General features: G+C 68.2%; 204 protein-coding genes, 3 tRNA genes and 1 riboswitch (2 of these 208 running past the window's edge). Of the genes, 112 read left to right on the top strand and 95 right to left on the bottom strand.

All coding sequences use genetic code 11. The features are described from left to right. The 12 genes from nuoF to thiE form a co-directional block, all read right to left on the bottom strand. Window positions 1-759, bottom strand: the 5' portion of a protein-coding gene (gene nuoF / locus ABDZ92_RS15845; RefSeq protein WP_125960043.1) for an NADH-quinone oxidoreductase subunit NuoF. The gene continues 546 nt to the left of window position 1, outside the view; 759 of the gene's 1,305 nt are visible here — the first part of the coding sequence; its start codon is at window positions 757-759; the stop codon falls past the left edge of the window. A gap of 2 nt (window positions 760-761) precedes the next feature. After that, window positions 762-932, bottom strand: a complete 171-nt coding sequence (locus tag ABDZ92_RS15840; protein ID WP_343763833.1) for a hypothetical protein — start codon at window positions 930-932, stop codon at window positions 762-764. Then, entirely contained in the window at window positions 929-1,606 is a 678-nt protein-coding gene (locus ABDZ92_RS15835) for a complex I 24 kDa subunit family protein (protein WP_125960045.1), read from the bottom strand. Before ABDZ92_RS15835 ends, ABDZ92_RS15840 begins: the two co-directional genes overlap by 4 nt. Then, the gene (locus ABDZ92_RS15830; RefSeq protein WP_125960046.1) at window positions 1,606-2,838 is read right to left on the bottom strand and encodes an NADH-quinone oxidoreductase subunit D; all 1,233 of its coding nucleotides are present in this window, start codon (window positions 2,836-2,838) and stop codon (window positions 1,606-1,608) included. The genes ABDZ92_RS15835 and ABDZ92_RS15830 overlap by 1 nt, the downstream gene beginning before the upstream one ends. After that, complete coding sequence (locus tag ABDZ92_RS15825) at window positions 2,838-3,695, bottom strand: NADH-quinone oxidoreductase subunit C (protein WP_125960047.1); 858 nt, start codon at window positions 3,693-3,695, stop codon at window positions 2,838-2,840. Before ABDZ92_RS15825 ends, ABDZ92_RS15830 begins: the two co-directional genes overlap by 1 nt. Next, complete coding sequence (locus ABDZ92_RS15820) at window positions 3,692-4,252, bottom strand: NuoB/complex I 20 kDa subunit family protein (protein ID WP_317893264.1); 561 nt, start codon at window positions 4,250-4,252, stop codon at window positions 3,692-3,694. Before ABDZ92_RS15820 ends, ABDZ92_RS15825 begins: the two co-directional genes overlap by 4 nt. A gap of 2 nt (window positions 4,253-4,254) precedes the next feature. Continuing rightward, window positions 4,255-4,629, bottom strand: coding sequence for an NADH-quinone oxidoreductase subunit A (ndhC, locus tag ABDZ92_RS15815; RefSeq protein ID WP_125960149.1), 375 nt, complete (start codon window positions 4,627-4,629; stop codon window positions 4,255-4,257). Between the two features lie 289 nt (window positions 4,630-4,918). Then, a complete protein-coding gene (locus tag ABDZ92_RS15810) occupies window positions 4,919-5,734 on the bottom strand; it encodes an inositol monophosphatase family protein (RefSeq protein ID WP_125960048.1) in 816 nt (271 codons plus the stop codon). A 4-nt stretch (window positions 5,735-5,738) separates the two neighbouring features. Beyond that, on the bottom strand, window positions 5,739-6,143 hold the full coding sequence (locus tag ABDZ92_RS15805; RefSeq protein ID WP_125960049.1) for a hypothetical protein: 405 nt from the start codon (window positions 6,141-6,143) through the stop codon (window positions 5,739-5,741). Between the two features lie 18 nt (window positions 6,144-6,161). Continuing rightward, complete coding sequence (efp, locus tag ABDZ92_RS15800; protein WP_125960050.1) at window positions 6,162-6,725, bottom strand: elongation factor P; 564 nt, start codon at window positions 6,723-6,725, stop codon at window positions 6,162-6,164. 69 nt (window positions 6,726-6,794) lie between these two features. Next, window positions 6,795-7,391: a M23 family metallopeptidase gene (locus ABDZ92_RS15795; protein WP_125960051.1), complete on the bottom strand. Its 597-nt coding sequence runs from the start codon at window positions 7,389-7,391 to the stop codon at window positions 6,795-6,797. A 379-nt stretch (window positions 7,392-7,770) separates the two neighbouring features. Continuing rightward, window positions 7,771-8,475: a thiamine phosphate synthase gene (thiE, locus tag ABDZ92_RS15790; RefSeq protein WP_125960052.1), complete on the bottom strand. Its 705-nt coding sequence runs from the start codon at window positions 8,473-8,475 to the stop codon at window positions 7,771-7,773. On the opposite strand from thiE, the gene ABDZ92_RS15785 reads away from it, so the two are divergent. After that, window positions 8,474-9,223, top strand: a complete 750-nt coding sequence (locus ABDZ92_RS15785; RefSeq protein ID WP_125960053.1) for a DUF72 domain-containing protein — start codon at window positions 8,474-8,476, stop codon at window positions 9,221-9,223. The genes thiE and ABDZ92_RS15785 overlap by 2 nt on opposite strands. Window positions 9,224-9,447: 224 nt before the next feature. On the opposite strand, the gene ABDZ92_RS15780 is transcribed toward ABDZ92_RS15785, so the two are convergent. Together ABDZ92_RS15780 and ABDZ92_RS15775 are read right to left on the bottom strand one after the other, a co-directional pair. Next, entirely contained in the window at window positions 9,448-9,840 is a 393-nt protein-coding gene (locus ABDZ92_RS15780) for a putative quinol monooxygenase (RefSeq protein WP_125960054.1), read from the bottom strand. After that, a complete protein-coding gene (locus ABDZ92_RS15775; protein ID WP_125960055.1) occupies window positions 9,840-10,748 on the bottom strand; it encodes a class I fructose-bisphosphate aldolase in 909 nt (302 codons plus the stop codon). Before ABDZ92_RS15775 ends, ABDZ92_RS15780 begins: the two co-directional genes overlap by 1 nt. A 154-nt stretch (window positions 10,749-10,902) precedes the next feature. On the opposite strand from ABDZ92_RS15775, the gene ABDZ92_RS15770 reads away from it, so the two are divergent. Next, on the top strand, window positions 10,903-11,382 hold the full coding sequence (locus tag ABDZ92_RS15770; RefSeq protein ID WP_125960056.1) for a vgr related protein: 480 nt from the start codon (window positions 10,903-10,905) through the stop codon (window positions 11,380-11,382). Next, the gene (locus ABDZ92_RS15765) at window positions 11,379-11,864 is read left to right on the top strand and encodes a hypothetical protein (protein ID WP_125960057.1); all 486 of its coding nucleotides are present in this window, start codon (window positions 11,379-11,381) and stop codon (window positions 11,862-11,864) included. The genes ABDZ92_RS15770 and ABDZ92_RS15765 overlap by 4 nt, the downstream gene beginning before the upstream one ends. A 171-nt stretch (window positions 11,865-12,035) precedes the next feature. Here the strand turns inward: ABDZ92_RS15765 and ABDZ92_RS15760 are convergent, their stop codons facing one another. Genes ABDZ92_RS15760 through tkt form a run of 4 tightly spaced genes read right to left on the bottom strand, consistent with a single transcriptional unit; the run spans window position 12,036 to window position 16,759 of the window. Further along, the gene (locus tag ABDZ92_RS15760; protein WP_125960058.1) at window positions 12,036-13,226 is read right to left on the bottom strand and encodes a phosphoglycerate kinase; all 1,191 of its coding nucleotides are present in this window, start codon (window positions 13,224-13,226) and stop codon (window positions 12,036-12,038) included. Beyond that, on the bottom strand, window positions 13,223-13,729 hold the full coding sequence (locus tag ABDZ92_RS15755; protein WP_343763933.1) for an MOSC domain-containing protein: 507 nt from the start codon (window positions 13,727-13,729) through the stop codon (window positions 13,223-13,225). Before ABDZ92_RS15755 ends, ABDZ92_RS15760 begins: the two co-directional genes overlap by 4 nt. Before the next feature lie 5 nt (window positions 13,730-13,734). Further along, entirely contained in the window at window positions 13,735-14,742 is a 1,008-nt protein-coding gene (gap, locus tag ABDZ92_RS15750) for a type I glyceraldehyde-3-phosphate dehydrogenase (RefSeq protein WP_125960059.1), read from the bottom strand. A 49-nt stretch (window positions 14,743-14,791) separates the two neighbouring features. After that, window positions 14,792-16,759: a transketolase gene (gene tkt, locus ABDZ92_RS15745; protein WP_125960060.1), complete on the bottom strand. Its 1,968-nt coding sequence runs from the start codon at window positions 16,757-16,759 to the stop codon at window positions 14,792-14,794. A gap of 124 nt (window positions 16,760-16,883) precedes the next feature. On the opposite strand from tkt, the gene ABDZ92_RS15740 reads away from it, so the two are divergent. From ABDZ92_RS15740 to ABDZ92_RS15725, 4 genes are all read left to right on the top strand, one after another. Beyond that, window positions 16,884-17,072, top strand: coding sequence for a hypothetical protein (locus tag ABDZ92_RS15740; RefSeq protein WP_125960061.1), 189 nt, complete (start codon window positions 16,884-16,886; stop codon window positions 17,070-17,072). After that, entirely contained in the window at window positions 17,072-17,416 is a 345-nt protein-coding gene (locus tag ABDZ92_RS15735; RefSeq protein ID WP_125960062.1) for a cell division protein ZapA, read from the top strand. Before ABDZ92_RS15740 ends, ABDZ92_RS15735 begins: the two co-directional genes overlap by 1 nt. Window positions 17,417-17,596: 180 nt before the next feature. Then, the gene (locus ABDZ92_RS15730; RefSeq protein ID WP_125960063.1) at window positions 17,597-18,151 is read left to right on the top strand and encodes a 5-formyltetrahydrofolate cyclo-ligase; all 555 of its coding nucleotides are present in this window, start codon (window positions 17,597-17,599) and stop codon (window positions 18,149-18,151) included. Continuing rightward, entirely contained in the window at window positions 18,151-18,360 is a 210-nt protein-coding gene (locus ABDZ92_RS15725) for a DUF2842 domain-containing protein (protein WP_125960064.1), read from the top strand. Before ABDZ92_RS15730 ends, ABDZ92_RS15725 begins: the two co-directional genes overlap by 1 nt. 229 nt (window positions 18,361-18,589) lie before the next feature. Here the strand turns inward: ABDZ92_RS15725 and ABDZ92_RS15720 are convergent. The 5 genes from ABDZ92_RS15720 to ABDZ92_RS15700 form a co-directional block, all read right to left on the bottom strand. Next, window positions 18,590-18,666: transfer RNA gene (locus tag ABDZ92_RS15720), tRNA-Asp, on the bottom strand. A 214-nt stretch (window positions 18,667-18,880) separates the two neighbouring features. Next, window positions 18,881-18,957: transfer RNA gene (locus ABDZ92_RS15715), tRNA-Asp, on the bottom strand. 21 nt (window positions 18,958-18,978) lie between these two features. Continuing rightward, the gene (locus ABDZ92_RS15710) at window positions 18,979-20,196 is read right to left on the bottom strand and encodes an AI-2E family transporter (protein WP_241211794.1); all 1,218 of its coding nucleotides are present in this window, start codon (window positions 20,194-20,196) and stop codon (window positions 18,979-18,981) included. A gap of 454 nt (window positions 20,197-20,650) precedes the next feature. Next, window positions 20,651-21,187 carry a hypothetical protein gene (locus tag ABDZ92_RS15705; RefSeq protein WP_125960066.1) on the bottom strand — a complete coding sequence of 179 codons (537 nt, stop codon included), beginning with the start codon at window positions 21,185-21,187 and terminating at the stop codon, window positions 20,651-20,653. After that, complete coding sequence (locus ABDZ92_RS15700) at window positions 21,187-21,708, bottom strand: hypothetical protein (RefSeq protein WP_125960151.1); 522 nt, start codon at window positions 21,706-21,708, stop codon at window positions 21,187-21,189. Before ABDZ92_RS15700 ends, ABDZ92_RS15705 begins: the two co-directional genes overlap by 1 nt. A gap of 139 nt (window positions 21,709-21,847) precedes the next feature. Here ABDZ92_RS15700 and ABDZ92_RS15695 point away from each other — a divergent pair, with 139 nt between their 5' ends. Then, window positions 21,848-22,543: an HAD family hydrolase gene (locus tag ABDZ92_RS15695; RefSeq protein WP_125960067.1), complete on the top strand. Its 696-nt coding sequence runs from the start codon at window positions 21,848-21,850 to the stop codon at window positions 22,541-22,543. Between the two features lie 69 nt (window positions 22,544-22,612). Here ABDZ92_RS15695 and ABDZ92_RS15690 read toward each other — a convergent pair whose 3' ends face one another. The 3 genes from ABDZ92_RS15690 to ABDZ92_RS15680 all read right to left on the bottom strand — a co-directional run bounded on the left by ABDZ92_RS15690 (window position 22,613) and on the right by ABDZ92_RS15680 (window position 28,753). After that, on the bottom strand, window positions 22,613-24,439 hold the full coding sequence (locus ABDZ92_RS15690; protein WP_125960068.1) for a DUF885 domain-containing protein: 1,827 nt from the start codon (window positions 24,437-24,439) through the stop codon (window positions 22,613-22,615). 197 nt (window positions 24,440-24,636) lie between these two features. Continuing rightward, the gene (locus tag ABDZ92_RS15685; RefSeq protein ID WP_125960069.1) at window positions 24,637-27,654 is read right to left on the bottom strand and encodes a TonB-dependent receptor plug domain-containing protein; all 3,018 of its coding nucleotides are present in this window, start codon (window positions 27,652-27,654) and stop codon (window positions 24,637-24,639) included. A 211-nt stretch (window positions 27,655-27,865) separates the two neighbouring features. After that, window positions 27,866-28,753 (bottom strand): hypothetical protein, encoded by an 888-nt coding sequence (locus ABDZ92_RS15680; RefSeq protein ID WP_125960070.1) that lies wholly within the window; start codon window positions 28,751-28,753, stop codon window positions 27,866-27,868. 668 nt (window positions 28,754-29,421) lie between these two features. On the opposite strand from ABDZ92_RS15680, the gene ABDZ92_RS15675 reads away from it, so the two are divergent. Further along, entirely contained in the window at window positions 29,422-30,087 is a 666-nt protein-coding gene (locus tag ABDZ92_RS15675; RefSeq protein ID WP_164521219.1) for a DUF2490 domain-containing protein, read from the top strand. A 64-nt stretch (window positions 30,088-30,151) separates the two neighbouring features. Here the strand turns inward: ABDZ92_RS15675 and uvrB are convergent, their stop codons facing one another. Continuing rightward, the gene (uvrB, locus tag ABDZ92_RS15670) at window positions 30,152-32,344 is read right to left on the bottom strand and encodes an excinuclease ABC subunit UvrB (RefSeq protein WP_125960072.1); all 2,193 of its coding nucleotides are present in this window, start codon (window positions 32,342-32,344) and stop codon (window positions 30,152-30,154) included. 158 nt (window positions 32,345-32,502) lie between these two features. Between uvrB and ABDZ92_RS15665 the strand changes: the two genes are divergently transcribed. The 3 genes from ABDZ92_RS15665 (at window position 32,503) to ABDZ92_RS15655 (ending at window position 35,568) form a co-directional block, all read left to right on the top strand. After that, a complete protein-coding gene (locus tag ABDZ92_RS15665; RefSeq protein WP_125960073.1) occupies window positions 32,503-33,315 on the top strand; it encodes a ferredoxin--NADP reductase in 813 nt (270 codons plus the stop codon). A gap of 169 nt (window positions 33,316-33,484) precedes the next feature. Then, window positions 33,485-33,595: riboswitch (SAM-I-IV-variant riboswitch) on the top strand. Window positions 33,596-33,637: 42 nt separating this feature from the next. Continuing rightward, window positions 33,638-34,702, top strand: coding sequence for a threonine aldolase family protein (locus tag ABDZ92_RS15660; RefSeq protein WP_125960074.1), 1,065 nt, complete (start codon window positions 33,638-33,640; stop codon window positions 34,700-34,702). Window positions 34,703-34,800: 98 nt separating this feature from the next. Continuing rightward, window positions 34,801-35,568 (top strand): SDR family NAD(P)-dependent oxidoreductase, encoded by a 768-nt coding sequence (locus ABDZ92_RS15655; RefSeq protein WP_125960075.1) that lies wholly within the window; start codon window positions 34,801-34,803, stop codon window positions 35,566-35,568. A gap of 144 nt (window positions 35,569-35,712) precedes the next feature. Here the strand turns inward: ABDZ92_RS15655 and ABDZ92_RS15650 are convergent, their stop codons facing one another. Beyond that, window positions 35,713-37,233, bottom strand: a complete 1,521-nt coding sequence (locus tag ABDZ92_RS15650; protein WP_125960076.1) for a fumarate hydratase — start codon at window positions 37,231-37,233, stop codon at window positions 35,713-35,715. Window positions 37,234-37,349: 116 nt separating this feature from the next. On the opposite strand from ABDZ92_RS15650, the gene ligA reads away from it, so the two are divergent. The 6 genes from ligA to ABDZ92_RS15620 all read left to right on the top strand — a co-directional run bounded on the left by ligA (window position 37,350) and on the right by ABDZ92_RS15620 (window position 45,050). After that, window positions 37,350-39,479, top strand: coding sequence for an NAD-dependent DNA ligase LigA (ligA, locus tag ABDZ92_RS15645; protein ID WP_125960077.1), 2,130 nt, complete (start codon window positions 37,350-37,352; stop codon window positions 39,477-39,479). 160 nt (window positions 39,480-39,639) lie between these two features. Then, window positions 39,640-42,165, top strand: a complete 2,526-nt coding sequence (locus tag ABDZ92_RS15640) for a TonB-dependent receptor (RefSeq protein ID WP_125960078.1) — start codon at window positions 39,640-39,642, stop codon at window positions 42,163-42,165. A 133-nt stretch (window positions 42,166-42,298) separates the two neighbouring features. Beyond that, window positions 42,299-43,408: a sensor histidine kinase gene (locus ABDZ92_RS15635; protein WP_125960079.1), complete on the top strand. Its 1,110-nt coding sequence runs from the start codon at window positions 42,299-42,301 to the stop codon at window positions 43,406-43,408. Continuing rightward, window positions 43,405-44,211 (top strand): LytR/AlgR family response regulator transcription factor, encoded by an 807-nt coding sequence (locus tag ABDZ92_RS15630; protein ID WP_125960080.1) that lies wholly within the window; start codon window positions 43,405-43,407, stop codon window positions 44,209-44,211. Before ABDZ92_RS15635 ends, ABDZ92_RS15630 begins: the two co-directional genes overlap by 4 nt. 75 nt (window positions 44,212-44,286) lie before the next feature. Then, window positions 44,287-44,748: a hypothetical protein gene (locus ABDZ92_RS15625; RefSeq protein WP_125960081.1), complete on the top strand. Its 462-nt coding sequence runs from the start codon at window positions 44,287-44,289 to the stop codon at window positions 44,746-44,748. Beyond that, window positions 44,745-45,050 (top strand): transcriptional regulator, encoded by a 306-nt coding sequence (locus ABDZ92_RS15620; protein WP_125960082.1) that lies wholly within the window; start codon window positions 44,745-44,747, stop codon window positions 45,048-45,050. The genes ABDZ92_RS15625 and ABDZ92_RS15620 overlap by 4 nt, the downstream gene beginning before the upstream one ends. 39 nt (window positions 45,051-45,089) lie before the next feature. Here ABDZ92_RS15620 and ABDZ92_RS15615 read toward each other — a convergent pair whose 3' ends face one another. The 4 genes from ABDZ92_RS15615 to ABDZ92_RS15600 form a co-directional block, all read right to left on the bottom strand. Beyond that, window positions 45,090-45,368: a DUF3297 family protein gene (locus ABDZ92_RS15615; RefSeq protein ID WP_125960083.1), complete on the bottom strand. Its 279-nt coding sequence runs from the start codon at window positions 45,366-45,368 to the stop codon at window positions 45,090-45,092. A gap of 91 nt (window positions 45,369-45,459) precedes the next feature. Next, window positions 45,460-45,891 carry a hypothetical protein gene (locus ABDZ92_RS15610; protein WP_125960084.1) on the bottom strand — a complete coding sequence of 144 codons (432 nt, stop codon included), beginning with the start codon at window positions 45,889-45,891 and terminating at the stop codon, window positions 45,460-45,462. A gap of 204 nt (window positions 45,892-46,095) precedes the next feature. Further along, complete coding sequence (typA, locus tag ABDZ92_RS15605) at window positions 46,096-47,934, bottom strand: translational GTPase TypA (RefSeq protein ID WP_125960085.1); 1,839 nt, start codon at window positions 47,932-47,934, stop codon at window positions 46,096-46,098. Between the two features lie 81 nt (window positions 47,935-48,015). After that, window positions 48,016-48,852: a DUF2268 domain-containing putative Zn-dependent protease gene (locus tag ABDZ92_RS15600; protein ID WP_125960086.1), complete on the bottom strand. Its 837-nt coding sequence runs from the start codon at window positions 48,850-48,852 to the stop codon at window positions 48,016-48,018. 207 nt (window positions 48,853-49,059) lie between these two features. Here ABDZ92_RS15600 and ABDZ92_RS15595 point away from each other — a divergent pair, with 207 nt between their 5' ends. The 4 genes from ABDZ92_RS15595 to ABDZ92_RS15580 all read left to right on the top strand — a co-directional run bounded on the left by ABDZ92_RS15595 (window position 49,060) and on the right by ABDZ92_RS15580 (window position 52,777). After that, a complete protein-coding gene (locus ABDZ92_RS15595) occupies window positions 49,060-50,253 on the top strand; it encodes a toxic anion resistance protein (protein WP_125960087.1) in 1,194 nt (397 codons plus the stop codon). Window positions 50,254-50,262: 9 nt separating this feature from the next. Next, on the top strand, window positions 50,263-50,973 hold the full coding sequence (locus ABDZ92_RS15590; RefSeq protein ID WP_125960088.1) for an HAD family hydrolase: 711 nt from the start codon (window positions 50,263-50,265) through the stop codon (window positions 50,971-50,973). A 65-nt stretch (window positions 50,974-51,038) separates the two neighbouring features. Continuing rightward, the gene (locus tag ABDZ92_RS15585) at window positions 51,039-51,461 is read left to right on the top strand and encodes a VOC family protein (protein WP_125960089.1); all 423 of its coding nucleotides are present in this window, start codon (window positions 51,039-51,041) and stop codon (window positions 51,459-51,461) included. A 59-nt stretch (window positions 51,462-51,520) separates the two neighbouring features. Further along, complete coding sequence (locus tag ABDZ92_RS15580; RefSeq protein ID WP_272695305.1) at window positions 51,521-52,777, top strand: MFS transporter; 1,257 nt, start codon at window positions 51,521-51,523, stop codon at window positions 52,775-52,777. A 137-nt stretch (window positions 52,778-52,914) separates the two neighbouring features. On the opposite strand, the gene ABDZ92_RS15575 is transcribed toward ABDZ92_RS15580, so the two are convergent. Beyond that, entirely contained in the window at window positions 52,915-54,726 is a 1,812-nt protein-coding gene (locus ABDZ92_RS15575) for a class I adenylate-forming enzyme family protein (protein ID WP_241211784.1), read from the bottom strand. A 114-nt stretch (window positions 54,727-54,840) separates the two neighbouring features. On the opposite strand from ABDZ92_RS15575, the gene ABDZ92_RS15570 reads away from it, so the two are divergent. After that, complete coding sequence (locus ABDZ92_RS15570; RefSeq protein WP_125960091.1) at window positions 54,841-55,710, top strand: acyl-CoA thioesterase; 870 nt, start codon at window positions 54,841-54,843, stop codon at window positions 55,708-55,710. Between the two features lie 247 nt (window positions 55,711-55,957). On the opposite strand, the gene ABDZ92_RS15565 is transcribed toward ABDZ92_RS15570, so the two are convergent. Continuing rightward, complete coding sequence (locus tag ABDZ92_RS15565) at window positions 55,958-56,956, bottom strand: phosphotransferase family protein (protein ID WP_125960092.1); 999 nt, start codon at window positions 56,954-56,956, stop codon at window positions 55,958-55,960. Between the two features lie 205 nt (window positions 56,957-57,161). On the opposite strand from ABDZ92_RS15565, the gene ABDZ92_RS15560 reads away from it, so the two are divergent. The 13 genes from ABDZ92_RS15560 (at window position 57,162) to ABDZ92_RS15500 (ending at window position 68,561) form a co-directional block, all read left to right on the top strand. Further along, window positions 57,162-57,857: a glutathione S-transferase N-terminal domain-containing protein gene (locus ABDZ92_RS15560; protein WP_125960093.1), complete on the top strand. Its 696-nt coding sequence runs from the start codon at window positions 57,162-57,164 to the stop codon at window positions 57,855-57,857. Between the two features lie 121 nt (window positions 57,858-57,978). Next, window positions 57,979-58,521 carry an EF-hand domain-containing protein gene (locus tag ABDZ92_RS15555; RefSeq protein WP_125960094.1) on the top strand — a complete coding sequence of 181 codons (543 nt, stop codon included), beginning with the start codon at window positions 57,979-57,981 and terminating at the stop codon, window positions 58,519-58,521. Window positions 58,522-58,604: 83 nt separating this feature from the next. Then, window positions 58,605-59,324, top strand: coding sequence for a response regulator (locus ABDZ92_RS15550; RefSeq protein WP_125960095.1), 720 nt, complete (start codon window positions 58,605-58,607; stop codon window positions 59,322-59,324). Continuing rightward, window positions 59,321-60,682, top strand: a complete 1,362-nt coding sequence (locus ABDZ92_RS15545; protein WP_241211785.1) for a sensor histidine kinase — start codon at window positions 59,321-59,323, stop codon at window positions 60,680-60,682. Before ABDZ92_RS15550 ends, ABDZ92_RS15545 begins: the two co-directional genes overlap by 4 nt. 95 nt (window positions 60,683-60,777) lie before the next feature. Continuing rightward, window positions 60,778-61,473 (top strand): endonuclease/exonuclease/phosphatase family protein, encoded by a 696-nt coding sequence (locus ABDZ92_RS15540; RefSeq protein WP_125960096.1) that lies wholly within the window; start codon window positions 60,778-60,780, stop codon window positions 61,471-61,473. Between the two features lie 82 nt (window positions 61,474-61,555). Then, complete coding sequence (locus ABDZ92_RS15535) at window positions 61,556-61,981, top strand: LapA family protein (RefSeq protein ID WP_206432162.1); 426 nt, start codon at window positions 61,556-61,558, stop codon at window positions 61,979-61,981. Beyond that, complete coding sequence (gene pyrF / locus ABDZ92_RS15530; protein WP_125960097.1) at window positions 61,978-62,652, top strand: orotidine-5'-phosphate decarboxylase; 675 nt, start codon at window positions 61,978-61,980, stop codon at window positions 62,650-62,652. Before ABDZ92_RS15535 ends, pyrF begins: the two co-directional genes overlap by 4 nt. A 397-nt stretch (window positions 62,653-63,049) precedes the next feature. Next, window positions 63,050-63,688, top strand: coding sequence for a phosphoribosylanthranilate isomerase (locus tag ABDZ92_RS15525; protein WP_125960154.1), 639 nt, complete (start codon window positions 63,050-63,052; stop codon window positions 63,686-63,688). Window positions 63,689-63,747: 59 nt separating this feature from the next. Next, window positions 63,748-64,977 carry a tryptophan synthase subunit beta gene (gene trpB, locus ABDZ92_RS15520; RefSeq protein WP_125960098.1) on the top strand — a complete coding sequence of 410 codons (1,230 nt, stop codon included), beginning with the start codon at window positions 63,748-63,750 and terminating at the stop codon, window positions 64,975-64,977. Next, a complete protein-coding gene (gene trpA / locus ABDZ92_RS15515) occupies window positions 64,974-65,786 on the top strand; it encodes a tryptophan synthase subunit alpha (RefSeq protein WP_125960099.1) in 813 nt (270 codons plus the stop codon). Before trpB ends, trpA begins: the two co-directional genes overlap by 4 nt. Next, window positions 65,783-66,640, top strand: a complete 858-nt coding sequence (accD, locus tag ABDZ92_RS15510; protein ID WP_125960100.1) for an acetyl-CoA carboxylase, carboxyltransferase subunit beta — start codon at window positions 65,783-65,785, stop codon at window positions 66,638-66,640. The genes trpA and accD overlap by 4 nt, the downstream gene beginning before the upstream one ends. A gap of 81 nt (window positions 66,641-66,721) precedes the next feature. Then, window positions 66,722-68,050, top strand: coding sequence for a bifunctional folylpolyglutamate synthase/dihydrofolate synthase (locus tag ABDZ92_RS15505; protein ID WP_125960101.1), 1,329 nt, complete (start codon window positions 66,722-66,724; stop codon window positions 68,048-68,050). 73 nt (window positions 68,051-68,123) lie between these two features. Continuing rightward, a complete protein-coding gene (locus ABDZ92_RS15500) occupies window positions 68,124-68,561 on the top strand; it encodes a DUF6628 family protein (RefSeq protein ID WP_206432163.1) in 438 nt (145 codons plus the stop codon). On the opposite strand, the gene ABDZ92_RS15495 is transcribed toward ABDZ92_RS15500, so the two are convergent. Together ABDZ92_RS15495 and ABDZ92_RS15490 are read right to left on the bottom strand one after the other, a co-directional pair. After that, window positions 68,558-69,916: an AmpG family muropeptide MFS transporter gene (locus ABDZ92_RS15495; protein ID WP_125960102.1), complete on the bottom strand. Its 1,359-nt coding sequence runs from the start codon at window positions 69,914-69,916 to the stop codon at window positions 68,558-68,560. The genes ABDZ92_RS15500 and ABDZ92_RS15495 overlap by 4 nt on opposite strands. A gap of 267 nt (window positions 69,917-70,183) precedes the next feature. Continuing rightward, a complete protein-coding gene (locus tag ABDZ92_RS15490) occupies window positions 70,184-70,615 on the bottom strand; it encodes a response regulator (RefSeq protein WP_125960103.1) in 432 nt (143 codons plus the stop codon). Window positions 70,616-70,738: 123 nt separating this feature from the next. Here ABDZ92_RS15490 and ABDZ92_RS15485 point away from each other — a divergent pair, with 123 nt between their 5' ends. After that, a complete protein-coding gene (locus tag ABDZ92_RS15485; RefSeq protein ID WP_241211786.1) occupies window positions 70,739-72,343 on the top strand; it encodes a pseudouridine synthase in 1,605 nt (534 codons plus the stop codon). Beyond that, window positions 72,343-72,906 carry a 16S rRNA (guanine(966)-N(2))-methyltransferase RsmD gene (rsmD, locus tag ABDZ92_RS15480; protein WP_125960105.1) on the top strand — a complete coding sequence of 188 codons (564 nt, stop codon included), beginning with the start codon at window positions 72,343-72,345 and terminating at the stop codon, window positions 72,904-72,906. Before ABDZ92_RS15485 ends, rsmD begins: the two co-directional genes overlap by 1 nt. On the opposite strand, the gene ABDZ92_RS15475 is transcribed toward rsmD, so the two are convergent. Next, window positions 72,860-74,173, bottom strand: a complete 1,314-nt coding sequence (locus ABDZ92_RS15475) for an MFS transporter (protein WP_125960106.1) — start codon at window positions 74,171-74,173, stop codon at window positions 72,860-72,862. The two genes, rsmD and ABDZ92_RS15475, sit on opposite strands and share 47 nt — an antisense overlap. A 337-nt stretch (window positions 74,174-74,510) precedes the next feature. On the opposite strand from ABDZ92_RS15475, the gene ABDZ92_RS15470 reads away from it, so the two are divergent. The 10 genes from ABDZ92_RS15470 to ABDZ92_RS15425 all read left to right on the top strand — a co-directional run bounded on the left by ABDZ92_RS15470 (window position 74,511) and on the right by ABDZ92_RS15425 (window position 86,445). Next, entirely contained in the window at window positions 74,511-76,796 is a 2,286-nt protein-coding gene (locus ABDZ92_RS15470; RefSeq protein ID WP_125960107.1) for an ATP-dependent helicase, read from the top strand. A gap of 143 nt (window positions 76,797-76,939) precedes the next feature. Then, the gene (locus tag ABDZ92_RS15465; protein WP_125960108.1) at window positions 76,940-78,442 is read left to right on the top strand and encodes an OpgD/OpgG family glucan biosynthesis protein; all 1,503 of its coding nucleotides are present in this window, start codon (window positions 76,940-76,942) and stop codon (window positions 78,440-78,442) included. Next, the gene (gene mdoH / locus ABDZ92_RS15460) at window positions 78,439-80,256 is read left to right on the top strand and encodes a glucans biosynthesis glucosyltransferase MdoH (RefSeq protein WP_241211787.1); all 1,818 of its coding nucleotides are present in this window, start codon (window positions 78,439-78,441) and stop codon (window positions 80,254-80,256) included. The genes ABDZ92_RS15465 and mdoH overlap by 4 nt, the downstream gene beginning before the upstream one ends. A gap of 62 nt (window positions 80,257-80,318) precedes the next feature. Beyond that, complete coding sequence (locus tag ABDZ92_RS15455; RefSeq protein WP_125960109.1) at window positions 80,319-80,588, top strand: hypothetical protein; 270 nt, start codon at window positions 80,319-80,321, stop codon at window positions 80,586-80,588. 304 nt (window positions 80,589-80,892) lie between these two features. Next, window positions 80,893-81,243 carry a BA14K family protein gene (locus ABDZ92_RS15450; RefSeq protein WP_206432164.1) on the top strand — a complete coding sequence of 117 codons (351 nt, stop codon included), beginning with the start codon at window positions 80,893-80,895 and terminating at the stop codon, window positions 81,241-81,243. 91 nt (window positions 81,244-81,334) lie between these two features. Beyond that, on the top strand, window positions 81,335-81,826 hold the full coding sequence (locus ABDZ92_RS15445; protein WP_125960111.1) for a pyridoxamine 5'-phosphate oxidase family protein: 492 nt from the start codon (window positions 81,335-81,337) through the stop codon (window positions 81,824-81,826). A 65-nt stretch (window positions 81,827-81,891) separates the two neighbouring features. After that, complete coding sequence (locus tag ABDZ92_RS15440; RefSeq protein WP_125960112.1) at window positions 81,892-82,749, top strand: alpha/beta fold hydrolase; 858 nt, start codon at window positions 81,892-81,894, stop codon at window positions 82,747-82,749. Between the two features lie 106 nt (window positions 82,750-82,855). Continuing rightward, window positions 82,856-84,187 carry an MFS transporter gene (locus ABDZ92_RS15435; RefSeq protein WP_125960113.1) on the top strand — a complete coding sequence of 444 codons (1,332 nt, stop codon included), beginning with the start codon at window positions 82,856-82,858 and terminating at the stop codon, window positions 84,185-84,187. Further along, entirely contained in the window at window positions 84,184-85,104 is a 921-nt protein-coding gene (gene cysK, locus ABDZ92_RS15430; protein ID WP_125960114.1) for a cysteine synthase A, read from the top strand. The genes ABDZ92_RS15435 and cysK overlap by 4 nt, the downstream gene beginning before the upstream one ends. Window positions 85,105-85,113: 9 nt before the next feature. Further along, complete coding sequence (locus ABDZ92_RS15425; RefSeq protein WP_125960115.1) at window positions 85,114-86,445, top strand: cell wall hydrolase; 1,332 nt, start codon at window positions 85,114-85,116, stop codon at window positions 86,443-86,445. 73 nt (window positions 86,446-86,518) lie between these two features. On the opposite strand, the gene ABDZ92_RS15420 is transcribed toward ABDZ92_RS15425, so the two are convergent. Further along, window positions 86,519-86,842: a hypothetical protein gene (locus ABDZ92_RS15420; RefSeq protein WP_125960116.1), complete on the bottom strand. Its 324-nt coding sequence runs from the start codon at window positions 86,840-86,842 to the stop codon at window positions 86,519-86,521. A 179-nt stretch (window positions 86,843-87,021) separates the two neighbouring features. On the opposite strand from ABDZ92_RS15420, the gene ABDZ92_RS15415 reads away from it, so the two are divergent. After that, window positions 87,022-87,393 carry a hypothetical protein gene (locus ABDZ92_RS15415; protein ID WP_164521221.1) on the top strand — a complete coding sequence of 124 codons (372 nt, stop codon included), beginning with the start codon at window positions 87,022-87,024 and terminating at the stop codon, window positions 87,391-87,393. Between the two features lie 97 nt (window positions 87,394-87,490). Here the strand turns inward: ABDZ92_RS15415 and ABDZ92_RS15410 are convergent, their stop codons facing one another. Further along, window positions 87,491-87,979, bottom strand: a complete 489-nt coding sequence (locus ABDZ92_RS15410) for a hypothetical protein (protein ID WP_125960117.1) — start codon at window positions 87,977-87,979, stop codon at window positions 87,491-87,493. After that, window positions 87,976-88,335: a phosphoribosyl-AMP cyclohydrolase gene (hisI, locus tag ABDZ92_RS15405; protein WP_125960118.1), complete on the bottom strand. Its 360-nt coding sequence runs from the start codon at window positions 88,333-88,335 to the stop codon at window positions 87,976-87,978. Before hisI ends, ABDZ92_RS15410 begins: the two co-directional genes overlap by 4 nt. 132 nt (window positions 88,336-88,467) lie before the next feature. Between hisI and purF the strand changes: the two genes are divergently transcribed. Both purF and ABDZ92_RS15395 read left to right on the top strand, forming a co-directional pair. After that, window positions 88,468-89,925 carry an amidophosphoribosyltransferase gene (gene purF, locus ABDZ92_RS15400; protein ID WP_125960119.1) on the top strand — a complete coding sequence of 486 codons (1,458 nt, stop codon included), beginning with the start codon at window positions 88,468-88,470 and terminating at the stop codon, window positions 89,923-89,925. Between the two features lie 46 nt (window positions 89,926-89,971). Further along, on the top strand, window positions 89,972-90,682 hold the full coding sequence (locus ABDZ92_RS15395) for an SDR family NAD(P)-dependent oxidoreductase (RefSeq protein ID WP_272695304.1): 711 nt from the start codon (window positions 89,972-89,974) through the stop codon (window positions 90,680-90,682). 36 nt (window positions 90,683-90,718) lie between these two features. Here the strand turns inward: ABDZ92_RS15395 and ABDZ92_RS15390 are convergent, their stop codons facing one another. Both ABDZ92_RS15390 and ABDZ92_RS15385 read right to left on the bottom strand, forming a co-directional pair. Then, a complete protein-coding gene (locus ABDZ92_RS15390; protein ID WP_125960121.1) occupies window positions 90,719-91,957 on the bottom strand; it encodes an SAM-dependent methyltransferase in 1,239 nt (412 codons plus the stop codon). A 53-nt stretch (window positions 91,958-92,010) separates the two neighbouring features. After that, complete coding sequence (locus ABDZ92_RS15385; protein ID WP_125960122.1) at window positions 92,011-92,910, bottom strand: histone deacetylase family protein; 900 nt, start codon at window positions 92,908-92,910, stop codon at window positions 92,011-92,013. Between the two features lie 110 nt (window positions 92,911-93,020). Between ABDZ92_RS15385 and ABDZ92_RS15380 the strand changes: the two genes are divergently transcribed. The 7 genes from ABDZ92_RS15380 (at window position 93,021) to ABDZ92_RS15350 (ending at window position 99,246) form a co-directional block, all read left to right on the top strand. After that, a complete protein-coding gene (locus ABDZ92_RS15380) occupies window positions 93,021-93,938 on the top strand; it encodes an alpha/beta hydrolase (protein WP_125960157.1) in 918 nt (305 codons plus the stop codon). Between the two features lie 42 nt (window positions 93,939-93,980). After that, a complete protein-coding gene (locus tag ABDZ92_RS15375; RefSeq protein WP_125960123.1) occupies window positions 93,981-94,469 on the top strand; it encodes an RNA pyrophosphohydrolase in 489 nt (162 codons plus the stop codon). Window positions 94,470-94,531: 62 nt separating this feature from the next. Continuing rightward, a complete protein-coding gene (locus tag ABDZ92_RS15370; protein ID WP_241211788.1) occupies window positions 94,532-95,452 on the top strand; it encodes a DUF481 domain-containing protein in 921 nt (306 codons plus the stop codon). Between the two features lie 41 nt (window positions 95,453-95,493). Continuing rightward, a complete protein-coding gene (locus ABDZ92_RS15365) occupies window positions 95,494-96,702 on the top strand; it encodes a hydrolase (RefSeq protein ID WP_125960124.1) in 1,209 nt (402 codons plus the stop codon). After that, window positions 96,699-97,715 (top strand): arginine N-succinyltransferase, encoded by a 1,017-nt coding sequence (locus tag ABDZ92_RS15360; protein WP_125960125.1) that lies wholly within the window; start codon window positions 96,699-96,701, stop codon window positions 97,713-97,715. Before ABDZ92_RS15365 ends, ABDZ92_RS15360 begins: the two co-directional genes overlap by 4 nt. Then, entirely contained in the window at window positions 97,715-98,971 is a 1,257-nt protein-coding gene (locus ABDZ92_RS15355) for an N-succinylarginine dihydrolase (protein WP_125960126.1), read from the top strand. Before ABDZ92_RS15360 ends, ABDZ92_RS15355 begins: the two co-directional genes overlap by 1 nt. Before the next feature lie 65 nt (window positions 98,972-99,036). After that, window positions 99,037-99,246 carry a hypothetical protein gene (locus tag ABDZ92_RS15350; RefSeq protein ID WP_125960127.1) on the top strand — a complete coding sequence of 70 codons (210 nt, stop codon included), beginning with the start codon at window positions 99,037-99,039 and terminating at the stop codon, window positions 99,244-99,246. Window positions 99,247-99,277: 31 nt separating this feature from the next. On the opposite strand, the gene ABDZ92_RS15345 is transcribed toward ABDZ92_RS15350, so the two are convergent. Both ABDZ92_RS15345 and ABDZ92_RS15340 read right to left on the bottom strand, forming a co-directional pair. Further along, window positions 99,278-99,907 (bottom strand): 2-dehydro-3-deoxy-6-phosphogalactonate aldolase, encoded by a 630-nt coding sequence (locus tag ABDZ92_RS15345; RefSeq protein WP_125960128.1) that lies wholly within the window; start codon window positions 99,905-99,907, stop codon window positions 99,278-99,280. Next, window positions 99,904-100,782: a 2-dehydro-3-deoxygalactonokinase gene (locus ABDZ92_RS15340; protein WP_125960129.1), complete on the bottom strand. Its 879-nt coding sequence runs from the start codon at window positions 100,780-100,782 to the stop codon at window positions 99,904-99,906. Before ABDZ92_RS15340 ends, ABDZ92_RS15345 begins: the two co-directional genes overlap by 4 nt. Window positions 100,783-100,994: 212 nt before the next feature. Here ABDZ92_RS15340 and ubiM point away from each other — a divergent pair, with 212 nt between their 5' ends. The 3 genes from ubiM (at window position 100,995) to ABDZ92_RS15325 (ending at window position 104,202) form a co-directional block, all read left to right on the top strand. Next, complete coding sequence (ubiM, locus tag ABDZ92_RS15335) at window positions 100,995-102,173, top strand: 5-demethoxyubiquinol-8 5-hydroxylase UbiM (RefSeq protein WP_125960130.1); 1,179 nt, start codon at window positions 100,995-100,997, stop codon at window positions 102,171-102,173. 16 nt (window positions 102,174-102,189) lie between these two features. Then, window positions 102,190-103,701: a succinyl-CoA:acetate CoA-transferase ScpC gene (gene scpC, locus ABDZ92_RS15330; protein WP_125960131.1), complete on the top strand. Its 1,512-nt coding sequence runs from the start codon at window positions 102,190-102,192 to the stop codon at window positions 103,699-103,701. Between the two features lie 87 nt (window positions 103,702-103,788). Beyond that, complete coding sequence (locus tag ABDZ92_RS15325) at window positions 103,789-104,202, top strand: group II truncated hemoglobin (RefSeq protein WP_125960132.1); 414 nt, start codon at window positions 103,789-103,791, stop codon at window positions 104,200-104,202. A 118-nt stretch (window positions 104,203-104,320) separates the two neighbouring features. On the opposite strand, the gene dxs is transcribed toward ABDZ92_RS15325, so the two are convergent. The 3 genes from dxs to ABDZ92_RS15310 are packed head-to-tail and all read right to left on the bottom strand — an operon-like array spanning window position 104,321 to window position 107,189. Beyond that, a complete protein-coding gene (gene dxs / locus ABDZ92_RS15320) occupies window positions 104,321-106,246 on the bottom strand; it encodes a 1-deoxy-D-xylulose-5-phosphate synthase (protein ID WP_125960133.1) in 1,926 nt (641 codons plus the stop codon). A gap of 60 nt (window positions 106,247-106,306) precedes the next feature. Then, window positions 106,307-106,765: a Fur family transcriptional regulator gene (locus ABDZ92_RS15315; RefSeq protein WP_125960134.1), complete on the bottom strand. Its 459-nt coding sequence runs from the start codon at window positions 106,763-106,765 to the stop codon at window positions 106,307-106,309. A 46-nt stretch (window positions 106,766-106,811) separates the two neighbouring features. Then, window positions 106,812-107,189 (bottom strand): MerC domain-containing protein, encoded by a 378-nt coding sequence (locus ABDZ92_RS15310; protein ID WP_125960135.1) that lies wholly within the window; start codon window positions 107,187-107,189, stop codon window positions 106,812-106,814. Window positions 107,190-107,306: 117 nt separating this feature from the next. Between ABDZ92_RS15310 and ABDZ92_RS15305 the strand changes: the two genes are divergently transcribed. The 5 genes from ABDZ92_RS15305 (at window position 107,307) to ABDZ92_RS15285 (ending at window position 110,802) form a co-directional block, all read left to right on the top strand. After that, window positions 107,307-108,374: a COX15/CtaA family protein gene (locus ABDZ92_RS15305; RefSeq protein ID WP_272695302.1), complete on the top strand. Its 1,068-nt coding sequence runs from the start codon at window positions 107,307-107,309 to the stop codon at window positions 108,372-108,374. Beyond that, window positions 108,371-108,685, top strand: a complete 315-nt coding sequence (cutA, locus tag ABDZ92_RS15300) for a divalent-cation tolerance protein CutA (protein WP_125960261.1) — start codon at window positions 108,371-108,373, stop codon at window positions 108,683-108,685. Before ABDZ92_RS15305 ends, cutA begins: the two co-directional genes overlap by 4 nt. A 156-nt stretch (window positions 108,686-108,841) precedes the next feature. After that, complete coding sequence (rplM, locus tag ABDZ92_RS15295; RefSeq protein WP_125960262.1) at window positions 108,842-109,321, top strand: 50S ribosomal protein L13; 480 nt, start codon at window positions 108,842-108,844, stop codon at window positions 109,319-109,321. Next, complete coding sequence (rpsI, locus tag ABDZ92_RS15290) at window positions 109,321-109,881, top strand: 30S ribosomal protein S9 (RefSeq protein WP_125960263.1); 561 nt, start codon at window positions 109,321-109,323, stop codon at window positions 109,879-109,881. Before rplM ends, rpsI begins: the two co-directional genes overlap by 1 nt. Before the next feature lie 171 nt (window positions 109,882-110,052). Beyond that, the gene (locus ABDZ92_RS15285; protein ID WP_125960264.1) at window positions 110,053-110,802 is read left to right on the top strand and encodes a class I SAM-dependent methyltransferase; all 750 of its coding nucleotides are present in this window, start codon (window positions 110,053-110,055) and stop codon (window positions 110,800-110,802) included. A gap of 217 nt (window positions 110,803-111,019) precedes the next feature. On the opposite strand, the gene ABDZ92_RS15280 is transcribed toward ABDZ92_RS15285, so the two are convergent. The 3 genes from ABDZ92_RS15280 to ABDZ92_RS15270 form a co-directional block, all read right to left on the bottom strand. Beyond that, window positions 111,020-111,799: a metallophosphoesterase family protein gene (locus ABDZ92_RS15280; protein WP_125960265.1), complete on the bottom strand. Its 780-nt coding sequence runs from the start codon at window positions 111,797-111,799 to the stop codon at window positions 111,020-111,022. A 68-nt stretch (window positions 111,800-111,867) separates the two neighbouring features. Continuing rightward, a complete protein-coding gene (locus tag ABDZ92_RS15275; protein WP_125960452.1) occupies window positions 111,868-113,529 on the bottom strand; it encodes an amidohydrolase in 1,662 nt (553 codons plus the stop codon). 2 nt (window positions 113,530-113,531) lie between these two features. Then, entirely contained in the window at window positions 113,532-114,395 is an 864-nt protein-coding gene (locus ABDZ92_RS15270) for an NAD(P)-dependent oxidoreductase (protein ID WP_125960266.1), read from the bottom strand. A 182-nt stretch (window positions 114,396-114,577) separates the two neighbouring features. Between ABDZ92_RS15270 and ABDZ92_RS15265 the strand changes: the two genes are divergently transcribed. After that, window positions 114,578-115,357: an arginyltransferase gene (locus ABDZ92_RS15265; RefSeq protein ID WP_125960267.1), complete on the top strand. Its 780-nt coding sequence runs from the start codon at window positions 114,578-114,580 to the stop codon at window positions 115,355-115,357. Between the two features lie 27 nt (window positions 115,358-115,384). On the opposite strand, the gene ABDZ92_RS15260 is transcribed toward ABDZ92_RS15265, so the two are convergent. The 4 genes from ABDZ92_RS15260 to ABDZ92_RS15245 all read right to left on the bottom strand — a co-directional run bounded on the left by ABDZ92_RS15260 (window position 115,385) and on the right by ABDZ92_RS15245 (window position 120,796). Further along, window positions 115,385-116,200, bottom strand: coding sequence for a transglutaminase family protein (locus ABDZ92_RS15260; RefSeq protein WP_125960268.1), 816 nt, complete (start codon window positions 116,198-116,200; stop codon window positions 115,385-115,387). Beyond that, window positions 116,200-117,135 carry an alpha-E domain-containing protein gene (locus ABDZ92_RS15255; RefSeq protein ID WP_206432179.1) on the bottom strand — a complete coding sequence of 312 codons (936 nt, stop codon included), beginning with the start codon at window positions 117,133-117,135 and terminating at the stop codon, window positions 116,200-116,202. The genes ABDZ92_RS15260 and ABDZ92_RS15255 overlap by 1 nt, the downstream gene beginning before the upstream one ends. Before the next feature lie 10 nt (window positions 117,136-117,145). After that, complete coding sequence (locus ABDZ92_RS15250) at window positions 117,146-118,642, bottom strand: circularly permuted type 2 ATP-grasp protein (RefSeq protein WP_125960270.1); 1,497 nt, start codon at window positions 118,640-118,642, stop codon at window positions 117,146-117,148. A 135-nt stretch (window positions 118,643-118,777) separates the two neighbouring features. Continuing rightward, window positions 118,778-120,796, bottom strand: coding sequence for a protein-disulfide reductase DsbD family protein (locus ABDZ92_RS15245; protein ID WP_125960271.1), 2,019 nt, complete (start codon window positions 120,794-120,796; stop codon window positions 118,778-118,780). A gap of 85 nt (window positions 120,797-120,881) precedes the next feature. Here ABDZ92_RS15245 and ABDZ92_RS15240 point away from each other — a divergent pair, with 85 nt between their 5' ends. Beyond that, on the top strand, window positions 120,882-122,558 hold the full coding sequence (locus tag ABDZ92_RS15240; protein WP_125960272.1) for an alkaline phosphatase family protein: 1,677 nt from the start codon (window positions 120,882-120,884) through the stop codon (window positions 122,556-122,558). Window positions 122,559-122,755: 197 nt separating this feature from the next. Here ABDZ92_RS15240 and ABDZ92_RS15235 read toward each other — a convergent pair whose 3' ends face one another. Genes ABDZ92_RS15235 through ABDZ92_RS15220 form a run of 4 tightly spaced genes read right to left on the bottom strand, consistent with a single transcriptional unit; the run spans window position 122,756 to window position 128,242 of the window. Next, on the bottom strand, window positions 122,756-125,434 hold the full coding sequence (locus ABDZ92_RS15235; protein ID WP_125960273.1) for a valine--tRNA ligase: 2,679 nt from the start codon (window positions 125,432-125,434) through the stop codon (window positions 122,756-122,758). Window positions 125,435-125,492: 58 nt separating this feature from the next. Next, window positions 125,493-125,948, bottom strand: coding sequence for a DUF2497 domain-containing protein (locus ABDZ92_RS15230; protein ID WP_425542297.1), 456 nt, complete (start codon window positions 125,946-125,948; stop codon window positions 125,493-125,495). A gap of 33 nt (window positions 125,949-125,981) precedes the next feature. Further along, a complete protein-coding gene (locus ABDZ92_RS15225; RefSeq protein ID WP_125960275.1) occupies window positions 125,982-127,550 on the bottom strand; it encodes a TolC family outer membrane protein in 1,569 nt (522 codons plus the stop codon). A gap of 26 nt (window positions 127,551-127,576) precedes the next feature. Further along, a complete protein-coding gene (locus ABDZ92_RS15220; RefSeq protein ID WP_125960276.1) occupies window positions 127,577-128,242 on the bottom strand; it encodes a protein-L-isoaspartate O-methyltransferase family protein in 666 nt (221 codons plus the stop codon). Window positions 128,243-128,424: 182 nt separating this feature from the next. Here ABDZ92_RS15220 and ABDZ92_RS15215 point away from each other — a divergent pair. Continuing rightward, window positions 128,425-128,498: transfer RNA gene (locus ABDZ92_RS15215), tRNA-Cys, on the top strand. 294 nt (window positions 128,499-128,792) lie between these two features. Here the strand turns inward: ABDZ92_RS15215 and ABDZ92_RS15210 are convergent. Then, window positions 128,793-129,341 carry a carbamoyltransferase C-terminal domain-containing protein gene (locus ABDZ92_RS15210; protein WP_343763761.1) on the bottom strand — a complete coding sequence of 183 codons (549 nt, stop codon included), beginning with the start codon at window positions 129,339-129,341 and terminating at the stop codon, window positions 128,793-128,795. Between the two features lie 247 nt (window positions 129,342-129,588). On the opposite strand from ABDZ92_RS15210, the gene ABDZ92_RS15205 reads away from it, so the two are divergent. Next, window positions 129,589-129,945, top strand: coding sequence for a hypothetical protein (locus ABDZ92_RS15205; RefSeq protein ID WP_343763757.1), 357 nt, complete (start codon window positions 129,589-129,591; stop codon window positions 129,943-129,945). Between the two features lie 209 nt (window positions 129,946-130,154). Then, entirely contained in the window at window positions 130,155-130,997 is an 843-nt protein-coding gene (locus ABDZ92_RS15200; RefSeq protein WP_343763753.1) for a phytanoyl-CoA dioxygenase family protein, read from the top strand. A gap of 61 nt (window positions 130,998-131,058) precedes the next feature. Here the strand turns inward: ABDZ92_RS15200 and ABDZ92_RS15195 are convergent, their stop codons facing one another. From ABDZ92_RS15195 to ABDZ92_RS15160, 8 genes are all read right to left on the bottom strand, one after another. Beyond that, the gene (locus tag ABDZ92_RS15195) at window positions 131,059-132,069 is read right to left on the bottom strand and encodes a phytanoyl-CoA dioxygenase family protein (RefSeq protein ID WP_343763750.1); all 1,011 of its coding nucleotides are present in this window, start codon (window positions 132,067-132,069) and stop codon (window positions 131,059-131,061) included. Between the two features lie 20 nt (window positions 132,070-132,089). Then, a complete protein-coding gene (locus ABDZ92_RS15190) occupies window positions 132,090-132,941 on the bottom strand; it encodes a TauD/TfdA family dioxygenase (RefSeq protein ID WP_343763747.1) in 852 nt (283 codons plus the stop codon). A 103-nt stretch (window positions 132,942-133,044) separates the two neighbouring features. Further along, window positions 133,045-142,734 carry a condensation domain-containing protein gene (locus tag ABDZ92_RS15185; protein WP_343763744.1) on the bottom strand — a complete coding sequence of 3,230 codons (9,690 nt, stop codon included), beginning with the start codon at window positions 142,732-142,734 and terminating at the stop codon, window positions 133,045-133,047. Window position 142,735: 1 nt separating this feature from the next. Beyond that, the gene (locus tag ABDZ92_RS15180) at window positions 142,736-146,098 is read right to left on the bottom strand and encodes a non-ribosomal peptide synthetase (protein WP_343763741.1); all 3,363 of its coding nucleotides are present in this window, start codon (window positions 146,096-146,098) and stop codon (window positions 142,736-142,738) included. After that, a complete protein-coding gene (locus ABDZ92_RS15175; RefSeq protein ID WP_343763738.1) occupies window positions 146,095-149,271 on the bottom strand; it encodes a MupA/Atu3671 family FMN-dependent luciferase-like monooxygenase in 3,177 nt (1,058 codons plus the stop codon). Before ABDZ92_RS15175 ends, ABDZ92_RS15180 begins: the two co-directional genes overlap by 4 nt. Window positions 149,272-149,276: 5 nt before the next feature. Continuing rightward, on the bottom strand, window positions 149,277-151,292 hold the full coding sequence (locus ABDZ92_RS15170; RefSeq protein WP_343763735.1) for a beta-ketoacyl synthase N-terminal-like domain-containing protein: 2,016 nt from the start codon (window positions 151,290-151,292) through the stop codon (window positions 149,277-149,279). 31 nt (window positions 151,293-151,323) lie between these two features. Continuing rightward, window positions 151,324-152,070, bottom strand: a complete 747-nt coding sequence (locus ABDZ92_RS15165) for a hypothetical protein (protein WP_343763732.1) — start codon at window positions 152,068-152,070, stop codon at window positions 151,324-151,326. Window positions 152,071-152,127: 57 nt separating this feature from the next. Continuing rightward, window positions 152,128-152,763 (bottom strand): 4'-phosphopantetheinyl transferase family protein, encoded by a 636-nt coding sequence (locus tag ABDZ92_RS15160; protein ID WP_343763729.1) that lies wholly within the window; start codon window positions 152,761-152,763, stop codon window positions 152,128-152,130. 71 nt (window positions 152,764-152,834) lie between these two features. On the opposite strand from ABDZ92_RS15160, the gene ABDZ92_RS15155 reads away from it, so the two are divergent. The 12 genes from ABDZ92_RS15155 to ABDZ92_RS15100 all read left to right on the top strand — a co-directional run bounded on the left by ABDZ92_RS15155 (window position 152,835) and on the right by ABDZ92_RS15100 (window position 166,033). Further along, window positions 152,835-153,941: a radical SAM protein gene (locus ABDZ92_RS15155; protein WP_343763727.1), complete on the top strand. Its 1,107-nt coding sequence runs from the start codon at window positions 152,835-152,837 to the stop codon at window positions 153,939-153,941. Between the two features lie 212 nt (window positions 153,942-154,153). Then, window positions 154,154-155,263 carry a rod shape-determining protein RodA gene (gene rodA / locus ABDZ92_RS15150; protein ID WP_343763724.1) on the top strand — a complete coding sequence of 370 codons (1,110 nt, stop codon included), beginning with the start codon at window positions 154,154-154,156 and terminating at the stop codon, window positions 155,261-155,263. Between the two features lie 146 nt (window positions 155,264-155,409). After that, on the top strand, window positions 155,410-156,597 hold the full coding sequence (locus tag ABDZ92_RS15145) for an FtsW/RodA/SpoVE family cell cycle protein (protein WP_343763721.1): 1,188 nt from the start codon (window positions 155,410-155,412) through the stop codon (window positions 156,595-156,597). A 186-nt stretch (window positions 156,598-156,783) separates the two neighbouring features. Next, a complete protein-coding gene (locus tag ABDZ92_RS15140) occupies window positions 156,784-157,503 on the top strand; it encodes a hypothetical protein (RefSeq protein WP_343763718.1) in 720 nt (239 codons plus the stop codon). A 192-nt stretch (window positions 157,504-157,695) separates the two neighbouring features. Next, window positions 157,696-158,256, top strand: coding sequence for an alginate export family protein (locus tag ABDZ92_RS15135; protein WP_343763715.1), 561 nt, complete (start codon window positions 157,696-157,698; stop codon window positions 158,254-158,256). Window positions 158,257-158,485: 229 nt separating this feature from the next. Continuing rightward, window positions 158,486-158,650, top strand: coding sequence for a YhhA family cyclophane-containing RiPP (gene yhhA / locus ABDZ92_RS15130; protein WP_343763712.1), 165 nt, complete (start codon window positions 158,486-158,488; stop codon window positions 158,648-158,650). 14 nt (window positions 158,651-158,664) lie between these two features. Beyond that, a complete protein-coding gene (yhhB, locus tag ABDZ92_RS15125) occupies window positions 158,665-160,767 on the top strand; it encodes a cyclophane-forming radical SAM/SPASM peptide maturase YhhB (protein WP_343763709.1) in 2,103 nt (700 codons plus the stop codon). Next, entirely contained in the window at window positions 160,764-161,756 is a 993-nt protein-coding gene (locus tag ABDZ92_RS15120; protein WP_343763706.1) for a hypothetical protein, read from the top strand. Before yhhB ends, ABDZ92_RS15120 begins: the two co-directional genes overlap by 4 nt. A 67-nt stretch (window positions 161,757-161,823) precedes the next feature. Continuing rightward, window positions 161,824-162,225, top strand: a complete 402-nt coding sequence (locus ABDZ92_RS15115) for a GNAT family N-acetyltransferase (protein ID WP_343763703.1) — start codon at window positions 161,824-161,826, stop codon at window positions 162,223-162,225. Window positions 162,226-162,694: 469 nt separating this feature from the next. Then, window positions 162,695-163,765 carry a glycosyltransferase gene (locus ABDZ92_RS15110; RefSeq protein WP_343763701.1) on the top strand — a complete coding sequence of 357 codons (1,071 nt, stop codon included), beginning with the start codon at window positions 162,695-162,697 and terminating at the stop codon, window positions 163,763-163,765. 508 nt (window positions 163,766-164,273) lie between these two features. Then, entirely contained in the window at window positions 164,274-165,407 is a 1,134-nt protein-coding gene (locus ABDZ92_RS15105) for a hypothetical protein (protein ID WP_343763699.1), read from the top strand. After that, window positions 165,404-166,033, top strand: coding sequence for a hypothetical protein (locus tag ABDZ92_RS15100; protein ID WP_343763696.1), 630 nt, complete (start codon window positions 165,404-165,406; stop codon window positions 166,031-166,033). The genes ABDZ92_RS15105 and ABDZ92_RS15100 overlap by 4 nt, the downstream gene beginning before the upstream one ends. A 280-nt stretch (window positions 166,034-166,313) precedes the next feature. Here the strand turns inward: ABDZ92_RS15100 and ABDZ92_RS15095 are convergent, their stop codons facing one another. Genes ABDZ92_RS15095 through ABDZ92_RS15080 form a run of 4 tightly spaced genes read right to left on the bottom strand, consistent with a single transcriptional unit; the run spans window position 166,314 to window position 168,253 of the window. After that, window positions 166,314-166,751: a hypothetical protein gene (locus ABDZ92_RS15095; protein WP_343763693.1), complete on the bottom strand. Its 438-nt coding sequence runs from the start codon at window positions 166,749-166,751 to the stop codon at window positions 166,314-166,316. Between the two features lies 1 nt (window position 166,752). Beyond that, window positions 166,753-167,202, bottom strand: coding sequence for a hypothetical protein (locus ABDZ92_RS15090; protein ID WP_343763690.1), 450 nt, complete (start codon window positions 167,200-167,202; stop codon window positions 166,753-166,755). A gap of 14 nt (window positions 167,203-167,216) precedes the next feature. Beyond that, window positions 167,217-167,864, bottom strand: coding sequence for a hypothetical protein (locus ABDZ92_RS15085; protein ID WP_343763687.1), 648 nt, complete (start codon window positions 167,862-167,864; stop codon window positions 167,217-167,219). A 38-nt stretch (window positions 167,865-167,902) separates the two neighbouring features. Beyond that, window positions 167,903-168,253, bottom strand: a complete 351-nt coding sequence (locus ABDZ92_RS15080) for a hypothetical protein (protein WP_343763684.1) — start codon at window positions 168,251-168,253, stop codon at window positions 167,903-167,905. On the opposite strand from ABDZ92_RS15080, the gene ABDZ92_RS15075 reads away from it, so the two are divergent. Then, window positions 168,210-170,945, top strand: a complete 2,736-nt coding sequence (locus tag ABDZ92_RS15075) for a hypothetical protein (protein WP_343763681.1) — start codon at window positions 168,210-168,212, stop codon at window positions 170,943-170,945. The genes ABDZ92_RS15080 and ABDZ92_RS15075 overlap by 44 nt on opposite strands. A gap of 386 nt (window positions 170,946-171,331) precedes the next feature. Here ABDZ92_RS15075 and ABDZ92_RS15070 read toward each other — a convergent pair whose 3' ends face one another. Both ABDZ92_RS15070 and ABDZ92_RS15065 read right to left on the bottom strand, forming a co-directional pair. Further along, window positions 171,332-172,960: a Na+/H+ antiporter gene (locus ABDZ92_RS15070; RefSeq protein WP_125960340.1), complete on the bottom strand. Its 1,629-nt coding sequence runs from the start codon at window positions 172,958-172,960 to the stop codon at window positions 171,332-171,334. Window positions 172,961-173,072: 112 nt separating this feature from the next. Continuing rightward, complete coding sequence (locus tag ABDZ92_RS15065) at window positions 173,073-173,801, bottom strand: hypothetical protein (RefSeq protein WP_125960341.1); 729 nt, start codon at window positions 173,799-173,801, stop codon at window positions 173,073-173,075. A gap of 322 nt (window positions 173,802-174,123) precedes the next feature. Here ABDZ92_RS15065 and ABDZ92_RS15060 point away from each other — a divergent pair, with 322 nt between their 5' ends. After that, entirely contained in the window at window positions 174,124-175,011 is an 888-nt protein-coding gene (locus ABDZ92_RS15060) for an SMP-30/gluconolactonase/LRE family protein (RefSeq protein WP_125960342.1), read from the top strand. A 197-nt stretch (window positions 175,012-175,208) separates the two neighbouring features. Beyond that, window positions 175,209-175,919, top strand: coding sequence for a Crp/Fnr family transcriptional regulator (locus ABDZ92_RS15055; protein WP_125960343.1), 711 nt, complete (start codon window positions 175,209-175,211; stop codon window positions 175,917-175,919). Window positions 175,920-175,928: 9 nt separating this feature from the next. On the opposite strand, the gene ABDZ92_RS15050 is transcribed toward ABDZ92_RS15055, so the two are convergent. Beyond that, window positions 175,929-176,474 (bottom strand): hypothetical protein, encoded by a 546-nt coding sequence (locus ABDZ92_RS15050; RefSeq protein WP_125960344.1) that lies wholly within the window; start codon window positions 176,472-176,474, stop codon window positions 175,929-175,931. A gap of 123 nt (window positions 176,475-176,597) precedes the next feature. Here ABDZ92_RS15050 and hemN point away from each other — a divergent pair, with 123 nt between their 5' ends. From hemN to ABDZ92_RS15035, 3 genes are read left to right on the top strand one after another with little or no spacing between them, the layout of a single operon-like run. Then, a complete protein-coding gene (hemN, locus tag ABDZ92_RS15045; RefSeq protein WP_125960345.1) occupies window positions 176,598-177,908 on the top strand; it encodes an oxygen-independent coproporphyrinogen III oxidase in 1,311 nt (436 codons plus the stop codon). Window positions 177,909-177,959: 51 nt separating this feature from the next. Continuing rightward, the gene (locus tag ABDZ92_RS15040; protein ID WP_125960346.1) at window positions 177,960-178,241 is read left to right on the top strand and encodes a hypothetical protein; all 282 of its coding nucleotides are present in this window, start codon (window positions 177,960-177,962) and stop codon (window positions 178,239-178,241) included. Then, window positions 178,238-179,461, top strand: a complete 1,224-nt coding sequence (locus ABDZ92_RS15035) for a flavin monoamine oxidase family protein (protein WP_125960347.1) — start codon at window positions 178,238-178,240, stop codon at window positions 179,459-179,461. The genes ABDZ92_RS15040 and ABDZ92_RS15035 overlap by 4 nt, the downstream gene beginning before the upstream one ends. A 99-nt stretch (window positions 179,462-179,560) precedes the next feature. On the opposite strand, the gene ABDZ92_RS15030 is transcribed toward ABDZ92_RS15035, so the two are convergent. Further along, the gene (locus ABDZ92_RS15030) at window positions 179,561-183,805 is read right to left on the bottom strand and encodes a translocation/assembly module TamB domain-containing protein (protein ID WP_125960348.1); all 4,245 of its coding nucleotides are present in this window, start codon (window positions 183,803-183,805) and stop codon (window positions 179,561-179,563) included. Then, complete coding sequence (locus tag ABDZ92_RS15025; protein WP_343763925.1) at window positions 183,805-185,907, bottom strand: autotransporter assembly complex protein TamA; 2,103 nt, start codon at window positions 185,905-185,907, stop codon at window positions 183,805-183,807. Before ABDZ92_RS15025 ends, ABDZ92_RS15030 begins: the two co-directional genes overlap by 1 nt. Before the next feature lie 217 nt (window positions 185,908-186,124). Between ABDZ92_RS15025 and ABDZ92_RS15020 the strand changes: the two genes are divergently transcribed. The 4 genes from ABDZ92_RS15020 (at window position 186,125) to ABDZ92_RS15005 (ending at window position 189,142) form a co-directional block, all read left to right on the top strand. Continuing rightward, window positions 186,125-187,195 carry a YihY/virulence factor BrkB family protein gene (locus ABDZ92_RS15020; protein WP_164521232.1) on the top strand — a complete coding sequence of 357 codons (1,071 nt, stop codon included), beginning with the start codon at window positions 186,125-186,127 and terminating at the stop codon, window positions 187,193-187,195. 95 nt (window positions 187,196-187,290) lie between these two features. After that, window positions 187,291-187,974 carry a guanitoxin biosynthesis heme-dependent pre-guanitoxin N-hydroxylase GntA gene (gntA, locus tag ABDZ92_RS15015; protein ID WP_125960349.1) on the top strand — a complete coding sequence of 228 codons (684 nt, stop codon included), beginning with the start codon at window positions 187,291-187,293 and terminating at the stop codon, window positions 187,972-187,974. Further along, window positions 187,974-188,576: a DUF1989 domain-containing protein gene (locus ABDZ92_RS15010; protein WP_425542296.1), complete on the top strand. Its 603-nt coding sequence runs from the start codon at window positions 187,974-187,976 to the stop codon at window positions 188,574-188,576. Before gntA ends, ABDZ92_RS15010 begins: the two co-directional genes overlap by 1 nt. Before the next feature lie 209 nt (window positions 188,577-188,785). Beyond that, complete coding sequence (locus tag ABDZ92_RS15005) at window positions 188,786-189,142, top strand: TonB family protein (protein WP_164521233.1); 357 nt, start codon at window positions 188,786-188,788, stop codon at window positions 189,140-189,142. 30 nt (window positions 189,143-189,172) lie between these two features. On the opposite strand, the gene ABDZ92_RS15000 is transcribed toward ABDZ92_RS15005, so the two are convergent. Both ABDZ92_RS15000 and ABDZ92_RS14995 read right to left on the bottom strand, forming a co-directional pair. Next, window positions 189,173-189,925: a prepilin peptidase gene (locus ABDZ92_RS15000; protein WP_125960352.1), complete on the bottom strand. Its 753-nt coding sequence runs from the start codon at window positions 189,923-189,925 to the stop codon at window positions 189,173-189,175. A gap of 18 nt (window positions 189,926-189,943) precedes the next feature. After that, on the bottom strand, window positions 189,944-190,432 hold the full coding sequence (locus ABDZ92_RS14995) for an SH3 domain-containing protein (protein WP_125960353.1): 489 nt from the start codon (window positions 190,430-190,432) through the stop codon (window positions 189,944-189,946). A gap of 152 nt (window positions 190,433-190,584) precedes the next feature. On the opposite strand from ABDZ92_RS14995, the gene ABDZ92_RS14990 reads away from it, so the two are divergent. Then, complete coding sequence (locus tag ABDZ92_RS14990; RefSeq protein ID WP_206432181.1) at window positions 190,585-190,779, top strand: hypothetical protein; 195 nt, start codon at window positions 190,585-190,587, stop codon at window positions 190,777-190,779. Window positions 190,780-190,851: 72 nt separating this feature from the next. Here the strand turns inward: ABDZ92_RS14990 and ABDZ92_RS14985 are convergent, their stop codons facing one another. From ABDZ92_RS14985 to ABDZ92_RS14975, 3 genes are all read right to left on the bottom strand, one after another. Then, a complete protein-coding gene (locus ABDZ92_RS14985; RefSeq protein WP_125960355.1) occupies window positions 190,852-192,255 on the bottom strand; it encodes an NAD(P)H-dependent flavin oxidoreductase in 1,404 nt (467 codons plus the stop codon). A gap of 86 nt (window positions 192,256-192,341) precedes the next feature. Beyond that, window positions 192,342-193,481: a glycosyltransferase family 4 protein gene (locus tag ABDZ92_RS14980; RefSeq protein ID WP_125960356.1), complete on the bottom strand. Its 1,140-nt coding sequence runs from the start codon at window positions 193,479-193,481 to the stop codon at window positions 192,342-192,344. Window positions 193,482-193,491: 10 nt separating this feature from the next. Then, window positions 193,492-194,376, bottom strand: coding sequence for an alpha/beta fold hydrolase (locus tag ABDZ92_RS14975; protein ID WP_206432175.1), 885 nt, complete (start codon window positions 194,374-194,376; stop codon window positions 193,492-193,494). An 18-nt stretch (window positions 194,377-194,394) separates the two neighbouring features. Between ABDZ92_RS14975 and ABDZ92_RS14970 the strand changes: the two genes are divergently transcribed. From ABDZ92_RS14970 to ABDZ92_RS14940, 7 genes are all read left to right on the top strand, one after another. Continuing rightward, window positions 194,395-195,783, top strand: a complete 1,389-nt coding sequence (locus ABDZ92_RS14970) for a protein adenylyltransferase SelO family protein (protein WP_206432176.1) — start codon at window positions 194,395-194,397, stop codon at window positions 195,781-195,783. Between the two features lie 79 nt (window positions 195,784-195,862). After that, the gene (locus ABDZ92_RS14965) at window positions 195,863-197,278 is read left to right on the top strand and encodes a succinylglutamate-semialdehyde dehydrogenase (RefSeq protein WP_125960359.1); all 1,416 of its coding nucleotides are present in this window, start codon (window positions 195,863-195,865) and stop codon (window positions 197,276-197,278) included. Window positions 197,279-197,362: 84 nt separating this feature from the next. Next, window positions 197,363-198,151 (top strand): uroporphyrinogen-III C-methyltransferase, encoded by a 789-nt coding sequence (gene cobA, locus ABDZ92_RS14960; protein WP_125960360.1) that lies wholly within the window; start codon window positions 197,363-197,365, stop codon window positions 198,149-198,151. After that, the gene (locus ABDZ92_RS14955) at window positions 198,148-198,444 is read left to right on the top strand and encodes a DUF2849 domain-containing protein (RefSeq protein ID WP_125960361.1); all 297 of its coding nucleotides are present in this window, start codon (window positions 198,148-198,150) and stop codon (window positions 198,442-198,444) included. The genes cobA and ABDZ92_RS14955 overlap by 4 nt, the downstream gene beginning before the upstream one ends. Before the next feature lie 61 nt (window positions 198,445-198,505). Then, on the top strand, window positions 198,506-200,137 hold the full coding sequence (locus ABDZ92_RS14950; protein WP_125960362.1) for a nitrite/sulfite reductase: 1,632 nt from the start codon (window positions 198,506-198,508) through the stop codon (window positions 200,135-200,137). Further along, entirely contained in the window at window positions 200,130-200,582 is a 453-nt protein-coding gene (locus ABDZ92_RS14945) for a DUF934 domain-containing protein (RefSeq protein ID WP_125960363.1), read from the top strand. Before ABDZ92_RS14950 ends, ABDZ92_RS14945 begins: the two co-directional genes overlap by 8 nt. After that, window positions 200,575-201,342 carry a phosphoadenylyl-sulfate reductase gene (locus ABDZ92_RS14940; protein WP_125960364.1) on the top strand — a complete coding sequence of 256 codons (768 nt, stop codon included), beginning with the start codon at window positions 200,575-200,577 and terminating at the stop codon, window positions 201,340-201,342. The genes ABDZ92_RS14945 and ABDZ92_RS14940 overlap by 8 nt, the downstream gene beginning before the upstream one ends. Window positions 201,343-202,130: 788 nt before the next feature. Here the strand turns inward: ABDZ92_RS14940 and ABDZ92_RS14935 are convergent. Together ABDZ92_RS14935 and ABDZ92_RS14930 are read right to left on the bottom strand one after the other, a co-directional pair. Continuing rightward, complete coding sequence (locus ABDZ92_RS14935; protein WP_125960365.1) at window positions 202,131-202,499, bottom strand: DUF3088 domain-containing protein; 369 nt, start codon at window positions 202,497-202,499, stop codon at window positions 202,131-202,133. Next, the gene (locus tag ABDZ92_RS14930; protein ID WP_125960366.1) at window positions 202,492-204,006 is read right to left on the bottom strand and encodes a replicative DNA helicase; all 1,515 of its coding nucleotides are present in this window, start codon (window positions 204,004-204,006) and stop codon (window positions 202,492-202,494) included. Before ABDZ92_RS14930 ends, ABDZ92_RS14935 begins: the two co-directional genes overlap by 8 nt. 125 nt (window positions 204,007-204,131) lie before the next feature. On the opposite strand from ABDZ92_RS14930, the gene ABDZ92_RS14925 reads away from it, so the two are divergent. Genes ABDZ92_RS14925 through ABDZ92_RS14915 form a run of 3 tightly spaced genes read left to right on the top strand, consistent with a single transcriptional unit; the run spans window position 204,132 to window position 205,735 of the window. Then, complete coding sequence (locus ABDZ92_RS14925; protein WP_125960367.1) at window positions 204,132-204,614, top strand: UPF0262 family protein; 483 nt, start codon at window positions 204,132-204,134, stop codon at window positions 204,612-204,614. Between the two features lie 9 nt (window positions 204,615-204,623). Beyond that, the gene (locus tag ABDZ92_RS14920; RefSeq protein WP_125960368.1) at window positions 204,624-205,298 is read left to right on the top strand and encodes a glycoside hydrolase family 25 protein; all 675 of its coding nucleotides are present in this window, start codon (window positions 204,624-204,626) and stop codon (window positions 205,296-205,298) included. Continuing rightward, entirely contained in the window at window positions 205,295-205,735 is a 441-nt protein-coding gene (locus ABDZ92_RS14915) for a cytidine deaminase (RefSeq protein ID WP_125960369.1), read from the top strand. Before ABDZ92_RS14920 ends, ABDZ92_RS14915 begins: the two co-directional genes overlap by 4 nt. A gap of 246 nt (window positions 205,736-205,981) precedes the next feature. Here ABDZ92_RS14915 and ABDZ92_RS14910 read toward each other — a convergent pair whose 3' ends face one another. The 5 genes from ABDZ92_RS14910 to ABDZ92_RS14890 form a co-directional block, all read right to left on the bottom strand. Beyond that, a complete protein-coding gene (locus ABDZ92_RS14910; RefSeq protein WP_125960370.1) occupies window positions 205,982-207,436 on the bottom strand; it encodes an ATP-binding protein in 1,455 nt (484 codons plus the stop codon). A gap of 235 nt (window positions 207,437-207,671) precedes the next feature. Beyond that, entirely contained in the window at window positions 207,672-208,547 is an 876-nt protein-coding gene (gene bla, locus ABDZ92_RS14905; RefSeq protein WP_125960371.1) for a class A beta-lactamase, read from the bottom strand. Then, window positions 208,547-208,876: a 2Fe-2S iron-sulfur cluster-binding protein gene (locus ABDZ92_RS14900; protein ID WP_125960372.1), complete on the bottom strand. Its 330-nt coding sequence runs from the start codon at window positions 208,874-208,876 to the stop codon at window positions 208,547-208,549. Before ABDZ92_RS14900 ends, bla begins: the two co-directional genes overlap by 1 nt. After that, window positions 208,873-209,964, bottom strand: a complete 1,092-nt coding sequence (locus ABDZ92_RS14895; protein ID WP_125960373.1) for a cysteine desulfurase family protein — start codon at window positions 209,962-209,964, stop codon at window positions 208,873-208,875. Before ABDZ92_RS14895 ends, ABDZ92_RS14900 begins: the two co-directional genes overlap by 4 nt. Further along, entirely contained in the window at window positions 209,961-211,016 is a 1,056-nt protein-coding gene (locus ABDZ92_RS14890; protein ID WP_125960374.1) for a cysteine desulfurase family protein, read from the bottom strand. The genes ABDZ92_RS14895 and ABDZ92_RS14890 overlap by 4 nt, the downstream gene beginning before the upstream one ends. Window positions 211,017-211,110: 94 nt before the next feature. Between ABDZ92_RS14890 and ABDZ92_RS14885 the strand changes: the two genes are divergently transcribed. The 4 genes from ABDZ92_RS14885 (at window position 211,111) to ABDZ92_RS14870 (ending at window position 214,899) form a co-directional block, all read left to right on the top strand. Then, the gene (locus tag ABDZ92_RS14885) at window positions 211,111-211,767 is read left to right on the top strand and encodes an alpha/beta hydrolase (RefSeq protein WP_125960375.1); all 657 of its coding nucleotides are present in this window, start codon (window positions 211,111-211,113) and stop codon (window positions 211,765-211,767) included. Between the two features lie 89 nt (window positions 211,768-211,856). Next, complete coding sequence (locus ABDZ92_RS14880; RefSeq protein WP_125960376.1) at window positions 211,857-212,636, top strand: hypothetical protein; 780 nt, start codon at window positions 211,857-211,859, stop codon at window positions 212,634-212,636. A gap of 48 nt (window positions 212,637-212,684) precedes the next feature. Beyond that, window positions 212,685-213,473: a TerC family protein gene (locus tag ABDZ92_RS14875; RefSeq protein ID WP_125960377.1), complete on the top strand. Its 789-nt coding sequence runs from the start codon at window positions 212,685-212,687 to the stop codon at window positions 213,471-213,473. Between the two features lie 550 nt (window positions 213,474-214,023). Then, on the top strand, window positions 214,024-214,899 hold the full coding sequence (locus ABDZ92_RS14870; protein ID WP_164521234.1) for a hypothetical protein: 876 nt from the start codon (window positions 214,024-214,026) through the stop codon (window positions 214,897-214,899). A gap of 221 nt (window positions 214,900-215,120) precedes the next feature. On the opposite strand, the gene ABDZ92_RS14865 is transcribed toward ABDZ92_RS14870, so the two are convergent. Then, complete coding sequence (locus tag ABDZ92_RS14865; protein WP_206432177.1) at window positions 215,121-216,089, bottom strand: threonine ammonia-lyase; 969 nt, start codon at window positions 216,087-216,089, stop codon at window positions 215,121-215,123. Window positions 216,090-216,233: 144 nt separating this feature from the next. On the opposite strand from ABDZ92_RS14865, the gene ABDZ92_RS14860 reads away from it, so the two are divergent. From ABDZ92_RS14860 to ABDZ92_RS14845, 4 genes are all read left to right on the top strand, one after another. Further along, window positions 216,234-217,463, top strand: a complete 1,230-nt coding sequence (locus tag ABDZ92_RS14860) for a type III PLP-dependent enzyme (RefSeq protein ID WP_125960379.1) — start codon at window positions 216,234-216,236, stop codon at window positions 217,461-217,463. Window positions 217,464-217,572: 109 nt separating this feature from the next. After that, window positions 217,573-218,631, top strand: coding sequence for a 1,9-bis(guanidino)-5-aza-nonane synthase (locus ABDZ92_RS14855; protein ID WP_125960380.1), 1,059 nt, complete (start codon window positions 217,573-217,575; stop codon window positions 218,629-218,631). 104 nt (window positions 218,632-218,735) lie between these two features. Beyond that, window positions 218,736-219,719, top strand: coding sequence for an alpha/beta hydrolase (locus ABDZ92_RS14850; RefSeq protein WP_125960381.1), 984 nt, complete (start codon window positions 218,736-218,738; stop codon window positions 219,717-219,719). A 119-nt stretch (window positions 219,720-219,838) separates the two neighbouring features. Continuing rightward, window positions 219,839-220,108 carry a PEP-CTERM sorting domain-containing protein gene (locus tag ABDZ92_RS14845; RefSeq protein WP_125960382.1) on the top strand — a complete coding sequence of 90 codons (270 nt, stop codon included), beginning with the start codon at window positions 219,839-219,841 and terminating at the stop codon, window positions 220,106-220,108. A gap of 30 nt (window positions 220,109-220,138) precedes the next feature. On the opposite strand, the gene ABDZ92_RS14840 is transcribed toward ABDZ92_RS14845, so the two are convergent. The 6 genes in view from ABDZ92_RS14840 to ABDZ92_RS14815 are tightly spaced (at most 10 nt apart) and all read right to left on the bottom strand, a layout consistent with a single transcriptional unit that may run on beyond the window. Continuing rightward, window positions 220,139-222,025, bottom strand: coding sequence for an XrtA/PEP-CTERM system amidotransferase (locus ABDZ92_RS14840; protein WP_125960383.1), 1,887 nt, complete (start codon window positions 222,023-222,025; stop codon window positions 220,139-220,141). Beyond that, complete coding sequence (xrtA, locus tag ABDZ92_RS14835; protein WP_125960384.1) at window positions 222,025-223,554, bottom strand: exosortase A; 1,530 nt, start codon at window positions 223,552-223,554, stop codon at window positions 222,025-222,027. The genes ABDZ92_RS14840 and xrtA overlap by 1 nt, the downstream gene beginning before the upstream one ends. Beyond that, entirely contained in the window at window positions 223,551-224,735 is a 1,185-nt protein-coding gene (locus ABDZ92_RS14830) for a TIGR03087 family PEP-CTERM/XrtA system glycosyltransferase (RefSeq protein WP_125960385.1), read from the bottom strand. The genes xrtA and ABDZ92_RS14830 overlap by 4 nt, the downstream gene beginning before the upstream one ends. Further along, window positions 224,735-225,805 (bottom strand): FemAB family XrtA/PEP-CTERM system-associated protein, encoded by a 1,071-nt coding sequence (locus ABDZ92_RS14825; RefSeq protein ID WP_125960386.1) that lies wholly within the window; start codon window positions 225,803-225,805, stop codon window positions 224,735-224,737. Before ABDZ92_RS14825 ends, ABDZ92_RS14830 begins: the two co-directional genes overlap by 1 nt. Further along, the gene (locus ABDZ92_RS14820) at window positions 225,802-226,641 is read right to left on the bottom strand and encodes an XrtA system polysaccharide deacetylase (RefSeq protein ID WP_125960387.1); all 840 of its coding nucleotides are present in this window, start codon (window positions 226,639-226,641) and stop codon (window positions 225,802-225,804) included. Before ABDZ92_RS14820 ends, ABDZ92_RS14825 begins: the two co-directional genes overlap by 4 nt. Before the next feature lie 10 nt (window positions 226,642-226,651). Then, window positions 226,652-227,400, bottom strand: partial view of an AAA family ATPase gene (locus tag ABDZ92_RS14815; RefSeq protein ID WP_125960388.1) — the 3' portion only. Its footprint extends 337 nt past the window's final position; the window shows 749 of its 1,086 coding nt (coding positions 338-1,086); the start codon falls outside the window, past its right edge — the gene reads right to left on this strand; its stop codon occupies window positions 226,652-226,654.

The raw sequence follows: 227,400 nt of genomic DNA, 5'->3' as shown, positions 1-227,400 counted from the left end.
CGGACGGTTCACATGGCCGCTGATCTGGAAGAGCTTGGTGCCCTTGTTGTTCTCGTTGCCGAAGCTGGAGAACCACTCGGGACCGCGCCGCAGGATCGTCGGCGCGACCGCGATCGACTCGACGTTGTTGACCGTCGTCGGGCAGCCATAGAGGCCCGCACCGGCCGGGAACGGCGGCTTCAGGCGCGGCTGGCCCTTCTTGCCTTCCAGGCTCTCCAGCATCGCGGTCTCTTCGCCGCAGATGTAGGCGCCGGCACCGCGGTGCACGAAGACGTCGAAGTCATAGCCCGAGCCGCAGGCGTTCTTGCCGACCAGGCCGCGCGCGTAGGCCTCGGCCACGGCTGCGAACAGCGTCTCTGCCTCACGGATATATTCGCCGCGGATGTAGATGTAGGCCGCCCGCGCGCGCATCGCGAAGCCCGCGACCAGCGCGCCCTCGATCAGCTTGTGCGGATCGTGACGGATGATCTCGCGGTCCTTGCACGAGCCCGGCTCGGACTCGTCGGCGTTGATGACCAGGAAGCTCGGCCGTTCCGGCGTCGGGTTCTTGGGCATGAAGCTCCACTTCATGCCGGTGGGGAAGCCTGCGCCCCCGCGGCCGCGCAGGCCCGAGGCCTTGATGCGATCGATGATCACATCCGGGCCGAGCTGGAGCAGCGCCTTGGTATTGTCCCAGTCGCCGCGCTTGATGGCGGCGTCCAGGTTCCACGGCTGGAAGCCGTAGACGTTGGTGAAGATACGGTCCTTGTCCGCGAGCACGGTCAGCGCCCCTTCCCGATAAGCTTTTCGGCCAGCAAATAGGCCACAACCGCCACGCCGATCGCGATCAGGACGCCGATCAGCTTCAGCGCCCCCACGAACAGCTGCAGCAGCACCCAGAGCGCCACGAACCCGACGAGGATCGCCAGGACCAGGGATCCCAGCGCCTTCACGCCGCCGAGCCCCATTCGCCGCGATAGTCGTGGTTCTCGGTCACCATCGCCTGGAGCGACGTCGGGCCGCCTTCCGGCGCGCTCGCCTGACGCTCGATCTGCGGACCGGGCTTCGGAGTCTCGCCCCGGGCCAGCGCGTCCAGGATCGCGACGGTCTTGTCGTAGTCGAGATCTTCGAAATTATCGTCGTTGATCTGGACCATCGGCGCGTTGGCGCAGGTACCCAGGCACTCGACCTCGGTCAGCGTGAACAGGCCGTCCGGCGTGGTCTTGCCCTTGGCGAGGCCGCGGTTCTTGCAGGCCGCAAGCACGTCGTCCGACCCGCGCAACATGCACGGCGTCGTGCCGCAGACCTGCACATGGTAGCGGCCAACCGGCGCCAGGTTGAACATCGTGTAGAAGGTCGCGACCTCGAACACGCGGATATAGGCGACGCCGATCTCGCGGGCGACGAACTCGATCACCGGGACCGGCAGCCAGCCCTGGGTGTTCGTCTCCTCGCCGACCTGGCGCTGCGCCAGGTCGAGGAACGGGATCGAGGCCGACTGCTCGCGGCCTGCCGGATAGCGCGACAGGATCTCGCGCGCCTTTTCGGCGTTCTTCTCGTTCCAAGCGAAGTTGCCCCAGCGTGCGCGGGTCTCTGCCTCGTCCGGGATATGGGGTGCGTCAGCCATCAGCGGTCACATTCACCAAAAACAATGTCCATCGCGCCCAGGATGGCGGTCGTGTCGGCGAGCATGTGCCCCTTCGACATGAAGTCCATCGCCTGGAGGTGGCTGAACGCGGTCGGGCGGATCTTGCACCGGTACGGCTTGTTGGTGCCGTCGGAGACCAGATACACGCCGAACTCGCCCTTGGGGCTCTCGGTCGCGACATAGACTTCGCCGGCGGGCACGTGGAAGCCCTCGGTGAAATATTTGAAGTGGTGGATGAGCGCTTCCATCGAGCGCTTCATCTCGCCACGCTTGGGCGGCGCGACCTTGCGGTCGAGGCTGAGCGTGGGACCTTCCGGCATTTCGGCCAGGCACTGCTTCATGATGCGCGCCGACTGGCGCACCTCTTCCACGCGGACCATGAACCGGTCGTAGCAGTCGCCCCGCGTGCCGACCGGCACGTCGAAGTTCATGCGAGCGTAGACGTCATAGGGCTGCGACTTGCGCAGATCCCACGGGAGGCCCGCGGCGCGGATCATCGGACCCGAAAAGCCCCACTTGAGGGCGTCTTCGCGGCTGACGATCGCGATGTCGACGTTGCGCTGCTTGAAGATGCGGTTTTCGGCCACAAGACTGATCGCATCCTCGAACAGGCGCGGCAGGCGGGTGTCGAGCCACTCGGCGATGTCGGTCAGGAGCTTCAGCGGCACGTCCTGGCGGACGCCGCCCGGGCGGAAATAGTTCGCATGCATGCGCGCGCCCGAGGCACGCTCATAGAAGTTCATGCAGTCTTCGCGCAGCTCGAACAGCCACAGGTTGGGCGTCATCGCGCCCACGTCCATGATGTGCGAACCGAGGTTCAGCATGTGGTTCTTGATGCGGGTCAGCTCCGCGAAGAACACGCGGAGGTACTGCGCACGCAGCGGCACTTCGAGGTCGAGCAGCTTCTCGATGGCGAGCACATAGCTGTGCTCCATGCACATCGGCGAGCAGTAATCGAGCCGGTCGAAGTACGGGATCGACTGCAGGTAGGTCTTGTGCTCGATGAACTTCTCAGTCCCGCGATGCAGCAGGCCGACATGCGGGTCGACCCGCTCGACGATCTCGCCGTCGAGCTCCATCACCAGACGCAGCACGCCGTGCGCGGCCGGGTGCTGGGGCCCGAAGTTGATCGTGTAGTTCTGGATCTCGACATCGCCGGTCGACGTATGATCGTCGGCGCGATGGTCGAGCTGGTCGAGATACTCAGCCATTACTGGTTCTGCCCTTCGCCCTTGGACGGAATCACATCCGGATCCTTGGGCTTTTCCTCCGGCTTGTTGCCCGGATCGGACTTGCCGACGCCGGTCTGCGCGGGAGAGTCGGTGACCTTCGCCTCCGGCGCGTTCGGCGGCGAATCCTTCTTGTCGTCGTCGGCGCGGCGCACCTGCTCGGCCGTCACCGGCGAGGGCGCACCCTTGGCCTGCGGCAGCGCCGCCTTGTGCTCGCCCGCAGGTGCGGCCTTCTCGTCACCCGGGAGGACGTATTCCGCACCTTCCCACGGGCTCATGAAGTCGAAGCTGCGGAAATCCTGCGCCAGCTGCACCGGCTCATAGACCACGCGCTTGGCGGATTCGGAGTAGCGCACCTCGGCGAAGCCGGAGAGCGGGAAGTCCTTGCGCTGCGGGTGGCCGCGGAAGCCATAGTCCGTCAGGATGCGGCGCAGGTCGAGGTTGCCCTCGAAGATCACGCCGTACATGTCGAACACTTCGCGCTCGAGCCAGCCCGCGACGGGCCAGATGCCCGTCACCGACGGCACCGGCTGCACCTCGTCGGTACGCACGCGCACGCGGATGCGGTGGTTCCGGGTGACCGAGAGCAGGTGGTAGCAGACGTCAAAGCGCTCGACGCGCGACGGATAGTCGACGCCGGCGATTTCCATCAGCTGCTGATACTCGAGGCCCGGCGTGTCGCGCAGCGCGATCATCGCCGGCACGAGCTGGTCGCGCTCGACCAGCAGCGTCACTTCGCCGACGAGATCCTGGGCCTCGAGCAGCGCCGCGCCGAGGGCCGCGGTCGCCGTGTCGATGACGCCGTCGTTGGCGGCATAGGCAGGTGCGGGCGCCCTCACCGTTCGATGCTCCCCGAACGGCGGATCTTCCGCTGCAGCTGCATGACGCCATAGAGCAGCGCCTCTGCGGTCGGCGGGCAGCCGGGGACGTAGATGTCCACGGGCACCACGCGATCGCAGCCGCGCACGACGCTGTAGCTATAGTGGTAATAGCCGCCGCCGTTGGCGCAGGATCCCATCGAGATCACGTACTTCGGCTCCGACATCTGGTCGTACACGCGACGGAGAGCCGGGGCCATCTTGTTGCACAAGGTGCCCGCGACGATCATCACGTCCGACTGGCGCGGAGACGCGCGCGGGGCCGCGCCGAAGCGCTCCATGTCATAGCGCGGCATGTTGACGTGGATCATTTCGACCGCGCAGCATGCGAGGCCAAAGGTCATCCACCACAGACTGCCGGTGCGTGCCCAATGGAACAGGTCTTCGGTCGAGGTGACAAGGAAACCCTTGTCGGTCAGCTCACCGTTCAGGTCGTCGAAGAAGCGCTGGTCCGGCGCGACGTGCGCGCCGGGGGCCAAAGCGTTCTGCTCACCGAAAGCGGCAGGCGACGGGTTCAGTTCTACTCCCAATCCAACGCTCCCATCTTCCACGCGTACACGAGGCCCAGCGCCAGTTCGCCGATGAAGATCATCATGGAGATCCATGCCGTCCAACCGAGGTCGAACACCGACACTGCCCAGGGATATAGGAACGCCGCCTCCAGATCGAAGACGATGAAGAGGATCGCCACCAGATAGAAGCGGACGTCGTACTGGCTGCGCGAGTCCTCGAACGCGGGGAAGCCGCATTCATATTCCGAGAGCTTCTCGGCATTGGGCTTGTCCGCGCCGGTGAGGCGCGACACCAGGATCGGCAGCGCCACGAAGGCACCGGACAGAAGAAGCGCGATCCCAAGGAAAATCAGGATCGGCAGATATTGCGATAGGTCGACCAAGGTCATCTCGCGGTTGCGGAATGCTGAGGGGCTTCTAGGCGCATGACCCGGAGGCATCAAGGCGCAAACCCCTTGAGAATCGCTCGCAATTAGGCTCTGATATGCGCTGGAACCGGCTTGCCGCAGCCACGCGCGGCGCCGCCCGCGGCCAAGTGGCGCGGACGGTGCGGAGCGGGACAAGATTTGTAACGAAACGCGGCGTCAGCCTGCCCTGGGACCGGGCGGCGGGACGAATCGCACAGGGGCCGCGAAAAGGCGGCGGAACGCACGAGGTTCCGCCGCGGTCCGGTCAGCGCAGCGCGCCTGCGACCAGCTTGTGAAGGCGCGAGTGAAGCGCGTCATTGGCAGCCAGCACTTCGCGCTTGATGAAGGCGCGGTCGGCGCCCTTGAAGTCAGTCACGAAGCCGCCGGCTTCGCGCACCAGCAGGATGCCGGCGGCGATGTCCCAGGGCTGAAGACCCGATTCCCAGTAGCCGTCGAAGCGGCCTGCCGCGACCCAGGCCAGGTCGAGTGCGGCGGAGCCGAAGCGGCGGATGCCGGCGACCTCGGGCGCGACCGCACCGAAGATGCGGCTCCACTCGGCGAAATTGCCGTGGCCCATGAACGGAATGCCGGTCGCGATCAGCGACTCGGTCAGGTCGCGGCGGGCGGACACGCGCAGCCGCTGGTCCTGGTGCCAGGCGCCCCGGCCCTTTTCGGCCCAGAAGCTTTCGTCCGTAATCGGCTGATAGACGAGCGCGGTGGTGATTTCCGGCTGGCCGCCGGCGCCGTTCGGCTCCTCGACCGCGATCGAGATTGCGAAGTGCGGGATGCCGTGGAGGAAGTTGCTGGTGCCGTCGAGCGGATCGATGATCCAGCGCGGCTTGGTGGGATCGCCTTCGATCTTGCCGCCTTCTTCCAGCAGGAAGCCCCAGTCGGGACGCGCCTTGCGCAGTTCCTCGACCAGCGTCTGTTCGGCGCGCTTGTCGGCGACCGAGACGAAATCGGCTGGGCCCTTGCGGCTGACCTGGAGGTTCTGGACCTCCCCGAAGTCGCGGCGCAGGCGGGGACCCGCCTTGCGCGCGGCGCGCTCCATGACCGTGAAGAGGCCGGAATGTGCAACCATGATATTAGCGTCCCTGGGGCTTCTTGGCAGCCGGCGCGGCGCCCGGAGGCGCTTCGCGCACGCCGCACACGGCCGCGACCGCCGAGAGGCGATCGGTCGTGTTGGACGCGTTCAGCTTGTCCTTGTTCTTGTTGAGCATCTCGGTCGTGCGCAGGCTGATTTCGGCCAGCGGCGCGCGATAGATGCAGGCGAACAGCGCGCTCTTCACCTGTTCGGGCACCTTTTCCGACTGGAGCCCGCCGATCATCGCAGCAAGCGTCTTGGAAGCATTCTCCACCTCCTCGCGGGAGGGCTGGCCGGCGGCAGGCTTGGCAGCCGCAGGCTTGGCACCGCTCTTCGCCTTTTGCGCCGAGGCGCCGGGGCTCAGGACCAGGGCGGCCGCGGCCGCGAGGGGGAGGAGAAGCTTCATACGCGTTACTCTCGTTGCTCAGTCCGCGCGGCGGACGTAGGTCTGCTCGTACACGTCAACCACGATGCGGGTTCCGCTGGCGATGTGCGGCGGCACCATGACGCGCACGCCATTGTCCAGCACGGCCGGCTTGTAGGAGGAAGAGGCGGTCTGCCCCTTCACCACCGCGTCCGCCTCGACGATCGTGGCTTCGATCGTGTCGGGCAGCTGGACGCTGATCGCTTCCTCGTCATAGAGTTCCATCACGACGTCCATGCCATCCTGAAGGAAGGCGGCTGCGTCGCCCAGCAGGTCGCGCGGGAGCGAAACCTGATCATAGGTTTCCTTGTCCATGAAGACGAGCATGTCGCCTTCCGGATAGAGGAACTGGAAGTCCTTGGTGTCGAGGCGCACGCGCTCCACCGTCTCTGCCGAGCGGAAGCGGACGTTGTTCTTGCGGCCGTCGCGCAGGTTCTTGAGTTCCACCTGCATGTAGGCGCCGCCCTTGCCGGGCTGGGTGTGCTGGATCTTCACCGCACGCCAGATGCCGCCTTCATATTCGATGATGTTGCCGGGACGGATGTCGACGCCGCTGATCTTCATGCTGGAACCTGTGGTGGAAAGAGCCAAGGGCCGGCGACGCAAGTCGCCCGGGCCACGATGCGCGCGGCTTTAGCCGCCGCCACCGGTTCCGGCAAGCAGCGGATAGGGGTTGAGCGGCGTGCCCTGGTGCCAGCGTTCGCCCGCGGCCATGTGCTTCACCGCGAAATGGAGGTGAGGTCCATCCGGGCTGGCATTGCCGGTGGAGCCGACGGTGCCGATCCCCTGCCCCTGGCGCACCAGCTGCCCCTCCTGCAGGCCGGGGGCATAGGCGTCGAGGTGCGCGTAATAGTCGACGTGCGCGCCATCGGCGGTGCGGATGTAGATGGTGTGGCCACCCGCGGCGCTGTCGAACAGCTTCTCGACGCGTCCGCCGCGCGCGGCGAGCACGGGCGTGCCGCGCGGCGCCATGATGTCGATCGCCTGGTGCTCGCGCGCGCCGCCTTCGCGGCTCTGGTGCCAGGTGTCGACGAGTTGGTCGGGCGCGATGCCGGCGACGGGGACGATGAGGCCGGCCGCGTTGGCGCGCAGCCGCGCCGGGGCTGGGGCGACGGCGGGCGCGGATGCGGCGCCCGGCGGCGGGGGCGCGGTGCCCGGCGACAGCATCAGGGCGAATGCGCCGCCGGCGAGCACCAGCAGGAGCAGGATCGACCAGCCGAGGCGGTTCATGGCTGATGCTCCAGCCGTCCGGGGGTGCCGTCGATTGCTGCTCGACCCATCATCCGCTCCCAAGATGTTTCGGGTGGAGAACGTTCGAGGGGGCGGTGGTATCCCGGCCCGCCCCATCTCCGGCGTCCCCGCGAGCGTGACTCCTGTGGAACAGGGCTGCCGCCGTTCTTTGGCCAAACCCGTATTCCTGCGTAGGCAGGAATCCAGGGCCAAGCAGACCAACGACTTGCGGTGCTTGGAACCCTGGGCTCCTGCCTGCGCAGGAGCACTGTCGGGGGTTGGGGAAAGGTCTTCCCCAGATGGGGAGCAAGGGTCGACCAAGACACGTGGCGTTCGGAACCCTGGGCTCGCGCCTTCGCGGGAGCACAGGGAGGGCCGCTTAGCGCGTCTTGCCCTTTGCGAGCAGCTCGGTGAAGGCGCGGACGGCGGCGGCTTCGTCGCCGTTCCAGACCGAGCCGCTCACCGCCAGGAAATCGGCGCCGGCATCGATCAGCGGCTGCGCATTGTCCGGCGTGATGCCGCCGATGGCGACGCAGGGCAGCTCGAACAGCGTGGTCCACCAGGACAGGATCGCCGGCTCCGCGCGGTGGCGGACTTCCTTGGTGGTGGTGGGATAGAAGCTGCCGAAGGCGACATAGTCGGCTCCCGCCTCCCCCGCCCCCATCGCCAGGTGGCGGCTGTCGTGGCAGGTCACGCCGATCTGCACCGAGGGCCCGAGCGCCGCGCGGGCCTCCCGCGGGTCGCCGTCTTCCTGGCCGAGGTGGACACCGTCCGCGCCCAGCCGCTTGGCGAGGCTGACGCTGTCGTTGACGATGAACGCGACCTCGCGATCGGCGCAGAGGCGCTGGAGCGGCTCGGCGAGACGCGCGGCGGCGTGCTGGTCCATGTCCTTCACGCGGAACTGGAAGGCCGCGACGGGGCCGGCGTCGAGCGCGCGGGCGAGCCGGTCCGGGAAGGTGCCGGACACGTCGAGCGGGGAGACCAGGTAGAGCTGCGCAGCCGGCCGGCGGTTGTGGCTCTCGAATTGGTCCGCGAAGCCCTCCAGCGCGTTGTCGGCTTCGAGGTCATCTTCGGGATCGTGCATGGAAAGCTCCGGGTTCGCGGCAGTTCGGGTGGGGTGTTCGGGTTGGATCTACCCGCATTGGCGTGGCCGCTTCTACCCCGAGAAGCTGGCGGTCAAGCGCTGGTTCGCCTTCTACGCCGAGCATTTCGACACGGTGGAGATCAACAACAGCTTCTATCGGCTACCCAAACCCGAGACGTTCGACGGCTGGGCGGCGCAGGCACCGCAGGGCTTTCGCTATGCGGTGAAGGCCAATCGCTTCCTGACCCAGGCCAAAAAGCTGAAGGATTGCGAGGAGCCGATGGCGCGGATGATGCCGGCCTTCCGGCACCTGGGCGAGACACTGGGGCCGGTGCTGTACCAGCTGCCGCCGCGGTTCAAGATCAACCTGGAGCGCCTGGAGGCATTCCTAGAACTCGTGCCAAAGGACGTGGTCAACGTCTTCGAATTCCGGGAAAAGAGCTGGTACGACGACCGGGTGTTCGCGCTGCTGGAGCGATATGGCGCGAGTTTCTGTGCGCACGACATGCCCGGGTCCGACAGCCCGGACCTGGCGGTGGGGCCGGTCGCCTATGTCCGCTTCCATGGCGGCGAGGGGAAATACTGGGGGCGCTATTCCGAGGAGCGTCTGCTGCGCTGGACGGACTGGATGATGGCGCAGGTGCGCGCCGGGCGCGAAGTGTGGGGGTATTTCAACAATGATGCCGAGGCGCATGCAATCGAGGACGCACTGACGCTGAAGGCGATGCTGCGGCAGGCCGGGCGCTAAGGTGCCGTATCCCCGCGCAGGCGGGGATCCAGGGTGTGGTAGAGCAACATTGGTAGTGCTCGGAACCCTGGGCTCCCGCCTTCGCGGGAGCACTGCGATCGTAATCCACATGGCCGTACCCCGGCGGAGGCCGGGGCCCAGTTGGGGGCGGCTCGCGAGATGCGGAGGGGTTTCCCGACTGGGCCCCGGCCTTCGCCGGAGTACCGGTGCGGGTGCGGGTTCCGTCAGGCGCCGGCGAGGAAGCTGCCGGGGACCGGGCGGGTCTCGGCGCTGAGGTCGAAGCCGGCGATCAGGGGGCGGCCCTTGGCGATCGCGTCCTGGACGGCGGGGAGCTTCAGCGAGGCGGCGTGGCTTTCCTTGGCATCCCAGAGTTCGGTGATCCAGATCGCGTCCGGGTCCGCCGCGTCCTCGGCGATCAGATAGGCGAGGCAGCCCGGCATCGCGCCGGTGCCGCTGGCGAGGATGGCGACGAGCTCGGCGCGGGTGCCGGGCTTTGCCTTGATCTTGCCGATCATCCCGAAACCTGCGGTCGTGCCTGCCATCGCCATCTCTCCCTTGAGAAGGCGCCCGCCGACCAGCGCGAGCGCGAGCCCGGCCAGAAGCGGGCGCCGCTCCATCAGTCCTGACCCTGATAGATGCCGACGATCTTGTCGAGCATCGCCAGCGCCTCGTCGCGCGGACGCTGGAAGGTGTTGCGACCGATGATCGAGCCATTGCCGCCGCCGTCGCGGATGTCGCGTGCGTCCTGGTAGACCGCGTCGGCACCCTTGGCGGCGCCGCCCGAGAAGACGACGATACGGCGGCCGTTGAAGCAGCTCTTCACGACATGGGCAACGCGCTTGGCCTGGGTGGAAGCGTCGAAGCCCTCATAGACCTTCTTGGCTTCCTTCTGCTCGATGTGATCGGTCGGCAGCTTCACCTTGATGATGTGCGCGCCGAGCAGCGCCGCCATGTGGGCGGCATAGGCGCCGACGTCGAGCGCCAGTTCACCTTCCTTCGAAAGCGTGCCGCCGCGCGGATAGGACCAGATCACGGTGGCAATGCCGACCGACTTGGCCTGGGCCGAAAGCTCGCGGATCTCCTCCATCATGTCGAACACGTCGTCGGCGCCCGGGTAAATGGTGAAGCCGATCGCCGAGCAGCCGAGGCGGAGCGCATCGTCGACGCCGCCGGTCACCGCCTGGTTGATGCCGGTCGCCCAGCTGTTGGACGAATTGACCTTCAGGATGGTCGGGATCTGGCCGGCGAAGGTGCCCGCACCCGCCTCCAGCATCCCGAGCGGGGCTGCATAGGCGGAGAGGCCGGCGTCGATCGCGAGCTGGAAATGATAGTGGGGGTCATAGGCCGGCTCATTGACCGCGAAGCTGCGGGCCGGGCCATGCTCGAACCCCTGGTCGACCGGCAGGATGACCAGCTTGCCGGTGCCGCCCAGCCGACCCTGCATCAGGATGCGGGCGAGGTTCGCCTTCACGCCGGGATTGTCGGACTCGTAGTTCGCGAGAATTTCTCTGACGATCGGCGTCATTCTGGAGGTCTCCCATGCTGCTGGTTCGCTGCGGCTGTTACCGCTTGCCGGACTTCGTTAGGCGGGCACCGCCGGCCCCACAAGGGCAGCCCAACCATGGGAGCGCTCACTTCGTCGCGGTGCAACAAACTCGGGCTCGACGCGTATGTCCCGGATGCCTGAACGGCCCCCTGCGACCCCGCGCCACCGCCCGTTGAGCCCCGGCGAGACGGCCATGCTGCGCGGCGTGTTCGGCGAGGGTATCGACTATGCCCGCGTGCGCATCCACCCGCGAAATTGGTGGTTCGTGTTTCCGGGCAACCGGCCGATGGCACCCAACGGCCACGCCTATTTCCCGGGCGACACCCATGTCCCCGATTTCGCCGCGCCGGGCGTGCCGCTGTGGCGCAAGGCGAGCTTCGTGCACGAGGGGACCCACCTCTACCAATGGTATGGGCTGAAGCAGTGGGTGTGGGTGCGCGGACCGTTCCAGCGCAACTACGACTATCGGCTGGAGCCGGGGAAACCCTTCACCACCTATGGGCTGGAGCAGATGGGCATGATCGCCCAGCATTATTTCACGCTGGCGAACGGCGGCCGCATCCCCCTGCCCTATACGCTGGCGGACTATGCGCCGCTGCTGCCGCTGGCATGAGGCGGCCGCTGCTGGCGCTGGCGGTCGTGCTCGCGGGCTGTTCGAGCCAGAGCGCCGACGATCCGGACTGGCATTCGAGCAAGCGCGCGACCGACCTGGTCGTGGAGGAAGCCCTGGCGGCCGAGCCGCCGGACTATGCGCGGGCGATCACCGCGATCGAGCGGTCCGGGCGGCCGAGTGCCACGGTGGCACTGGAAGCCGGCGACCTGATCGTCGCCGGGCATCGCGAGGTGCAGCCGGAACGGCGGCCGGCAGCGACACTGGACCAGGGGCTGGCGCTGCTCGAACGGGCTGCAAGCGGTCGCGGCGAAGCGGCGGATATCGCGCCACAACATCTGCGGCTCTGGTTCGAACGCGGGGTCGGCAGCGGCGTGTATCAGGCGATGCCGCCGCGGCCCGAGCTGGCGCGATGCTGGCGGTCGGTGGAGGACCGGGAGCTGCGGGCGGCGGCGTGTATCGCCATGCGGGCTGGCGGGCGGTAGAAGCCGGGCGAGCCGTGCTCCCGCGGAGGCGGGAGCCCAGGGGATCCAGGGCTACGCGCCGTTGGTCTGCTTGGCCCTGGATCCCCGCCTGCGCGGGGATACGGAATGTGAGCTGCGGGACGTGGCGTTCGGGGCCCTGGGCCCCGGCGTTCGCCGGGGTACGAGGTGACTTTAGCGCGCCAGGGCGGCGACGCCGGGGAGCTCGCGGCCTTCCATCCACTCCAGGAAGGCGCCGCCTGCGGTGGAGACGAAGGTGAAGGCGCCGGCCGCGCCGGCCTGGTTGAGGGCTGCGACCGTGTCGCCGCCGCCTGCGACCGACACGAGCGAGCCGTCGCTGGTGAGCGCGGCTGCGGTCTTGGCGAGCGACACCGTGGCGGCGTCGAACGGCGGCGTCTCGAACGCGCCGAGCGGGCCGTTCCACACCAGAGTCCGGCAGTTCTTGAGCACGTCGCCAAGCGCCTCCACCGCGGCGGGACCGACGTCGAGGATCATCTCGTCGGCGGCGACCTCGTGCACGTTGACGGTGCGCGTCGGCGGGTTCGGACGGAATTCGGTCGCGACCACCACGTCGTACGGCAGGTGGATGGTGCAGCCGGCCTTGTCGGCGGCGTCGAAGATCTCCTCGGCGGTGCCGGTGAGGTCGTGCTCGCACAGGCTCTTGCCGACGTTCACGCCGCGCGCGGCGAGGAAGGTGTTGGCCATGCCGCCGCCGATGATGAGGTGGTCGACCTGCCCGACCAGATGCTTGAGCACGTCGAGCTTGGTCGAGACCTTGGCGCCGCCCACGACCGCCGCGACCGGATGCTCGGGGTTGCCGAGCGCCCTGTCGAGCGCGTCGAGCTCGGCCTCCATCTGGCGGCCGGCGAACGCCGGAAGCTTGTGGGCGAGCCCTGCCGTCGAGGCGTGGGCGCGGTGCGCGGCGGAGAAGGCATCGTTGACGTAGAGGTCGCCAAGCGCCGCGAAGCGATCGACCACGGCGGGATCGTTCTTTTCCTCACCGCCGAAGAAGCGGGTGTTTTCCAGCAGCGCGATGTCGCCCGGCTGGAGCGTGGCGACCGCGTCGGCTGCCCCTTCCCAGTCGATGTAGCGGACCGGGCGGCCGAGCACCTGGCCGAACGGGATCGCCAGCTGGGCGGTGGAGAATTCCGGGCTCGGCACGCCCTTGGGACGGCCGAAGTGGGCGAGCACCAGCACGATCGCGCCGCGATCGGCGAGTTCGGTGACGGTGGAGATCGCCGCGCGCAGGCGGGTCGCGTCGGTGACGTGACCGTCGGCCATCGGCACGTTCAGATCCTCGCGGACCAGCACGCGCTTGCCCGAGATCTCACCCATGTCGTCCAGGGTCTTGAAATTGCGTGTCATGTCTCGATCCTGATTGTGTCGCCCACGGCGATCGTTCCGCCCGCCAGCACGCGCGTGCAGGCCCCGCCGCGCCAGTCCGGCAACAGCGCCTCGAAAAGCCCCGGCACCAGCGCGTCCATGCGCTGGCACGGGTCGCATTCACAGGTGATTTCCAGCACCACGTCGGCGCCGATCCGCAGCCGCGTGCCGGGCACCTGCGGCACGTCGAACCCGTCGACCAGCAGGTTGGCGCGGCGTTCCTGCCACGGAAGGGCCTGGCCGACCGCGGCAGTGGCCGTTTCCCAGTCGCCGCGCTCCATCAGCGTCACCTGGCGCTTGCCGGTGCCGCCGGGTTTGCGCCGGCCGCGGTGGTCGCCGGCGATGCCGGCGTCCACGCTGACCTCGGCGCGGTCGAGCACCTCCATGGGTGCCCGTACAAAGGCGTGGCGCGCGATGCCGGCGATCGTGCCGACCCGCGCGCCCGCTTGCCCGTCCTCTCCGGCGTCTGCCAGCGCGACGGGCATCGACATCAGCCGAACTTGGCCATCGCGCAGGCGGTGTCGACCATGCGGTTGGAGAAGCCCCACTCGTTGTCGTACCAGCTGACGACGCGCACCAGCTTGCCGTCGATCACCGCCGTCTCCAGGCTGTCGACGGTAGAGGACGCCGGCGTGTGGACGATGTCGATCGAGACGAGCGGCTCGTCCGAATAGACCAGGATGCCCTTGAGCGGGCCCTCTTCCGACGCCGCCTTCAGGATGGCGTTGACCTCTTCCTTGGTCGTGTCGCGCTTCGGCGTGAAGGTCAGGTCGACCAGGCTGCCGTCCGGCACCGGCACGCGCACCGACGAACCGTCGAGCTTGCCCTTGAGCTCCGGAAGCACCTCACCCACCGCGCGGGCAGCGCCCGTGGTGGTCGGGATGATCGACATGGCGGCCGCGCGCGCGCGGCGCAGGTCCTTGTGGATCTGATCCAGGATCTTCTGGTCGTTGGTGTAGGCGTGGATCGTGGTCATCAGGCCACGCTCGATGCCGATCGAGTCGTTCAGCACCTTGGCGACCGGTGCCAGGCAGTTGGTGGTGCACGATGCGTTGGAGACGATCGTGTGCCCGGCCTCCAGCTTGTCGTGGTTCACGCCATAGACGACGGTCAGGTCGACGTTCTTGCCAGGAGCCGAGATCAGCACCTTCTTGGCGCCGGCGTCGATGTGCTTCTGGGCGCTGTCGCGATCGGTGAAGAAGCCGGTGCACTCCAGCACCAGTTCGACGCCGTTTTCGCCGTGCGGCAGGTTTGCAGGGTCGCGCTCTGCCGTCACCTTGATGCGCTTGCCGTCGATGACCAGATCGTTGCCGTCGGCCGAGACTTCACCGGGATAGCGGCCGTGGATGCTGTCGCGGCTGAAGAGCCAGGCGTTGGACTTGGCGTCTGACAGATCGTTGATGGTGACCAGTTCGAGGCCGCAGTCCGGGCGCTCCAGAATGGCCCGCGCCACCAGGCGGCCGATGCGCCCGAACCCGTTGATCGCTACCTTCGTCATGTTGCCGATCCTTTCACTTGGATGGTCCATGCCCGCGTTACCGCGAGCCTCAATTCTCGAGCGCGGCCGCAACCTTGGTGGCGATCGCGTCCGCGGTCAGTCCGAAATATTCGTAGAGCTTGGGCGCCGGGCCGGAGGCGCCGAACCGGTCGATGCCGAAGCGCAGGCCGTCGAGGCCCGTGTAGCGTTCCCAGCCCATGGTGGTGCCCGCCTCGATCGAGACGATCAGCGCGTCCGCCGGTAGCACATCGCGACGATAGTCGGCAGGCTGTGCATCGAAGCGCGACCAGCAGGGCATGGACACCACATCGGCACCGATACCCTGCGCTTCAAGCTGCGCGCGGGCAGAAACCGCGAGTTCGACCTCGGAGCCGGTGGCGACGAGCACCACGCGGCGCGGCGCCTCGGCCGCGACCAGGCGGTAGGCACCCTTGGCACACAGGTTCTCCGAGGCGTCGGTGCGCAGCTGCGGCAGGTTCTGGCGGGACAGTGCGAGCAGCGACGGGCCGGTCGCGTCCTGGAGCGACAATTCCCAGCACTCGGCCGTCTCGATCGTGTCGCACGGGCGATAGACGTCGAGGTTGGGGATCAGGCGCAGGCTGTTGAGGTGCTCGATCGGCTGGTGGGTCGGGCCGTCCTCGCCGAGGCCGATGGAGTCGTGCGTCATCACATAGATGACGCGCGCGTTCTGGAGCGCCGAGAGGCGGATCGCCGGACGGGCATAGTCCGCGAACACCAGGAAGGTGCCGCCGAACGGGATGATGCCGCCGTGCAGCGCCAGGCCGTTCATCGCCGCGGCCATGCCGAACTCGCGGATGCCGTAGTAGACATAGCGACCGGCATAGTCGTTGCGGTTGAGCGGCTGCAGCGCCTTGGTCTTGGTGTTGTTCGAGCCGGTGAGATCGGCCGACCCGCCGACGGTTTCCGGCAGCTGCTCGGTGATGGTGCCGAGCACCAGTTCCGACGCCTTGCGGGTCGCGAGCTTCTGCGGGTTGGCGAGCAGGCCGTCGAGATACGGCTTTAGCGTGAAGCCCTCGGTCAGCTCGCCCGACATGCGGCGGCGGAAGGTCGCGCCCTGCGCGTGGGCATCGCAGCGCGCTTCCCAGGCGAGGCGCACGTCGCGGCTGCGGACGCCGGCGGCGGCCCAGGTCTCGGTGATTTCCTCCGGCACCTCGAAGGCCTCGGGCTCCCAGCCCATGGCGAGGCGGGTCTTGGCGACGATATCCGGGCCGAGCGCTGCGCCATGGACGGCGCTGGTGCCTTCCTTGCCGGGCGCGCCCTTGCCGATGATGGTGCGGCAGGCGATCAGCGACGGACGCGGATCGGCAATGGCTTCATCGATGGCGCGGCAGATGTCGGCGGGGTCGTGGCCGTCGCAGGCGACGGTGTGCCAGCCGGTGGCGACATAGCGCGCGGCGACATCCTCGCTCGACGACAGCTCGACCGCGCCGTCGATGGTGATGCGATTGTCGTCCCACAGCACGATCATGCGGCCCAGGCCGAGATGGCCGGCAAGGCCGATCGCCTCGTGGTTGATGCCCTCCATCAGGCAGCCGTCACCGGCGATCACCCAGGTGCGGTGATCGACCAGATCATCGCCGAAGGTCGCGTTGAGGTGGCGTTCGGCGAGCGCGAGGCCGACCGCGGTCGCCAGGCCCTGGCCGAGGGGACCGGTGGTGGTCTCGATGCCCGGCAGCTCGAAATTCTCGGGGTGACCGGCGCACGGGCTGTGCAGCTGGCGGAAGTTCTTGATGTCGTCGATGGTCGGGCGCGCATGGCCGGTCAGGTGCAGCAGCGCGTAGATCAGCATCGAGCCATGGCCGGCCGACAGCACGAAGCGGTCGCGGTCTGGCCACTTGGGGTCGGCGGCATCGAATTTGAGGTAGCGCGTCCACAGCACGGTCGCCACGTCCGCCATGCCCATCGGCATGCCGGGGTGCCCGGAATTGGCGGCCTCCACCGCATCCATCGCAAGCGCACGAATCGCGTTGGCGAGCAGGGTATCCGAGGCGGCCATGAGTCATCCTTGTGACGGCGCGGTCCCCCTTGACCGCGTATGCCCGCCTTTGGGGCGGCGACCCGCCTTCGTCAACCGGCGAGCCGTGCTTGCCGCGGCCGGTCACCCCTCCTATCCGGGGACCATGGACCAGCCCCACGCGAACCCAGGCCTTGCCCGCATTGACGCCGCGCTTCGGCGGATCGAGGCGGCGGCACGCGCGCGCGCGGCCGCGGCCGAATCGCTCGAGCAGCGGCACGCGGCGCTGCGGGCCAGCATGGCGGAGGCGATCACCGCGCTGGACCAGGTGATCGCAGGCCAGGGCGACGACTGATGGCACAGGTCAGCTTCACCATCGCGAATCGCTCCCACAGCGTCGCCTGCCGCGACGGCGAGGAGCCGCACTTGCTGGCACTGGTCGAGCGGCTGCAGCGGCATGCCCCGGCAGCGATGCGCGCCTCCGCCGGGACCTCGGCGGAGCGGACGCTGCTGCTGATCGCGCTGATGCTGGCGGACGAGCTGGACGAGCGCGACCGGACGCCTGCCGCCCCGCCCCCGGACGCCGCGCCCGAACCGGCGGCACAAGAGCCGGAGCTGCCGCAGGACCTGCTCGACGAAATCGCCGAACGGCTGGAAGCCGTCGCGGCAGCCCTTGAGGATCACGGCCACGTCGCCTAAGTTGGTCCTCGGCGGGCACTGCCCGGTACGAGCCTTCATTATCCCTGAGGCTATTCATCATCCATGGGGGCTGTCCCTGCGCAGATCCTGGTCTGACGTACATGGTCCCCACCTGACGTACTGGGCGTCAGAGGATATCCCGGCCAACGGCCACGGCGGTCCCGCCACCCGCTTTCCCCGATGACGCTCGACAAAAAGGCCCTGCGCGCCCAGCTGCGCGCCGCCCGCGACGGGTTCTTCGCCGAGCATCGGCCCCGGCTGCCCGTGCCCGACGTGCTGCGCGCGCGACTGGCGCCGGGCGTGGTGGTGGCCAGCTACCTGCCGGTCGGAAGCGAGGCGGACCCTGCGCCGCTGGTCGATGCCGCGCGGGAGGCTGGCTGCGTGCTGGCGCTCGCCTGGGTGGCGGACCGCGCGACGCCGATGGAGTTCCTGCGCTGGGACACGGACACCGCGATCGAGGCGGGGCCGATGGGGCTGCGCCAGCCGTCGCGCAGCGCGCCCGTGGTGGTGCCGGACGTGATCCTGGCGCCGCTGGTGGGGTTCGATGCGACGCTCAACCGACTGGGCCAGGGCGCCGGCTTCTACGACCGCGCGTTCGCGCAGCATGGGGGCGCCTGGCGGCTGGGGCTCGCCTGGTCTGTGCAGCAGGTGCCCGAGCTTCCCGCCGATCCCTGGGACGTGCCGCTGCACGCCATTCTGACAGAGCAGGCGCTGCACCTGCCGGAGCAACCTTGATGCAACCGACCTGGCGCAAACCCGTGGGGATGCTCGGCATCCTGGCGTTCATCCTGTTCTGGCTAGTGGCGGTGGCGAGCCTGTCGCCGTGGATCGGCGCCCTGCCCGCGCTGGTGCAGCTGCTGGTCTATGGCGTGGCCGGGGTGGCGTGGATCGCGCCGCTGAAGCCGGCGCTGCGGTGGATGGAGACGGGGCGCTGGCGGCGCTGAGCAAGGGCTGATTGCAAGCCGCGTATCCCGGCGGAGGCCGGGGTCCAGTTGCGATGTCTTCTGAGATCGCGCGCTGCCCTATCCACCCGTCCCCCAACTGGGCCCCGGCCTTCGCCGGGGTACGATCGTGAGGCTCTGACAGTCGCTGTCAGTGGCGTCAGGCAAGTCGTCGATGTGGGAGTGTTCGCAAGCGGCGGATCCTGCCATCGGCGGTTCATGACCGCTGCAATGGCGCGAGTGACGGGGCTCGAACCCGCGACCTCCGGCGTGACAGGCCGGCGCTCTAACCAACTGAGCTACACCCGCTCGCTTGCGAGGAGGCGGGCTCTAGGCGAGCGATCAGGACCTGTCAAAGCCAGAATCGGCCGATCTCGCAATTTTCGGAAAAAAGTTTCGGGAGCGTATCGAAGAGGCGCAATGCGGCGTGCAGGCGAGTGCCTGTGGGTCGATATCGCGGTGTTCCAGGGGGAGTTTCGCAAGCGGCGGATCAGCCATCGGCGGTTCTCGAAAACCGCTGCAATGGCGCGAGTGACGGGGCTCGAACCCGCGACCTCCGGCGTGACAGGCCGGCGCTCTAACCAACTGAGCTACACCCGCTCGCTTGCGAGGAGGCGGCCTCTAAGCGAGGGCTCCGGACCTGTCAACCGCCTTCCCATCGGCTTTTTCGCCGGCCGACGCGTTCCCGGCCTGAACCGGGGTGCCGGGCGGTGCGACGTCGTTCACGAGCGTGCCGTGCTCGAACAGGAAGCCCGCGATGTCGGGCTTGCCGGCCGCCTTCACGACCGTCTGGATGATGATGAGCAGCGGCACCGCGAGCAGCGCGCCGGGCGTTCCCCACACCCATCCCCAGAAGCTGAGCGCCACGAGGATCATGAGCGGGCTGATGGTCAGGCGGTGGCCGACGATCAGCGGGGTGACGACGTTTGCCTCCACCAGATGCGCGCCGACCATGATCGCGGCCGGCAGCAGCGCCCACCAGACGTCGGTGAAGGTCATGAGCCCGCCCAGCGCCAGCAGCGCCGCCGACAGGATGGGGCCGAAATAGGGAATGTAGTTGAGCACCGCCACGATGCCGCCCCACATGAGCGGCGTCGGCATCCCAACGAACCACAAGGCACCCGCGACCAGCAGCCCGAGCGTGAGGTTGATGAACGAGATGGTGCCCAGATAGGCGGAGGTGAAGTCGACCACGTCCTGGATCACCCGCGCCGTTGCCATCGCGCCACCGAAGCTGGTGCGGCTGGTGATCGCCGAGCGCCTGAGCCGCGTCCAGCCGGCCAGGAAGAAGTAGATCACCAGGATCGCGAAGAACATCTCGATCAGCGCGGAGGGCGCCGTGCTGGCGGTGAAATCGAGCAGCGATGCCGGGCGCTCGGCGGTGGTGCCGGTCTGTCGAACGGGCGTGTTCGCCACGTTGGCGAGCAGCTCGTTCACGAACCGCTCCAGGTTGGAATAAAAGTCGATCAGCGGGGCGATGTTTTGCTGCACGCGCTCGATCCGCTCGGGCAGGATCTCCGCCCAGCCCCAGGCCGGCAGCACGATCGAGGCGATCGCGCCGTTGGCGACGACCAGGAACAGGAGCACGCACACGAAGGCGGCGAGCGGGGCTGGCAGCCGGCGGCGCTCCAGCCACTCGAGCAGCGGCACCAGCGCGATCGCGATGACGATGGCGGCGGTGAGCGGCAGGAAGAAGCGCGACCCCGCCTTGAGCGCGAACGGCAGGGCGAGGACCAGGCCGGCCCCCGCGATCAAGGTGAGCGCGGCGAGCAGGCGGTCGCGGCGCAGCTCTTCCTTGGGGGCGCCCTCCGCCGGCTCGGGCAGCGCCGGTTCGACCACGGTCGTGGCGGAAGAAGGGGCGGGAACGGATTCGGCGATACCGAAATGGTCCAAGTGCGGATGTCCTTTCGGCCGCACCGTAGCGGCTTTCCCGACGCGTGTAATCCCGTCCCGCTCGGCGCGTGCGCCGTAGATATGAAAGAGGCCGCCGAGCCCCCGCAGGGGCCCGACGACCTCAAGCATGGTCAGCGGCCGGAAGCTCCAGCCCGGGAGACCATGCGAACCGCGTTACGACGCCCGGTCATGCGACCGGGCCGCCGTTCAGCGGCGCGTCTCCCGAACGAACTGAACCGACCCCACTGCTGAACCATGAGACATCGGATCACCTCCTTTCGCTAGTTGAGCTAGAGCGTGACCGCTGCTGCGATCACGACCCGAATGTGTGACACCGCGCCCCTGCAAACAAGTCTTGTAATGCGCGGCAGATTCAACGACCTTCTTCCGCCTGTCCGGGTCAGCGGCCGCGACAGGCGCGGATCACCGCCGCGATCGCGGGATCGGCCGGGACGGCAAGGACCGGCCCCTCCCCCAGCGACACGCCGATCGTGCCCTTCACCTTCTGCAGCGCGGCAAGGAAGCGATCGTCGATGCTGGCGCGTGCCTCCACCCTGCGGCCGCTTGCGACCACCGGATAGGAGGCCGCGGCCATGCCGGTGACGATCCGCAGCATGGTGCCCCCATCGGCAGTTCCGCTGCGCAGGAAGACGAGCTGGCCGCGTGGAGAATCGCAGCGGAGCGCGAAGGCCCCAGTGCCGCCCGCGTCCACGAAGCGGGCGTTGCCCTTGCCCGTGTGCCATTGTCCGGAGGCAGGCGCGACGCCGGCCAGTTCTGGCGCGGGCAACTCGCCGGGCGCGAGCGCGCCGACGTCGATCGGCGCGGGCGCGGGGGCCGGTTCGGGAGCGGCTTGCGGCGTCGGGCTGGGCGCGGGTGCGGGCTGCTCGCTGGAACAGCCCGCAAGCGCGAGCGCGAGCAGCCCTGCCCGCGACCGCATCACCCGCGGCAATCCTCCGTCAGGCGCAGCACCTCGGCCCAGGCAGGCACGACCAATGCCGCCTGGCCGGGCAGCTCCACGATGAAACGGCCGCGGCTGAAGCCCATCGCATCGAGCAACGGGTCCTGCGCGGGAAGGGCGGCGGCGACCGTGCCCGCCCCCGCCGTCACCGGAAGGGTGCGCGCGGTGCTGGAGGTGCGGATCGTCAGCGCGGCGCCGGGCGCGGCGGCACCCGTGCGGGTTAGCGTCACCTGGCGGCGCGCCCGATCACAGCGGAGCGTCAGCACGGGTGCGGCGCCGGGGGTGCCGAAGGAGGCGACGGAGCCCTGCCCGTCCTGCGCATAGCGCCAGTCGCCGCGGGTGACCGGCCAGTCGCGCCAGTCGCCGACCGGCGGAGGCGCCGGCGGTGCGACGGGCGCAGCGGCGACCGGCGCGGGCGGCGGAGGGGCCGGCGGCGGTTCGGAGGGACGGACGCACTGGGTCAGGACCAGCAGCGGCAGGATGAGGACGACGCGACGCATGCCTGGCTTATGGGCGAAGCCGGCGGACGGCTCAACCACCCGTCCCTCCATCGCGCGGCGAGCGGTTCGCCGCAGATGCGGTTCGCCCCGTTCGTCCGATGCATGGCGTGGGCCGGCCGGGTTGCGCTATCCGGACGCCATGACGATCAAGCTCATCTGCCTCGATGCCGACGACACGCTGTGGCACAACATGCGGCACTTCCACGCGACCGAAGCGGCGCTGCTCGCGCTCATCGAGCCGTTCGCGGCTCGCGACATCGCCCGCGAGCGGCTGAACGCCTGCGAGGCGCGCAACCTGAAGCTCTATGGCTATGGCGCCAAGGGCTTCACGCTGTCGATGATCGAGACGGCCATCGAGCTGGCAGACGACCCGCTGCCCAAGGCGGTGATCGCCGACATCCTAGAGGCGGGACGTGCGCTGCTGTCCCACCCCGTCGAGCTGTTCGAAGGGATCGCCGACACGCTGGAACAGCTGGCAGACCGAGGCCGTCTGGTGCTGGTGACCAAGGGCGACCTGCTCCACCAGGAAGCGAAGCTCGCCGCATCGGGACTCGGTGATCGGTTCAGCGGGATCGAGATCGTCAGCGACAAAACGGCCGACACCTTCCGGCGGCTGTTCGCCCGGGAGGGCGTCGCGCCGGAGGAGGCGGTGATGGCCGGCGATTCGCTGCGGTCCGACATCAACCCGGCCCTGGACGCCGGCGCCTGGGCGGCGTTCATCCCGCAGGAGGGCGCCTGGTCGCACGAGCACGCACAGCTGCCCGCCGAGCACCCGCGCTTTTGCCAGCTGCGAAGCCTCGCCGAACTGCCGGGGTGGATCGACGCGATCGCCTAGCTCGGTGAGTCCCGGGCGGGAGCGGCACCGCGGCAGCGCCGTTGCCGATCCCGCGCCGGGACGTTCGCCTCAACCGCGCTTGGAGGCGATCCAGCGGTCGATCTTCTGCTCCAGGATGTTCATCGGCAGCGAGCCCGTCATCAGCACCTGCCCGTGGAACTCCTTGAGATCGAACTTCGCACCCAGCGCCTGCTCGGCCCTGGCGCGCAGTTCCAGGATCTTGAGCTGGCCGATCTTGTAGGAGAGCGCCTGGCCCGGCATCGCGATGTAGCGCTCGACCTCGCTGGTGGCGTCGGTGCGGCCCATCGAGCTGTTGTCGAGCATGTATTGGATCGCCTGGTCGCGGGTCCAACCCTTGGCATGGATGCCGCTGTCGACGACCAGCCGCATCGCGCGCAGCATCTCGTCGTTCAAGCCGCCGAAGCGCTGGTAGGGATCCGTCTCCATGCCGAGTTCGTCCCACAGCGTTTCGGCGTAGAGCGCCCACCCCTCGACATAGGCGGTGTTGCCGCCGAAGCGCATGAAGTTGGGAAGCTCGGCATTCTCCTGCGCGAGGCTGATCTGGAAGTGATGCCCGGGTGCGCCCTCGTGGAGGTAGAGCGTCTCCTGCCCCCAGGTGGAGCGCGACGGGAGGTCGTAGGTGTTGTAGTAGAAGGTGCCCGGCCGCGATCCGTCCGGCGCGCCCTGCATGTAGGAGCCGCCGGCGTCGGTCTTTTCGCGATAGTCGGGCACCGGGCGGATCTCGAGCGCGGTCTTGGGAAGCGTGGAGAAGATTTCGCCCACGCGCGCGTCCACCCGCTTGCCGATCGCATAATATTCGTCGCGCAGCGCCTGCTTGCTGGCCGGACGGAATTGGGGAGCGGTGCGCAGGAATTCGAAGAAGGCCGGCAGCGTGCCCTTGAAGCCGACCTGGGTCTTCACCGCCTCCATTTCACGGTGGATGCGTGCCACTTCGCTGAGACCGAGGGCGTGGACGTCGTCGGCCGACAGCGGCAGGGTCGTGTTCTGTTCGATCAGGAAGGCGTAGAGCTTTGGCCCGCCCTTCATGTGGACGAGGCCGACGCCCTCGCGCGCAGCCGGCAGATATTCCTTGGCGAGGAAGTCGCGGAGGCGCTGGTAGGCCGGGCGGATCTCGTCGCGGATCACCGCGGCGGTCTCGGTGCGCAGCTGCGCCTGCTCGGCCGCCGGAATGTCCGCTGGGAACGCCTTCAGCGGCGCATAGAAGGTCGAACCCTCGACGCCCTGCGCCAGCTGCAGGTCGAGCTGGTCGATGACGTTGCGCACCACCAGCTTGGGCTGGACGACGCCGGCCGCCATGCCCTGGCGGAAACGGCCGATCGCGGCGTCCAGAATCTGGGCATAGCGGTGATGGCGGCTGATGCTGTCGCGATAATCCTTCACCGTCTTGAAGGGCGCCGCGCTCTGGCCCGAGGCGAGATCGGGGTAGAAAGTGTGGATGCCGGTGAAATGGTCGATCGGACGCACCACCGACAGCGGCAGGATGTCGGGGCCGAGCGCCCGCAGCCCGAGTTCCGTCTGCCAACGGAACACGTCGTAGGCGAGCTGATCGGTGGGCGAGAGCGCCGCCCGATCGATGCGGCGCAGCGCCGCCAGGTCCCGCTCGCCGGCCGCCCGCTCCGCGTCGAAATAGGCGTCGCTGATCATGTCGCCGAGCTGGTCGGCATAGCGCATGTCGCCGCGGAACAGCGCGTTGAGCGGATTGCGGCGAAGATTGTCCTCGTCGCTCTGCTTGAACAGCGCGTGGAGGGCCGTGGCGGCGTCCACGGGCGCAGCCTCGGGCGCGGCGACGGAAGGCGGCGAAGAGGCAAGCGGCGGAGTCGTGGCGCAGCCTGCCAGAAGCGCCGCGGCCGAAACGGCGAGAAGTCGAACGCGCAAGTGGATCCCCCCAAATACAACTGTGTTGCAGGGATGCAGCACCGCACCGGCCGAGGCAAGCGCCCATAGAGCCGACGATGTAGATCCCGTCCTGAGCCGCAGCACGATCCCGCCTCTCCTCAGCGTCGGGAATGTCTCGGCAAAAAAAATGGCCCCGAAATCTCGGGGCCATTCCAGTATTCGCGTCCTGCGGGAAATCAGAACTTCATGTTGAGGTTCGCGAAGAAGGTGCGACCCACATAGTCGTAGCCCGAGTAGAGCGGGGCGTTGCCGACGGTGGTGAACCCAACTGCGCTGATCCGCGGCGGTGCCGTGTTCAGGAGGTTACGAACACCGACCGTGAACTGATACTTCTTCTCGATGTTGAACTGAGCCGACAGCGAGTGGAGGAAGTAGTCGTCCACCTCCAGGTAATAGCTGTCGCGGTAGGCCTGGACAGTTTCCGGATCGCTGACGCCAGTCAGGTTGTCGAAGGCAAAGTAGTCATAGGTCTTCGAGTGATCGCCGTCGATCCAGTCGAGACCGTAGCGGAAGGTCACCTCGCCAATCCGGTACGTGGCATCGAAGCTGCCAACCCAGTCCGGCGACGTCACGATGCCGTTGGCATCGGTGAGATACTCTTCCGGGAACAGGCGGGTCGACTGCTCGGTGTACTTCGTCACGTTCGCGTTCAGGATGAAGCGGCCGCCGAAGAGATCGCGTGCATACCGGCCGTTGAACTCGTAGCCCTTCACGATGTTCTCCGACAGGTTCACGAAGCTGCTCGTGACCGTCAGCGCGTCGTTGCTGTCACGCTCGACGAAGCGACAGAAGCCTGCCGTCGGATCGAAGTTCTGGGTGCTGTAGCAGCGGTTCAGGATGGTGCTTGCATCCAGATCCGCGACGCCATTCTCCACCTTCACGTCGAAATAGTCGAGCGAGAGCGAGAGCGAACCCACGGATTCCGGCAAGCTCGGCCGGACCACGGCTCCGATCGTCCAGTTGGTCGAGGTTTCCGCGCTCAGGCCGGCCTGCGCACCGCCGACCCGGTAGGTCGTCACGCCATTGCGCTGCTCGAAGTCGGCCGGAAGACCGATCGAGGCACAGTTCCGGGCGATGATCTGCTGGTTCGGAGACTGTTCGCCAGGAACCGGCAGCGCGCTGCACGGATCGGTGTTCGAGCCGAGGAAGCCGCTGGTCGCACCGAGATACTGTTCAGCAAGCGCCGGCGCCCGGTAGGACGTGCCGTAGCTGCCGCGCAGACCGAAGCCCCGGATCGGCTCCCATTCCGCCGCGACCTTGTAGGTCCAGTCGGAGCCATAGGAGGCGTAGTCCGTGTACCGGAGGGACCCCGTGAAGTTCAGGCGATAGAAGAACGGCTTATCCGCAAGCAGCGGAACGTACAGTTCGCCAAAGGCTTCCTTCACGTTGTCCTTGCCAACCGTCGGGATCGCTGCGGTCAGGCCAAACAGGTTGCCGCTGACCGAGTTCGGATCGGGCTGGTCATTGATGCTCTGACGCCGGTGCTCGACGCCGAGGGCCAGCTGGACGTCACCACCGGGAGCCGTGAACAGCGGACCATCGATGCCGAACGCATAGGTGGTTTCGCGGAACTGCGTCTTACCGATGGTGTTCGCAACGATGTAGTTGCGGAATTCGGCCGGAAGGTTCCCGCCGATAACCGCGGCGCTGAGCGCCGGAGCCGCGACGCAGGTCGGATTTGCCGCCTGGGTGGCGCAGCTGAAGCTGCCATCGGCGTTTGCAACGACATTGAGCGAGTTCGCGAGTCGATCGGACAGGAACGATTCCGCCTCGTAGGTGCCATCGTTCCACGACTTGCCGACGTATGCATCGTAGCGCCAGCCTTCGAAGAAGAAGTCGCCCCGGATGCCGCCCGACGCACGGACGTAGTCCACGGTCTGGTCCGACGCCGTCAGCCCGTAGCCGATGAAGGCACGCGCCGCGATGTTGCGGCCGCTGGACGTGACCGTCGGGTTCGCGAACAAGCCGTTGCGGAGATCGGCCGGAAGCAGCGGGCTACCCTGGAGATAGTCGAGCGAGAGCTGGCGATAGAGAGGCGACGACGACTTGCGACGGGTGCCGAGCAGTTCGCCATAGACTTCCGCATTGCCGAGGCCGTTCAGCTTGTAGGTAGCCGACAGGTAGCCCGTGTAGGTCTTCACACCGGTGATGAGCGGCTCTTCCTCCTGAATCGGATCGAAGGTGTCGCGGTCATAGTTGCCGACGCCCAGATAGCCCGGGAACGGACCGGTGGTGACACCCGGCGCCGGGACGAAGCGGTTGAACCGCCCGACCACACCGCTGGTGCGGCCGATCGCATCGCGCGTCGGCAACCCGAGGGTGTTGATGGTGACGCCGCCGTTATCGAGCGTGAAGCAGGCGCGGGGATCGCCGGGCGGGAAGGCGTCACCGGAACCGAATTCCGAACCTTCGCCATCCAGGAAGCCGCCAATGGGGCAGTCGAAGAAGGGAACGTCGTTGCGTGCGAGTGCCTCACGCTTCCGATACTCGACCGATCCGATGATGCTCAGGCGATCGGTCGTCACCCCGAATGAAGCGCTGGCGCGCCGGTCGATGCCGGCCCCGACCTGCGGAACATTGGTCTGAAGATCCAGCTGGAGGCCGGTCAGCGCCTGATCGGTGATGATGTTCACGACGCCTGCGACTGCGTCGGAGCCATAGACCGACGACGCACCCGCCTTCAGCACTTCGATACGGTCGATGATCGCGTTCGGCAGCACGTTGAGGTCGGCTGCAACGAGGGAGCCGCGGGTGCCACCCGGTGCCAGACGACGACCGTTCAGCAGGATCAGCGTGCGTGCCGGCCCGAGGCCGCGCAGACCCAGCGTGTTGGCGCCGGTGCCGCCGTCGGTGACGAAGCCACCATAGGCGTTGTTGATCTGTGAAGCGCCCTGCGTCACGGCCGCGCTCTGCAGCGCGTCGGCCGCGCTGGCGAAACCGGCCTGGGTGATTTCGTCACGACCGATGACGGTCAGCGGCTCGGCAACCGAGAATTCGTCGCGGCGAATGCGCGAACCGGTAACGACGATCTGGCCCGGAGCGGCGTCGGCGCCCGCGTTTGGCGACTGAGGGCTCGTTGCCTCGTCGACCTGCGTGGCGTCGGCACCGGTGGTCGTCTGTGCATAGCTCGGAACAGCAGATGCAATCGCGAGCGGCAGAAGCGCCGCTGCGGCGGACAGATTATAAGATTTCACAATGCCCCCAAATTCCAGCCCAGAACGGGCCCGAAGGGACATAAAAGAACCTGTTCCGTTTCCCTTCAAGCCCAAGATGACGCTATGATGAACGTTCTGTGACAGCGTTGCAGAGTTGCAACAGGTGCGCGGTGAGGCAGAAATTCACCGGCGAGGCAGCGCCCGACTGCGGGGATTGCTGCGCCCCATCCTCAGGGAAGGAAGGCGGGCCTTAGGGGGTCTGAAAGCTGCGTCGCTTCAGCTCCCGACGAATGGCAGCACGAATAATGCTTGCCTGCCGAGCTCCATAAAACCTTGGATCTCCTTTGTAGCGACCCTTGAGGTAGGCGAAGTCCCAGGTCGTCAAGGAAGCGGGCGCCGCGCTGCCCATCGGCGTGTCGATCACGCCGAGGATGCTGAACTGCCCGGTGTCGCGCAGGTCGCTGGAGCGTGCATCCGTCAAGGTGCGCATCAGCGCATAGTCGGCGATCTGAGTACCCGACAGGCCCACAAGCGAGTCTCGCTCTACAACGACGACTGAAGCTGCCACGGCTCGGCTCATCATGGACAGGATGCGCGATCCCCCTTGAAACCCTGACACCACCCGAATGCCGAACCCCTTGCTCCTGAGCGGCATGTGCTGGGGGTCAAAGTCACGGGTGAGTTGCCAGGAGACCCCCCTTCCCTTCACATCCGCCGACGGCGCGTCCGCGGCGCCCGCAAAGAAGAGAGGCCACTTCTTCTTGAACAGCTTGAGGAAGGAGCGCGTGTCGTCGACGAGGAAAACGAAGGCGCTCGGCGCGCAATCCGGCGCCGCTGGTCTGACGCCGGCTTCTTCGGCCACCAGTCGCATGCGGGCGACGATCTGTTCCGCTCGTGCCTTGCTGAGACCGAAGACGGCGGGACAATAAACATCCGGCTCGTACCGCGCGAGCGGATCGAACGGGGCAATGCGCGTCAGTCCGTCGACGTAACGCGCGATCGCCCTCGCCTGCTCATGCTCGGTCATGCCGCGAACCACGATCTCTTGGTCCCCGAGCGCCTCGACTTCCTCGGATGTAGCCGGGCTCGGCAGATCCTGCGCCTGAGCGGTCGACATACCGGTCGAGAGGAGAACCACCGGCAAGATCCACCGTGCTGTCCTTGCCGCACGGCGAGGGCTGCGCTGTGAACGCCCCATCTGCATGCCACGTCCCTCCTACCGGCCTGCGGGCAGTTCCTCTCGCCTGCCAATCGAAACAGGCAGAATAGACCTCGGCGACTGTAAAGGCGCAAGATCCCTTGTTGAATTCATGCCACAGCAGTGCACCATGCCACGAAAGTCGCTGCGACCAGCTTGAACAAGCGCTACTAATGCAGCCGCCGAATAGCAGAGGCATGGGAGGAAAGGTCTCCTGGACGACTTGACGTGGACCCGCACCTTCCCTCTGATGGGGCGTCCGGGAGCAGCCAGACTCGCAAAGGGAGGCCGCGTGGCTAAGGGGAAAGGTTTGGGGTTTCCGCTGGGACTTTGCGCTGGCATCATCTTCGGCGCGCTCATCGACAATATGGCAGCCGGGATTTTGCTTGGACTCGCGTTGGGCTTCGGGATCGTTCGCCTGCCGGGTGGGCAGACGTAGGCGGAGTGGTTCTGGAGGCCTCCCGGTGCGTCCAGCGCCAGTATCCAAGATCCCGTGCACCCGTCCCTGATCTTCTTTTCCGGGCACGCCGGCGTGTGCAGCATCCCCGTTGTCCGCGCGACGCTTTGGGCGCAGAGGGGCAGGCGCCGAGATCGGCAGGAGGCCCGAATTGCGTTTTTCCGTTGCCCTGGCGCTCGCGTTGGCGGCCGCTGCCACTCCGGCGGCGGCGCAGGAGCACGACGCGCAGCTGTGGCTGACGGCGAACGCCTCCACCGAGTTGCGCGAAGGGCTCAAGCTGGAGCTGGAGACCAACCAGCGGTTCAGCGATGACAGCGGCGAACTGTACGAAAGCCAGTATCTCGCTGCACTCACGGTCCAGGTCGCGACCGGGGTCACCCTGACCGGCGGCCTGAACCGGGTGGTCCGGCCGCGCGGCGGCAAAGTTCAGAACACGGAATGGCGGCCGCGCCAGCAGGTCGGGTTCGCGATCGCGAAGCTGGGTTCAGGTCAGCTGGCGGGTCGCGTTCGCCTGGAGCAGCGTTTCCGGAGTGACGACAGCGAGACGGGGCACCGGGTTCGTCCGGAGATCACCTATACCCTGCCCGTCTACCGCGACGTCAAACTGCGTCTGGCGCACGAAAGCTACTTCAACCTCAACAGCACCGGCTTCCAGGACCGGGGACATGAGCGGATGCGCAACTGGGCCATCGCCACCGTGCCGGTCACGAAGAACCTCAGCGCGCAGCTCGGCTACATGAACCAGTATCGCTTCAACGACGACGACCCGGACGTCATGGAGCACGGACTGATGACCGCTTTATACGTGACGTTCTGACGAGAAGGCCGGCGCGCGGCCATCGCGTCGCCTGCGTGCCGCCCCCTCCTGCGCCGCGACCCGGCTAGGCCCGCCGGTGGCTCATGCGGGTCTTCTGCTGCTTGCCGTAGCGGGTCTTGCGCGTCCCCGGCTTGCCCTCGTTGGAGCGGCCCATCACCGGCGCCTTGTGCTCCGCCACCGGGAGGCCGAGTTCCTCGTTTTCCAGGCTGCGGATCTCGTCGCGCAGGCGCCCGGCTTCCTCGAACTCCAGGTTCGCGGCGGCCTCGCGCATCTTCTTCTCGAGGCTCTCGATGTAGGAGCGCAGGTTGTGGCCGACCATGTGCGGCCGTTCCTCGTCGATCTCGACCGTGACCTGATCCTTGGACGCGACATGGGCGATGATGTCGCCGATGTTGCGCTTGATCGTGGTCGGCGTGATGCCGTGCTCGAGGTTGTACGCCTTTTGCTTTTCGCGGCGGCGGTCGGTCTCGGCGATCGCGCGTTCCATGCTGCCGGTCATGCGATCGGCATAGAGGATCACGCGGCCCTCCACGTTGCGAGCGGCGCGGCCGATCGTCTGGATGAGCGAGGTTTCCGAACGGAGGAAGCCTTCCTTATCGGCGTCGAGGATCGCGACCAGCCCGCATTCGGGGATGTCGAGGCCCTCGCGCAGCAGATTGATGCCGACCAGCACGTCATAGACGCCCAGGCGCAGGTCGCGGATCAGCTCGATGCGCTCCAGCGTTTCGACGTCGGAGTGCATGTAGCGGACCTTGAGGCCCGCCTCGTGCATGAACTCGGTCAGGTCCTCGGCCATGCGCTTGGTGAGGGTCGTGACCAGCGTGCGATAGCCGGCCTGCGCGGTCTTCTTCGCCTCATGGATGAGGTCGTCGACCTGTTCCTCGACCGGCTTGATCTCGATCGGCGGGTCGATGAGGCCGGTGGGACGGATGACCTGTTCGGAGAATACGCCGCCGGTCTGCTCCAGCTCCCAGCCGCCCGGCGTTGCCGAGACGCAGACGGTCTGCGGGCGCATCGCGTCCCATTCGTTGAAGCGCAGCGGCCGGTTGTCGATGCACGACGGCAGGCGGAAGCCGTATTCGGCGAGCGTGATCTTGCGACGGTGGTCGCCGCGCGCCATGCCGTTGACCTGGCCGATCGTCTGGTGGCTCTCGTCCACGAACAGCAGCGCGTTTTCGGGGAGATATTCGAACAACGTGGGCGGCGGCTCACCCGGCAGGCGGCCGGTGAGGAAGCGCGAATAGTTCTCGATGCCCGCGCAGCTGCCGGTGGCGGCGATCATCTCCAGATCGAAGTTGGTGCGCTGCTCCAGCCGCTGCGCTTCCAGCAGCTTGCCCTCGGCGTGCAGCTCCTTCAGCCGCTCGGCGAGCTCATGCTTGATCGCCTCGCTCGCCTGCTTGAGCGTGGGTCCGGGCGTCACATAGTGCGAGTTGGCGTAGACGCGGACCGAGTTCAGCTCGGCGACCTTCTTGCCGGTCAGCGGATCGAACTCGGTGATCGCCTCGATCTCGTCGCCGAAGAAGGTGATGCGCCAGGCGCTGTCCTCATAGTGCGACGGGAACAGCTCCAGGCTGTCGCCGCGCACGCGAAAGGCGCCGCGCTGGAAGGCGGCGTCGTTGCGCTTGTACTGGAGGGCTACGAGCTTGCGCACGATCTCGCGCTGGTCGACCACCTGCCCTTTCTTCAGGTCGAAGATCATCGCCGAATAGGTCTCGACCGAGCCGATGCCGTAGAGGCAGGACACCGACGCGACGATGATGACGTCGTCGCGTTCGAGCAGCGAGCGCGTGGCCGAGTGACGCATGCGGTCGATCGCCTCGTTCACCGAGCTTTCCTTCTCGATGTAGGTGTCCGACCGCGGCACATAGGCCTCGGGCTGGTAATAGTCGTAGTAGCTGACGAAATATTCGACCGCGTTCTCGGGGAAGAAGCTCTTGAACTCGCCGTAGAGCTGCGCGGCGAGGATTTTGTTGGGCGCCAGGATCAGCGCCGGACGCTGGAGCGCCTCGATCGTCTTGGCCATGGTGAAGGTCTTGCCCGAGCCGGTGACGCCGAGCAGCACCTGGTCGCGCTCGCCGGCCTCGGCCGCGGCGACGAGTTCCGCGATGGCGGTCGGCTGGTCGCCCGACGCTTCATATTCAGAGACGAGCTTGAACGGCTTGCCGCCCTCCACCTTGGGCGGGCGTGCCGGCCGGTGGGGCACGAACGAGGGGCCGGTTTCCGGCTCGGCAAGGCTGGTGCGGATCTGGATCGCCATAAGCCTCCAATATGGGGATGCGGTGAAGCAGCGGCAACGCGGGGCACAAGCTTTGCTTTGGTTGACCGGGCGCCGTGCAGCCCATAGTGCGATGCCCTCGCAACAAGCCCAGGCAAGACGAACCGCGCCTGTCCAGACGCGGCTGAAGGAAGAAGTGCATGACCGACGTCCGCGAACCCGTGCTCATTCCGGAAACCAAGGCGTTCCTGAACGCCAAGGTGCTGTGGGTCCGCCATTGGAACGACCGGCTGTTCTCGTTCGCGGTCGAGCGGCCGTCGAGCTTTCGCTTCCGTTCGGGCGAGTTCGTGATGATCGGGCTGCCGGGTGAGACCAAGCCGATCATGCGCGCCTATTCGATCGCCAGCCCGCATTATGCCGAGGAGCTGGAATTCCTGTCGATCAAGGTCGAGGACGGCCCCCTCACCTCCAAGCTGCAGCTGATTCAGCCCGGCGACGAAGTGTATCTGGGCAAGAAGCCGACCGGCACGCTCGTCACCGACGCGCTGACCGGCGGCAAGCGACTGTTCTTCTTCTCGACCGGCACCGGCCTGGCGCCGTTCCTGAGCCTGGCGCGCGACCCGGACGTCTACTCGATGTTCGACCAGGTGATCCTGGTGCATTCGGTGCGCCAGGTGAGCGACCTCGCCTATCATGACGAGCTCGCGTCACGACTGGCGGACGATCCGCTGGTGTCGGAAGAGGCGCAGGCGCAGTTCCACTATATCCCGACCGTGACCCGCGAGGCGTTCCGCAACACCGGCCGCATCAACGACCTGATCGAGAGCGCCGCGCTGTTCGGTGAGCCGGTGCAGGGCCCGAAGAAGCTGGACCCGGAGACGGACCGCATCATGCTGTGCGGCAGCATGGCAATGATCCGCGACTTCGCCGCGATGCTGGAGGGCATGGGCTTCGTCGAGGGTTCCAATGCGGCGCCGGGCCAGTTCGTGATCGAGCGCGCCTTCGTCGACTGATCGAACCCGACTCCGCACTTCCTTTACCGTGCTCCCGCGCAGGCGGGAGCCCAGGGTACCAAGCGCTACGCGCTGTTGTTCTGCTTGGCCCTGGGCTCCTGCCTGCGCAGGAGCACGAAGCGGTGGCGCTCGCCCATCTTGCCGCAGCGCAGCGAGCTTGCTAGAGGCGCGCCAGCATCGAGAGTCGGGGCGACCCCGACACCAACCTGCTCCCGAGCAAGGTGGTGCCTTCGCGCTTCGCGGGAAGGGATGTGGCCGGTCGGCAAACCACGGGACCCAAGCCACGCGTCGCACCGACTCTCCAACGAGGTACGACAAAGGCATGACCCAAGAACCCCAGCAGTTCGCCAGCGACAACTACGCCGGCATTTGTCCCGCGGCATGGGCGGCGATGGACGAGGCCAATCGCGGCTATGTGCCCGCCTATGGCGAGGACCCGTGGACGCAGCGTGCCTCCGACTCGTTCCGCACGCTGTTCGAGACGGACTGCGAAGTGTTCTTCGCGTTCAACGGCACCGCGGCCAATTCGCTTGCCCTCGCGGCGCTCTGCCAGTCCTACCACAGCGTGATCTGCTCCTCCTCCGCCCACGTCGAGACCGACGAGTGCGGCGCGCCGGAGTTCTTCTCCAACGGTTCCAAGCTGCTGGTCGCGCAGACCGAGGGCGGTAAGCTGACGCCCGAGGCCGTGCGCGCGCTCGCGACCGGCCGCTCCGACATCCACTTCCCCAAGCCGCGCGCGGTGACGATCACCCAGCCGACCGAGACCGGCCAGGTGTATTCGCTGGACGAGATCCGGGCGCTGTCCGCGACCTGCCGCGAGCTGGGCCTGCGGCTGCACATGGACGGCGCCCGCTTCGCCAACGCCTGCGCGGCGCTCGGCTGCTCGCCGGCCGACATGACCTGGCGCTCGGGCGTCGACGTGCTGTGCTTCGGCGGCACCAAGAACGGCATGGCGGCCGGCGAGGCGATCCTGTTCTTCGACCATGCCCTCGCCGTCGACTTCGACTATCGCTGCAAGCAGGCGGGACAGCTTGCCTCCAAGATGCGCTTCCTGGCGGCGCCGTGGGTCGGCATGCTGGAGAGCGGCGTGTGGCTGAGCAACGCCGCGCACGGAAACGAGTGCGCGCGGCGGCTCGCGACGGCGATCGCCGACCTGCCGGGCATCGAGCCGATGTTCCCGGTCGAGGCGAATGCGGTGTTCCTGCGCGCGCCGGAGGCGGTGCTGGAGGGGCTGCGTGCGCGGGGCTGGCGCTTCTATACCTTCATCGGCGGCGGCGCGCGCTTCATGTTCGCGTGGGATGCGGACCTCTCCCGGGTCGACGCCCTCGCCCGGGACCTGCGCGCGGCGGTGACGGAAGCGAACCGCGGCGAGACGCTCGCCGCCTGAGAGGCGCCGAAGCGCCCGCGGGGTGCGGCGCCGTGGGGGAACCGCGCCGCATCCTCGTCCATTGCAGAAATCCTGGCATGCAACGGACGAGGTCTACCATGACGGATGCACGCAGTTTCGAAAACAAGGTCGCGATCATCACGGGAGCCGCAGGCGCCATCGGTGCCGAGACGGCAGTGCTCATGGCCGAACGCGGCGCAAAGATCGTCGCGGTGGACATCGCCGGCGCCAATGTGGACGTGCTGAAGGAACGGATCGACGCGGATCGGCTGGTGATCGTGGAGGCGGACGTCAGCGACGAAGCGTCGGTGCGCAACTATGTGGAGGAAGCGAAGCGGGCGTTCGGCGGCCGCATCGACGTCTTCTTCAACAATGCGGGGATCGAGGGGCCGGTGAAGCCGATCGGCGACTATCCGCTGGACGCCTTCAAGAAGGTGATGGCGGTCAATGTCGACGGCGTGTTCCTGGGGCTGAAATACGTGCTGCCGGTGATGCTGGAGCAGGGCGGCGGCGCGATCGTCAACTCGTCCAGCGTAGCAGGGCTGAGCGGATCGCCGGGAACCTCCGCGTATAACGCCAGCAAGCATGCGGTGCTGGGCCTGACCCGCGTGGCGGCGATGGAGGTCGCCGACAAGAACATCCGGGTGAACTGCATCAACCCAGGCCCGATCCACAGTCGCATGATGGATTCGCTGGACGAAGGCAGCAAGGGTTCGGAGGCCGAGCGTGCCAAGGCGCTGCCGGCGAAACGCTATGGGCGCCCCGAAGAGGTGGCGCAGTTGGTCGCGTTCCTCGCGTCCGACGCCGCGGGGTACATCAACGGCGCCTATCACCCGATCGACGGCGGCCTGCACGCGTCGACGTAATCGCCCTGCCCCTTTGGGCTCCTGCGCAGGCAGAAGCCCAGGGTCTCGCAATGACAGCCGTTGGTCTGCTTGGCTCCTGTATCCCGGCTCGCGCAGGGATACAGGAGCCATGAGGAGGTGGCGCGCCTCCCCGCTTGGCCGATGTCAGGCGTTTTCGAGCAGGCGTTCCTTGGCGATCTTCTCGCGCCAGACGAGCGGCGCGAGCGTGTGGACGTTCTGCCCTTCCGCATCCACGGCCACGGTGACGGGGAAGTCCTGCACCTCGAACTCGTAGATCGCCTCCATGCCGAGGTCCTCGAAGCCGACGACCTTGGAGCCCTTGATCGCGCGGGCGACCAGATAGGCCGCGCCGCCGACCGCCATCAGATAGGCGCTCTTGTTCTCGCGGATGGCGTCGGTCGCGGCTGGGCCGCGCTCGGCCTTGCCCACCATCGCGAGCAGGCCTTGGTCGAGCATCATGCGGGTGAACTTGTCCATGCGCGTCGCGGTGGTGGGACCAGCTGGGCCAACCACTTCCTCGCCGACCGGATCGACCGGGCCGACATAATAGATCACCCGACCCTTGAACTCGACCGGCAGCTCCTCGCCGCGGGCGAGCATGTCAGCGATGCGCTTGTGGGCGGCGTCGCGGCCGGTGAGCATCTTGCCGTTCAGAAGCAGGCGGTCGCCGTGCTTCCACGACTGCACCACTTCGGGCGTGAGCGTGTCGAGGTCGACGCGCTTGGCTTCGGCCGAGGGCTTCCACTCGACCTTGGGCCACTCGTCGAGCTTGGGCGCTTCCAGATAGACGGGGCCCGAGCCGTCGAGGGTGAAGTGTGCGTGGCGGGTGGCGGCGCAGTTGGGGATCATCGCCACGGGCTTGGACGCGGCATGGGTCGGCCAGTCGAGGATCTTGATGTCGAGGATGGTGGACAAGCCGCCCAGCCCCTGCGCGCCGATGCCGAGCGCGTTGACCTTGTCGAACAGCTCGATGCGCAGCGCCTCGATGTCGTTCTGGGGGCCGCGTTCTTTAAGCTGCGCCATGTCGATCGCGCCCATCAGCGATTCCTTGGCGAGCAGCATCGCCTTTTCGGCGGTGCCGCCGATGCCGATGCCGAGCATGCCCGGCGGGCACCAGCCGGCGCCCATCTGCGGGACCATCTCCAGCACCCAGTCGACGATCGAGTCGCTGGGGTTCATCATCTTGAACTTGGTCTTGTTCTCCGAGCCGCCGCCCTTGGCCGCGACGTCGACCGACACCGTGTTCCCCGGCACCATCTCGACGTGCATCACGCTCGGCGTGTTGTCGCGGGTGTTGCGGCGGGTGAAGGCCGGGTCGGCGAGGATCGAGGCGCGCAGCTTGTTCTCCGGGTGGAGATAGGCGCGGCGGACGCCCTCATCGACGACTTCCTGCAGCGAGCGGTTCGACTGGAGGCGGCAGTCCTGGCCCCACTTCACGAACACGGTGACGATGCCGGTGTCCTGGCAGATCGGGCGATGCCCCTCCGCGCACATGCGGCTGTTGGTGAGGATCTGGGCGATGGCGTCCTTGGCCGCCGGGCTCTGCTCGGCCTCATAGGCCTGGCCCAGCGCGCGGATGTAATCCATCGGGTGGTAGTAGCTGATGAACTGGAGGGCGTCGGCGACGCTTTCGATCAGGTCGGCTTCGGTGATGATGGTGGTCATTGCGGGTCCATGTTGGGTTTGCGCCCCTATGCAACATGGGGGCGGCCACGAAAACCGCTGTCGCATCGACGTGCGCGCGCCTTGATCGGCGCGGCGGCCGTGCGTACCGATCGGGCATGGACCCGCTGCCCCAGACCGACCAGGACGCCGCCCAGGAGCTCGCCGCGCTCTCCGCGGAGATCGCGCGCCACAACCAGCTCTATCACGACGCCGATGCGCCCGAGATCAGCGACGCGGACTATGACGCGCTGGTCCGGCGGAACGCGGCGATCGAGGCTGCCTTCCCGCACCTGGTGCTGAGCGACTCGGCGGCACGGCAGGTTGGCGCCACGCCGACCGGGCACCTGGCCAAGGTGGCCCACGCGCGGCCGATGCTGAGCCTCGACAATGCGTTTACCGACGAAGAGGTCGCGGATTTCCTGGGTCGGGTGCGCCGGTTTCTGGCGCTGGGTGCCGATGCGCCGGTGGTGCTGACGGCCGAGCCGAAAATCGACGGACTTTCCTGCTCGCTGCGGTACGAGGACCGCCGGCTGGTGCGCGCGCTGACCCGCGGCGACGGCGCGGTCGGCGAGGACGTGACGGCGAACGTCCGCACCATCGCCGACATTCCCGAGACGCTGCCCGCAGACGCGCCTGAGCTCTTCGAGGTGCGCGGCGAGGTCTATATGGAGAAGGCGGCGTTCGCGGCGCTGAACGCACGGCTGCTGGCCGAGGCGACCGATCGGGCCAAGGCGCGCCAGTTCGCCAATCCGCGCAACGCTGCCGCCGGATCGTTGCGGCAGAAGGATGCAGGCGTCACCGCCACCCGGCCGTTGCGGTTCCTGATGCACGGGTGGGGCGAGACCAGCAGCCTGCCGGGCGAGACCCAGGCTGCCGTGGTGGCGGCGATCGCCGGCTGGGGTTTTCCGGTCGCCGACAGCTTTGCGCTGACCCCGACGCTCGAGGAGGCGCTGGGCGTCTATCGCGCGATCGAGGCGCAGCGTGCAGACCTGCCGTTCGACATCGACGGCGTCGTCTACAAGGTGGACCGGCTTGACTGGCAGGCGCGGCTCGGCCAGGTCGGGCGCGCGCCGCGCTGGGCGCTGGCGCACAAGTTTCCCGCCGAGCGCGCGCAGACGACCCTGGAGCGGATCGATATCCAGGTCGGTCGGACCGGCAAGCTGACGCCGGTCGCGCGGCTGGAGGCGGTGACGGTCGGCGGCGTGGTCGTCACCAACGCGACGCTGCACAACGCCGACGAGATCGCGCGGCTGGGCGTGCGGCCGGGCGACCGCGTGGTGCTGCAACGCGCCGGCGACGTGATCCCGCAGATCGTCGACAACCTGACCCGTGACGTGGCGCGCGAGCCTTGGGCGTTCCCGACCCATTGCCCGGAGTGCGGCTCCGATGCCGTCGCTGAGGAAGGCGAGGTCGACATCCGCTGCACCGGCGGCCTCATCTGCCCGGCGCAGCGGGTCGAGCGGTTCAAGCATTTCGCCAGCCGCGGCGCGCTCGACATCGAGGGGCTGGGCGCGACCACGATCGAGGCGTTCGTGCGCGACGGGCTGCTGCATTCGCCGGCGGACATCTTTCGCCTGAAGGACCGGCGCGCCGACATCCTGGCGCGCGAGCGCTGGGCGGAGATCTCGGTCGACAATTTGCTGGCCGCGATCGAGGCGAAGCGGGCGCCCGATCCGGTGCGGCTGCTGTTCGGGCTCGGCATCCGCCACATCGGCATCGTGACCGCGCGCGACCTGCTCAAGCGCTATGCCACCCTGCCCGCGATCCAGCTGCTGGCCGACGAGATCATCGCCCTGCGCCAGGGAATGGCGCCGGTGGTCGGCGAGAGCGACCAGAAGTTCCAGGCGCGCGTCGACAAGGCGATCGCCGAGCACATCGGCGTCGAGAACGTCGGCGCAGCGGTGGGCCACGCGCTCGCCGACTTCTTCGCAGAACCCCACAACCGGGATCTTTGGGCGGACTTGCTGGGCGAAGTATCGCCGCCCGCCTTCGTGCCGGAGATTCGCGACTCGGAAGTAACCGGCCTCACGGTGGTGTTCACCGGAACGCTGGAGACGATGTCGCGCGACGAGGCGAAGGCGCAGGCGGAGGCATTGGGCGCGCGCGTCGCAGGGTCCGTGTCCGCCAAGACCGGGCTGGTCGTCGCCGGTGCGAACGCCGGATCCAAGCTCAAGAAGGCCGCGGAACTGGGGGTCCGCGTGGTAAACGAGAGCGAGTGGGCGCAAATCGTTACGACAGCAGGCTAATTTCCGGGGAACCGCCAAGTGTGGCGTTTGTGCAACGCAGCAAAAAGCTTTTGGTTCCCCCTCCCCTCATTGTCACAAAGCGGACATATGAATCGCCCACGGGGCGGCCAGACGGTGAACGGGCACCGCGTCTGAGCATCCGCTCACGATAGGGGAACACATGCGTACGAAGCTTTTTGCAGGCGTGGCTTTTGCCGCGCTGGTCATTCCGGCTGCCGCAATGGCGCAGTCGACTGCATCGCAGGAGTTTAACGAGGGTAGCGAAGTCGTCGTCACGGGCCGGGCCGATCGCACGATCGGGGGCGTGGACCTTCCGAACCAGCCCAAGGCGCAGGTGGTCCTCGACAGCGAGATCATCCAGCGGCAGCGTCCGGGCCAGACGATCAACGACGTCATCAACCTGGTTCCGGGTGTCAGCTTCCAGAACAACGACCCCTATGGTTCGTCGGGCGGCGGCTTCCGCATTCGCGGCTTCGACTCGTCGCGCATTTCGCAGACGCTGGACGGCATTCCGCTGAACGACAGCGGCAACTATGCCATCTACACCAACCAGCAGGTCGACAGCGAGATCATCGACAACGTCAGCGTCAACCTGGGCGCGACCGACGTCGACAGCCCGACTGCCTCGGCCGTCGGCGGCACCGTGAACCTGCGCACCCGCGTCCCCGGCGACGAGCTGGGCGCGATGTTCACCGCTTCCTATGGTGAGTACGACTATCACCGCGTGTTCGGCATGATCGACACCGGCGACATCACCGGCATGGGCACCAAGGCGTTCGCCTCGGCCTCGTGGGTTTCGTACGACAACCCGTTCAACAACTACGGCCGCATCAAGAAGCAGCAGTACAACGCTCGCATCTACCAGGATCTGGGCGGCAACGGCGACTTCATCTCGATCGCAGGCCACTACAACCAGGCTCGCAACAACTTCTTCGGTTCGGGTCCGCTGCGTGGCGATCCCGGCCGCGAAACCGGCACCGGCAGCGGCAACCGCTTCCCGACCAACTTCGATGAAGCCAGCTACGACGTTCCGGTGTGCAGCACCGACACGCCGGAGACCGGCGTGGTCGATGCGACGAACAGCTGCGGCACCCAGTATGACCGCCGCTACAACCCGTCGAACACCGGCAACATTCGTGGTACCTCGCGCTTCACGATCGCCGATGGCCTGACCCTGACGGTTGATCCCAGCTATCAGTACACCAAGGCGAACGGTGGCGGCACGGTGACCGGCCGCGAGGGCGTCCGCACCATCAACGGCGTCAACTACACGGGCTTCATCGGCGGCCAGTACTACTTCGGCCGTGACCTGAACTTCGACGGCGACGTACTCGACACCTGCAGCACCAGCGGCGCGGCATGCGCCAGCAGCAACGCCAACGGCGTCACCCTGCTCGCTCCGAGCCAGACCGTGACCAACCGCTACATGGTGATCTCGAACCTGGTGTATCAGATCAACGACGCACACCGCGTCCGCTTGTCCTACACCTACGATCGCGCGCGCCATCGTCAGACCGGCGAAACCGGCTTCCTGTACAGCAACGGCGAACCGTTCGACGTATTCCCGATCAACGACCCGATCACGGACCTCAACGGCAACGTCGTTCAGAAGCGTGATCGCAAGTCGTACGCGATCCTGAACCAGGTGTCGGGCCAGTACCGCGGCGAGTTCCTCGAGAACAACCTCGTCCTCGACCTCGGCCTGCGCGTACCGTTCTTCAAGCGCGACCTGAACCAGAACTGCTTCACCACGGCAGCCAACGGCAACGTCGACTGCGTCGCCTCGGACAACGCCTCCGGCTATGCGGCGGCCAACCCGACCTATGCGGCACCGCGCTCGCGTGATTACACGTACAACCGTGCGCTTCCGAACGTCGGCCTGACCTACAACATCACGCCGCAGGCGAGCATCTTCGCCAGCTACGCGAAGGGCCTCTCGGTCCCGGGCACCGACACGCTGTACAGCGCGCTGTACTTCGCCGATGGTACGGAAGGGGCCGATCCGGCACCGGAAACCACGGACAGCTTCGACCTCGGTCTGCGCTACCGCTCCGGTATCGTCACGGCGCAGCTGGGTGGCTACTACATCAAGTTCAAGAACCGCATCGCCACCGCGTTCGATGCGGAGCTTGGTGAAAGCGTCTCGCGCAACATCGGCAAGGTCGACCGCTACGGCTTCGACGGCAGCATCTCGGTGCAGCCGATCCGCGAGATCACGGCCTATGTCTTCGGTTCGTACCTGAACTCGGAGATCCAGGACGACCTGCAGACCGGTGCGAACACCTTCCTGCCGACCGCCGGCAAGCAGGAGTCGGGCCTGTCGAAGTGGAGCTTCGGTGGTCGCCTGCAGGGCACGCTGGGCCCGGTCGAACTCGGCGCGCAGGTCAAGTACACCGGACCGCGCTACATCAACGACATCAACGAGCCGTTGGTGCAGACGATCTCGGGCGTCGTAACCGAAGTGTTCCCGGCGAAGGTGGACGGCTACACGCTGGTCGATCTCGACGCACGCTTCTCGCTGGCCCAGTTCGGTCTGGACAAGACCTTCTTCCAGCTGAACGTGTCGAACCTCTTCAACGAGTTCTACGTCGGCTACATCAGCGGCAGCTCGAACAACACGAGCGTTCCGTTCGTGCAGTTCGGTGCTCCCCGCGCCGTCAGCGGCTCGATCGTGATCGGCTTCTAAGCCCTCGATCCGAACCGGACTACAAGCAGGCCGCCGTTCCCCATCCGGGGAGCGGCGGTTTTGCTTTTTGGCGGGGGGTGTGGTTCCCGCGCCCCTTCCCCACGAAGTTGACCCGCAGTAAGGCGGCGGCACGATGGCTGCCGTGTCTTCCCTGTTCTCGCGCCCGTTCTTCGAAGAGAAGAGCCGCGCCTTCTGGATCCTGCAGGCCGCGGGATGGAGCGGCTATCTGCTGCTGCGCACCGTCTCCACGGTGTTCAATGCGCCCAGCCTCAAGGTGGTGCTGGGCGTCATCGTGGAATCCATCGTCGGTTATTGCCTGACGCTGCTGATGTCGGTGCTCTACGGCAGCTATCGGCGCCTGCCCCGGATGTGGGCGATCATCTGCACGCTGCTGACGCTGTTCGCGGCCACGCTGCTCTATGCGATCATCGAGACCTATACCTTCTCGCTCTCGCGCGCCAACGCGCCGTCGACGGCAGTGCTGGACCTCTCGCTGCTGCCGGGGCTGTTGTTCCTCACCTTCACGGTGCTGGCCGGCTGGTCCGCCCTCTATTTCGGCATCAACTTCTACCTGATCGTCGAGCAGCAGACCCGCACCATGCAGGCGCTGGAGAACCAGGCGTCGTCGGCGCAGCTGGCGATGCTGCGCTATCAGCTGAACCCGCACTTCCTGTTCAACACGCTCAACTCGATCTCCACGCTGGTGCTGCTCAAGCACACCGAGCGCGCCAACATCATGCTGTCGCGGCTCGCGTCGTTCCTGCGCTACACGCTCGCCAACGAACCGACCGCGCATGTGACGCTGTCGCAGGAGGTGGAGACGCTGAAGCTCTACCTGGACATCGAGAAGATGCGCTTCGAGGAGCGGCTGCAGATGCGGTTCGACATCGACCCGCGGGTAGCGAACGCCCGCCTGCCCTCGCTGCTGCTGCAGCCGCTGGTCGAAAACGCCATCAAATACGCGGTCACCCCGAAGGAAGAGGGTGCCGAGATCGCGGTCACGGCTCGGCTCGCCGGGGAACGGGTGCAGATTGGCGTTTCGGATACCGGCCCGGGCTTGAACGAAGCGTCGCGCAGGCCGACCTTATCGACCGGCGTGGGACTGGCAAACATCCGAGAGCGACTGGCGCAGGCATATGGTGAAGACCATCGCCTCGATACGCGGTCGATTCCGGGCAGCGGGTTCAGCGTCGAGATCGAAATTCCGTTCCAGGTCGAGGAACGCACGCGAGAGGCTGCATGACCATCCGTACCATATTAGTCGACGACGAGCCGCTGGCCATCCAGGGGCTGGAACTGCGCCTGCAGGCGCATGAAGACGTCGAGATCGTCGACAAGTGCGTCAACGGCCGCGAGGCCATCCGCTCGATCAAGACCCACAAGCCCGACCTCGTGTTCCTCGACATCCAGATGCCGGGCTTCGACGGTTTCTCCGTCGTCCAGGGGCTGATGGAGGTGGAGCCGCCGCTGGTGGTGTTCGTGACCGCCTATTCCGACCACGCCCTGCGCGCGTTCGAGGCCCAGGCCGTGGATTACCTCATGAAGCCGGTGGACGACGCCCGCCTGGCCGACACGCTCGACCGCGTGCGCCAGCGGCTGAACGAGAAGCGCGGCCAGGCCGAAGTCGACAGGCTGAAGGAAGTGCTGGCCGAGGTTGCACCCGAAGCAGCCGAGACGCTGTCGGACGGCGGCGACGGCGGTGCGCACAACGCTAATCGGTTCGAGAAGCTCATCAACATCAAGGATCGCGGGCAGATCTTCCGCGTGGACGTCGACACGATCGAGCGGATCGACGCGGCCGGCGACTATATGTGCATCTACACCGGCGACAACACGCTGATCCTGCGCGAGACGATGAAGGACTTGGAGAAGCGGCTCGATCCGCGCCGGTTCCAGCGCGTGCATCGCTCCACCATCGTCAACCTGGATCTGGTGAAGCAGGTGAAGCCGCATACCAACGGCGAATGCTTCCTGGTGCTGGATTCGGGCGCACAGGTGAAGGTCAGCCGCAGCTATCGCGACGTGGTGGCACGCTTCGTCCACTGAGTTCCGGCGCACGGCGTCACTTGACGATGTGGAAAGTGAGTGTCACTTTCCACATCGGAAAGTGGAGAAACGCTGATGTCGCACCCTGAGTCGCCTGATCCTGCCAGCGCCGCGCTGGCGCTTGCCGCCACCAATCGCGCCCGCTCCCGCATGGCCGCCGGCGATCTTGGCACCAGCTGGTACGCGCCCCTCTACGGCGTCGCCATCGCGGCGCTGATCGCCAGCTACGCGCTTCCCGAGCACCTGATCTCGATTGGGGTGGCGGTGAGTATCGCCGGCATGGCGCTGCTGTTCCGGTTCTGGAAGCGGCGCACGGGGCTTTCGGTGAACGGGTATCGCGCCGGCAGCACCCGGCCGACCGTGATCGCATTCGCGGTGCTGATGCTGGGCCTGCTGATGGCTGGCGTCGTGCTCCGCTTCCGCCTGGGGATACTGTGGGCACCGCTGCCGCTGGGCGTGATCGGCGGCGTCGTGGCGACGCTCGCGAGCCGGCGCTTCGACCGCATCTGGCGCGAAGAACTGGCGGCGCCGCTGTGAGCGCGATCCCGGGCTATGATGCGGTGCTGAACGCCCCCGTGCGCCTGCAGGTCTGCGCGCTGCTGACCGAGGCGGAGGAGGTGGAGTTCGTCCGCATCCGGGAAGCCATCGGCATCAGCGAGTCCGTGCTGTCCAAGCACGCGGCGCAGCTGGATGCGGCAGGCTATGTCCGGCTGCGCAAGGCCAGCATGGGGGGGCGGCAACGAACCTGGCTGGCGCTGACGACGCCCGGCAAGCAGGCGTTTCGAACGCATGTGGCCGCACTCACACGCCTGGCCGCCATGGCCGAGGCGGCGGAGTAGCGCGCGGGCATCGCGACCCGCGCGCCCAGGGTCGGACGGTCAGCCCTGCTCGGCTTCGCCGGCCGCTGCTTCGTCTTCGGTGCCGGTCTGGAACCAGGCTTCCACCGGGCCGATCAGCTTGATCGTGAGCGGCTGGCCGTGGCGGTCGACCTTCTTGCCGAGGCCCACCCGGATCCAGCCTTCGGAGATCGAATATTCCTCGACGTCGCGGCGCTCCACGCCCTTGAAGCGGATGCCGACGCCGCGCTCCAGCGCCTCGCGGTCGAAATGCGGGCTGCGCGGGTTGATCGAAAGGTGGTCGGGGGGTGTATCGCTCATGCGCGGCCGCATGGCGCAAAACCGCGTCCGCGCCAACAAAAAAAGGGCGGCGCGTGGCCCCTGCCCGCGCCGCCCTCCGATGGTGGCAGCGTCAGTTGCAGACGCGCACGCGCACCGGATAGCCGTAGTAGGGATCAAAGCGCTGCTCATCCCAGCACTGGCGGTGATCGCGATAGCGATAGGCGTAATAGCCGTCGGCGGGATAATAGCCCCGCTGACGATAGTAGCGGTCGTCATAGTCATAGGCGTAGCCGCGGTCGCGGTAGTAGCGATCGCGATACCGGCGATCGTTGGCGCTGGATGCGAGCGCCGCGCCCAGCACCACGCCGACGACACCGGCCGCAATCGCCGGACCGGCCGAGCTGCGCCCGCGGTAGCCCCGATAGCCGGGGTAGTAGCCGTGGTAGCCGCCGTGCGGGTAATAGCCGCCGCGGTACCGCTGGGCTTCTGCAGGCGCGGACGCGGTCAGCGCGGTGGCGGCAAGCGCGACGCCCAGCCCGGCCTTCTTCAACAAGGATTTCATCTCCGAACTCCTCCTCTCTTCTCGCGTCCGGGCGTGACGGAGATCACGCAACGGGCACGACAGGCAGGCAGTAGCGCGGATGCGCTGAACCGGGGGGTAACCCGTTGTTCAGCCAGGGTTTAGTCGGTCAGCAAAAAGGCGCCGGATGCTGGTGCATCCGACGCCTCTTGCGTTGGTTCGCAGATCGCGAAGGCTAGGCCGGAATCAGGCCGCCTTCGAACGCGACATGCGCTTGCGCACGTTGGGGTCGAGGAAGCGCTTGCGCAGCCGGATGTTCTTCGGCGTGACTTCCACCATCTCATCGTCGTCGATGTAGGCGATCGCCTGTTCCAGCGTCATCTTCTTCGGCGGGGTCAGGCGGATGGCATCGTCCTTGCCGCCCGATGCGCGGAAGTTGGTCAGCTGCTTCGCCTTCATCGGGTTGACCTCGAGGTCATCCGTCTTGGCGTTCTCGCCGATGATCATGCCCTCGTAGAGGGCCTCGCCGTGGCCGACGAACAGGATGCCGCGGTCCTCGAGCGGGCCGAGCGCATAGCCCTGGGCCTCGCCGGCGCCGTTGGAGATCAGCACGCCGTTCTTGCGGCCCTCGATGGTGCCCTTGAAGGGGCCATAGCGCTCGAACAGGCGGTTCATGATGCCGGTGCCGCGGGTGTCCGACAGGAACTCGCCGTGGTAGCCGATCAGGCCGCGCGACGGTGCCGAGAAGGTGATGCGGGTCTTGCCGCCACCCGACGGACGCATGTCCGTCATCTCGGCCTTGCGCTGGTTCATCTTGTCGACGACCGTGCCCGAGAACTCGTCGTCCACGTCGATCACCACCGTCTCGTACGGCTCGGTCTTGGCGCCGTTCTCGTCGGTGCCGAACAGCACGCGCGGACGGCTGATGCCGAGCTCGAAGCCCTCGCGACGCATCGTCTCGATCAGCACGCCCAGCTGAAGCTCGCCGCGACCGGCGACTTCGAAGCTGTCCTTGTCCTCGCTCTCGGTGACCTTGATCGCGACGTTGGACTCCGCTTCGCGCTCCAGGCGATCGCGGATCATGCGGCTGGTGACCTTCGAACCCTCACGCCCCGCCATCGGCGAGTCGTTGACGGCGAAGCGCATCGACAGCGTCGGCGGATCAATCGGCTGCGCCTGGATCGCCTCGGTGACGGTCGTGTCGCAGATCGTGTTCGACACGGTTGCGACGGCGAGACCGGCGAGCGAGATGATGTCGCCAGCCTTCGCCTCTTCGGTGGGCACACGCTCCAGACCCTGGAAGGTCATGATCTTGGACGCGCGGCCGGTCTCGATCACGTTGCCCGCCATGTCGAGCGCGTGGATCGGCTGGTTGAGCTTCACCGTGCCCGACTGGACGCGGCCGGTGAGGATGCGGCCCAGGAAGTTGTCGCGATCGAGCAGCGTCACCAGGAAGCTGAACGGCGCGTCGACGTCGAGATTCGGCGCCGGCACGTGGCTGACGATCTTCTCGAACAGCGGGATCAGCGTGCCTTCACGCGCGTCGGGGTTGTCCGAGGCATAGCCGTTGCGGCCCGACGCGTAGAGCACGGGGAAGTCGAGCTGCTCGTCGGTGGCGTCGAGCGACACGAACAGGTCGAAGACCTCGTCCAGCACTTCCTGTACGCGGCTGTCCGAACGGTCGATCTTGTTGACGACGACGATCGGCTTGAGGCCGAGCTTCAGCGCCTTGCCGGTCACGAACTTCGTCTGCGGCATCGCGCCTTCCGACGAGTCGACCAGCAGGATCACGCCGTCGACCATCGAGAGGATGCGCTCCACCTCACCGCCGAAGTCGGCGTGGCCGGGCGTGTCGACGATGTTGATGCGGACCGGCTCACCGCCGCCCGGAGGCGCCCATTCGACCGAGGTCGGCTTGGCGAGAATGGTGATCCCGCGCTCCTTCTCGAGGTCGTTCGAGTCCATCGCGCGCTCTTCCACGCGCTGGTTGTCGCGGAAGGTGCCCGACTGGCGGAACAGCTGGTCGACAAGGGTGGTTTTGCCATGATCGACGTGCGCGATGATGGCGATGTTGCGCAGGCTCATTCAATTTCCCGGAAAGTGGCCGACGCAGTGCGCGGGCGGTTTCGGCGCGGCCCTTAGCTTATTTCGTGCGCCGCGGAAAGGTCATTCGACGAAGCGGCCGCCGTCGAGCACGGCCAGCGGATCGGAAATCGTCAACATCTCTTCCAGCGCGCGGCGCTTGTCGGGCTGGCGTGCATACCAGCGCTCCCACATGCGCTGCCCCATCCAGTATCCGGCCTCGCCAGGCCAGCCCTCGGGCGCGCTGCCATAGTTCCCGACCCAGCGATGCATCGCGACCTCCGCGGGCGAGCCGCGCGCCGGATCGCCCTTGGTGTCGGCGGTGGTCGCCAGGTCGGCCTTGAGCATCTGCCAGAGCGCCGCCTCGCGGGCGCTGCCCCAGGCCGCGCGCTTCGGGTCCATCTCGGTACCGGTCGCCAGCGCCGCGATGAAGTCGGCCGCGCCCTCGGCCAGCACGGATCGCAGCAGCGGTCCGCCGGGCGACGGCTCGTCGCTGTCCCGCTGCAACGCGTGAACAGTCTCGTGCGCATAGAATTGCCGGAGCACGGCGCGCAGTGCCTCGGGACTGCCGGAGATCCTGCACAGCGTCTCCAGTCCGAGCACCTGCATGCCCGGCGCTGCGGTTCCGCCGGAGTTGTCCGCCCCCACCACCAGGTAGATGCGTGGGAGTGGCCGGCCCGGGAACAGGCCACTCAGCGCGAGATAGGTGGCGCGAAGCTCCGGCGTCGTGGCCTTGACGACCGGCAGGCATTCCCGAACGGCTTCGGTATAGAGGCCGCGCTTGGCGGCGACGGTGCGCGCCAGATGGGCGGCATCGCGGATGCGACCGGGGGTGAACACCCGCACCCCGTCGCTCGCGCCGTCCAGATAGTCGCGCTGGATCTGCTCGGCCGTCAGCGGGCCCTCCGTGCGCGCGAGCAACGCGGCGAAGCGATCGGCGTCGCCGGTCTCGATTCCGCAGTCAGCGGGTCGACGGCAGGCGGCGGAACCTCCACTTGGCCCAGCACGAGCGTGGCCCCGATCAGCAACTCCAGCAACGTACCCCCCTGCGGCGCGTGTTATTTGCCTGATACACTTGCACGGCCGCGGCAAGCAACTATCCTCAAGGGACCAAGCACAGGAGACGATATGGCGACGCAGGTGGCGGAACAGGAGCTGAAACTCGAAGCGCCGGATCCCGTGCCCGCCGTGACGCCTGCCAAGGCTGCCGGGCTGGTGCCGGTGGACGACAAGAAGAAGTCGGAGCTGGAAACCCGCGTCGACAGCTTCATCGAAGACCTGATCGCGCAGGACGTGAACTCGCCGGAGTTCGGCAAGCGCGTGGACGCGATCACCAACATGGGCGCGCGCGAGATCCGCGAGGCCGCGGGCCAGTCGAACCGCTTCCTGGACCGGCCGGTGAAGGCAATGGACCGCGAGAACGGCGTTGGCGCCGATCTCGCCCAGCTGCGCCGCACGATCGAGGACCTGGATCCCGGCAAGCAGGGCAATCTGCTGGCGCCCAAGAAGCTGTTCGGCATCCTGCCGTTCGGCAACAAGATGCGCGACTATTTCGACAGCTACAAAAGCTCGCAGACGCACATTGCGCAGATCCTGAAGAGCCTGCAGTCCGGCAAGGACGAGCTGCTGATGGACAATGCCGCGATCGACGTGGAGCGGCAGAACCTGTGGGCGGCGATGGGCCGGCTGGAGCAGATGATCTATCTGTCCAAGGAGATGGACCGCAAGCTGGAGGACCGGGCCAACGACCTGGACCACAGCGATCCCGCAAAGGCCAAGGCCATCCGCGAGACCGCGCTGTTCTACGTCCGCCAGCGCACCCAGGACCTGCTCACCCAGATGGCGGTGACGGTGCAGGGCTATCTGGCGCTCGACCTGGTCAAGAAGAACAATGTCGAGCTGGTGAAGGGCGTCGACCGCGCCTCCACGACCACGGTCGGCGCGCTGCGCACGGCGGTAACGGTGGCGCAGGCGCTCACCAACCAGAAGCTGGTGCTCGAACAGATCACCGCGCTCAACACCACGACCGCGAACATCATCGATTCGACGGGCAAGCTGCTCAAGTCGCAGACCGCGCAGATCCACGAGCAGGCGGCGGCCTCCACCATCCCGGTCGAGACGCTGCAGCGCGCGTTCCAGAACATCTATGACACGATGGACGCGATCGACGTGTTCAAGCTGAAGGCGCTCGACAGCATGAAGACGACCGTCACCACGCTGTCGAACGAAGTCGAGCGGTCGAAGGGCTATATCGCCCGGGCCGAGGGCGCCGCGCAGAACGCCGGCAGCGGCGGCGAGACCTTCAAGCTCGAGGCGCTGTAAGGAACCGCCATGCAGAGCGAAGTCGACCACCAGATCGCCCGATCGACCGAAGTGCTGGAGCGATCGCGCGATCGCTATCGCGGCGGCGCGCAGCGCGTGAAGCGCAGGCGCGAGGCGGAGGTGCTGCGGCGGCTGGGCCGCATCGCGGCCGCGGACCTCGCCATTTTGATCGGGGCGCTGGTGGTCGGCTGGGTCGTGCCGCTGGGCATCGGCGGCGCGATGCTGGTGATGGCGCTGCTGATCGCCGCCACCGCGCTGTTCGCGATCTTCCCGGTCGTACCGGCGGCGACGCCCGAGACGTTCGCGACCGCGCCGTTGAAGGCGCTGCCGCAGCAGACTGAGCGCTGGCTGGAAACGCAGCGCCCCGCCCTGCCCGCGCCGGCACGCACGCTCACCGACTCGATCGGCGTGCGGCTCGATACGCTCAGCCAGCAGCTGGGGGCGCTGGACGAGCGCGAGCCGGCCGCGGCCGAGGTGCGCAAGCTGGTGGGCGAGCAGCTGCCGGAGCTGGTGCGCGGCTACCAGCGGGTGCCCGAGCCGCTGCGCCGGGTGGAGCGCAATGGCCGCACTCCCGACGACCAGCTCGTCGAGGGGCTGAAGCTGATCGACGAGGAAATCGCCGACATGAGCCGCCAGCTGGCGCAGGGCGACCTCGACAGCCTGGCGACCCGCAACCGCTACCTCCAGATCAAGTATCGCGACGACGAGACGCTGGCGTAGCAGCCAGGTAGAGGCGTAGCATCGCCGGCGAGGCGGGCCTGCGCCCGCGTTCGAGGAGAGTCGCGATGACAGTGCGTCCTGCCTTGATCCCGGTGCTGCGCTACGCCGATGCCCCGCGTGCGATCGACTTCCTGTGCGCGGCCTTCGGCTTCGTGCGGTACGCCGTCTACAGCGACGCGGACACGCCTTCCCGGGTAGACCATGCCGAACTTGTCTGGGCGGGGCAGATGATCATGGTGTCGTCCGCGATCGACACGCCCTTTGCACAGGCGGCGCGCATGCGCACGGCCGCCGAGGCCGGGTGCGTGACCCAGTCGCTCTACCTGGTGCTGGACGATGTCGACGGCCATGCCGCGACGGCCGCCGCCGCAGGTGCCGAGATCTTCCTGCCGCCCGAGGACCAGCCCTATGGCGGCCGCAGCTACAGCGCGCGCGATCCCGAGGGGAACGTCTGGACCTTTGGCAGCTATGATCCGTACGCAGGCTGAGATCGACTGATCCGAAGCGTCGATTGGACAGAGTGGCCAGGCCTGCCCACATGGCGGGCGTGACTGACACCGTTCTTCTGGAAGCGCCCGACACCGACCCGCCCCGCCAGCCGCAATGGACGGCATATGGGACGCGCGCCTACCGCCGGATCAGCCTGGCGCTGTTCCTGGCCGGGTTCGCCACCTTTTCGCTGATCTACTGCGTGCAGCCGCTGCTGCCGGAGTTCGCGCGCGATTTCCGTGTGGCGCCGGGGGTTGCCTCGCTGGCGCTGTCGCTGACCACCGGCCTGCTGGCGCTGGCGATCTTCGTGGCGGGCGCCTTTTCGCAGATGGTGCCCAGGCGTGGGCTGATGTTCGCGTCGATGGCGGGCGCTGCCGTCCTCAACCTCGTCGCCGCACTGACGCCGAGCTTCGCGCTGCTGCTCGCGACGCGTGCGCTGGAAGGGCTGGTACTGGGCGGCGTGCCGGCGGTGGCGATGGCCTATCTGGCCGAGGAGATCGACCCGGCGCACCTGGGCCGCGCCATGGGCCTCTATGTCGCGGGGACCGCCTTTGGGGGGATGATGGGGCGCGTCGGCATGGGGCTGGCGACGGACCTCACCAGCTGGCGCGGGGCGATGGGGCTGCTGGGAGCGCTCGACCTGGCGGCAGCGGTGGGCTTTGCGCTGCTGTTGCCGGCGTCGCGCAACTTCGCGGTGGTGCGGGGCTTCGACCTCGGCTTCCACCTTCGGACGTGGCGGGCACATCTGCGGGACCCCCGGCTGCTGCGCCTGTTCACCCTCGCCTTCCTGCTGATGAGCGTGTTCGTGGCGCTGTTCAACTATGCCGGCTTCCGGCTGGCCGCCGCGCCCTATCACCTGGGCCAGACCGCGAGCAGCATGATCTTCCTGACCTACGCGCTGGGGATGGTCGCCTCCTCCAGTGCGGGGCGGCTCGCGGACCGGCATGGCCGCGCACGCACGCTTGGCGTGGGGCTGGCGTTGCTGCTGGCCGGGATCGCGCTGACCCTGTCGGCGAGCCTGGTGTGGATCGTGGCCGGCATCACGCTGCTGACGATCGGCTTCTTTATCGGCCATTCGGTGGCGAGCGGCTGGGTCGGGCGGGTGGCGCAGGGCGCCAAGGGGCATGCGGCGTCGCTGTACCTGCTGTTCTACTATGTCGGGTCGAGCGTGACGGGAACGCTGGGCGGTTGGTTCTGGGAGCATGGCGGGTGGCATGCGCTCGCCGCGCTGACGGCGGTGCTGACGCTGGCAGGGTTCTGGGTGCTGGCGACGCTGGCGACGCTGGCGACGCTGGCGCGGTTGAGCCGGGCGTAAAGATGCCCGAAAAGGGCGAGGTCGTTGCTCCTTAGCCACCGAGGCCATTCCGCCTGGACTCCGGCCTTCGCGGGGGTACGAGTGTAGAGCTTGGTACACTTGCCCCAAGCTGCCGGTGCTCCCGCGGCGGCGGGAGCCTAGGGTCGCGGGCGGTGGCGTCTGTTGCCCTGGGCTCCTGCCTTCGCAGGAGCACGCATGGTGTCATAAGCCGGGGCAAACATCTCCCGCAGCGCGCGCTTCAGGATCTTGCCGTTGGCGTTGCGGGGCAGCGTGGCCTCGACGAAGCGGATCGCGACCGGCACCTTGAAGGCGGCGAGGCGCGCGCGGACCCAGGCCTGCAGCTCGGCCTCGTCGGCGTGTATCCCCGGCGCGAGATGAACGACCGCCGCCGGCTGTTCGCCGAGCGTGTGGTGGGGGATGCCGACCAGGGCGCAGTCGGTGACCGCCGGGTGCGCGTAGAGCACGTCCTCCACCTCGGCCGCGTAGATGTTCTCACCGCCGCGGATCACCACGTCCTTCAGGCGATCGACGATGTGGCAAAAGCCGTCGGCGTCGATCCGCGCCAGGTCGCCGGTGCGGACCCAGCCGTTGACGAAGCCGGCGGCGGTTTCCTGCGGCCGGTTCCAATAGCCCTGCACCACCATCGGCCCGCGTGCCCAGAGTTCGCCCACCTCTCCCTGCGGGACCGGCTCGCCCGTGTCCGGCGAGAGGATCTTGAGGTCGGCGGTCGCAACCGGCGGGCCGCAGCTGGTCGGGCGGGCGAGATAGTCCTCGGCCGCGTTGCTGGCGACCGTGGCCATAGTCTCGGTCATGCCCCAGCCGTTGCTGGGCATCGCGCCGAACTCCGCGTGTATCCGGCGGGCGAGCTCGGGCGCAGCGGGCGCGCCGCCATAGGCGATGCGGACAAGCGAGGAGAGATCGCGCGCAGGGCGGTCGGGGTGCTCGAGCAGCTGCCAGGCGATGGCGGGGACCCCGCCGATCGCCTCGATCCGTTCCCGCTCGATCAGTGCCATGGCGGCGGCGGCATCCCATTTGCGCATCAGCACGATCGTGCCGCCGGTCGCGAGGGCGATCATCAGGAAGGCACTGCACGCGGTGACGTGGAAGAGCGGGATCGGCAGCAGCACCGTCTGGGCCGGCGAGCGCTCCGGCAGCGGCGCCCCGCGCCGCAGCAGCGTGCGGGCGGAGACGAAGCCGGACGAGAGGATGTTGCTCATCAGGTTGCGGTGGGTGCCGACCGCCCCCTTGGGCCCGCCGGTGGTGCCGCTGGTAAAGAAGATGGTGACGGGATCGTCGGGGGCGACCTCGACTTCGGGGAACACAGTCTCGGGAAGGCACGCCCAATCATTCGGGCTGCCGATCATCGCCTCCAGGAGCTCGGCGTCACCGCCCAGCAGGTCGCGTGAGCCGGAGACGAGCACCGCCTCCAGCGCCGGCAGATCCGCATAATAGTCGAGCAGCCGTTCGTGGCGGCGGGCGTCGGCGATCAGCAGGCGGGCGCCGGTGTCGGCGAGCGCGAAGGCGAGTTCGCCGCCGGTCCACCAGGCGTTGAGCGGCACGGCGATGGCGCCCAGGCTCGCGATCGCCATCAGCGCGATCGGCCATTGCGGGCGGTTGCGCATGGCGATCGCCACCCGATCCGCCTTGCCGACGCCGCGCGCGGCGAGCGCTGCGGCGAGCGTGGCGACCGCGCGATAGCCCGCCTCGAAGGTCACGCGCTCGTCCTCGTGGATCAGGAACAGGCGATCGCCATGCGCGCGGGCGGCCTGGGCGAGCGCGGCGAGGCTGGGCGGGGCGTGCTTCCAAGTGCGGGTCGGCACGCCGCGGATCGCCACCGTCTCCATCTCGTAGCGCGCGCCGGGTGCGGTGAGCCGCGCCGTCGCCTCTCCAAGGGTGCAGGCGGGCCAGGCGGAGCCCGGCGGCGGTTCGATCGGTTGGTGCGTGGACACCGCGCGGCTTCAAGCCCCGGCGGCCGGCCCCGTCAAGCCGGGCGGATAAGCGCTTGCCGAATACGTAAAGCATGTGCCTAATGCTGCGATCGGATCGAAGGAACGACTATTTCCATGACGCACACCCCGGAACGGCTGGTCGAGACGCTGACCGCGCTGCTCGACCTGGAGGAACTGGACACCGACCTGTACCGGGGGGCGCGGCTGCCCGGCGGGCGCGGGCGGGTGTTCGGCGGCCAGGTGATCGGCCAGGCGCTCCAGGCGGCGCAGCGATCCGTCGACGACAAGGTCGCGCATTCGCTCCACGCCTATTTCATGCGCGCGGGCGATGCCGAGCATCCGATCCTGTTCCGGGTGACGCGGGATTTCGACGGGCGGAGCTTCGCCACGCGGCGGGTGATGGCGTTGCAGCGCGGGCAGCCGATCCTGGTACTCGCCGCCTCCTTCCAGCATCAGGAGGAAGGGCTGCACCACCAGGACGCGATGCCGGAAGTGCCGCCGCCCGAGGCGCTGGGATCCGAAGCGCAGGTGCAGGCGGAAATGGCAGGCGAGCTGTCGGACCCGGTGCGCAAGTTCCTCGCCCAGCCGCGACCGATCGAGATGCGGCCGGTAGCGCCGGGCGACTGGCTGCGCTCCGAGCCGCGGCCGCCGGTGCAGCACAGCTGGTTCCGCACGGTCGCCCCCCTGCCCGACGATCCCGCGCTGCACCGGGCGGTGCTCGCCTATGCCAGCGACATGCTGCTGCTCGGCACGTCGATGATGCCGCACTCGGTACGGCTGGGCGATCCGCGCATGCAGACGGCAAGCCTGGACCACGCGCTGTGGCTGCACGAGCCGTTCCGGTTCGACGACTGGCTGCTCTACACGACCGACAGCCCCTGGGCGGGCAACGGGCGCGGGTTCAACCGCGGGCGCATCTTCACGCGCGACGGGCGGCTGGTGGCGAGCGTCGCGCAGGAAGGGCTGATCCGCAAGCGGGGGTGACGGCCGGTCGGCGGAGGGGTGCGCGAGGATGTGTCGGTCGTGCGATACCGCCGTATCCTGCGCAGGCAGGAATCCAGGGCCAAGTAGAGCAACGAGTTTCGGTGCCTGGAACCCTGGGCTCCTGCCTGCGCAGGAGCACGGTAGGAAACCTTCATCCGGCTGGACGGGCCGAAAGTCACTGCAACCTTCCCAACTGGACCCCGGCCTTCGCCGGGGTACGAATTCGCGGGGCTTGCGCGAGCGAGGTTCAAGCCCCGGCGCGCTGGGCGTAGGTCCAGGCGGTGGCGGCCAGGGTTGCGCTGTGGGCGGGGGCCTCTTCCTGCTCCAGGATCGCGAGGCGGAAGAGCGTGTAGGCGAGGTGCCAGTCGAGGGCCGTGCCTGCTTCGCGACCGGTCGCCTGGCAGTAGCGTGCCACCATCTCGTCTGCCGAGGGGATGCCGCTTTCGGCGCCGGCGCGTTCGTCCAGGCCCGGATGAAGCTCCGTGCCGCTCACCCAGCGCGCGAGCACATAGGCGAGATCGATGCGCGGGTCGCCGATGCCGGCCTGGTCCCAGTCCAGCACCGCGGCCACGCGAACGCCCTCCTGCGAGAACAGGAGGTTCTGGAGACGGAAGTCGCCGTGGACGATCGCGGGCGGTGTACGGTCCGGAAGCGCAGTTGGGAGCCAGCCGGCAAGGCGGGCGAGATCGGGCGTGGCGTGAGCCGCGGGCTTGGCGGTCCAATGCCCGAGCTTGCGATCCAGCCGGCATTCGGTGAAGCCGATGGCGTCCAATGCGAGCGGCGCCGGGTCGATCGCATGGAGCGCTGCGAGCGCGTCGATCCACGCGTCGTAATGTTCCCGGCGATGGGCGGGCGTCATGCCGGGCATGGTCTCGTCCCAGAGGGTGCGGCCCTCCACAAGTTGCATCACGTAGAAGGGCTCGCCGAGCACGGAGGCATCGGTGCAGAGCGCTAGCGGACGCGGCGCGGGGAAGCCGGTCGGCTGCAGCGCCTGGAGCAGGCCGAACTCGCGCTCGAGCGGATGGATAGCCCCCTGCGGCTCGGACGGGCGGCGGCGGAGCACATAGGCGCGCTCGGGCGTGTCGATGCGGTAGGTACGGTTGCGGCGCCCTCCGGCAAAGCGGACATAGGCGAGCGGCCCTTCGAACCCCTCGACCGCCTGGCGCATCCACTCAGCGAGCGCGGCGCCATCGAGGTCGTCGGCCGGGCGTGTCCCCAGCATCTGCGAGGTGTCGTGGGTGGTCATGCGCGCCCTCCGCGCCAGGACCGCAAGGCTGAGGGCTGCGCCCCTGCTGCCGGGCTGCCGTTCGCCATCGCGCTCTCCCCTTGCCGCGCGCGACCGTCACCGCCGCGCCTGGAGACCATACGCGCACGGGCTGCGCACGTTCCCTCGCCTTGCACGCGTCGACCCGCTCGCCCATCTCTCCCGACCGACACAAGGAGCCCTGCCGATGATCCATCTCCACTATTGGCCGACCCCGAACGGCCACAAGATCACGCTGTTCCTGGAGGAGACCGGCCTCCCCTACACCATCCATCCGGTGAACATCGGCAAGGGCGAGCAGTTCGCGCCCGACTTCCTGAAGATCGCGCCCAACAACCGCATGCCCGCGATCGTCGACGACGAACCGGCGGACGGCGGCGAGCCGATCAGCATCTTCGAATCCGGGGCAATCCTGCTCTATCTGGCGGAGAAAACCGGCCGCTTCCTGGGGCCGGACCTGCGCGCCCGCGTCGAGCAGACGCAGTGGCTGATGTGGCAGATGGGCGGCCTTGGCCCGATGCTGGGCCAGAACCACCATTTCAATCGCTATGCGCCCGAGAAGATCCCCTATGCGATCGATCGCTACGTCAAGGAAACCAATCGCTTGTACGGCGTCCTTGACCGGCAGCTGGAAGGACGTGCGTTCATCGCCGGCGACTATTCGATCGCGGACATGGCAGCATATCCGTGGATCGTACCGCATGAGGCGCAGGGTCAGGACTTGGCCGACTTCCCCAACGTCCAGCGCTGGTTCGAGGCGATCCGCACGCGGCCTGCGACCGAGCGCGCCTATGCGCTTGGCGAACAGGTGAATGCGAGCGGCGGCGAGATGACGGAGGAAGCGCGTCGCAACCTGTTCGGCCAGACGGCGAAGCGGGACTGAGCGCCGAGACAATTTGCGACAGTTTTCCGGTCGCGCGACATACCGGTGCGACAGGCTGGGCCCAGATAACGAACCGTCGCCGCGGCAGCCTGCCCCGGCAAGCAATGCAGAGGCTTTTGCCATGAAGAAGTTCGTAGTTGCGGCAGCGTTGGGCGCCACCATGCTGACCGGCGTCGCCCAGGCGGGCCAGCAGGGCAGCCCGGCGCCGCGCCGTGCCGGCCTGATGGCGATGATCGACACCAACAAGGATGGCGTCCTCACCCGCGAGGAGGCGCTGGCAGCCGCCGACGTCCAGTTCGCGCGGATGGACCAGAACAAGGACGGCAAGGTCGACGCGACCGAGCTGCGCCCGCCGCATCGTCGCGGTGGCGCCGATGCTCCAGCCGCGGCCGACGGCGAGGCTCCGGCCGGCAAGCCAGCGCCCGGCATGCACCGGCGCGGCGGCATGGGCGAGCGGATGCTGGCGCGCGTCGACGCCAACAAGGATGGCGCGATCAGCCGCGAGGAGTTCCGCGCCGCGGCAACCACGCGCTTCGAGCGGATGGACGCCAACCGCGACGGTCGCATCGACGCCGCCGAGCAGAATGCGTTGCGCGAGCGGATGAAGGCGCGCTCGGGCCGTCACGCCCCGCCGCCGGCAGCCGCCCAGGGCGCAAACGACTGACGTTCCCCGCCGGGCGGTGCCACGCCGCCCGGCGCTTTCCGCCCGGCTGTCGCCGGCCGGGGAGTGTGATAGGTCCCCTTTCCATGGCCGATATTCCCCACCTGCTGCTGGTCGACGACGAACGCTCGATCCGGGAGCCGCTTGCCCAGTATCTGACCAAGCAGGGCTTTCGCGTGACGCAAGCCGGCGACGCCGAGGGCGCGCGTGCGCGCATGGCGGCCTATGCGATCGACCTGGTGGTGCTCGACATCATGATGCCGGGTGAGGACGGGCTGTCGCTGTGCCGCCACATCCGCGAGACCAGCGACACGCCCGTGATCCTGCTGACCGCGCGCGCCGAGGAGACGGACCGCATCGTCGGGCTGGAGATGGGCGCGGACGATTATGTGGTGAAGCCCTTCTCCCCGCGCGAACTGGCGGCGCGCATCAAGGTGGTGCTGCGGCGCCTGGCCGCCGGCGGCGTGCGCCAGCATGCGCCGGAAAGCGGCTCCTTCGCCTTTGCCGGCTGGGTGCTGAAGAGCGGCGAGCGCAGCCTGGTCGATCGCGAGGGCGTGTCGGTGCCGCTGTCGACCGGCGAGTACAACCTGCTCCACGCGCTGGTGACGCGACCGCGCCAAGTGCTGACCCGCGACCAGCTGCTCGACCTGACGCAGGGGCGCGAAGCGGCGGCGTTCGATCGCGCCATCGACAACCAGATCAGCCGCCTGCGCAAGAAGATCGAGACGGATCCCAAGAACCCCGAGATCATCAAGACCGTCTGGGGCGGCGGCTATACGCTGGCTAGCGAGGTCACCCGGCTTTGAACCGGCTGTGGCCCCGCAGCCTCTCCGGCCAGATCGCGCTGCTGGTCGCAATCGCGCTGTTCGTCGCGCAGGCGATCAACTTCGGCATGCTGCTGCGCGAGCGGCGCGCCGTGCGCTTCGCGCAAGTGACGGTGCCGGCGGTGACCCGCATGGTGGACGCGGCGGAGCGCCTGCGCGGCGGCCGGCCCGTGGACCCGCGCGGACCCGATCGGGACCGCCCGCGCGCCGTGCGACTGGTGCCGGACAACCCGCTGACCCACCAGGAACCCAGCGACGGCGAGTTCGAGGCGGCGGTTCGCAGCGCCTTTGCCGACGCTGGGCTTCAGGTCGGCCGCATCGAGACGGAGATCCGGCTGGTTGATCCGGACAGCCCCGTCGTGCGCCGGATGGACCGGGTGCATGCCGAGCGGCTTCGGCGGTTCGGGGCCACGCTGAAGGTGGCGGCCGAGATCCCGGGCCGCGGCTGGCTGGTGCTGGAGACGCCCTGGCCGAACACGCAGCAGGGGCTGGTGTGGCAGCTCGTGGCGCAGACGCTGATCCTCTACGGCTTCGTGCTGCTGCCGGTGCTGTGGATCGGGCGCCGCATCTCCAAGCCGCTGCGGGCGCTGGCGCAGGCGGCGCATGACTATCGCCCTGGATCGGCGGCGAACACGGTGGAGGAATCCGGGCCGGGTGACGTGCGCGCGGTGATCGCCGCCTTCAACGGCATGAGCGTGCGCGTGAGCGGGATGCTGGAGGAAAAGGACCGGATGCTCGGCGCGATCGGGCACGACCTGCGCACGCCGCTGGCAGCGCTGCGCGTCCGTATCGAATCGGTCGAGGACGATGCCGACCGCGCCCGCATGGCCGAGACCATCGACGAGATGAACCGCACGCTGGAGGACATCCTGTCGCTCGCGCGGCTGGGCCGGCCGAGCGAGCCGGAGACGCAGGTGGACCTGGCGGCACTGGTGGACGCGGTGGTCGAGGACTTCCGCGACTTGGGTGCCGACGTTTCGTTCGAGGAGGCGGAGCGCCAGCGGCTGCGCCTGCGGCCGACGCTGATGCGGCGCGCGATCCGCAACCTGATCGAGAATGCGGTCAAATATGCGGGCGGCGCGGAGGTGCGGCTGGTCGCCGATCCGGCGCGGGTGCGCATCGAGGTGGCCGATCGCGGCCCCGGCATTCCGCCGGACCAGATCGCCCGGGTGTTCCAGCCATTCACCCGCCTGGAAACGTCGCGCAACCGCGAGACCGGTGGCATCGGCCTGGGCCTGGCGCTCGCGCAGGCGATCGTGGGCGATGCCGGCGGCGCGATCGCGCTCGCCAATCGCGACGGGGGCGGCCTGCTCGCGACCATCACCCTGCCGCGGGGATAAGCGGCCGGGCCGCCTGAATCCTTTCGCACGCGGAACCACTGCGGCGCCGCGGCACTTGTTCGAACACCCGAAGCTTTCCCCACAGGTGCCGCCGGATGATCAAGATCGCGAGCTACAACATGCGCAAGGCCCTCGGCACCGATCGGCGCCGGCGGCCGGAGCGCACGCTGGAAGTGCTGCGCGAGATCGACGCCGACGTGATCGCGCTGCAGGAATGCGACCGGCGCTTCGGCCAGCGCATGGGCGTCATCCCCGAGCACATGCTGGAGGAGCATACCGATTGGCGCGCCGTACCGGTGGCGGCGCGGGCGCAGAGCATGGGCTGGCACGGCAATGCGCTGCTGGTCCGCAAGTCGGCGCAGGTGCTGGATTGCGAGCGGATCGAACTGCCGGCGCTGGAGCCGCGCGGCGCGGTGTCGGCGGACCTCCGCATCGGCGGCATGCTGCTGCGCGCGGTCGGCATGCACCTGGACCTGTCGGGCCTGTGGCGGCGCAAGCAGGCCGCGGCGATCCTGAGCCATTGCGACAGCGCTGCGCGCGCGATGCCGACGGTGCTGATGGGCGATCTCAACGAATGGAGCGCAGCGTCGGGCTGCCTGCGCGATTTTGCGCGGCACCACCGGTTTGCCGCGACCGGCCCGAGCTTCCACGCGCGCCGACCGGTGGGCAAGCTCGACCGGATCATGGCCTCGCCCGAACTCAAGATCGTGGACGCCGGCGTCCACGACACGGCGGCGGCACGGACCGCATCCGACCACCTGCCGATCTGGGCGGTGGTGGACCGCGCCTGAAGCGCCCGCTCCCGACCCTCCCTTGCCCGCGCGGCGCTCCCCGCCTAAGCAGGCGGCGACCGCAAACCATAGGGGCACGGCCATGCAATTCCTGAAAACCCTGTTCTGGGCACTGCTCGTCGGGGTCGTGGTGGCCTTCAGCCTCAACAACATGGCGATGGTGCCCGTTCGACTGTGGGGCAGCGTCGTGGCGGACGTGAACCTGCCGCTGCTGCTGGTCGTCACCTTCCTGCTGGGCTTCGTGCCGGCCTATCTGTCGCTGGTGACGGTGCGGTGGCGGGCACGCCAGCGGATCGCCGCGACTGAGCGGGCGCTGGCGGACCTGCGTGCCGCACAGGCGACGCCGCCGGCCGCGCTGGCGCCCGGCGACCTGCCGGCCGCCCGTGTGGTGCCGGCCCCGGCCGTGACCCCGGTCCATGCCGTGGACGCGCCGGTGACCGACAACGCGCTGGGCGAGCACCCGATCACGCCGGGCGTCCCGGGCACGATTATCCAGGACCGTTCATGACCTCTCCGATCTACGTCGCTCTCGATACTCCCGATCTCGAACGTGCCAAGGCGCTGGCAAAGCGCGTCCAGCGCCACGTCGGCGGCATCAAGCTGGGGCTGGAATTCTTCATGGCGAACGGCCGCCAGGGTGTCCGCGAGATGGCGGACATCGGCCTGCCGATCTTCCTGGACCTGAAGTTCCACGACATCCCGAACACGGTCGCCAAGGCGATCCAGGCGCTGGGGCCGATCAAGCCCGCGATCCTGACCGTCCATGCCGCCGGCGGCCGGGCGATGCTGGAGGATGCCAAGGCGGCAGCGCCGACGGGTACCAAGGTGGTGGCGGTGACGATGCTCACCAGCTTGGACGGCGACGACCTGCGCTCGATCGGCCTGTCCCCGGACCCGCACGAACAGGTCGTGCGGCTGGCGGAACTCGCCAAGTCCGCGGGTGTCGACGGCATCGTCTGTTCGGGCGAGGAAGTACGCGCTGCGCGTGCCGCCTGGCGCGACGGCTTTTTCGTGGTGCCGGGCGTGCGTCCGGCGCAGGGCAAGGTCGGCGACCAGAAGCGGGTGGTCACTCCGCGTGCCGCGCTGGACTCCGGCGCCTCGATCCTGGTGATCGGGCGACCGATCACCCAGGCGGAAGATCCCGACGAGGCAGCACGCGCGATCGGCGCGACGCTGTAAGCTTCCCCCTCCCGGGCGAGCACCATCGCGGCGGCGGGCTGTTTCCGCCTGGTTGACAGCCAGACCGTCGAGGCGCAGCCTCGGACGATGTTGGCAGTCGCCCTTGCGCTCCTTGCGAGCCCGCAAAGCTGTGTAGAGGTGCAGCAGCAGTGCCGTGCCTGCACGACCGTGGCAGGCCGGCAGCAATGCTCCAACATCGGCATCGCCTGTCAGCCGGTGCGGCGGATCTGCCGCGCCCCCGACAAGCAAGCCCGGCGAGTCCCGACGGCAGGCCCCAAGGAGCATTCGGCCCAGCGCTGAGCCTCGGTTGTCCCGGCGCCTGCCGCCTGAGACCCGGAAGGGCGAGCGCATGTGCTTTCCCCTCGCGCCTGCCGCCCGGCTGTTCTATCGGGCTGCCATGCCAGTTTCCGCCAAGATCTGCGGCCTCTCGACGCCGGCAACCCTCGATGCGGCCGTGGCCGGAGGGGCGAGCCACGTCGGGTTCGTGTTCTTCCCGCCCTCTCCTCGCAACGTCGGGCTGGACCTGGCCGCTGGGCTTGCGGCGCGAGTGCCCGCGCAGGTGCGGCGCGTGGGCGTGTTCGTCGATCCGGACGACGCGCTGCTCGACGCAGCGACGGCGGCGGGGCGGCTCGACTCGATCCAGTTGCACAAGACCGCGCCCGAACGGGTGGCGGCGATCCGCAGCCGGCTGCGCCGGGACACCTGGGCGGCGGTGGCGGTGAAGACCCGCGCCGATCTGGATGCCGCGCGCAGCTATGCCGGGGCGGCGGACCGCATCCTCTATGATGCCAAGACGCCGCCGGGCGCGGCACTGCCGGGGGGCATGGGGCTGCGCTTCGACTGGACGCTGCTCGACGGGTTCCGGCACCCGCTGCCCTGGGCATTGTCGGGGGGGCTCGATCCGGCGAACGTGGCCGAGGCGATCGCGCGTACCGGCGCACCGCTGGTCGATGTCTCGTCCGGGGTCGAGGAGGCGCCTGGGGTCAAGGATCCGGCGCGGATCGGCGCCTTCTTGGGGGCCGTCACCCGCGTCTGAGGGTGGCATGCGCGCGGAAAGGGGTTGAGGGCGTCCCCGCCGCTGCTAAAGCCGGGGCCATGAACGCGCCCAACACCTTCCGCGCCCAGCCCGACGAACGCGGCCATTTCGGCCAGTTCGGCGGCCGCTATGTCGCCGAGACGCTGATGCCGCTGATCCTGGACCTGGAGCGCGAATATCGCGCGGCCAAGGCCGATCCGGCGTTCCAGGCCCAGTTCGACGACCTGCTCGAACATTATGTCGGGCGACCGAGCCCGCTCTACTATGCCGAGCGGCTCACCGAGACGCTGCGCGAGAGCGCGGCGCCGGGCATGGGCGCGCAAGTGTGGTTCAAGCGCGACGAGCTCAACCACACGGGCGCGCACAAGATCAACAACTGCATCGGCCAGATCCTGCTGGCGATGCGGATGGGCAAGACCCGGATCATCGCGGAGACCGGCGCGGGCCAGCACGGCGTGGCGACCGCGACCGTGTGCGCGCGCTTCGGCCTGCCCTGCACCATCTTCATGGGCGCCAAGGACGTCGAGCGGCAGCAGCCGAACGTGTTCCGCATGAAGCTGCTGGGGGCGGAAGTCCGCCCGGTGGCGAGCGGCGCGGCGACGCTGAAGGACGCGATGAACGAGGCGCTGCGCGACTGGGTCGCGAACGTCCACGACACCTTCTACATCATCGGCACGGCGGCCGGCCCGCATCCCTATCCGGAGCTGGTGCGCGACTTCCAGTCGGTGATCGGGCGCGAGGCGCGGGCGCAGATGCTGTCGCGCATCAACCGCCTGCCCGACCTGCTGGTGGCGGCGATCGGTGGCGGCTCCAACGCGATCGGGCTGTTCCACCCGTTCCTGGACGACGCCGAGGTGGCGATGCTCGGCATCGAGGCGGCGGGCCATGGCCTGGACAAGCAGCATGCGGCCAGCCTTGCCGGCGGCGCACCGGGTATCCTGCACGGCAACAAGACATACCTGCTGCAGGACGAGGACGGTCAGATCGCCGAGGCGCACTCGATCTCGGCCGGGCTCGACTATCCGGGCATCGGGCCGGAGCACAGCTGGCTGCACGAGATCGGCCGGGTGAAGTATGAGGCGGTGACGGACGTGGAGGCGCTCGACGCCTTCCAGCTGCTGTGCCGGACCGAGGGCATCATCCCCGCGCTAGAACCTTCGCACGCGATCGCAGCGGTATCGCGCAAGGCACGGGAAATGCGGGAAGATCAGATCATCCTCGCTAACCTGTGCGGGCGCGGCGACAAGGACATCTTCACCGTCGCAGCCGCCCTTGGGGTCGCGATATGAGCCGCATCGCCGACACCTTCGCGCGCTGCCGTGAGCAGGGTCGCGCGGCGCTCGTCACCTTCGTGACCGCTGGCGATCCGAACCCGCAGGCGACGGGCGCGATCCTGGACGCGCTGGTTGCGGGCGGGGCCGACGTGATCGAGCTGGGCATGCCGTTCACCGATCCGATGGCGGACGGGCCGGCGATCCAGCTGGCGAACATCCGCAGCCTGGGCGCGGGCACCACCACCGCAGACATCCTGGCGATCGTGCGCGAGTTCCGCAGCCGGCACGCCGACGTGCCGCTGGTGCTGATGGGCTATGCCAATCCGATGGTCCGCCGCGGTGCCGACTGGTTCGCGGAGGCCGCAGCGGATGCGGGCGTGGACGGCGTGATCTGCGTCGACATCCCGCCGGAAGAGGACGACAGCCTGGGCGTGGCGCTACGCGCGCACGGCATCGCGCCGATCCGCCTCGCCACCCCCACAACCGACGTGGCGCGACTGCCGGCGGTGCTAGATGGGGCCGATGGCTTCCTCTACTACGTGTCCGTCGCCGGCATCACCGGCAAGCAGCAGGCGGCGCAGGCCTCGATCGACGAGGCGGTGGCGCGGCTGAAGCAATCGACCGACCTGCCGATCGCGGTGGGCTTCGGCGTCCGCACGCCCGAACAGGCAGCCGCGATCGGCGGCGTGGCCGACGGCGTGGTGGTCGGATCGGCGATCGTGGAGATCGTCGGCGTACACGGCACCGCTGCGGCGGAGCCGGTGCGCACCTATATTCAGTCGCTCGCCACCGCGCTGGCGAGCGCCCGGAAGGAACTTGCATGAGCTGGATTACCCGCGTTCGCAACGCGCTCCCCTTCGTCGCCCCGCGCCAGACGCCCGACAATCTGTGGCACAAGTGCAAGGGCTGCGGGCAGATGGTCTTCACCAAGGAATTGGAGGAGAACCAATATGTCTGCCCGATGTGCGACCATCACGAGCGCATCGGCCCCAAGGAGCGGTTCGCCTATTTGTTCGACGAGGGCAGCTGCGAAACCCTGCCGAGCCCGACCGTGCCGGAGGACCCGCTCAAGTTCCGGGACTCCAAGCGATATGCCGACCGGCTGAAGGCCGCGCGCGCCAGCACCGGTGATAGCGATGCCTGGATCAACGCGCTGGGCACGATCGACGGGCACAAGGCCGTGGTGGGCGTCCAGAACTTCGGCTTCATGGGCGGGTCGATGGGCCAGGCCGTGGGCGAGGCGTTCATCGCCGGCGTAGAAAAGGCGATCGAGCAGAACTGCCCGTTCATCGTCTTCACCGCATCGGGCGGCGCGCGCATGCAGGAAGGCATTCTGAGCCTGATGCAGATGCCGCGCACCACGGTGGCGATCGAGATGCTGCATGATGCGGGCCTGCCGTACATCGTCGTGCTGACCGATCCGACGTCGGGTGGCGTGATGGCGGCCTATGCGATGCTGGGCGACGTGCAGATCGCCGAGCCCAAGGCGACGCTGGCCTTCACCGGCCGCCGCGTGATCGAGAGCACGATCCGCGAGAAGCTGCCGGACGATTTCCAGACGTCGGAGTACTACCGCGACCATGGCCTGATCGACATGGTCACCCACCGCAAGGAACTGCGCAGCACGCTGGCCGAGCTGATCGACTTCCTCTGCGCGGGCAACAAGCAGGCGGCGTGATCCGCGGGCGCCGGCTCTCCGACACGAGCCGGCGCCACTTCCCCCGCGACGGCGCCGCCAAGCGGCGCTAAGGGCGCTGCCATGCCCGACCATGCCCGTTCCGCCGATCCCGCCGTACAGTTCCAGATCGACCGCCTGATGGCACTCGGCCCGGGGGCCGACGTGCTGGGGCTCGACCGGATCACGCGGCTGCTCGCGCGGCTGGGCGATCCGCAACGGGCACTGCCGCCGGTGATCCATGTCGCCGGCACCAACGGCAAGGGGTCGACCTGCGCCTTCCTGCGCGCGGCGCTGGAGGCGGCGGGCAAGACCGTCCACGTCTATACCAGCCCGCATCTCGTGCGCTTCAACGAGCGCATCCGGGTCGCCGGCCGCCTGATCGGCGACGCGGAACTGGCAGCGCTGCTGGCGGAGGTGCTGGATGCGGGCGCGGACATCGGTGCGAGCTTCTTCGAGGTGACGACGGCGGTCGCCTTCCTCGCCTTCACCCGCACGCGCGCGGACGCCTGCATCATCGAGGTCGGGCTTGGCGGGCGGCTGGATGCAACCAACGTGATCCCGGCCCCCGCCGCCACGGCCATCGCGCAGCTGGGCATCGATCACCAGGCGTTCCTGGGCGACACCGCCGAGGCGATCGCGCGGGAGAAGGCTGGCATCGCGAAGCCCGGCGTGCCGCTGATCACCATGGCCTATCCGCCGACCGTGGCAGAGGCGGTTGCAGCGGTGGCGGGCGCAGCCGGTGCGCCGCTCTTCCCCCGCGGCAGCGACTGGTCGTTCCGGGTCGAGAGCGGCGAGCTGTGCTACAGCGACGCGAAGGGGACGCTGGTGACGCCGCTCCCCGCGCTCGCCGGGCCGCACCAGCCTGCGAACCTGGCGCTGGCGATCGCCACGCTGCGCCACCAGACGCGGATCGCCGTTCCGGACGCTGCCTTTGCCGCAGCAGCGCGGGAGGCGCGCTGGCCCGCGCGGATGCAGCGCCTGGCGCGGGGCCCGCTGCTCGCGCTGCTGCCCCCCGGGTCCGAGCTGTGGCTGGACGGCGGGCACAACCCGGCGGCGGCCGACGCAGTGGCGGACACCATCGAGCGGGTGGCGCACGGCCGCCCGGTCCACCTGGTGCTGGGGATGCTCGCCAACAAGGACGTCGAGGGGCTGCTGGCGCCCTTCGCCCCCTTCGTCGCGAGCCTGACGGCAGTGCCGGTGCCTGGGCACGTGGATCACAGCCCGGCCGAACTGGTCGAGACGGCGCACCGCCTGGGCATCACGAGCACCGCGGTCGCCGGCGAGGTTTCGACGGCGCTACGGATGGTGGCCGGGCGGGCGGACGCAGGGGAGCCGCCGGTGGTGCTGGTGCTGGGCTCGCTCTACCTGGCGGGCACGGTTCTGGAGGCGAACGACGAACTGCCGGATTGATGCGTCTTATTGATATTGACTTGCAATAGAGGTCGTACGAACCTGCTGCCATCCCTCGCGGCAGGAGACTCGCATGACCACCGCCCAGCCCCTTTTGCATTCCCTGTCCGAGATGCTGCCGCACGGCTGGCCCTCGCATGAAGACCGGCTGCTGCTCCTCTATGGCATCCGCCGCACGGGGGCACACGGGCTCCACGACGCGGCGGCTGCGCACGCGTACATGACCGCGTTCGGCCGTGAGTTCCGACGGCCCCTGCTGCTGCTCCGCGCGCTGATGGCGGAGGTGTCGAAGACCTCCGCGAACCCGATCCAGATCGCCCCCTGCTGCTGCCCGCGCATGACCTCCGGAGAGGCAGCGCTGGTCGACGTGCTCGGCTCCGTCGAGACGCAGCCCGAGCGGGCCGAGCTGCTGCTGCGCGACCTCCTAGGCGTACGGCATGCAGGCGGGCTGATCGCGACCGCCCACCTGCTTTCGCTGGCGTTCCGCGACGGCGGGCGGCCGCTCGACTAGGCGGCGGCGGGCGCCTCGTCCGGCACCTTCTCGGTGCCGGGCTGGCGGACGTTCTGGACGACGAAACCGCGCCGCCACAACAGGCCCAGCAGCAGCAGCCCCGGCAGCGCCACCACCATGGTCAGCAGCCAGAAGCCGACCCAGCCGAGCGCATCGGCGGCCAGCCCCGCGGGTGCGGCGAGCCACGTCCGCCCAACCGCGGCGAAGGAGGACAGGAGCGCGAACTGGGTGGCGGTGTAGGCGAGGTTCGAGAGACCCGAGAGATAGGTCACGAACACCGTCAGGCCGATGCCGCTCGTCACCTGTTCGGTTGCGACGGCGATCGTCAGCCAGGTCACGGAATGGCCGTGCATGGCGAGGATCGCGAAGGTCAGATTGCTCAGCATCATCAGCACGCCCGAGGCGATCAGCGCCCGGCCCATGCCGAGCCAGGCCATGAAGGGCGCGGCAAGCGCGGTGCCGACGATCAGGCCCCAGAAGCCGACCACCTTGTTGATCGCGATGAACTCGGTGTCGGAGAAGCCGAGCTCGACGATCATCGGGTTGAGCATCGCCTGCCCCATCGCGTCGCCGAGCTTGTAGATGAGCACGAACAGCAGGATCAGCACCGCGCCGCGGCGGCGGAGGAACTCGCGAAAGGGCCCGACGACGGTGTCGCGCAGCCACTGGCCGTGCGATCCTTCGCGCGCGACGGTGGCATCGTGGCGGCCCGGCCCGGCATACAAGGCGCCCAGCATCGCCGGCACGACGCAGAAGGCGGTCAGGCCATACCCCAGCGCCCAGCCGAGGCCCCACCCCTCCGGTGAGGCGATGGCGATGGTGCCGACGCCGGCGATGAGGTTGCCGATGCGATAGCCGAACTGGTTGTTGGCGGTGCCGAAGGGCAGTTCCTCGTCGGAGAGGATCTCGATGCGATAGGCGTCGATGACGATGTCCTGGGTCGCGGACAGGAAGGCCGTCACGATCGCCCAGAAGGCGAAGAGCCCCAGGTGGAGCTCCGGCTGGCTGGCGCCGAGCATCCACACGGATACGAACAGGAGCGCCTGGATGAAGAACAGCCAGGCGCGGCGCTGCCCGACCAGCCGCGTGAGCACCGGCAAGCGCAGCCGGTCGATCAGCGGCGCCCAGAGGAACTTGAGCGTATAGGGCGTGGTGAGCCCGATCGCGAAGCCGATGGTCTTCTTGTCGATGCCGACCTTCGCTAGCCAGAAGCCCATGGTGCCGAGCAGCAGCGTGAGCGGGAAGCCGCTGGCGATGCCGAGCAGGAAGGCGACCAGCGGCTTTGGCCGCACATAGGGCGCCATCGCTGCCACGCGGCGCCTGCCCCCGTTGCGCTCGCCGGCGACCTCAACCATTGCACTTTCCTTGAAACGCCGCCCCGGCAGCAAACCGCGCGCACCCTAACGCGCTCCCGCCGCTTTTGAAGGGGCGCAAATCGGCCTGCCGCAAATCCTACCCATTCGGCTGGGGTTCATCTCCAGGGAGTGATAGAAGCGTGGCCGACGGCGAGGGTCCGGACTGGAGCCTCGAAACGTCACCCGTCGTCCCGCGTGTCTTACGGACAGCAACCAAGCACGCGGGACGTCGGGACTATCGTTCGGTCACCCCTCCGGCAAACATGCTCAAGCGAGCTTCGCGAAGAGGCTGAAGCTGCTCGGCAGCTTGCGCGGGGCCTTGCCGTCCAGCAGCGTTTCCAGCGCCTCAATCGCGGCGAGCAGGTCGCGCTGGGGATAAGGCTTGGCAAGACAGCCGATCGCGAGTTCGCGCGCCCCCTCCGGGCAGGCACCCGTCACGAACATCACGGGGATGCCGCGCTGCCGGGCCGCGCGCGCGACATCGATGCCGCTGCCGTCGCTCAGCGACACGTCCACCAGCACCAGGTCGATCGGGGCGTCACTGTTCACCGCGGCGAGGCCTTCGCTCACCAGATCGGTAGTGGCGACGATCTCGAATCCCGAATCCGCCAGAAGATGTTCGGCGTCGAATGCGACCAACGGCTCATCCTCCACCACCAGGATGCGCTGGATCCGCCGCTTCTTCTTGCCAAACAACATCCGCCGCTCGCTTCCCTCTCTACGGGGTCTGCCCTATAGCGTAGAAACACCCGAACCGATCGAACGATCACCGCCGCCGCACGATTTCGTCGCGCAGGCGTAACAGGATAGCATTTCCCCATCGTGTCGACGTCCAAGACCAATGAACCGCAGCGAATCGCAAAGCTGCTCGCCCGCGCCGGGGTTGCCTCGCGCCGCGACGTCGAACGGCTGATCGAGGCGCGCCGCGTCGCGCTCGACGGCGTGCCGATCGAGACGCCGGCGACGCTGCTCACCTCGCTGCGCGGCATCACCGTGGATGGTGAGCCGGTGCAGGCCGCCGCCCCCACCCGGCTGTTCCGCTATCACAAGCCCGCGGGCGTGCTGACCGCCGCGCGCGATCCGCATGGCCGCCAGACGATCTATGATCGCATGCCCGGCGACCTGCCGCGGCTGATGCCGGTCGGGCGGCTCGACTTGAATACCGAGGGGTTGCTGCTGCTGACCACGGACGGTGAGCTCAAGCGCCAGCTGGAGCTGCCGGCGACGGGCGTCGAGCGCACCTACCGCGCGCGCGCCTATGGCGAAGTGAGCCAGGCGCAGCTGGAAGACCTGATGCTGGGCGTGGAGATCGAGGGCGTCCGCTACGGCCCGATCAACGCCAACATGGAACGGCGCACCGGCACCAACGTCTGGGTCGAAATGACGCTGACGGAGGGCAAGAACCGCGAAGTTCGGCGTGTGCTCGAATATCTCGGCCTCCAGGTCTCTCGCCTGATCCGCACCCGCTATGGCCCCTTCTATCTGGAAGACATGCCGATCGCGTCGGTGGACGAGATCCGCCAGCACGACCTGGTCGCATTCCGCAAGACGCTGAAGGACCGGCCGACCAGCAAGCCGGCACCCGAAGGCGCCGATCCGGCCGCGCTGAAGGCGTGGCGGCGCGAACCGTCGCGCGATCGCACCGCGCCGGCGCGTCCGCGTCCCGCACCGGTCCCCTATGGCGAGCGGGTCGCGCGCGAGGTGCAGCCGCACCCGCAGGCGTTCCGCCGCAGCCGACCCGCGGACGAAGACACGGGCGAGGCGCCGCGCGGGAGTGGCTTTGGCAAGCGCACGGCCGAACGCGGGCCGCGCCGCAAGGACGGTCTCGCCGGCCGCCGCGACGAGGCCGGCGCGCCGCGCAGCCCGCGTGGCCAGCGCGCAGCGGCATTTGCCGACCGCACCGGCCGCAAGCCGGCCGCCGAGCGGGCGGAGCGCCCTGCCGAGGCGGGACGTGGCGACAAGCCCCGCCGTACGCTGTCCGCAGCCTTTGGTGGCGAACGCCCGGCGCGCGACGATCGGCGTCCGCCGCGTGGCGAACGCCCCGAGCGGACGGAGCGTCCCCAGCGGGGCGAGCGTCCGCAGCGCGCGGATGGACCGCGCAGTGCATTCGGGAAGCCGAGGTCCGGGGACTATGGCGCTGCCGCACCCCGCGGTGATGCCCCTCGCGGCCCCCGCGGCGAAGGTCCACGCACGGCCCGCCCCGAGGGGGCGCGGCCGCCGCGTGGCGACGGGCCGCGCTCTGGCTATGGCGCGGGTGCGCCGCGGGGCGATGGCCCGCGCGCTCCTCGCGGAGAGGGACCGCGTTCGCCGCGTGGTGACGCTACACGCTCGCCGCGCGGTGATGCACCGCGTCCGCCGCGGGGGGATGGTCCCGCCCGTCCGCCGCGGGGTGGACGGCCCGGCGGTCCTCCCAAGGGTCGCGGCTGATGCGCATCATTTCCGGCCAGTGGCGTGGGCGTCCGATCGCCGCACCCAAGGGTGAAGCGACCCGCCCGACCGCGGATCGCACGCGCGAGGCGCTGTTCTCCATGCTGGCGAGCCGCGTCGGCAGCTTTGAGGGGCTGGCGGTCGCCGACCTGTTCGCAGGATCGGGCGCGCTGGGGCTAGAGGCGTTGTCGCGCGGCGCGGCGTCGTGCCTGTTCGTGGAGCAGGACCGCCATGCGCTCGATGCACTGCGCGCCAATGTCGAGAAGCTCGGCGCCAAGGGCGCGCAGGTGCGGGCGCAATCCGTGCTGGCGCTGGGGCCGACCGCCACGCCGCTCGACCTGATCCTGATGGATCCGCCCTATGCGAGCGGCGCCGGCTGGGTGGCCGCCGACAAGCTCGCGCGGCTCGGCTGGATCGGGCCGGCGACCTGGGTGAGCGTCGAGACCGGCCGCACGGAGGACGCCGATGCGCCCGGCTTCGTGATCGATGCCGAGCGCGTCTATGGCAAGGCGAAGCTCACTTTGCTCCGCCGCGCGGAACCAGCCACAGACCTGCAAGACTGAACAGCCCGGCGACGGCGAGGTAGAGCCCCACCGGGGTGAGCCCGCCCGCCTGGGCGAATGCCTCGGCCGCCATCGGCGTCACCGCGCCGCCGATCACGCCGCCGACGTTGAACGCCATCGACGCGCCGGTGTAGCGCACGCGCGGCGGGAACAGGCCCGGCAGCCAGGCGCCGAGCGGCCCGTAGACGAAGCCCATCGCGAACAGCGCGATCGCCAGCCACGCAGTGACGGCGGCGATCGTGCCGCCGCCCATCAGCGGCTGCATCAGCAGGCCGGCGACGATCACGCCCCCGCAGCCGAAGGCGAGCACCCGGCCGGTGGTGCTGCGATCCGCCCACCAGCCGGCGAGCGCGATGCCGGCGGCCATGAACAGGATCGCGAACAGCTGCATCGACAGGAAGGTGTCGCGCGAGAAGCCGAGACGCGTGGTGCCGTGGCCAAGCGCGAAGGCGGTGGCGATGTAGTAGAGCGCGAAGCAGGCCACCGCGCCAAACGTGCCGGCGAGCGTGCCGCGAAGATGGCTGCGGAAGAGTTCGGCGAGCGGCACCGACGCGGGGGTTTCGTGCTCCAGGGCGGCGCGGAACTCGGCGGTCTCGGTGAGCTTGAGGCGAACCCACAGGCCGAGGCCAACCAGCAATGCGCTGGCGAGGAACGGCAGGCGCCAGCCCCAGCTGCGGAACGCGGCTTCGTCCAGGCCGAGCCCGAGCAGCAGGAACAGGCCATTGGCGGCGAGGAAGCCGACCGGCGCGCCGAGCTGCGGCACCGATCCGAAGCGGCCGGCCCAGCCCTTGGGCGCATTCTCCACCGCAAGCAGCGCCGCTCCGCCCCACTCGCCGCCAAGGCCGAGCCCCTGGGCGAAGCGCAGAAGGCACAGCAGGAACGGGGCGAGCAGGCCGACCTGGCCGTAGGTAGGCAAAAACGCGATCGCGAGCGTCGAGCCGCCCATCAGCATCAGCGAGGCGACCAGCGTCGACTTGCGGCCCATACGGTCGCCGAAGTGGCCGAACAGTGCCGCGCCGAGCGGGCGGGCGAGGAACGCGAGGCCGAGGCTGGCGTAGCTCAGCATCAGCCGCGCCGATTCCGACTCGGCCGGGAAGAACAAGGTCGGGAACACCAGCGCCGCGGCAGTGGCGTAGATGTAGAAGTCGTAGAACTCGACCGAGGTGCCGACGAGGCTGGCGAGCAGGATGCGGCGGCTGGAGGGGCCGCCGGCTGTGGGCAGAACGGCGGCCGGGATTGGCGCGGCGGCGGAACGGTGGGCGGTCATGCGGGCTGGTTGGCGGTGGAGTTGCGGGAGGTCAACCTGCGCACGCATCTTTGTTGCCGAAGAAGCTGGCGCTGGAGCAGCATCCTTGCGCTTTCTCAGTCATCAGAAGCGAAGAAAGCCATCTGGTATCTTCCCCTGTGGTGCTCCTGCGACGGCAGGAGCCCAGGGGTTCGGGCGCCACGGGTCGTTGATCTGCTTGGCCCTGGATTCCTGCCTGCGCAGGGATACGGCAGCTGCCGGGGCGTCTGTCGCACCATTCGCAGGCGGCCGGGGACGCGACGTTTACGGCACGGTTCAAGCCTTGCCCCGGCGGGCTTCGTTCCCTAGCTGTTCGCGCATGAACGTGCCGCAGACGACCCCCTCGCCCCAGGACCCGCCGTACCTGCGTGGCCTCAACGAACCGCAGCGCGAAGCCGTGCTGACGAGCGAGGGCCCGGTGCTGGTGCTGGCGGGCGCAGGCACGGGCAAGACCGCGGCGCTGACGGCGCGGCTGGCGCACCTGCTGTACACGCGCAAGGCGTGGCCGTCGGAAATCCTGTCGGTCACCTTCACCAACAAGGCCGCGCGCGAGATGCGCGAGCGCGTCGGGCGGCTGGTCGGCGACGCGGTGGAGGGCATGCCGTGGCTCGGCACCTTCCATGCGATTGGCGCGAAGATGCTGCGCCGCCATGCTGAGCTGGTGGGGCTGCAGTCGAACTTCACCATCCTCGATACCGACGACCAGCTGCGGTTGATGAAGCAGCTGATCGTGGCGGCCAACCTGGACGAGAAGCGCTTCCCTGCCCGCCAGCTCGCCGGCGTGATCGACAGCTGGAAGAACAAGGGGATGACGCCCGCCGACGTGGACGCGGGCGAGAGCGAGCGCTTCGCCAACGGTCGCGGCGGCGAGCTGTACCAGCAGTATCAGGATCGCCTCAAGGCGGTGAACGCCTGCGACTTCGGCGACCTGCTGCTGCACGTGCTGACCATCCTGCGCACCCATCGCGATGTGCTGGAACACTATCAGCAGCGCTTCCGCTACATCATGGTGGACGAGTATCAGGACACCAACTCGGTCCAGTATCTGTGGCTGCGGCTGCTGGCGCAGGAGCGGAAGAATATCTGCTGCGTGGGCGACGACGACCAGTCGATCTATTCCTGGCGCGGCGCGCAGGTGGAGAACATCCTGCGCTTCGAGCGCGACTTCCCCGGCGCCAAGGTGATCCGGCTGGAGCAGAACTACCGCTCCACCCCGCACATCCTGGGTGCGGCCGGCGGCGTGATCGCCAACAACAGCGGCCGGCTGGGCAAGCAGCTGTGGACCGAGCTCGACGCGGGCGAGAAGGTGCGCGTGATCGGCGTCTGGGATGGCCCCGAGGAGGCGCGGCGCGTCGGCGAGGAGATGGAGGCGTGCCGCCGCGCGGGCAAGTCCTATGACGAGATGGCGATCCTGGTGCGCGCGCAGCACCAGACCCGCGAGTTCGAGGACCGGTTCATCGCCATCGGCCTTCCCTATCGCATCGTCGGCGGCCAGCGCTTCTACGAGCGGATGGAGATCCGCGACGCCATCGCCTACCTGCGCGTCGTCAATCAGCCCGCCGACGACCTGGCGTTCGAGCGCATCGTCAACGTGCCCAAGCGGGGCCTCGGCGACAAGGCGGTGGCGACCGTGCACCGCTATGCGCGCGCGACCGGCAGCCCGCTGATGACGGCAGCGGCGCGCATCCTCGACACCGACGAGTTGACCGGGGCGGCGCGCAAGTCGCTCGGCCGGCTGGTCGGCGACATCGCCCGCTGGCGCGACATGGCGCGCGACCTGCCCCATCCGGAACTCGCCCGCCAACTGCTCGACGAGAGCGGCTATACGGCGATGTGGCAGGCGGAGAAGTCGGCCGAGGCCGCCGGGCGCCTGGAGAACCTCAACGAGCTCGTCCGCGCGATGGAGGAATACGACAGCCTGGGCGCGTTCCTGGAGCATGTCAGCCTGGTGATGGACAATGAAGGCGCCACCCAGGAGCCGCAGGTCACCATCATGACGATCCACGCCGCTAAGGGGCTGGAGTTCGACACGGTGTTCCTCGCCGGCTGGGAGGAAGGCCTGTTTCCCTCGCAGCGCTCGCTGGATGAGGGCGGGCTCGCCAGCCTGGAGGAGGAACGCCGCCTCGCTTATGTCGCGATCACGCGCGCGCGCCGGCTGGCGGTGATCCTGCACGCCGCCAATCGCCGTATCTATGGGCAGTGGACCTCCTCGCTCCCCAGCCGCTTCGTCGGCGAGCTGCCGGCCGAGCATATCGACGCCGAGACGACGATGGCTGGCGGCGAGAGCCTGTGGCGCGCGAACTGGTCCGAGCGGGCCGATCCGTTCGCGGACGTCAGCCGCGGCACCGGACGCGGGCCGGGCTGGCAGCGGGCGGCGAGCAGCGGCTCGACCTTCACCCGCGACGCCCCCCGTGTGATCGAAAGCCGCGCGAGTGCGGTGAGCCTGGGCAACAAGGGCCGCAGCGACGTGAGCCTGGGCCTGCGCGTGTTTCACCAGAAGTTCGGATACGGCACGATCGCCGCGATCGAGGGCAACAAGCTGGAGATCGATTTCGAGACCGGCGGGCGCAAGCGCGTGCTCGACAGCTTCGTGACGATCGGCTGAGTGGGCGTGGCGGAAGCGGCCTTGCTGTCGCTCCGCTTCTCTGCACGGCCGGCCGCGTTGGGGATTTGAACCGAAAGGCGTGCCCTTGCGTTCAGGCATCTGTTGCGCTGCAACAAATTGCCCGATCACGGCTTGGAGCCCGCATGCGATACCCGACCCGACGAGAGATCGTCGCCACTGCCGGCCTGGCAGCTCTTTTCGGCGGCCCGTTTGCCGCCATGGCGCGCAAGACGCAGAGCCCGGCCCAGCCCTTTTCCTGGGAGGCACTGCAGGAGCGCGCCGCGACCCTCGCGCGCCAGCCCTATCGCGCGCCCGAGCGCGTCGCGGCGGCCGCGGCGATCGACTATGACGCGGTAGGTTCGATCCGCTATCGGCCGGAAGAGACGCTGGCGGGCGGCATCCGCCTGTTCCCGCTCGGCCGCTATGCGCCGACCCCGGTGAAGATCAATATCGTCGAGAACGGCCAGGCGCACGCCGTCCCCTTCTCGCGCGACCTGTTCCAGGCGGTGTCCGGCCATGCGCCGCCGCTCGGCATCGCCGGCTTCCGCGCGATGGTGCTGGGCAAGGAGAGCGACTGGATGGCATTCCAGGGCGCTTCCTATTTCCGCACGGCCGGGTCGCAGGACCAATATGGCTTGTCGGCACGCGGGATCGCGATCAACACCGGCATTCCGGGGCGCGAGGAATTCCCCGACTTCACCGAGTTCTGGATCGAGCGCACTGGTGCGGACGCCTATACCGTCTATGCGCTGATGGACGGCGCCAGCGTGACCGGCGCCTATCGCATCGCCAGCCGCCACCAGAACGGCGTGCAGCAGGACGTGTCGGCGGTGCTGCACCTGCGCCGCGACGTCGAACGGCTGGGCATCGCGCCCGCCACCAGCATGTTCTGGTATGGCGAGGGCAACCGCGGCGCGGCCGTCGACTGGCGCCCGGAGATCCACGATTCCGATGGTCTCGCCCTGCTGACGGGACGCGGCGAGCGCATCTGGCGCCCGCTCGTCAATCCGCCGCACGAAACCCTCGACAGCTTCGCCGACGAGAACCCGCGCGGCTTCGGCCTGCTCCAGCGCGACCGCGACTTCGACCATTATCAGGACGACGGCGCCTTTTATGATCGCCGGCCCAATTTGTGGGTCGAGCCGCGCGGGCAATGGGGCCGCGGCAACGTGGTGCTGTTCGCCTTTCCGACCGCGGCCGAGACGGTCGACAACATCGTCTCCTTCTGGGTGCCGGCAGAGGCACCCAAGGCGGGCCAGCGATTGCAGTTCGACTATGGCCTGCGCTGGGGATCGGACGATCCGACGCTGTCCCAGGCGACCGCGCATGTGGTCGACAGCTGGACCGGCGTCGCCGGTCGGCCCGGAGACGCACCGACCAAGGGCGCGCGCAAGCTCGTCGTGGACTTCGAGGGCACGGGCCTTGCCGGTCTCGACCGGTCGAGCGGGGTCTCGCCCGCGATCGACGTCGCGCGCGGCAAGCTGATCGCCAGCGCCGCTTATCCCGTGGTCGGGCAGAAGAACCGCTGGCGGATCACCGCCGACATCGCGCCCGAGGGCAGTGGTCCGGCCGACGTGCGGCTGTTCCTGAAGCGGGGCAACCGTGCGCTCAGCGAAACGCTGTTGTTTCCGGTGTTCAACGGGTGAAGCAGCCGGCTCGCCTCCCGGCAGAGGCCCCCATCGACATGCCGGTCCAGCAGTTCGACGGGCCGCCGCCCCCGCGCCGGATTCCCGAACCCTGGTCGGGTCCCAGCGAGGACGGCGGCGACCTGCTCGCCAGGCGCGTGCTGCTGGTGCTGCTCACCGCGATGCTGGCGACCGCCGCCTCGACCGCGCTCAAGGAGTCGCTGGTCGCAGATGGCTGGAGTGTCACCGACGCGCTGCTGCTGGTGATCTTCTTCCCGCTGTTCGCGCTGATCTCGTTCGGGTTCATCAATGCGTCGATCGGCTTCCTGCTGCTGATCACCGGCCTGCGTCCCGGCTTCATGCCCACGCCGCGCTGGTCGGCACCGCTTAAGGGCCGCACCGCCATCCTGATGCCGGTCCACAACGAGGACGTGGCGGCGGTCTATGGGCGCATCGCCCAGATGGCCGAGGCGATCGCCCAGGGCGGCATGGCCAAGCACTTCGACTTCTTCATCCTGAGCGATTCCGCGCCCGAGGCGGAGGCGGAGGAAGTCGCGGCGTGGCGGGCGCTGGCGCAGCAGCTCGACTGCGCGCTCTATTATCGCCGGCGGACGCAGAACATCGGGCGCAAGCCGGGCAACGTCGCCGAATGGATCCGGCGGTTCGGCGGCGCCTACGACTATATGCTGATGCTGGACGCCGACAGCCTGATGGGCGGCGACACGATCATCGGCATGGCGCAGGTGCTCGACCGGCGGCCGGCGGTGGCACTGCTCCAGACGGTGCCGATGGTGATCGGCGCGACCACGCTGTTCCAGCGCTGGATGCAGTTCGCGAGCCACCTCTACGGCCCGATCTCCACCGCCGGGCTGGTGTGGTGGTCCGGGTCGGAGGCGACCTTCTGGGGCCACAATGCGCTGATCCGCGTCGAGGCGTTCGCCGCCTGCTGCGGCCTGCCCGAGCTTCCCGGCGGACCGCCGTTCGGCGGCACCATCATGAGCCACGACATGGTGGAGGCAGCGCTGCTGCGGCGGCGCGGCTGGCGCGTGCACATGGTGCTGACGGATGCGACCTTCGAGGAATACCCGCCGACGCTCATCGATGCCGCCGTCCGCGACCGGCGCTGGGCGCAGGGCAACATCCAGCACCTGCGGCTGCTCGGCGCCTCCGGGTTTCACTGGATCAACCGGTTGCAGCTGTTGCTGGGGGCATCCGCCTATCTCGCCTCGCCGCTCTGGCTGCTCTTGATCCTGACCAGCATCGTCCAGGCGCTGGTGGGCGAGCCGAGCCTGATGAACCGGGGCACCTCGGCTGTGGTGCTGGCGGTGACGCTGCTGCTGCTGTTCGGACCCAAGCTGCTGAGCGTCATCTGGGCGACGGCTGACCGCGAGCGCCGCGAGGCGCTGGGCGGGTGGCGGACGATCGGCCGGTCGGTGCTGCTGGACGTGCCGCTCTCGATGCTGGTCGCCCCGGCGATCGCGCTGACGCAGACGATCGACCTGGTTGGCATCGCCGCGGGCAAACGGTCCGCCTGGGACCCGCAGAGCCGGCAGCGCGACGGCCTCGCCATGCGCGACATCCTGCCGCGCTATCGCTGGCACCTGGGGTTCGGGGTGGTGCTGCTGCTCCTGTCGCCACTGATGCCGGTGACGGCGCTGTGGCTGCTGCCCGTCACGCTGGGGCTGCTGCTCTCGCCGCTTGCGGTTCAATGGACCGCGGGCGCGCGCGCGGGTGCCTGGGCCGCCCGGCACGCGATCTTCGAGCCGCGCTATGGGCAACTGAGGACGGCGCCGCTTCCCGAACAGCGCGTGGGGCCCGCGCCGACCCCGGTCTAACGGCGCCGGTGCACCGTTTTCCGGCCTTGGCGCGTTGCGGCTCCATCAAGAGGAGGTGAGCCATGGAAATCATCCGATTGCCGAGCGGAGAGGTGGCGCCGGGCGACGTCGACTGCATCAGCATCGTCGCGCTTTCGGACGGCCGGTATGACCTGTCTGGCGCGGCGCTGGTCGCCTGCGGCGACGGGGACGAGGTGCAGTCGGTGGCGCTGATCGGCCTGCCGCCGTTCGAGACGCGCGAGGCCGCCGAGGACGCGGGGCTCGCCTGGGCGGCGGAGCAGTGCGTCGAGCGTATCTATGTGACGGACGTGGAGTTCTGCGTGCAGCCCTAGCCGCGGCGGGCGCCGCTTGCGCCGAAGGCCAAGCGGCGGCCGGCGCTTAGCGGAAGAACAGGAAGTAGAGGATCAGCACCACCGGGAGCGGCACGCCCAGCACCCACAGCAAACAGCCTCGCTTCATCGTTTGATCCTTTTTCGTTACGGCCAAACAACGTGGGCTTGCCGGTTTAGTTTCCGGGCCGTCGAGATGCCTGTCTGACGCGCCCGCCGCTCTTGCTCATCTGCGGGAAACATTCCTTCGGCTAGGGGTTCTGCCCCCGCCGCCAGTGTATCGGCGGACCGAAGGAGTATGAAGTCCATGCAGAAGTTGCTCGCAGGCGCGCTTGGCGCCGTCCTGGTCATGATCGCCCCCGCTGCCTCCGCACAGGCGCGACACGATCCCGCACCCCACGCCCAGGGCCAGCACCAGCAGAGCCGCACGACCGTCCGGACGGTCACCCGCACGACCACGACCACGCGCGGCAACAGCTATGGCAATTGGAACAACGGCTGGGGTGCGCGCCCCGGTGCGCCGACCGCCGCCTATCGCGGCCGCCAGAACGACTGGTACCGCCACGTCCGCGCCTGCCAGCAGCGCTACCGCAGCTACAACAGCCGCACCGACAGTTACACGGTGCGCCGTGGCGTGACCCGCCGCTGCACGCTCTGACCCATGCCGGAGCCGGGACGCGCGTCCCGGCTCCCCACCGGAACCACCTTGGCGTTCCGCCCGTTGGCGCGGCGAACTGCAGGAGAGCCGCATGCCGACGCCCCAGGAAATCCAGACCCGCTTCTGGAAGGCGCTGAAATCCGATCGCACGCTGATGCTGGGGATCGACGGCGTCGGCGACGGCCACGCCCAGCCGATGACGGGCCAGACGCTGGACGGCGCGGAGCACGGGCCGATCTGGTTCTTCACCACCAAGGACAACACGCTGGTGAAGGAGATGCGCGAGGGCACCCGCGCCACCGCCCACTTTGCCTCGAAGAACCACGAGGTGTTCGCAAGCATCCACGGCAACCTGGTCGTGGAGCAGGATCGCGCCATGATCGACCGGCTGTGGAACCGGTTCGCCGCCGCCTGGTACGAAGGCGGCAAGGATGATCCCAAGCTGGAGTTGATCCGGCTCGATGCCGAGCATGCGAAGATCTGGCTGGACGAATCGAGCCTGTTCGCCGGCATCAAGATCCTGCTGGGGGTCGACCCCAAGGCCGATTACGCCGACAAGGTTGCCGACGTCACCCTCGGCTGACCGCCGCCGCTTCCCTGCCGGCAGTCCTTCGCCGGCCGCCCGCTTCCCCGCACAAGGAGTTGCCGATGCCGACTGTCGAGACCCGCGACGGTACCAAGCTGTATGTGAAGGACTGGGGCAGCGGACCCGCGGTCGTGCTGATCCACGGCTGGCCTTTGTCCTCGAACAGTTGGGACCCGCAGGCATTCGCGCTCGCCAACGCCGGCTATCGCGTGATCGCCTATGATCGTCGCGGCTTCGGCCGGTCGGAACAGTCGTGGTCCGGCTACGACTATGACACGCTGTCGGACGACCTGGCCGACGTGATGGAGGCGTGTGGCGTCACCTCGGGCGCGACACTGGTCGGCTTCTCGATGGGTGGCGGCGAGGTCGCGCGCTACCTGTCGCGCCATGGCGGCAAGGGCGTGGCAAAGGCGGTACTGGTCGGGTCCGTCGTGCCCTACATGCTCCAGACCGACGACAACCCCCATGGGGTGCCGCGCGCGCAGCTGGAGGACATCAGCCAGCAGATCGAGGCGGACCGGCCGAAGTTCATGGCGAACTTCCTGGACCAGTTCTTCGGCGTCGGCTTCATCACCAGCCCGGTGAGCGAGGAGCGGCTGCACTGGGCGTGGAACCTGACGCAGCAGGCGGGGCTCAAGCCCACGCTCGCCTGTGCCGAGGCGTTCGCCTTCACCGACTTCCGGCCGGACCTCGCCGCGTTCACCATGCCGACGCTCGTGATCCACGGCACGTCGGACGACACGGTGCCGATCGACGCCACCGGCCGGGCGGCCGCCGCGGCGATCCCCGGCGCCACGCTGATCGAATATGACGGGGCCCCCCACGGCCTGTTCGCGACCGATCAGGACCGGCTGACCGACGACCTGCTCGCGTTCCTTGGCGATCCGGTGGCGGCGACCCACGGCGGCACCATCGTCTGATCCCCGGCGCGCGGCGGCATGCCGCCGCGCGCCCCCGCCCGTGGCATCGCAAGCAGCCTGCAAAGCGTGATTGCCGATGGCGCCGCCCCCGCATAGAGCCCTGAACATGGCCGCCGTCCAGCACCCGTTCGCAATCCACAATTTCCGCGCCTATTTCCTGGCCCGGCTGTCCACCACCCTCGCCCAAATGTCGATGGTGATCGTCATCGGCTGGCAGGTCTATGACCTCGCCCGACGGACGATGGACGTGAAGGAAGCCGCCTTCTACCTCGGGCTGATCGGCATTGCGCAGTTCCTGCCGCTGCTCGTCCTCTCGCTGGTCGCCGGCTGGGTCGCCGATCGGGTCGACCGCCGCTGGATCGCGCGCGGTTCGGTCGCCATCGAGGCGGGATGCGCCATCACCCTGGCGGTCGCGAGCTACCATGAGCATGTGACGCTAGGGCTGCTGTTCTTCGTGGCGGCGCTGCTGGGCGTGGCGCGCGCATTTGCCGGGCCGTCGCTCCAGGCGCTTGCCCCCAATCTGGTGCCCAAGGCCATCCTGCCGACCGCGATCGCGATGAGCTCGGTCTCGTGGCAGGCGGGCACGGTGCTGGGACCGACGATGGGCGGCTATCTCTACGCCGCGAGCCACTGGCTGCCCTATGCCGTGTCCGGGGCGCTGTTCAGCTTCTCCTTCCTGATGCTGTCGCTGATCGGGCGGGTGCCGCACAACTCGGTGCGCGGCACTGCCAACCCGTTCCGCCAGATGCTGGAGGGCCTGTCCTATGTGCGCCAGAACCGCCTGGTGCTGGGGGCGATCTCGCTGGACCTGTTCGCGGTGCTGCTGGGCGGCGCGACGGCCATGCTGCCCGTCTATGCGCGCGACATCCTGAAGGTGGGCGCCGATGGCCTCGGCCACCTGCGGGCAGCCCCCGCGGTCGGCGCGATTGCGGTGGCGCTGTGGTTCTCGTGGCGGCCGCTCCGGACCAATGTCGGCGTGAAGATGCTGGCGGCGGTGGCGGTGTTCGGCGGGGCGACGGTGGCCTTCGGCCTCAGCGCCCCGGCGCTGCTGCCGCTGCTCGGAAAGTCGGCCGTCGGGCATGACAGCGCACCGGCGGTGCTGCTGGCGCTGACGGCGCTGTTCGTGCTGGGCGCCGCCGACATGGTGTCCGTCTATGTGCGCCAGTCGCTGATTCAGCTCTACACCCCCGACGACATGCGCGGCCGGGTGGGCGCCGTGTCCACGCTGTTCATCTCCGGCTCGAACGAACTGGGCGAGGCGGAATCCGGCTTCCTGGCGGCGGCGATCGGCCCCGTGGCGGCGGTTGTGGCAGGCGGCATCGGTGCGATATTGGTGACGGCACTGTGGGCACGCATCTTTCCGGAGCTTCGCCGGGCGCGCACGTTCGAGGCGCCCGCGACGCTGGAATTCACACCCGTCAAGGAGAAGGCAGAATGAAGGCCAACACCATCCTGGAGACGATCGGCAACACGCCGCACGTCCGGATCCAGCGGCTGTTCGGAGACGCCGAGGTGTGGATCAAGTCCGAGCGCTCGAACCCCGGCGGATCGATCAAGGACCGCATCGCGCTTGCGATGATCGAGGCGGCGGAAGCCTCGGGCGACCTGCAGCCCGGCGGCACCATCATCGAGCCGACCAGCGGCAACACCGGCGTCGGCCTGGCGATGGTCGCGGCGGTCAAGGGCTACAAGCTGGTCCTGGTGATGCCCGAAAGCATGTCGATCGAGCGCCGCCGGCTGATGCTGGCCTATGGCGCGAGCTTCGACCTCACCCCGCGCGAGAAGGGCATGAAGGGCGCGATCGAGCGCGCGCAGGAACTGGCCGAGCAGACGCCGGGTGCCTGGATCCCGCAGCAGTTCGAGAACCCCGCCAACGTCGACGTGCATGTCCGCACCACGGCGCAGGAAATCCTGGAGGACTTCGCCGACACGCCGATCGACGTGCTGATCACCGGCGTCGGCACCGGCGGGCACATCACCGGCGTTGCCGAGACGCTCAAGAAGCAGTGGCCGCAGCTGAAGGTCTATGCGGTGGAGCCGGAGCTTTCGCCGGTGATCTCCGGCGGGCAGCCGGGGCCGCACCCGATCCAGGGCATCGGCGCGGGCTTCATCCCGGCCAACCTCCACACCCAGGCGATCGACGGCGTGATCAAGGTGGACGCAGCCGTCGCCAAGGACATGGCGCGCCGTTCGGCAGCCGAGGAAGGCATGCTGGTCGGCATCTCGTCCGGCGCGACGCTCGCGGCGATCCTGCAGAAGCTGCCCGACCTGCCGGACGGGGCGCGGGTGCTGGGCTTCAACTACGACACGGGCGAGCGCTACCTGTCGGTTCCGGACTTCCTGCCGGAAAGCTGAGCGATCCACATGCTGGTGTCCCGCGGCGCGCGTGCGCCTGATTCCTCAGGCGTGCGCGCGGCGCCGCTGGGCACGGGCTCGCACGTGCTCGACGGAGTGCTGGCGGCCGTGGCGCTGGCGGCGGTGCTGGTGCCGGCATGGGCAGTGACCCACGCGCCGCCGATGCCGCCCCAGGCCAGCCGCGCGATGCGGCATGCGGCACCGCGGCGCGTGCTGCCCCCCGCCGAACTGCCGGCCGTGGAGCCGATCGAGTTCCAGGACATGACGGCGGACGAGGCGCGGGCGTTCAACGCCGGCATCCCGTTCCATGCCGGCCCCAACCCCGCCGCCCGCCCCTTCCGTTTCGGTGGCCCGGACGAGGACCGGGCGCGGGCGAGCGACTGCCTCGCCGCCGCCGTGCTCTACGAGGCGGGCGACGATCCGGAGGGGCAGAAGGCGGTCGCCCAGGTGGTGCTGAACCGCGTCCGCCATCCGGCTTTCCCGAAGACGGTGTGCGGGGTGGTGTTCCAAGGCTCGGAGCGGGCCACCGGCTGCCAGTTCACCTTCACCTGCGACGGGGCGCTGGCGCGCTGGTATTCCGACCCCTTCTGGGACCGCGCGCGCAAGGTCGCGGACGCGGCGCTGGCGGGCGCGGTCTACAGGCCCGTCGGCCATGCCACCCATTATCACACCGACTGGGTGGTGCCGTACTGGAGCTCCAGCCTCGACAAGATCTTGGCGGTGCACACGCATCTGTTCTTCCGCTGGACCGGCTGGTGGGGAACCCCGCCCGCGTTCCGCTTCGCCGCCACCGGCAGCGAGCCGCGCGTGGCCCAGCTTGCGGCGCACTTCGACGCGCACAAGCTGCCGGAGGTGCTGGCGGCGGAGACTCAGGCGCTGGCGATGCAAAAGGCGATGGCGCTGCCGGCTTCGGCGCTGAAGCCATCTGCGGACGAACCCAACACCTTCCTGATCCATGTCGATGCCAAGGATGCGGCGAGCTTCCCGATCCTCGCGGATCGTGCCTGCGGCGAGCGCCCCTATTGCAAGTTCATGGGCTGGACCGACCCGCGGCAGGTTCCGGCGAGTGCCAAGGGCACGCTGTCGCCCCAGCAGCTGACGTCAATGTCGTTCAGCTACCTGCGCGACCGGCCCCGCAACCTGGAACGCGCGCTGTGGAACTGCGCAGACTTTCCGCAGCCCAAGCCGCAGTGCATGCGCCGCACGCCACAGCCGATCGCCTCCCCCGCGCCGGGCGCGGCCGGGGAAGAAGGTCCGGCAGGGTTGAGCGGCGTGCGACGCAAGCCTGCCTCGCAACCGGCGGCGGCGCTTGCGGCACCGGAGGCACCAGTCGCATCGTAGTTCCTTTGAAAGCCGGGCAGCACTGGCGAATGACCGACATTGGGTGGCTTTGAGACCGTCCGCTAATGGACGCTTATGAAGGAGAAGCAGTCGGTCCTGCTCCACCAATCTGCTCAAGGAGCACCGCCTCAACCGGGTCGCCGGGCGCATGAGGCCAGTGACGGATTGCTGTTTCTCCATTGCTGAAGCGATAGCTTTCATAATGATCATCGTAGATCGCGATCTCGAAGTCGCAGCCAATCCAATGGAGAGATATGCCGCCGTCGTAGGGATTGACTGTGATCGATTGGGGCGCGTTCAGCGCGTCGGCGGCATTGATCAAGTCTCTAAGGTTAGCGCGTTGAGGGGCCGCACAATCCATTGCTTCGGCTTCAACTGCTATGTCTTCCCAGCCCATAAATGCCTTCGTGCCAGGATGAACAAGCGTCGGCAATTAGAAAGCGGAACGCTAGCTCGGAGTGGCGGAGACTGGGCGTTTCCTGCCGTTCGCTCGTAGCCGCTTCCGAACAGCCGGTGGTGTGCGGGAAGCGGACCTTCGTTGCTGCTCCCATCTCTGTTAGTTGCTATGCTCCTTTGATGGCTGTTATTCGCTTGGTCCTCATCAGTTTGGCGGCGGCCCTCGCGGGCTGTTCGGCTGGATCAATCTTACTTTTTGCTGAGCTCAACCGTACGAGTCTTGTCGCTCTGCCGTTCACCTGCATGGTGTCACTACTGCTACTTATGCCATTCTACGCAGCAGCGCGTGAAGCTGGCGTGGCACTCGGCGGGCGTTATGCTCGGCTCTTGGTAGCCGGAGGTGTTGCGGGAGCCTTGTTCGCAGGTTTCATATTTCTCGCGACCAATCTCCTCAAAGGGGCAGCGATCGGGTCCAGCTACGGTGCGCTGACGGCGATCTGCTGGATCACAATACATGCCGCGACGAAGCGGCTCGCCACCTTGATCGCGTGACGTCCGCAACTGGGCGCTAGCCGGCTGCGCACTCGCCTATGTCATCTCGGCGTAGGCCGGGGTCATCTCATCACCTGCGCCCGGGGCGTGCTGGGTCCTAGCCCCCGCACACCGCGCGGCCGCGGGGGTCGCGGAGGGCGGCGGCTTCGGAGAGCACGTCGCTCATCCGCTCGACGCGCAGGCCGCTGAAGGTACCGCGGGCGGTGCATCGCTGCGCGCATTGCGGCGGCAGCTTGGCGGGGAAGATGATGCGCGCGTCCTCGATCCGCGCCTCCACCTCGCAGGCGTTGCCGAAGTCGATCCGGAGGCGGTCACCCGACTGGCTGGCCGTCCCGCTGGCGCTGCAGCCCAGACGGCCGCCGTTGAGCACGAAGGCGCCGATCCGCAGCGTCTCGCCCTGCGGCACGAGGCAGAGCCGGTCGCCGCCCCGCTCGTAGAGCCCGGTGAGGGAGTCGTCGCCGGGATCGCGCACCACCCCGCGCTCGATCGCGACCGTCTCCAGATCGGGTGCCTCGGTGTTCGCCGGGTCGCCGCCTCCCGAACAGGCCGCAAGCGCCAGTGCCAGCGCGGCGACGCCTCGCTTCATTCGACCGCGACCAGCCGGCCGTCCTCGATCCGGCGGAAGAAGCAGCTGCGCGCACCGGTGTGGCAGGCGGGCCCTGCGGGCTCGACGCGGAGCCAGAGCGCGTCCTGGTCGCAGTCGATCCGCACCTCCACCACGCGCAGGACATGGCCGGAGGTCTCCCCCTTCTTCCACAGCCGGTTGCGGCTGCGCGACCAGAAGGTGGCCTCCCCGCTCTCCAGCGTCGCCGCCAGCGCCTCCGCATTCATATGGGCGACCATCAGCAGCTCGCCGGTCGCGGCTTCGGTCGCCACTGCGGTGACGAGCCCTGCAGCGTCGTACTTGGGATCGAGGGTGAGGCCGGTGTCGCGCGTGTCCATGGGCGGCGGCTTACCGGGGAGGCAGCGGGGCGGCAATCCGGGGGGGCGCGCACATTCTTCGTGACAGAAGGGCGACAAACCCGAAATCGCTCCCTATATGGCGCTCGCATCTCAGCGAACCCCGTGGGGCCGATGTTTAGCACCAATCCTTTCGACGACGACAAGCTGCGCGAAGAGTGCGGCATCTTTGGCGTTTCCGGCGCGGACGGCGCGGCAGCACTGGTGGCCCTGGGGCTCCACGCGCTGCAGCACCGCGGGCAGGAAGCCGCCGGCATCTCCAGCTTCGACGGGGTGCAGTTCCACACGCACCGCGCGATGGGGCATGTGGCGGGCAACTTCGACCGGCCCGACGTGATCGAGGCGCTGCCGGGCGCGGCCGCCGTCGGCCACGTCCGCTACGCCACCTCCGGGGATACGGCGCTGCGCAACGTGCAGCCGCTCTATGCCGAACTGGCGAGCGGCGGCTTTGCAGTGGCGCACAACGGCAATCTCTCCAACGCCCTGCGCCTGCGCAAGGACCTGGTGCGGACCGGTTCGATCTTCCAGTCGACGTCGGATACCGAGGTGATCATCCACCTAGTGGCAACGTCGAACTACCGCACGCTGCTCGATCGCTTCATTGATGCGCTCAAGCAGGTGGAGGGCGCTTATTCGCTCATCTGCATGACGCCGGAAGGCATGATCGCCTGCCGCGATCCGCTGGGCATCCGTCCGCTGGTGATGGGCAAGCTTGGCGACTCGGTGATCTTTGCGTCGGAGACGGTGGCGCTCGACGTCGTAGGGGCCGAGTACGTCCGCGACGTGGAACCGGGCGAGCTGGTGATCGTGAAGGGCACCGAGCTGCGCTCGATCCGCCCCTTCACGCCCAATGCCCCGCGGCCGTGCATCTTCGAGTACGTCTATTTCTCGAGGCCCGATTCGATCTCGGGCGGCAACTCCGTCTATTCGGTACGCAAGGCGATCGGTGCCGAGCTGGCGATCGAGAGCCCAGTCGATGCCGACCTGGTGATCCCGGTCCCCGATTCGGGCGTGCCGGCGGCGATCGGCTATACGCAGCAGTCGGGCATCCCGTTCGAGCTCGGCATCATCCGCTCGCACTATGTCGGCCGCACCTTCATCCAGCCGGGCGACAAGGTCCGCCACCTGGGCGTGAAGCTGAAGCACAATGCCAACCGCAAGCTGATCGAGGGCAAGCGGATCGTGCTGATCGACGACTCGATCGTGCGCGGCACGACCTCGCTCAAGATCGTGCAGATGATGCGCGATGCCGGCGCTGCCGAAGTGCACATGCGCATCGCAAGCCCGCCGACCCGGCACAGCTGCTTCTATGGCGTCGACACGCCGGAGCGCGCGAAGCTGCTGGCGGCCAAGCTCGATCTGGGCGGCATGACCGAATACATCCAGGCCGACAGCCTGGCGTTCGTGTCCATCGACGGCCTCTACAAGGCGCTGGGCGAGGCGGAGCGCGCAGCGGTGCGGCCGAAGTACTGCGACGCCTGCTTCACCGGTGACTATCCGACGCCGCTGACCGACCAGGACGAGACCCGCACGGTCGACCAGCTCGCCATGCTGGAGGAGCGCGTCGGCTGATCGCCGGCGCACCCCTGCCCTTCCTTTCCAAGCTCCAGGACCTTCGATGACCGACAAGCCCCTTGCCGACCAGCTCGCGCTCGTGACGGGGGCCAGCCGCGGCATCGGCGCGGCGACGGCGCTTGCGCTTGCCGCCCAAGGCGCGCACGTGGTGCTGACCGCGCGCACGCCGGGCGGGCTCGAGGAAGTCGAGGAAGCGATCCACCAGGCAGGCGGCAGCGCAACGATCGCGCCGCTGGACCTGGCCGAGCCGGACGGCGTGGCGCGGCTGGCAGCGGCGCTGGGCGAGCGCTGGCAGGCGCTCGACATGCTGGTGCTGAACGCGGCGATGCTGGGCACGCTCGGGCCGGTGAACGCGATCGACTTCAAGGAGATGTCGAAGCTGTTCACGCTAAACGTGACGGCGCAGGCAGCGCTGCTGGGCGCGTTCGGACCGATGCTGCGCCAGGCGAAGAACGGCCGGGTCGTGGGGCTCACCTCCAGCGTGGGGCGCAACCCGCGCGCATACTGGGGGCTGTATGGCTCGTCCAAGGCCGCGTTCGAGAACCTGCTGACCGCATTCGGCCAGGAAGTGCGCCAGCTGACGGCGATCCGCACCGCCATCGTCGATCCGGGCGCCACCCGCACCAAGATGCGCGCACGCGCCTATCCGGGCGAGGCGCCTGAGAGCGTGAAGCCGCCGGAGGTGGTAGCGGAGCGGATCGCGGCGCTGATGGTGTCGGGGTTTGAGACGGGGCATTTCGAGCGGGTCGACTGACGCGCTCGTGCTTCTGCGCAGTTGCGGTTGGGGTGGTTAGGCCTGCTTGACCAGCGTGACCTGGGCGACGTGGATGCCGCCGCCGCGGAAGCCGCCTTCGCAGTACATCAGGTAATAGCGCCACAGGTTGGCGAAGCCGGGCGGGAAATCGTCCGGGAGGTCGCCGGCTGCCTCGGCAGCGTCGAAGGCGCGGCGCCAGCGGTGGAGCGTCTCGGCATAGTCCTGGCCGAAGCGGTGCTCGTCCTGCCAGGCGAGGCCCCGCGCCTCGGCGAGCGCGCGGAAGCGCTCGGTCGAGAGCAGCAGGCCGCCGGGGAAAATGTAGGCCTGGATGAAATCGACGTTGTTGGCATAGGCGTCGAACAGCGCGTCATCGATCGCGATATACTGGAGCGCGGCGCGGCCGCCGGGCTTCAGCCGCGCGGCAATCGCGTCCAGGTAGGCCGGCCAATATTCCTGCCCCACCGCCTCGACCATCTCGATGCTGGCGATCGCGTCGTAGCTGCCGGCGGCGTCGCGATAGTCGGTGAGCGACACCTCCACGCCGTCGAGCTTCGCATCGGCCATGCGCTGCTCGACGAACCGCTTCTGCTCGGACGAGAGGGTCAGGCCATGGACGCGGCGACCGGCGCGGGCTGCGCGCTCGGCGAAGGAGCCCCAGCCGCAGCCGATCTCCAGGATGGTGTCGCCGGGCCTGGTACCGGTGCGGTCGAGGATCGCCTGGAGCTTGCGGTCCTGGGCGGCCTCCAGCGGCTCGGCGGGATCGGCGAACAGCGCGCTCGAATAGGTCATGCTGGAATCGAGCCAGGCGCGGTAGAAGTCGTTGCCCAGATCATAGTGGAACTGGATGTTGCGGCGCGCATTGGCGCGATGGTTGCGGCGCGACCAATGGGCGAAGCGCCGGGCGATGCCGGTCAGCCGACCCGCGCGGCCGACGTTGCCGAGCGCGCGGCCGTTGCGCATGAAGAGGTCGAACAGCGGCACGGGGTCCGGACTCGACCAGTCGCCCGATACCCAGGCCTCGTACCAGCCCGCAGAGCCGCCGGTCGCGAGCCGCAGCATCGCACGCCAGCGGTGGAGCACCACCACCGCCACCGGCCCCTCGCCGCGGCCGCCGAGCCGGACGGCACGGCCATTCGGAAGCGTCGCCTCGATCGCGCCGAATCCCAGCCCCTGGTCGATCCGGCCGAGCATCCGTTCGAACACGGGCGCGAGCCAGCGGAGCGGATCGCGCGTTGCGGTCAGGGAAGAGGGCAAGGAAGAGCGGGGCGCGTGCATGGCGCCCTACATGCACCTCCGCGCGATCACCGCAAGCCGTCCTGCTACCGACCTTATCCGGCGAAGACCCCACCCAGCGTGAGGATCGAGGCAACGTGCCGCGCCGACACCTCCATCGCATCGTCGCCGTAGCCGCCTCCCAACGCGCTCGCGAGCGGGATGCCGCGGTCGCGCGCCAGCGTCGCCACCCAGCGATCCCGCCGGACCAGCCCTTCGCGCGTGAGCGCGAGCCGGCCGAGCCGGTCGCCCGCGAACGGGTCCACCCCGGCCTGATAGAGGATCAGGTCGGGCGCGAAGCCATCGACCAGAGGAACCAGCGTTTCCGCTAGAACCGTGCAATACTCGTCATCTCCGACGCCGTCCGCGAGCGGCACGTCGAGGGTCGAGCGTGCCTTTCGCACGGGGAAGTTCTTTTCCGCGTGGATCGAATAGGTGGCGAGCCCGGGCCGGCCCGCCAGCAGCGAGGCGGTGCCGTCGCCCTGGTGCACGTCGCAGTCGACCACCAGCACGCGCGCGGCCTCCCCCTCCTCCACCAGCCGGTTGGCGGCGATCGCCAGGTCGTTGAACACGCAGAAGCCCGCGCCAGTGTCGGCCAACGCATGGTGGCTTCCGCCGGCGGTATTCGCGGCAAAGCCGTGTTCGAGCGCGAGCCGGGCGGCGAGATAGGTGCCGCCGGGCACCGCCTGCGCGCGTGTCGCGACCTCGGCGGTGATCGGGAAGCCGATCCGGCGCGCCTTTTCCGGGGGTACGGCAAGCTCGATCACCTCGGCGACATAGCCGGGTTCGTGCACCGCCTCGATCCAGCGGCGCGGCATCGGATCCGGCTGGTGCCAGTCGATCCCGGCTGCCTGCGCGCGCAGCAAGTCGCGCACCAGCCCGTTCTTGTTCCATTGATAGGTGCTGCGCGCCGGTGCGGGCGCGACATAGTCGGGGTGGTGGACGACGCGGATCACGCTTCATAGGTAAGCGCACGCACCGCGGCCGCAACGCCGCGCCACAGGAGAGCGCCTTGACCGTTTTCGTCCGCCCCGACGTCCGCGCCTTCCTCGGCTATCTCGAGAACATGCCCGGCCCGCGCATGCATGAGCTGGAGCCGGCCGCCGCACGCACGCAGCTCCTGGCAACCAAGGACGTGGCGGATCTGCCGACAGGAACGCTGGCGGTGGTCCGCGACTGCACCATCCCCGCGCCGCACGGCGACCTGCGCGCGCGCCTGTTCGACGCGCGTCCCGCGCGGGAGCCCGGGCCCGTGGTGCTGTTCCTGCACGGCGGCGGCTTCGTGATCGGTGACCTCGACTCGCATGCGAGCCTTTGTGCGGAGATCGCGCGGATGCTCGACCTGCCGGTGGTGGCGGTCGAATATCGGCTGGCGCCCGAGCACCCCTGGCCGGCAGCGCCCGACGACGCGGAGACCGCCGCGCGCTGGCTGGCGGCGGGACCGGCCGAGCTGGAGCGCGGCGTGACGAGCTTGGTGCTGGCCGGCGACAGTGCGGGCGGCGCGCTGGCGATCGTCACCGCCATGGCGCTGCGCGATCGGGCCGCGGCGGCGCCGGTAATCGCGCAGTGGCCGATCTATCCCGTGACGGACATCACCCGCGAATATCCGTCCCACGCCGAGTTCGCCGACGGCTATCTGCTGACCCGCGAGTCGCTCGCCTGGTTCGGCGAGGCATATCGGGCAGAGCGCGCGAGCCTGCGCGCCTCACCGCTGCTGGGCGACATGGCGGAGATGCCGCCGGCGCTGGTGCTGACCGCCGGGCTCGATCCGTTGCGCGACCAGGGGCGTGCCTATGCGGCGGCGCTCGCCCAGGTGGGCGTCGCCGTCACCTATCGCGAGGCGCGCGGCAATGTGCACGGGTTCCTCAACCTGCGCCGCGCGATCCCGTCGAGCCAGGGCGACCTTGCCGGCGCGCTGGTGGCGCTGCGCCAGATCATCACCGAGGCGGAGGCCGAGCGCGTCCTGGCGCAGGCGGCCGGCTGAGCCCCTCGACTTGGCCGCGGCCGCACCGCTAGGAGACATGCCATGAACGAGACCACCCTTCCCTATCGGCCCTGCGCGGGCGTCATGCTGATCAACCGCGACGGCCGCGTGTTCGTCGGCCAGCGGATCGATTCGACGCTGGAGGCCTGGCAGATGCCGCAGGGCGGGATCGATCCGGGCGAGGATGCGCTGGAAGCAGCGCTGCGGGAGCTGCGCGAGGAGACCGGCGTGCAGCCGGACAAGGTCTCGCTGATCGGCGAGGCGCCGGAAGAGCTCACCTACGACCTGCCGAACGACATGATCGGCAAGGTGTGGGGCGGCAAGTATCGCGGGCAGCGCCAGCGCTGGTTCGCCTTCCGCTTCGAGGGCGAGGAGCAGGACATCGACATTGCGACGCCGGAGCCGGAGTTCCGCGCCTGGCGCTGGGCCGAGCCGGAGGAGCTGCCGGAGGCGATCGTCGGCTTCAAGCGTGCGCTGTACGAGCGGCTGCTGGAGCTGTTCGCCGAGCCGCTAGGCCGTACCGCGCGCTGACGCGACGGAGCGAGTCGGAAGGCGGGTTCACCTCTCGCTGCATTGCAGCTAAGGACAGGCGCGTGACCAAGGCTGCGTATCTTTTCCTTGCCGCACCGCTCCTGCTGGCAAATGCCGCGCCGCCGGCTGCCGCCAAGAAGGACGCGCCGATCCCCGAGCAGCTCAAGATGATGCTCGATGCCGCCATGGCATCGGGCAACGAGGGCGAGGTCGCGACGCTGGTCAAATATTCGCGGATCGCAGCGCCGGACAGCATCGACCTGGTCCGCGAGATCACCGGCAAGTGGACGGCCGATCGCGCCGCCCAACGCACCCGCGAGCTCCAGGAATCCTCGTTCTTTGCGCTGGTGAAGGGGCGTGCGGAACTCGGCGGCTATGCGAGTTCGGGCAACACCGACAATTTCGGCGCGACCGGCGTGCTGGACCTGTCGCGCGAGGGTTTCCGCTGGCGCCACAAGCTGCGCCTGCAGCTCGACTATCAAAAGGCGAACGGCGTCACGAACCGGGAATATTACCTCGCCGCCTATGAGCCGAACTACAAGGTCGACGACCGGCTCTACGTCTACGGATCGACACAGTTCGAGAGCGACCGCTTCGTCGGGTACAACAGCCGCTTCTCGGCTTCCGCGGGTGCCGGTTACAGCGCGATCAAGCGGCCCGCGCTGACGCTGGACCTGGAACTCGGCCCCGCGTTTCGTCAGACCGACTTCACCGACGAGACCCAGGAAAGCAGCCTTGCCGCACGCGGTTCGGTCGACTTCGACTGGCGCCTGACCCCCGCGCTGACGCTGCGCCAGGACGCCTCCGCCTATCTGGCCGCGCAGGCGAACAGCACGGTCAGCAGCACAACGGCGGTCGATGCCAAGCTGTTGGGGCCGCTCTCCGCGCAGGTCTCCTATGCGGTGCGATACGAAAGCCGCCCGCCCGAAGGCAGCGTCACCACCGACACCACCACCCGCGCCTCGTTGGTCTATTCCTTCTAGCCCCGTTCCTTCCGGAGCGGAACCGCGCTAGCCTCGCGCCCATGGATGTTCTTACAAGCGCGGAAGCCGCCGTTGTCGAACGGGCGCGCGCTGCCCCGATGCTGGCGCACCTCGAACCCTGGGTCGCGGTAAACAGCGGCACGCGCAATCTCGCCGGACTGGCGCGGATGGCGCAGCTGCTCGCCGATGCCTTTTCCGCGCTGCCGGGCGGGATCGCACTGATCAAGCCGGACCCGGTCGAGGCGATCTCCGCCAGCGGGCGGCTCCAGCCGATCGAGCACGGACGCCACCTGCTGCTGACGGTGCGGCCACAGGCGTCGATCCAGCTGCTGTTCGCCGGCCACATGGACACGGTCTATCCGGCGGACCACCCGTTCCAGAAGATGCGGGTGCGCGAGGATGGCGCGCTGAACGGCCCCGGCGTCGCCGACATGAAGGGCGGGCTAGCGGTGATGCTCGCCGCGCTCGAGGCGATCGAGAACTCGGGCTTTGCGGGGCGGCTGGGTTACCAGGTGGTCATCAACTCCGACGAGGAGACGGGCTCGCTCTCCTCCGCGCCGCTGATCGCGCGCGCGGCACGCGGCAAGGCCGCCGCCTTCGTCTACGAGCCGTCGCTTGCGGATGGAACGCTGGCGGGTGCGCGCGGCGGTACGGGCAATTTCTCGCTCGCGGTGACCGGGCGCAGCGCCCATGCCGGCCGTAATCCCGAGGAAGGCCGCAACGCGCTGGTGGCGGCGGCCGAGCTCGCGCTGCGGCTGGCGGATGCGGCGGGGGACGGCCTCACCGTCAATCCGGCGCGGATCGACGGCGGCAGCCCCAACAACGTCGTGCCGGAGCATGCGGTGCTGCGGGTCAACTTCCGCCCCGCCTCGCTCGATGCGGCGGCGCGCGCGCAGGCGGCGCTGGACACGGCCGCGACGGAGGTGGCCGCGGGGCACGACGTGCGCGTCGAGTGCCACGGCAGCTTCAACCGGCCGCCCAAGCCGATCGATGCCGCCGCCGAGCGCCTGTTCGGGCTGGTCCGCGATGCGGGCCAGAGCCTGGGGCTTTCGGTCGGCTGGCGCGACACCGGCGGCGTGTGCGACGGCAACAACATCGCCGCCTGCGGCGTGCCCGTGGTCGACACCATGGGCGTTCGCGGCGGCGCCATCCATTCGCCGGAGGAATATATGCTGCCCGACAGCCTTGCCGAGCGCGCCGCGCTGTCGGCACTTTCGATCCTGCGGCTGGTCGAGCGGGGGAGCGCATGAGCTTTCGCATCCGCGCCGCCCGCGACGAGGACCTGCAGCACCTCTATGAAATGGCGAAGCTGACCGGCGGCGGCTTCACCAACCTGCCGCCCGACAAGCCGGCGCTACGCGCAAAGCTGGAGCGGAGCCACGCCGCCTTTGCGCGCGACGCCGACAGCCTGGAAGACGAGCTGTTCGTGCTGGTTCTGGAGAATGCGGAAACGCAGGAGGTGCGCGGCACCTGCCAGATCTTCACCCAGGTCGGCCAGCACTGGCCCTTCTACTCCTATCGGGTCGCGACCCTCACCAAGCACAGCGAGGCGCTGCGCCGGACCTTCCGTGCCGAGATCCTCAACCTGGTGAACGACCTGGAGGGCGCGAGCGAGGTCGGCGGGCTGTTCCTGCATCCGGGCGAGCGCGCCGGCGGGCTGGGGCTGCTGCTGGCGCGCAGCCGCTACCTGTTCATCAAGGCGCATCGCCAGCGCTTCGCGGACCGCATCCTGGCCGAGCTGCGCGGCGTGATCGATGAGGCGGGCGGGTCGCCCTTCTGGGACGGGGTGGCGGGGCGCTTCTTCGGCATGAGCTTCCAGGAGGCGGACCAGTTCAACGCCATCCACGGCAACCAGTTCATCGCCGACCTGATGCCCAAGCATCCGGTCTACACGGCGATGCTGCCGGAGAATGCGCGCTCGGTGATCGGCCTGCCCCACCCCTCCGGCCGCGCCGCGATGCGGATGCTGGAGCGCGAGGGCTTCCACTATGAGAACTACGTCGACATCTTCGACGGCGGGCCGACCATGACCGCGCGGACCGACCAGGTGGCGACCATCCGCAATGCGCGGCAGGTGCGCGTTGCGGATCTGGGCGGCGACGGGGAGCCGATGCTGGTGTCGGCCGGGCGGCTGGAGCATTTCCGCGTGGCGCTGGGCCAGGTGCGTGCGGCCGACGCCGGCGACGTGCTGCTCGACCCCGACTGTGCCGCATTGCTGGGCGTCGAGGCTGGCGACCAGGTGACGGTGGTGGAGCGCGACTGATGGCGGTGCGGGAGATCAACTTCGACGGGATCGTGGGGCCGAGCCACAATTATGCGGGGCTGAGCCACGGCAACCTGGCCGCGACCCGCAATGCCGGTGCGGTCTCGCACCCGCGCGCGGCGGCGTTGCAGGGCATCGACAAGATGCGCACCAATCTCGCCCTGGGCCTCGCTCAAGGGATCCTGCTGCCGCATCCGCGGCCGGATCACCGCTGGCTGGCGGCGCTCGCGACCGACTATGCGGCGGCACCTGCGCACCTGAAGGCGCAGGCGTTGTCGGCCTCGGCGATGTGGGCGGCCAATGCTGCCACCGTCTCCCCTGCGCCCGACACGGTCGATGGGCGTTGCCACCTGAGCGTCGCGAACCTGGTCACCATGGCGCATCGCAGCCACGAGTGGCCCGCGACACTGGCACAGCTGCGACTCGCCTTCGCGCATGAGAGCTTTGCGGTGCATCCGCCCGTGCCAGCACCCTTCGGGGACGAAGGCGCGGCGAACCACATGCGGCTCTCGGCGGCGCATGATCAGCCCGGCGTCGAGGTGTTCGTCTATGGCGTTGCCGGGGGGCGCTTCCCTGCCCGCCAGCATCGTGAGGCGAGCGCGGCGGTGGCGCGGGCGCATGGCCTGGCCTCGAAGCGCACCTTGTTCGTGCAGCAATCGGACGCGGCAATCGCGGCCGGCGCCTTCCACAACGACGTGGTGGCGGTGGCGAACGAGCGCGTGCTGTTCTGCCATGAACAGGCTTTTGCCGACGCACCCGCTTTCTACGCCGAACTCCGCCGATTGCTGCCGGAGGTGGAGATCGTCGAGGTGCCCGCGGCACGGGTGCCGCTGGAAGACGCGATCGCCTCCTACCTCTTCAACGCGCAGCTGGTGACGCTGCCGGACGGGGTGCAGGCGCTGGTGCTGCCAGAGGAAGCGCGAGCGACGCCGTCGGTCTGGGACTGGCTGCAGGAGCATGTCGCGGGCAATGGCCCGATCCGCCGGCTGGAAGTGGTCGACGTGCGCGAGTCGATGGCGAACGGCGGCGGCCCCGCCTGCCTGCGCCTGCGTGTCGTCGCCGATCCCGTGACGATCGACCCGCGGTTCCTGGTGGATGACGCCAGGCTCGACCGGATTGCGGAGGTCGTTCGCAGCCATTGGCCGGAGACGATCGCGCATGACGCCATCGCGGACGCTGCCCTGATCGCGGGGATCGAAGCTGCGCGGGTGGCGCTGCTCGAAGTGCTTGGGCTTGTCGAGTTAATTGACAGTTAACTACGCCGAGACTGGGCGGAACCGCAGTTTTCTGCCGCTGGCACGGGGCTTGCTACGTCCCGGCCATGTGGAACCGCGTCACCCGCCTGTTCACGATCAAGACCAAGTTCGAGGCCTATCTGGTGATCTACGGCCTCGGCATGGGTGCCGTCGAGCGCGGGCTCAACTATGTCGAGCAATACCCCGGCGCCGGGGGTTGGGCGTTGTTCACCCTCTGCCCGGTCGCGGTGTTCATGGCCGGCGGGCGCATCCTCGACTCGGTCGAGGCGCGCTGATCCCCAGCTGAAGAGCAGCTGCCGAGGTGCGTCAGGCTGCCCGAGCCGCCTCGAAGCCCTTGACCAGCGCCGCGCCGCGGGCGCGCACGTCCTCGACGCTGCGGCCGGGCGCATAGAGCGAAGAGCCGATCCCGAAGCCGGCGGCGCCCGCCTGCAGATAGGGTCCCATGGTGTCGGGATCGATGCCGCCGACGGGGAAGACGGGGAAGCTCTTGGGCAGCACCGCGCGCATCGCCTTCAGCCCCTGCGGCCCGGCGAGTTCGGCCGGGAAGAGCTTGAGCGCATCGGCACCGGCCGCGATGGCGCGAAACGCCTCGCTGGGGGTGAAGAAGGCGGGCAGCGACTGGAGGCCGGCGTCCTTGGTCGCGGCGATCACGTCCACGTCGCTGTTGGGCGAAATCACGATCTTGCCGCCGGCATCCGCCACCCGGCCGACGTCGGCGACGGTCAGCACCGTGCCCGCGCCGACGAGCGCGCGATCGCCCATGCGATCGACGATCCGGCGGATGCTGTCGAACGGCTCGGGCGAGTTGAGCGGCACTTCCAGGCAGCGGAAGCCCACGTCGAACAATGCATCGGCGACCGCCGGCGCCTCGTCCGGGGTCAGGCCGCGCAGAATGGCGACGAGCGGCAGGCCGCCCAGCAGGGTTTCGATCGTCACTTCAGCAATCCTCCAATTCGCCACAGGCCGCGCGCCACCGCATCGGCGCCGTCGACCACGGTCACGTCCGTCACACCCGCCAGCGCCAGGGCGACCTGGTAGCGCGCGGCAAGCATGGCATTGCAGATCAGCACCAGCCCCTGGCCGGTCGCATCCCGCATCGCCGCCACTTCGCCGCCGATCAACAGGCCGGAGAGATAGCTGGCGACCGCCTGCGGCGCGAGGCTGCCGAGCAGCACATCGGCACGTGCAGAGAAAAGCAGCGGCAGCGGGCCTGCCGGATTGTCCAGCGCGCGCTGTGCGCCGAGCGCAAAGGCGGCTTCGTCGGGCGTGTCCCCCTCCGCCAGCTGCCCCAGCAGCGAGTTGTTCCTGAGCAGCGCGTACATCTCGCCCGTCATGACGGTGGAGAAGCCGGTGATGCGGCCCCCTTCGACGCGCGCCCATTTGCTGTGGGTGCCCGGCAGCACGATGGTACCGTCCGAAAGCCCGCTGCCGAGGATCTGGGTCTCCTCACCCCGCATCACGTTCGCGACGCCGCTTGCGTCGCGCGCGGAAAGGCCCGGGACGATGAAGCAGTGGGCCGGCGCATCCTCGACCCGCAGGGCGGCAGCGGCGAGCCCGGCCGGATCGGCAGGGCACGGCAGATAAGGTGCCTCATGCCAGCCGGCGCGGGCGCCGACCATGCCGGCGAGCACCACCCGCGTGTCCGCCTCCAGCCAACCTTCGAGCGTGTCCGCCAGCACCTGGGGGAACTCGTCGCGCTTCAGCCGGGCAGCACCGCGCGGGGATTCGCGCCGGTCGATCACCGTACCGTCCGCGTCGAAGCGATAGGCACGCAGGTTGCTCGATCCCCAGTCGACACCAACCAACGTCATGCGCGTGCTCCCAGATCATGCAACGCGCGCCAGGCCGGCGCAGGGGCGTTGCGGGTCATGGCGCTGAAGTGGAACGCCTGCGCGCAAATGTCGAGCCCGGTGGGGCACTCCAGCGCCCCGAGACGTTTTACGGACAGGAGCGGGTTGATCGGGCGCAAGGACGGGCGCAGGAGGGCACCCGCATAGCGCCCGGCACACGGGAGGTTCGCGCGATGGATAGTGACGTAGTGATCATAGGCGGCGGTCCCGCCGGGCTGAGCCTAGCGCGTTCGCTGGCCGATGCGCCGCTTCGCGTGACCGTGATCGAGCGCCAGCCTGAAGCGGCGATCGCCGCCCCTGCCTTTGACGGGCGCGAGATCGCCCTCACCCACCGCTCGATCGGCACGCTGAAGGCGCTGGGCGCCTGGGACCTGCTGCCCACGGACGAGATCTCGCCGCTCAACGAGGCGCGGGTGCTGAACGGCGCCTCCCCCTTCGCGCTCTCGTTCGAGACGTCCGGCCACGGCGGCGGCCCGCTGAGCCTGATGGTGCCGAACCATCGCATCCGCGAGGCGCTGTACCGGACGGTCGCCGACCAGCCGAACCTGACGCTGCTTGCCGGCACCGGCGTTGCGGCGATCCGGACGGACGCTCGGTCCGCCGACGTGACGCTCGAGGACGGGCGGGTCCTTTCCGCGCGGCTGCTGGTGGCGGCGGACTCGCGCTTCTCGCGGGTGCGGGAGCAGTTGGGGATCGGGGCGGAGATCAACCGGCTCGGCCGATCGATGATGGTCTGCCGCGTTCGCCACGAGGGCGACCATCAGGGCGTCGCCACCGAGTGGTTCGATCACCACCAGACGGTGGCGATGCTGCCGCTCAACGGTCGGCGCTCGTCCGCGGTGCTCACCCTGCCTGCGAAGGCGATGGAACGGATCGCGGCACTGGACGAGGCAGCACTGGGGGCGGAGCTGACGCGGCGGTACCAGGGCCGGCTCGGCCGGATGGACGTGGACGCGCCCGCGCACATCTACCCGCTCGCGACCACCTATTCCCGGCACTTTGCGGCGACGCGCGCGGCGCTGATCGGCGATGCGGCCGTGGGCATGCACCCGGTGACCGCCCATGGCTTCAACCTGGGCCTCCAGAGCCAGGCGACGCTGGCGCAGCTGGTGACCGATGCCGCACGACGCGGCGGCGACATCGCGGCGCCGGGGCTGCTGCGCCGCTACGAGATGACGCACCGGCTCGCCAGCCGGCCGCTCTATGCCGCCACGAATTTCCTGGTGCGGCTCTATACAGACGAGCGCCCCGGCGCGCGGCTCGCGCGTCATGCGACGCTCCGGGTCGGCAGCCGCCTGCCGCTGGCCCGCCAGGCGATCACTGCGATGCTGATGCAGCGCGGAACCCCCTAACGGAGAACAGAACCCAATGGTCGACCGTATCGCGTGTCAGGCGCTTCGCGGCAAAATCTGCACCGCCGCCGAGGCTGCGACCCACATCTCGTCCGGCAACACGGTCGGGATGAGCGGGTTCACCGGGTCCGGGTACCCCAAGGCCGTGCCGACGGCGCTGGCCGCGCGGATCGAAGCCGAACACGCAGCGGGCCGGCCGTTCCGCGTCCGCATCTGGACGGGTGCCTCGACCGGGCCGGAGCTCGACGGCGCGCTCGCCAAGGCGGACGGCATCGAGTTCCGCCTGCCCTACAATTCCGATCCGATCGCGCGCGCGAAGATCAACGCGGGCGAGATGGACTATTTCGACATGCACCTGAGTCAGGTCGCGCCGATGGCCTGGGAGGGCTTCCTGGGGCCGCTGGACGTCGCGGTCATCGAAGTGTCCGGCATCCGCCCGGACGGCGCGCTGATCCCGTCTTCCTCGGTCGGCAACAACAAGACTTGGATCGACCGCGCCGACAAGGTGATCCTGGAGGTCAACCGCTGGCAGGACGCCGGGCTCGAAGGCGTGCACGACATCTACTACGGCACCGCGCTGCCGCCGGCGCGCGTGCCGATCCCGCTGGTGCGGCCGGACGACCGCATCGGCGAACCCTATTTCCGCTGCGATCCCAACAAGATCGTCGCGATCGTCGAGACGGACGCGCCCGACCGCAACCTGCCCTTCACCCCGCCGGACGCGACCGCGCGCGCGATCGCGGGTCACCTGCTCGAATTCTTCGGGCATGAGGTGCGCCAGGGACGCCTGCCCGCGTCGCTGCTGCCGATCCAGTCGGGCGTCGGCAACATCGCAAACGCGGTGCTGACCGGCCTGGTCGACAGCCCCTTCCACGACATGACCGCCTTCACCGAGGTGATCCAGGACGGCATGCTCGACCTGCTGGACAGCGGGCGCCTGCGCATGGCCTCCGCCACCGGCTTTTCGCTGAGCCCCGAGGCGGCGGAGCGGCTCAACACGAACATGGGCGTGTACCGGACCAAGATGGTGCTGCGCCCGCAGGAGATCAGCAACCATCCGGAACTGGTGCGGCGGCTCGGCTGCCTCGCGATGAACGGACTGATCGAGGCCGACATCTACGGCAACGTGAACTCGACCCATGTCATGGGGTCGCGCATCCAGAACGGCATCGGCGGATCTGGCGACTTCGCCCGCAACGCCTATATCTCGATCTTCATGACGCCCTCGACCGCCAAGGCCGGCGCCATCTCCGCGATCGTGCCGCAGGTGGCGCATGTGGACCACATCAACCAGGACGTGCAGGTGATCGTCACCGAGCAGGGACTGGCCGACCTGCGCGGGCTGAGCCCCAAGCAGCGCGCGCGGCTGATCATCGAGAATTGCGCGCACCCCGACTACCGCCCGATGCTGGCCGACTATTACGCGCGCGCCCTGAAGGGGAGCTATGGCCTGCACGCGCCGTCGCTACCGGGCGAGGCGCTGTCCTGGCACCAGCGCTTCATGGACACAGGGACGATGCGGCCCTGAGGCCGTGCAAGCGGTTGCGCGAGATCAAGGCGGATCGGGTCTGGTCCGCCTAGACGCGATCCTGCGCTGCCACGCCTGGAGATGATGATGACCGCCGCCCCCGCCTCTTCTGCCAAGGCTCCGCCGAGCCTGTACGACCGCATCGGCGGGGCGGACGGGGTGCGGCTGGTCGTCGACCGCTTCTATGACCTGATGGAGCATGAACCCGAATATGCCGAGCTTCGGGCGATGCACGATGCCGACCTGCTGCCGGTGCGGGTGTCGCTGACGCAATTCCTCAGCGCTTGGCTTGGCGGCCCGAGAGATTGGTTCGTGGCGCGGCCGGGGGCCTGCATCATGTCGCTGCATCGGGAGATGCCGATCACGCGCGAGACTGCCAGGCAATGGGTGCATGCGATGAGCCGCGCGCTCGCCGAGAACCGGGTGGAGCCGGCGCTCGGCGCGCAGATGCAGCAGTCGTTCCTGCGCATGGCGCATGCGATGATGCTGCGCGTGGAGTGAGGGGCCGGCGGGTCCGGAAGACCAGCTCCGTGCTCCTGCGCAGGCAGGAGCACAGGGCCTTAAGCGGAAGCGTTCGTGGCCCTGGACTCCTGCTTTCGCAGGAGTACCGGTTGCCCGCTTAGGCCGGCTTGCGGGTTTCCTCGACGCCCTCGTTCCAGCGCAGCGCCTTCAGCACCGTGTCGACGATCTGGGGCGCGTTGAGGCCGGCTTCGTCATACTGCTTCTCGGGCTTGTCCTGGTCCTGGAACACGTCGGGCAGGCGCATGGTGCGCAGCTTCAGCCCGGCGTCGATCAGCCCCTCGTCACTCGCATAGGTGAGGACATGGGCGCCAAGGCCGCCGATGGCGCCCTCCTCGAGCGTCACCGCAACCTCATGGGTGGTGAGCAGGCGGCGGATCAGCGCCTCGTCCAGCGGCTTGGCGAAGCGCAGGTCGGCGACCGTGGTCGACAAGCCCTTGGCCTCCAACTGCTCGGCGGCCTTAAGCGCCTCTTCCAGGCGGGTGCCGAGCGAGAGGATCGCGACCTTCTTGCCCTCTCGCACCACGCGGCCCTTGCCGATCTCGAGCCGTTCCGGCGTGGTCGGAAGCGGCAGGCCGACGCCGTTGCCGCGCGGGTAGCGCAGCGCGATCGGACCGTCGTCGTAGAGCGCGGCGGTGTGGGTCATGTGGACCAGCTCCGCCTCGTCGGCGGCGGCCATCACGACCATGTTGGGGAGCGTCGCCAGATAGGTGACGTCGAAGCTGCCGGCGTGAGTGGCGCCGTCGGCGCCGACCAGCCCGGCGCGGTCGATCGCGAAGCGGACCGGCAGGTTTTGAATCGCGACGTCATGGACCACCTGGTCATAGGCGCGCTGGAGGAAGGTCGAGTAGATGGCGCAGAACGGGCGCATCCCCTGGGCGGCGAGGCCGGCCGCAAAGGTGACAGCATGCTGCTCGGCGATGCCGACGTCGAACGAGCGCTCGGGGAAGCGCGTCTGGAACTTGTCCAAGCCGGTGCCCGCGGGCATCGCCGCGGTGATGGCGCAGATCGTCGGGTCGCGCTCGCCTTCGGCCACCAGCGCCTGTGCGAAGACGCTGGTGTAGCTCGGCGGCCCCGGCGGTGCCTTGGCCTGGGTGCCGGTGATGACGTCGAACTTCTGGACGCCGTGGTACTTGTCCGCCGACGCCTCGGCCGGGGCGTAGCCCTTGCCCTTTTGCGTCACGACATGGAGCAGGATCGGGCCTTCTTCCGCGTCGCGGATGTTCTCCAGCACCGGGATCAGGTGGTCGAGGTTGTGGCCGTCGACCGGGCCCACGTAGTAGAAGCCGAGTTCCTCGAACAACGTGCCGCCCATCGTCATGCCGCGGGCGAACTCGTCGGTCTTGCGGGCGGCCGAGTGCAGCGGGCGCGGCAGGCGGCGGGCGACCTTCTTCAGCGTCTCACGGATTCCCAGAAAGCCGCGGCTGGAGACGATGCGCGACAGATAGGCCGAAAGGCCGCCCACCGGCGGCGCGATCGACATGTCGTTGTCGTTGAGGATCACGACCAGGCGATTGCCCGCCTGTTCGGCGTTGTTCATCGCCTCATAGGCCATGCCCGCCGACATCGAGCCGTCGCCGATCACGGCGATCGCCTTGCCGGGCCGGCCGGCGATCTTGTTGGCGATGGCGAAGCCCAGCGCGGCCGAGATCGAAGTCGAGCTGTGGGCGGCGCCGAACGGGTCGTATTCGCTCTCGCTGCGCTTGGTGAAGCCGGACAAGCCCCCACCCTGGCGCAGCGTGCGGATGCGGTCGCGGCGGCCGGTCAGGATCTTGTGCGGATAGCATTGATGCCCGACATCCCAGATCAGCCGGTCGTCGGGCGTGTTGAACACATAGTGGATCGCCGTCGTCAGCTCGACCACGCCCAGGCCGGAACCGAGGTGGCCACCCGTCGTGCCCACCGCCGAGATGGTTTCCAGGCGCAGTTCGTCGGCAAGCTGGCGCAGCTGCGCAGGCTTCAACGCCCGCAGATCCTCCGGCGTCCGGACCGTGTCGAGCAGCGGCGTATTAGGAACGTCTACCATCGGCAGGGCTTAGCGCGGGCCGCGCGCAGTGTCGATTGCCCGAAACGGAAGCTCGACCGCCTAGCGGCAGTCCGCGCACTTGCCCCGAACCTCGATCACGGGACGAGTCGGTGCAAAGCCTGCGCCGCTTGCCGCGGAGCGCACCGTGCGGGTGATGCTGTCGTCATCGATGTGCGTGGTCTGGCCGCAGCTGTCGCATACCAGGAAGATGCAGTCGTGCAGGCAATCGGGGTGCGCGTTGGCGACATAGGCGTTGGCGCTCTCGACCCGGCGCGCGAGGTTCGCGTTCACGAACAGGTCCAGGATGCGATAGACGCTGTTCGGGGCGACGCGGCGCCCCTCCGCCTGCGACACCGCATCGGCGATGTCATAGGCCGAGGCCGGCTTTTCGAAGCCCGCCAGGACCGAGAAGATGCGCGCGCGCATGGCCGTCCACTGCTCGCCCGAGCGAACCAGAGTGGCTTCCGCGACGCGCGAAAGCGCCTCGCCCGAATGTTCATGATGGTCGTGCGCGTGCATGGCGATGAGATAAGCCTCCGCCGGGGCCGCGGCAAGCCGCCTGCGGTCAGGCGATGGCGCGGCGGTTCAGGTCGTGCCCCAGCGCCAGCAGGCCGACGCCGATGATCGTCCAGAAGGTCTCCCCGCCGCCATGCGGCAGGTGGAGCGCCCCCATCATGACGCCGAGGCCGAGACCGCCGATCGCCGCCGGCATCATATAGCCGTGCGTCATCATGCCGCGGCCGAGCGCCAGCGCGCCGAAACCGATCGCGAGCGCCAGGCCGACTTCGTGGAACAAGGGGTTCATCAGCGCCCCGGCGGCCGAGGCGAAGAGCCCCAGGAACAGCGCGCTCGCCAGGCAGTGCACCACGCACAGGCCGGAAAGCCCGATCGCGAACCGATCGAGCACACCGTCGCGCCGCAAGGGGATGCTGCTGCTGGCCATGGACGATGCAGATAGTCCCGCCCGACACACGTTACAACATCACATTTTGATTTTTTCCGCTGCGACCGGCGTGCCCACGGCATCGACGCGCACCGCCGGTGGGCGTAGAGCAGGCGCATGGCACACAGCCCCTCGATCGCGCCCGACGTCGTGGCGCCTACCGCCCGCCCTTCCCGCCCCGCCGCGATCGCCACCTGGCTGCTCGCCGTCGCCGGGCTGATCGTCGTCATGGTGGTGGTGGGCGGCATCACACGCCTGACCGAGTCGGGATTGTCGATCACCGAGTGGAAGCCGCTGACCGGCATCGTCCCGCCGCTCAACGCCGAGCAGTGGCAGGCCGAGTTCGACAACTACAAGCGCATCCCGGAATATCGGCAGCTCAACCAGGGCATGACGCTGGCCGGCTTCCAGGCGATCTTCTTCTGGGAATATCTCCACCGGTTGCTCGGGCGGTTGATCGGCGTCGCCTTTGCCCTGCCGCTGCTGTGGTTCGCCGTGCGGCGCGCGATTCCGCGAGGCTATGGCTGGCGGCTCGTGGCGTTGCTGGCGCTGGGCGGGCTGCAGGGTGCGATCGGCTGGTGGATGGTCGCCTCGGGCCTCGTCGAGCGAACTGATGTCAGCCACTTCCGGCTGGCGACTCACCTGCTGACCGCGCTCTTCATCCTGGCAGGACTGGTGTGGACCGCGCTCGACCTGCGCGACCTGGCGCGCAATCCAGCGAGCCGGCCGGCACGGCTGACCGGCGCCGGGCTGCTGGTCGGGATGGTGCTGTTCGTGCAGCTGGTGTTCGGCGCCTTTACCGCCGGGCTGAACGCCGGGCTGGTCACGAACGAGTGGCCGCTGATGAACGGCCGCTTCTTCCCCGAAGGCGTGCTGCAGCATCGCAGCCTGGGCGACGCGCTGCTGAACGATCCGTTCCTGATCCATTTCGTGCATCGGTGGTGGGCCTGGGTGACGGTGGCGGCGCTGGTGGTGCTGGCGCGGCTCGCCCGGCGCGCAGGCGACCGCCGCCCATCGATCGCGATCCACAGCGCGTTCGGCGTCCAGATCCTGCTCGGCATCGCGACCGTGATGACGAGCGTGAACATCCCCCTCGCCGCGCTCCACCAGCTCGTCGGCGCGCTGCTGGTGGCAAGCGTCGCCTGGGGCGCGCACGCGATCGGCCGGCGCCCCCGACGCGTATGAGCCGGATCGCGCTGCTCCAGGCGACCTTCGCCGATGCCGCGGAGGCGGAGCGCATTGGCCGAGCGGTGGTCGAGGAACGGCTCGCCGCCTGCGCCAACCTGCTCGCGCCCTGCACGTCGATCTATCGCTGGCAGGGTGCGGTCGAGACGGCCTCCGAGGTGGCGGCCCTGTTCAAGACAAGGCCGGACCTGGTCGAAACGCTCGCCGCCCGCATCGCGACCCTGCACGGCTATGACCTGCCGGCGATCGAGTGGTGGAGCGCGGAGGCATCTGCCGCGGTGGTTGACTGGGTAGCACTGGAAACCGGCTGAGCCACGCTGGCTGGTATCATAATACCCGTCAGCAAAGCCGCGGTTTGCTTGACTTTGCGCAGCCTCTCGCGCATTCGGCCCCTCGTTCGCGCCGCTCCTGGAATCGGTGGCGGCGTGTTGCATGGTGCAACGACCCAGCAAAGAGGTCTCAAGCCTATGAAGGCGCTGATGAAGACCACCAAGTCGGCCAAGCCGCACGAGGTGGAGAAGAAGTGGCATATCGTCGATGCCGAAGGCCTGGTGGTCGGTCGCGCGGCGACGATCATCGCCAATGTTCTGCGTGGCAAGCACAAGACGAGCTTCACCCCGCACGTTGATTGCGGCGACAACGTCGTCGTCATCAACGCGGACAAGGTGCGGTTCACCGGCCGCAAGCTGACGCAGAAGCTCTACTACAAGCACACCGGCTATGCTGGTGGTCTTAAGGAAGTGCGCGCGGACAAGATCCTCGAGGGTCGTTTCCCGGAGCGCATCCTGGAGAAGGCGGTTGAGCGCATGATCCCGCGCGGCCCGCTCGGCCGCCAGCAGATGCGCAACCTGCGCATCTACAAGGGCACCGAGCACCCGCACGAGGCCCAGAACCCCGAAGTCCTCGATATCGCGGGCATGAACCGCAAGAACAAGGTGGGCGCCTGATGTCTGACAATCGCCAGTCCCTTTCCGACCTGGCCAGCCTGACGCAGCAGGCCCCGGCCGCTCCGCAGCAGCAGGACGCCGCAGCGGCGACCGCAGCTCCGGCCCCGGACGCCGCCGCTCCCGAGGCTCCGGCCCTGCCGACCACGCCGCTGCGCGCGCAGGAGATCGACAAGTACGGTCGCGCCTATGCCACCGGCCGCCGCAAGGACGCGGTTGCTCGCGTCTGGCTGAAGCCGGGTTCGGGCAAGATCACGATCAACGGTCGTGACCAGGAAGTCTATTTCGCGCGTCCGACGCTGCGTCTCGTCATCAACCAGCCGTTCGGCGTTGCCGAGCGTGAAGGTCAGTATGACGTGATCTGCACCGTCAAGGGCGGCGGTCTGTCCGGCCAGGCCGGTGCTGTGAAGCACGGCATCAGCCAGGCGATCACCCGCTACGAGCCGGTGCTGCGCGCGCCGATCAAGGCCGCCGGGTTCCTGACCCGCGACAGCCGCGCCGTCGAGCGTAAGAAGTACGGCAAGGCGAAGGCCCGTCGTAGCTTCCAGTTCTCGAAGCGCTAAGCGACGGCTCATCGCATTTGGAAGGGCGGTCCCCGTGCGGGGCCGCCCTTTTTATTTGCCCGGTCATGATCGGGTGGTAGCAGCCCGCCGCCAGTCGCGTGAAAGGACCCGTGTGCCGACCCTGACGATCCCGCTCCTCCTCCGGCGCCCGGCCGTTCGGAGCCGCACCGCATGACTTCCCGCGAGACGACATCCTTCCTGCCGCTCGCCCATGCCGATGGATGGCAGGACGATCTCAACCGCACGGTGCTGGAGACGCTGAAGACGATCGGCTTCGCGTTGATCCAATGGCCGTGGCTGCTGCGCAGCCTCTCCGGCGGATCCGATGCGGCCAAGGCCGCGCTGCTCGCGGACCTGGAGCTCGCGCCCGACGCGCTGCCCAACCTGGGCAGCTGGAAGGCGGATACCGGCTATCTCTCGCTGATCGTCGACCACATCAAGTCGACGCATCCACAAAGTGTCGTGGAGCTCGGCTCCGGCGCGTCGAGCCTGGTGACGGCAAAGGCCTTGCAGCTGCACGGCGGGGGCCGTCTTACCAGCCTGGACCAGCATGCCGATTTCGTGCGGGCGACGCTTGGCTGGCTGCACGACCATGGCGTGGACGCGGCGCTGCACGCCGTACCGCTGCGCCCCGCCCCCAAGGACTGGCATGGCGTCTGGTACGACACCAGCCCGGTGCCGGACCGGATCGACCTGCTGCTGATCGATGGCCCGCCCTGGACCATCCACCCCTATGTGCGCGGGGCGGCGGAGACGCTGTTCAAGCGGATGCCGGTGGGCGGGACCGTGCTGCTCGACGACGCGGCGCGCCCCGGCGAACGGGTGATCGCCGCCCGCTGGCGCCGGCGCTGGCCGAACTTCCGCTTCGAACTGGTCAATCGCGGCACCAAGGGGACGCTGATCGGCACGCGCGTTTGGTGAGCAGTCCGAAGTAGTCACCCGCACCAGCACGCCTCTGTGAACCGCTAACCGTGCTCCTGCGGAGGCAGGAGCCCAGGGTTCCAAGCACCGCCGGTCGTCGGTCTGCTTGGCCCTGGATTCCTGCCTGCGCAGGAATACGGGTTGACCAAAGCACGGCCGCCCCCGTTTCTCAGAGGCCTCGCACCGTGGGGTTCGGGTACCCTGAGGTGGGCCGCCGTCAGCCCACCGGCTCGGCGGCGACCTGCGGCTCGGTGACCGTATAATCGGCCTCGCCCATGCGGCGGGCGATGGTCTCGAACTTGCCGTCCTGGATACGGATCTCGTTGAACGACGGCGGGTTGTCGCGGGTGCGCACCGACAGCGTTCCCGCGCCCACCAAGCGGATCGTGCGGCCGTTGACGACCTCCTCCACGTCGAAGGGGTCGTGGACGTGACCCGAGAGCACCGCGTCGACGCCCGCTGCCGCCAGCGCCTCCAGCGCCTCCCGCCCATGTCGCGTCTTGCCGGTCGATCGGGTGCCGGCCTCGATCAGCGGGTGGTGGGCCGCCACGAACACCAGGTCGCCCTTCGGCACGGCGTCGAGCAGCCCGAGCGACGCCTGCAGCGCCTTTTTGCCGACGAAGCCCTTCGACCAGTTGAACCGCATCTGGAAGCGGGCGGTGGTCTTGAGCGGCACCACGGTGACGCCCCGGATGTCGAGCGGCTGCTCGATGACGCGTTCGAGCTGCTTGTAGCGGTGATAGGGCATCAGGAAGCGCGCGAAGGGGTTGAAGTACGGCAGGTCGTGGTTGCCGACCTCCACCGTGGTCGGCCGTTGCAGCCCCTCCAGCCACGCCGAGGCCTGCTCGAACTCGCGGGAGCGCGCGCGCATCGTCAGGTCGCCGGTCATGATGATCGCGTCCGGCTTTTCCGCCTTCACCGCGCGATCGAACCAGGCAACGGCGGCCCGGTCCTCCGCGCCGAAATGGACGTCGCTGACGTGAAACAGCCGGATCATGCCTTCTCCTCCGCTGGGGTGGGGCGCGCGGCCCCTACCCCCAACGAACGCACGAGAAGGCAGATGGGTCAGCGCGGCGCCGAGCCCGAGCCGCTCCACATTTTTTCACCACCGACCCAGGTCTCCAGCACGCGGGTCTCGCGCAGCGCCTCGGGCGTCGCTTCGCTCGGATCGCGATCGACGATCAAGAAGTCCGCGCGCATGCCCGGCGCCAGCGTGCCGAAACGCTTTTCGGCAAAGCCCGCATAGGCCGCATCGCTGGTGAAGCCGCGCCACGCCTCCAGCCGGCTGACCGCTTCCTGCGGCTGCCAGCCACCGGGCGGCTGCCCCTGCGGATCCTGGCGCGTGAAGGCGGCCGCCCAGCCGACGAAGGGGTTCGGGTTCTCCACCGGATAGTCGGAGCCGAAGGCGATGTGGCCGCTCTGCTTGAGCAGGCTCGCCCAGGCATAGGCGCCGGCGAGCCGGTCCGGCCCCAGGCGGGCCTCGACCATCAGGCGGTCCGACGTCTGGTGCACCGGCTGCATCGACGGGATGATGCCGTTGCGGCCGAAGCGCGGCAGGTCCATGGGGTCGACGATCTGCGCATGCTCGATGCGCCAGCGGCGATCGTCCTTGTAGGTCGAGCCGATCTCTTCGATCGCGTCGAGCGCCTGGGTGTTGGCGCGATCCCCGATCGCGTGGATGGCGATCTGGAAGCCGTCCATTGCGCCGCGGCTCATCAGGTTGAGCAGCTGGTCGTCGGCAAGGAAGCCGAGGCCGGTTTCCTTGGCGGCATCGGCATACGGCCGCTTGAGCCAGGCGCCGCGCGAGCCGAGCGCGCCATCGGCATAGAGCTTGATGCCGCCCATGCGCAGCTTGTCTGCATAGAGCCAGGGCGTCGGCGCGTTGCCGCCAACCTGGAGCGCCACGTCGACGCCGGCCGAATAGCTCATGATGCGCACGCGCAGCTGGCCGATGTCGCCCATGCGGCGGAAGGTCAGCCAGTCGTCGAGCGTGGTGCCCATGTCCGCGGTCGCGGTGATCCCGTTCGACAGCAGCAGTTCCTGCGCCTTGAGGAAGGCGGCGTTGCGCTCGCGCGGCGACGGCTTCGGCACATGGCTGTCGACCAGCGACATCGCCGCATCGACCAGCACGCCGCTCGGCTGGCCGTTCGGCAGCTTCTCGATGCGGCCGCCTGCCGGGGCCACCGTCTTTGCGGTGATGCCTGCCGCCTTCAATGCGGCCGAATTGACCCACACGGCGTGCCCGTCCGCGCGGGCGAGCACCACCGGCTTGTCGCGATAGGCGACGTCGAGGTCAGCGGCGGTCGGAAAGCCCTGGCCCCAGACTTCCTGGTTCCAGCCGCCCCCGACGATCCACGGGCGGTTGCTGTTCGCCTGGGCGTAATGCGCGATCGCTGCCTGCGCCTCCGCCAGCGAGCGGGTCTTCGACAGATCGAGCTGGAGCGCGCGGAAGCCCAGTTCCATGAAGTGGCCGTGCGCGTCGATCATGCCGGGGATCAGCACCCGCCCCTTCATGTCGCTGCGCCAGTCGAGCTTTTCCGGCCGCTTGTCGCCCTTCTTGAGCAGCTTGGTGATCTTGCCGTCCGGCCCGATCAGCACGCCGACGAAGCGCACGACATTGCCGCGTGCGTCGAGTGCGACACCGTTGACGTTCTCGACCAGCGCGTCGGCATGCGCCGGTGCCGTGGCGAGCAGCGAGGCGAGGAGCGCGGCGGTCCAGCGCTTCATGCTCACTTGGCGAGCCTCCGCACCAGTGCGCTCGTGTCCTGGCGGCCGCCGCCCATCTTCTGCACCTCGCCATACCATTGATCGACCAGGGCCGAGACCGGCAGGCTCGCACCGTTGCTGCGCGCTTCGTCAAGCGCGAGGCCCAGGTCCTTGCGCATCCAGTCGATGGCGAAGCCGAAGTCGAACTGGTCCTCCGCCATGGTCCCCCAGCGGTTGACCATCTGCCAGCTCTGCGCCGCGCCGCCCGAGATGGCGTCGAACACCTTGGCGAGATCGAGATCGGATGCCTGGGCAAAGCGCAGCGCCTCGCTTAAGCCGCCGAGCACGCCGGCGATGCAGATCTGGTTGACCATCTTGGTCGTCTGGCCGGCGCCGGCCGCGCCGACATGGACGATCCGGGCGGCATAGCTCTGGAAGATCGGTTCGGCCGCGGCCATCGCCTCCGCCGAGCCGCCGCACATGATCGAGAGCGCGCCCTTTTCGGCACCCGCCTGTCCGCCCGACACGGGCGCGTCGAGCACCAGCAGATTGCGCGCTGCTCCATCGTCCGCGAGGCGGCGGGCGATGGCGGCGGAGACGGTGGTGTGGTCGGCAAACAACGCGCCCGGGCGCATCGCGGCAAAGGCGCCGTCGGCGCCCAGCGTCACCTGCTCCAGGTCCGCATCGTTGCCGACGCAGGCGAGCACCGCGTCCGCGCCCTCGGCTGCTTCGGCGGGGGAACCCGCGACGCTGCCGCCATGCTGTTTCGCCCAGGCATCCGCCTTGGCGCGGGTGCGATTATAGACGGTGACCTCGTGCCCGGCGCGCACCAGGTGGCCCGCCATCGGGGCGCCCATGACGCCCATGCCGATGAATGCGATCTTCATGGCCGCCGCATAGGGTTTTGCGCAGCCGGGCGCCAGCGGTGCCGCAGCTATTCGTGGGCTTCGGCAACCTGTTTCAGATTGCGACGCCGTTTTGATGGTAAACGACTTTGCATCTGGCGGCGGCACGTTCCATAATCCCGCTTCAGGACAAGTCCGCGGAACGGCGGTGGAAGGGTCGAGAGGTGACAGCTCCGTTTCGGTTTCCGCGTTTCTTCGTCACCAGCCCCTCGCCCTGCCCCTATCTGCCCGACCGGCAGGAGCGGAAGGTCTTCACCGAATTGACCGGTCCCCATGCGGGCGAGCTCAACGATGCGCTCGGCCGCATCGGCTTTCGCCGCAGCCAGTCGGTCGCCTATCGCCCCAGCTGCGGCAGCTGCACCGCCTGCGTTTCGGTGCGGGTGGTCGCGGGCGAATTCCAGCTGAATGCGACTCAGCGCAAGCTGCGACGGCGCTACAGCGACCTGGTGGTCACCGCCTGCCGCCCCTGGGCCACCGACGAGCAGTTCCAGCTGCTGCGCCGCTATCTCTCCGCACGGCATCCGGGCGGCGGCATGACGATGATGGACGAGAGCGACTATGCCGACATGGTCGAGCAGACGCCCGTCAACTCGCACATCATCGAATATCGCGAGCCGAGCGTCGATGGGCGGCCGGGGGCGCTGGTGGGCGCCTGCATCACCGACCAGCACGCGGACGGGCTGTCGATGATCTACAGCTTCTTCCGTACCGACGATCCGTTGCGTCCGGGGTTGGGCACCTACATCATCCTGGACCACATCCTGCGCGCGCGGGCGACGGGCCTCCCCTATGTCTATCTCGGCTATTGGGTGAAGGGGTCGGCGCGGATGGCGTACAAGACCCGCTACCGCCCGCTCGAGGCGCTGGGGCCGGCCGGGTGGACGCGGCTGGAGGACATGGAAACCGTGCCCGCGAGTCCCTTGGAGGCAGCTGTCCTCGCCTGACCTTCCACGTGGCGGGGGCGTCCCGGCTCAGCCTTCGCGGCCGAGCAAGCCGACCGCCACGTCCACGTCGAGTTCCTCGTCGCCGTGGCCGATGCGCGTGCCGGAGATCGGCGCCGCGCCGGCGCTGTCGAGAGCGGCGGCGACCCGGACATAGTCGAGGCCTGGAGCTCCGCCGACGGTAGGATCGAGCATCTGCCACCCCTGCCCGTCCAGGAACACCTCCGCCCAGCCATGCGGCGCCGGACGCTCGCGCCGCGCGCAGCCGCCGAGGCTGTATCCCGAGACATAGCGCGCCGGCAGGCCGATCGCGCGCAGGCAGCCAACCAGAACTTGAGCCAGGTCGCGCGGACTCGCGCGATCCCCGGCAAAGGCCTCCGCGGCCGGCAGCACACCGTCGCCGCGGCGGCGTTCGATCGAGAAGCGGCCGTGCAGCGCCTCGGTAATCCGGGCCGCGCGCGCGTCGTCCGACCCGCTGCCCGCAGCTTCCTGCGCGAATGCCGTCATGGCCGCATCCGCCGCCGACAGCGGGGTTGTGCGGAGATAGAAGGCGGGCGGCAGCGGCTCGTCCGCACCGTCGAGGCAGCGGCGGTTCTCGCTCAGCAGCACCTCACCCGAGATGGTGATGCCGATCGTCTCCAGCGGCCCCTCGGCATAGAGCATGCGCGTGAGGTTGCCGTAGCCGTCGCGGCTCTCGCGCAGCCGAGCATCGCAGTCCACGTCGATCCGCCAGGCGACCACCGTTTGGTTGACGGTGTCGTCTGGGAACATGCGCAGCAACTGCACCACCCGAGCCTGCGGCTCGGTGAAGCGGTAGCGGCTGTGGTGTTCGACCTCGATGCGCATCAGATGAACCGGAACTGGCGGGCGATTGCGGCGTCGAGCATCGCGTTCTCCCGAATGAAGGCATTCAGATACTCATGGAGACCGCTGACGATGACTTCGTCTGCGCGCGTCTTCTGCATGCGCGCGAGCCGGGTGCGGGCCATGCGATCGGCCTCCCCCTGCAGGCCGGCGCGCTTGCCCAGCAGATTGAGCATCTCCACCGTCTCGGCCACGCAGGCGGCAAGGCTGCGGGGGACTTCGCCGCGCGACAGCAGCAGCTCGATCACGAGACTGGGCCGCAGCCCCTCGTTATACAGCCAGCGGTAGGCGGTGACGGCGGAGACGGTCTGGAGGATGGTGGTCCACTGGTCACGATCCACGACGCCGCCGACCTTTTCGCCTTCCGGCAGCAGCAGGTGGTATTTCACGTCGATCAGCCGCGCAGTGTTATCGGCCCGCTCGATCGCGGCGCCCAGCTGGATGAACCAGGTCGCCTCGTTCTTCATCATGCGATGGACGGCGCCTTCGAACCCGCGCGTCTCCGCCTTGATCCCCTCGACGAGGCCCAGCACCTCGGCCGGCTCATCGCCCGCGGTCGGCGTGTTGAACTGCAACCAGGCGCGGTTGATCGCCGAGAACGCGTCGCGGGTGAGCGCGGTGCGCACCGCCTTGGCATTGTTGCGCGCCACATCCAGGCACCAGAGGATCGAACCTGGGTGGCTGCGGTCGCAGGTGAGGAAGCGGGCGACATGCGCCTGCGTCACCGACAGGCCGGTCTCGACAAACGCATCCTCGGTATAGGTGACGCTGAGCGCGCTCGCCCAGGCCGCGTCGCCCGCCGGGCGGGCGGAGAGTGCGTCGAGGCGGACTGTCGCCTCCACCAGCCGCGCGATGAAGTCGGCGCGCTCGACATAGCGGCCGAGCCAGTAGAGCGAGGCCGCGGTGCGGGAGAGCATCGCCATCGCGTCAGCCCTCGCCCTGCATCTGGGTCATGCCGTCCTGGCTCTGCTGCTGGCCTCCAGCGGGTGCGGGCGTGTCGGGAAGCAGCACGAAGCTGTCCTTGGTGCCGCCGCCCTGGCTGGAGTTCACCACCAGCGATCCTTCGCGGAGCGCAACGCGGGTGAGGCCGCCGGGAACCACCTTCACACCCTGGCCTCCGGTGAGGACAAAGGGGCGGAAGTCGACGTGGCGGGGGCTCAACCCCTTGTCGGTCATGGTGGGCACGGTGGAGAGCGCGAGCGTCGGCTGCGCGATATAGCGGTGCGGCTCCGCGACCAGCGCGGCGCGGAACGCCTCGATCTCGGCGCGGCTGGCGGTGGGGCCCACCAGCATGCCGTAGCCGCCCGAGCCGTCCACCAGCTTCACCACCAGCTGATCGAGATTGTCGAGCACGTACTTCAGCGCCTGCGGCTCGCGGCAGCGCCAGGTCTCGACGTTCGGGAGCAGCGGCTCGCCACCGGAATAGAAGCGCACGATCTCCGGCATGTAGCTGTAGATCGCCTTGTCATCGGCGATGCCGTTGCCGGGCGCGTTGATGAGGGTGACGTTGCCGGCGCGATAGGCGGCCATGATGCCGGGGACGCCCAGCATCGAATCCGGTCGGAACACCAGCGGATCGAGGAAGTCGTCGTCGATCCGGCGGTAGATCACGTCCACCTTCACCCGGCCGGCGATGGTCTGCATGTAGACCACGTCGTCGTCGACCAGCAGGTCGGCGGCCTCGACCAGTTCGATGCCCATCGAATCCGCCAGGAAGCTGTGCTCGTAATAGGCGGAGTTGAAGTGGCCGGGCGTGAGCACGACGCACACCGGATTGCGCCCGCAGCCGTTCGGGCTCACCGAGCGCATCGTCTCCAGCAGCAGGTCCGGATAGCTGTCGACCGGCGCGATGCGCATCTGGCGGAACAGCTCCGGACACAGGCGGATCATCGCCTCGCGGTTCTCCAGCATGTAGGAGACGCCGGAGGGGGTGCGGGCATTGTCCTCCAGCACCCAGAACTCGTCTGGCCCGGTGCGCACCAGGTCGATGCCGCAGATGTGCGCCCACACGTCGTGCGGCGGGCGGATGCCGACCACTTCGGCGCGGAACTGGGGATTGCCCCAGATCAGCTCGGGCGGAAGGATGTTCTCCTTCAGGATGCGGCGTTCGCCATAGATGTCGTTCAGGAAGGCGTTGATCGCCTCAACCCGCTGGATCAGCCCGCGCGACAGCCGCTCCCATTCGTCGGCGAGGAATGCCCGCGGCACGATGTCGAACGGGATGATCCGTTCCGCCGCTTCGCTCTCGCCATAGACGGCGAAGGTGATGCCCAGCTGGCGGAAGGTGGCTTCGGCCGATTGCAGCCTTCGACCAAGGTCGCGCTCCGGCGTCTCCCGCATCCAGCGCGCGAGCGCCTCCAGTTCCGCCCGTGGCGCCTGTGGTCCGCCATGGCCCCAAATCTCGTCGAATGCCGCCCTCTTCATCAACTTAGCTGAAGCTCCCGCAAGCAACATAGTTCCATGCTGGGACAGGTTTGTGCGGCGCACAAGACGAAAAGCTTCGTTCTAGTCGGTCGTGGACTAATCCGTGTAAGTTTTAGTTGGTCCGCTCTGGCTGGTTCACTCCGGCAAGCTGGCCAGCATGTCCGCCGTCAGCAGTTGCGGGAGGACCTGCGGCGCCTCGGTACCCGGCGTGTACCAGAGATAGAGCGGCACGCCGGCGCGGCCATGCGCCTCCAGGAAACGGCCGAGCGCCGGATCGCCATCGGTCCAGTCGCCCACCAGCACCTGCACCGCCTTGGCACGGAAGGCGTCACGGACGCGCGTGGTCTCGATCGCTGTCTTCTCGTTGACCTTGCAGGTGACGCACCAGTCGGCGGTGAAATAGGCGAACACGGGCTTGCCCGCCCCGCGGAGTTCGGCGAGCCGGGCTTCGCTGAACGGCTCGGTTCCGGTGACGGCGGCCTCGGCACGGGCGGGCGCGCGCTGGACGCTTACCATCGCGAGCCCTGCGACCAGCAGGGCCGGCAGCATCGGCCACCCGGCGCGGGGACGGCCGCTCGCCTGGCGGAGCCCGGTCCACCACAGCGCAAGGCCAAGCAACAGCGCGACGCCGAGGCCCAGGGCCATGCCGTTCACCCCCGCCTGCTGGCCGAGGATCCAGGCGAGCGCGAGCGCGGTTGCGAACATCGGCACCGACAGGATGCGCTGAAGCCGTCCCGTCCAGGCGCCGGGGCGCGGCAGGCGGCGGCGCAGCGCGGGCACGAAGCCAAGCAGCAGGAACGGCAATGCCAGGCCCAGCCCGAGCCCGGCGAACACCGCGAGCGCAGCCAGCGTCGGCAGCACCAGCGCGGCGCCGAGCGCCGCCCCGAGGAAAGGTCCGGTGCACGGCGTCGCGACAAAGGCGGCGAGCGCCCCGGTGGCAAACGCGCCGGCGACACCGCTCTCGCCGGCAAACCGCGGGGTCGGCAGGGTGAACAGCCCGGCGAGATTGAGCGCCACGCCGGTCACCAGCAGCAGCAGCAGCAGGATGACGCGGGGGTCCTGGAGCTGGAACGCCCAGCCGGCAGCGACACCCGCGGCGCGCAGCGCAAGCATCGCCCCGCCCAGCGCCAGGCACGTCACCAGCACGCCGGCCGTATAGGCCAGCGCCTCATGCCGGGCGCCCCGCTCGGACCCGCCAGCGCGCGCCAGATGCAGCGCCTTCAGGCTCAGGATCGGGAACACGCAGGGCATGACGTTGAGGATCAGGCCGCCGGCGAGGGCCCCGAGCAGCGCCAGCAGGATGGTGCCGCCCTGCCCCCTCGGCTCCGCGACGGCGCCGGGTCGGGCGGAGACGGTGAACGCCTGGCCGGTGCCGGTCGCCAGCACGCCTTCGATCGCCCGCTTCATCGCCCCGTCCGCAGCGTCGGTCTCGATCACCAGCAGGTCGCCGTCGCGCGCCACCTTCTGCGGTGCGCTGTAGGAGAGCGCGCCCTTCGTGAGCGGATAGAAATAGGCGTCCGCCGCGCTTTGGCTCGCGGGGAACGGCACGCCGATACGGATACGCGCCGCCTGCCTCTCCTGCACGACCGCGAACTGCGCCGGCGATCCGAGTGGCCGCGGCAGCGCCGCGCGCCACCGGTCGAAAAGGGCGCGACGCTCCGGCACGATGCGACCATCGCCTACGCTGAGCTCGATCGCGAGATCGGCATGTTCGGGAACGCACAATTGCTCGGTGCAGACCAGATAGTCGCTGCGCACCCGGACCGGCAGGCGGGTGCCGGGCGCAAGTCCCTCCGGCAGCTTCAGCCGCACGAGTTGAACGAACGGCCCCTCATAGACATAGTTCATCAGCCCGGCGACGGTCAGCCGCTGGGGAACCGGGTAGAGCAGCGGCCCCGCCGTCACGCCTGCCGGAAGCGTCCAGTCGAGCCGGGTGGCGACGCCGGCGTCGCCTGGGTTCTGCCAATAGCCGTGCCAGCCGGACTGCGGCGTGGAGTCGAACGCCAGCGTGACCGTCTCGCCGGCGGCAGGTGTCTCCGTCTCTGCGATCAGCCGGATCGCGATGTGCGGCCCTTGGTTCGGCGCCTGCGCGCGGGCGCCCACCGGGCCGAGCAGCGCCAGCACCGCCAGAAGCATGAAACAGAAGCGCGCCATCAACCTTCCTTGCCGCATCGGCTGCGATCGGGGATAGCCCTGTCCCATCCCGGATGCACCCCTGCCATTCTCAGGAGTTTAGTTCATGCGTCTTGTTCGTCCGCTCGCGTCGCTGATTGCGGCCGGCCTGCTCAGCAGCACCGCGATGGCACCGCTGCGCGCGCAGGAAGCCCCCGCGGCGCCAGCGGCCCCCGCTGCGGCGCCGACCACGCCCCCCAAGCTGATCGTCGCGATCTCGGTCGACCAGTTTTCCGCCAACCTCTTTGCCGAATATCGCAATCGCTTCACCGGCGGCTTTGCGCGGCTGCTGGACGGGGCGGTGTTCCCCTCCGGCTACCAGAGCCATGCCGCGACCGAGACCTGCCCCGGCCACTCCACGATCCTGACGGGCTCGCGGCCCTATCGCACCGGCATCATGGCCAATGACTGGTACGACCAGAAGGCGGCCCGCGCGGACAAGAAGATCTATTGCGCCGAGGACGAGACCGTGCCGGGCAGCAACTCCGACGACTATACGGTGTCGGACCGCCACCTGAAGGTGCCGACGCTGGGCGAGCGGATGAAGAACGCCAATCCGGCCACCCGCGTCGTCTCCGTCGCCGGAAAGGATCGCGCGGCCGTGATGATGGGCGGCCACAAGGTGGACGAGCTGTGGTGGTGGGGCGGCAAGGGCTTCGTGTCCTATGCCGGCCGCACGATGCCCGCCGTGGTCCAACGGGCCAATGCCGCCGTCGCCGCGCAGATCGCCCGGGCCCAGCCGGCGCTCGAGCTGCCGGCGCTGTGCCAGGCGCGTTCGCAGCCGATCCAGGTCGGCACCCGCACGGTCGGCACCGGCCGGTTCGAGCGGGCTGCGGGCGACACCAACGCCTTCCGCCGCTCGCCCGAGTTCGACGGGGCCGTGCTGGCGCTTGCCGCCGGGCTGATCCAGGACATGAAGCTCGGCCAGGGCGAGACCACCGACATCATCTCGGTCGGCGCTTCGGCCACCGACTACGTCGGCCACGGCTTTGGCACCGAAGGCAGCGAGATGTGCCTGCAGATGCTGTCGCTCGACCGCTCGCTCGGCGACTTCTTCGCGGTGCTGGACGCGACCGGCGTCGATTATCAGGTGGTGCTGACTGCCGACCATGGCGGCCAGGACATCGCCGAGCGCCACGCCATCCACGCCATGCCCGATGCGACCCGCCAGGGCGGCACGCTGGACGTGAAGGTGATCGGGCAGGAGATCGGCCGGAAGCTGGGGATCGCAGGCCCGGTGCTGCTGGGCGGCGTGAACGGCGACATCTGGTACGACATCAAGCTGACCGCAGCGCAGCGCGCCGCGGTGGAGCGCGAGGCGATCGCCCGGCTTTCCGCCAATCCGCAGGTGGAGGCGGTCTTCACCCGCGCCCAGGTGCTGGCGACGCGGATGCCGGGCCACACCGACCCGCAGACCTGGTCGCTGCTGGAGCGCGCGCGCGCCTCGTTCGATCCGGAGCGTTCGGGCGACCTGCTGGTGCCGCTGAAGCCCCGCGTCACGCCGGTGCCGCTGCCGGTGGGTTCCACGGTCGCCTCGCACGGCAGCTTCTGGGACTATGACCGGCGGGTACCGATGCTGTTCTGGCGCAAGGGGATGACCCCGTTCGAGCAGCCGCTGGGAGTCGAGACGGTGGACATCCTGCCGACGCTCGCCGCGCTGATCCACCTGCCGGTGCCGGCGGGGGAGATCGACGGACGGTGCCTCGATCTGGACGCGGGGCCGGGCGACAGCTGCCGGCGATAACGGAAGGGGGCGGCCTGAGGGGGCCGCCCCTTTTGTTTATCGCAACGTCCGGTGCTTGCGGCTCTGGGCTCCTGCTTTCGCTGGAGCACGGGATTTTTGGAGGTTTGCCCCCGCCGCTGAAGACTAGTGCTCCTGCAAAGGCAGGGGAGCAGGGCCAAGAGCGCTGACGCCCGTGGCCCTGCTCCCGCAGCGGGACCTTAGCCGAGCCGGCCCAGTGCCGCCTGGAGGCGGGTTGCTTCCGCCTGCTTGTCCGCGTGGTCGGCGCGGGCCTTTTCCACCGCCTCCGGCTTGGCGCGTCCCACGAAGCTCGGGTTGTCGAGCCGCGCGGCAAGCGAGTCCCGCTCCTTCTCCGCCGCGGCGATCGCCTTGGTGAGGCGGGCGCGCTCGGCCTCCAGGTCGACGACGCCTTCCAGCGGCAGCACGAAGGTCGCCTCGTCCACCACGATCTGCAGCGCGCCGCCGGCGGGAACCGCACCGGTCGCCACGTCGACACGGGCAAGGCGCGCGAGCACATTCCCCTGGGCCGCCAAGCGCTCGGCCGTCAGCGGCGAGGCATCGCGGACGTGGATCGGCAGGCGGGCGCCCGGCGGCACGTTGAGCTCGGTACGCGCGGCGCGCACTTCGCTCACCAGGCGGATCACCCAGTCGATCTCCTGGCTCGCCGCCGGATCGAGCGCGCGCGCGTCGGCGATCGGCCAGCGCGCGACGATCAGGTCGTTCGAGCGGGTGCCCATCGCATGCCACAGCTCTTCGGTGATGAAGGGCATGAACGGGTGGAGCATGACCAGGATCTGATCGAGCACCCAGCCCGCGACCGCACGGGTCTCGTCGGCGCCCTCGGCACCCTCACCTTGCAGCACCGGCTTGATGAGCTCGAGATACCAGTCGCAGAAGCGGCTCCACACGAACTGGTAAATGGCATTGGCCGCGCCGTCGAAGCGCAGGTCGGCGAAGGCGAGGTCGACCGCCTGCACGCAGGCGACCGTCTCCGCCACGATCCACTTGTTGACCGCAAGCGTCGCTGCCGGCGGCTCCAGCGTGGTGGAGGCCGTGATGCCGTTGGCCTGGGCGAAGCGCGATGCGTTCCAGAGCTTGGTCGCGAAGTTGCGATAGCCCTCGACCCGCTTCTCATCCATCTTGATGTCGCGGCCCTGGCTTTCCATCGCCGCCATGAAGAAGCGCAGCGCGTCCGCGCCATAGCGGTCGATCAGGCCGAGCGGATCGACGGTATTGCCCTTGGACTTGGACATCTTGGCGCCGTCCGCGGCGCGCACCAAGCCGTGCAGGTAGAGCTTTCGGAACGGCACATCGCCCATGAAGTGCAGCCCCTGCATCATCATGCGCGCATCCCAGAAGAACAGGATGTCGAAGCCCGAGATCAGCACGTCGTTGGAATAGCGCCCGCCCAAAGTCGGGTCGGTGTTCTCCGGCCAGCCGAGCGTCGCGAACGGCCACAGCGCCGAGGAGAACCAGGTGTCGAGCACGTCGGGGTCGCGGGTGAGCGCCACGCCCTCGCCCGCTTCCGCCTGCGCCTCTTTCTCCGTCTCGGCGACGAACACGCGGCCGTCTTCGGCAAACCACGCCGGGATGCGATGACCCCACCACAGCTGGCGCGAGACGCACCACGGCTGGATGTTCTCCATCCAGTTGAAATAGGTCTTTTCCCAGCTCTTGGGCACGATCTGGGTCTTGCCCGAGCGGACCGCCTCGATCGCCGGCTGGGCGAGCTTCTTGGCGTCGACGTACCATTGGTCGGTCAGCCACGGCTCAATCACCACGCCCGAGCGGTCGCCATAGGGCGTCTGGATGGTGCGTGGCTCGGCGTCGTGCTCGCCGCCGTCCTTGTCGACGTGGGGGACGAGGAAGCCCTCTTCCTTCAACCGGGCGACGATCGCCTTGCGCGCCTCGAACCGGTCGAGGCCGAGCAGCTCGGCCGGGATCAGCCCGTCGGCGGTCTGGGTGACTTGCGCCTTGGCATCGAGCATGTTGAGCATGTCGCGCGCCTCGATGCCGGCGCGCCGGCCGACCTCGAAGTCGTTGAAGTCATGGCCCGGCGTGATCTTGACCGCGCCCGATCCGAGCGCCGGATCGGCATGCTCGTCACCGACGATCGGCACCAGCCGGCCGGTGATCGGCAGGCGCACCTGCTTGCCGATCAGCGCGGTGTAGCGGGGATCCTCCGGATGCACCGCCACCGCCATGTCGGCGAGCAGCGTCTCGGGCCGGGTAGTGGCGACGCGGATCTCGCCCGATCCGTCAGCGAGCGGGTAGCGCAGATGCCAGAAGCTGCCCTGCACTTCGCGGGTCTCGACCTCCAGGTCGCTGATCGCGGTGCCGAAATGCGGGTCCCAATTCACCAGCCGCTTGTCGCGGTAGAGCAGCCCGTCCCGGTGCAGCTGGACGAACACCTTCAGGACGGCCTTGGAGAAGCCCTCGTCCATGGTGAAGCGCTCATTGGCCCAATCCATCGAGCAGCCCAGCCGGCGCAGCTGGCCGGTGATGGCGCCACCGCTCTCCGCCTTCCACTCCCACACCTTGTCCACGAACGCATCGCGGCCGAGGTCGGTGCGCTTGACGCCCTCCTTGGCGAGGTTGCGCTCGACCACCATCTGCGTGGCGATGCCGGCGTGGTCGGTGCCGACCACCCAGCGCGCATCCTTGCCCTGCAACCGCGCGTGGCGGACCAGGATGTCCTGCAGCGTGTTGTCGAGGGCGTGGCCGATGTGCAGGCTGCCCGTCACGTTGGGCGGCGGGTTGACGATCGTCCAGGGCTCGGCACCGGGCCGCTCGGGGCGGAACAGCCCCTGCTCTTCCCAATGCGCGTACCAGCGCGTCTCGATGGCGGCGGGATCGAAGGTCTTTGCAAGCTCGGTCATGGCCGAGCGCATGGCGCAGCCACCGCGCGGACGCAAGCGCGCCCGCACGGGGAGCGGCTTACTCGCGGCCGCTGATGCGGGCGATCTCGCGCGCGACCATCGTCTCGACGATCGCGGGCAGCTTGGCATCGAGCCAGTCGCGCAGCATCGGGCGCAGCATCTCGCGCACCAGGGCTTCGAGCGAATCCGCGCCCGGAGCTTCCGGCTTCACCACCATCCGCGACAGCGCTTCGAGCGCACCGCGGCTCGCCTCGGCAGCACGGTCGGACAGGATCGTTCGGTCAGGCTCGGGAGCCGGCGCAGCCGGCGCGGCGGCGGAACGCTGGGGCAGCGGATCGCTCACGGCGTCCTTCAGCTCCAGCACCTCATCCTCGTCGTCCTCGTCGTACACCGGGGCTGGCGTACGAACCGGCTTGCGGACGCGCGAGACGGGACCGTCGCCTTCCTCGGCGATGATCCGTTTGATCGACGAGAGGATGTCCTCCATCGACGTCTCGGTACTCATGTCCCCCACCGCGAACCTCATGGTTACCGTCTTCCTGACCGATCAGCTGTCGGGGTTTGCACGATTGGTGTCAACGGGGCGCGTCGCTGCATCGCCACCCCGACGATTGGCGGCGTCGGCGCCGTCCGTGATGCCATAGGGGTTCACGTCGTGCCGCAGTTCCGGCTCCAGCTCGCGGGTGACGACCGGCGTCTGGGCGGGCGTGCCGACCGTCGTGGTGGCGATGGGCTTGGGCGCCGGATCGCTGTCCCAGTCCCAGATGCGGTTGCGCACCCGGCTGTAGTTGGTGGTCGGGTCATACAGGGCGCCACCGTCCAGCCCCAAGTCCTGCGCCTCGGCCCGTCCCATCGCCGCGAGCAGCGCGAAGCCGGCGACATAGGCGTCGCGCCGCGCCGACACGAGCTGGACCTGCGAGTTGAGCAGCTCCTGCTCGGCGTTGAGGATGTCGAGGATGGTGCGCGTGCCGACGCTGTTCTCGGCGCGGACACCCTCCAGCGACAGGCGGTTGGCGGAAACCTGCACTTCCGAGGACTCGATTACGCGCAACGACGATTGCCAGGCGGCGAACGCGGAGCGCGCGTCGGAAACGACTGCCCGCTCGACCTGCGTCACCCGCTCGATCGCCGAGCTCTCCACCGCCTGCGCGCGCCGGACCTGTGCGGCAGGGCCGCCACCCTGGAACAGCGGTACCGACAGCTGCAGGCCGGCCGTGACGGACGCACCGTCCGGCGAGATGCGGATGCCGTTGATGTCGGGGATCGAGTTGAGAACGGTCGAATAGCTGCCGCCGCTCACCGCGGCCACCCGCGGGAGGCGGCTGGCGCGCGCGACGCGAACGTCGAAGCCGGCGGCGTCGCTCTCGCGCTGGGCGGCCTGGAGCGAGGGATTGTTGTCGACGGCGACCGACACCGCGCCCTGCGGGTTCCCCGGCAGGTTCGGCAGCTCGGGCGGGGGCGCCAGCATGCCGGGAGGGGCACCCGTCACCTCGACGTAATTCTCGCGGCTGGTGATCAGCTGTGCCTCGGCACTGCGGAGCTGCGACTGAGCGGAGGCGAGCCGCGCCTCCGACTGGGCGACGTCCGTACGGGTCAGGTCCCCGACTTCGAACCGATCGCGCGAGGCTTGGAGGTTCACCTCCAGCACGCGGAGGTTCTGCTGGTTGAGGCGCACGATCGCCTCGTCCCGCAGCACGTCGTTATAGGCGGCTACCACCTGGGTGAACACGTTCGCCTCGACGCTGCGCAGGTTCGCGCGCCCCGCCTCCACCCGCCGTTCGGCCGCACGCACCGAGTTGCGCACCGCGCCGCCGCTGTAGAGCGGCACCGACAGGTTGACCCCCGCTGCCGCCGTCCGCTGCGGCTGGGCGATGCTGTTGTTCGCCGTGTTGAGCACGTTCTCGCTATAGGAGCCGTCGGCGCTCAACTGCGGGAGGCCGGAGGCCCGCGCCAGCGGCACCCCCTCGTCGGTGGCGCGCAGGTTCGCGCGCTCCCCGGTCAATTGCGGGTTGCTGCTGTAGGCGCGCACCAGCGCCTCACGCAGCGTCTCCGCCTGGGCGGACGATGCCGCACAGGCAATGAGACTGACCCCGGCGATCCAACGAAACGCGCGCATACTCCCCCCCATGGTTTTGCGCGGCTTTAGAACTGGAAGGTGGGCGGTTTGGAGAACCCCGGCAGCACAACACAGTCCACATCCGCAAAATCGACCAAGCCGAAGCCGCCTTCGCTGCGGCGCCCGGCCGCAAGCCGGCTGACGCCCCGGTCGATCACGCCCGTCGTCACCCGGCCGTCGATCTTGGCCTGGTGCACGATCGCGTCCGGCACGAACTCGACGGCGCCGTCGATCACGATCGCGTCATAGGGCGCACCCTCAGCCCAGCCCTCGACCAGCGGCCCTTCGACCACCGTGACATTGGCCATGCCGGCAAGCGCCTCGCGCGCCTGGGCGGCGAGCGTCGCATCTTCCTCGAGCGCGACCACCGAGCCGGCGAGCTCCGCGATCACCGCTGCGACATAGCCCGTCGCCGCACCGATCAGCAGCACCCGGTCCGTCGAGGCGATCTCCGCCTCGTTGATGAGGCGCGCGGAGGCGAGCGGCGCGTTCATGGCGCGGCCATTGCCCAGCGCGATGTCGCGATCATAATAGGCGATCGGACGTGCGGCGGCGGGTACGAAACGCTCCCGCGGGACCTCGCCCATCACCTTGACCACCCGCGAGTCGTCGACAGCGCTGGTGCGAAGCTGGCTCGCCACCATCGCCGCGCGCATTTCCTCGAACCGAAGGGTATCTGCCGAACCGTCCATGATGCTCCTGTCGCACGTCTGTATTATTCGTGCAATACACTAGTTGAGAACGCTGCTATGTACTTCGCACGCGCGATGCCGCCAAGCGACCGCCGCCATTTTCTGGCCCACAGTGGAGCGAGGGCGGAAACCTGGTTGACCGCGGGGCGAAAACCGAGCAAGTGCCCGCCTCCCGACGTCGAGGCCCGATGGCGGAGTGGTGACGCAGAGGACTGCAAATCCTTGCACCCGGGTTCGATTCCCGGTCGGGCCTCCATCTTCTTGTCGATTGGCATAAAAGACTCCTCATTGTGAGCAAATGAGTAGTTTGGAACGTCCCGCGAAGGCCTTCTGTCGTTAATAACGGGCAGGATTCGCCGCCATTCCCGCGACATGTCCTTGATACGATTATGGCCTGGGCAGTGGGGTCAAGAGTATCAACGACGAAGCCTCGCTTGCGCGCTCCGGCTGGCTCGCCTTAGGGTCAGCCCCATCGAAAAACACGTCGCTCATTCCGGTCTCCTCACGGAGCCTGAATCAGATCGAGACGCGCCATCAAGGGGTCCTGACCCTAAGCCTTGGTCAGAATGAAAGGTGGCGCGATGAGCTTATCGATCTTCATTCTCCTGAACGCGGCGCAAGCGTCGGAAAGACTTTCGACGATGGACTCGTCCGCACCATTGAAGGACGTGTTCAACAACACGTCGAGACCGTCGATCCGCTCCATCGCAGCCAGCAGATCAGAGATGAACTCGTTCTGCTCGCGAGTCACCGTCTGAACCCGCGCCGATCCGTCAACATGGGTAATCGCACCAAGCGTTTCGCGCCATTCGGGTCGCACCCAGACCCGGCGTCGCATGAACGGCGATTCACCCGACATTTCGAGGTAGCGCGGCGCACTTTCCAATCTCATCACAGGAGCCAGAGGCCGGAAGCATTCGCGGTGCTTGACCTCGGCGTTGATGTAGCCTCCCATTTCCCCCTCGCGCGGGCTTGCGAGGATGCTGCGATGGCAAAGCGCGCGAGGACCGGATTGCAAACTCCCTTGATGGATCGCGACGACCTGCCCTTCGGCCAGCGAATGCGCGACGTCTTCGATCAGGTTTTCGCTTTCGGACACGGCCAGATTGCATTTCTTGGCGACGTCGTGGATTTCGTCTTCTGGCCGCGGTTTCGGAACACCGCCAGGGCATCCTGGCAAGCTAGGACTCTACTTATGAGTGGAGAGATTTGGCGAGCACGTCAGCGGATACACGATCAAAGTCATCCGAAGCGAACCAGCCAAACTTGCATAATCGACGCAGATAACGGCGCCGTACTGTACCTCCCTCAAAGTTAGTGTTAGACATTAAGCAAAGGAGAAGCTGATGAGCCTTTCTTCGCAGGCAGATCGTACCGGCACTGTTGGGATGTCGGGCTTCGCCGGCTTGAACCTGTTGGATTTCATCGACGTGAAGATCCCTGGTCAGGGTTGGCCCGCCAGGATCCGGCTTACCGGGGTGAGCGATGACGGCCTGGCCACCGCCAAGCTCGATTACATCGATGTCGACGGCACCGATATCGGGGTGGTAAATGCTTATCTTTCCAATAATCCCGAGCTGAAGCTGAAGGAGATCGATTGCAAAATCGACATCCTGAAGCTTCTCACGCACGGGGGCCAACTCGAGGTGGTCTTGCCCAACGCCGCGCGCCTGATTAGCAATCATGCGATATCCGCGGGGTAAGGGCGTGTTCTGCCTCACGCAGGCCCAGCCCGGCTGGCTCTTTCCGAAAAGGAGGATGTCGGCCGGGCCGTTTTTCGAGCGCGGGCGCCCTGTTTTGCGCGTACAGCCGTGGTGAGGTGGCAATGATATCCAGGTGGTTGCGTAAGCGTAGCAAGAAGCTCTCAATCCTACTTAATACGGTCCATCGCCGCGTCTTCGGGATCGGCCCGATGTTCGTGATGGCGCGCTTTCGTAGCTTTCGCGTGGCCTATAGCTACTCGCAGCGGCTTCGCCAGTCGGTCGACGGCCGCCGATCGCTTGAGCTTCAGGACCCACAGTCCTTCTTTAAGCCGCGGTCCGAGAGCCTCTTCGAGGCGATCGACACCAGTCGCAGCGTCGAGGAACTCCGTCAGGACGGCCTGTCGCTTGACTTTGATCTCCCGCCCGCGCTGGTACGCGAAATTTACGATCTCGCCTGCGCCCTGCCCCTCCAGAACTCGGTCCGCTCCCAACCCTTCCTGAAGTCCGAAGTGTCCGACGGTGGGCGCCTTCGCGACGGGCAGCTAGTTTCACTCGGGACCGCATACAAGAGCCGGAAGCTGCAACTGCTAAAGCACGAGTGCGTGTCACGGGTCGTCAATGATCCGGTCCTGCTCGAGGTCGTCAGCCGATATCTGGGATATTGGCCCAAGCGCCTCAGCGACCTTGAGCTTTACTGGAGTTTCGCGACCGCCCTCAGCTTCGAGGAGCAGATGCGGCAGGGAAATGCGATCGACTATCATTTCGATCTGCACGGATTTAACTTCGTAATGGCGGCCTTCTATCTCACCGACACCGACCGCACGTCGGGCGCGCATGTAATGTTCAAGAAATCACACAGGAGGAAGACGCTGCCGATGCTCTTCAGCTACTCGCAGCCAGCCGACGTGCTCAGGCGTCATTATGGCGGTGAGAATGAAACGATGATCGAGGGGAAGGCCGGAACCGGCTTCGTCATGGACAACTCGACCTATCATCGCGCCACGACCCCCGAAAGCGCCGATCGGCTGCTCCTGCGCCTGGTCTATACCTGAGCCACTCCAGGGTCGCCGGCGGTAGCCGAGGCTGCGCGCTCCGGCAACTTTCCCGCATTTGTCAGACGAAGGCTTGTTCCCCGCGGAGCTCCTCCGGCGTCGCAACCGCATTGCGCGGGTCGAGCGACCGTCCCCTCACGAGCACGCAGCGATGGCTGCTGACATCGAGGTTCGAGCCGTCGAACGGCTCGTCCGACTGGCGGAACGGATAGATCAGCGTGTCGGCAAAGGTGTAGCGCGCATTGATCGCGAGGCGGCGGCAATCGCTGATATTGGCGCTTGAGCCGTGCATGCACCGCTCAGTGAACAGAGCGAACTGCCCAGCCTTCATCGGCACCGACACGATTTCGTGCTCCCTCTCGTCAAAGTCCAGCGTGACCGCGCCGCGTTCGACACGCAGCTTGTCGAGGACCAGCGCCTTGGCTTCCTCGAGCGTCAGATTGGTCGGCGCGCCGTCGAAATAAGCAGACGTGTCGATGTCGAGAACCAGCGCCGACTGCCGCGCGCGGGTGACGAGCTGATCGAGCGTCGAAATGTCACGGAAGGGATCGAGATAGAATTCGGATTGGACGATCGGCTCCATCGCGATCGGGAAGCGCCGCTTCTGTGTGCCTAGGGCGAAGCGGATCGGCCCCATGTCCCAAGTCACGTCGTCGAGCGCGAGCCACATGGTAAGGTTCCACGGGGCATCGCGGCGATGCTCGGCCGGATAAAGGGCTGGTTTGTCGTTGCCGATCTCCTCCCCGTTGAAAGGACCCCATTCTTGATGCCACCCAAGCGCCTCCTCGCCGGGAGCCTTGGCGAAGATCTTGGATCGCCAGAGAAGGATGTCATTGCCGAGTACATCGGAAACCGCGTCGACAATGCGCGCGTCGGTGAAGAGATTGAGGACTTCAGGATCGATCAAATGCCAGTCGCGCACCGAAAACCGCCCGTAAATCGGGTGTGCATCGCGCGCTTCGAGCATTCGGTCGATCTTCTCGGCCGCACTCGCGAGTAATCCGGGTCGAATGCCCGAATCCAACGGACCAGCGAAACCGTTCTCGAACACGTCTTGAGCGATCTTGTTCATAAGCATCGATCCATTCATGACTACGGCATTGATTGCGGCAGCAGTTGACCCAGCATGACGTAATTCTCGCGTTCGCCAACAAAGGCCATGCGTCCGTGGGCGAACCGCCAGTTGTCGAGCATTAGGATATCGCCCGGATGCCATGGAAAGACCGTCCCGGCGTCGAGCTGCGCCCGGTAAATTGCGTGCGCCCAGTCGTCGGGGATAGCCTCGCCGGTGCCGAACCGCACGCTTCGCGGCGTCGTGTCGGGGCCGGCCATTTCCTCGAAGAAGGCGCGAACGTCGGGGTCGAGGAACGCCGGGTGATGCAGCGCGATTTGGTGGAAGAGCACCTCGCCCCAGATGGGGTGTGCAGCGATGGCGCAGGTCCGGTAGCGTGTCTCAAGCTCGGCGTTGCCCCGCCAACGAGTCTCGATCCCCTGCTCACGGCAGATGCGCTCGACCTCGCCGCAATCCTCTGTGCCGAAGAATTGCTGCCAGCTGACGTCGAGGCCGGGAATGAAGTTGCGGATGTAGACGAGGCCCTTCTCCGCCAGCGCGCGGCGAATTTCCGGCGCGAGCAGCGAGAGTGCCAGCCGGCCATCAGACAAGGGCGTTTCGCCTCCCTCGCGCGCGGCGCGCAGGCAGGCGAAGAAAATGTACCGCGGCGCCTTCGGCGTATGCGACGCCTCGTTGTGGAACAGGATATCTTCGGACGGCGGATAGGGCGTCGTGTTGAATACGCCGCTCCTGCCGCCGCGCGACGGCAGGTCGCCATAGTGCGCTGCCAGCGGCAGCCCCAAGCCGAGCACTACCGCCTCAAAATCCTCGATCGATCCGATGCCGGCGCGGTACAGGCACCAGCCGTGCGCCGCCAGCGTGTCCAGCGCCACGTCGCGAAAGGCGCGCCCCCCGGGGTCGATCGGCGGCAGGAACTGCGGCGCTTGCGCCAGCTCCTCGGCCGACAGACGGGTCCTGACCGTGCGGGCGTCGGCATCAGCCATGAAGGATGCGCTCCCCGAAGCGATCGCGGAGCCCGACGACCGACGCCGGATCGAAGCGCAGCGGGTCGAACGAGAAGCGCGCCATTAACGCGCCGTCGCCCCTCAGGACCGACAGCTTCAGGTCGTTCCAGGGCGGACTGCGCGTCGCGGCCACGTCGATGTCAAGCAAGCGTAAGTCTTCAGCCGACCGTAGGCGGTAGGAGAAGCCGAACGGCGCCGCCCCCTGCTCATCCACCGCGCCGGATGTGCCGGCGACCAGCCCGACGATGCGATCCGCCGCCGCGTCGTAATAGTCGGCGGGCTTGGCCGGATCGCAGCCTTCGAAGCGCAGCGGCGCGTCGGATGCGAACGGCCCGATTGCCCCCGCGAGCGCCGCCACCGCGCCCAGCCGGTCGCTCACCGCGCAGTCGATCATCGGCGCGCTGGCGAAGCCCGTATCAACCAGCGCCGAGGCAAAGGCGCCTAGCAGATAAGGCGGCACCGTCATGGTATAGCGCTCGGCGAACCGCTCGACGACGGCAATCTCGGTGGCCGACAGCGCTAACTCGGTCGTGGCGCGCTGCCGTTCGGCGCGGGGTACCGCTCCCGTCGGCGGCGACCCCGCCGGGCCGAGCCGTTGCTCGGCCGCCACCCACTCCGCATACGTAAGCGCGCCTTCAGGCACGGACACCGGCGCGCGCGGGGCGCCGCGAAGCTCGCGCAGCACCTCGCGCAGCAGCCGCTCGATTGACGTGCCATCGAAGACCAGAGCTGAGGCGCGGAGCACCAGTGTCGCGGCCCCGGCCGCATCCTTGATCGCGTCGAAGGCTAGCACGCCGTCGACCCGCGTATCGAGCGGCCGTGCCAGAAGCGCAGCCACGTCGGCGTCCGGCGGCACCGACGCGACGAAGCGCCGGCCCTCCCTCTCTCCGGCCAAGCCGCCCTCGGGCTTGAAGCGCCAGCCGAGGATCGGGTGCCGATCCTCGACGGCGGCCAGTGCATCCTCGAGCCGCCGCGGGTCGAGCGGCCGCCGCAGCCTGAGGACCATGCCGAGATGCCGGTCCTGCGGCGCCAGCGCCACGTTCCTGCGGCCGACCGCGCGCTGGTTGCGGACGAGCTTTTCCACCGTCTCGTCCGCCGCCGGGGCCTCGCTCGACGCGTGACCATTGCGGCGGCGCGCTAGCGTCGCGGCGGTGATCCGCTCCAGCGTCCGAAGCTCGAAGACGCGGATGACGGGAAGATCGACTTGGAACTCCCGGGCAATAGCCGCAACCAGCTTGGCGGCGAGCAACGAATGGCCGCCGAACGAGAAGAAATCGGCACGGGGCGGGATTTCGTCGACGCCGATCAGCCGACGCCAGATCTCGGTCATGATCGATAGCGCCAAGTCGTCGCGGCCGTTGGCCCCCCGGTCCGATTCGTCGCTCGTGACCATCGCCGTCAGCAGCCGCTCGTCGACCTTGCCCCCCGCCCGCATCGGCAGCTGGTCGAGGATGACGAAGGTTGCAGGGACCATATGCGCGGGCAGCTTTTGCCGCAGCCCGGTCGCGATCGCCTCGCGCAGCCGCTGTGTGAAGGCGCCGAAGGTGGGGACGTTTGCTAGCGGGGCGCTGTCGGGCAGGGGCGATAGGCGTGCAAGGGGCCGAGGCGGCGAATCGCCCGGATGCACGATGACGTCGCACCGCTCGAGCTCGTCGCCGACCGCGAGCTCGACCTGCCGGCCCTTCGCGCGCGCATCCTCGATCAACTCGATCAGCGCCGAAGCACGCATCGCCGCGCCACGCCGACCGGCAATCAGGAACGGCACGCCGTTGAGGCGTAGGCCAGCCGTGGGGACCTCGATCGCGTCGGCCAGCAGGCTCTGTTGCACCGACGGCGACCAGTTGCGTTCGGCCAGCGCTTCGCCCGCGGCGGCACGGCGCGACAGCAGCGCGTCATAGCGGAAATTGACCAGCTCGTTGTCGAACCGCACGGGCTTGCGACGGATCGCTACGCGCTCGTCCAGCCCGTTCTCGCGCGCGAACCGGACGAAGGCATGCGGCGCAACGTGCAGCTCCTCATCCTGCATTCGCGCTTGGGCGACCATCCGCTCGAGCCGGAGCGGATCGCCCTCGCCCGCGTGCCGGGCCTCGACCACCTGCCGGTAGAATGCTTCGCGCAGGCGGTAGTCGCGGACGTCGCCGATGAAGAGGTGGCCGTCTTCGGACAGAAGCGGCACCAGCGACCGCACCAGTTCGCCAAGCTCGTCGATGCTCGACATGTACTGTGCAAGCGAGTTGACGACTATGACGTCGAAGGACCGGCCCGCCAGCATCGAGGCGACCTCGAGCGCGCCAGCCTTCGTCGCGGTCAGCGACGCGAATCCGAGTCCTTCGGCCTTCCTCGCCAGTGCCTCGACCGCGCGTTCGGATATGTCGGTCGCGACATATTCCTGGGTTCGCCCGGCCAGCGATAGTGCGATCAGGCCGAGCCCCGCGCCAACCTCGAGCACCCGGCGCGGCGCGAGGCCGCCGATCAGCCGGACGATGTCGTCGAGCCATTCGGTCATCTGGTCCACCGGGATAGGGTCGCCACTCGCGGTATCAGTCCAGCCCGTGAAGTCGAGGACCGGCGACTCGTCTCGGCAGGCGGGCAGGTAGAGCGCGTCGAACGCCTGTTCCCATTGATCGGTCAACGCCCCGGCCAGACTGGCCGGCTGCGCGACGACGAAGGCTACCAGCGACTGGCTTGCCCCGGCCGACAGGCGCGATACGCGGCAGAACTCGACGCCCGGATGCTCGTAGATCGTACGCTCGATCTCGCCCGGCTCGACCCGCATGCCGTTGATCTGGATCTGGCGATCCACGCGGCCCATGAACTCGATCTCGCCGCTTGGCAGCCAGCGGCCGCAGTCGCCGCTGCGATAGAAGCGTCCTTCATGGCGGCCCATGCGCCGCTTCTGGAACTTCTCATGCGTCGCTTCGGGCGCATTCAGATAGCCATCGGCCAGATACGGCCCGCCGATCCACAGCTCGCCTGGCACGCCGATTGGAACGATCCGACCAACGGCATCCGCGATGGCGACCGTGCAACCGGCAATCGGCCGGCCTATCGTCATCGGCGTCTTGACCGCCATGTCGCGCGTATAAAGCGCAGTAGTGGCGTTGATGACGGCCTCGCAGGGGCCGTACTGGTTTGCGATCGGCGCCTCACTATAGCCGAAATGCCGCTCGGCAAGGTCAGGCGGACAGGTATCGCCGCCCGTCAGCACCAGGCGCACGCCCTTCAGCCCGTCGGCGACGTCGGGAGCATAGAGGCTGGAGATCACCGCCGGGATCGAGTCGATCACCGTCACCGCCTGCTGCGCGATTGCCCGCGCGAGCGCCGCAGCGTCGCCGAGCACCGCCAGATCGACAAAAACAACGGGAGCACCGCGCGTCAGTGGCCAGTAGAGGCAGACGATGCCGCCGTCGTAATTGAACGAATAGCAGTGCGCGAAGCGGTCGCGATCGGTGAAGTCCCCGAACAGCAGGTCGTTCGCCTGGAGCCGCGCACAGATCGCCGCGTGCGATACCGCCACCAGCTTCGGCTCCCCCGTGGTCCCCGAGGTGAAGGTCGCGAACGCCGTCGTCACCGGCCGAGCTCGCGGCGGCGGGAGCGGCAATCCCTCGTCTTGGGGCGCGTCGAGCGACACCGGTACCGCCACGCACCAGGCCGGCAGCGAAGCACCCGTCAGCGGCGATGCCTCGACCAGGCACCACCGCGCGCCGCATGCCTGCAACAGCGCTGCGCGGCGGCCCGCAGGCAATGCGGGGTCGACATAGCAGGGAACCGCGCCCAGCCACTGGCAGCCGAGCATCCCCAGCGCGGCGAGGCTGCCGCGGGGGAGCAGCACCGCCACCCGGTCGTCGATGCCGCACCCGGTGCGTTCCAGCGCGTCCGCTACCGAGGCCGAAAGCCGGGCAAGTCGCCCGAAGTCGATCTCGCCCGCCGTCTCGACCAGCGCTGGGCGCCGCGGATGTCGCTGCGCTGCCGCGTACAGGCGCCCGACCAGGGTGTCGCCCTCGATCGGCACGAGCTTCGGCCCCGCCGCGAAGGCGTCCAGCGTTTCCCGCTCGGGGGGGGCGATGACGTCAATGTCGCCGATCCGCCTCTCGGGCTCGGCCAGGCAGCTGCGCAGCGTCTGAAGATAGTTCGCGACGATGCGCGCCGCAGTCGCCGGCGCAAACAGCTCCGACGAATATTCGAGCTCGCCCGCCATGCCGTCGCCGCGGTCGCTCAGTTCGAGGCTGAGGTCGAACATCGCGCCAACCGCAGGCAGTCTCAGCCGCTCGCAGGGCAGGTCGCCAAGCCGCATCTCGGCCGAAGGCGCGTTCTGCATCGCGAACAGCACCTGGAAGACAGCCTGATAGTCGGCGTTGCGATCGATCTGGAGGTGCTGGAGCAGGACCTCGAACGGCACGTCCTGGTTCTCGAACGCCTCGATGCACGTCCGCCGCGTCGATCCCAGCAGGTCGCGAAAGCTCGTATCGGCGTCGCCGCGCAGGCGTAGCGCCAAAGGATTGACGAGGAAGCCGACCAGCCCCTCACTCTCCTGCCGGTTGCGGTTGGCGACGACGGTGCCGACGACCATGTCGTCCTGCGCGCTCAGGATGCGCAGCAGGACGTTGAAGGCGGCGAGCAGGGTCATGAAGTCGGTCACGCCCGCCTCTTGCGACAGGCGCCGGATGCCCGCGGCGACGTCCGCCGGGATGTCAAAGCGGATCTTATCGCCCGCCCAGGTCCGGCGCCCCGCCGGCACCCGGTCGTAGGGGAGCGCCAGCCGTTCGGGCGCATCGGCGAGCTGCCGCGTCCAATAGCCGATCTGGGACGCATGGCGGCCGGTCCGGCCGGCCCCGCGATCGTGCGCCGCGACGTCAAAATAATCGATCGCGACGGGCGGGAGCGCCGCGGGCCGTCCCGCCACCGCGGCGTCGTAGAGGGCGCTCAATTCGCTAAGCGCCACTCCCATCGACCAGCCGTCGGAAACGATGTGGTGACAGATCAGGCATAGAATCGTGTGCCCCTCGATTGTCGGCGCGGCGATCACGCGGATCAGCGGGCCGCGGGTCAGGTCGAAGCGGACGCGCTGCGCCTCGTCCAGCCGCTGCAGGATCGCCGCCTCGTCCATCGGCGGGCCGACGATCTCCAGATTGCCGCGCATCCGCGGCGGCAGCAGCTGCACGACGGGCATGCCGTCCTGCTCGGCGAAGGTGGATCGCAGCGCCGCGTGTCGCCGGCACAATTCGCCGATGGCCTGATCGAGCCGGTCGAGATCGACCGGCCCGTTGACGCGCACCGCCTGGGCGATGTTGTAGATCGGCGTGCCCGTACCCAGCCGCTCGATGAACCAGAGCCGGCGCTGGGCGTGGCTGGCTTCCAGCGGCGTGCCCTCGGGCCGCCTCCCGATCGCCTCGGCCCGCTGCGCCTGCCCGTCGCGCGCCGCCGTCAGGGCGTGGGCCAGCTGGCGCGGGGTGGGATGCTCGAACAGGTCTCGCAGCGGCACCGGCTGCCCAAGCGCCTGCTCCAGCCGGTTGCGCGCCTGCGTCGCGAGCAGCGAATGCCCGCCGCTGAAGAAGAAATTGTCGTCGAGATAGAACGTCCGGCCGAGCAACTCACCGAACACCCCGGCGACCAGCGCCGCGACCGATCCCGGCTCGGGCAGGTCGCGCCGGCCCGTCGCCCGGCTCTGCGACTTGGCAGCCAGCAGGTTGAGAGTGGCCAGGTCGCGCTTACCGTTGGCGCGCAGCGGCATCGCGGGCAGCGGGACCAGATGCTGCGGCAGCATGTTGGCCGGTAGATGGTCCGCCAGATGCGCCATCAGCGCAGGCTGGAGCGCCAGGAAGTCCTTCCACCGGATCACGGCGGCGTCGGACTCCGCGTCGTCCGCCCGGTCCGGGCCCGCGATCTCGCCCGCCGCCCGGCAACAGGCGGCCAGCGACGCGCCCGCCGGGACGGCGGCGAGGATGAAGCGGTCGGGAGCGGCGCCCGCCAGGCAGAGGTGGAGCTGCGCCCGATCGGCCGGATCGACGCGATCAAGCGCGTCGCGGGGCGTGGGAAGGTCGGCGACCGTGCCGGCGGGTAGAACCGACCGGATCGAGCAGCCCGGCGCCGCCGCCGCCACCGCGCGATAGAGCGCCGCCTCCCCCGCGACCAGGCCGTTGATCATCTCGCGCGCCTGCACTGGGGCCGCCGCGTCGTCGACGGCAGCGGGGGTCAGAATGACGTCGTACCGGAAGCGGACAAGTTCGTTGTCGCCGCGCGCGGTCTTCACCTGCACCAGCGGCGGCGCGAAGCCCAAAACGGCGGCCCAGTTCGAGAAAAAGGCCGGGGCGAGGCGAAGCTCGTCGTCGTTGAGGGCGTCGATCCGCGCCGATAGGCGCACCGATGCGCAGGTGTCGGCTGCGCTTGCGCGCTGCCTGACCTTCCAGAACGCGAAAAGCTCGTCGAGCCGGCGATCGCGGACATCGCCGACGAAAAGGAACCCGCCCGGCCGCAGCAGCGAGACGAGCCGGTCGAGTAGTGCCGCCAGCGCCGCCGGGTCGGCCATATACTGGACGACGGAGTTCAGGACGATCGCGTCGAACCGCTCGCCGGGCGGCGGCGCGTAGTCGGCGGCGGCACCGACATCGAAGGCGGCATGGCCGAAGCCCGCCTTCGCCGCATGATGCCGGGCATAGGCGATCGCGCGCTCGGAAAAATCGACCCCCCGATAGGCTTCGCAATGTGGCAGCAGGCGGAACCCCAGTGTGCCGATACCGCAGCCAAGTTCGAGGATGCGGCGCGGCCGCCAGTGGAGGATGCGCCGTGCCGCCTGCTCGATGGCGTCGAGCACCTCTTCCAGCGGGATCGGCGCGCGCGTGCTGCTGTCCAGCCATCCATGCGTATTGTCGGCGGGAACGACGCCGTAATCGAGGTCGGCATAGCTGTCCTCGAACACGTCGCTCCATCCGGCGACCGGGATTGAGGGCGTGGTCGAATCCGCGTCGGCGGCGGGGGTGACGAGGGCGACGATCTTGGTCCCCGCACCCGCCGCATCGACCAGCGCCACATGCGCGTCATCGACGCCGGGATGCTGCCGCAGCGTCGCCTCGATCATCGCGGGCTCGATGCGGACGCCGTTGAACTTGAGTTGGCGGTCGCCCCGCCCTTCATAGACGATGTTGCCGTCCGAGCGCACGAAAGCGAGGTCGCCCGTCGCATAGCCGTGGCCGTGGCCGACGAGGCTGCGGAAGCTGCCGGCCGGATCCGGCCCGACATAGCCGCGCGCGACCTGCACGCCGGTGACGAACAGCTCGCCGCGGAAGCCCGCGGGCAGGATCGCGTCGCCTCGGACGATCGCCAGATCGACATTGGGAATGGGCTTGCCGATCGGCAGCGGCCCGGCCGGCTCGTCGCCCTGCACCCGATAGCAGGTGACATCGACCGTGGCCTCGGTCGGGCCATAGACATTGTACAGCCGCAGCGCGTTAGCCGCGAGCACCGACGAGGCGAGCGCGGCGTCGAGCGCCTCACCACCGCTCATAATCGCGCGCAGCGATGCGGGGAAGCGGCCTTCACCCGCCAGGCCCCGCAGCTGCGAGGGCACGCAGTGGAAGACCGACACCGCTTCGTCGTGCAGCATCCGCATTAGCAGTCGCATGTCACGCTGGGCATCGGGCGGGCCGACCACCAGCTCGCCGCCGCCGATCAGGATCGGGAAAAGTTCGCGGCACACCGCATCAAAGGTAACGGCAGTCTTCCACAGCCCCCGGTCGCCCGGCTTCAGATCAAGCTCATGTTGAATCCAGCGGCAGACATTGGCGAGCCCCTCATGCGCCACCACCACGCCCTTGGGCGTGCCGGTTGAGCCCGAGGTATGGAATAGATAGGCGTCGCCTGCTGGCGCCGGAAAGGCCGCTTCGGGACTCGCGCGCGCCGTCGCCCCGCGCACCGGCGGACGCACCCAGTGCAGGTCCCCCCGAAGCGGTTCGGAGGACAGGACGGCGACCGGTCGCGCCGACCCAATCAGCTGCGCGACATAGTCGTCTGGCGCATCGGGATCGGCCGGGCACCAGGTGAGGCCCGCGCGCAGGATGCCGAGGATCGCGACCATCAGCGCACCGCTTCGCGGCAGCACCGTCATTACCGTCGCGCCGGGCGCAAGGCCGAGCGCCAGCAGGTCCGCCGCGAACCCCTCGGCATCGGCGATCAACTCGGCATGGGTCCATCGCTGGTCTCCATCGGCCAGCGCTGGCGCGCCTGGCGTCAGCGCGGCGGCTTGCCAGATCAGGTCCACCACCGTCGCGCCGAGCCAGTCGGGCCGCCGTTCGCCGCGCAGCAGCAGTCCCTCGCCCGCATCGTTGCCCGCGGGCGCACCGACCAGTTCGGCGAGGATCGCAAGATAGCTCCGGCTAAACCCCTCGACCTGTGCCGCCGACAGCCGGCTCGTCGCATATTCGATCTCGAACTCGGCCCCGCCCGACGCTTCGGTCACGAACAGGGTGAACGGAAACTTCGCCGCCCCCGCGGTGACCCGCTCGACCTCGACGCTGGCACCCGCCAGCCGGATCGCTTCATGCGGCGCGTTCTGGAGGACGAAGAGCGCGCCGATCGGCGAGTCGGCGTGCCACAGCCGCTGATGCCTCAGCCGGTCGATGACGGCATCGAACGGCGCCTGCTGGTTCTCCTGCACATCGAGGAGCAGCGCCTGCATACGGGCGAGCTGCACGTCGGTCGGCTCGTCCTGCCGAACCACCGACGGGATCGCGATCGTGTTCGCGAAGAAGCCTATCAGATTTTCGAGGTCGTGGAGCGGGCGGTTGGCGACCACCGTGCCCATAAGATACTCGTCCTGCTCCGACATCGCCGCCAGTGCCCGCTGGCATGCCGTCAGCCAAAGCGTCGAGAGCAGCAGCCGCCGCTCCCGCGCGAACTGCGTGACCGTTTCCAGCAGCCCCGGCTCAATGCCGAAGCGCAGCTTGGCCGCGAGCGCGTCCGCCGGCCCCTCACCGGCGCAGGGCAGCGACAGGTCGGGAACGCCGTCGAGCCGGTCGACCCAGAAGGCGACCTGCCGCTCGAGATCGGCGGACGACTGGTTCGCCTTCTGCCACTCGGCGAAATCGCCGAATTGGATGGCCATCTCCGGCAACCGAGTCGCCGGCGCGCCGCCGGCCGCCTCGTTGTAGAAGGCGCAGAAGTCGCGGGTCAGCACCGCGTGCGACCAGCCATCGCCAATAATGTGGTGTATGACGACCACCAGCCACGTCGCGTCAGGCGACAGGCGAATTACCCGGCACCGCATCAGCGGCCCGGCGGCAAGGTCGAAGGGCTGCCGCGCAATCTCCAGGGCGAGCGCCTGGGCCAGCGCGTCGCGCTCGCCCTCGGGTGACGACGACAGGTCGATCCGGTCGATCGTTGGGAAAAGCTGCGGCCGGACGATCTGCCGCACCTCCCCGTCGCTCAGCTCGAAGGTCGTGCGCAGGATTTCGTGACGCCCTTGCAGACCGTGGAGCGCCTCCTCGATCGCGTCGGCCTTCGCCTCGCCGCGGATCGCGAGGCGATAGGCCATGTTGTACGACGTGTCCTCCGGCGCCTTCTGCGCGAGGAACCACAAGCGGGCCTGCTCGTGCGAGGCCCGGACGCTGAAACCGTCCCGGATGCGCAGTGCCGTAGGGTCTGCTGCCGCTGATTCGTCTAACTGCATGTCAGCCTGCCCGCGGCCGCCTCAACTTCTTGATTTCACCCGGGCCGGATGGCGCGTCAAGGCGCGGCAACCGGGCCGCGAGTCCCGCCACGGTCGGATTGTCGAACAGATCGCGGATCGACAGCGAGGCGCCGAACCGCTTGTTCACCCGCGCCAGCAGACGCACCGCGTTGAGCGAGTGGCCGCCAAGTTCGAAGAAGCTGTCGTGGATCGACACGTCCTCGCGTTCGAGAAGCGCCTGGACGAACCCCAGTATCTCGCGCTCTTCCGCCGAGCAGGCGGCAGCTTCGGTCAGGCGCACGGTGCCCGCCCCCGCTTGCGGTACCAGATCGGCCAGCCGGCGCCGATCGACCTTCCCGCTCGTCTGACGCGGCAGATCGGTGAGCATAATGAAGGACCTCGGCATCATGTAGATTGGCAGGGCTGCGGCTAGCGCCTCGCGCAACCGGCCCTCGACTTCGCCCATGCCGGGCTGCGGCACGACGAAGGCATAAAGCGCAGCATCGGCGGCGTGGGCGATCACCGCCACGTCGCGGACCGCCGGCTGCCGCTTCAGCGCATTCTCGATCTCGTCGAGCTCCACCCGCGCCCCGCGGATCTTGACCTGCCGGTCGATCCGGCCGTGGAAGCGGAGCAGGCCGTCGGGGCCGAAGCGGCCCAGGTCGCCGGTACGATAGGCCTGGCCCGATACCCCGAAGGGCGCCGCATCGATGAACCGGCGTTCGTCCTCGGTGCCGGCCCGCCAATAGCCGAGGCCGACCGCGGCGCCGAGGATCACGATCTCGCCGATCGCGCCAGCGGGCAGTGGGACGAGGTCCTCGCCGACGATGACGATGCCGGTGTTGGCGATCGGCGCGCCCAGGCATGCGGGGTCGGCACCGCCGCGCGGCACCTCGAACGCCGTTACGTCGACGGTGCATTCCGTGGGGCCATAGACATTGTGCAGCCGGCTCTGGCCGGCGCGCTCGGCATGGCGGGCGGCAAGCGCGGCGTCGAGCACCTCGCCGCCGCACATAACGTGCGCGAGCGAGCGCAGCTGGTGGGCGGCACCCGCTTCCGCAAGCATGGCGCGATAGATCGTTGGCGTGGCGTGAAGCACCGTGACCTCGTGCGCCTCGACCGCGTCCAGCAGCGCGGGCATGTCGAGCGCCGCTTCGTCGGGCACCATGACGATCGTCGATCCGGTGCACAGCGGCGCGATCGTCTCGCGGAAGAAGGCATCGAAGGTGAAGGGAGTCTTGCAGAGCACTCGGTCGGTGCGCGTCATGGCGAGATAGCAGCCGAGCCACTCAGCGAAGTTGGCGAGGCCGCCATGCCCCACCAGCACTCCCTTGGGCGCGCCGGTGCTGCCCGAAGTGAACAGGAGATAGGCGGGGCTGTCGTTGCCGACGGGCCGCCGCGCATTGGCCGGCCCGGCCTGGGGCACGGCCGATAGATCGATGACCTGCGCGCCCGTATCCAGATCGCGCGCCGCGGCGAGGAAGCGGGCCGAGCTAAGTATCGCCGTCGGATCGGCCGCGCTTGCGATCGTGCGCAGCCGCTCGCCGGGGAAGTTCGGGTCGAGCGGCGTGAATACCGCGCCCGCGAGGAAGCAGCCGAGTAGCGCCGCGATCAGGTCGGGCGAACGCTCGTGCAGCACGCACACCCGGTCGCCCGGCGCGACGCCCTCACCGTCAAGCGCGGCAGCGACGGCAAGCGCGCGGTCGCGAAGGGTCGCGTAGCGCACGTCCGTGCTGCCGAACCGGATCGCGACCTCTTCGGGCGCCGTCTCGCATTGGACGAGGAACGGTTCGAGGATCGACTCGGCATGCGGATGTTCGGTCATCTGTCGGATGGGCTGGACAGGTGCGGGATCGTGAATCCTGGCGGCCGGGTCGTCGACGACTGCGCGCAGGAGCGCCTGATATTCAGTCACCAGCCCTTCGATCAGGGCGTCGTCGAACAGGTCGCGGTTGAACTCGAACTCGATGAACAGGTCGCCCTCGCCCTCGACTGCCAGCGCGTCGCGCGTGTCGGTGAGGAAGACGGTGAGGTCGAGCTTGGCGCCGCCGTTCGGGATGGGCTGGATGGTCAGGTCGAGGCCGCGCATCGCCACCCGACGCGCGGGCACGTGCGACACGAACATGTACTGAAACAGCGGGTGGAGGAACATTTGTCGGCCGACGTCCATCGCCCGGACAACCTCGTCGAACGGCACATGGCCGCGCTCGATTGCGGCCAGCTTCGAGCCGTGGAAGTGCCGGGCAAAGGTCAGGAAGTCCTCGCCCGGCCGGAATTCGACCGGCACCGGCAGCCAGTTGACGAAGAAGCCGAAGGTCGATTCGAACTCGATCCGTGGGCGGTTGGACAGCGCCACGCCGAGGACGAACTTCGGCGCACCGCTATGGCGGTGGAGGATCGCGGCGAAGGCGGCCGACAACAGCGTGCCGATGGTGATGCCGTTCGCAGCGGCGATCGTCCTGAGGCGGGGCGCGACCGACCGGTCGACGGTGAAGGTCGAGCGACCACCACAGTCGCTCCTCACGACGTCGCGCGACCGGCCGAACGGCCTGATCGCAAGATCGCAGCCGTCGAGCGAAGCCCGCGCCGCCTCGACCGCCGCCTCACGATCCGCGTGCTTCGCGCGCTGGCGCTGATAGCGCGCGAAGCGGCGATAGCCGCCGGGCGCCGGCTCGCGCATCGTCGGGTCACCGGTTCCATAGGCCTGTGCCACCTCACGAAAGGCGTGAACCAGCGACCAGCCGTCGCTAATGAAATGGTGGATCGCGACGATCAGTTCGTGAAGGCCCGGACCGTGCCGGAAGAGCTTCCAGCGCCACAGCGGCGGTCGTTCGAGGCTGAAAGGCGTGGTCGCGATCTCCGAGCGCCAGCGGGCGATGATCGCCGCCGCGTCGTCCTGCGCTGACAAGTCGGCAAAGGGGAGGTCGATGACCATGTCGTGATCGGTGACGGTGAAGCTGCGCTCGCCCCGCCGCGCGAGATACGTCCTGACCGCCTCGTGCCGCCCGACGACCTCGACCAGCGAGCGCGTGAGCCGCCCGATATCGAGATCGCCACGAAAGAAGACCGAGGCGGCGACGATATATGCGGCGCTCTCGGGATAGAGCGTCTCGAGAAAAGCCAGCCGCTCCTGCCCGTCAGACGGCAGATAGACCGAGAACAGCCCAGCACCCGCCGATCCGGCGGGCGCAACGGCGCGCAGATCCTCTAGATAGGCGCGGATCGCGGGCTTCTCCTTCGCGACCTGAGCGAGGAGATCGCCGGGCAGCGCCGCTGTCTCGCCCTGCAGCAGTAGCGCGTCGCCGCGCAGGCCTAGGAACACGCCGCGTTCGTCGAGGCGCTCGATCAAGCCCGCGACGGTCATAGCACGATGTCGATGTTCGCCACGTCCAAGTCGCGGCGCACCGGCTTGCCCGCCGCGGCCGCCTCGATCACGGGCAGGATCGCATCGGCGACCTGCGCCAGCGTCCGCGCGTCCATCAGCACGCCGAGACCGACTTCGATACCGTAGTCGAGGCTGAGCGCGTTGCGCATCTCCAGCGCCATCAGCGAATCGAAGCCCATGTCGAATAGATTGGCGTCGAGGTCGATCTCATCCTCCGCCACCTCCATGATGTCGGCCGCATAGCTACGGATCTTGGTGTGGAGGAGGTCGCGCTTGCCCGCATCGGACAACGCCTTGAACGTCGCCAGCAAGATGTTCCCGTCAGTGTCGCCGCGCTCCTCGCCCGCGGCCGCCGCCGCCGGTGCCGCGCCGTGTTGAACTCGGGCCTCGTCGAAGCGGCCGACGATCCACGACCCGCCGGGCTTGGGCAGCAGCATGCCCATCGCGCGCAGCGCCACCCAAGGCTCGATGCGACCCACGCCCTTGGCCGCGAACGCCGCATCGAGCGCGCTCGATGCGGCCATACCGCCGCCCTGCCATGGGCCGAAATGGAGGATGGTCGCCCGGTGAGGGGTGCCGTCGACCAAGTGCTGGGCGGCAGCGGCCATCGCCGCATTGGCCGCGGCATAGGCGGCCTGGCCGTAGGAACCGGCGAGCGCCGCGACGCTCGAGAACAGGACGAGGTGACAGGGGCGCCCCCGTTCGAGCAGCGGACGCAGGTTGAGCAGCCCGTCGAGCTTGGGCTCGAACGCGTGGTCGATTGCCTCGGCCATGTCCCCCCCCGCCTCACCGGGATCGATGCCGGCCAAGTGGAAGACGGTGTCGAAGTCCTGCCCGGCCTCCGCGTCGGTCCAAAGCTTCGGATCGGCGATCGACCCGCGGATTTCGCCGATCGTCCCCCGCTCGATGCGTTGTTCGAACGCGGCACTACGCCGCGCGACGATGCTAACGTTGCTCGCGCCTTCCTCCGCCGCCCATTCGACGACTGCCTGCCCGAGCGCGCCGGTACCGCCCGTGACGAGCACCGATCGGCCCGCCAGCACCGCCGGCCTTGCCCGATCGGCATGTCCCGCCGCCTTCGCGTCGCGTACCATGCCGGGCACATAGACGGCCTCGCCACGCATCGACGCCATCGGAATGGGGGCGTGCAGCAAGCCGGCGAGCCCGCCCGCCATCTCTTCGATCGACCGCGACGGGTCGAGATCGATGACGCGGACCTCGCCCCCGCCCAGCGACATCGACCCGCCTGCCGCCCACGCCGCGGCCGCGATCGCGTTCGGCAACGGATCGCCTTCCAGCACGGCGTTGGCCCCGCTGACGAGAATGACGAGCTTCGCGCCGGGCGAGCGCGATCGCAGGTCGGCGACCCACGAAGCGATCCGCGCGACGCCGGCGCGCGGCCCCGCTGCATCGCCCATCCGCCAGGGACCGGGCTCGTGCGCGAGGAGAATATGGTCGGCCTCGGCCGGCCCGGGACCGAACCCCGGCGCGGTGGCGACGTTCAGACCCTGCCTGGACAGCGCGGCGGTCCACGCGTCCGCCAATTGCGGCGTCGGCGCGGTCAGCGTGAACCGCTTCTCGCGCGGCGGCGATCCGGCGATCGGCAGGCGCGTCCAGCCCGGAACGAAGACCGCATCGCCCGCTACCCGGATCCGCTTGTCATTGGGGGGCAGCACCAGCCGTTGAAACGCGAAATCCGTGATCTGCGCGACGACTTCGCCGTTGGGCGCAGTGGCGACGGCGTCGAAATATTCGAGATTGTCGCACCGGCCCTTCGCCCGCGTCTCGACCCGGAACCCTTCGGCGCTGAGCGTGCCGATGGTGATCGAGCCGACCTCGGCCGGCAGCGCGAGCGGCATTGAACTGCCACGCAATCCTGGCCGAAGGCCGAAGGCATGGCCGGTCGAGATGATCGCATCGACGAGGATCGCCTCGGCGCCGCGCCCCGCCGCCGGCGCGCGCATATGGCTGATGGCCTCGTTCCCGCGCAGTGAGACGCGCTCAATCAGCCGGAACTTCTCGCCATATTCGCCGCCGATGCTGCGGATATAGGCATAGAAATCGTCGGCGCCCGCCTGCCATTCGGACTCGAGGGCGCGCGCCGGCGTCGGCGATGCCATGGCGCTAAATGCCGTTCGTTCCTTCAGCGCCGCCAGCATCGGCAGGGCTTCCTTCACCAACGCCATGTCGTCGAGAAAATCAACGAGACACGCGATCTCGTTCACTCCGATCTCGCCCAGCCGTGCGGTGGTGGCGAGGCCTGCCTCGACCGATCCGAGCAGCGACAGCCTTTCGTAGACGCGCGTCAGCTGGACGTCGGCCAACTCCTCGAGATTGCGCGGGGTCAGCAGCGCATTGTTACGCCCGCCCTGGTGCAGCAGGTCGCCGTTGCGCAGCAGATATTCGCGATAGGGCTGCGCCACACGGCGATGGGTCGCCGCACTGTCCTCACCGACAAAGGCGTGCAGCATTACGGTGACGACGCCCGTGGCGGGATCGAAGCCCGCCTCGCGCCGCGCCTCGCGATAAAGCTCGACCGCGTTCGCCAGCCCCTCCAGGCCAAGATCGACGAAATAAGTCAGCACGTTGGCGCCAAGCGCGCCCGCCAGCCTGAATGTCTCAGGATTGCGCGCCGCCGTTACCCACAGCGGCAGCTCGGGCTGCACCGCGGTCGGATAGACCCGGACGCTCGCCCGGTCCCCGCCCCCGCCTTGCCGCTCGGCCCGATTGCCGCGCCAGAGCGAGCGCAACTCCCGCACCCGCTCACCGAGCAGGCGGTGCCGATCCTCATATGCGTCGGGCGCGAAGACGAAATCGGATTTCAGCCAACCCGAAGCGAGAGCCACGTCGATCCTCCCCCGCGACAGATTGTCGACGACCGACCATTCCTCGGCGATACGCAGCGGATCGTGCAGCGGGGCTACGACGCTGCCCGCCGCAATCCGAATGGTGTCGGTCGATGCGGCGAGATAGGCGGCGAGCACCGACGGGTTCGGGTGGAGCGCGCCGAACGACTGGAAATGGCGTTCCGGCAGCCAGACTCTCCGAAAGCCGTGACGATCGCCAAATTCGGCGATCTCCCGGATGTCCTCATAGGAGTCTATGGCGCTGCGACCCTCGCCCCCGGAAAAGAACATCAGGCTGAAATCCATCGATCTTATGCCCCCACGGCTATGTTTCCGGACGCGAATACCGCGCCGTTCAGCGGATGCGCCAGCTCGAACCGGTAGGACTGCCGATCAAGGCGGCTGAGATTCAGGCGGGCAGCATGCTGCCCCTCGCCCTCGAGGATCAGCGCCTGCCGGAACTTGACGTCGCGCAGCTTCAGGTCACTTCGGCGGCTGACGTCGCGGAGGGTGCCGAGCACCGTCATCATGATCGTCGCGCCCGGTACGACGACGTTCCCGACGATCCGGTGCTCGGATATGTAGTCGTCGCCGAAATCGACTGCGATCATCTCGGGCAGGGCGAAATCGTCCTGCGCCGTCAGTGTGGGCAGATGGTCGGCCCAATAGCTTTTGCCCGAGAAGGGATAAGGCGGCAGCGGCCGCTTCGGGCGCGGTCGGCTTGCTTTAGGTGTGGACGGGGCGGGAGCGGGTGCGTCGCGGTCCGCCCCTGCGCGCCAGCGCTCGAGTGCGGCGAGGAGTTCGGCCGCTGCTTCGGGACCCGATCTGGCGACGATGGAGACTCGATGTTTTTCGCCCGTGAAGGCCGCTTCGGCAAAGCCCGCTACCGCCCGGAATTCGGCCGGGTCGGCAGCGCTGAGATAGTCGGCCCATTGTGCGCACAGCGCCTCCAGCGACGCCGGGCTGTGCGCCGACAATGTCAGTGCCGTCGTCGCGGGTTCGGGTGCGGGATCGGCCGGCCGCTCGTCGCGATCGGCGGTCCGAACGACCAGATGGACGTTGGTGCCGCCGAAGCCGAACGCGCTGACGCCTGCATGGACCCAGCTTGGCTCACCTTTGGTCTCAAGATCGACGGGTTGGGCCGGCAGGCGGACGCCGCTGCCCGCCTCGGCGAAGATCGGCAGGGACACCGCGGCACCGACATGCGGGGGCAGGACGCAGTGCCGCAGCGCTAGGATGGCCTTGATCGTCGCCAGCACCCCGGCCGCAGCCTCGGTATGGCCGATATTGGCCTTGAGTGAGCCGACCCAGCAGGGCACTTCGCGTCCGCCGAACAGCTCGCCCAGCGCCGCCGCCTCGACCGGGTCGCCGATCGGCGTCCCCGTGCCATGCGCCTCGACGAAGCTGATCTCGTCGGGGGTGAGCCCCGCCTGGCGCAGGCAGCGCTCGACCAGCCGCACCTGCGCCGCGCGCGAGGGCACGGTGATGCTCGACGTCCGGCCGTCCTGGTTGGCGCCCGAGGCTTCGAGCACGGCGTGGACGGGATCGCCATCGGCAACGGCGTCGACGAGACGCTTGAGCACAAGCACGCCGACGCCTTCGCTACGCACATAGCCGTCGGCGCCGACGTCGAATGTCGCGCATCGTCCCTTCCTCGACAGCATCTGCGCCGCCTGGAAACTAGCGTTGACCGTCGGAGTAAGCACCAGATTGGCGCCGCCCGCCAGCGCCAAGTCGCAATCGCCGCGCTGCAGGCCCGCGATCGCCAGATGGATGGCCATAAGCGAGGCGGCACAGGCGGCATCGACGACGATGCTCGGCCCCTCCAATCCAAGGACGTAGGAGATGCGGTTTGCGGCAATGCACTGCGCCGAACCGATCACCGAATAGGGGCCGACACCGGCCCCGGCCTCGTGCCCCATCAGCGAATAGTCGTGCGAGCACAGCCCCATGAAGACCGCGGTGGGCGAACCGACCAGCGACCTCGGATCAATGGCGGCATCCTGGAGCGCGCGCCACGTCTCCTCCAGAAGAAGGCGATGTTGGGGGTCGATCAGCCGCGCCTCGCGCGGGGAGATGCCGAACAGCTGGGCGTCGAACCGATCAATGCCGTCCAGATACCCGCCGACCATTGAAGCCAGAAGGTTGTCGGAGATAGTCGCGTCAGGTCGGTCGTTCTGCTGCCAAACCTTTGAAAGAACCCGGCGTTCGGGTGGCCACGGACCCGTGGCCACCCGCCCTTGCATCAATAACTGCCAGAACTGCTCGTAGTTCGCAGAACCCGGAGCGCGGCAGGCCATGCCTATCACCGCGATTTCGCTCTTCATGCCACGTCTTCCGAGCAGTCCTCCGACAGCCTTAGCGCGCCATCTCCAGCAGCCGGGCCTCAACGGCATCGGCGCCCGGACGGACGTTGAGCATGTCCTCGGTCAAACGGCGATAGATCGTCTGGACCGTCGGCTTGATCAGTAGACCGGGATGTTCTTCGGCGAGCACGCGATCATGCTCGGCATAATCGTCTTCCCAGATCGCCGGATTGTCGAACCCTACCGTTTCCTCTACGCTGCCGATGCGGCCAGCGGTGAAGCGCGTGCAGTGGAGATCGGGCATCGTGCCCGTCTTCTTGGTGAACGCTTCGATATGCTCAAACGAGGTCTGCATCATCTCGCGCAGACGACCCTTTGAAGTGGTGTAGATCCGCTCCATCAGATAGCGCGACTTGCGATCACCCTTCGCCGGCTCTTCCAGAACGGCCAAGCCAGTCGCGCCCTTGCGGTTCATGAAATAATCCTCGACGTCCAGCCGGACGAACATCTCGTCACGGGGATTGTCGTGGACCATCTCTACCGCCGCTTCGGGCGTATCGAGGAAGCCGTCGTTCTTGAGCAGCTGATGAAGGAACAGGTCCTCGTACTGGGCGAGGCTGGCAAAATCGGTAAAGACCGTCACGTCGACGCGATCGGGCGCCTCGTTCAGGTCGACAAATGCTTCGGGCTCGATTCCGACGGCCCTCTTGGCCCCGTTAATCCCATTGAGTGTCAGCTCAAGGAACTGCTGCTTGTATTGAGGATAAACGGACACGCTTCTTTTCACCCGGATTCGCATAGTGACCTCCGTGTTTAAGTTAAACGCCACAACCTCACTTTTAGGCACCCAAAGCTTTCATGATCTTGGGCGCCACGCAACTGAAAAAATAGCATCGGCGCGAGCAGATCGCCATTTTACCGCAGCGCCATACCGAGTCATCGCGCTACCGGTCTCAAAATCCAAAGCGACATCTTGAAAATCCAGCATCACGCGATCGCGGGGGTAAAGCGCCTTAAACACGGCTTCCTTAACCGAGAAAACCTGTCGGATCGAAATCATGCCTACGCGAATCGCCCATTCCTCCTCTTCTCGAACGATCAGGCGGGCGAGTTCCGATTCAACCTCCTCGGGTTCCTCAATGTCGATGCCCAAGCAATCGAACGAGTCGCTGCGGGCGACGATCGCGGCCGCGACAGTGCGGGTGTGGCTGAGCGAGCCGACAAATCCCTCGGGCCAGACGGGAAAGCCTTCTGGTGCGCGCAGGATTTCGACTGCCTCTTTCCCTATTCCTCGGAGCAGCGCCTTAGCCACGCCACGCGCAGCACCGCTTGCGTTGCGAACACCGGCGACGGCGCCAGCTAGCGCCCTCGACTCGCCCGGCGACAGGGCGAGATGATCATCGGGCGCGATGTGCCGCGTGGCAGCATAAGCGCTTGCGGGGCAAATGCTTTCTAGCGCATAATTGAGTTGCGCTTGTGTCGCGACGATCATCTTGGGGCGCGTGCTCGGCGAACGGCGATATCGAATGTCATATTGAACGGCGCCGATTGGACGGGGCAAGTATGAAAGTTCGCGATCGGATTAACGAATACACGCAGGATCCCCTAATCGGCCGCATGTGGCATGCGATTCGGTCGGCCGGGCCGATGCGCTCCATTTCGGTCGATATCACCCATCGGTGCAACCTGCGCTGCAAGGGATGCTATTTCTTCGCCGAAGAGATGGACCAGGAGACCGAAGCCGACAGAGAGACGCTCGACCGTTTTATTGAGGAGCAGGTCCGGCGCGGCATCACCTTCGCCACCGTTATCGGCGGCGAACCCAGTCTGGTCCCTGACCGGCTGCGGGCGCTCGCGGAAAAGTTTCGGCTGATGATCGTCACCAACGGCCTGAAGAAGGTGCCGCGGGAAGGGCTTGAGGACGTGGCGCTCGCGGTTTCGGTCTGGGGCGATGCCGAGAATGACCGGGGGATGCGTGGCTATGGGCGGATCGATGTGTTCCAGCGCGCGCTCTCGAACTTCCGGAACGACGATCGCGTCATCTGGTACGTCACTCTGCCCTCCGATCCCCTTCCCCAGACCGCTGAGGTCGTCGATGCTTGCATCGACAACGGCAACATGGTGAGCTTTAACTACTACGGCGATGTCTCTACGCTTGGCGGCAAGCACGACCACCGCAACGGTTTTGCCGGCGCGCGGCGCTTCGTCGCCGAGATGATCGACCGTCACCCCAACGGCATCGCGTTCAATTCATACCTGAACGAGGTCATCAGCGGCGGTGTCATGAAGGGGCAGCGCTGGGGCTATGACGTCTGCGGCAGCGTGTCGGTTGATCATCCCGGCAACCGCGCACGCATTTCGAGCGGTCAGAGCTACAATCCCCATTTCAACGCTTACGGCCCTGGCCTGACGAGCACGCGCCGGTGCTGCGTGGGGGACGAGCGTGACTGTGCAACCTGTTTTGACGTCTGGGCGCATGTTTCGTGGATCGCGCTCGGCCTTGAGCGCCACCTCGACTCACGCGAAGACTTTTTTGAATGGCTCTCGACTATGTACATCTTCTACGGCGCATGCCGCATGGTTGATCGCGTACAGTTGCGCGAATCGCTGCCGCTCATTCATCAAAGATCGTCGATCCTGGCCGGAGAGGCCGCGCTGTTTCGACATTGAACGCGGCATCCGCGTCCGATAGGGTGCCTGTCTAGACCGCGGGCTCGATAGAGTTGCCCGATCAATGCTACGGAGTCGAGGTCGCCGGCGTCGTGCTGCGCAAGGCGAAACGAGCGGCAGCATCGCTAAGCGAATAGGTGAACAACATGCGCTCCTCACATCGACCCAATCACACGCCCGCGCCGCCGCCGGCCTGTTTGATCCGCTAAGCCATGCTGAGCAACAGCCGTTTCGTGCCAATCGCAATCATGCGCCTGCCGTGGGTGCCGATGCTGCTGGTGCTGACGATCGGTTCGTTCGGGGCGCTGACGCTGTATTCGGTCGCAGGCGGGCCTTGGGCGCTCAAGCACCTGTTCCGCATGCTAATGCTCCTGGGCATGGCGATCTTCATTTCGAGACTCAAGCCGCGGCTGTTCCGCGACTTGACCTATCCAATCTATGGCTCGCTGATCGTCGCGCTGATAGCGGTCCAGCTGTTCGGGTCAGTGCGGAATGGGGCACGAAGCTGGTTCAACCTCGGCCTGTTCGAGTTTCAGCCCTCCGAGCCGATGAAGCCCGTGCTCGTGCTCGCCCTTGCCAGCTTCTACGCGAGCGTACCGGCCAAATACATGCGCAGCTTCCACGCTGTTTGGCCCGCCGTTCTAATCATGCTGCTGCCGACGCTGCTGATCCTGATCCAGCCCGATCTCGGTACTGCGCTGCTGCTGGTGTTTTCCTCGCTCACCATTATGTTCATGGCGGGGCTGCCGCTCCGGTTGTTCCTCATCGGCGGCATCGCCGTGGGCGCGGCGCTCCCAGCAATCTACAACTACGCGCTGCTGCCGCATCAGCGTGACCGCGTGTCGATCTTCCTCAACCCCGAGCAGGACCCGCTGGGCACCGGCTATCACATCATCCAGTCGAAGATCGCGATCGGGTCGGGCGGCCTGTTCGGGAAGGGCTTCCTGCACGGATCGCAGAGCCACCTCCATTTCCTGCCGGAACCCGAGACCGACTTCATCGTCCCGGCGATGATGGAGGAATTGGGTTTAGTCGGCCTATCGTTTCTGATGATCTGCTTCTTCCTCTTGTTCCGCTGGGGAATGAACGTGGCGGGCGCGTCGAATGACCGTTTCAGCAAATTGACCGCGATCGGCCTGATTATGACCATCTTCTTCTACTTCGCCATCAACATGCTGATGGTTACCGGGCTGGCGCCGGTGGTCGGCATCCCGCTGCCGCTGTTCTCGCACGGCGGCTCGGCGATGTTGACGACGATGCTGTGCATCGGGATTCTGATGTCGATCGACCGCGAGAACCGCGGCTTTGGCAGGGAGCTTTAGGCTCAGCCAGAAAATGCGACGAACCGGATCGTGGTGGATTCACAAGGTTCTTGCGACGATCTACGCTTCCGGCAAGCCTCGGTCCGACTATCGCGGGCTTCGAGGCGCACTGAAGCGCTTTGCGCGATGCCCATGGGGGGAATGATATGAAACCGCGGGCGGGTACGCCGAAGCTCAAACTGCCAATCGATCCGGCCCATTACCGCCGCACCGACCGCTCACCGATCGGACGATGGGTGTGGGAAATTGACCGCGTCCTCCTCCTCCTCCTCACCGTGCTGATCACGGTCGGCCTTATCGCGGTCGCCGCCGCTTCGCCCGCCGCGGCGCTTCGCTATTCGGACGGAAGCGCACGGCTCAGCGACCTCTACTTCTTCTATCGCCAGCTGATGTGGATCGCGGTGTCGATGCCGGTGATGATCCTTATCTCAATGATGTCGCGCGACCGCGCGCGGCGCTTTTCGATGGGCGGCGCGCTCATCTTCTTCCTGCTCCTAGCGGCGGTGCCGTTCGTCGGCGCAGAAAGGAACGGCGCCGTCCGCTGGATCGAGTTCGGCATCGGCCAGTTCCAGCCGTCGGAGTTCCTCAAGCCCTTCTTCGTGGTGACGCTCGCCTGGCTCCTGTCGATCCAAAATAAGGAAAAGGGGCTGCCGATCTTCTGGGTATCGGGGTGGCTGTTCGGCATCGTCGCGGTGCTGCTGATGAAGCAACCCGATTTCGGCTCGACGATCATCTTCGGCACGGTGTGGGTCGCGATGCTGACGTTCGCGGGCATCAACGTCAGGATCCTGGGCCTGCTTGGGCTGGTGGCGGTCGTCGGCGTCATCCTCGCTTATTTCTTCTATCCAGTGGCAACCATCCGGATCGACGGTTTCCTGTTCGGCGAGGGCGACAATTACCAGGTTGAAAAGGCAATGCAGACGCTGACAGCGGGTGGGCTGTTCGGCGTTGGGCCGGGCGGCGGTACGCAGAAGTACAGCCTGCCCGAGCCGCAGAACGACTATATCTTCTCGGTGATCGGCGAGGAGTTCGGGCTGATCGCCTGCGCCATCGTCGCCTGCCTCTATCTTGCGATCGTCGTGCGCGTGCTTGTCAAGCTGCTCGACGAGGAGGACGTGTTCGCGCTGCTCGCCGCCTCGGGCCTCGCGATCCAATTCGGGCTTCAGGCGCTGATAAACATGGCGGTCAACGTGCAGCTGGTGCCGTCCAAGGGCATGACCCTGCCCTTCATTTCTTATGGCGGCAGTTCAATGTTGGCACTGTCGATCGGCATGGGACTGCTGCTCGCCTTTACGCGTCGCAACCCGTATCTGGGGGCAAGGCGCCTCGCCTAAGGCTGTACCGCGAAGAGCGATCAACTCGCCTACGACACGCACGGCGCCGACGATTGCGACGGACAGCCCGCACGCACGGCCTGTCATTCTGGACGTGGGTGGAACGGCCAATCCAGTAGGCGACGCTCTGCGCTTGTCGGCATACGTCCGGCATACGAGTTGGCGCGACTGACGCCGGAGACCCTCATGGCGGCACGGGCGCGTGGGCATCTGACGCCTCACGAGCGCATGCGTGGGGACCAGCTCGTGCCGGCGTTTGACCCGGAGGAGGTCGCCGACTTCGCCCATGCCTTCCGCGCCCGGGTGACTGTGGGCACGGTCGCCTACCGCTTCGGCATCGGTCGACGCGGCGTTCAGGACATCGTCGTCTGCGGACACATGCCGGCAAGCGGCCCAGCCTTGGTGGACGGAGAAATCTGCTTCACGGAAACGGACGTCGACGATCTGGAGGTCCGAATCCGCGAGGCCGGTCGATCGGGCCTTCATGAACCCGTTCGGATCAACGAGGCGCTGCTCGCCGTTCATGGCAGGCCGAAGCAATGGGGTGCGTTGATTGGCGCTCTGCTTGCCGGCGATCTTCCCTTCCTCGTAGCGGAAGGGGCCGACACGCTGTTCGGCACCCTTGCTGTGGAGAGGTCCTCGATACCGCAGATCGGGAGGATGGTCTCAGTGCCGACACTCGATCTGCCATTGTCGGACCGCCTAACGCGGTGCGAAGCCCTTGAGATGCTGAACGTTGAACAGACGTGTCAGGCACTGAGCGCTACCACCTCCGCAGGGAGGAACCCGATCACCTACTCGCTCCATGACGTTGAAAGGCTCGCACGAAGAGGCGTTTCGGTGCTTGAAGTCGCAACCGCGACCGGACGGGGTCTCAGCTACACCTACCACCTGATGAGGCGCTAAGGAATCGAGGCCGTCGCCGATGGCCTGTGGAGCCGCGGGCAGGTCGAAGGGCTCTTCCCTGGCTTCAGAGCCTCGCCGACCTGTACGTACTGAACCCAGAGGGGCTTTGTATCGATCTTCTGAGTTGCGCGCTGGAGCTTGTGTTCGCTCGCACGGGCTCGACATTCGGCCCCGTCTATTCTCTTTGAGACCTTGACCTCGCCGTCACCGCCATCGCCAACCTTTGCGCGAGATACTCGGGCCGTTGGGCGGGAACCCACCGCACCGGTCTGGCATGCCTTCCTCCAGGGGCCGCTCGCCCCGCGCCTGCGGCTGCGCGGCAACATCTCCAGCGGCGACCGCGATCCCGGCGACGCCACGCTCGGCACATTCAACGCGCTGTTCCCCAAGGGCAAGTATTTCGGCGAGCTCTCGTCGATCGGCCCGCGCAACATCGTCAACCTGCATCCGAGCGTCGACGTCGACGTCGATCTCGGCCACGGCCTCACCGCCGAGCTCGCCGGTGTCGCCTATTGGCGCACTGGCCGCGGCGACGGGGTGTACGACGTTCCCGGTCAGCTGATCCGCGCCGCGAACGGCAGCGATGCGCGCCACATCGGCAATCAGATCGAATTGCTGCTCGGCTGGCAGGCGAGCACGATCCTGTCCTTTTCGGTCTCGGCATCGGTGTTCGCGCCGGGCGGCTTCCTCCGCGAGAGCGGTCCCGCCCGGCCGATACACATGCTTGGCGCCGAGGCGATGTTCCGCTTCTAGCCTGTAGGCCCGATGGTCATGCTTAAGCACCGACATGACTACCCCCTCCTACCGGACCAAAGCCAAGATCACGTTACTCTTTGCCAAACTCACAATAACCAATCGAATACCTGTCTAAGGTCTTTGATCCCAATTCCTTTTTCTGCACAACAAGCAAGATTTGAGGTGCCTGATAAGTTGCGCCCGTTGATTTCATTCGTTACGTACTCGGCACGCAAGGAGAACATTGATGCCTGTTGTCGAAGACAAAAACATCGTCCGCGAAACCCTTCTGAAGTCCTCCACGACCAATCCGGCGCTCCAGCGCCTGCAAGGTCGGGTACTTGCCGGCGCCCAAGCAAGCGAGGTGATCACCAGCTACGACCGGATGCACCACCGCCATAGCCGTTCGTAAGCGGGATCAATCCTGTGTCCGCGGCGAGGATATCGTCGTTCCTCGTCAAGGTCGCATCGAGGTGTAATCTCGATTGCGATTACTGCTACGTCTACCACCATGCCGATCAGAGCTGGCGCAGCATGCCCAGGCTCCTCGCCGAGGAGCATCGGCATGCCTTCGCCCAGCGGCTGGCGGAATATGCCCGTTCAGCCGATCTCAGGCATATAGCCGTCATCCTGCACGGCGGAGAGCCACTGCTCGCCGGAAGCGAATACATCGTCGAGTTCGTTCGGCTTGTTCGTGCCGCCGCTCCCGCCATCGACATCGACTTCGGGATGCAGACCAACGGCCTGCTGCTGACCGATGCGATCCTGGATCGGATGGAAGCCGAAGGGATCGCTGTGTCGCTCAGCATCGATGGCCCGCGGGAGGTGCAAGATCTTCACCGTACCACCCGAAAGGGACGATCAAGCTTCGACCGCGTCGAGGCCGCGCTCCAGCGGCTCAAGCGGCGCCCCTCCATCTTCGCAGGCGTCATCGCAGTCATCGACGCTTCGGTCCCGCCCAGGACCCTGCTGGAGTACTTCGCTGCCCACGGCGTGCCCAAGGTCGACTTCCTGCTTCCCGACTCCCATCACGACAGGCCTCCTCCGGGCCGCGACGCGGACTCTGGTCTCTACGAACGGTGGATGACCGAAGCGTTCGACGTCTGGCTCGACCACTTCCCCGGACTTCGCGTCCGCACCTTCGAAGCGCTTCTCGACGTGGCAGCGGGACTACCCTCCGGCACCGACGCATTCGGGTTCGGCGACGTCAGCCTGCTCTCAGTGGAGACGGACGGGAGCTGGCACGATCTCGACGTGTTCAAGGTGGCAGGCGACGGCGCAACCCGCCTGATCGGTTCGGTGCTCGACACCCCCATCGAGCAAGTCGCGTCCTCCACCGCGATCGCCGCTCACCGCCGTCTCCTCACCAAGTCCGGTCTCAGTGAGCGGTGCCGCGCATGCGACGTGGTCGACGTATGTGGCGGTGGCTCCGTGCCGCACCGCTTCGGCGGGGGCACGTATGACAACCCCACCGTTTACTGCCGCGAGATGAAGGCGATCGTTGCGCACGTCCGCCGCAGACTTGGGGAGTCCCTCGAACCCGCCAGCTCCCTCGCAGACGAATTTCCGGCCTTCGACCTGGACGCTTTCGAAGTCGCCGAGACGAGTGCGGCGATCATGTCGGAGCTGCACGCCGAGGCGATCGATGAGGATGCCGCCGGCCTTGTGAAGGCGCTGGAACTCGCCGGACCGCTCGCCACCGATCAGCCGAACGCGAAGGCTGTGCGCGCACTTGCGCGCCGCGCTGGCACCGTGGCCTGGCAGCGCGCGATGCGCTCGTCTCGCGCTGGACGCACGGTGCACGACGTAGACGGAAAGCCGATTCTGGTCGACGGGGACTATCTCACATCCGTGCGCTCTGCATGCTTCGAAAACGAACTTGAAATTGGGTTGAACGACGAATGGCTGCGTAAGCCATTCGGACAGGGGATTGAGTTCGAGCCCGAGGATGTCACGGCGGTTGGACGTACACTGGTCGCAGAGGCTCTCGCCATCGTTGACGCATGGCGACCTGCTCTCGCCGCTGAACTCCGCACGATCTGCTCGGCAGTGCAGTTCGTGCGAGACCCTTCCGCGCATCCTGACAAGATCGTGTCGTTCAGCGACAACTCCGTGCCCGGGGCGATGTTCGTATCAGTCACCATCGGCAGCGGCATGATTGATCCCTATGACCTCGCCGACTCCCTGGTGCACGAATATCGGCACCAAAAGCTCTACCTGTTCGAGCGCCGTCATCCAACCACTCAGCCCGGGGCGCTTGTTGTTTCCCCCTGGCGCGAAGATCTTCGACCCGCATCGGGTCTGCTCCACGCGATCTTCGTCTTCGTCGAGCTCCGGCGCTTCTGGGAGTACGTGCGGGACCATGGCCCCATACGCCTGAACAACCGCGCCGTCGCCCAGTTGGAAGATACCGAACGCAACCTCGCGCAGGCTTTCGAAACCTTGCGAGGAAGCGAGTTGACGAAGGCGGGACGCGCTCTCGCGGAACTTCTCGAAAGCAGGAAGCGGCGCCTGCCGCTGGCAGCATGAGCCTGCGCGTCCGCTCCGACTTGCTTCCCGAGGATCGCCACGCCCGCCATGCGAGGCTCCGCGACTACTTCTGCGACAAAGATGCTACGGCCACGCGAGTCAACGGCGAGTGGGAACTCGAGCTAAACTGGCCAGACAGCATCGAGCGTTACGTCGACATCCGGATCGAGCAGCATCTCGCGCGCTGGCCCGGCATCGGCCTCTCCGGAATGGCCGTCGCTCGGCGACGAACCGGTCGCGTGCTTACCTCGCTCTACGACACCTGGTCACTGCTGACCTGGAGCGAATGGGCCGCTCGCGCCAAGCCGTCCCCCGACGCTCCGATCACGATCCTCCATGTCGACGACCATCAGGACCTCATGTCCCCGCGCCTCGCAGACGAAGGCAACGGATCCGTCGACATGATTACTGGCGCTCCGTTCGACGTCTGGGACCCTGAATCGGTCCTGCGGGCCTGCGAGAGCGGCGCAGTCGGCATGGGGAGCTTCCTCACCCCCTTTCTCCGCGCCTTCGAGCGTTGTGACGTTCGCCAGCTCTGTCAGCCGCCAAAGGTGACCGGCACGCTGGATCACGCCTTCTTCCCCGTAATGCGGTCAGATGACCTGCTGCGACCTGGAGCCAATCGGCCGGGGATCGGACTGGAAGTTACGAAGGGGACTGGCCCCGGTCGCTACCGTGCCACCAACAGTCTCTCCGACTGGCTCGCCAACATTGGCGAAGGCCCCGTCCTGCTTCATGTCGACATGGACTACTTCAACAACCGCTACGATGGTGATGGCGACTGGACCGACCGGATGCGTCGGCACGACCCTTCCTCGGAGCAGGTGCTTTCCCACATCGACGAGGTGACCGCGGCCGTGCGGAGCGCCGGGCTGATCGAGCGCATCGAGGACGCCGCCGTCGCCTTTTCTCCAGGCTTCTTCCCCGCCGAACTCTGGCAGCCGGCCGAAGCGCGCCTTCGCGCCGGGCTGAGCCGCCTCTATGAGTAAGCCCCCTACCAAGAAGCCCGCCGCCAAACGGCGTTCCCCGACTCGGCCTACGCCTAAGCCGAAGGTGGTGAAGCCACCCAAGGGAGGTCCCAAGATCGATCCAGCCGAAGTGCAGCTGATCCAGAAGCCCGGCCATAAGGACAAGGGCGACGGCTCCGGCGGCGAATACTGGGACGTCATGGTCGCCGGCCAGCGCGCAGGCGAGGTGTTCGTCAACGTCATCGACGAGGCGCCGCTAGGTCGCCACGCCTCGCTCCAGATATTCCTAAACCAGGATCAGCAGGGCAAGGGCGTTGGACGCGTCGCGTACCGCATGGCCGCCGAGGCGAGCCAACACGATTCCCTCTACCTCCACATGCGCAAATCAAATCTTGCATCCAAGCTCGCCGCGGAGGCCGCCGGCTTCACCGACGCCTCCCCCGAAGGCATTACCCAGCTCATCCTCCGGCGGGATGGATCGAAGGGCTGATGGAGCCGCTGCCCGCCTGGTTGGCGCCCTCGGCGATCACGGACATCGTCCAGCTCCTCGCATGCACCAAGCCCGTCGTCAGAATCCGAGTCGATCGTCGCGCATCGGAACTCCGCCGGTGGGCCAGGCGCCTCGGTCTGTTCACCAGCAGCGACCTCGACGGCTATGCTGCCCTGTCGCGCGACCCGACTCTCGCGCGGCGTGTCCTAGACCTGGATCGGCGCCCTGGCCGACACACCTTCGCGCTCGGAATGCTGCTCGGGTATCCTGCATGCTGCAGTCGTACCGCCGCGCGCGTCGGCGACGAGGGGATCGACGGCAGACACGCTGTACTCGCAACGCGCCGGTTCCATGGCCGCTTCCGCGCCATTGATCCGGAAGGCTATGCTTCTGGGTCCTCGAAGGTCTCGCACGTTCCCTGTTCTCACCGCTGTATTGCGTCGCTCTCGCTTGCGACGCGCGCGCCGAGGTGCTGACCTTCGTCGTCATGCCGTGCCTCGACGAGGTAGCCCTTGTCGCCGACGCCGTCACCTCGCTAGGTTTCTCGAAGAATGAAGACCCTCCTGAAGCGGCGCACCTGATTATCGTCGATAATGGGTCAACCGACGGCACGCTGCGGGTGCTCGACGACCTCCAAAAGCGCTCTCCAGAGTCCGTCCACTTGGTGACGGAGCCGACGAGGGGCTTCGTCCCTCCGCGAAGGCGCGGGGTGCGCGAGGCGGAGCGCCTTGCCCGCACGCGCGGTGTTCAGCCGGAGGAGGTGTTGATACTGCAGGCCGACGCCGACACGGTGTATCGCAAGCGCTACGTTACGATCATGCAAGCCGCGGCTGCCGAAGCTCGTGGCGCCCTGCTCGAAGGCTCGACCAAGCCCCCGCTGGACTTCGCGGCGCGTCATCCGAATTACCTCGCTGCGCAGCGGCTGGTCGACGACGAAACCGATCCTCTCAACGCCGAGGACGAGGATGAGGTCGTTCTAGACGACAAGGTCTGCGGCTACCGGCTGTCCGACTATTTGATCTGGGGAGGCCTCTTCGAGGAATTCACGACCATCGGCGACGCAATCCACGCCGAAACCACCCGCATGTTCATCCGCGCCCGCCTGCGCCATTGCGCACGCAAACTTCGCGTCAATACTGCCGGTGCCATCCCGTCGCGGCGCAAGGTGCGGGCAGACCCGCGGCTCCAGTATACCACCGTCGGCTTCCCTCGCGAGACCTCCTGGATCGAGGCGCGTGCGATGGGTGCCGATCGTACTCGCGACATCGAGAGGTTCGCTGCGGCAGTCCTTCAAGGGCGCGAGCCCGAAGCCGTACGACTCAGGCGGGCTCACCAGCTCGCTCTCTTCCGCTACCTTCCTGCGCTCGTTGCAGAAGCATCAGGCACGAGGATACGCGCCAACTGGCCTCCCGACGTGACTGCCGCGCTGGCAGCCCTGCCGACCTTTTCGGCCGATGAGCTGGCGAACAGTCCGGGCACGGCCCTCCTCGCGGTCCTGCACCTCATCGACGTGCGTCCGAATCTCTTCTGCAAACCATAGTGCATCGCATAGAATACGCGCCCCTGCTCGGTAGGCAGGATGGTGATACGTTCCCCCGCAGTGCAACGCCGCAGCCGGTTCTTAGCCATTTTAGCGACATGATCGCGCGATTCTCCATAGCACAAGGGCGCCGCTGGAGGAGCTCTGTGGCAGGACGTTCGCGTCTTCGAGCTCTTCCCGTCGCCAACCCGATCGAGAACCTGATGACATCTGCATCGTCCCCCTGCACGGCTGCCTTTGATGCGCGGGCGCCTAGCTGATAGCTCGTGAGGTCGTCTGCTATCTTCACGAGGACGTCCTTCTTGCCGTGTTGGTGATGGACACGGCCGTACCGCTAGCGGCCACCTGATGTGACCAACGGCGATGGCGAAGCGCCTCGCCCGGAGGCGCCGTGAGATCGTCGATGCAGCAGAAAGAGTATTCGAAAGAGGCCCTTGGCGGCGGCTGGGCTAGGGGTTGCTTGCGCGCTCCACCTGCGTGACAAGAGCGTAAAATCGCAGGAGGGCGTGTGCGCATCAAGGGATCGGATACGGACGAGCTGGACATCGCAACGAGGATCGTGCGTTCCGACGAAGACATCTACGTCATACAGCCTGGTCGCGACTACCGCTTGTATTCCGCCTTTGACCGCCACGACGCGGTCTTCTTCGAGTTTCCATCTCTCACGGTCGATTTTCGAAGACCGCCCACGCGGGACGAACTTCGACGGCAGCTCGTGAAAGCCATCGCGGTGCGGGACTGGATCGAAGCCCATCGCGTCGATCCCGAACCACCGCGGGACGCTGCACACTATCATGATCTCGCCCATGGAAGGCGCGTCGGCAGGTATGCCGGGGCGGTGGAAGCACTATTCTACAAGCTCAAGCCCGGAACCATCGTCGTCGCGCCCGGCAAGGGCTTCGACGACCCTGTCCTTTTCGGCCAGATAGTGGGGGAACCCGAATTCGCTTCGTGGCGCGACGTTTACGAAGCCGAGCGCCTCCCCGTGCGGCGGGTGCAGTGGACGGCACGACGGATCCGCGGCTCCCTGAAACCGGAACTGCGAGCCAAGTTCGGAACACCCAATCCGATCATGCAGCTTGATCGCAGCCTGCGAGACCAGGTTCTGAGAGCCGCCTTCGATCAGTACGCGTTCGAAGACATCTACTCCGCACGCCTCAACACCACCGAAGACGACTTCGATACGCTTGACGACTACCACATCCAGACTTTCGTTAACTACGCGGCGGGAGTGGTGGCGGCCTTTGAAGCCGGCGTTCGCGGCCGCGAACTGACCTTTTCGGAAGCGGTCGGCTATCTGGAGAACATGCCGGACTACACGCCGGAGTTGAAGCTGAACATCAACTCGAAGGGCTATCAGCGGCTACTCAGCGGAACGATCACGCCGATCGTCGTCGCAGGGCTCATGACGATGGCGACAGCTGCAGATGCCGAGGCACAGGCACCATCCACCGTACCGAACATCGTGAATACCGCATCTCCACACGACGAAAGCTGTCAAATACAGGTCGAGGAGCGCATCAGAGGGGCGATGCAACTCATGAGGCTGGACGAATGGCAGCGCGTATGTGAGGCTGCGAGAAGCGCCAAGAGGAAGACCGGATTGTCCACCTCGATGAGGACAGGACGGAGGAAAAGGTGACAGCGGTAACGCAGTCGGTGTCAGGCAGCCAGCAAACACCCGGCACGGCTCAGGCCGAGGCCAAACCCGTGAGCCGCACGTGGGCCGCGATCGCATTCGGCGTGTCGTCGCTCGTCACCGCGGGTCTTGCCGTGGGTGGCGGCTGGATCAGCCACCACTACGAACAGCAGCAGGATCAACGGCAGGAGGATCTGAAATCCTTTAGGGAAGTCGCTGACAAGCTCGATCCGCTCTTTCGCGATTTCGTGCCGACCTATCTAGCGACCGCGTCCGTAAACGCCGACGGCAGTCATAGAACGGCACAGCCGCTCGATAGTGCCGCCCTGCTGGCCAAGGTGGAACTCATCCAGTCCAACATACAGCAGCAGGACGCCATTCTGGAGCGCCTTGAGATGTCTGTGCTCGGCGACGACATCCGCGTCGTGCAGGACTATCGCAAGAAGAACATCGAGCTTTCGGCCCTGCTTGACCGCCTGCCGCCGGTGGAGGAGAGCCCGCCGCTTATGAAGGCGATCGAGCGGGCAAGGGATTCACGGGTGGCGGTGCTGCAGACACTGCAGAAAAGGGCATCCTCGCTCATCTATCGGCCGTCGGCGAACTCAACGGGATCCTCGATCAAGAAATAGTTGATCTTCCGTGCCCTAGGGCGGCACAGGATTCTTCAATCGTATAGCCAGTCGACATCGATGCGCCACGCATGAGGCTGCCGCGGAACTGGTGCCCCGTGCTATGATTGCGTCAGCCGTCGTTGGTCTGTGCAGAGGCGGTCACGGAATAGTCCCGATCGCCGGCGACTTCATGGCTGCGCCTGAGCAAGCGGCAAGCGACTGATCTCGCTGTTTCCGGCAGGGCAGACGCTGAGGGGCTACTCGCGTGCCACCAAGCACGCGCGGTGTTCTCAGCCCGTCATGATCCGCAGATCAACGAACCCCGCATCCGCCTGGCCTTGGCCCCGGCCGTCACAATCAGCAACGCGTCGGTCGTGACCGTCTCCTCACCCATCGCGCGCACGACGCCGCTGTCGTTCACCCGGATGGTCAGCCGGTCGGACGTCCATGCATCGTAGGTGAAGGGAAACAGCTCACGCGCTTCCGGGGCGGGAGCGAGAACGACGACGCGACCTGCGACCTTCGTCACGGCTGTCTGCCCCGCTGCGGCGAAGAGGACCGGCCCATTCCGCCGAGCCGACCAGTAGCAGCCGGTCCCGTCCATGCCGACTGCACGCCAGTCCTCGATCGTCGACGGCTGCAGCAGCGTATCCGGGCTGCGGGCATGCCCCTGAGGCGCCACCATCGTGACGGCGACGCAGCACGCCAGTCGACCAAACCGGTTGGAACGGAACACGTCAGCCCTCCACCACGCTGCGGTCGCCCATGATCCGGTGCGAGCGGGCGACCTGCACGCTCAGCACCCACTGCACCGCCCAGAAGACTCCCGCGACGGGCAGGAACAGCGCCTCTCGCGTCAACCAAGTGCCCAGGCGGAAGTCGGACGTCACCAGCCCGACGGCAGAGGCGATCACGGCCCACCACATGGCGAGCCGGACAGCGAGGAACACGCCATCGACGATCCAGAGGCGGAACCGCGACTTAGCCGGGTGCCAGATGGCCCATCCAAAGAGGGCCAGCGGCGCGGCAGCGCCGGCAACCCAGGCCATGCCGGGATCAAGATTAGCCGCCACCAGACGGTAGGCGACGAAGCCGGTGGCGCACAGCACGATGGCGGCGCCTGCCGCGCGGAAGAAGCCGATCCTGCCGAGCACGTCGCCCAGGATCATGCCGATGATGAAGGGCATCCTATGCCTCCGTCCTAGAAGGCTGCCCGGGTCTTCTTCGGAGCGACTGCATCGGCAGCTGCGGCGACGGCAGCCTCGTCCGCAGCGCGCGCCCGCTTGCCTCGAGTGGCCATGATGTCGACGCTGGTCATCGCGTCGACCACCGTGATCGGTCCCTCGCTGAACACGACGCCTTCCCCACAGCGGTAGCCCGCATCGCACCAGGAGCCGAGGGTATCGTTGCCGACGGTGGGCCTGCCGTATTTCGCTGCGAGCTGCCGTCGCACTGCGGCCAGATCGATTCCGGCGCCGGGGATCTGGAGCCGGTAGCTGTCGACGACGGGTCCACTGCGGAGCTGGGCGACATCGATCCGCAGATCCGCTCCGCCTGGCCCCTTGCACTCCAGCTGCATCGTGCCCGTGCCCTGGCGAAAGGGATCGGACCGGCCCACGCGCCGCTTGGCCTCCTTGTCGACCTGCTCCTCGAAGGTCAGCTTCCTTCCATAAGGTCGACAGACATAGGACCCAGCCGTCGCTGCGGCCTGTGCTTGTGCGAGCGGCATGCCCAGTCGAACGCCGGCGACGTCCATCTGCATGGGACCGCGCCCCTCAGAGGCACTCTGAGCATGGGCCGGCACAACGGAGAGCACGGTGATGGCGAGCAGCGATGCGATGATCTTCATGGTCAGTTCTTCCCCATTCCAAAGGTGGCGGGCGGATCTCAGCGGAGCGAGAAGGTGACGAAGCCCGCGGTGTCGGTCGCGCCGGCCACGTGTCCGGCGTCGAAGGCGCGCGCGACGCCGAGGCGCAGCGACGATGTCGGCGACAGGTTGGCGGACCAGCCTAGTTCGAAGTCGAGCTCGCGTGCGCTCGGCGCCAGATCGACCGCAGTCGTAGCCGTCGTCAGCACGCCCGTCATGAGATCGAACGCGACCGGCGCGAGCAGCGTCGCCCGGGCGCGCTCGACGCGCAGCGGTGACGAAATGCCGAGCGTCGCCAGCCCGCCGAACAGGCTGCGCGCCCCCTCAATGGCGAAGGCACTGCCCGACACCGGACCCGAGAAGCGCAGCATCTCCGACCCTCCATCCTCGGCCACGGTGTTGCGGACGCTGGCCGACGCCAGCACGCCCAAGCATGTGCCGGCCGACATGTCGAAGCACGCGCAGCTCGCGATGATGGTCGTCAAACCCGATCGCCTGGTGGGGGACAACCTGTCCGCATACCACGGCCGCCACGTCGAGGACTCCGCGCGTGAACTCTCCATAGACGTCGACTTCACCGGAGCCGAGCGGCCGAGGGACAAGTCGGACATGGAGCGGCTGATCGGCGTCATCCTCGATCTGGGCTTCAAAGGCGTCGCAGCAGCCGTCGATCCGATCGCGCTTCGACGACACACCAAGAACGATCCGCCGGCAGACCAGCTGCCGACGCTGGCGGATCTGCGCCCGATACTGGATCGCGCCGTGGCGGTCCTCAACGTGTCGCCCACGGACGCGCTCATGGGTCGCTCGCCGCTCTCCTTCTACCTGCAGAAGCTGAACGAGCGTAAGGTCAACATCATCAAGGATCTCGCCAAGTTCAGGCGCGCGATCGGCTGCGTCGAGTACGACGTCGAACTTCGCGCCTCCGGCATCGAGATCTTCAAAGGGCTTCGCTACGTTCAGAAGCCGCGAGCAGCAAGCCTGTTCGACAAGCTGCGACATCGCGAACGCCCATCCAAGAAGACCAAGGTGGCGAGCGTCCCCGTCAAGGTGAAGTACGACCCGGGCGACCTCGGCCGCATCCACGTCTGGGATCCCGTCGACAAGGTCTACGTCACGTTCGAGTGCGACGCGCCCGAGTACGCCGATCGTCTTCCGAAGTGGGTGCACGACCTCATCCTCGCCGACATCGCCGAGGACGAACTCGCCTTCTGCTCCCCCGAGACACTCGTCGAGTACCGAGCCCGGCTGTTCGAACGGCAGTCCGACATCACCCAGGCGGCCGGCGAAGACGAGCGGCGACGCGCCGCGCGGTTGACCGATACGGCGATCTTTCAACGCCTCATGGGCGAGATCGTCGAAGTGCTGGATGAGAACGAATACATCGTCGCCGAGTCCGTCAGTCACGACACCCGCTACCGCAACGTCGTCACCATCTCCGAGGCCGAGGAGCTGGACGTCGAGGAACTTGCTCGGGTCATCCGGGTCGATGTCGGCGAGATCGAAGCGCGGCGGTACGTCGCCCTCGAGAAGGGGCGCCTGTCCTTCTTCGGTCTCACCGTCGCAGGGGCAGCGATCGAGAAGAAGGCGCGCCGCTTCTCACCCGCCTCGCTGAAAACCTCTCCGCATATCCGCGCGATCTGGGAACTGAAGGACCTGCCGTTCTGTCCCGAAAGCTGGGAGCTGCTCGTCGACACCTGCCTCTGCGGGGTGCGGCAGGGATGGATTCGTCTGAATGGGGTGCATCGCTGCGACGATTGCGGGAGACCGCTGGCGCGAACGCCGGCCAGGATCGTCCCCGAAGCGCTTCAAGCTGGGTTGGCCCTCGTGGCTGGTCTTGCCAGTCCCCTGCCAGCCGTCCGCGCCGAAGCGCTGGGACTTCTCCCACCGGCCCTCCGCGAGGCTGACCGGAACGATCTCTATCGCTGCATCACGCGGCTACGACAGTGCGTAACGGGCGGGTCCGTCGACGTCGACCATGAACTGGAGGCGCTGCATTCGGCGTGCCAGGCACTTCTGACATGGCCCCTTGGCATACAGGCGCTGGCTCCAGCGGCGACGATGGCCCGGTCGGGCTGGCGCGCCGCCGTCGTCACCTACGAGCGTATGGTTCCTTCGCGTAACAGGACTGACGAACACGACCGCGGCAGCCTGACGAACCCGATGATCAAGGCCGCGCGGCCTCGCGGCACATGGTTCGGAAGCGCACGATCGCCGATGATCGGCATACGTCCCGCTTACGAGCTCGCGAGGTTGGAGTCGGAGACGCTCATGGCGGGGCGGGCCCGCGGGCATCTTGGCGCGTACGAGCACATGCGAGGCACCCGCCTCGTCCCCGTCTTCGATCCCGAGGAGGTCCTCGGCTTCGCGGATGCGATCCGGAGCCGGGTCTCCGCAGGAACCATCGCCTACAGGTTCGGCATCGGCCGGCGCGCCGTGCAGGAGATCGCCGACCATGGGCACATGAGCGCGAGCGGGCTGCGCCTGGACGACGAGGTGTGGTTCACCGAGCAGGACGTCTCGGACTTCCTGCGTCGAATGAGCGACGCAGGCCGATCTCTCATCGAGCACCCGACACGTATTCGGAAAGCGATGCTCTCGATACATGGTCGACCCAAGCCGTGGGCCGCGGTGATCGGCGCCATGCTCGATGGCCGCCTTCCCTTCAGCATCGCGGATCGCGAAGCGAAGTTGTTCGACACGATCTCGATCGCGGGGGCGGATGTGACGCTGCTATCGGAGATGGCGCCGGCGATCGACATCGACACCTTCGCGACGGAACGACTCACCCAGCGTGAGGCGCAGGAAATCCTGAACATCGGGGCAAATTGCCACGCCCTGGACGCGCTTGCACGGGAAGGCAGAAATCCGATCACGTTCCTGCTGGCTGACGTGCTGCGCCTCGGAAGGGTCGGGATCTCGGTGCTCGAAGCAGCTGCGCTGACCGGGAGAAGCGCAAGCCATACGTATCACCTGATCCGGCGCGCGGGGATCGACGCTGTCGCAGATGGCCTTTGGGATCGCCGACAGGTCACCAATCGGATCCTCGGCTCCGGCATCTGATTACGCGTGATCGTCCACGGACGGTCTCTTCACATCAGCAAGGCTCGATTTCGCTCCTCGTTGATCTTGCTCGCCCGCGCCCCCTCCCAGGCGCTGAGTACACCTTGTTGCTCAATCGAAGGATCTGAGTACTTCTTCGTGCAAACCACTCAATATGCGCTTTTGCACAAATCAAGCATTTTCAATGATGTTAGATGAGAAGCTCTTATTGCTAATCGACACTTCTGCAGCGCAAGGCTGCACGACGTCAGAGCACCCCTGACATCTCACGTCCATGCTTCCGAGCGGAACGACGGAGGCAGGATGATCCCCTTCATGATGCGAACCGCGAGGCTTAGCGGCGTCGCGATGCTGGCGCGGTGCCAGGCACGGGACGCCGCCGGCGCTCAACTCCGGTAGCGCGCCTCCAGCAGGTCGAGCTCGCGGACCAGCTTGCTGGACGTGGCGCTGCCGATGCGTCGTTCGCGTGCGCTGCGGAAGATGGCGGCGCGTTCCGCCTTGAGACCCGCGAGGCGCAGTTCGCGTTCGATGCCATCTTCGCGGCGCGCCGCCTCCGCCGCCTCCCCTTCCTGGCTGCGCGCCTCGATGCGCTCGCGGTAGAGGTCCATGATGCGGGCTCCGGCGGACGCGTACAGATCGGCGTCGCTGCGGCCGGCGGCTAGGTCGTGCTGGACGCGCTCGATCTCGCGGATCGCAGCCTCCGCAGCGGCGACGCGCGCGGCATCCTCCTCCGCCTGGACGGACGCGTCCGCCGGCATCTTCAGGCCCCGCAGCAGCAGCGGAAGCCCGATGCTGGCGACCACCAGCGAGGTGACGATCACCCCTGCGGCAAGGAAGATGGCGAGGTCCCGTGCCGGGAACGGCGTTCCGTTCGCAGCAAGCAGCGGCAGGGTGAGCACGCCCGCCAGGGTGATCGCCCCGCGCACTCCCGCAAAGGACATGGCGGCGACGAGCCGCCACTCCGGGCTCTGCCCGGCGTCGCCCCGGCGCAGCAGCGTGAGGCGCAGGGAGATCCACACCCACACGAACCGCAATGCGGCGAGCCCGACGTTGATCGCGAGCACGTAGAGGGCCAGCCACCAGACATTCTGGTGGCCGGTAAGCGCGACCGTCTCACGCGCGCCGTGGAGGATTGCCGGCAGCTGCTCGCCCAGGAGGACGAAGATGATGCCGTTGGCGGCGAACTGGATCGTGTCCCAGACGGAATTGCGACGAACGCGCGTGGCGGGGAGCGCCTGCCGCGAGATTTCGGCAAAGCTCATCGTCACACCGGCAGCGACGGCCGCCAGGATGCCGGAACAGTGGAAATGCTCCGCCAGCAGGTAGGAGCCGAACGGGATCAGCAGGCTGACCAGGATCTGCGAGCCGATCTCCTCGCCGAAGCGCCTGGACACGCGATACTTGGCCCAGGTCACGGCCATGGTGACGGCAACACCGATCGCGAGCCCGCCGAACGCCACCCAGAGGAAGTTGAGCGCAGCGCTGGAGGCAGAGAAGGTGCCGGTGAGCGCTGCGGCGATGGCGAAGCGCAGGCACACCAGGCCCGACGCGTCGTTGAGCAGCGACTCCCCCTCCAGGATGTGCATCATCCGCTTGGGGATCGGCACGCGCGCGGCGATGGCGGAGACCGCGATCGGATCGGTCGGCGACACGACGGCTGCGAGCGCGAAGGCGACCGCGAGCGGCATGGCGGGGATCATCCAGTGGATGAACAGCCCCATTCCGAGCACCGTGATCACGACCAGGCCAAGCGCCAGCTCGACCACGGTCGGCAGATCCTTAAACAATTCGTCCTTGGGGATGCGCCAGCCATCCAGGAACAGCAGCGGTGGCAGGAACAGGAAGAAGAACAGTTCCGGATCCAGTGCGACCCGCCAATCGCCCGCCAGCCCGATCGCCGCGCCGAGCGCGATCTGGACCAGCGGCGCCGGTACCGCGAAGGGCACCATCCGCGAGACGGCACCGCTGACCACCACTGCCAGCAGCAGCACAAGAACGATCGTTACTGATTCCAACAGCCACTCCAATGCGCAGGGAAAGGCGTGGGCACATCCATGCGCCCACCTCCTTCCCCTCCCCTAGCGGCCGGGGGGCGGCCGATGCAAACCGCAGGGGCGCGGGTGTGGCTCAGCGCGACGCGACGCGTACCCCCTTGGCCAGCGTCACTTCGTTGGAGCCGAGCAGCACGACCGGGTCCACGCCAAGCCGGGGCACGGGCGACTGCTGGCCCGACTTCCAGGCCGCAAGCTCGACCCGGTACAGATCGTAGCGGCGGTAGAAGTCCACGAATGGCTGGTCGAGTTGCTCCAATGCGCCTGCGGCGAAGCTCTCGAACGCGCCGGCCGGAAGGCCGGCGGCGGTCGCGATCATCGGTACGGCGCGGGCGCAGAATTCCTTCTGCACGGGCGGCTGCGCGAAGAAATTATACAGGCGCGTCATGGAGTCGTCGAAGCGGTCCTGCCAGTCGCCGCCGGCGGCGCGATACTCGGCCGACAGCGTCTTGTGGGCGGCAGCGAAGCTCTTCGTCTGCGTCTTGATGAGCGCATTATAGTGGGCGACGATCGTCGGGTCCGAGACGTTGCACTGGAGCGCGGCGACATTGAGCGCGCTGCGCAGGTGCCACACCTTTCCGGCCGTCGAAAGCGCGCGATTGGGCGTCGGGTAGCCGCCGTCGGGCAAGGCCGTCGGCGTGCTCAGCCCCGCGGCGCTGCCTGCGGGAGGCACGGGCATCGGCGCGGGCGTCGGCGTGGGAGCGGGCGCAGGCGGCGGCGGCGCCGGCTCCGGCTTGCGGGCGCAGCCGGCGATGGCGAGGGCGCCCGCGGCGACGAGCAGCTGCAGCTTATGGGCTTTGTACATGATACGCTTCCATTTCCCTGAACCCTTGCCGGCTTCGCAGGTCAAGGTAACTCAGGAGTTAACGATGCGATGAGCCGCGGTCCCGGACGCACTACCTCCTTTCCGAGCTGGGGATCCCGCGCTTGACAGCCTGTGGGGAGCCACGGATGCTGCCGGGGACCCACATAACCGGCGGCAGGAGAGGATGCTGCAGACCCGCTGCACTGCTGCGGCCGCACGCCCCCTCCCCGCGACAAAGAGGCCTTCACCCGGTGATCTCCACGTCTTTTGCTTATCCTTCGCTCCTCGCGCCGCTTGGCGCACGCCGCGTGGAGGCGCTGTGATGGCCGTCCAGCGCAGCGAGCCCGTCAGCATCGTCCAGCTCGGCGCCCCGCTGGGCGAAGGGCCGGTGTGGGTGGAGCGCGACGCCGCGCTCTGGTTCGTCGACATCAAGAGCTACCGCATCTACCGGCTCGACCCGGAAACCAACGCGATCCAGAGCTGGCAGACGCCGGGCCAATGCGGCTTCGTGCTGCCCTGTGCGGACGGAGGACTGATCGCAGGCCTCCAGAGCGGGCTTGCCCGCTTCGATCCGACCACGGGGGCGTTCGTGCCGCTGGTTGATCCGGAGCCGCAGCATCCGGGCAACCGGCTCAACGACGGCACCGTCGATCCGCACGGCCGGCTGTGGTTCGGAACCATGGACGATGGCGAGACTGCCGAAAGCGGCACCATCTATCGCCTGGGCGCGGACGGGCGCTGCGTCGCCTCTACGCCGTCGTGCGCGATCACCAACGGCCCGGCGTTCAGCCCCGACGGTCGCACCATCTATCACGTCGATACCGGCAAGGGCCTGATCTACGCGTGCAGCGTGGGTGAGGACGGCACGCTCAGCGACGCCCGGCTGTTCGCCCAGATCCCCAATTCGGAAGGGCATCCGGACGGCCCCACCGTCGATGCCGAAGGTTGCATCTGGGTCGGGCTCTACAACGGCTGGGGGGTGCGCCGCTATTCGCCGAAGGGCGAGCTGCTGGAGCAGATCCGCTTCCCCGTCAGCGCCATCACCAAGGTCGCGTTCGGCGGGCCGGAGCGCAAGACGCTCTATGCCACCACCGCTTCCAAGCACCTGTCAGCAGCGGAACGCGCCGAGCAGCCGCATGCGGGCGACCTGTTCGCGTTCGAGGTGGACGTGCCCGGCATCCCCGGCGTCGAGGTCCGCCACGGGATCTGAACGAAAAGCGGCGGGCTGTCGGAAGGCTCCGGCAGCCCGTCGAAGGCGGGAGGATCATCGGGCGGCGGGCGCCATGCCGCTGCCCGGCGACGCCTCCCCTATCCTCCCGCTCGGCTCGCCCGCGCCTTGACCCGCATCAACGCGCACGCCGGCGCGTTTCGCGCGACAAACCAATCCATGTTACGTATAGGCCCTGCATGGCAGCGATTGAGATTTGCGCCGATTGTTCGGTGCGGGACCTGGCTCTGTGCGGCAGCCTTACCGACCATGAACTGGAAGCGCTGAACGCGCTCGGCCGGCGGCAGCGACTCTCCAAGGGCGAGACGGTGATCTGGGCAGGGGATGAGAGCATCATCTGCGCCAACCTCTTGTCGGGCGTGCTGAAGCTCAGCGCCTCCACCGCCGACGGACGCGAGCAGATCGTCGGCCTGCACTATCCCGCCGACTTCATCGGCCGCCCCTATGCGGACGCAGCCGACTTCACTGTCACCGCGCTCACCGATGCCGAACTGTGCGTCTTTCCGCGCAAGCAGTTCGAGCAGGTGCTGGAGGACCATGTGCGCATGGAGCGGCTGCTGCTCCAGCGTACCTTCGCCGCACTCGACGAGGCGCGCGGCCGCATGCTGATGCTGGGCCGCAAGTCTGCGGAGGAAAAGATCGCTGGCTTCCTGCTGGACATGGCGGACCGCGCCGGCAGCAGCGCCTGCCGCGCGACCGTCGAGGGGCCGATCACCTTCGACCTGCCGCTGACGCGGGGGCAGATCGCCGACGTGCTGGGCCTCACCATCGAGACCGTGAGCCGGCAGATGACCAAGCTCAAGGCCTCCGGCGTGATCGGCCTGCCCGGCGGCCGCGCGGTGACGCTGCGGGACCGGTCGGCGCTGGAGGAACGGGCGGAACCGGCCTGAGCCCAGCGCTCAGGCGACGCGGCAGCGGGCCTGGAGCCGGTTGTCGAGCAGCAGGCGCGCGGCCGACGTGAGCCTGGCTTCCGCCAGCGTGCGGATGGCCAGTTTCTCGAACGCCATGGCGGCACGGCAGCCGTCGAAGAAGCAGCGCAGCATGTAGCCCAGAGTCGCCGCGCACGGCCCGCGATCGACGGCATGGGGGCGCAGCACCGCGAGGATGTCCTGCGCCTGCACCGCGAAGGTGACGTGCTGGGCGCGGACGTACGCCAGCAGCGTGTCTGCCAACGGCTCCGCTTCCGCCCCGAACAGGGCGTCCAGCAGCGCATCTTCGCGGCTCGCCTGCTCGACGGCCTGCGCATCGAGCGCGTCGCAGAGCGCCTCGATCTCTTCCGCGTCCGGCAGCTCCGGCAGCGCGTCCGCACATTTCTCGAGCCGGCGGCAAAGCTGTTCGCTACGCATATGCTCGGAAAGCAGCGGGACGAGGTCGATCTCGTCGATGACGTGCCAGCGGCGGGCGGCCGGACGCTTGGGTTCGAACAGGTGCTGGATGTCAGTCATTCAGGCCTCCAGCCCGCCTTGTGCGGTCGAACGCCAGGAGCGGCGTTGACCCGCATCAAACGCCCGCGCCCAAGTTTGACGCGCGTCAACGTGCCCGCGCGCGCGGGAGCAGAAAGCAGCCCCATGCACCGCTACCTGCCCGATCTCGCGCGCCGCTCCGTGCCCCGCTACACCAGCTATCCCACGGCTGCGGAATTTCACACCGGCGTCGGCCCGGCCGAACAGGCGGAGGCGCTTGCGGCCATCGCGCCAGAGACGCCGGTCTCGCTCTACCTCCACATCCCCTATTGCCACGAGATCTGCTGGTATTGCGGGTGCAACACCGGGGCGATCGGCCGCGCCTCCCGCCTCGATGCCTATTTGGCGGCGCTGGAGCAGGAAATCGGCGCGGTAGCAGCCCGGATGCGCGGCCGGGTCGTCGCGATCCATTTCGGCGGCGGCAGCCCCAATGCGCTGCCTCCGGAAGACTTCGTGCGGCTGACCGAGTTGCTGCGCCGGAGCTTTGCCTGCGCAGGGCGGTTGGAGATCGCGGCGGAGCTCGATCCCCGGACGCTGGACGCGACCTATGCAGAGGCGCTCGCGCGCGCCGGCGTGACCCGGGTGAGCCTGGGTGCGCAGTGCTTCGCGCCGCATGTGCAGCGCGCGATCAACCGCATCCAGCCGTACGAGATGGTGCGCCAGGCGGTGCTCGATCTGCGCGCAGCCGGTATCGCCGCGGTCAACCTGGACCTGATGTACGGCCTGCCGCACCAGACCTCCGAGGACTTGGCCGAGACGCTCGCCGCCGCGCTCGATCTGGCGCCCGATCGCATCGCCATGTTCGGCTATGCGCACATGCCGCGGCTGCTGCCGCGCCAGCGGATGATCCCCGACGAGACGCTGCCGGACGCCGCGCAGCGCTTTGCCCAGAGTGCGCTTGCCTATGACATCCTGGTCGGCGCGGGATATGCCGCGATCGGGTTCGACCATTTCGCGCGGCAGGGAGACAGCCTCGCGCGGGCGGCGGCCACGGGGACGCTGCGCCGCAATTTCCAGGGGTTCACCGACGAGCCGGGGGAGGCGATCATCGGTCTCGGGGCCTCCTCGATCAGCCAGTACGACGGGCTGCTGGTGCAGAACGAGAAGCATGTCGGCCGTTACCGCATGCGGGTCGCGAACGGCGGCCTGGCGGCGGTGCGCGGCGTCGCGCGGTCGGCGGACGACCGGCTGCGCTCCGGCCTGATCGAGCGGCTGCTGTGCGACGGAAATGTCGACGCCGCTCCTGCGCTCGATGCGCTGCCCGCGCTTGCCGATCTGGTCGAGGAAGGTCTCGTGCGGATCGACGGCACCCGCGTGACCGTGCTGCCGGACGGCCGCCCCTATGCACGCCTCGCGGCGGCCGCGTTCGACCGCTATCGGCAGCCCGACGCACAGCGCTTCAGCAAGGCGGTCTGACCGGGAAAGGCTCGGCTGCTCGCGCGTTGGAAGGGCTATAGGAGATCGCCCGTGGCCACCAACCAGCCGAGCAACGCCCCCGAGACACCCCAGAACGACGCGCGCGACGACACCAGCGCTGCCGCCGTGCTCACCGATAGCCGCTTGGACGGGACCCCCGGCGGAGGCCTTGGCGGTACCGCCGCGGCGGAGATGGACCCGCAGGGAGCACATCCGGCGCGGGCCGCCACACCGCGAGCCGGAGCCGCCGACACCGATGGCCTGCCTGGCCATCCGGAAGCCGAGGCTCGCGCCCAGTCCGCGACCGCGGAGCCGCACCCGCGCGCGCAATGACGGACGTCGACGTTGCCATCATCGGCGCCGGTGCTGCCGGCATCGGCGCGGCGCGCTGGCTGCACGGGCGCGGCCTGAATGTGCTGGTGCTGGAGGCGAGCGACCGTATCGGCGGGCGCGCGTGGACGCTGGGCGTCCAGGGCATGCCGCTCGACATGGGCTGCGGCTGGCTCCACTCGGCGGACCGCAACCCGTGGGTGACGATCGCCAAGGATGCCGGCTTCGCGATCGACCGCAGCGAGACCGCCTGGGGCAAGCAGCTGCGCGACCTGGGCTTCCCGCCCGAGCAGCGCGAAGCGGCGGACCGCGCGTTTGAAGCGTGGGATGCGCGGCTGCGCAGCGACCCGCCGCCAAGCGATCGTGCCGCCGATGCGCTCCCGCCCGAGGGCGAGTGGAACGCTTATGTCGAGGCGCTGAGCGGCTACATCAACGGGACGGGGCTCGCCGACCTTTCGGTGGCCGATTACCTTGCCTATGACGATGCCGCGACCGACGACAATTGGCGCGTGCGCGACGGCTACGGCACGCTGGTGGCGGCACAGCTGCCGCCGGTGACGGTGGCGCTCGGCACCCCCGTGCGGCGCATCCGCGACGAGGGCGGCCATCTGGTGCTGGAGAGCCCGCGCGGCGCCGTGCGCGCGCGGACGGCGATCGTGACCGTCGCGACGCCGGTGCTCGCCCGCGGAGGGATCGCGCTTCCGGCCCGCTACGATGCCCGCTGCCATGCCGCTGCGCAGTTGCCGCTTGGGCTCGCCAACAAACTGTTCCTGCGATTAGAGGAGCCGGAGGCTGTGCCGCCGGACAGCCACCTGCTCGGTAACCCGCACGCCAGCGAGACCGGCAGCTATTATCTGCGTCCGTTCGGGCGGCCGGTGGTGGAATGCTTCTTCGGCGGCAGCGGCGCTGCGGCGCTGGAGGTTGCGGGCCCGGACACCACCGCGACCTTTGCACGGGAAGAGCTCGGCGCGCTGCTCGGCACGGAGTTCGCGCGAGGCCTGCGGCTGATCGCCGCCTCTGCATGGGGCCAGGCGGACGGCTTCGGCGGATCGTACAGCCATGCCCTCCCCGGCCATGCCGATGCCCGCGCCGTTCTCGCGAGTCCAGACGACCGGCTGTTCTTTGCGGGTGAGGCCTGTTCGGCGAGCGACTTCTCCACCGCGCACGGCGCCCTCGCCACCGGCGAAGCTGCTGCCGAAGCGGCACTCGCCGCGCTGGCCTAAGCCACCCCCCGCTTTCGAACCGCACGTCTGCGCAGGCAGGCCGGGCGCGCAGTGTTGGCAGGCTGGACAGCCGGCGCACCGAAGCGCGCCGGCTTTCCGTCAGTAGTTCTTCGAGTAGCGTACGCTGACGTTCGATCCACCGAACGACCCGGTCTGCGAGAGCACGCTCAGCGCCTTGGTCAACGCCACCTCGAGCTGGGTGGCGGTGAAGCCCCGCGCGTCGGTGATGATCTCGATATAGATGTCGTCGGTCAGGTACTGGCCGGCAGCCAGCGCGGTGCCGCGGCCCGTCGCCTCGTCGCTTCCCAGGATCCGCAGCCGGTCGATGCCGGTCGCCGAGCGCAGCTTGCCGAGCGGGTTGAGCCCGCCGCCGCCCGAACCGCGCAGCGAGTTGAGCGCCGCCGCCAGCTGGATCGCCTCGGTCGCCGACAGGTCGGTCACCGAGCGGCCGAACAGCAGCCGTGCCAGCACCTCGTCCTGCGCGAGCGCGGGGGTGGAGGTGAAGGAGATGCGCGGCGCCTGGGCGGTACCGGCGACCAGGATCGTCGCGGTCACGTCCTCGACGGTGGTGTTCGCCTCGATGTCGATCACCGGGTTGGTGAAGTCGTCCCCTTCGAAGCTGATCTTGCCGCGGTCGACGTCGAACTCCTTGCCGGCGAACGAATAGGTGCCGCGGATCAGGTCGAGGCCGCCGGCGATGCGGGGCGCCGCCGAGGTGCCGCCGATCCGCAGGTCCGCCTTCCACTCAGACTCCAGGCCCATGCCCGACACGTAGAGCTGGTTCTGCGCGCGCACCCGCAGGTCGAGCTTGAACAGCCCCACCGGTGCTGCGCGAGCCGCCGGCTGCGGGTTGGCCGCGGCCGCACGGATCTCGCTCTTGCGGCGAATGCCGGTGAGCTCGGGAACCTCCGACGCGCCCTGGAACGCGATCTGGTAGCGCGCCTCGGGAATGTTGAGCTGGCCCGTGATCGAGCCGCCCTGCGCATTGTTGAGCACGCGGATCTGGCCGCTCGCCGACGCGCCGAGCGCATCGCTGCGCGCCAACTGGGCATTGTCGAGCGTCGCCTGCACGTCGATCGGGAAGCCGCTGTCGGCGGCGAGGCCGACGCTGCCCTTCGCCGAAAGACTGCCCTCGCCGGCCCGCGCGTTGAGCGTCACCAGCTCGAAGCGGTCGTTGTTGAACCGGCCGTCGATCTGCATCCGGGTCAGCCGCGTACCGAGCGCCTCATTCTCGTAGGTGAGGTTGTTGGCGCGTACGACGCCGGTCAGCCGCGGCGCCTGCACGCGCCCGCTGAAGTCGGCGGCGATGCCGATCGGCCCCGACAGCTGCTGGTCGGTCAGGCCCGCGAAGGAGAAGAGCACGCCTGCCGGGCCGTTGTAGCGAATGCCGCCCGACAGGGGCGCCGCCATCAGGCGGGTCGTCCACGATCCGGCACCCGGCGCCAGGGGACGCAGGTTCGCGACCATGCGCCCGACGGTGGTGGTGCCCCGGCGGATGAGTGCCCGGCCGCTGCCGCCCTCCGGCCGCAGGTCGCCCGCGAAGACGACGTCGACCGGATCGGAGACCGCCGCCAGGCTGGAGCGGGTGAAGTTGCGAACGGTCAGCCGCGCATCCGCCTGCGGGAAGCTCGCCCCGCTCGGCTGTGCGAAGTCCAGGCTGCCGGTGGCCGTGCCGCCGAGGCCCAGGCCCGGCACGAACGCGTTGAGCAGGCTCACGTCGAGGCTGTCGAGCCGCGACTGGAGCGTCATGCCGGCGCCGTAGGAGCCCGCGATCCGCATAGAGCCGCGATCGAAGTTGATGCGCGTCGGGTAGAGGCGGTAGCCGCCCGAACCCGGCACGATCCGCGCAGGGTTGGCGGTGCGGAAGTTGACGTTGTTGCCCACGCCCTGCAGCGCCACGAGATACTCGTTCGGGTTGAGCCGGGCGTTGGCGGCCACGCGGAACGGCACGCCCGAGGAACCCTCTGCCAGCAGCTGCGCCGTGCCGTTGCCGCCGCGATAGTTCACCTTGGCACGGGCCCGCGTCACGACCATCTCGCCGCTGCGGAAGTTGCCGAGCTGCGCGTCCGCCACGATCTGCGGCTGGTCGTACAGCACGGCCGAGGCGGTGACGATCGCCTGGCCGATGGTGATCCCATCCTGGCCGGGAATGCGGGCGTTGTAGGCGCGCGCGTTCAGGTCGGCCCGCTGGTACTTGCCCACCGCGCCGAGGTTGGCGAAGCCGTTGATGCCCGAGCCCGAGAAGTTCAGGCGCCCGGCGAACGGCCCCGCATTGGTTGCCTGCACGCGGCCGTTGATGTCGACGCCGGCAAAGCGCGCCGAGCGGATGTCGGCCGTCAGGCGCGGTGCCGTGCTCAGCAGGACGTTCGCGTTGAACGGGCCATAGTTGGTGCCGCCGGACGCGACGATCGCATAGCGATCCCCCTGCCCACGCACGTCTGCCTTCAGGTCGACCAGTCCAATTCCGACGCCGGGACGCGGCGCCCGCAGCGACACCACCGGTGCCGCCATGGAGCCGGACACGCGCGCGGTGAGTGGGCCGTATTGCGTCGAATAGGCGTCTGCGTTGACCAGCAGCGGCCCGGCCGGATCGTAGCGGCCCGAGCCGCGCAGGATGCGGAACTGGGGCGCGCTCAGCTTCAGGTTCGAGAAGCTGATGATGCCTTCCGGGCTGTAGGCGATGTTCGCTGAGGTGGTCGCATTGCCGCCCAGGAAGTTGCGGATGCCCTCGTTGAACAGCTGCTTGGTCTGCGCGACCACGCGGCCGCGGATGCCGTAGCCCCCGTTGGCAGCGGTGTAGAGGTCGGCATCGGTCTGCAGGTTGATGATGCCGATGCTGGCGATCTCGTAATTGTTGATCCGCCCCTTCAACGCGCCCGTGTAGCGGCCGGTCGAGAGGTTCGCGGCGATGATCGCGGTCGCGTCGATCCGGTCGGAACGGAGGCGCAGGTTGTCGGAGAGCACCTGGTCGCCGTTGCTGATCGCGAGATCGCCGTTGATCGCGACGTTCGTCACCAGCCCGCCAACCGCGGCATTGAGGCCGGAAATGCGCCGTGCCTTGGCGTTGATCGGGATCAGGATGCGTTCGCTGTCGATGGTCGCCTTGCCCTCGGCATAAAGCTGCTCGACGACGGTTTCGCCGAAGCCGATGGCGGCAGCCTGGACCTTGTAGTCGACGGTGGGCGTGCGGAACGGACCGTCCAGGACGACCGCGGCGCGCACCGAGCGGCCGTTGAGGTTGGGCGCGATCGAACCGGGGGTGAGCAGCATCGCCTCGACCCGGAAGTCGCCGAAGCGGCTCTGGCCGAGATCGACCTTGCCATCGGTCGCGACCGAAAGCGCGTCCGAACGCAGGCGGAGCTTGGCGTCCACCACCCGCTCGTCGAGCGCGGTGTCGAGCGCGATCTGCAGGCGCGGCGCGGTCAGACGTTCGACCGGTCCCTCGAGGTAAAGCCCCGGACGCGCGAAGCCGCGGACCTGGAAGTTGCCCGAGCGGCCGAGGACGTTGAGATCGACGAGCGGCTGCCCGCCGAGCGTGCCGGCCGCGCGACCGCGCCAGTCGCTCCAGGCACCACGGCCGTCGACGTTCAGCACCAGCGGCGCCTTTAGCCCGGCAAGGCCTGCGACCAGGCCGTTGCTGGGCGCGGTCACGCGCAGGTCGACGTCGAGCTTGTTGTCGTCCGGCACCGCGTCCAGGCGCAGCACCAGCCGGTCACCGCCGGCAAGCCCGCCCCCTGCGATGGTGCCGGCGTTCGCCTGGATCTGCGCGCGTCGGTCCGCGATGTGCGCCTGGCCGTCGATCTTCGCGACATAGCGCTGCCCCGCGACCGCCGGCCCGATCTCCAGGCGGCCGACCGACAGCTTGTTGACGTCGATGTCATAGTCCGGGAGCAGCGGCCCCTGGTCCTCGCTCGGCGGGGTGGCGAGCAGCACGGGATTGCGATCGTAGCGGATCAGCGGGCTGGTCAGCGAGCGCACGTCGACATGGCTGCGGACGAAGGCGAACGGACGCCAGTCGATCGCGACCTGCGGCGACGAGGCAAAGACGCCCTTGGTGTCGCGCAGTTGCAGGTCGTGGATCACCATCGCGCCGTAGAGCGATCCCTCGATCCGGCCGACGTGGACCTTCAGGCCCGAGGCGGTCGAAAAATTGTTGATCTGGCGGACCAGGATGCCCTGACCGGAGCGGGTGTTCAGCCCGATCACCAGCACGACCAGCAGCAGCACCAGCCCTGCCAGGACGATGGCGACCCATTTGGCGATGCGCTGCCACAGCGGCCGACGATCGACCACCACGACGCGCTCTTCGCCGGCGCCGGGTTCGCGGATCACTTCCTCGGCCATCAGAACGCCTGCCCGATCGAGATGTAGAGGGCCACCTTGGACTCGCCTTCGCGCCGCTTCAGCGGCGTTGCGACGTCCACGCGGAGCGGGCCGAAGTTGGTGTAGAAGCGGCCGCCGATACCGGCGCCGAAGCGCAGGTCGGAAGCGTCGGGCATCGTTCCTTCATAGACCTGCCCTGCATCCAGGAAAGGCACGATCCCGAAGTTGCCGAAGCGGTAGCGCGCCTCGATCGCGAACTCGTTGAGGCTGCGGCCGCCGATCGGATCGCCGTCCGGGGCGCGCGGCCCCAGTTCCTGGTAGCCGAAGCCGCGGACCGAACCGCCGCCGCCCGCATAATAGCGCCGCGAGGGCGCGAGATCGTCGCGATCGATGCCGAAGATGCTGCCGGCGCGTGCCCGGCCGGCGAGCACGATGCTGGACGTCACCGGATAATAGGCCGTGCCCTCGACCATGAAGCGGCCATAGGGCCTGACGTCGCCGCGCACCGAAGTCTCGGGGCTTGCGTTCAGCTTCAGGCGGAAGCCCTTGGTCGGGTTGAGCAGGTTGTCGGACGTGTCGAACCCGCCGAACAACGGCAGCGCCGCGACGAAATAGGTGCCGCGGTCGCGCTTGTTCGTCTCGAAGCCATAGGAATAGGTGAAGCGCTTCTGCCAGATCGGCGTGGAATCATAGGAGATCTTGCCGGCAAGGGTGCCGGTGAACGCCTCATAGGCCTCGTAGTTGGAGTGGTTGGCCGCTGCGGTCAGGCTGACGGTACGATCGCGCTTGCCCGCGTTCTGGCGCCGGAAGGTCGCGCTCAGGCCCTGTTCCTGGGTACCGGCGACGCCGGCGATGATCAGCGCGCCTTCGGGCGGGAAGAGGTTGCGGTGCGTCCAGGAGCCCTCGACGCGCACACCCTGGCCGGTGCCATAGCCCGCCTCTGCCGCCAGCGTGCGGGCCGGTCCGGCCGTCTGGTGCACGGCCAGGTCGACGTATTCGGTTCCATCCGGCGCAAGCTGCCCGGTACGTTTCGGTTCCACCGAGACGCTGGAGAAAAGCCCCGTTCCCACCAGCGCGTCGCGCAGGTCGTCGACCTTGCGCGTATCGTAGAGTTCCCCCGGCTCGAAGCGCGCCAGCACGCCGACATGCTCCGCGTCGAAGGCCAGCTTGCCGTCCGTCGTATAGCCACCAAACGAGGAGCGCGGGCCGGTGTCGACCGGCAGCGTATAGTCGCCGGTCACCGTCTGCTCGTCGAGCAGGATGTCGCGCTCGCCCACCTTGACGAAGGGATAGCCCTGCTGCGGCAGCTTCAGGCTGACGTTGGCCTCCGCCGCCTGCACTCGCTCCGCGATGATCGGCTCGCCGACCTTGAGCGGCAGTTCCTTGTCGACCAGGTTCGGCGGCGTCGTCGGCGCCGCATCCACCTTGATCGAGGCGAGCTTGTACTGCGGGCCGGGCGTCACGTTGATCGTCACCTGGACGGTGCCGCCCTCTTGCTGCTCGACCGTCGAGACGGCGGTGCCGTCGTAATAGCCCTCGGCATGCAGGATACGGACTGCGAGCTGCTCGTCCTCCTTGGCACGCGCGGTGATCATCGCCGCGTTTGCCGCCTTGGTGCCGTCCTTCTTGAGCGAGGACAGCGCGTCGAAGCGATCGAGCGTGTCGATGTCGTCCAGGCCGTTGACCGCCACCTTGTAGCGGATCTCGGCGCCTTCCTTGTCGTCGACGCCCGCGACTTCGACCGGGTTGGCGTCGAACGTCGCGATCGGCGGCAGCGGCTGCGCGAGCTCCGCCTCCTCGGCCAGCGGCGCGTCCGGGATCGCTTCGCCCGCGGTTGCGCCGGTCTGGGGCGCATTCGCCGCGGGCGTGGCTGCCGGCACGTTGGGCTGGGCGGATGGCGTGGCGGAAGGCATCGCCTCCAGCGGTGCATTGATGTCGCCGCTGAGCGGGGGAAGCGAGCTGTCGAACTCTGCCTCGGGAACGATGTCGCCCTGCGGCTGGGCGGCAGCGGTCTGCCCATCCTGGGTGCGCGTATCCGCGGGCCTTGCCGCAGGAGCCCCGCCGGCTTCGGTTGCAGGCGGTGCGGAGAGCTGGGCGACCGGAGCAGCGATCGCGGACGGCATCACAAAGGCACTGGCCAGCAGGCTCCAGTACAGCTGTCGACGAGAATCCCCCACTTGCTCCCCTTTACTCCCAGGCGCCCGCGCGCGCCCGTCCCCGGACCGCTCTAAACCCGTAACGAAGCAGCTTGGTTCCCGCCCGCCCCGGAATCGTTTCGGGTGCATCCAGATCGCGGCGGCGCGCGTTGCAGCCGGGACGATCGAAAGCGAGGAATGACAGATGACCGACGCCGCGACCCCTTCCGGCAGCGCGCCTGCCGCCGGCCAGAGCGCACCCGACGTCGATCCCACCGAGACCAAGCTCCACCCGGAACCCCATGAAGTCCCGGGGGTGGAATCGACCCACCCGTGGCAGCATCCCTGGGCCGCGTGGAAGTCCATTCTGAAGCGGGTCTACACGATGGACGGCTATCACAACCTGTCGCTGATGGCGGCGGGCGTCGCCTTCTACTGCTTCCTCTCCTTCGTGCCCCTGCTCGGCGCGATCGTGATGACCTATGGCCTGGTCGCCGACCCGAGCACCGTCGCCGAGCACATGAAGACGATCTTCGAACTGGTGCCGGCGGATGCGGCGCGGCTTATCTCCGACCAGCTGATCTCGGTCGCGACCACCGCGGCCTCCAAGGCCGGGCTGGGTCTCGCCATCGCGCTGTTCTTCTCCATCTATGGTGCGATGCGCGCGTCGAGCGCGATCATCCAGGCGCTGAACGTGATCTATGAGGAGGAGGAGAGCCGCAACATCATCCAGACCACCCTCGCCTCCGCGCTGCTGACGGTGGGCGCGGTGCTGGCGGCGCTGGTCGGCCTCTTCTCGGCAGGTGCGCTCGGCTACCTCCAGACCGCGGTCGACGTGCTGGGCCGCGCGGGCGTCATCACCATCCAGATCCTCACCTGGCTGGTCGCGATCGCCATCGCCAGCAGCACCTTCGCATTCATCTACCGCTACGCGCCGGACCGGGCGCGGGCGCAGTGGCAGTGGCTGTCGATCGGCTCCGTCGCCGCGACGCTGCTGTGGGGTATCGCGACACTGGGGTTCGGCGTCTATGCCGCGAACTTCGCCAACTACAACGCGACCTATGGGGCGCTCGGCGCAGTCGTGGTGCTGCTGATGTGGCTCTATGTCTCCTGCTACGCCGTGCTGATCGGTGCGGAGATCAACGCGGAGTCCGAACGCCAGACCGGCGTGGACTCCACGACCGGCCGCCCCCGCCCGCAGGGGCGCCGCGGCGCCACCATGGCCGACCAGCTGCCGAGCAAGCGCCAGCACAAGCCGCGGCGCGACAAATATTGAGCGGACCGCCGCCACCCCGGCCGCATGGCCGGGGTGGCGGAACTCGACTCGCCTGCCGGACGTAGTGGCGGCTCGAAGGGATCAAATCCAAACCTATGTTTAGCTGGAAGCACGAGGCGCAGGAGCGCCTGGAAGCGATGATGTTCGCCCATGTCGGCGAGCGCGACTTTCCGTGCGTCGGCGCCAAGGCCGCCCTCGCCAAGGGCACGCTGGAAGTGTTCGGCTGCACCCGCATCGACAGCGCCTGGGACGACGTGCGCATCCACGACGCGCTGCTGCGCTTCGCCCAGGCCTATCGCCGCGACAAGACCATGTACCGCAGCTTCGCCGTCGTCTTCGACGGCCCCGACGACCTGTCCGAGGCAGCGTTCGAGCGTGCGCTGTGGCAGCGCGTCCAGTCGCTGTCGGACAAGGACGTGTGGCGGGGCCAGGAGTATGACACGCGCGTCAGCCCGGACCCCGAGAACCCGCACTTCTCGCTGAGCTTCGGCGGCGAGGCGTTCTTCGTGGTGGGCCTCCACCCCAACTCCAGCCGCCCTGCCCGGCGGTTCGAGCGCCCGGCGATGGTGTTCAACCTCCACGACCAGTTCGAGCGGCTGCGCGCCGAGGGCAAGTACGAGAGCATGCGCGAGAAGATCCTGGTGCGCGACGAGGCGCTGGCAGGATCGCGCAACCCGATGCTGGCACCCCACGGCACGTCCAGCGAAGCGCGCCAGTACAGCGGGCGCGAAGTCGACGCGGGCTGGCGCTGCCCGTTCCATTATTCCGGAGACGCCTGATTTCGACCCAAGTCATTCCCGAGCGCAGCGGCACCGCCTTTCGACTGGCGAAGGGCGAGACGCTGACGGTGATCGATCCGCGCGGCGAGCAGGTCGCCGACCTGCTGGCGTTCAACGCGCACGACCTGGACGAGGTGATCTCCTCGGGCCGGACGCTCGACTATGCCGAAACCATTTACCTCACCACCGGCCACCGGCTCTATTCGAACCGGTCGCAGGTGATGCTGGAGATCATCGAGGATACGGTGGGGCGGCACGACTTCCTGCTGACGCCCTGCTCCTACGATACCTTCCACCATTTCTACCCGAAGCTGCCGCCGCATCGCGGCTGCTTCGGCAACCTGGCGGCGGCGCTGGAGCCCTATGGCATCGCGCCCGACCGCATCCCGGTGGCGTTCAACTGCTTCATGAACGTGCCGATCGACGGCGAGACGGGCAAGCTCAAGGTGCTGCCCCCGATCAGCAAGGCGGGCGACTTCATCCGCCTGCGCGCGCACATGGACCTGGTGATCGGCCTCACCGCCTGTTCGGCGCCCGATTCCAACGGCGGCACGTTCAAGCCGATCCACTATCGCGTGGAGCCGACGGGATCGGAAAGTTAGTCTAAGGTTAGGCCAACGCAACACGCTGCACCGCGATTTTCTGTCGACTCTGCAGAGGGTTGAGAGGGATGCGGCCGTCATGTCGCCACCGAAGCATCTTGCGCGCATGTAGGACAGCTGTCTGCAACATGTGCCCCATGGACGAGGCGGCTCGCACATGCTCTATCCACGCCCGGCGACGGGGGTTGTCGCCATGGGGGAGAGACGGCTTGCTGATCCTGTTGGTCGCGGCGCTGATGTTTCAGGCCGAGGGCGCGGCCGCGCCGGCTCCGGCACAGAAGGCGAAGCTTCGGGGCAATCCTGCGAAGTGGTTCGGTGCGAAATACTATCCGGCCGAAGCTGTGGCCGCGCGGAAGCAGGGGTTGGTGGCAACCATTCTCCGGGTGGACGAACAGGGCGCGGTTGCGGAGTGCACGATCTCGCAATCCAGCGGGTTCGACCCGCTCGACGAGGGTACCTGCGACCTGATCGTCGAGCACGTCTCCTTTTATCCTGCCAAGGACGACGCCGGACGGCCGGTCGCCTCCGAATACCCCCTGCGCGTGACTTGGTACTTGGCTCACTAGGCCGACAGGCCGGTGCGTTGCGGCTGAGGCTCAGGCAGCTGCTTGTGCGAGCAGCCACAGGAGGAAGGCGGCCGGCGCCAGCAGGGTGCCCAAGGGCAGCCTGTCGGTGGCGGCGAGCGGCCGGCCCAGGATGCGGGTGACGAGCACCACCGCCAGCCCCAGCAGGCAGGCGAGCAGCAGCACCAGCGGCAGCGCGTGCCAGCCGAGCCAGAGGCCGATCGCGCCGAACAGCTTGGGATCTCCCCCGCCAAGGCCGACCCGGCCGCGGAGGCGGCGGTAGGCGGTTGCGACGAGCCATAGGGCCGCAAAGCCGGCAGCGCCGGCGATCAGCCGGTCCGGAAGCGATGGCGGGATACCGAGCAGCCCGGTCCCTAACCCGAGGAGCGCCAGCGCCGCGGTGAGCGGATTGGGCAGCCAGAAGGCGCGCAGGTCGATCGCCGCGAGCGCCAGAAGCAGCCAGCCGAAGACCGCGCCGGCGATCGCGGGAAGCTCGGTAGCGGCAAGCCCGCTGGCGACCCCGATGGCGAGGCCGAGCAGCTCCACCACGAGATGGCTTGGCGCGATGGTGGCGTCGCAGCTTCGGCAGCGACCACGTTGAACGAGGAAGCTCGCCAGCGGTACCAGCTCGATCGCGCGGAGCGTTCGCCCGCAACCGTCGCAGGCGGACCGGCCGACGAGGCTCGAACGCCCCTCCGGCCAGCGGATCGCGAGGGTGGCGATGAAGCTGCCGAACACCAGCCCGAGCAGCCCCAGAGCGGCGGGCCAGATCCAGGGTTCAACCATGGGAAGTCGCGCCGGGGCTTACATATCCTCGCCAGGATCGACGCCCCACAGGCGGGACTGCTCGACATATCCGCCGCGGCCCTTCACGTCGAAATAGCACCAGCCGGCCGAACAGCGGCTGAGCCGACCGACGACGCCCGGTGCGGCGCGCCAGTCGACGTGCGCCGAGCCATTGGGTGCGGAGCGAAGCTCGACCAGCCCGCCGTTCACATAGCCGGTGCGCTGGTCGGAAAGCAGGCCGACCTGCATCCACCCCTGGGTGCCGTCCGGATCCTCGACCTTGCGCCAGTCCTGGTAGATGTCGACCACCTTGATCGGCAGGTCGGCGCGGCGGAAGGTCCAGCTGACCGGATAGTTCTTGCCGGGGCCGGTGCGCATCCGTGCCTCGCCCGCGGCGATGGAGGCGTAATAGGGCGGCTTGCGCTTTTGCGCGGCTGCCTCGCCGGCGGGAACCACCGCCGCGGCCAGGATCGCCGCTCCGCCAAGCCAAACCACCGAATGCCGCATGTGTCGTCCTCTGTTGTCCCCCGGGGCGCACCGTAGTGCGTTCGGGCCGCCGGCTTCAACCGCCGTGCACGCCCAAAGGCGAACATCCGGGCGGAACCTCAGCGCGGCCGATGCTTTGGTTAGATACCCCCAACCAAACCGGAGAAGCTGCCGTGAAGAAGCTGATTGCCCCTGCCCTGCTGCTCGCCTGTGCGATGCCGCTGGGTGCCTGTTCCACGCTGGCCGGTGCCGGCATCGGCGCGGCGGGCGGTGCCGGCGTTGCTGCGGCGACGAACGGCGATGTCGAGAAGGGTGCTGCGGTCGGCGGCGTCGGCGGCGCGGTAGTCGGAACAGTCGTGGACGACTGAGCCCGCACGGGCGTCTCTCGCGCCCAGAAGACAAGGGCACGGTCGCGATCGGCGGCCGTGCCCTTGTTCGTATCAGTCGCCGGTCAGGATGCGGTCGACCAGCTGCTTCACCGTCGGCACGAACCCGTTCGAGTAGAAGGGATCGCGCTTGAAGTTATAGGCGGCATGGCCGGCGAACATCAGGTTGTTGTCGACGGGACCGCCATGGGCGATGTCCTGCAGCGTCTTCTGGATGCAGAAGCTGCGCGGATCGGCCAGGCGCCCGGTCGAGTTCGTCTCGGTATCCGCCCAGGACGAGAAGCTGCACTGGCTGAGACACCCCATGCAGTCCGCCTGGTCCTTGCGGATGATCTGCTTTTCCTCCGGCGTCACGAACACCAGCGTGTTGTCCGGCGTCTTGAGCGCATCGGTGAAGCCGGCGCCGAACCATTCGCGTGCGCGCAGCAGGTCGTTGCGCGTCACCCAGAAGTTCTTGCCCTTCACGCCGACGTCCAGCTGGAAGCTGTGGTCGCCGGCTTCCTGCGTGGTGAAGGCGATCTGCCGGTCCGAACGCGCTTCCAGGCTGCGCAGGAACGGGTTGCGAACGGCGGACGAATAGAAGCCGGTCGGCGAGAAGCGGTGGAGAAGGACGTCGCCCTCCTCGATCTGCATCAGGCGCTGTTTCCACTCTTCCGGGATCGGGCTTTCCTGGGTCAGCAGCGGGCGGGTGCCGAACTGGAAGGCGATCTTGCCGAGCTCGGGATTGTCGATCCAGTCGTTCCAGTCGCGCAGGTACCAGACGCCGCCGGCCATCACGATCGGCACATCGTCGGAAATGCCGCCCTCACGCATGGTGTCGCGCAGCGCCTTCACGCGCGGATAGGGATCCTGCGGGGCGAGCGGGTCCTCTGCGTTCGAGAGGCCGTTGTGGCCGCCGGCGAGCCAGGGATCCTCATAGACCACCGCGGCGAGCCATTCGGCCGCCTTGGAATAGGCGCGCTTCCACAGCGCGCGGAACGCGCGACCGGAGCTGACGATCGGGAGATAGTGGACGTTGTGCTCGGCCGCGATCTCGCTGAGCTTGTAGGGCATGCCGGCGCCGCAGGTGACGCCTGCGACCATGCCGCGGGTGCGCTCGAGCACGCCCTGGAGGACGCGCTGCGCGCCGCCCATTTCCCAGAGCACGTTGATGTTGATCGCGCCCTTGCCACCGGCGATCTCCCAGGCGCGCTTCACCTGCTGGACGGCGCCCTCGATCGCATATTCGACCAGTTCCTCATGGCGTTCGCGGCGGGTGAGCGCGCGATAGACCTGCGGGATGATCTTGCCCTCGGCATCATAGCTGTCGGCGTTCACTGCCGAGACGGTGCCGATGCCGCCGGCTGCCGCCCAGGCACCCGCAGACGCGTGGTTGGTGGCGGCAACGCCCTTCCCTCCCTCGACCAGCGGCCAGACCTCACGGCCGTTGTAGGTGATGGGGGACAGACCTTTGAACAAACCAACCTCCGAATGATGCCGACGAACCGGCTGGGCGGACCAGCGATGCGCGCCTTTACCGACCAATCCCCTCGTACGCGAGAGAATTACACTTGGGGCGACAGCGCCCCGGGCTTGCCCATCGCCTGCTCATAGAGCGCGGCATAGGCAGCAATCATCGTCTTCTCGTCGAACAACGCACGAGCGCGTGCCTGGTTCGCGGCGCCCACGCGGCCGCGCGCGGCGGGGTCCTGCGCCAGCACCTGGAGCCGATCGCGCAGGTGCACCTCGTGCCGATCGATGCCCATGTAGGGGGTGTTCTCCTCCGCCACCATCTGCGGGATGTCGCCGACCGGGGGCGCCACCACGGGTAGGCCGGCGGCCATCGCCTCCATGACGGAGATCGGCTGCTGCTCGCTCTTGGACGAGAGGGCGAAGATGTCGAACAGACCCATGTAGCGATGCGGCTCGGGCAGGAAGCCCGGCAGGTGGACGCGGTCCTCGATCCCCATCGCCTCGGCCGCGTCGAGGATCGCCTGGCGCTCCGGCCCGTCGCCGACCAGCACCAGCTGCACGTCCTCGACGATGCCGCCGACGGCGCGCACCAGCAGCGGCAGGTCCTTCACATCGCGGAAGCCCGCCAGCGAGCCGATCACGACCTCGCCGGGATTGCGGCGGAAGCCGGGGATCGCGTCGGGCGCGCAACCTGCGGCGTAATTCTCGACCGGAATGCCGTTGCCGATGCGGTGGACGCGTGCGGGCGGCTGGCGCCAGGTCTTGAGCGCGATCTCCTCCAGCGCATGGCTGGGCACCACCAGCGCGTGGGCGGCGCCGAGCGCGAAGCGGCGGTACATGTTGCGCACGGGGCTCAGCCGCTGGGCCTCGTCCTCGTTGAAGCCGTCTTCATGGTGGACGACGGGCGGCATGTTCTTCCCGAAGGCGCGGCGCGCCATCACGCCGTCGATCGCGCCCCAATTGTAGGTGAGCACCAGGTCGAAGCGGGAGGCGTAGCGGGCGATCGCCTCGTAGCGTGCGACCGAGGGCTTGCCGGTGAGCGGCGGCGGGTTCTGCGCGATCTCGTAGCGGATGCCCTTGGCGATCCAGTCGCGCGCGCCGGTCTGCTCGGGCACGCCCGAGACGATGGTGTGGACGGCGCGGTCGCCCCAGGCGTTCATCAGCCGGACGGCGCGCTGCTCCTTGCCGCCGGGCGCGAAGCTGGAATGGAGGTGGAGGATACGGACGGGCATCGGGAGACCTTCAGGCGAGGCGGGCGAGGAGGCGGTCGATCGCGGCGGCGGCCTCCGGCTCCTCCAGCGTCGGCGCGTGGCCGGTGTTCGGGACGGTGACCAGCTCCGCGTCGGGCAGGCGCTCGGCCATGCGCTCGGCAACCTCGGCCGAGAGGATGTCGGAGCGGTCGCCGCGGACCAGCGCCACCGGCCGTCCGCGCAGCGCGTCGAGCGCGGGCCACATGTCCGGCCCGGCTTCGTTGCCGGGCACGCGGAACGGCTCGGCGATCTTCATGTCATAGTCGAGCAGGATCCGGCCGGACGAATTGAGCCGGTACAGGCGCTTGGCCATGACCAGCCAGTCGGCGATGCCGTAGGTGGGATAGGTCTCGCCATGCGCGTCGGCGAGCGAACGGGCGGCGTGCATCCAGGTCGGATGCCACAGCTGGCGCCCGACATAGCTGCGGATGCGGCCGAGACCCGCCGGCGACAGCTCCGGCCCCACGTCGTTGAGAAGCGCGCCCGCCACGCGCTCGCGCTCGGTGGCCGCGAGCAGCATGGTGAGGATGCCGCCCATCGACGTGCCGAAAAGGATCACCCGGTCGAGCTGAAGCTGGCCGAGCAGCGCGTCGATGTCCTGCAGGTAGGTGAGCGGGACATAGGTCATGGGATCGCGGGCATAGGCGCTCTCCCCGCGGCCCCGCATCTCCGGCACGATCACCCGCCAGTCGCCCGAAAGACGCGCCGCCACGCCTTCGAAATCGCGGGCGTTGCGGGTGAGGCCGTGAAGGCAGAGGATCGGCGGGCGGTCGGCACGGCCTGCGTAATCGCGGAAGTGCAGCCGGAGCCCGTCGTTGGACCACCAGAAATCATCCTGCCAGGCGCCGGCACGGGGCGGGTTGCGTCTGTCGGTCATCGCTCCCCATATCGCCGTATGGCCAATCGCTCGCAACCCAATCCGTCGACCGTCCCCTATCGGCCCGAACAGGCGATCCTGGAGCTCGGCCCCGAATTTTACGATCCGGTGGCGGCGGCGGACTTTCCCAAGACGATCCTGCGGTTCCGCAACGATCGCGCGGCGGCGAGCGTGGGGCTCGACGCGCTCGACGATGCCGAGTGGATCGCGCATTTCGGACGCTTCCAGCCGCTGGCGGACAATCTGCAGACGCCGCTGGCGCTGCGGTACCACGGGCACCAATTCCGGTCGTACAATCCCGACCTGGGCGATGGGCGCGGCTTCCTGTTCGCGCAGATGCGGGATGATCGCGGCCGGCTGATGGACCTGGGCACCAAGGGGTCGGGGCAGACGCCGTGGAGCCGGTTCGGCGATGGGCGCCTGACGCTGAAGGGCGCGGTGCGCGAGATCCTGGCGACCGAGATGCTGGAGGCGCTGGGCGTCGAGACCAGCCGCACCTTCTCCGTCATCGAGACCGGCGAGGAACTGACGCGGGGCGACGAGCCCTCCCCCACCCGCTCCGCCGTGATGGTGCGGCTGAGCCACGGGCATATCCGCATCGGCACCTTCCAGCGGCTCGCCTATCACCAGGACGCGGAATCGATGGAGCGGCTGGTCGGCTATGTGCTGCGCCACTTCTATGGCGAAGAGCCGGGCGAAGACGGGCCGGTGCGGCTGCTCGACCATGTGGTGACCCGCACGGCACGGCTCGCGGGCCAGTATATGGCGGCGGGCTTCGTCCATGGCGTGCTCAACACCGACAACATCAACGTGTCGGGCGAGAGCTTCGACTATGGCCCGTGGCGCTTCGCCCAGACCTGGGACCCGGCGTTCACGGCCGCCTATTTCGACCATGCCGGGCTCTACGCCTTCGGGCGCCAGCCGGAGGCGATCTACTGGGACGCGATGCAGCTGGCGGTGGCGCTGCGCACGCTGGTGGATTCCGAGCCGCTGATCGCGGTGCTCGAGCAGTTCGCGCCGCGCTACCAGGAGGCGGTGCGCCAGGCGATGCTGTGGCGGCTGGGCGTGACGCCGCGTGGCGAGGCCGAGGATCGCACGCTCGTCGGGCAGATGGAGCTTGCCCTGCGGGAGACGAGCGCGCCGGTGGACGCCTTCTTCCACGACGCGTTCGGGGGCACGCTGCCGGACGAGCCCCGCTATGGCGAGGCCTTTGCCGCGGTGCGCGCGGCGCTCGCCGGGTATGCGCCGCGCAAGCCGCGCGACCACCCGCATTGGGACGCGGCACCGTGCAAGCTCTCGATCGAGGAAGTGGAGGCGATCTGGGCACCGATCGCCGAGGCGGACGACTGGTCGGCGCTCCACGACAAGGTGACGCAGATCCGGCAGCTGGGCGAGGCGCTGCGCTAGGCGTGGCGCCCGGGCTGGCGAACTGGCTTCCGCCGCAGCTTTGGGGCACACAGGTTCTCGCGCTTCACCACGAGGGCCAATGAGCGACACCGAACTCGTCTCGACCGAACCCGCAACCGGCGCCTTTCTGTGGCGCGGCGCCTGCGGCAACGTCGACGCGGAAGTCACCGAGGCGCGGGCGAGCTGGCCGGCCTGGGCAGCGCAGCCCCTGTCCTATCGCGCGGAAGCCTTGCGCCGCTTCGCCAACGTGGTGCGTGCGCGTGGGGAGGACTTCGCCGACCTGATCGCCCGCGAGACCGGCAAGCCACTGTGGGAAGCACGCGGCGAGGTGGAAGCGGTGATGGCGAAGGTCGACACGTCGATCTCCGCCTTTGCCGAGCGCACCGGGCAGCGCCGGCTCGACGCGCAGATGGGTTCGCGCCTGGCGCTGCGGCACAAGCCGCACGGGGTGCTGGCGGTGCTGGCGCCGTACAATCTGCCTGCCGACATTCCCAACGGCCACATCGTGCCCGCGCTGCTGGCGGGCAATGCGGTGGTGTTCAAGCCTTCGGAAAAGACGCCGGCGACCGGCGCGTTCCTGGTCGACTGCTATCGGGCGGCGGGCATTCCGGAAGGCTGCGTGCGGCTGCTGATCGGCGGGCCCAACACCGGCCAGGCGCTGTCAGAGCACCCGCTGATCGACGGGCTGCTGTTCACCGGATCGGCGCGCACCGGCCTCGCCCTCAACCGCCGCTTTGCCGAGCATCCGGAGAAGATCCTGGCGCTGGAGATGGGCGGCAACAATCCCATCCTGGTGTGGGACACGCCCGATCTCTACACGGCCGCGGTACTGGTGGTGCAGTCCGCCTTCCTGGGCGCCGGGCAGCGCTGCACGGCCGCGCGCCGACTGATCGTCGATCAGCGGTTGGCCGATCCGCTGCTGGAGCAGGTGAATGCCCTGATCGACCGGATGATCATCGACGTGCCCCACGCGGATCCCGCCCCCTTCATGGGTCCGGTGATCGACAATGATGCCGCCGACCGCCTGACCGAGCGGTTCCTGAACCTGTCCGGCAAGGGCGGCCGCCCGATCCGCTATCTGGAGCGGCCGGTCGAGGGGCGTCCCTTCGTTACCCCGGCAATGGTTGACATGACCGAGGCGGGCGAACGCCCGGACGCCGAGTTCTTCGGGCCGCTGCTCCAGGTCATCCGCGCCGAAAGCTTCGAGGCCGCGGTCGCGGAGGCGAACAACACCCGCTACGGCCTGTGCGCCGCGCTCGTGAGCCAGGACCCCAGGCGCTACGACGCCTTTTGGGCGAACATCCGCGCGGGCGTCATCAACTGGAACCGGCCGACCACCGGCACCTCGCCCAAGGCGCCGTTTGGGGGCCTGGGCTGGTCGGGCAACCACCGGCCGGGTGCCTTCTACGCGGCGGACTATTGCGCCTATCCCGTCGCCTCGTCGGAGGCCGAGCAGGCGCGCGCGTCTATCGGCGTCGGGTTGCGCGACGGCTGAGCGCAAGGCTCGCAAAGTTTCACTAGGGACGGGCGAAGCAAGGGTGGCGTTGCGGCCGCGCGCGCGAACCGCCATTTGCCCAGCATGCCGACGCTACTCGATCCGCACGCGCGTGGGCGCGTCATCCTGGTGGGCGCAGGACCCGGCGATCCGGGCCTGCTGACCGTGCGCGCAGTCGAAGCGCTGAAAAGCGCCGACGTCGTGGTGCACGACGGGCTGGTGGACGCGCGGGTGCTCGACATCGCCCCCGCCGCCGCCCAGCGCATCTCGGTGGCCAAGCGGCGCTCGCGCCACACGCTGCCGCAGGAATCGATCAATGCGCTGATCGTCGCGCATGTGAAGACCGGCGCCATCGTCGTGCGGCTGAAGGGCGGCGACCCGTTCATCTTCGGCCGCGGTGGCGAGGAGGTCGAAGCGGTGCGCGCGGCAGGGCTGCCGGTGGAAGTGATCCCCGGCGTGTCGGCGGCACTGGGCTGTGCGGCCGGCGCGATGCTGCCGCTCACCCACCGCGACTGGTCTTCGGCGGTGAGCTTCGTCGCCGGCCAGTGCAAGGGGCTGACCGACCAGGACTGGTCGGGGCTTGCCGGCAAGGGCCGCACGCTGGTGATCTACATGGGCGTGGCGACCGCCGAGGCGATCGCGGACAAGCTGATGGCGGACGGCGTTGCCCCGGACATGCCGGTGGCGGTGCTGGAGCGCGGCACGCTGCCCGGCGCGCGGGCGTTGCGCACGCTGCTCGCGGACCTGGGCCAGATGGTCGGGCGCGAGGGCGTGCAGAGCCCGGCAGTGATCGTGGTGGGCGAAGTGGTCCAGCTGGCGGATGCAGAGGACAAGCTGGGCGCCTGGGCGACCGCAGCGGAGGCAATGGCGTGAAGATCCTGACGGGCAATGATCTGGCGAGCGGTGACGTGGTGTGGTGGACCGGCAATGGCTGGTCCCGGCACCTGGAGGACGCGGTGGACGTCGGCAGCAATGGCGAGGCGATCGCCCATGTCGAGGAAGCCGCGCTGCGCGTGAACGTGCCCTATGTGATCGACGCGGAGGCGACTGCCGAGGGCCCCCGCCCCGCCCATATCAAGGACCGCATCCGGGCGCTCGGCCCGACGGTGCGGCCCGACCTGACGCTGAAGCCTGCCGATCCCGATGCGGGAAGCTGGGTGATCTGAACAACTGCCGCGGCGCCAACCGGCGCGCGATCCCGGCGGATGCCGGTGTGACGAGGGTAGCATGTACAAGTACGACGAATATGACCGCTCCATCGTCGAGGGCCGGATCGCCGAGTTCAGCGATCAGGTCGCACGGCGCCTATCGGGGCAGATCACCGAGGACCAGTTCAAGCCGCTGCGGCTGATGAACGGCCTGTATCTTCAGCTGCACGCCTATATGCTGCGCGTGGCGGTCCCCTATGGCACGATGGACAGCCGCCAGATGCGGATGCTGGGCCATATCGCGCGCACCTACGACCGGGGCTACGGCCATTTCACCACGCGCCAGAACCTGCAGTTCAACTGGATCAAGCTGGAGGATACGCCCGCGATCCTGCGCGAGCTGGCGACGGTCGAGATGCATGCCATCCAGACCAGCGGCAACTGCATCCGCAACATCTCGTCGGACCAGTACGCCGGTGCCGCCGCCGACGAGGTGACGGACCCGCGCCCCTGGGCGGAGCTGCTGCGCCAGTGGTCGACCTTCCACCCCGAGTTCACCTATCTTCCGCGCAAGTTCAAGATCGCGGTGATCGCGGCCGACGAGGATCGCGCGGCAATGCGGCTGCACGACATCGGGCTGCAGATCCTCGAGCGCGACGGCAAGCTGGGTGCGGCGGTGTATGTGGGCGGCGGCATGGGCCGCACCCCGATGATCGCCTCGCTGATCCGCGAGTTCGTGCCGTTCGAGGACTTCGTCAGCTATCTGGAGGCGTGCCTGCGGGTCTACAATCGCTATGGCCGGCGCGACAACATCTACAAGGCGCGAATCAAGATCCTGCTCCACGAGATCGGCGCCGACGAATATCGCCGCCAGGTGGAGGAAGAGTTCGTGGCGGTGAAGGCGCTGGGGATCGACCCGCCGCAGGCCGAGTTCGACCGCATCGCCGCCCATTTCGCGCCGCCGCCGTTCGAGGAAGGCCTGTCGGACGCGCTCGACCGCAGCGATCCCGATTTCGCGGTGTGGCTCGACCAGAACGTCAAGGCGCACAAGCAGCCGGGCTATGCGATCGTCAACATCAGCCTGAAGCCGGCCAAGGGCATTCCGGGCGACGCATCGGCCGACCAGATCGACCGCATGGCCGCGCTTGCCGAGCGCTACAGCTTCGACGAGCTGCGCGTGACCCATGCGCAGAACATCGTCCTGCCGCATGTCCGCAAGGCGGACCTCTATGCCGTCTGGCAGCAGCTGGTGGAGGCTGGGCTCGCCGAGGCGAACCTGGACCTGATCGGCGACATCATCGCCTGCCCGGGGCTCGACTATTGCAGCCTCGCCAACGCCCGTTCGATCCCGCTTGCGCAGAAGATCGCCGGGCGCTTTGCCGACTTGGGGCGGCAGCGCGACCTGGGCGAGCTGAAGCTCAAGATCTCGGGCTGCATCAACGCCTGCGGCCACCATCATGCCGGCCACATCGGCATCCTGGGCGTGGACCGGAAGGGCACGGAGAATTTCCAGCTGCTGCTGGGCGGATCGGGTGCCGAGGACGTGAGCCTGGGCAAGATCACGGGACCGGGGTTCTCCGAAGACGGCGTCGTCGACGCGATCGAACGCGTCACCGACCGCTATCTGGCCGAGCGTCACGAGGGCGAGCGTTTCGTCGACACATACCGGCGCATTGGCATGGAGCCGTTCAAGGAGGCGATCTATGGCTGAGCTGACCACCAATCCGGCCGACGCTGGCTTCCTGCGCTTTCGCGACGATGCCCCGCATGACGAGCCGGCGGTGACGCTGGACGCGTTCCTGGGCCAGTCCAACGCCACGGCGGTGCGGCTGGAGGCCGGCGACGACGCGCGGGCGCTGCTCCCCTATCTCGACCGGATCGCGCTGGTGGAGGTGAGCTTCCCCAAGTTCCGCGACGGGCGCGGCTATTCGTCGGCACGGCTTCTGCGCGAGGCCGGGTATGAGGGTGAGCTTCGCGCGCAGGGAGACGTGCTGGTCGACCAGCTGCTGCCGATGCGGCGCTGTGGCTTCGACAGCTTCGCGCCCGAGGCGCCGATCGACCAGGCGACGGCGGAGGCGGCGCTGAGCCGCTACGCGCACTTCTACCAGCGGGCTGCCGACCCGGTGCAACCGGTGTGGAAACTGCGTCATGGGTAATGCTGCACTGCGGATCATCGACCGGCTCGACCTCCAGCCCCGCTTCACGCTGGCGGATGCCGCACGGCTGAACGAGCGCTTCCGCGGCGTGGACACGCAGGAAATGCTGCGCGTGGCGCTGGGCGAAGGGCTGCTGGGCGACGTGGCGGTGGTGTCGTCGTTCGGGGCCGAATCGGCTGCGCTGCTGCACCTGGTGGCGAGCGTCGACCGGTCGGTGCCGGTGCTGTTCCTCGACACGGGCAAGCATTTCTCGGAGACGATCGCCTATCGCGACGAACTGGTGCGCTTCCTGGGGCTCACCGACCTGCGCATCCTCCAGCCCGATGCCGAACGGCTGGCGGCGCGGGATGAGAGCGGGTTGCGCTGGTCCTATGACCCGGATGGCTGCTGCGAGATCCGCAAGGTCGAGCCGCTCGCGCGCGGGCTGGCCGGATTCGACGCGAGCTTCACCGGGCGCAAGGCGTTCCAGGCGGCGACGCGCGCGAACCTGCTGCGCTTCGAGCTGGACGGCGACCGGCTGAAGGTGAACCCGCTGATCACCTGGTCCAAGGAAGAGCTCGACGCCTATTTCGCCGCGCACGACCTGCCGGTGAACCCGCTGGTGGCGATGGGCTATCCGTCGATCGGCTGCCAGCCGTGCACCAACAAGGTGGCGCCGGGCGAAGACCCGCGCTCCGGCCGCTGGAGCGGCTGGAACAAGACCGAATGCGGGATCCACACCCCCATTCCCGACGGCGACCCGAACCAGCCCGTCTTCTGACCGGCGCGGCTGCGGCCGCGGTTTTCCCCTCGCGCCCTTAGTGCTCTCGCGGAAGCGGGAGGCTGGGGGCGTTTTGCGTATCCTTCTGAACGGTCGGCGCTCTCGTGGTTGTGGGAGGGCGTTCGCGCGTCTGCTGGGCGTGGACGAGCCTGTGGATAAGTTGTTGGCAATTGGTGGGCGCGGCGTTGGTCCGGGGTGGATCGGGGTTGAAACTGGCGGTGGACAGGCTGTGTATGGGTCGTGTGCAAGCCTGTGGACGGGCTGTGGACAGCATGTGCAAAGCCCTGTGGATAACCTGTGGATAGGCCGTGAGCGGATACGTGCATCGCTCGGTGAATGATCGCTGCACAAGCTGTGGATAAGTTGTGGAGGGATACCACCGCAACGGCCTAGGATCGCGGGTGTCTGTTGGTAGCCGACAGGTGCCACAAGCGAGACGGCGCACCCCGGCGAAGGCCGGGGCCCAGTTGGGGTGAGGGTGCGGGGGCGCGCTGACTTCGACAATGCCGCGCTGGCCCGTGGGGTTGCCGCGCCCTTCGGTCAAAACCCTCACCGTGCTCCTGCGCAGGCAGGAGCCCAGGGTTCTGGAACTCCGCGAGCAGTTGTTCTGCTTGGCCCTGGATTCCTGCCTGCGCAGGAATACGGCGGTATGGCGAGCTGTTGCGGGTGTCGCGGCGGCCCGGTTGCCGGGGCGGCTGGAACGGTGGTGCGCCTACGCCCGATGGCGCCGCAACTGGGCCCCGGCCTTCGCCGGGGTACGTGGTCTATGAGGGTGGCGCGGTCGCGGTTTACGGGTGCCGGCGGGGGATGCCGTGGCGGGCGGCGAGCGCCTCCAGGATGGCCTCGCGGGTGTCGGCGAAGCGCAGCCCGTTGGCCTCTCCGGTCGCGAGCGCCGCGGGCGCATCATCGGCGAGGATCAGAAGGGGGAGCGATTGGTGCGCCTCCCCTACCAGCGCCACCACCCGCTCGCGCGGGCGGGCCCAGGCGACGTGCTCGACGTCCAGGCGCTCCCGCAAGCCTGGATACGCCGCGAGCACGCCCTCGATCACGATGCAGTCGAAGCAGAAGTAGTGCGCATCGGGATAGGCCGGGTCGGTGCTCGCCGGGTCGATCAGGATCAGCCGGTCGCGCGTCCCCTGCCCGCCCGCGTCACTCATTGTCGAAGCTGCCGTAGTTCTCGCCGACATAGTCGCTGAAGCGCGTGATGGTCGGTTCGAACTTCATCGTGACCTTGCCGGTGGCGCCGTGGCGCTGCTTTGCGATGATGAGCTCGGCGAGGCCATAGACGCGTTCCATGTCGACCGCCCACTTCGCGTGATCCTCGAACACGCGGGCGTCGTCGCCGTCGCGCGGGCGCTTAGGCTCCTTGGCGGCGACATAATAATCCTCGCGGTAGACGAACCAGACCATGTCGGCGTCCTGCTCGATCGAGCCGGATTCGCGAAGGTCGGAGAGCTGCGGGCGCTTGTCCTCGCGCTGTTCGACCGCGCGGCTGAGCTGCGAAAGCGCGATCACCGGCACGCCGATGTCCTTGGCGAGCGTCTTCAAGCCGCGGCTGATCTCCGAGATTTCGTTGACGCGGTTGTCGGATCGGCCGGTGCCCTGCAGCAGCTGGAGATAGTCGACCACCACCAGGCCGAGCTGGTCGTCCAGGCGGCGGTGGAGACGGCGCACGCGGGTGTGCAGGCCGCTGATCGAAAGACCGGCGGTGTCGTCGATGTAGAGCGGCAGTGATTCGAGGTCGGCCGCGGCATCGGCGAGCTTCACGAACTCCGCCTTGCTGATCTTGCCCATGCGCAGCGCTTCGGAGCTGATGCCGGACTGTTCGGCGAGCACGCGGGTGGCGAGCTGGTCGGCCGACATTTCCAGGCTGAAGAACGCGACCTTGGCGCCGACCGACTTGCCCTTCTCCACGCCGGCGCGCTGATCGTCCATGAAGCGGCGCGCGGCGTTGAAGGCGATGTTGGTGGCAAGCGAGGTCTTGCCCATGCCGGGACGGCCAGCGAGGATGATCAAGTCGGAATGGTGGAGACCACCGATCCGCGAGTTGATGCTGTCGAGGCCGGTGGTGACGCCCGACAGGCCACCGCCCGAGTTGAGCGCGCGATCGGCCATCTGCACGGCCATGGTCGTCGCCTGGGCGAAGCTCTTGACCGTATTGGCGGTGGTGCCTTCGGCCGCGACGCGGAACAGCGCTTCTTCGGCCTGCTCGATCTGCTTGCGCGGGTCGATCGTCTGGCTGGTGTCGAGCGCGTTTTCGACGAGCGTCGTGCCGACGGTGATCAGCGCGCGCAGCTGGGCCAGGTCGTAGATCTGCTCGGCGAACTGCTTGGCACCCAAGAGGCCCGCGCCGCTGCCGGTCAGCTGGGCGAGATAGCCGGGGCCACCCAGCTCGCGCATGCCGGCGTCGTCCTCGAACAACGGGCGCAGCGTCACCGGGTTGGCGAGCATGTTCTGGCGGCGCACGTCGCGAATCTTTTCGAAGATGCGGGCGTGGACGGGTTCGAAGAAATGGTCCGGCTCGAGTCGCTCGACGATGTCGTCGGCCAGCCGGTTGTCGATCATCATCGCGCCCAGGAGCGCCGCTTCGGCCTCCACGTTCTGGGGGAGGCGCGCAGCCGGGGACGGAGCGGACGAGCCGCCGATATGTGCAAGTGTGGCCATGGGCCTGCTTTTCCCAGACGCGGCGGCCAAGCTCAAGCGACCCTAAGCGAAACATCTGTGGACAGGTGCGTTTTGCCGGCTTGGGCGTTGCCAAGGCGCGCCAAACGGCTAAGCGCTGCTCCACCATGGCCGATCCGCGGATCATCGACGTCTCGCTCGACGAGCGCACCATTCTCTGGCGCAGCGCCGACGTCGAGCAGGAACGGCGGATCGCCATCTACGACCTGCTGGAGGGCAACCGCTTCGCGCCGCAACGGGTGCATGCCGACGGCTATGCCGGGCCGTACCGCGTGCGCCTGCGCGTGGAGGACGGGCGGCTGGCGATCGACATCCGTCGCGCCGACGACACGCCGCTGGAGACGCTGGTGCTGGGCCTTGCCCGCTTCCGCCGGCCGATCCGCGACTATTTCGCGATATGCGACAGCTATTACCAGGCGCTGCGCCAGGCGACGCCGCAGCAGATCGAGACCATCGACATGGCGCGCCGGGGTCTCCACAACGAAGGCGCCGAGCTGCTGATCGAGCGGCTCGCCGGCAAGATCGAGATCGATTTCGATACGGCGCGCCGCCTTTTCACGCTCATCTGCGTGCTGCACATCAGGGGTTGAATTCAGGGAATGCGGGTTTTGAAGGCGGTGCTCGCCATCGCGGCGGCGCTGTGTCTCGCGGGGGCCGCGGGCTGGCACTATGCGACCGACTGGCGGCCCTCGACGGGCGAGTATCCGGTGCAGGGCATCGACGTGTCGGAGGAGACCGGGCCGGTCGACTGGCTGACGGCGCGGGCCCGCGGCGTCGACTTCGCCTATGTCCGCGCGATCGGCGACGGCACGCGGCGCGACCGGCTGTTCCAGTCCAACTGGGCGGCACTGGGCGAAGCGGGCATCCGCCGCGGCGTGATCCACCAGTTCTCGCTGTGCCGGGCGACGGAGGCGCAGGCGGACGCGTTCGTCACCTTCGTGCCCCGCGCGATCGACGCGTTGCCGACGGTGCTGGAGCTGGAACTGGACGAAGGCTGCGCCCGCCGCCCGGAGCGTGCGCAGGTCCTTGCCGGCATTCGACGCTTCCTGGAGGTGGTGGAGCACCACACCGGTTCGCCGATGCTGCTCAAGGTCTCCGAGCCGTTCGAAAAGGCCTACGCCGTGAGCGGCGCCGTCGACCGGCCGCTGTGGGCCGCCCAGGAGTTCTTCGCGCCCCTCTATCTGGCACGTCCGTGGCGGATGTGGCAGGCGAGCACCATCCGGCGGATCGACGGCGTCGACCGCCCCGTCCATTGGGATGTCGTAGCACCATGACCGATACCGAAGCCCTGATCGCGGCGGCGCGCACCGCCGCCCGCAACGCCCATGCGCCCTACTCGCGCTTTGCCGTCGGCGCCGCCCTGCGCATGACCGACGGCAGCGTCATCACCGGCGCCAATTTCGAGAATGCGAGCTACGGCCTGTCGCTGTGCGCGGAGACGGTGGCGGTCGCCACTGCGAGCGCGCAAGGGCGGCTGGGCGAGATCGCCGAGGTGGCGGTGATCGGCGGGATAATGGTCGACGGCGTCGCGACCGGCGACGTGCCGGTGCGGCCGTGCGGGCGCTGCCGTCAGGTGCTGAACGAGGCGGCGCAGATCGGGCGGCGCGACTTGAAGGTGTTCTGCGCGGGTGCGGAGGGCGATGCCGTCGAGGAGCACCGGCTGTCGGAGCTGCTGCCGCATGCGTTCGGGCCGGCGGACCTGGGGCTGTAGGGGCCGCGAGCGAACCCCGGCGAAGGCTCAGGTGGGGCGATCTGGTCGGATCGTGCCTCACGGCGGTCTTCCCAACTGGGCCCCGGCCTTCGCCAGGGTACGGGTTTGGGTGGCGAGAGTCAGGCTGCTCCTGACACATTCTCCGGCTCCCGCGAAGGCGGGAGCCCAGGGCACCAGGCATTATCAGCCGTTTCTCTGCTTGGCCCTGGATCCCCGCCTTCGCGGGGAAACGACGGAGCGTGGTCGTTACGCCGCGACTTCGGACGCTTCCGTGGTCCAGCCGAGATGCGGCAGGGTGATCGATCTGCGGCCGGACAGGTCAGTGCGGCACACGAACAGGTCGCGGCTCTCGATATAGGCGACCAGCCGCTTCACGCGGCCCATCGAGCTGGTGCCATAGGTGCGCGCGATCTCCTCGTCGCTCGGGCATGGCTCGCCGACGCGGGCGGCGCGGGCGATCAGCAGGAAGGGCCCAAGCATGTCGTCGGGCAGCGACGCGGCGAGCTGGAGCGCGTCGCCCCACTCGTCTTCGGGCGATTCGAAGATGCCGGCGCGGGCACAAGACAGGCGGCGGGTGAAGGCTGGCAGGTCGAGCGGCGGGCGCGACAGCCCCGCCATGCGGCAGCGCACGCCGAAGTCCTGGTAAAGCATCGCCGCCGGGCGCTGGGCCGCGTCGTCGTCGGACAGGATCGCGCGCAGCACGTCGGCGATGATCGTGTCGGTTTCCTCCTCCGAACGCTCGGGCAGTGCCGGGGTGGCGATCGGCCCGGCCGGGCGCTCGATCGCGGCCATCACCTCTTCGGGAGGCGGCGCCGGGCGGACCGGCATCGGCAGCGGCAGCATCTCCTCGACGGGAGCGAGCAGCAGGTCCTTGATGTCGGCGACCTGGCCGGAGGGGAGCGGCGTCAGCTTGGGGCTGCCGCTGCGCGCCGAGGTCTCGACCGCGCCGATCCGCACCGCCACAGGCCGGCGCGTGACGGCCGGGCCGAGCGCGAGGAACGTGCCGCGCTGGAGGTCGCGGATCTGTTCGGCCTGGCGACGCTCCATTCCGAGCAGGTCGGCCGCGCGGGCCATGTCGATGTCGAGGAAGGTGCGGCCCATCAGGAAGTTGGACGCCTCGGCCGCGACGTTCTTGGCGAGCTTGGCGAGGCGCTGGGTCGCGATCACGCCGGCGAGGCCGCGCTTGCGGCCGCGGCACATCAGGTTGGTCATCGCCGAGAGCGAGGCGCGACGGACTTCCTCCGCCACCTCACCGCCGGTGGTGGGGGCAAACAGCTGCGCCTCGTCCACCACGACGAGCGCTGGATACCAGTGCTCGCGCGGGGCATCGAACAGCGCCGAGAGGAAGGCGGCGGCGCAGCGCATCTGTCCTTCGGCCTCCAGCCCTTCCAGGCTGAGGACGACGGAGGCGCGATGCTCGCGGGCGCGCGCGGCGAACTTCGCCACCTCGCGCTCGCTGTGGTCGACCGCATCGATGACGATGTGGCCATAGGCGGCGGACAGGGTGACGAAGTCCCCCTCCGGGTCGATCACCACCTGCTGGACGTGGCGCGCGCTGCGTTCGAGCAGGCGGCGCAGCAGGTGCGACTTGCCCGAGCCCGAATTGCCCTGAACCAGCAGGCGGGTGGCGAGAAGTTCTTCGAGATCAATCGGAACCGGCTTGCCGGCCGGATCGGTTCCCATGTCGACGGCAACGGTCATGCCGGCGCGTTTGGACGATGGCAGGGGGCTGCGGCAAGGGGGATGCGACGGTTTTCGCAGACAGCACTGTTCCTGTCCGCGCCTTCCTTTTCCGTTCGCCTCGAGTAGCCGTCGAGCTTGTCGAGACGGCGTATCGAGAGGTCGGCGCGCGCGGCTCTCTCGATACGGGCTCTCGACAAGCTCGATCCCTACTCGAGACAAACAGGTGGGGAATGGTGGAGCCGCGGAAGATCTCTCAGGCGAACAGCTGTCCCACCAGCGCCCCCACCGAGGCGATCGCCTGGTCCGCCTTCTCCGGCGCGATCCCGGGCGCGTCGAGGTAGCAGGCGATCAGGATCGGCTTGCGGTTCGGCGGCCATGCGATGGCGATGTCGTTGGCCTGCCCGTTGCCGCTGGTGCCGGTCTTGTCGCCGACTCGCCAGCTCTTGGGCAGCCCGGCGCGCAGCCGCTTGTCGCCGGTGCGGCAGCCGATCATCCAGTCGGTGAGCTGCTTGCGCGACGCCGGCTCCAGCACGTCGCCCGTGAGCAGCGCCGCCAGCAGCGTCGTCATCGCCATCGGCGTCGTCGTGTCGCGCAGTTCGCCGGGCTTGTAGTCGTTGAGCTCGGGCTCCACGCGGTCGAGCCGGGTGATCGTGTCCCCTGCGGAGCGCAGGAAGCGGGTCAGGCCGGACGGCCCGCCGAGCTGCGGCAGCAGCAGGTTGGCGGCGGCATTGTCGCTCCACTCGACGGCAGCGGCGCACAGCTCCGCGAGCGTCATCTGCCCGCGGGGCAGGTTCTCGCGTACCACCGGGGCATAGTCGAGGAGATCGCCTTGCGTGAAGCGGATCGGGCGCTGGAGGTCGAGTTCGCCACGATCGCCGCGCGCGAGGATCGCGGCGGCAAGCGGCACCTTGAAGGTCGAGCACAAAGGATAGCGCGCCAGCGGGTCGAGCCACAGGCGGCGCCCGGTGCCCGTGTCCAGCACCGACACGCCCAGGCGGCCGCCTGCCTCGCTGGCGATCGCGGCGAGCGGATCGGCGGGCGCAGCGAAGGCGGCGCTGCCCAGCGCCTCCAGCCAGGTCGGCAGCAGCACTGCGGCCGCGGCGCCGGCGACGAACTCGCGCCGCCGCATCAGCGCCGCCTCGCGTCGGCCTGCTGGCCGGGCATGCGCACCGTGAGGCCTTCGAGCGCGTCGGTGAGCGTGATCTGGCAGGCGAGCCGGCTGGTGCGCGTGGCGCCGGGGGCGAAATCGAGCATGTCTTCCTCTTCTTCCGACGGCGGGGGCAGCAGGTCGGCGAATTCCGGCGCGACGATCACGTGGCAGGTCGAGCAGGCCATCTGCCCGTCGCACGTGCCCTCCAGCGGCTGGCCATAGGCCTGAGCGAGGTCGAGCAGCCGATCGCCGGCAGCACCGCGTGCTTCCTCGATCGCGCCGTCGACGCCGATGAAGCGGACGATCATGCCGCCACCTTTTGCGCGCGCGCCGCTGCGTCGATCCGGGTGATGGCGTTCAACAATTCCTCCTCGGTGGTGGTGCGGCCGAAGCCGATGCGGATGCTCGATCGCGCCTCCGCGTCCGACAGGCCGATGGCGCGAAGCACGTGGCTCGGCCGCCCCGAGCCGCTGGCACAGGCGGAGCCCGCGGAAAAGGCGATGTCGCGCAGGTCGCTCATCAACCGCGCCACGTCGAGCCCTTCGCGCCGCAGGTTGAGGTTGCCGCGATAGCGGTGCTCGGTGGAGCCGTTCACCCGCCAATCGCGCCCGAGCGCGGCCCGTGCCGCCTGAGCGAGACGGGCGACGTGCGCCGCGTCTTCGTCTTGCCGCTCGACCGCGAGCCGGGCGGCGGCGCCGAAGCCGGCACACAGCGCGGGCGAGAGCGTGCCGGAACGTCCCGGCGCCTCCTGCCCTCCACCGTGGAGCAGCGGCGCGAGCGGCACGCCGTCGCGGACCCACAGCGCGCCGATACCCTTCGGCCCGTGGATCTTGTGGCCGGAGACGGCGACCAGATCGCAGCTGTCGGGAACGGGCACCCGGCCATAGCCCTGCACCGCGTCGCACAGGAACCGCGCGCCGGCGGCGTGGGCGAGTGCGGCGAGCTCCGCGATCGGCTGGATCACGCCGATCTCGTTGTTGACCAGCATCGCCGCCACCAGGCCGGTGCCGGGCAGGATCGCGCGGGCGGCTTCCTTCAGGTCGACGCGGCCGTCGCTGCTCACCGGCAGGATGGTGACCGCACGGCCTTTCCGCGCCTCGGCAGCGACGGTGTCGAGCACGGTCGCGTGCTCGGTCGCGAGCGTCACGATCGAGCCCTGGGTCCCCTGGATCGCCCAGTTGAGCGCCTCGGTGGCGCCGGAGGTGAAGGCGACGCGGCCGCCCTCCGGCAGCAGCCTGGCCACCTGTCCGCGCGCCACTTCCACCGCGGCGCGGGCGGCGCGGCCCTCGCGATGCGGGGAGTGCGGGTTGGCGTGCTGGCGCTCCAGCCAGGGGAGCATCGCCGCCAGTGCCTCGGGCGCGAGGGGGGTCGTGGCCTGATAGTCGAGGTAGCTCATGCCGCCCGCGCCCGCGCTTCCCGGGCGATCGCGGTCCAGGCGTCGGCGAAGCGGCGGGCGTCCTCGGCACGGGTGTTCCAGCCGAAGCTCACCCGCACCACTTCCCGCGCAGACTGCGCCTCCCAGCCCATCGCGCCGAGCACGTGGCTGGGCTTGAGGCTGCCAGACGAGCAGGCGCTGCCGGCGGACACCGCGATGCCGCTGCCGTCGAAGCGGATCAACTGCGCGGCGGAGGCGACGCTTGGCATGCGATAGGCGGCGATGGTGGCGAGGCGGGGTGCCTCCCCGGCGACGACCTCCCCGCCTTCTGCGATCACCGCCGCGTCGAGCATGGCGCGCCATTCGGTCGCCTGCTCCAGCCAGTCGCGCGGCGTTTCCAGCGCGGCCGCGAAGCCGAGCACGCCGGGCAGGTTCTCAGTCCCGCCGCGGTAGCCCTGCTCCTGGCCGCCCGTGGGTTCGAGGACCGCGAAGTCGCGCACCAGCAGCGCGCCGATGCCCGGCGGCCCGCCGAGCTTGTGCGCGGAGACGGCGATTAGGTCCGCGTCCGGCAGCGGGAGCTTGCCCGCCGATTGTGCGCAGTCGGCGAACAACAGCTCCCCGCGTCCGCGGATCTCGGCCGCGAGCGTGTCGAGGGGCTGGAGCACGCCCGTTTCCGAATTGGCGGCCTGGATCGCGAACAGCCGCCGCTCGCCGGTGGGCTCGGGCAGCGAAGCCCGGCCTGCCACATCCACCGGCAGCCGCTCCGCATCGCCCGCCGCGCGCAGGACGGCGTCATGCTCGGTCGGCGACACGGCGATCCGCACGCCCTTGGCCCGCCCGAGCGCCAGCGCGATCGCCTCGCTGGCGCCGCTGGTCAGGATCACCTCATGGGGCCAGCCGAGCGCTGCGGCGATGCGGGCGCGGGCGTCCTCCAGCATGCGGCGCGCCGCGCGCCCCTCCGCATGAGGAGACGAGGGGTTCGCCCAGCGCGCCATGCCCTCTGCCACCGCGGCGATCGCCTCCGGCCGCATCGGGGTTGTCGCGGCATGATCCAGATAGAGTCGTTCGGCCAAGTATCGTTCCGATTGCGCGGGAAAGCTTGCCGCCTATATAGCGCGCAGCTTGCTGCGCCCAACCGCGCGCCCCATTTCTCTCGGCAGGAAACCCATGCCCGAAGTCATCTTTCCCGGCCCGGAAGGGCGCCTCGAAGGTCGTTTTGCCCCCGCCCCGCGCCCGCGCGCACCCGTGGCGATGATCCTCCACCCGCATCCCAATGCCGGCGGCACGATGAACAACCGCATCGTGCAGGAGCTCTACAAGACCTTCCAGCGCCGCGGCTTCGCGACGCTGCGCTTCAACTTCCGCGGCGTCGGCAAGAGTCAGGGCACGTTCGACAACGGCGTCGGCGAACTGTCGGACGCGGCTTCCGCGCTCGACTGGGTGCAGAGCTTCCACCCCGAAGCGCAGACGACCTGGGTCGCAGGCTTCGGCTTCGGCGCGTGGATCGGCATGCAGCTGCTGATGCGCCGTCCCGAGATCCGCGGCTTCATCTCGATCGCGCCGCCCGCGAACATGTTCGACTTCACCTTCCTGGCGCCCTGCCCCTCCTCGGGCATCATCATCCAGGGCGAGGCGGACGAGGTGGTGACGCCGGCCGCGACCCAGAAGCTGGTCGACAAGCTGCGCACGCAAAAGCACATCACCATCCACCACGACGTGATCCCCGGCGCGAACCACTTCTTCGAGCACGAGATGCCGGAGCTGATGGGCAGCGTGGACCGCTATCTCGACATGCGGCTCGACCCGAACTCGCCGATCCGCTGACCGGGCAGCCCGGGGGCGCCGCGCGTCCCCGGAGGCCGTTTCCAACACATGATTGCGGCGCCTGCGCGCGCGGTGTAGGCGCGCCAGCAATGCGCGCGGCGTCCGATCCCATCTCGTCGTATCGCGCGTCCCGCCGGCCCCGCACGGTCGCGTTGTTGCTGGCGGTCGGGATCAACGTCCTGATCCTGATCATGCTGCTGACGCTCGCGCCGCGGCTGTTGCCGCCCCCGCCGCCCGAGGCGGCGCCCCCCGTGTTCGACATCACGCCCGACCCGCCCGAGACCCAGGCGGCCGGCGACCCCGAGGTGCCGAAGCCCGGCGGCGGCGCCACCGCACGCAGCCGCCCCAAGGACGCGGTGACGGCACCGCCACCGCCGCCCAGCGCGCCGCCCGCTCCACAGCCCACCCCCAACATGCTGGTCCTGAGCAGCGAGGATTTCGCCGCGTCCGACATCGGCGCGATCCGATCGAAGCAGGGCGCCGAACTTGCCGACAGCGGTTCGGCGAACGACGGCGGCGACGCTGCGGATAGTGGTGCGGCCTATGGTCCGGGCGAAGGACCCGGCGGCGAACGGCTGTACCGGGCGGAATGGTATCGCCGGCCGACCGACCGGGAGCTTGGCGCCTATATGCCGCCGCAGGGTGCCCCTGCCGGCGCATGGGCGGAGATCGCCTGCCGCACCGTCGCCGATTACCGCGTCGAGGACTGCCGCGAGCTGGGCGACTCTCCGCGGGGATCGCGGCTGGCGGGCGCCATCCGCCAGGCCGCGTGGCAGTTCCGCGTCCGGCCGCCGCGGGTCGGCGGAAAGCCGATGATCGGCGCCTGGGTCCGCATCCGCATCGACTTCACCCAGCGTCCCCAGCCCTAGCGTCGCTGCGGCGTTGTGCCGGCGCCGGGCGCCGCATAGACTGGCGGGATGGAAAGCCTTCTCGCACTCTTCTCCGACCCGACAGCCTGGGCCGCACTGATCGCGCTCGTGGTGATGGAGGTGGTGCTCGGCATCGACAACCTCGTCTTCATCTCGATCCTGTCGAACAAGCTGCCGGAGGAGCAGCGGGCTCGCGCCCGCAAGGTCGGCATCGGCCTCGCGCTCGGCATGCGGCTCCTCCTGCTTTCCATGATCGCCTGGCTCGTCGGGCTGACGGCGGTGGTGTTCGACCTCGGCATCACGGGTCCGCTCAACGACTATGGGCAGCCTGCGTTCGAGACCGCCTTCTCCTGGCGCGACCTGATCCTGGTCGCCGGCGGGCTGTTCCTGATCTGGAAGGCGACCAAGGAGATCCACCACAATGTGGACGCCACCCCGAGCGACGACCTGCTCGACAAGAAGCAGGTGGCGGCGATCACCTTCGGATCGGCGATCGTCCAGATCATCCTGCTCGACATGGTGTTCTCGATCGATTCAATCCTGACCGCGGTCGGCATGACCGACAATCTCGCGGTGATGATCATCGCCGTGCTCGCCGCGGTCGGCGCCATGGTGCTGGCGGCCGATCCGCTGGCGAACTTCATCGCCCGCAACCCCACGGTCGTGATGCTCGCGCTGGGCTTCCTGCTCATGATCGGCGCGGTGCTGATCGCCGACGGCTTCGGCGTCCATGTGCCCAAGGGGTATATCTACGCGGCGATGGGCTTCTCGGTGCTGGTCGAGCTGCTGAACATGCTCTCCCGCCGTGCGCAGCAGCGGAAGGGCGGGAAGCACTAGGGCCGGTCTTCCGCCGGGGCGGGCGGGCTGGGTCGTGGATTCATCAAGCCGACGGTCTGCGAACGCCCACTTTCGGACATTGTGCCTTGCGACGCCCCGCTTCAGTACAGACGTTCCGCGTTGCACAAGGAGGTACCGGCGCTAAGGTGCAAAATTGGCTCGCCGACGCCACCACGCCGATTGGACGACGCACCAGCAAAGTGGGTGCCTGATGCAACGGTCGACCAGTTCTTCGTTGAAAATGATGTTCTACAGCATCGTATGCGCGACCGGGGCGTGGTCCCCCGCATTGCCGATGCCTTGGCGGTTCATCTGGGTCGCCACCTCATGCATCTCGTTAGTGCTACTGATCCGCTCCATCCGACGACGCCCATGTCACCACGGTTTTGTCAACCAGCGCGGGGCGGTCTTCTATCCATGGGTGGTAGACCCCTGCCCGAAATGCGGTTCGAGTATCGACGAAGAGGCCGCGGCAAGTCGCGACGACTTCGACGGGAACAACCGCTAACGCCCAGTTGCAGACGTTCCGCCACATCCGCATACTTCTCGGATGCGGTCATTGATCCTCTGCTTTGTGGCCATGCTGGTCGCCGGTTGCGAGTCAGACAGAATGACAGCGCAGGTCAGCAGGGTTGAGGTTCAGGCTCCTGGCCTGACCGTGACGTTAGATGCAAAGGGCAGTGACGAGCCTGTCGCCAACATCGCGGCCGAAGGTCAAAAGCCAAAATCGTTTGAGGTCAGTCCTGTCGCCTACGCACGGTTTCTGAAACGTGTCGAAATGTTCAAGTCCGCTTCTGGCCCGACGGATGAAATGTCTAAGCGGTTCTTATCTGAAACTTGCCCGGCAGATACTCCGTACGTCACCGACGCGGGCATGATCTCGATCCGCTGGATCGGAGTTGGCCTTGATCGTATCTACGTTGCCGATCTCGGATGTGATCCACGGAAGAATGCAGCCCGAAACCGCAGACTACGCGCAGTTGTGAACGGCCTGCCGATCCCCGCGATCCGAACGCGGTTTAGCCCGCTACCGTCTTCTTTCGTCTGTTGCGCAGAGCGACCACTCCGCTTTGCACCACTCCTCGCAGTTCGCCGCGGCGAAACCGGACCCCAAAAGCGGACTGGCGGCAAACGCCCCATTGCGGACCTCGCTCGGCTTCGCTCTTATGCCGTAATGACCAAGCTTTTTTACGGTAGCTACGTAATCTGCGCGTCGCTGGCGCTTCTTCAGCTGATCATCTACGGCTTAGCATATTTAAGCGGAGAAATAGCAATCTACGACAATATCGTAAATTTTATCTGTGGCTTTTCCAGCTTTATCTTGCTCGCAAGCGTCTTATTTTGGCAGCCGATAAGGATAATTGCTTATATTCACAGTTTCCACAGTAAACATGTATGTTTGGGAAATGAGCGTTCATCCAATTGACCTTACGAGAATGTCTTTCTCTAATGTTCTTATTAACGGCTTACTCTTCCTGATCTTCATCATTGTGCCAATTCTGGGATTCGTGAGCGGCGCGTCTCTTTTGAGGCAGCATGTCGGCCACAATGAATAGGATTGCGCGGCGAACATCGGCGCGTCCGCTCCCCACCCATAATCGGTCGTTCAATGCTCGCCCTAGAAGCGGTCGTTGATGGGTTCACGCCCTAGTCTTCTCCCGCCAGCACCGCCGCATAGGCGTGCGGGTCGACGTTCCCGCCCGACAGCAGCACCAGCATGCCGTCTGCCGGTGTCACCTTGCCGGCGAGCAGCGCCGCAAGCCCAACCGCGCCGCCGGGCTCCACCACCAGGCGCAGCTGGCGCGCGGCCCAGCGCTGGGCGTGGCGGATCTCGGCTTCGCTGACGGCGACGCCGGTGGCGCCGCGGCGCGCGATTACCTCGAAGGTGAGCGGCGACACCCGCTGCGTCTGGAGCGCGTCGCATGCGGTGTCCGGCGCGTCCGGCGCCACCGGCTCGATCCAGCCGGCCTCCAGCGACGCCCGCATGTCGTCCCAGCCCTCCGGCTCGACCACCGTCAGTTCCGCGTCCGGAAGGGCAAGCGCGAGGCCGGCGGCCAGGCCGCCGCCGCCGCAGGGCGTCACGACGTGGCGCACGGACCCTAGACCCTGCGCCTCCATCTGCTGCGCGGCCTCGATGCCGGCGCTCCCCTGCCCCTCGATCACCCAAGGATCGTCGAAGCTCGGCACCAGCGTCGCGCCGCGCGCGGCGGCGAGTTCGCCCGCGATCCGCTCGCGGCTTTCGCTGCGGCGGTCGTAGCGCACCACCTCGGCGCCGAGCGCCAGCGTCGCCTCCCGCTTCACCTCCGGCGCGTCGGCCGGCATGACGATCGTCGCCGGCATCCGCAGCCGCCGCGCCGCCCAGGCGACTCCCTGCGCGTGATTCCCCGACGAGAAGGCGACGACGCCCCGCGCGCGGGCCGCTTCGTCGAGCGCGGTCAGGCGATGCCAGGCGCCACGGACCTTGAACGCACCGATCGGCTGGAGCGATTCGGCCTTGAACGCGACCCGGCACCCGCGGATTTCGGCCGCGAAAAGCGGTGTCGGGGGAAGGATTTGGGCGATCTTTGCAGCCGCGTCCCGCACTCCGGCGCGTGTGGGCTGTCGCACGATGGTCACATTTCGTCTCCGCAGCGGCCGTGATGCGAGTCAGGCGCTTTACACGCCGGTTCACCGACCCTATGTGCGCCATCCGCTGCCCCATGGGACTTCCAACCGCAAGGCAGCTCTTGTGTCGAACTACCCCGTTGGAGGTCCCTTGAATTGGCCGAACACCATAGCGCGCTGGGGCTAGCAATCGCCCACTCTGACGTCGTCCGCGGCGTCGACATCGCCCAGCGTGCTCCGGTCCAGCCGGTAACGCTTGTCCGTCCGCACGCCGCGCGTCGGGCCGCCCGATTCTTCGTCGAGAAGTTTCCGGGCCGGTCGATGTATGCGGTGAAGGCGAACCCGTCGCCGGATCTGCTGCAGATCCTGTGGGACAGCGGCATCACGCATTTCGACGTCGCCTCGATCGCGGAGGTGCGGCTCGTCTCGCGCACGCTTCCGGACGCGACCCTGTGCTTCATGCACCCGGTCAAGGCCGAGGAAGCGATCGCCGAGGCGTATTTCACCCACGGCGTGCGCGTCTTCTCGCTCGACACGACCGAGGAGCTGGAAAAGATCGTCCGTGCGACCCGTGGCGCCGAGGACCTGACGCTGTGCGTCCGGCTGCGCGTGTCGTCGGATCACTCGAAGCTGAGCCTCGCGTCGAAGTTCGGCGCGGCGCCGCACGAGGCGAAGGAACTGCTGTTCGCGGCGCGCCAGGCGGCCGACGCGCTCGGCATCTGCTTCCATGTCGGCAGCCAGGCGATGTCGCCGGAAGCCTATGCCAATGCGATGGAGCGCGTGCGCGCCGCCATCGTCGAGGCAGCCGTGACGGTGGACGTGATCGACGTGGGCGGCGGGTTCCCGTCGACCTACCCGGGCATGGAGCCGCCGCCGCTGGAGCGCTATTTCGAGACGATCCACCGCGCGTTCGAAAGCCTGCCGGTGTCCTATTCGGCCGAGCTGTGGGCCGAGCCGGGCCGCGCGCTGTGCGCCGAGTACAGTTCGCTGGTGGTGCGCGTGGAGAAGCGCCGCGGGGCCGAGCTCTACATCAACGACGGTGCCTATGGCGCGTTGTTCGATGCGGCGCACATCGGCTGGCGCTTTCCGGTGCAGCTGCTGCGCGAGCCGGAGTCGGACGCCAAGGACGTGGGCTTCAGCTTCTACGGGCCGACCTGCGACGACATGGACCACATGGCGGGTCCGTTCGAGCTGCCGGCGGACATCCGGGCGGGCGACTATGTCGAGATCGGCATGCTCGGCGCCTATGGCTGCGCGATGCGGACGGCGTTCAACGGCTTCGGTTCGGAAGAGACGGTGATCGTCACCGACGAGCCGATGGCTTCGCTCTACGTCGCGCTGGAAGCGGCCGAACGCGCGAAGCGCTCGAACGTCATCAAGCTTTAACGGCCGCAAGGCCTACCTATATGGGCGGCGGGCGCTGACGGCCTCCGCCGCCCTTGACGGGTTTCGTGCGTCCCCTTGAACGACGCCGGTCCTGACTATTGGGAACATCATGACCGACACCAAGATCAACGACAAGCGCAAGGCTGAGCTGCTCTCGTCCGTCGTCGAGCACATCGACATCAAGAGCTTCGACGCGCGTCCGATCATCGATTCGATGCAGAAGATGAGCTTCACCAGCCGCGACCTGGCGCGTGCGACCGGCATCTACAACCAGATGCTGGAAGACCCGAACTGCTCGATCTTCCTGGTGATCGCGGGCTCGACCTCGGCCGCCGGCTGCATGGACCTCTATGCCGAGCTCGTGCGCAACAACATGGTGGACGGCATCGTCGCCACCGGTGCGACAATCGTCGACATGGATTTCTTCGAGGGCCTTGGCCACAAGCACTATCAGGCGCTGGAGATCCCCGACGACGACACGCTGCGCTCGCTCTACATTGACCGCATCTACGACACCTACATCGACGAGGAAGACCTCCAGAACGTCGACCACACGATCTTCGAGATCGCCGAGACGCTGGAGCCCCGCGCCTACAGCTCGCGCGCGTTCATCCGCGAGATGGGCAAGTATCTCGTCGAGCACGGCAAGAAGGAGAACAGCCTCGTCAAGCTCGCCTACGAGCATGACGTGCCGATCTTCTGCCCGGCGTTCACCGATAGCTCGGCGGGCTTCGGTCTCGTGAAGCACCAGGTCGACGCGATGAAGGCGGGCAAGCCCTACCTCACCATCGACTCGATCGCGGACTTCCGCGAGCTGACCGACATCAAGATCGCAGCCGGCACCACCGGCCTGCTGATGATCGGCGGCGGCGTGCCGAAGAACTTCATCCAGGACACGGTCGTCTGCGCGGAAATCCTGGGCCACGACGACGTCGAAGTGCACAAGTACGCGGTGCAGATCACCGTCGCCGACGTGCGCGACGGCGCCTGCTCGTCCTCGACCCTCCAGGAGGCGGCGAGCTGGGGCAAGGTGAACACCGGCATCGAGCAGATGGTGTTCGCGGAAGCGGGCTCGGTCATGCCGCTGCTGGCGTCCGACGCCTATCACCGTGGCCACTGGAAGAACCGTGCGAAGCGCGGCTGGGCCAAGCTGTTCAACGGCAAGTAAGCCTGTCCGACTAGAAGGAACGAACCCGCCCGGGCATGTCCCGGGCGGGTTTTTCTTTGGGCCTCGTCGCGGTACCTGTGGTTCCAAAGACAGGGAGAGGCACCATGACGATCGACCGCCGCACGCTGCTCGGCACCGCACTCGCGCTGCCGGTCGCCGCCGCCGCCAGCCAGGGCGCGCAGGCACAGGCTCGGACAGGCATGACGCCGTGGCCGCCGGGGGAGCACTTCCGGCTTTGGCCCGGCAAGGCGCCGGGCGCGCCGGCCAAGCTCCCTACCCCCAGGCCCGAGATGAGCGGCAACCCGGCGCAACCGGAACTGTGGATGCGGGGCACCGCCGATCCGATCGTGGCGGTGTTCCGGCCCGAGCGCCCGGATGGCCGCGCGGTGCTGTCGATCCCGGGCGGCGGCTATGGCTTCGTCTCGCTGGAGAACGAAGGAATCGACGTCGCCAGCGTGCTCAACCCGCTGGGGATCACCGTGTTCGTGCTGAGCTACCGCCTGCCGGGCGATGGCTGGGCGAACCGCGCGGACGTGCCGCTGCAGGATGCGCAGCGCGCAATGCGGCTGATCCGCGCCAATGCCCGGCGCTATGGCATCGATCCCGCCAAGCTCGGCGTGCTCGGCTTTTCGGCGGGCGGGCACCTGGCCGCCTCGCTGACCGTCGGCCACGACGACCGGATCTACACGCCGGTGGATGCGGCCGACCGCCAGTCCGCTCGCCCGGCCTATTCCGGCCTCGTCTATCCCGTGACCAGCCTCTCCAGGCCGGGGACCCATAGCGGCTCGGGGAACAACCTGCTCGGGCCGAACCCCGACGAGGCGACCCGCCGCCGCTATGACACGCCGCCGCGCATCACGGGCGCGACCCCGCCCCTGTTCCTGGTCCATGCCATGGACGATCCGCTGGTGCCGTTGGAGCAGAGCCTCGACGTGCTCGCCGCCGCCCGCGCGGCCAAGGTGCCGGTGGAGGTGCATTTCTTCGAAAAGGGCGGGCACGGCTTCGGCGCGAAGCACCTGCCGGAAACAGCGCCCGGGCGCGGCTGGCTCCAACTGTTCGATCTGTGGATGCAGCCACACCTCGGCTGAAGCCGTGCGTCTGGGTCCCACGCTGGCACAGCCGCACCGTCCGCAGCGTAAACCCTTCGTTTACTCGATTTCTCCGTCGCTGGTATTCCGCCGGTAACGAACGTGACAGGGGAACCGAGATGAAGCTTTCGACTATGATTTGCGCGGCGCTGATCGCTACCGCAAGCACCCCCGCATCGGCCACCGGCTGGTGGTGGTGGGGTGGTTCCAGCGGCGGCCACACCGGTTCCAGCGGCGGCCAAACCGGCTCGACCGGTGGCCACAGCTCCACCGGCGGCACTGGTTCGTCGGGCGGCACGCCGGCACCGGTGCCGGAGCCGGCCACCATGCTGCTGCTGGGCGGCGGCGCGGCAGCACTCGCCTTCGCCCGCAAGCGCCGCGCGAAGTAAGCGGTGGGGCGGCTGCGGCCGCCCTGCCCCTCAGCCGAACAGGCGGCGCATCGATCGGTCGAGCATGACCAGCTGCCACAGGGTACGGCCATGCTCCGCCCGGCCGGCGCGATGATCGGCGGCGAGCCGCTCGACCGCGGCCGGATCGAACCAGTTCGCCAGCACCGGTGAGCGCGCAAGCGTCGCCGCCTCGGCCGCGAGCGCATCGCGGAACCAGGCGCTGACCGGCGTCACGAACCCCATCTTGGGCCGATAGAGGATCTCCTTCGGCAGCCAGGGTTCGAGCGCCTTCTTCATCAGCCACTTGCCCTGCGCGCCGCGCAGCCGAAGGGCTGGCGGCAGCGTGGCGGCGAACGCCACCAGGCGATGATCGAGCAGCGGCTCGCGCGCCTCCAGGCTCACCGCCATGCTGGTGCGATCGACCTTGGTGAGGATGTCGCCGGGCAGCCAGTGCTGGATGTCGGCATATTGGGCGGCGTCGAGCGCATCGCGCGCCGGCGCCCCGCGCATCGTGGCCACATAGCGCTGCTCGCCGCGATAGCCGCCGAGCGCCGTGCGCGTCGCGGCGGTGTAGAGCCGGTCCCGCGTTGCCGGCGTCGTGACCCCGACTGCGCGCGCATAGGCGGTCGCACCATCGTCGGCGAGCGCGAGCAGCGTTGTCTTGGCGCGCAGCGGCCGCGGCGCCCAATCGGCCTTGGGATAAGCGGCACCGAGCGTACCGAAGAGCCGCGAACGCCACTGCGCCGGGAGCATCCCGCGCACCCGCTCCTCGGCGGCGTGGAAGCGGTAGCGGCGGTATCCGGCGAACGCCTCGTCCGCGCCGTCGCCGGACAGCGCCACCGTCACGGTCTCCCGCGCGAGCGCGCAGACCTGGTAGGTGGCGAGCGCCGAGGCGTCGGCGAAGGGTTCGTCGAAGGCATCGACCAGCGTGTCGATCAGGCCGAAGTCGTTCGAGGCGACGGCGCGGGTGCGGTGCTCGGTCGCGAAGCGGCGGGCGACCAGATCGGCATGGGCCCGCTCGTCGTGATCGGCCTCCTCGAAGCCGATGGTGCAGGTCTTCACCGGCTGGCGGCTGGCCTCCGCCATCAACGCGACCACTGCCGAGCTGTCGACGCCGCCGGAGAGGAAGGCGCCGAGCGGCACGTCGGCGACCATGCGGGAGCGCACGGCTTCGCGCAGGTGGTGCACCAGTTCCGCCGTCAGGTGGCGCGTCGAGCCCTTGGCGCGCTGCGAGAAATCCACGTCCCACCACCGCACCGGCTCCGGCACCGGCCGGCCGCGCTCCAGCAGCAGGAAGTGACCGGCGGGCAGCTTGCGCACGCCGGCGACGATGCTCGCGTCGTCGGGCACATAGCCGAGCGCCATATAATCCTCGATCGCACCCAGATCGGGCGCGCGACGGACCAGCGGATGAGCGAGCAGCCCCTTCAATTCCGACGCGAAGGCGATCGCGCCGTCCGACAGCTCGACATAGTGGAGCGGCTTCACGCCCAGCCGGTCGCGCGCCAGGAACAGGCTGCGCGCCTCCGCATCGTAGAGCGCGAAGGCGAACATGCCGTTCAGCCGCGACAACAGCCCCGGTCCCCAGGCGCGCCAGCCGTGGAGAAGGACCTCGGTATCGCCATCGGTGGTGAAGCGGGCGCCGAGGCCTGCGAGTTCGGCGCGCACCTCGCGATAGTTGTAGATCTCGCCGTTGAAGGCGACGACGTGGCTTTCGCCGGGCGTCGCCATCGGCTGCGGGCTGCCGGCGACGTCGATGATCGAGAGCCGACGATGGCCGAGCCCGACGCCCGGTGCCGTCCAGATGCCCGATCCGTCGGGGCCGCGATGCGCGAGCGCGTTGGTCATGCCCGCGATCCGCGCGGGCTCGATGGGCTTGGGGAGCGCGGGATAATAGAGGCCGGCGATGCCGCACATCAGCGCGCACTCCCGGCGACCGAGGCGGCCAGCCGGTCGATCGGCCCTGCGGCGGCGAGGAAGTCGTCGGCCGCCGCGCGCGCCGCCGGGCCACCGCCATGCGCCGAGACCAGGACGGCGACGGCGAGCGGCGAGCCGCCGAGCAGCTTTCCCTTGAGCGTCTCCAGCTTGACCCGGCGGGCGCTGCCGGTCGTGACGTCGCCCAGCCGGTACCAGGTGAAGGTCTGGCGTTCGACCGGGCCGGGCGCGGTCATGCGCACGCCGCTGCTGCCGGCGAGCGGCGGCAGGTCCTCGATGCGGACCCAGCGATCGTTCTCGCGGATCGCGCCCTGGCCGAAGCCCACCAGTTCCTTGCCTTCGCGCTGGCCGGCATAGACGGCCACCGCCAAGTCGACCCGGCGGCCCTGCGCATCGACATAGTGGCCCAGCACCAGGCGATCGGCCCCCGGATAGTTGGGCGCCCAAGCCGGCCCCTCGGCGGCCGACACCTGGCGCCAGCCGGGCACCGCCGGCAGGGTCGAGCGTGCGGGAAGCGGGGCCGTCCGGCCCTCGCCGGCCCAGCCCCAGCCGGCGAACAGCAGCGCGATCGCCAGTACCAGCGCGGTTGCGAGCGGCAGCCGTAGCGTCCAAGTGACCGGCGCCTGCAGCGCGGCGGGATCGAACCAGGGTGCGTCGGGATCGCGATCGAACCAGCGCCAGCCGATCGCCATCACCGCCGCCATCACCAGCGCGAAGAACACCCATCCATAGACGATGTGGTCGAAGCCGGTGGCTGCCTCCACCGAGGTCAGGTGCGCGGCATAGATGGTGCCCGCCGCGCGCACGCCGTTCGCCAGCACCGGCACGACCAGCGCCATCGCGAGGAAGGCCGCGCGCCGCTGCCAGCGGACGTAGCAGACGTTGGCGACCAGGACGCCATAGGCGGCCATCGCGATCACGAACTTCGTGCCCGAACAGGCCTCCGCCACTTCGAAATAGCCGTTCGGGATGGTGATCAGCACGCCATCGACGACGGCCGGGACACCGAGCAGGTGGAGCAGTCCCATGGTCTGGCGGACGGTCAGCGCCTGGAGCGGCATTTCGAGGAAGTCGCCGAAGGGAACCAGGAACGCCATGTAGCCGAGCGGAAAGGCGAGCCCGCGCGCGACATGGGGGCCGAGCAGCGCCACAACCGCCCCGGCAAGCATCGTCACCAACCCGGCGTGGCGGAACAGCGCGACGGCCGCCGCATCGCCGACGAGCCAAACGAAGGCGCCGACCGCCACCGCCAGCAAGCCGGGTCCCCACGCCTGGGGATGCAGCTGCGCCAGTTCCCGCCGCCGCTGCCACACGAGCCATGCGAGAATCGGCGGCACGAACAGGCAATGGCCGTAGGTGGTGGAGTTCCACCAGATGCCCAGCATGTGCGCGACGTCCCGCCGGAAGATCAGCAACAGCGCGGCCCAGGTGCCGGCGAGGCAGGCCAGCGAGGTGAGCCAGCGCGAGCCGAGGCCGGCGGCGAGCGGCGGCGATGCGAGCGTCCCGCTCATGCCGCCTCCCGCTCCAGCAGCGCATCGAGCGGTGCCAACTGCGCATCCCAGCCGTAGCGGCGCTGCACCTGCGCGCGTGCACGGGCACCGATCCGGGAGGCCTGGGCGGGATCGGCGAGTAAGTTCGAGATGGCGGTCGCGAAGTCTGTCGGCACGCGGGCCACGGAAAGGCAGCCGTCGTGGTCGATCCCCTCCGCCGCTTCCGGCGAGGCAACCACCGGACGCGCCATCGCCATCGCCTCCAGCACCTTGTTCTGGACACCCCGGGCGATGCGGAGCGGCGCGACCACGACGTTCGCCGCAGCCAGCCAGCCGCGAACGTCGGGCACCTCGCCGGTCACCAGCACGTCGGGCTGCTCGGCCAGGGCGCGGACCGCCGGCGTCGGCGCGCGCCCGACGATCGCGAAGCGTGCGCTTGGATGGCGTTCCCGGACTTTGGGCAGCACGGCTTCTGCGAACCAGGTGACTGCATCCACGTTGGGGCGATAGTCCATCTGGCCGGTGAAGACGATCAGGGGCGCGGTTTCGGAAACGGGCTGAACCACAGCCGGATCGTAGAAGCCGGTGTCGATGCCGTTGCCGATCGCCCGGACGCGCGGCGCACCCGTTGCTTTCCGGAACAGCGCGGCTTCTGCCTCGCTGACGAACAGGCTGGCGTCGGCGCGCTCGGCAACCTTGGCCTCGAACGCCTGGAGCAGCCGCGCCTCGCGTGCGAGCAGCCAGCGCATCGGCCCTGTCGCAGCGCCGGCATATTGGGCGAACTTGGCGGAATCCATGTCGACGAAGTCCATTACCACCCGGGCCTCGGGGTCGGCGGGCAGATATTGCGCCATCTGGCCCGAGAAGACGTAGATCGCCTCGATCGGCTCGCGTGCCAGCACCTCTTCTACCGCCGCCCGCATTGCGGCGGCATCGAAAGCGGAGAGCGAGAATGGGAGACGGGTCGCCAGCGCCTCGGCGACGGCGCGCGCACGCCCCTTGCCGCGCCACAGGATCTTGCGGCTGGCGGTCGCCTCCACGAGTTCGGGACGCGGCTCAAGATCACGGCGATCGTCGGCAAAGGCGCAGAGATAAACCCGGTGGCGGCGTGCCAGGTGCCGCAGCACGTGCCAGCCGCGGATCTTGTCGCCGCGATCGGGCGGGAACGGCACCCGGTGCGCCAGGAACAGGATCGATCCCATCAGCCGAGCCCGCGCGCGATCCAGGGGCCGACCCGGTTGGCGACGGCGAGCGGCAGCCGCTGCCAGGCGGCGATCTTCAGCCGATATTTCGGGTTGAGCGGGCTGGCGTCGCGGGGCGCGGCGCCGTCGCGGGTCCAGGTCGCATAGGCGAGCGGCTGGGGCGTGAAGCCCCAGTTCTTCTTGAACGCGGCCGGCCCGGTGCCGGCCTTGGACCGGCCGAAGTCGAAGGCGGTGCAGCCGCGATCGCGGGCGTGCCGCATCAGCGCGAAGTACATGGCGTCGTTGGCCCGCAGCGCGCGGGCGGCGCGCGTCCCGCCGCCCCAATAGGGGTACACGGTGCCGCGCCAGTAGAGGCTGAGCACGCTTGCGACCGCACAACCCTCATGGCGCACGGTCAGGATGTCGGCGCCCTCCGCCCCGAACGCGTCGAGCACTTCCCGGAACAGCGCCGGCGGGAACACCGGGGTGCCCAGATTGCGGACGGACTCGCCATAGACGGCAAAATGCTCGGCCAGGCCGCGGCGGCTTCGGCCGGTTGCGATCTCGAAGCCGGCAGCGAGCGCCTTACGGACCTCGGCGCGCTGCTTGCGCGGGATGGCGGCGAGTTCGGCCGCATCGTCCGCGGCGATCGGGCGGACGAAGCCGAGATAGCGGCCCTCGTCCACCGTCCAGCCGGCTCCGCGGGGCGCCGGGCCGCCGCGCAGTTCGATCGTCGGCGCGCCTTCTTCGTCCGCGATTTCCAGCGCCCGTTCGATCAGCGCTGCCTGCGCCGCTGCATCCTCACCGAGCGGACCGCCTGCGACGCCGAAGCCGGTCGAAACCAGCGCGGTGCCGAACAGGCGCGATCGCACGGTGGTGAGCGGCAGGATCGCGGCCAGCGTGCCGCCGCGCTCCGCCACCAGCATCGCGAAACGCTGGCCGGTCGCCCGCGCCGTCGCCATGCCCCAGGCCGGCAGGTGAAAGGGCGTACCCCCCGGCTGCCCGGCCACGAAGCCGGCGATGCGCGCGCGCTCGGCCGCATCGTCCAGCCGGGCGGTGCGGACGGTCACTCCCGCGACGAGTTGCGTCACGCGCGCTGCGCCTCCGCGGCCACGATCGCGTCGGCACGTCCCCAGCGGTGCCGGCGCAGCAGCCGGCGCAGCTTGCCCTCCATCGCACCCAGGCGGGCGTAATGGCGCACGCGCGAGCGCATCGGCGCACCGGCCACCCGGGGCTGGCCGGCGTCGATCTCCCACGGGTGGAAATAGAACATGGCGGGGCGCCCCTCACCCGCGTTCGCGTGGGCCACCGCGCGTTCGGTGATGGCGCCCGGCAACAGCCGGAAGAAGCCACCTCCCGCCGGCACCTGCCGCCCGAGCACGCGCGCGGTGGTGATCGGCCATTCGATCAAGTCACTGCCGGCAAGCGGGCGAAAAGGATGCGGCGGCGCGTCCGGCCAGCCATAATGGTCGTGGCGGACCGGGGCCACGCTCGACGAATACAGATACCCCGTCTCCGCCAGCACCGCGTGCGCCCAGGGGGTGCGCGCGTCGATCGAGAAGCTGGGCGCGCGATAGCCGGTGACGGCCACTCCGCCCGCATCCTCCAGCGCCGACCGCGCCCGCGCCACATCGGCGCGGAACTGATCGGGGGTGAAGGTGAAGACGCGCCGGTGATCCCAGCCGTGGCTGGCGACCTCGTGCCCCGCATCGGCGATGCGACGGATCAGGCCGGGCGCCCGCTCCGCCACCCAGCCGAGCGTGAAGAAGGTCGCGGTCGTGTTCGTCTCGGCAAACAGCGCCAGCACGCGATCGGTGTTCGCCTCGACCCGGCTTTCCAGGTGCGGCCAGTCCTCACGGGCGATCACCGCTTCAAAGGCGCCGACCTGGAACCATTCTTCGACGTCGACCGACATGGCGTTGCGCATGGCCGGCGGCTCAGGCGGCGTTGCCGCGCAGCCGGTCGATGTTGGGCCGGCGCTCCTCGCCCTCCACCCAGTCGACCAGCAGCATCAGCACGCGGCGCAGCGTCTCGTCCTGATCGGCGAGGCGCGCCTCCAGCTTGGCGATGCGATCGGTCATGGCCGCAAGCTCGGCCGTCTGCGCGCTGCCCGGCGACGGCACGGCGTGGAGCACGCCGCGGGCCGGGCGGGCGGCGTCCGGCGATGGCGTAGCGGCGGGCACATGCTCCTCCGCCTCTTCCGAATGGCCGACGTCATCGGCCAGCTCCGCGCCGACGGCGTCGATCTCGGCCGCGTCGAAGCGCTCGATCTCCTCGACGCCGCCCATCAGGAGCACGCGGCTCATCAACAGGTTCAGCCGGCGCGGCACGCCGCCCGACCAGCGATGCAGCGCCTCGATCGCCTCGGGCGTGAAGTCCGGCCGGCCGTTCCAGCCGACCAGCGACAGGCGGTGAACGATGTAGGGTTCGACCTCATGCGCCTCCATCGGATCGAGATGGTGCATCGCGATCACGCGCTGGCGCAGCTGCTCGACGCGGCCGGAGCCCTGCAGGCGCTCGCGGAACTCGGGCTGCCCTAGCAGGAAGATCTGGAGCAGCGCGTGGCCGCCGGCCTGGAAGTTGGACAGCATCCGCAGCTCTTCGATCGCGGAGAGCGGCAGCGACTGCGCCTCGTCCACCACCAGCAGGGTCCGGCGGCCGGCGCGCGCGACCGCGTGGAGCCCGC

It is taken from the genome of Sphingomonas molluscorum, assembly GCF_039522995.1.
Classification (GTDB): Bacteria; Pseudomonadota; Alphaproteobacteria; order Sphingomonadales; family Sphingomonadaceae; genus Sphingomonas; species Sphingomonas molluscorum.
The sequence above is the reverse complement of the archived record's forward strand: the minus strand, read 5'-3'. Positions and strand labels throughout refer to the sequence as shown.

Coding starts and splice junctions, on each gene's coding strand:
- ABDZ92_RS15835 (WP_125960045.1), bottom strand. CDS start 1,606: ATGGCTGACGCACCCCATATCCCGGACGAGGCAGAGACCCGCGCACGC.
- ABDZ92_RS15830 (WP_125960046.1), bottom strand. CDS start 2,838: ATGGCTGAGTATCTCGACCAGCTCGACCATCGCGCCGACGATCATACG.
- ABDZ92_RS15810 (WP_125960048.1), bottom strand. CDS start 5,734: ATGGTTGCACATTCCGGCCTCTTCACGGTCATGGAGCGCGCCGCGCGC.
- ABDZ92_RS15805 (WP_125960049.1), bottom strand. CDS start 6,143: ATGAAGCTTCTCCTCCCCCTCGCGGCCGCGGCCGCCCTGGTCCTGAGC.
- efp (WP_125960050.1), bottom strand. CDS start 6,725: ATGAAGATCAGCGGCGTCGACATCCGTCCCGGCAACATCATCGAATAT.
- ABDZ92_RS15795 (WP_125960051.1), bottom strand. CDS start 7,391: ATGAACCGCCTCGGCTGGTCGATCCTGCTCCTGCTGGTGCTCGCCGGC.
- ABDZ92_RS15785 (WP_125960053.1), top strand. CDS start 8,474: ATGGAAAGCTCCGGGTTCGCGGCAGTTCGGGTGGGGTGTTCGGGTTGG.
- thiE (WP_125960052.1), bottom strand. CDS start 8,475: ATGCACGATCCCGAAGATGACCTCGAAGCCGACAACGCGCTGGAGGGC.
- ABDZ92_RS15780 (WP_125960054.1), bottom strand. CDS start 9,840: ATGGAGCGGCGCCCGCTTCTGGCCGGGCTCGCGCTCGCGCTGGTCGGC.
- ABDZ92_RS15775 (WP_125960055.1), bottom strand. CDS start 10,748: ATGACGCCGATCGTCAGAGAAATTCTCGCGAACTACGAGTCCGACAAT.
- ABDZ92_RS15770 (WP_125960056.1), top strand. CDS start 10,903: ATGCCTGAACGGCCCCCTGCGACCCCGCGCCACCGCCCGTTGAGCCCC.
- ABDZ92_RS15765 (WP_125960057.1), top strand. CDS start 11,379: ATGAGGCGGCCGCTGCTGGCGCTGGCGGTCGTGCTCGCGGGCTGTTCG.
- ABDZ92_RS15760 (WP_125960058.1), bottom strand. CDS start 13,226: ATGACACGCAATTTCAAGACCCTGGACGACATGGGTGAGATCTCGGGC.
- ABDZ92_RS15755 (WP_343763933.1), bottom strand. CDS start 13,729: ATGCCCGTCGCGCTGGCAGACGCCGGAGAGGACGGGCAAGCGGGCGCG.
- gap (WP_125960059.1), bottom strand. CDS start 14,742: ATGACGAAGGTAGCGATCAACGGGTTCGGGCGCATCGGCCGCCTGGTG.
- tkt (WP_125960060.1), bottom strand. CDS start 16,759: ATGGCCGCCTCGGATACCCTGCTCGCCAACGCGATTCGTGCGCTTGCG.
- ABDZ92_RS15740 (WP_125960061.1), top strand. CDS start 16,884: ATGGACCAGCCCCACGCGAACCCAGGCCTTGCCCGCATTGACGCCGCG.
- ABDZ92_RS15735 (WP_125960062.1), top strand. CDS start 17,072: ATGGCACAGGTCAGCTTCACCATCGCGAATCGCTCCCACAGCGTCGCC.
- ABDZ92_RS15730 (WP_125960063.1), top strand. CDS start 17,597: ATGACGCTCGACAAAAAGGCCCTGCGCGCCCAGCTGCGCGCCGCCCGC.
- ABDZ92_RS15725 (WP_125960064.1), top strand. CDS start 18,151: ATGCAACCGACCTGGCGCAAACCCGTGGGGATGCTCGGCATCCTGGCG.
- ABDZ92_RS15705 (WP_125960066.1), bottom strand. CDS start 21,187: ATGCGGTCGCGGGCAGGGCTGCTCGCGCTCGCGCTTGCGGGCTGTTCC.
- ABDZ92_RS15700 (WP_125960151.1), bottom strand. CDS start 21,708: ATGCGTCGCGTCGTCCTCATCCTGCCGCTGCTGGTCCTGACCCAGTGC.
- ABDZ92_RS15695 (WP_125960067.1), top strand. CDS start 21,848: ATGACGATCAAGCTCATCTGCCTCGATGCCGACGACACGCTGTGGCAC.
- uvrB (WP_125960072.1), bottom strand. CDS start 32,344: ATGGCGATCCAGATCCGCACCAGCCTTGCCGAGCCGGAAACCGGCCCC.
- ABDZ92_RS15665 (WP_125960073.1), top strand. CDS start 32,503: ATGACCGACGTCCGCGAACCCGTGCTCATTCCGGAAACCAAGGCGTTC.
- ABDZ92_RS15660 (WP_125960074.1), top strand. CDS start 33,638: ATGACCCAAGAACCCCAGCAGTTCGCCAGCGACAACTACGCCGGCATT.
- ABDZ92_RS15655 (WP_125960075.1), top strand. CDS start 34,801: ATGACGGATGCACGCAGTTTCGAAAACAAGGTCGCGATCATCACGGGA.
- ABDZ92_RS15650 (WP_125960076.1), bottom strand. CDS start 37,233: ATGACCACCATCATCACCGAAGCCGACCTGATCGAAAGCGTCGCCGAC.
- ligA (WP_125960077.1), top strand. CDS start 37,350: ATGGACCCGCTGCCCCAGACCGACCAGGACGCCGCCCAGGAGCTCGCC.
- ABDZ92_RS15640 (WP_125960078.1), top strand. CDS start 39,640: ATGCGTACGAAGCTTTTTGCAGGCGTGGCTTTTGCCGCGCTGGTCATT.
- ABDZ92_RS15635 (WP_125960079.1), top strand. CDS start 42,299: ATGGCTGCCGTGTCTTCCCTGTTCTCGCGCCCGTTCTTCGAAGAGAAG.
- ABDZ92_RS15630 (WP_125960080.1), top strand. CDS start 43,405: ATGACCATCCGTACCATATTAGTCGACGACGAGCCGCTGGCCATCCAG.
- ABDZ92_RS15625 (WP_125960081.1), top strand. CDS start 44,287: ATGTCGCACCCTGAGTCGCCTGATCCTGCCAGCGCCGCGCTGGCGCTT.
- ABDZ92_RS15615 (WP_125960083.1), bottom strand. CDS start 45,368: ATGAGCGATACACCCCCCGACCACCTTTCGATCAACCCGCGCAGCCCG.
- ABDZ92_RS15610 (WP_125960084.1), bottom strand. CDS start 45,891: ATGAAATCCTTGTTGAAGAAGGCCGGGCTGGGCGTCGCGCTTGCCGCC.
- typA (WP_125960085.1), bottom strand. CDS start 47,934: ATGAGCCTGCGCAACATCGCCATCATCGCGCACGTCGATCATGGCAAA.
- ABDZ92_RS15595 (WP_125960087.1), top strand. CDS start 49,060: ATGGCGACGCAGGTGGCGGAACAGGAGCTGAAACTCGAAGCGCCGGAT.
- ABDZ92_RS15590 (WP_125960088.1), top strand. CDS start 50,263: ATGCAGAGCGAAGTCGACCACCAGATCGCCCGATCGACCGAAGTGCTG.
- ABDZ92_RS15585 (WP_125960089.1), top strand. CDS start 51,039: ATGACAGTGCGTCCTGCCTTGATCCCGGTGCTGCGCTACGCCGATGCC.
- ABDZ92_RS15570 (WP_125960091.1), top strand. CDS start 54,841: ATGACGCACACCCCGGAACGGCTGGTCGAGACGCTGACCGCGCTGCTC.
- ABDZ92_RS15565 (WP_125960092.1), bottom strand. CDS start 56,956: ATGACCACCCACGACACCTCGCAGATGCTGGGGACACGCCCGGCCGAC.
- ABDZ92_RS15560 (WP_125960093.1), top strand. CDS start 57,162: ATGATCCATCTCCACTATTGGCCGACCCCGAACGGCCACAAGATCACG.
- ABDZ92_RS15555 (WP_125960094.1), top strand. CDS start 57,979: ATGAAGAAGTTCGTAGTTGCGGCAGCGTTGGGCGCCACCATGCTGACC.
- ABDZ92_RS15550 (WP_125960095.1), top strand. CDS start 58,605: ATGGCCGATATTCCCCACCTGCTGCTGGTCGACGACGAACGCTCGATC.
- ABDZ92_RS15540 (WP_125960096.1), top strand. CDS start 60,778: ATGATCAAGATCGCGAGCTACAACATGCGCAAGGCCCTCGGCACCGAT.
- ABDZ92_RS15535 (WP_206432162.1), top strand. CDS start 61,556: ATGCAATTCCTGAAAACCCTGTTCTGGGCACTGCTCGTCGGGGTCGTG.
- pyrF (WP_125960097.1), top strand. CDS start 61,978: ATGACCTCTCCGATCTACGTCGCTCTCGATACTCCCGATCTCGAACGT.
- ABDZ92_RS15525 (WP_125960154.1), top strand. CDS start 63,050: ATGCCAGTTTCCGCCAAGATCTGCGGCCTCTCGACGCCGGCAACCCTC.
- trpB (WP_125960098.1), top strand. CDS start 63,748: ATGAACGCGCCCAACACCTTCCGCGCCCAGCCCGACGAACGCGGCCAT.
- trpA (WP_125960099.1), top strand. CDS start 64,974: ATGAGCCGCATCGCCGACACCTTCGCGCGCTGCCGTGAGCAGGGTCGC.
- accD (WP_125960100.1), top strand. CDS start 65,783: ATGAGCTGGATTACCCGCGTTCGCAACGCGCTCCCCTTCGTCGCCCCG.
- ABDZ92_RS15505 (WP_125960101.1), top strand. CDS start 66,722: ATGCCCGACCATGCCCGTTCCGCCGATCCCGCCGTACAGTTCCAGATC.
- ABDZ92_RS15500 (WP_206432163.1), top strand. CDS start 68,124: ATGACCACCGCCCAGCCCCTTTTGCATTCCCTGTCCGAGATGCTGCCG.
- ABDZ92_RS15495 (WP_125960102.1), bottom strand. CDS start 69,916: ATGGTTGAGGTCGCCGGCGAGCGCAACGGGGGCAGGCGCCGCGTGGCA.
- ABDZ92_RS15490 (WP_125960103.1), bottom strand. CDS start 70,615: ATGTTGTTTGGCAAGAAGAAGCGGCGGATCCAGCGCATCCTGGTGGTG.
- rsmD (WP_125960105.1), top strand. CDS start 72,343: ATGCGCATCATTTCCGGCCAGTGGCGTGGGCGTCCGATCGCCGCACCC.
- ABDZ92_RS15475 (WP_125960106.1), bottom strand. CDS start 74,173: ATGACCGCCCACCGTTCCGCCGCCGCGCCAATCCCGGCCGCCGTTCTG.
- ABDZ92_RS15470 (WP_125960107.1), top strand. CDS start 74,511: ATGAACGTGCCGCAGACGACCCCCTCGCCCCAGGACCCGCCGTACCTG.
- ABDZ92_RS15465 (WP_125960108.1), top strand. CDS start 76,940: ATGCGATACCCGACCCGACGAGAGATCGTCGCCACTGCCGGCCTGGCA.
- ABDZ92_RS15455 (WP_125960109.1), top strand. CDS start 80,319: ATGGAAATCATCCGATTGCCGAGCGGAGAGGTGGCGCCGGGCGACGTC.
- ABDZ92_RS15450 (WP_206432164.1), top strand. CDS start 80,893: ATGCAGAAGTTGCTCGCAGGCGCGCTTGGCGCCGTCCTGGTCATGATC.
- ABDZ92_RS15445 (WP_125960111.1), top strand. CDS start 81,335: ATGCCGACGCCCCAGGAAATCCAGACCCGCTTCTGGAAGGCGCTGAAA.
- ABDZ92_RS15440 (WP_125960112.1), top strand. CDS start 81,892: ATGCCGACTGTCGAGACCCGCGACGGTACCAAGCTGTATGTGAAGGAC.
- ABDZ92_RS15435 (WP_125960113.1), top strand. CDS start 82,856: ATGGCCGCCGTCCAGCACCCGTTCGCAATCCACAATTTCCGCGCCTAT.
- cysK (WP_125960114.1), top strand. CDS start 84,184: ATGAAGGCCAACACCATCCTGGAGACGATCGGCAACACGCCGCACGTC.
- ABDZ92_RS15425 (WP_125960115.1), top strand. CDS start 85,114: ATGCTGGTGTCCCGCGGCGCGCGTGCGCCTGATTCCTCAGGCGTGCGC.
- ABDZ92_RS15420 (WP_125960116.1), bottom strand. CDS start 86,842: ATGGGCTGGGAAGACATAGCAGTTGAAGCCGAAGCAATGGATTGTGCG.
- ABDZ92_RS15415 (WP_164521221.1), top strand. CDS start 87,022: ATGGCTGTTATTCGCTTGGTCCTCATCAGTTTGGCGGCGGCCCTCGCG.
- ABDZ92_RS15410 (WP_125960117.1), bottom strand. CDS start 87,979: ATGAAGCGAGGCGTCGCCGCGCTGGCACTGGCGCTTGCGGCCTGTTCG.
- hisI (WP_125960118.1), bottom strand. CDS start 88,335: ATGGACACGCGCGACACCGGCCTCACCCTCGATCCCAAGTACGACGCT.
- purF (WP_125960119.1), top strand. CDS start 88,468: ATGTTTAGCACCAATCCTTTCGACGACGACAAGCTGCGCGAAGAGTGC.
- ABDZ92_RS15395 (WP_272695304.1), top strand. CDS start 89,972: ATGACCGACAAGCCCCTTGCCGACCAGCTCGCGCTCGTGACGGGGGCC.
- ABDZ92_RS15390 (WP_125960121.1), bottom strand. CDS start 91,957: ATGCACGCGCCCCGCTCTTCCTTGCCCTCTTCCCTGACCGCAACGCGC.
- ABDZ92_RS15380 (WP_125960157.1), top strand. CDS start 93,021: ATGCCCGGCCCGCGCATGCATGAGCTGGAGCCGGCCGCCGCACGCACG.
- ABDZ92_RS15375 (WP_125960123.1), top strand. CDS start 93,981: ATGAACGAGACCACCCTTCCCTATCGGCCCTGCGCGGGCGTCATGCTG.
- ABDZ92_RS15365 (WP_125960124.1), top strand. CDS start 95,494: ATGGATGTTCTTACAAGCGCGGAAGCCGCCGTTGTCGAACGGGCGCGC.
- ABDZ92_RS15360 (WP_125960125.1), top strand. CDS start 96,699: ATGAGCTTTCGCATCCGCGCCGCCCGCGACGAGGACCTGCAGCACCTC.
- ABDZ92_RS15355 (WP_125960126.1), top strand. CDS start 97,715: ATGGCGGTGCGGGAGATCAACTTCGACGGGATCGTGGGGCCGAGCCAC.
- ABDZ92_RS15350 (WP_125960127.1), top strand. CDS start 99,037: ATGTGGAACCGCGTCACCCGCCTGTTCACGATCAAGACCAAGTTCGAG.
- ABDZ92_RS15340 (WP_125960129.1), bottom strand. CDS start 100,782: ATGACGTTGGTTGGTGTCGACTGGGGATCGAGCAACCTGCGTGCCTAT.
- ubiM (WP_125960130.1), top strand. CDS start 100,995: ATGGATAGTGACGTAGTGATCATAGGCGGCGGTCCCGCCGGGCTGAGC.
- scpC (WP_125960131.1), top strand. CDS start 102,190: ATGGTCGACCGTATCGCGTGTCAGGCGCTTCGCGGCAAAATCTGCACC.
- ABDZ92_RS15325 (WP_125960132.1), top strand. CDS start 103,789: ATGACCGCCGCCCCCGCCTCTTCTGCCAAGGCTCCGCCGAGCCTGTAC.
- dxs (WP_125960133.1), bottom strand. CDS start 106,246: ATGGTAGACGTTCCTAATACGCCGCTGCTCGACACGGTCCGGACGCCG.
- ABDZ92_RS15315 (WP_125960134.1), bottom strand. CDS start 106,765: ATGCACGCGCACGACCATCATGAACATTCGGGCGAGGCGCTTTCGCGC.
- ABDZ92_RS15310 (WP_125960135.1), bottom strand. CDS start 107,189: ATGGCCAGCAGCAGCATCCCCTTGCGGCGCGACGGTGTGCTCGATCGG.
- ABDZ92_RS15305 (WP_272695302.1), top strand. CDS start 107,307: ATGGCACACAGCCCCTCGATCGCGCCCGACGTCGTGGCGCCTACCGCC.
- cutA (WP_125960261.1), top strand. CDS start 108,371: ATGAGCCGGATCGCGCTGCTCCAGGCGACCTTCGCCGATGCCGCGGAG.
- rplM (WP_125960262.1), top strand. CDS start 108,842: ATGAAGGCGCTGATGAAGACCACCAAGTCGGCCAAGCCGCACGAGGTG.
- rpsI (WP_125960263.1), top strand. CDS start 109,321: ATGTCTGACAATCGCCAGTCCCTTTCCGACCTGGCCAGCCTGACGCAG.
- ABDZ92_RS15285 (WP_125960264.1), top strand. CDS start 110,053: ATGACTTCCCGCGAGACGACATCCTTCCTGCCGCTCGCCCATGCCGAT.
- ABDZ92_RS15280 (WP_125960265.1), bottom strand. CDS start 111,799: ATGATCCGGCTGTTTCACGTCAGCGACGTCCATTTCGGCGCGGAGGAC.
- ABDZ92_RS15275 (WP_125960452.1), bottom strand. CDS start 113,529: ATGAAGCGCTGGACCGCCGCGCTCCTCGCCTCGCTGCTCGCCACGGCA.
- ABDZ92_RS15270 (WP_125960266.1), bottom strand. CDS start 114,395: ATGAAGATCGCATTCATCGGCATGGGCGTCATGGGCGCCCCGATGGCG.
- ABDZ92_RS15260 (WP_125960268.1), bottom strand. CDS start 116,200: ATGCGCATCGAGGTCGAACACCACAGCCGCTACCGCTTCACCGAGCCG.
- ABDZ92_RS15255 (WP_206432179.1), bottom strand. CDS start 117,135: ATGCTCTCCCGCACCGCGGCCTCGCTCTACTGGCTCGGCCGCTATGTC.
- ABDZ92_RS15250 (WP_125960270.1), bottom strand. CDS start 118,642: ATGAAGAGGGCGGCATTCGACGAGATTTGGGGCCATGGCGGACCACAG.
- ABDZ92_RS15245 (WP_125960271.1), bottom strand. CDS start 120,796: ATGGCGCGCTTCTGTTTCATGCTTCTGGCGGTGCTGGCGCTGCTCGGC.
- ABDZ92_RS15240 (WP_125960272.1), top strand. CDS start 120,882: ATGCGTCTTGTTCGTCCGCTCGCGTCGCTGATTGCGGCCGGCCTGCTC.
- ABDZ92_RS15235 (WP_125960273.1), bottom strand. CDS start 125,434: ATGACCGAGCTTGCAAAGACCTTCGATCCCGCCGCCATCGAGACGCGC.
- ABDZ92_RS15225 (WP_125960275.1), bottom strand. CDS start 127,550: ATGCGCGCGTTTCGTTGGATCGCCGGGGTCAGTCTCATTGCCTGTGCG.
- ABDZ92_RS15220 (WP_125960276.1), bottom strand. CDS start 128,242: ATGGACGGTTCGGCAGATACCCTTCGGTTCGAGGAAATGCGCGCGGCG.
- ABDZ92_RS15205 (WP_343763757.1), top strand. CDS start 129,589: ATGAGCCTTTCTTCGCAGGCAGATCGTACCGGCACTGTTGGGATGTCG.
- ABDZ92_RS15200 (WP_343763753.1), top strand. CDS start 130,155: ATGTTCGTGATGGCGCGCTTTCGTAGCTTTCGCGTGGCCTATAGCTAC.
- ABDZ92_RS15195 (WP_343763750.1), bottom strand. CDS start 132,069: ATGAACAAGATCGCTCAAGACGTGTTCGAGAACGGTTTCGCTGGTCCG.
- ABDZ92_RS15185 (WP_343763744.1), bottom strand. CDS start 142,734: ATGCAGTTAGACGAATCAGCGGCAGCAGACCCTACGGCACTGCGCATC.
- ABDZ92_RS15180 (WP_343763741.1), bottom strand. CDS start 146,098: ATGACCGTCGCGGGCTTGATCGAGCGCCTCGACGAACGCGGCGTGTTC.
- ABDZ92_RS15175 (WP_343763738.1), bottom strand. CDS start 149,271: ATGGATTTCAGCCTGATGTTCTTTTCCGGGGGCGAGGGTCGCAGCGCC.
- ABDZ92_RS15170 (WP_343763735.1), bottom strand. CDS start 151,292: ATGAAGAGCGAAATCGCGGTGATAGGCATGGCCTGCCGCGCTCCGGGT.
- ABDZ92_RS15165 (WP_343763732.1), bottom strand. CDS start 152,070: ATGCGAATCCGGGTGAAAAGAAGCGTGTCCGTTTATCCTCAATACAAG.
- ABDZ92_RS15160 (WP_343763729.1), bottom strand. CDS start 152,763: ATGATCGTCGCGACACAAGCGCAACTCAATTATGCGCTAGAAAGCATT.
- ABDZ92_RS15155 (WP_343763727.1), top strand. CDS start 152,835: ATGAAAGTTCGCGATCGGATTAACGAATACACGCAGGATCCCCTAATC.
- rodA (WP_343763724.1), top strand. CDS start 154,154: ATGCTGAGCAACAGCCGTTTCGTGCCAATCGCAATCATGCGCCTGCCG.
- ABDZ92_RS15145 (WP_343763721.1), top strand. CDS start 155,410: ATGAAACCGCGGGCGGGTACGCCGAAGCTCAAACTGCCAATCGATCCG.
- ABDZ92_RS15140 (WP_343763718.1), top strand. CDS start 156,784: ATGGCGGCACGGGCGCGTGGGCATCTGACGCCTCACGAGCGCATGCGT.
- yhhA (WP_343763712.1), top strand. CDS start 158,486: ATGCCTGTTGTCGAAGACAAAAACATCGTCCGCGAAACCCTTCTGAAG.
- ABDZ92_RS15120 (WP_343763706.1), top strand. CDS start 160,764: ATGAGCCTGCGCGTCCGCTCCGACTTGCTTCCCGAGGATCGCCACGCC.
- ABDZ92_RS15090 (WP_343763690.1), bottom strand. CDS start 167,202: ATGCCCTTCATCATCGGCATGATCCTGGGCGACGTGCTCGGCAGGATC.
- ABDZ92_RS15085 (WP_343763687.1), bottom strand. CDS start 167,864: ATGAAGATCATCGCATCGCTGCTCGCCATCACCGTGCTCTCCGTTGTG.
- ABDZ92_RS15075 (WP_343763681.1), top strand. CDS start 168,210: ATGGCGAAGGCACTGCCCGACACCGGACCCGAGAAGCGCAGCATCTCC.
- ABDZ92_RS15080 (WP_343763684.1), bottom strand. CDS start 168,253: ATGCTGCGCTTCTCGGGTCCGGTGTCGGGCAGTGCCTTCGCCATTGAG.
- ABDZ92_RS15065 (WP_125960341.1), bottom strand. CDS start 173,801: ATGTACAAAGCCCATAAGCTGCAGCTGCTCGTCGCCGCGGGCGCCCTC.
- ABDZ92_RS15060 (WP_125960342.1), top strand. CDS start 174,124: ATGGCCGTCCAGCGCAGCGAGCCCGTCAGCATCGTCCAGCTCGGCGCC.
- ABDZ92_RS15055 (WP_125960343.1), top strand. CDS start 175,209: ATGGCAGCGATTGAGATTTGCGCCGATTGTTCGGTGCGGGACCTGGCT.
- ABDZ92_RS15050 (WP_125960344.1), bottom strand. CDS start 176,474: ATGACTGACATCCAGCACCTGTTCGAACCCAAGCGTCCGGCCGCCCGC.
- hemN (WP_125960345.1), top strand. CDS start 176,598: ATGCACCGCTACCTGCCCGATCTCGCGCGCCGCTCCGTGCCCCGCTAC.
- ABDZ92_RS15035 (WP_125960347.1), top strand. CDS start 178,238: ATGACGGACGTCGACGTTGCCATCATCGGCGCCGGTGCTGCCGGCATC.
- ABDZ92_RS15030 (WP_125960348.1), bottom strand. CDS start 183,805: ATGGCCGAGGAAGTGATCCGCGAACCCGGCGCCGGCGAAGAGCGCGTC.
- ABDZ92_RS15025 (WP_343763925.1), bottom strand. CDS start 185,907: ATGCCGTCCGCGATCGCTGCTCCGGTCGCCCAGCTCTCCGCACCGCCT.
- ABDZ92_RS15020 (WP_164521232.1), top strand. CDS start 186,125: ATGACCGACGCCGCGACCCCTTCCGGCAGCGCGCCTGCCGCCGGCCAG.
- gntA (WP_125960349.1), top strand. CDS start 187,291: ATGTTTAGCTGGAAGCACGAGGCGCAGGAGCGCCTGGAAGCGATGATG.
- ABDZ92_RS15000 (WP_125960352.1), bottom strand. CDS start 189,925: ATGGTTGAACCCTGGATCTGGCCCGCCGCTCTGGGGCTGCTCGGGCTG.
- ABDZ92_RS14995 (WP_125960353.1), bottom strand. CDS start 190,432: ATGCGGCATTCGGTGGTTTGGCTTGGCGGAGCGGCGATCCTGGCCGCG.
- ABDZ92_RS14980 (WP_125960356.1), bottom strand. CDS start 193,481: ATGCCCGTCCGTATCCTCCACCTCCATTCCAGCTTCGCGCCCGGCGGC.
- ABDZ92_RS14975 (WP_206432175.1), bottom strand. CDS start 194,376: ATGACCGACAGACGCAACCCGCCCCGTGCCGGCGCCTGGCAGGATGAT.
- ABDZ92_RS14970 (WP_206432176.1), top strand. CDS start 194,395: ATGGCCAATCGCTCGCAACCCAATCCGTCGACCGTCCCCTATCGGCCC.
- ABDZ92_RS14965 (WP_125960359.1), top strand. CDS start 195,863: ATGAGCGACACCGAACTCGTCTCGACCGAACCCGCAACCGGCGCCTTT.
- cobA (WP_125960360.1), top strand. CDS start 197,363: ATGCCGACGCTACTCGATCCGCACGCGCGTGGGCGCGTCATCCTGGTG.
- ABDZ92_RS14950 (WP_125960362.1), top strand. CDS start 198,506: ATGTACAAGTACGACGAATATGACCGCTCCATCGTCGAGGGCCGGATC.
- ABDZ92_RS14945 (WP_125960363.1), top strand. CDS start 200,130: ATGGCTGAGCTGACCACCAATCCGGCCGACGCTGGCTTCCTGCGCTTT.
- ABDZ92_RS14940 (WP_125960364.1), top strand. CDS start 200,575: ATGGGTAATGCTGCACTGCGGATCATCGACCGGCTCGACCTCCAGCCC.
- ABDZ92_RS14935 (WP_125960365.1), bottom strand. CDS start 202,499: ATGAGTGACGCGGGCGGGCAGGGGACGCGCGACCGGCTGATCCTGATC.
- ABDZ92_RS14930 (WP_125960366.1), bottom strand. CDS start 204,006: ATGGCCACACTTGCACATATCGGCGGCTCGTCCGCTCCGTCCCCGGCT.
- ABDZ92_RS14925 (WP_125960367.1), top strand. CDS start 204,132: ATGGCCGATCCGCGGATCATCGACGTCTCGCTCGACGAGCGCACCATT.
- ABDZ92_RS14920 (WP_125960368.1), top strand. CDS start 204,624: ATGCGGGTTTTGAAGGCGGTGCTCGCCATCGCGGCGGCGCTGTGTCTC.
- ABDZ92_RS14915 (WP_125960369.1), top strand. CDS start 205,295: ATGACCGATACCGAAGCCCTGATCGCGGCGGCGCGCACCGCCGCCCGC.
- ABDZ92_RS14910 (WP_125960370.1), bottom strand. CDS start 207,436: ATGACCGTTGCCGTCGACATGGGAACCGATCCGGCCGGCAAGCCGGTT.
- bla (WP_125960371.1), bottom strand. CDS start 208,547: ATGCGGCGGCGCGAGTTCGTCGCCGGCGCCGCGGCCGCAGTGCTGCTG.
- ABDZ92_RS14900 (WP_125960372.1), bottom strand. CDS start 208,876: ATGATCGTCCGCTTCATCGGCGTCGACGGCGCGATCGAGGAAGCACGC.
- ABDZ92_RS14895 (WP_125960373.1), bottom strand. CDS start 209,964: ATGAGCTACCTCGACTATCAGGCCACGACCCCCCTCGCGCCCGAGGCA.
- ABDZ92_RS14885 (WP_125960375.1), top strand. CDS start 211,111: ATGCCCGAAGTCATCTTTCCCGGCCCGGAAGGGCGCCTCGAAGGTCGT.
- ABDZ92_RS14880 (WP_125960376.1), top strand. CDS start 211,857: ATGCGCGCGGCGTCCGATCCCATCTCGTCGTATCGCGCGTCCCGCCGG.
- ABDZ92_RS14875 (WP_125960377.1), top strand. CDS start 212,685: ATGGAAAGCCTTCTCGCACTCTTCTCCGACCCGACAGCCTGGGCCGCA.
- ABDZ92_RS14870 (WP_164521234.1), top strand. CDS start 214,024: ATGCGGTCATTGATCCTCTGCTTTGTGGCCATGCTGGTCGCCGGTTGC.
- ABDZ92_RS14855 (WP_125960380.1), top strand. CDS start 217,573: ATGACCGACACCAAGATCAACGACAAGCGCAAGGCTGAGCTGCTCTCG.
- ABDZ92_RS14850 (WP_125960381.1), top strand. CDS start 218,736: ATGACGATCGACCGCCGCACGCTGCTCGGCACCGCACTCGCGCTGCCG.
- ABDZ92_RS14845 (WP_125960382.1), top strand. CDS start 219,839: ATGAAGCTTTCGACTATGATTTGCGCGGCGCTGATCGCTACCGCAAGC.
- ABDZ92_RS14840 (WP_125960383.1), bottom strand. CDS start 222,025: ATGTGCGGCATCGCCGGCCTCTATTATCCCGCGCTCCCCAAGCCCATC.
- xrtA (WP_125960384.1), bottom strand. CDS start 223,554: ATGAGCGGGACGCTCGCATCGCCGCCGCTCGCCGCCGGCCTCGGCTCG.
- ABDZ92_RS14830 (WP_125960385.1), bottom strand. CDS start 224,735: ATGGGATCGATCCTGTTCCTGGCGCACCGGGTGCCGTTCCCGCCCGAT.
- ABDZ92_RS14820 (WP_125960387.1), bottom strand. CDS start 226,641: ATGCGCAACGCCATGTCGGTCGACGTCGAAGAATGGTTCCAGGTCGGC.